This window comes from Pseudomonas syringae (assembly GCF_000737245.1).
Lineage (GTDB): Bacteria > Pseudomonadota > Gammaproteobacteria > Pseudomonadales > Pseudomonadaceae > Aquipseudomonas > Aquipseudomonas syringae_J.
Genome location: NZ_JPQU01000045.1, coordinates 56,411 through 227,586 on the forward strand (window position 1 = coordinate 56,411; position 171,176 = coordinate 227,586).

At 58.4% G+C, this 171,176-nt stretch carries 154 protein-coding genes and 1 other RNA gene (1 of these 155 cut by a window edge); 97 read left to right on the top strand and 58 right to left on the bottom strand.

Annotated features, from left to right (window positions below; all coding sequences use genetic code 11):
- The 5 genes from petA to IV01_RS09405 all read left to right on the top strand — a co-directional run.
- Positions 1-145: the 3' portion of a ubiquinol-cytochrome c reductase iron-sulfur subunit gene (gene petA / locus IV01_RS09425; protein ID WP_032629654.1), read on the top strand. Its footprint begins 449 nt before the window's first position; only the last 145 of its 594 coding nucleotides appear in the window; its start codon lies beyond the left edge, outside the window; its stop codon occupies positions 143-145.
- The gene (locus tag IV01_RS09420; RefSeq protein WP_032629655.1) at positions 145-1,356 is read left to right on the top strand and encodes a cytochrome b; all 1,212 of its coding nucleotides are present in this window, start codon (positions 145-147) and stop codon (positions 1,354-1,356) included. Before petA ends, IV01_RS09420 begins: the two co-directional genes overlap by 1 nt.
- The gene (locus IV01_RS09415; protein WP_032629656.1) at positions 1,356-2,138 is read left to right on the top strand and encodes a cytochrome c1; all 783 of its coding nucleotides are present in this window, start codon (positions 1,356-1,358) and stop codon (positions 2,136-2,138) included. Before IV01_RS09420 ends, IV01_RS09415 begins: the two co-directional genes overlap by 1 nt.
- Before the next feature lie 223 nt (positions 2,139-2,361).
- A complete protein-coding gene (locus IV01_RS09410) occupies positions 2,362-2,979 on the top strand; it encodes a glutathione S-transferase N-terminal domain-containing protein (RefSeq protein ID WP_032629658.1) in 618 nt (205 codons plus the stop codon).
- A gap of 17 nt (positions 2,980-2,996) precedes the next feature.
- Entirely contained in the window at positions 2,997-3,407 is a 411-nt protein-coding gene (locus IV01_RS09405; RefSeq protein WP_032629660.1) for a ClpXP protease specificity-enhancing factor, read from the top strand.
- A 61-nt stretch (positions 3,408-3,468) separates the two neighbouring features.
- Here IV01_RS09405 and IV01_RS09400 read toward each other — a convergent pair whose 3' ends face one another.
- The 4 genes from IV01_RS09400 to IV01_RS09385 form a co-directional block, all read right to left on the bottom strand.
- Positions 3,469-4,047: a BON domain-containing protein gene (locus IV01_RS09400; RefSeq protein ID WP_032629662.1), complete on the bottom strand. Its 579-nt coding sequence runs from the start codon at positions 4,045-4,047 to the stop codon at positions 3,469-3,471.
- Positions 4,044-4,637 carry a phosphoheptose isomerase gene (locus IV01_RS09395; protein ID WP_032629664.1) on the bottom strand — a complete coding sequence of 198 codons (594 nt, stop codon included), beginning with the start codon at positions 4,635-4,637 and terminating at the stop codon, positions 4,044-4,046. Before IV01_RS09395 ends, IV01_RS09400 begins: the two co-directional genes overlap by 4 nt.
- A 167-nt stretch (positions 4,638-4,804) precedes the next feature.
- Positions 4,805-5,176 carry a YraN family protein gene (locus tag IV01_RS09390; RefSeq protein ID WP_032629665.1) on the bottom strand — a complete coding sequence of 124 codons (372 nt, stop codon included), beginning with the start codon at positions 5,174-5,176 and terminating at the stop codon, positions 4,805-4,807.
- Positions 5,177-6,991, bottom strand: a complete 1,815-nt coding sequence (locus IV01_RS09385) for a penicillin-binding protein activator (protein WP_032629666.1) — start codon at positions 6,989-6,991, stop codon at positions 5,177-5,179.
- Positions 6,992-7,277: 286 nt separating this feature from the next.
- Here IV01_RS09385 and rsmI point away from each other — a divergent pair, with 286 nt between their 5' ends.
- The 18 genes from rsmI (at position 7,278) to lpxC (ending at position 26,679) form a co-directional block, all read left to right on the top strand.
- Positions 7,278-8,150: a 16S rRNA (cytidine(1402)-2'-O)-methyltransferase gene (gene rsmI, locus IV01_RS09380; RefSeq protein WP_032629667.1), complete on the top strand. Its 873-nt coding sequence runs from the start codon at positions 7,278-7,280 to the stop codon at positions 8,148-8,150.
- A gap of 71 nt (positions 8,151-8,221) precedes the next feature.
- Positions 8,222-8,580, top strand: an RNA gene (rnpB, locus tag IV01_RS25945) — RNase P RNA component class A.
- A 306-nt stretch (positions 8,581-8,886) separates the two neighbouring features.
- A complete protein-coding gene (gene mraZ, locus IV01_RS09375; RefSeq protein ID WP_004881513.1) occupies positions 8,887-9,342 on the top strand; it encodes a division/cell wall cluster transcriptional repressor MraZ in 456 nt (151 codons plus the stop codon).
- Between the two features lie 2 nt (positions 9,343-9,344).
- Complete coding sequence (gene rsmH / locus IV01_RS09370; protein ID WP_080290340.1) at positions 9,345-10,286, top strand: 16S rRNA (cytosine(1402)-N(4))-methyltransferase RsmH; 942 nt, start codon at positions 9,345-9,347, stop codon at positions 10,284-10,286.
- Entirely contained in the window at positions 10,283-10,576 is a 294-nt protein-coding gene (ftsL, locus tag IV01_RS09365; protein WP_032629670.1) for a cell division protein FtsL, read from the top strand. Before rsmH ends, ftsL begins: the two co-directional genes overlap by 4 nt.
- Positions 10,573-12,309, top strand: coding sequence for a peptidoglycan D,D-transpeptidase FtsI family protein (locus IV01_RS09360; RefSeq protein WP_032629672.1), 1,737 nt, complete (start codon positions 10,573-10,575; stop codon positions 12,307-12,309). Before ftsL ends, IV01_RS09360 begins: the two co-directional genes overlap by 4 nt.
- Positions 12,309-13,772: a UDP-N-acetylmuramoyl-L-alanyl-D-glutamate--2,6-diaminopimelate ligase gene (locus IV01_RS09355; RefSeq protein ID WP_032629673.1), complete on the top strand. Its 1,464-nt coding sequence runs from the start codon at positions 12,309-12,311 to the stop codon at positions 13,770-13,772. Before IV01_RS09360 ends, IV01_RS09355 begins: the two co-directional genes overlap by 1 nt.
- Positions 13,765-15,135, top strand: a complete 1,371-nt coding sequence (locus IV01_RS09350) for a UDP-N-acetylmuramoyl-tripeptide--D-alanyl-D-alanine ligase (protein WP_032629675.1) — start codon at positions 13,765-13,767, stop codon at positions 15,133-15,135. The genes IV01_RS09355 and IV01_RS09350 overlap by 8 nt, the downstream gene beginning before the upstream one ends.
- Positions 15,135-16,217, top strand: coding sequence for a phospho-N-acetylmuramoyl-pentapeptide-transferase (gene mraY / locus IV01_RS09345; RefSeq protein ID WP_027900240.1), 1,083 nt, complete (start codon positions 15,135-15,137; stop codon positions 16,215-16,217). The genes IV01_RS09350 and mraY overlap by 1 nt, the downstream gene beginning before the upstream one ends.
- A 5-nt stretch (positions 16,218-16,222) precedes the next feature.
- The gene (gene murD / locus IV01_RS09340) at positions 16,223-17,569 is read left to right on the top strand and encodes a UDP-N-acetylmuramoyl-L-alanine--D-glutamate ligase (RefSeq protein WP_032629676.1); all 1,347 of its coding nucleotides are present in this window, start codon (positions 16,223-16,225) and stop codon (positions 17,567-17,569) included.
- Entirely contained in the window at positions 17,566-18,780 is a 1,215-nt protein-coding gene (gene ftsW, locus IV01_RS09335) for a putative lipid II flippase FtsW (protein WP_032629679.1), read from the top strand. The genes murD and ftsW overlap by 4 nt, the downstream gene beginning before the upstream one ends.
- Positions 18,770-19,840 (top strand): undecaprenyldiphospho-muramoylpentapeptide beta-N-acetylglucosaminyltransferase, encoded by a 1,071-nt coding sequence (murG, locus tag IV01_RS09330; RefSeq protein ID WP_032629681.1) that lies wholly within the window; start codon positions 18,770-18,772, stop codon positions 19,838-19,840. The genes ftsW and murG overlap by 11 nt, the downstream gene beginning before the upstream one ends.
- Positions 19,833-21,293 carry a UDP-N-acetylmuramate--L-alanine ligase gene (murC, locus tag IV01_RS09325; protein WP_032629683.1) on the top strand — a complete coding sequence of 487 codons (1,461 nt, stop codon included), beginning with the start codon at positions 19,833-19,835 and terminating at the stop codon, positions 21,291-21,293. The genes murG and murC overlap by 8 nt, the downstream gene beginning before the upstream one ends.
- Positions 21,290-22,249 carry a D-alanine--D-alanine ligase gene (locus tag IV01_RS09320; protein WP_032629684.1) on the top strand — a complete coding sequence of 320 codons (960 nt, stop codon included), beginning with the start codon at positions 21,290-21,292 and terminating at the stop codon, positions 22,247-22,249. The genes murC and IV01_RS09320 overlap by 4 nt, the downstream gene beginning before the upstream one ends.
- Positions 22,250-22,252: 3 nt before the next feature.
- The gene (locus IV01_RS09315) at positions 22,253-23,119 is read left to right on the top strand and encodes a cell division protein FtsQ/DivIB (RefSeq protein ID WP_032629685.1); all 867 of its coding nucleotides are present in this window, start codon (positions 22,253-22,255) and stop codon (positions 23,117-23,119) included.
- A 14-nt stretch (positions 23,120-23,133) separates the two neighbouring features.
- Positions 23,134-24,393, top strand: a complete 1,260-nt coding sequence (gene ftsA, locus IV01_RS09310) for a cell division protein FtsA (protein WP_032629686.1) — start codon at positions 23,134-23,136, stop codon at positions 24,391-24,393.
- A gap of 71 nt (positions 24,394-24,464) precedes the next feature.
- On the top strand, positions 24,465-25,655 hold the full coding sequence (ftsZ, locus tag IV01_RS09305) for a cell division protein FtsZ (RefSeq protein WP_032629687.1): 1,191 nt from the start codon (positions 24,465-24,467) through the stop codon (positions 25,653-25,655).
- A 112-nt stretch (positions 25,656-25,767) separates the two neighbouring features.
- Positions 25,768-26,679 carry a UDP-3-O-acyl-N-acetylglucosamine deacetylase gene (gene lpxC / locus IV01_RS09300; protein WP_032629688.1) on the top strand — a complete coding sequence of 304 codons (912 nt, stop codon included), beginning with the start codon at positions 25,768-25,770 and terminating at the stop codon, positions 26,677-26,679.
- A 350-nt stretch (positions 26,680-27,029) separates the two neighbouring features.
- Here the strand turns inward: lpxC and tatC are convergent, their stop codons facing one another.
- Genes tatC through tatA form a run of 3 tightly spaced genes read right to left on the bottom strand, consistent with a single transcriptional unit; the run spans position 27,030 to position 28,293 of the window.
- Entirely contained in the window at positions 27,030-27,788 is a 759-nt protein-coding gene (gene tatC, locus IV01_RS09295; RefSeq protein ID WP_032629689.1) for a twin-arginine translocase subunit TatC, read from the bottom strand.
- Positions 27,785-28,075, bottom strand: coding sequence for a Sec-independent protein translocase protein TatB (gene tatB / locus IV01_RS09290; RefSeq protein ID WP_032629690.1), 291 nt, complete (start codon positions 28,073-28,075; stop codon positions 27,785-27,787). The genes tatC and tatB overlap by 4 nt, the downstream gene beginning before the upstream one ends.
- Positions 28,075-28,293 carry a twin-arginine translocase TatA/TatE family subunit gene (gene tatA / locus IV01_RS09285; RefSeq protein WP_032629691.1) on the bottom strand — a complete coding sequence of 73 codons (219 nt, stop codon included), beginning with the start codon at positions 28,291-28,293 and terminating at the stop codon, positions 28,075-28,077. Before tatA ends, tatB begins: the two co-directional genes overlap by 1 nt.
- 178 nt (positions 28,294-28,471) lie before the next feature.
- Here tatA and gspK point away from each other — a divergent pair, with 178 nt between their 5' ends.
- Positions 28,472-29,434 carry a type II secretion system minor pseudopilin GspK gene (gene gspK / locus IV01_RS09280; RefSeq protein WP_032629692.1) on the top strand — a complete coding sequence of 321 codons (963 nt, stop codon included), beginning with the start codon at positions 28,472-28,474 and terminating at the stop codon, positions 29,432-29,434.
- A gap of 222 nt (positions 29,435-29,656) precedes the next feature.
- On the opposite strand, the gene IV01_RS09275 is transcribed toward gspK, so the two are convergent.
- Positions 29,657-31,717, bottom strand: coding sequence for a PhoX family protein (locus IV01_RS09275; protein ID WP_032629693.1), 2,061 nt, complete (start codon positions 31,715-31,717; stop codon positions 29,657-29,659).
- A gap of 231 nt (positions 31,718-31,948) precedes the next feature.
- Between IV01_RS09275 and IV01_RS09270 the strand changes: the two genes are divergently transcribed.
- The 12 genes from IV01_RS09270 to IV01_RS0125255 are packed head-to-tail and all read left to right on the top strand — an operon-like array spanning position 31,949 to position 42,738.
- Positions 31,949-33,601, top strand: a complete 1,653-nt coding sequence (locus IV01_RS09270; protein ID WP_032629694.1) for a lipoprotein UxpA — start codon at positions 31,949-31,951, stop codon at positions 33,599-33,601.
- Complete coding sequence (locus IV01_RS09265; RefSeq protein ID WP_418903544.1) at positions 33,598-34,044, top strand: pilus assembly protein PilZ; 447 nt, start codon at positions 33,598-33,600, stop codon at positions 34,042-34,044. The genes IV01_RS09270 and IV01_RS09265 overlap by 4 nt, the downstream gene beginning before the upstream one ends.
- A gap of 59 nt (positions 34,045-34,103) precedes the next feature.
- Entirely contained in the window at positions 34,104-35,993 is a 1,890-nt protein-coding gene (gene gspD / locus IV01_RS09260) for a type II secretion system secretin GspD (RefSeq protein ID WP_154232241.1), read from the top strand.
- A gap of 5 nt (positions 35,994-35,998) precedes the next feature.
- Positions 35,999-37,447 carry a GspE/PulE family protein gene (locus IV01_RS09255; protein WP_080290348.1) on the top strand — a complete coding sequence of 483 codons (1,449 nt, stop codon included), beginning with the start codon at positions 35,999-36,001 and terminating at the stop codon, positions 37,445-37,447.
- A gap of 2 nt (positions 37,448-37,449) precedes the next feature.
- Positions 37,450-38,652, top strand: a complete 1,203-nt coding sequence (gene gspF, locus IV01_RS09250) for a type II secretion system inner membrane protein GspF (RefSeq protein ID WP_032629697.1) — start codon at positions 37,450-37,452, stop codon at positions 38,650-38,652.
- A gap of 18 nt (positions 38,653-38,670) precedes the next feature.
- The gene (gene gspG, locus IV01_RS09245) at positions 38,671-39,108 is read left to right on the top strand and encodes a type II secretion system major pseudopilin GspG (RefSeq protein ID WP_032629699.1); all 438 of its coding nucleotides are present in this window, start codon (positions 38,671-38,673) and stop codon (positions 39,106-39,108) included.
- A gap of 2 nt (positions 39,109-39,110) precedes the next feature.
- A complete protein-coding gene (gspH, locus tag IV01_RS09240) occupies positions 39,111-39,560 on the top strand; it encodes a type II secretion system minor pseudopilin GspH (protein ID WP_032629701.1) in 450 nt (149 codons plus the stop codon).
- Positions 39,557-39,922, top strand: a complete 366-nt coding sequence (locus tag IV01_RS09235) for a type II secretion system protein (protein WP_032629702.1) — start codon at positions 39,557-39,559, stop codon at positions 39,920-39,922. Before gspH ends, IV01_RS09235 begins: the two co-directional genes overlap by 4 nt.
- Complete coding sequence (locus IV01_RS09230) at positions 39,919-40,509, top strand: PulJ/GspJ family protein (RefSeq protein ID WP_032629704.1); 591 nt, start codon at positions 39,919-39,921, stop codon at positions 40,507-40,509. Before IV01_RS09235 ends, IV01_RS09230 begins: the two co-directional genes overlap by 4 nt.
- Positions 40,506-41,630, top strand: a complete 1,125-nt coding sequence (locus tag IV01_RS0125250; protein ID WP_050507737.1) for a type II secretion system protein GspL — start codon at positions 40,506-40,508, stop codon at positions 41,628-41,630. The genes IV01_RS09230 and IV01_RS0125250 overlap by 4 nt, the downstream gene beginning before the upstream one ends.
- A complete protein-coding gene (gspM, locus tag IV01_RS09225) occupies positions 41,627-42,064 on the top strand; it encodes a type II secretion system protein GspM (protein ID WP_032629706.1) in 438 nt (145 codons plus the stop codon). The genes IV01_RS0125250 and gspM overlap by 4 nt, the downstream gene beginning before the upstream one ends.
- Positions 42,061-42,738, top strand: coding sequence for a hypothetical protein (locus tag IV01_RS0125255; protein ID WP_154232237.1), 678 nt, complete (start codon positions 42,061-42,063; stop codon positions 42,736-42,738). The genes gspM and IV01_RS0125255 overlap by 4 nt, the downstream gene beginning before the upstream one ends.
- Before the next feature lie 179 nt (positions 42,739-42,917).
- On the opposite strand, the gene IV01_RS09220 is transcribed toward IV01_RS0125255, so the two are convergent.
- Positions 42,918-43,373: a DUF721 domain-containing protein gene (locus IV01_RS09220; protein ID WP_032629707.1), complete on the bottom strand. Its 456-nt coding sequence runs from the start codon at positions 43,371-43,373 to the stop codon at positions 42,918-42,920.
- 308 nt (positions 43,374-43,681) lie between these two features.
- Between IV01_RS09220 and secA the strand changes: the two genes are divergently transcribed.
- The 4 genes from secA to IV01_RS09200 all read left to right on the top strand — a co-directional run bounded on the left by secA (position 43,682) and on the right by IV01_RS09200 (position 49,489).
- Complete coding sequence (gene secA / locus IV01_RS09215; RefSeq protein WP_032629709.1) at positions 43,682-46,414, top strand: preprotein translocase subunit SecA; 2,733 nt, start codon at positions 43,682-43,684, stop codon at positions 46,412-46,414.
- Positions 46,415-46,529: 115 nt separating this feature from the next.
- The gene (gene argJ, locus IV01_RS09210) at positions 46,530-47,747 is read left to right on the top strand and encodes a bifunctional glutamate N-acetyltransferase/amino-acid acetyltransferase ArgJ (protein WP_032629710.1); all 1,218 of its coding nucleotides are present in this window, start codon (positions 46,530-46,532) and stop codon (positions 47,745-47,747) included.
- Positions 47,748-47,915: 168 nt separating this feature from the next.
- Positions 47,916-48,548, top strand: coding sequence for a glutathione S-transferase family protein (locus IV01_RS09205; protein ID WP_032629711.1), 633 nt, complete (start codon positions 47,916-47,918; stop codon positions 48,546-48,548).
- Positions 48,545-49,489, top strand: coding sequence for a Nudix family hydrolase (locus IV01_RS09200; RefSeq protein WP_032629712.1), 945 nt, complete (start codon positions 48,545-48,547; stop codon positions 49,487-49,489). The genes IV01_RS09205 and IV01_RS09200 overlap by 4 nt, the downstream gene beginning before the upstream one ends.
- A gap of 141 nt (positions 49,490-49,630) precedes the next feature.
- Here the strand turns inward: IV01_RS09200 and IV01_RS09195 are convergent, their stop codons facing one another.
- The 3 genes from IV01_RS09195 to IV01_RS09185 form a co-directional block, all read right to left on the bottom strand.
- Positions 49,631-50,206 carry a cob(I)yrinic acid a,c-diamide adenosyltransferase gene (locus tag IV01_RS09195; protein ID WP_032629714.1) on the bottom strand — a complete coding sequence of 192 codons (576 nt, stop codon included), beginning with the start codon at positions 50,204-50,206 and terminating at the stop codon, positions 49,631-49,633.
- 13 nt (positions 50,207-50,219) lie between these two features.
- Positions 50,220-52,256 (bottom strand): sensor histidine kinase, encoded by a 2,037-nt coding sequence (locus IV01_RS09190; RefSeq protein WP_032629715.1) that lies wholly within the window; start codon positions 52,254-52,256, stop codon positions 50,220-50,222.
- A gap of 108 nt (positions 52,257-52,364) precedes the next feature.
- Positions 52,365-53,285: a putative 2-dehydropantoate 2-reductase gene (locus IV01_RS09185; protein WP_032629716.1), complete on the bottom strand. Its 921-nt coding sequence runs from the start codon at positions 53,283-53,285 to the stop codon at positions 52,365-52,367.
- A gap of 160 nt (positions 53,286-53,445) precedes the next feature.
- Between IV01_RS09185 and IV01_RS09180 the strand changes: the two genes are divergently transcribed.
- Positions 53,446-53,931, top strand: coding sequence for a YajQ family cyclic di-GMP-binding protein (locus tag IV01_RS09180; protein WP_032629717.1), 486 nt, complete (start codon positions 53,446-53,448; stop codon positions 53,929-53,931).
- A 125-nt stretch (positions 53,932-54,056) separates the two neighbouring features.
- A complete protein-coding gene (locus IV01_RS09175; protein ID WP_032629719.1) occupies positions 54,057-54,902 on the top strand; it encodes a mechanosensitive ion channel family protein in 846 nt (281 codons plus the stop codon).
- A 114-nt stretch (positions 54,903-55,016) separates the two neighbouring features.
- Here IV01_RS09175 and IV01_RS09170 read toward each other — a convergent pair whose 3' ends face one another.
- Positions 55,017-56,573: an AmpG family muropeptide MFS transporter gene (locus IV01_RS09170; protein ID WP_032629720.1), complete on the bottom strand. Its 1,557-nt coding sequence runs from the start codon at positions 56,571-56,573 to the stop codon at positions 55,017-55,019.
- A gap of 42 nt (positions 56,574-56,615) precedes the next feature.
- Positions 56,616-56,909, bottom strand: coding sequence for an MGMT family protein (locus IV01_RS09165; protein WP_050507742.1), 294 nt, complete (start codon positions 56,907-56,909; stop codon positions 56,616-56,618).
- Positions 56,910-57,134: 225 nt separating this feature from the next.
- On the opposite strand from IV01_RS09165, the gene IV01_RS09160 reads away from it, so the two are divergent.
- The 12 genes from IV01_RS09160 to pdxJ all read left to right on the top strand — a co-directional run bounded on the left by IV01_RS09160 (position 57,135) and on the right by pdxJ (position 68,238).
- Positions 57,135-58,142: a DUF481 domain-containing protein gene (locus tag IV01_RS09160; RefSeq protein ID WP_032629878.1), complete on the top strand. Its 1,008-nt coding sequence runs from the start codon at positions 57,135-57,137 to the stop codon at positions 58,140-58,142.
- A 220-nt stretch (positions 58,143-58,362) separates the two neighbouring features.
- Complete coding sequence (locus IV01_RS09155; RefSeq protein ID WP_032629722.1) at positions 58,363-59,094, top strand: HugZ family protein; 732 nt, start codon at positions 58,363-58,365, stop codon at positions 59,092-59,094.
- A 66-nt stretch (positions 59,095-59,160) separates the two neighbouring features.
- A complete protein-coding gene (locus IV01_RS09150; protein WP_032629724.1) occupies positions 59,161-59,643 on the top strand; it encodes an FxsA family protein in 483 nt (160 codons plus the stop codon).
- Positions 59,644-59,912: 269 nt separating this feature from the next.
- Positions 59,913-60,206 (top strand): co-chaperone GroES, encoded by a 294-nt coding sequence (locus IV01_RS09145; protein WP_020292988.1) that lies wholly within the window; start codon positions 59,913-59,915, stop codon positions 60,204-60,206.
- A gap of 51 nt (positions 60,207-60,257) precedes the next feature.
- Positions 60,258-61,904 carry a chaperonin GroEL gene (gene groL / locus IV01_RS09140; RefSeq protein ID WP_032629725.1) on the top strand — a complete coding sequence of 549 codons (1,647 nt, stop codon included), beginning with the start codon at positions 60,258-60,260 and terminating at the stop codon, positions 61,902-61,904.
- A gap of 314 nt (positions 61,905-62,218) precedes the next feature.
- Positions 62,219-64,015 (top strand): translation elongation factor 4, encoded by a 1,797-nt coding sequence (gene lepA / locus IV01_RS09135; RefSeq protein ID WP_032629727.1) that lies wholly within the window; start codon positions 62,219-62,221, stop codon positions 64,013-64,015.
- 9 nt (positions 64,016-64,024) lie between these two features.
- Positions 64,025-64,879: a signal peptidase I gene (gene lepB, locus IV01_RS09130; RefSeq protein ID WP_032629728.1), complete on the top strand. Its 855-nt coding sequence runs from the start codon at positions 64,025-64,027 to the stop codon at positions 64,877-64,879.
- Between the two features lie 83 nt (positions 64,880-64,962).
- Positions 64,963-65,100 carry a hypothetical protein gene (locus IV01_RS26700; protein WP_154232239.1) on the top strand — a complete coding sequence of 46 codons (138 nt, stop codon included), beginning with the start codon at positions 64,963-64,965 and terminating at the stop codon, positions 65,098-65,100.
- Positions 65,097-65,786, top strand: coding sequence for a ribonuclease III (gene rnc, locus IV01_RS09125; RefSeq protein WP_032629729.1), 690 nt, complete (start codon positions 65,097-65,099; stop codon positions 65,784-65,786). Before IV01_RS26700 ends, rnc begins: the two co-directional genes overlap by 4 nt.
- On the top strand, positions 65,779-66,681 hold the full coding sequence (gene era / locus IV01_RS09120; protein WP_032629731.1) for a GTPase Era: 903 nt from the start codon (positions 65,779-65,781) through the stop codon (positions 66,679-66,681). Before rnc ends, era begins: the two co-directional genes overlap by 8 nt.
- 76 nt (positions 66,682-66,757) lie before the next feature.
- On the top strand, positions 66,758-67,441 hold the full coding sequence (recO, locus tag IV01_RS09115) for a DNA repair protein RecO (RefSeq protein WP_080290350.1): 684 nt from the start codon (positions 66,758-66,760) through the stop codon (positions 67,439-67,441).
- A gap of 50 nt (positions 67,442-67,491) precedes the next feature.
- Entirely contained in the window at positions 67,492-68,238 is a 747-nt protein-coding gene (pdxJ, locus tag IV01_RS09110; protein WP_032629733.1) for a pyridoxine 5'-phosphate synthase, read from the top strand.
- A gap of 112 nt (positions 68,239-68,350) precedes the next feature.
- Here the strand turns inward: pdxJ and cmoB are convergent, their stop codons facing one another.
- The 4 genes from cmoB to lon form a co-directional block, all read right to left on the bottom strand.
- Positions 68,351-69,310 carry a tRNA 5-methoxyuridine(34)/uridine 5-oxyacetic acid(34) synthase CmoB gene (gene cmoB / locus IV01_RS09105; protein ID WP_032629735.1) on the bottom strand — a complete coding sequence of 320 codons (960 nt, stop codon included), beginning with the start codon at positions 69,308-69,310 and terminating at the stop codon, positions 68,351-68,353.
- On the bottom strand, positions 69,307-70,050 hold the full coding sequence (gene cmoA / locus IV01_RS09100; RefSeq protein ID WP_032629737.1) for a carboxy-S-adenosyl-L-methionine synthase CmoA: 744 nt from the start codon (positions 70,048-70,050) through the stop codon (positions 69,307-69,309). Before cmoA ends, cmoB begins: the two co-directional genes overlap by 4 nt.
- Positions 70,051-70,143: 93 nt before the next feature.
- Entirely contained in the window at positions 70,144-70,536 is a 393-nt protein-coding gene (locus IV01_RS09095) for a protease inhibitor I42 family protein (protein WP_032629738.1), read from the bottom strand.
- A 245-nt stretch (positions 70,537-70,781) separates the two neighbouring features.
- Complete coding sequence (lon, locus tag IV01_RS09090; RefSeq protein WP_032629740.1) at positions 70,782-73,202, bottom strand: endopeptidase La; 2,421 nt, start codon at positions 73,200-73,202, stop codon at positions 70,782-70,784.
- Positions 73,203-73,464: 262 nt separating this feature from the next.
- Here lon and IV01_RS09085 point away from each other — a divergent pair, with 262 nt between their 5' ends.
- From IV01_RS09085 to IV01_RS09070, 4 genes are read left to right on the top strand one after another with little or no spacing between them, the layout of a single operon-like run.
- On the top strand, positions 73,465-74,130 hold the full coding sequence (locus IV01_RS09085) for a methylamine utilization protein (protein WP_032629742.1): 666 nt from the start codon (positions 73,465-73,467) through the stop codon (positions 74,128-74,130).
- Positions 74,130-76,481 carry an EAL domain-containing protein gene (locus IV01_RS09080; protein WP_032629744.1) on the top strand — a complete coding sequence of 784 codons (2,352 nt, stop codon included), beginning with the start codon at positions 74,130-74,132 and terminating at the stop codon, positions 76,479-76,481. The genes IV01_RS09085 and IV01_RS09080 overlap by 1 nt, the downstream gene beginning before the upstream one ends.
- Before the next feature lie 3 nt (positions 76,482-76,484).
- Complete coding sequence (locus IV01_RS09075; protein ID WP_032629746.1) at positions 76,485-77,348, top strand: DUF3034 family protein; 864 nt, start codon at positions 76,485-76,487, stop codon at positions 77,346-77,348.
- 1 nt (position 77,349) lies between these two features.
- On the top strand, positions 77,350-77,775 hold the full coding sequence (locus IV01_RS09070; RefSeq protein WP_032629748.1) for a group I truncated hemoglobin: 426 nt from the start codon (positions 77,350-77,352) through the stop codon (positions 77,773-77,775).
- Between the two features lie 906 nt (positions 77,776-78,681).
- Here IV01_RS09070 and IV01_RS09065 read toward each other — a convergent pair.
- The 3 genes from IV01_RS09065 to IV01_RS09055 all read right to left on the bottom strand — a co-directional run bounded on the left by IV01_RS09065 (position 78,682) and on the right by IV01_RS09055 (position 85,085).
- Positions 78,682-81,117, bottom strand: a complete 2,436-nt coding sequence (locus IV01_RS09065) for a glucose/quinate/shikimate family membrane-bound PQQ-dependent dehydrogenase (RefSeq protein WP_032629750.1) — start codon at positions 81,115-81,117, stop codon at positions 78,682-78,684.
- 132 nt (positions 81,118-81,249) lie between these two features.
- Positions 81,250-82,632, bottom strand: coding sequence for a carbohydrate porin (locus IV01_RS09060; protein ID WP_080290343.1), 1,383 nt, complete (start codon positions 82,630-82,632; stop codon positions 81,250-81,252).
- 416 nt (positions 82,633-83,048) lie between these two features.
- Positions 83,049-85,085 carry a TonB-dependent receptor gene (locus IV01_RS09055; RefSeq protein ID WP_032629752.1) on the bottom strand — a complete coding sequence of 679 codons (2,037 nt, stop codon included), beginning with the start codon at positions 85,083-85,085 and terminating at the stop codon, positions 83,049-83,051.
- 251 nt (positions 85,086-85,336) lie between these two features.
- On the opposite strand from IV01_RS09055, the gene IV01_RS09050 reads away from it, so the two are divergent.
- Together IV01_RS09050 and IV01_RS09045 are read left to right on the top strand one after the other, a co-directional pair.
- The gene (locus IV01_RS09050) at positions 85,337-85,564 is read left to right on the top strand and encodes a VF530 family DNA-binding protein (protein ID WP_032629754.1); all 228 of its coding nucleotides are present in this window, start codon (positions 85,337-85,339) and stop codon (positions 85,562-85,564) included.
- 38 nt (positions 85,565-85,602) lie between these two features.
- Positions 85,603-86,256, top strand: coding sequence for a Pr6Pr family membrane protein (locus IV01_RS09045; RefSeq protein WP_032629756.1), 654 nt, complete (start codon positions 85,603-85,605; stop codon positions 86,254-86,256).
- A 197-nt stretch (positions 86,257-86,453) separates the two neighbouring features.
- On the opposite strand, the gene IV01_RS09040 is transcribed toward IV01_RS09045, so the two are convergent.
- The 6 genes from IV01_RS09040 to IV01_RS09025 form a co-directional block, all read right to left on the bottom strand.
- Entirely contained in the window at positions 86,454-87,224 is a 771-nt protein-coding gene (locus IV01_RS09040; protein WP_032629758.1) for a siderophore-interacting protein, read from the bottom strand.
- On the bottom strand, positions 87,221-87,811 hold the full coding sequence (locus IV01_RS09035) for a PadR family transcriptional regulator (RefSeq protein ID WP_032629760.1): 591 nt from the start codon (positions 87,809-87,811) through the stop codon (positions 87,221-87,223). Before IV01_RS09035 ends, IV01_RS09040 begins: the two co-directional genes overlap by 4 nt.
- 242 nt (positions 87,812-88,053) lie before the next feature.
- Complete coding sequence (locus tag IV01_RS0125270) at positions 88,054-91,173, bottom strand: transglycosylase domain-containing protein (protein ID WP_050507746.1); 3,120 nt, start codon at positions 91,171-91,173, stop codon at positions 88,054-88,056.
- Positions 91,174-91,311: 138 nt separating this feature from the next.
- On the bottom strand, positions 91,312-92,502 hold the full coding sequence (locus IV01_RS0125275) for an OpgC family protein (protein ID WP_050507747.1): 1,191 nt from the start codon (positions 92,500-92,502) through the stop codon (positions 91,312-91,314).
- Between the two features lie 190 nt (positions 92,503-92,692).
- Complete coding sequence (locus IV01_RS09030; protein ID WP_032629763.1) at positions 92,693-94,306, bottom strand: FMN-binding glutamate synthase family protein; 1,614 nt, start codon at positions 94,304-94,306, stop codon at positions 92,693-92,695.
- Positions 94,307-94,476: 170 nt separating this feature from the next.
- Complete coding sequence (locus tag IV01_RS09025) at positions 94,477-94,842, bottom strand: hypothetical protein (RefSeq protein ID WP_032629765.1); 366 nt, start codon at positions 94,840-94,842, stop codon at positions 94,477-94,479.
- Positions 94,843-95,037: 195 nt separating this feature from the next.
- Here IV01_RS09025 and IV01_RS09020 point away from each other — a divergent pair, with 195 nt between their 5' ends.
- The 3 genes from IV01_RS09020 (at position 95,038) to IV01_RS09010 (ending at position 97,050) form a co-directional block, all read left to right on the top strand.
- Positions 95,038-95,319: a type B 50S ribosomal protein L31 gene (locus IV01_RS09020; protein WP_032629768.1), complete on the top strand. Its 282-nt coding sequence runs from the start codon at positions 95,038-95,040 to the stop codon at positions 95,317-95,319.
- Positions 95,320-95,554: 235 nt separating this feature from the next.
- The gene (gene ddlA, locus IV01_RS09015) at positions 95,555-96,646 is read left to right on the top strand and encodes a D-alanine--D-alanine ligase (RefSeq protein ID WP_032629771.1); all 1,092 of its coding nucleotides are present in this window, start codon (positions 95,555-95,557) and stop codon (positions 96,644-96,646) included.
- On the top strand, positions 96,643-97,050 hold the full coding sequence (locus tag IV01_RS09010) for an NUDIX hydrolase (protein WP_032629774.1): 408 nt from the start codon (positions 96,643-96,645) through the stop codon (positions 97,048-97,050). Before ddlA ends, IV01_RS09010 begins: the two co-directional genes overlap by 4 nt.
- A gap of 5 nt (positions 97,051-97,055) precedes the next feature.
- Here IV01_RS09010 and IV01_RS09005 read toward each other — a convergent pair whose 3' ends face one another.
- The 4 genes from IV01_RS09005 to gap form a co-directional block, all read right to left on the bottom strand.
- Complete coding sequence (locus IV01_RS09005) at positions 97,056-98,564, bottom strand: sigma-54-dependent transcriptional regulator (protein WP_032629882.1); 1,509 nt, start codon at positions 98,562-98,564, stop codon at positions 97,056-97,058.
- Between the two features lie 331 nt (positions 98,565-98,895).
- Positions 98,896-99,252 carry a DUF5064 family protein gene (locus IV01_RS09000; protein WP_032629777.1) on the bottom strand — a complete coding sequence of 119 codons (357 nt, stop codon included), beginning with the start codon at positions 99,250-99,252 and terminating at the stop codon, positions 98,896-98,898.
- A gap of 117 nt (positions 99,253-99,369) precedes the next feature.
- The gene (locus IV01_RS08995) at positions 99,370-99,807 is read right to left on the bottom strand and encodes a YbaN family protein (RefSeq protein WP_050507750.1); all 438 of its coding nucleotides are present in this window, start codon (positions 99,805-99,807) and stop codon (positions 99,370-99,372) included.
- 444 nt (positions 99,808-100,251) lie between these two features.
- Positions 100,252-101,253 (bottom strand): type I glyceraldehyde-3-phosphate dehydrogenase, encoded by a 1,002-nt coding sequence (gene gap / locus IV01_RS08990; protein WP_032629782.1) that lies wholly within the window; start codon positions 101,251-101,253, stop codon positions 100,252-100,254.
- A gap of 220 nt (positions 101,254-101,473) precedes the next feature.
- Here gap and edd point away from each other — a divergent pair, with 220 nt between their 5' ends.
- The 10 genes from edd to IV01_RS08940 all read left to right on the top strand — a co-directional run bounded on the left by edd (position 101,474) and on the right by IV01_RS08940 (position 113,779).
- Positions 101,474-103,300 carry a phosphogluconate dehydratase gene (gene edd / locus IV01_RS08985; RefSeq protein ID WP_032629783.1) on the top strand — a complete coding sequence of 609 codons (1,827 nt, stop codon included), beginning with the start codon at positions 101,474-101,476 and terminating at the stop codon, positions 103,298-103,300.
- A complete protein-coding gene (locus IV01_RS08980) occupies positions 103,297-104,274 on the top strand; it encodes a glucokinase (protein WP_032629785.1) in 978 nt (325 codons plus the stop codon). The genes edd and IV01_RS08980 overlap by 4 nt, the downstream gene beginning before the upstream one ends.
- A gap of 156 nt (positions 104,275-104,430) precedes the next feature.
- Complete coding sequence (locus tag IV01_RS08975) at positions 104,431-105,168, top strand: response regulator (protein WP_032629786.1); 738 nt, start codon at positions 104,431-104,433, stop codon at positions 105,166-105,168.
- A 60-nt stretch (positions 105,169-105,228) separates the two neighbouring features.
- Positions 105,229-106,635, top strand: a complete 1,407-nt coding sequence (locus IV01_RS08970; protein WP_032629883.1) for an ATP-binding protein — start codon at positions 105,229-105,231, stop codon at positions 106,633-106,635.
- Positions 106,636-106,888: 253 nt separating this feature from the next.
- On the top strand, positions 106,889-108,184 hold the full coding sequence (locus IV01_RS08965) for an ABC transporter substrate-binding protein (RefSeq protein WP_032629788.1): 1,296 nt from the start codon (positions 106,889-106,891) through the stop codon (positions 108,182-108,184).
- Between the two features lie 129 nt (positions 108,185-108,313).
- Positions 108,314-109,222, top strand: coding sequence for a carbohydrate ABC transporter permease (locus tag IV01_RS08960; RefSeq protein WP_032629790.1), 909 nt, complete (start codon positions 108,314-108,316; stop codon positions 109,220-109,222).
- A complete protein-coding gene (locus IV01_RS08955) occupies positions 109,215-110,060 on the top strand; it encodes a carbohydrate ABC transporter permease (RefSeq protein WP_032629792.1) in 846 nt (281 codons plus the stop codon). The genes IV01_RS08960 and IV01_RS08955 overlap by 8 nt, the downstream gene beginning before the upstream one ends.
- 2 nt (positions 110,061-110,062) lie before the next feature.
- Positions 110,063-111,250 (top strand): ABC transporter ATP-binding protein, encoded by a 1,188-nt coding sequence (locus IV01_RS08950; protein ID WP_032629794.1) that lies wholly within the window; start codon positions 110,063-110,065, stop codon positions 111,248-111,250.
- 117 nt (positions 111,251-111,367) lie between these two features.
- Positions 111,368-112,723: a carbohydrate porin gene (locus IV01_RS08945; RefSeq protein ID WP_032629796.1), complete on the top strand. Its 1,356-nt coding sequence runs from the start codon at positions 111,368-111,370 to the stop codon at positions 112,721-112,723.
- 204 nt (positions 112,724-112,927) lie between these two features.
- Positions 112,928-113,779, top strand: a complete 852-nt coding sequence (locus IV01_RS08940) for a D-hexose-6-phosphate mutarotase (RefSeq protein WP_032629798.1) — start codon at positions 112,928-112,930, stop codon at positions 113,777-113,779.
- Between the two features lie 107 nt (positions 113,780-113,886).
- Here the strand turns inward: IV01_RS08940 and IV01_RS08935 are convergent, their stop codons facing one another.
- Positions 113,887-114,753: a MurR/RpiR family transcriptional regulator gene (locus tag IV01_RS08935; protein ID WP_032629800.1), complete on the bottom strand. Its 867-nt coding sequence runs from the start codon at positions 114,751-114,753 to the stop codon at positions 113,887-113,889.
- A gap of 219 nt (positions 114,754-114,972) precedes the next feature.
- Here IV01_RS08935 and zwf point away from each other — a divergent pair, with 219 nt between their 5' ends.
- The 3 genes from zwf to IV01_RS08920 are packed head-to-tail and all read left to right on the top strand — an operon-like array spanning position 114,973 to position 117,834.
- Entirely contained in the window at positions 114,973-116,442 is a 1,470-nt protein-coding gene (zwf, locus tag IV01_RS08930; RefSeq protein ID WP_032629802.1) for a glucose-6-phosphate dehydrogenase, read from the top strand.
- Complete coding sequence (gene pgl, locus IV01_RS08925) at positions 116,429-117,142, top strand: 6-phosphogluconolactonase (protein WP_032629803.1); 714 nt, start codon at positions 116,429-116,431, stop codon at positions 117,140-117,142. The genes zwf and pgl overlap by 14 nt, the downstream gene beginning before the upstream one ends.
- Before the next feature lie 17 nt (positions 117,143-117,159).
- Positions 117,160-117,834 carry a bifunctional 4-hydroxy-2-oxoglutarate aldolase/2-dehydro-3-deoxy-phosphogluconate aldolase gene (locus tag IV01_RS08920; protein ID WP_032629809.1) on the top strand — a complete coding sequence of 225 codons (675 nt, stop codon included), beginning with the start codon at positions 117,160-117,162 and terminating at the stop codon, positions 117,832-117,834.
- 114 nt (positions 117,835-117,948) lie between these two features.
- Here the strand turns inward: IV01_RS08920 and IV01_RS08915 are convergent, their stop codons facing one another.
- Together IV01_RS08915 and IV01_RS08910 are read right to left on the bottom strand one after the other, a co-directional pair.
- Positions 117,949-119,121 (bottom strand): aminotransferase class V-fold PLP-dependent enzyme, encoded by a 1,173-nt coding sequence (locus tag IV01_RS08915; protein ID WP_032629810.1) that lies wholly within the window; start codon positions 119,119-119,121, stop codon positions 117,949-117,951.
- A 165-nt stretch (positions 119,122-119,286) separates the two neighbouring features.
- Positions 119,287-119,523 carry a DUF3820 family protein gene (locus IV01_RS08910; RefSeq protein WP_032629812.1) on the bottom strand — a complete coding sequence of 79 codons (237 nt, stop codon included), beginning with the start codon at positions 119,521-119,523 and terminating at the stop codon, positions 119,287-119,289.
- 220 nt (positions 119,524-119,743) lie between these two features.
- Here IV01_RS08910 and IV01_RS08905 point away from each other — a divergent pair, with 220 nt between their 5' ends.
- Positions 119,744-120,214: a PA2169 family four-helix-bundle protein gene (locus IV01_RS08905; RefSeq protein ID WP_032629817.1), complete on the top strand. Its 471-nt coding sequence runs from the start codon at positions 119,744-119,746 to the stop codon at positions 120,212-120,214.
- Positions 120,215-120,271: 57 nt separating this feature from the next.
- On the opposite strand, the gene IV01_RS08900 is transcribed toward IV01_RS08905, so the two are convergent.
- From IV01_RS08900 to IV01_RS08880, 5 genes are all read right to left on the bottom strand, one after another.
- Positions 120,272-121,765, bottom strand: a complete 1,494-nt coding sequence (locus tag IV01_RS08900; RefSeq protein ID WP_050507753.1) for a sensor domain-containing diguanylate cyclase — start codon at positions 121,763-121,765, stop codon at positions 120,272-120,274.
- A 268-nt stretch (positions 121,766-122,033) separates the two neighbouring features.
- Complete coding sequence (locus tag IV01_RS08895; RefSeq protein ID WP_032629819.1) at positions 122,034-123,398, bottom strand: heavy metal sensor histidine kinase; 1,365 nt, start codon at positions 123,396-123,398, stop codon at positions 122,034-122,036.
- Positions 123,395-124,078 carry a heavy metal response regulator transcription factor gene (locus IV01_RS08890; protein WP_032629886.1) on the bottom strand — a complete coding sequence of 228 codons (684 nt, stop codon included), beginning with the start codon at positions 124,076-124,078 and terminating at the stop codon, positions 123,395-123,397. The genes IV01_RS08895 and IV01_RS08890 overlap by 4 nt, the downstream gene beginning before the upstream one ends.
- Positions 124,079-124,208: 130 nt before the next feature.
- Positions 124,209-127,325 carry a multidrug efflux RND transporter permease subunit gene (locus IV01_RS08885; protein ID WP_032629820.1) on the bottom strand — a complete coding sequence of 1,039 codons (3,117 nt, stop codon included), beginning with the start codon at positions 127,323-127,325 and terminating at the stop codon, positions 124,209-124,211.
- The gene (locus tag IV01_RS08880; protein ID WP_032629821.1) at positions 127,322-128,494 is read right to left on the bottom strand and encodes an efflux RND transporter periplasmic adaptor subunit; all 1,173 of its coding nucleotides are present in this window, start codon (positions 128,492-128,494) and stop codon (positions 127,322-127,324) included. Before IV01_RS08880 ends, IV01_RS08885 begins: the two co-directional genes overlap by 4 nt.
- A gap of 355 nt (positions 128,495-128,849) precedes the next feature.
- Between IV01_RS08880 and IV01_RS08875 the strand changes: the two genes are divergently transcribed.
- The 7 genes from IV01_RS08875 to IV01_RS08855 all read left to right on the top strand — a co-directional run bounded on the left by IV01_RS08875 (position 128,850) and on the right by IV01_RS08855 (position 135,752).
- Positions 128,850-129,152 carry a hypothetical protein gene (locus tag IV01_RS08875; protein WP_032629824.1) on the top strand — a complete coding sequence of 101 codons (303 nt, stop codon included), beginning with the start codon at positions 128,850-128,852 and terminating at the stop codon, positions 129,150-129,152.
- Between the two features lie 328 nt (positions 129,153-129,480).
- Positions 129,481-130,065 (top strand): fimbrial protein, encoded by a 585-nt coding sequence (locus IV01_RS08870; protein ID WP_032629827.1) that lies wholly within the window; start codon positions 129,481-129,483, stop codon positions 130,063-130,065.
- Between the two features lie 106 nt (positions 130,066-130,171).
- Positions 130,172-130,909: a molecular chaperone gene (locus IV01_RS0125280; RefSeq protein WP_032629828.1), complete on the top strand. Its 738-nt coding sequence runs from the start codon at positions 130,172-130,174 to the stop codon at positions 130,907-130,909.
- A 122-nt stretch (positions 130,910-131,031) separates the two neighbouring features.
- Positions 131,032-133,587: a fimbria/pilus outer membrane usher protein gene (locus IV01_RS08865; RefSeq protein WP_080290345.1), complete on the top strand. Its 2,556-nt coding sequence runs from the start codon at positions 131,032-131,034 to the stop codon at positions 133,585-133,587.
- Positions 133,578-134,312, top strand: a complete 735-nt coding sequence (locus IV01_RS0125285; RefSeq protein WP_032629831.1) for a molecular chaperone — start codon at positions 133,578-133,580, stop codon at positions 134,310-134,312. The genes IV01_RS08865 and IV01_RS0125285 overlap by 10 nt, the downstream gene beginning before the upstream one ends.
- 134 nt (positions 134,313-134,446) lie before the next feature.
- The gene (locus tag IV01_RS08860) at positions 134,447-135,427 is read left to right on the top strand and encodes a fimbrial protein (protein ID WP_032629833.1); all 981 of its coding nucleotides are present in this window, start codon (positions 134,447-134,449) and stop codon (positions 135,425-135,427) included.
- 100 nt (positions 135,428-135,527) lie between these two features.
- Complete coding sequence (locus IV01_RS08855; protein ID WP_032629834.1) at positions 135,528-135,752, top strand: hypothetical protein; 225 nt, start codon at positions 135,528-135,530, stop codon at positions 135,750-135,752.
- A gap of 137 nt (positions 135,753-135,889) precedes the next feature.
- Here IV01_RS08855 and IV01_RS08850 read toward each other — a convergent pair whose 3' ends face one another.
- The 4 genes from IV01_RS08850 to IV01_RS08835 form a co-directional block, all read right to left on the bottom strand.
- On the bottom strand, positions 135,890-136,642 hold the full coding sequence (locus tag IV01_RS08850; protein WP_032629835.1) for a YkgJ family cysteine cluster protein: 753 nt from the start codon (positions 136,640-136,642) through the stop codon (positions 135,890-135,892).
- A 107-nt stretch (positions 136,643-136,749) separates the two neighbouring features.
- Positions 136,750-137,076: a hypothetical protein gene (locus IV01_RS08845; RefSeq protein ID WP_050507756.1), complete on the bottom strand. Its 327-nt coding sequence runs from the start codon at positions 137,074-137,076 to the stop codon at positions 136,750-136,752.
- A gap of 42 nt (positions 137,077-137,118) precedes the next feature.
- Positions 137,119-137,562, bottom strand: a complete 444-nt coding sequence (locus IV01_RS08840) for a GNAT family N-acetyltransferase (RefSeq protein WP_229636135.1) — start codon at positions 137,560-137,562, stop codon at positions 137,119-137,121.
- 86 nt (positions 137,563-137,648) lie between these two features.
- Positions 137,649-138,548, bottom strand: a complete 900-nt coding sequence (locus IV01_RS08835) for a chemotaxis protein (RefSeq protein ID WP_032629836.1) — start codon at positions 138,546-138,548, stop codon at positions 137,649-137,651.
- A 311-nt stretch (positions 138,549-138,859) separates the two neighbouring features.
- Here IV01_RS08835 and hmpA point away from each other — a divergent pair, with 311 nt between their 5' ends.
- The 12 genes from hmpA to IV01_RS27110 all read left to right on the top strand — a co-directional run bounded on the left by hmpA (position 138,860) and on the right by IV01_RS27110 (position 150,434).
- Entirely contained in the window at positions 138,860-140,041 is a 1,182-nt protein-coding gene (gene hmpA / locus IV01_RS08830; protein ID WP_032629837.1) for an NO-inducible flavohemoprotein, read from the top strand.
- A 588-nt stretch (positions 140,042-140,629) separates the two neighbouring features.
- A complete protein-coding gene (locus IV01_RS08825; RefSeq protein WP_032629838.1) occupies positions 140,630-141,154 on the top strand; it encodes a disulfide bond formation protein B in 525 nt (174 codons plus the stop codon).
- 459 nt (positions 141,155-141,613) lie between these two features.
- A complete protein-coding gene (gene cyoA, locus IV01_RS08820; RefSeq protein WP_032629839.1) occupies positions 141,614-142,582 on the top strand; it encodes a ubiquinol oxidase subunit II in 969 nt (322 codons plus the stop codon).
- A gap of 3 nt (positions 142,583-142,585) precedes the next feature.
- Positions 142,586-144,604 (top strand): cytochrome o ubiquinol oxidase subunit I, encoded by a 2,019-nt coding sequence (cyoB, locus tag IV01_RS08815; RefSeq protein ID WP_032629840.1) that lies wholly within the window; start codon positions 142,586-142,588, stop codon positions 144,602-144,604.
- Between the two features lie 2 nt (positions 144,605-144,606).
- Complete coding sequence (locus tag IV01_RS08810; protein WP_032629841.1) at positions 144,607-145,230, top strand: cytochrome o ubiquinol oxidase subunit III; 624 nt, start codon at positions 144,607-144,609, stop codon at positions 145,228-145,230.
- Complete coding sequence (cyoD, locus tag IV01_RS08805) at positions 145,231-145,572, top strand: cytochrome o ubiquinol oxidase subunit IV (RefSeq protein ID WP_032629842.1); 342 nt, start codon at positions 145,231-145,233, stop codon at positions 145,570-145,572.
- Between the two features lie 10 nt (positions 145,573-145,582).
- Positions 145,583-146,470, top strand: a complete 888-nt coding sequence (gene cyoE, locus IV01_RS08800) for a heme o synthase (protein ID WP_032629843.1) — start codon at positions 145,583-145,585, stop codon at positions 146,468-146,470.
- Between the two features lie 165 nt (positions 146,471-146,635).
- Positions 146,636-147,319, top strand: a complete 684-nt coding sequence (gene colR, locus IV01_RS08795) for a two-component system response regulator ColR (RefSeq protein WP_032629844.1) — start codon at positions 146,636-146,638, stop codon at positions 147,317-147,319.
- Positions 147,309-148,592, top strand: a complete 1,284-nt coding sequence (locus IV01_RS08790) for a sensor histidine kinase (protein ID WP_032629845.1) — start codon at positions 147,309-147,311, stop codon at positions 148,590-148,592. The genes colR and IV01_RS08790 overlap by 11 nt, the downstream gene beginning before the upstream one ends.
- A 212-nt stretch (positions 148,593-148,804) precedes the next feature.
- The gene (locus IV01_RS08785; protein ID WP_032629846.1) at positions 148,805-149,485 is read left to right on the top strand and encodes a class I SAM-dependent methyltransferase; all 681 of its coding nucleotides are present in this window, start codon (positions 148,805-148,807) and stop codon (positions 149,483-149,485) included.
- Between the two features lie 5 nt (positions 149,486-149,490).
- Positions 149,491-150,207, top strand: coding sequence for a lipopolysaccharide kinase InaA family protein (locus IV01_RS08780; protein ID WP_032629847.1), 717 nt, complete (start codon positions 149,491-149,493; stop codon positions 150,205-150,207).
- Positions 150,207-150,434: a hypothetical protein gene (locus IV01_RS27110; RefSeq protein WP_032629848.1), complete on the top strand. Its 228-nt coding sequence runs from the start codon at positions 150,207-150,209 to the stop codon at positions 150,432-150,434. The genes IV01_RS08780 and IV01_RS27110 overlap by 1 nt, the downstream gene beginning before the upstream one ends.
- An 84-nt stretch (positions 150,435-150,518) precedes the next feature.
- Here the strand turns inward: IV01_RS27110 and IV01_RS08770 are convergent, their stop codons facing one another.
- From IV01_RS08770 to IV01_RS08730, 9 genes are all read right to left on the bottom strand, one after another.
- On the bottom strand, positions 150,519-153,581 hold the full coding sequence (locus IV01_RS08770; RefSeq protein ID WP_032629850.1) for a multidrug efflux RND transporter permease subunit: 3,063 nt from the start codon (positions 153,579-153,581) through the stop codon (positions 150,519-150,521).
- 13 nt (positions 153,582-153,594) lie between these two features.
- The gene (locus IV01_RS08765) at positions 153,595-154,746 is read right to left on the bottom strand and encodes an efflux RND transporter periplasmic adaptor subunit (RefSeq protein WP_032629851.1); all 1,152 of its coding nucleotides are present in this window, start codon (positions 154,744-154,746) and stop codon (positions 153,595-153,597) included.
- Positions 154,747-154,837: 91 nt separating this feature from the next.
- Positions 154,838-156,208, bottom strand: coding sequence for an ATP-binding protein (locus tag IV01_RS08760; RefSeq protein ID WP_032629852.1), 1,371 nt, complete (start codon positions 156,206-156,208; stop codon positions 154,838-154,840).
- Positions 156,205-156,867, bottom strand: coding sequence for a response regulator (locus IV01_RS08755; RefSeq protein ID WP_032629854.1), 663 nt, complete (start codon positions 156,865-156,867; stop codon positions 156,205-156,207). Before IV01_RS08755 ends, IV01_RS08760 begins: the two co-directional genes overlap by 4 nt.
- A gap of 14 nt (positions 156,868-156,881) precedes the next feature.
- On the bottom strand, positions 156,882-157,526 hold the full coding sequence (locus IV01_RS08750; protein ID WP_032629855.1) for a tetratricopeptide repeat protein: 645 nt from the start codon (positions 157,524-157,526) through the stop codon (positions 156,882-156,884).
- A gap of 8 nt (positions 157,527-157,534) precedes the next feature.
- Positions 157,535-158,332: an SDR family oxidoreductase gene (locus IV01_RS08745; protein ID WP_032629856.1), complete on the bottom strand. Its 798-nt coding sequence runs from the start codon at positions 158,330-158,332 to the stop codon at positions 157,535-157,537.
- A complete protein-coding gene (locus IV01_RS08740) occupies positions 158,319-159,008 on the bottom strand; it encodes a TenA family transcriptional regulator (RefSeq protein ID WP_032629857.1) in 690 nt (229 codons plus the stop codon). Before IV01_RS08740 ends, IV01_RS08745 begins: the two co-directional genes overlap by 14 nt.
- Positions 159,005-160,486, bottom strand: a complete 1,482-nt coding sequence (locus IV01_RS08735) for an AMP-binding protein (protein WP_032629859.1) — start codon at positions 160,484-160,486, stop codon at positions 159,005-159,007. The genes IV01_RS08740 and IV01_RS08735 overlap by 4 nt, the downstream gene beginning before the upstream one ends.
- Positions 160,476-161,153 carry a thermostable hemolysin gene (locus IV01_RS08730; RefSeq protein ID WP_032629860.1) on the bottom strand — a complete coding sequence of 226 codons (678 nt, stop codon included), beginning with the start codon at positions 161,151-161,153 and terminating at the stop codon, positions 160,476-160,478. The genes IV01_RS08735 and IV01_RS08730 overlap by 11 nt, the downstream gene beginning before the upstream one ends.
- 171 nt (positions 161,154-161,324) lie before the next feature.
- On the opposite strand from IV01_RS08730, the gene IV01_RS08725 reads away from it, so the two are divergent.
- Positions 161,325-161,861: a cytochrome b gene (locus IV01_RS08725; RefSeq protein WP_032629861.1), complete on the top strand. Its 537-nt coding sequence runs from the start codon at positions 161,325-161,327 to the stop codon at positions 161,859-161,861.
- A gap of 98 nt (positions 161,862-161,959) precedes the next feature.
- On the opposite strand, the gene IV01_RS08720 is transcribed toward IV01_RS08725, so the two are convergent.
- The 6 genes from IV01_RS08720 to sodB form a co-directional block, all read right to left on the bottom strand.
- Positions 161,960-163,057: a DUF1513 domain-containing protein gene (locus tag IV01_RS08720; protein ID WP_032629863.1), complete on the bottom strand. Its 1,098-nt coding sequence runs from the start codon at positions 163,055-163,057 to the stop codon at positions 161,960-161,962.
- Between the two features lie 16 nt (positions 163,058-163,073).
- The gene (locus IV01_RS08715) at positions 163,074-164,138 is read right to left on the bottom strand and encodes an imelysin family protein (RefSeq protein WP_032629865.1); all 1,065 of its coding nucleotides are present in this window, start codon (positions 164,136-164,138) and stop codon (positions 163,074-163,076) included.
- Between the two features lie 32 nt (positions 164,139-164,170).
- Positions 164,171-165,598 carry a di-heme oxidoredictase family protein gene (locus IV01_RS08710; protein WP_032629866.1) on the bottom strand — a complete coding sequence of 476 codons (1,428 nt, stop codon included), beginning with the start codon at positions 165,596-165,598 and terminating at the stop codon, positions 164,171-164,173.
- A gap of 687 nt (positions 165,599-166,285) precedes the next feature.
- The gene (locus tag IV01_RS08705; RefSeq protein WP_032629867.1) at positions 166,286-167,650 is read right to left on the bottom strand and encodes an imelysin family protein; all 1,365 of its coding nucleotides are present in this window, start codon (positions 167,648-167,650) and stop codon (positions 166,286-166,288) included.
- A gap of 294 nt (positions 167,651-167,944) precedes the next feature.
- Entirely contained in the window at positions 167,945-170,044 is a 2,100-nt protein-coding gene (locus IV01_RS08700; RefSeq protein WP_418903545.1) for a putative bifunctional diguanylate cyclase/phosphodiesterase, read from the bottom strand.
- Between the two features lie 262 nt (positions 170,045-170,306).
- The gene (sodB, locus tag IV01_RS08695; protein ID WP_032629869.1) at positions 170,307-170,888 is read right to left on the bottom strand and encodes a superoxide dismutase [Fe]; all 582 of its coding nucleotides are present in this window, start codon (positions 170,886-170,888) and stop codon (positions 170,307-170,309) included.
- Positions 170,889-171,176: the final 288 nt, after the last annotated feature.

The following is a 171,176-nucleotide window of genomic DNA, read 5'->3' on the forward strand; positions in this document are numbered from 1 at the left end:
TTTCTGTCCGTGTCACGGCTCTCACTACGACCTCGCTGGCCGCGTCTACAAATCGCAACCTGCACCATTGAATCTGCCAGTGCCGCCGCATTCCTATGAGTCGGACAATATCATTGTCATTGGCGTCGATCAGGAGAACGCGTGATGAGCAAGTTCATGGATTGGGTAGATGCCCGTTTTCCCGCCACCAAAATGTGGGAAGACCATCTCAGCAAGTATTACGCGCCAAAAAACTTCAACTTCTTCTACTTCTTCGGCTCTCTGGCCCTGCTGGTGCTGGTCAATCAGATCCTGACCGGCGTCTGGCTGACCATGAGCTACACGCCTTCGGCCGAAGAGGCGTTTGCTTCTGTCGAATACATCATGCGCGACGTCGAGTACGGCTCGATCCTGCGCTTGCTGCACTCCACCGGCGCTTCGGCATTCTTCATCGTGGTTTATCTGCACATGTTCCGGGGCCTGCTTTACGGTTCATATCAGAAACCTCGCGAGCTGGTGTGGATCTTCGGCATGCTGATTTACCTGGCGCTGATGGCGGAGGCCTTCATGGGCTACCTGCTGCCATGGGGTCAGATGTCCTATTGGGGTGCCCAGGTGATCATCTCGCTGTTCGGTGCGATTCCTGTCATAGGCGATGACCTGACGCAGTGGATTCGCGGGGACTACCTGATTTCCGGAATCACCCTTAACCGCTTCTTTGCGCTGCACGTGGTTGCGCTGCCCATCGTGATTCTGGGCCTGGTAGTGCTGCATATTCTGGCGCTGCATGAAGTCGGATCGAACAACCCGGATGGCGTCGACATCAAGAAACACAAAGACGAAAACGGTATCCCTCTCGATGGGATTCCGTTCCATCCTTACTACACCGTCAAAGACATTGTCGGCGTCGTAGTGTTCCTCTTTGTGTTCTGCTCGATTGTGTTCTTCTTCCCGGAAATGGGCGGCTACTTCCTCGAAAAGCCTAACTTCGAGGTAGCAAATGCCTTCAAAACGCCTGAGCACATTGCCCCTGTCTGGTACTTCACGCCGTTCTACGCAATCCTGCGCGCCATCCCTGACAAGCTGATGGGGGTCATGGCCATGGGGGCTGCCATCGCGGTGCTGTTCGTCTTGCCGTGGCTGGATCGAAGCCCGGTCAAATCCATGCGCTACAAGGGCTGGCTGAGCAAAGTCTGGTTGCTGATGTTCTGCGTGGCATTCGTGATCCTCGGCGTATTGGGCGTTTTGGCTCCAACTCCAGGGCGCACGTTGCTGTCGCAGGTGTGCACCTTCCTGTACTTCGCTTACTTCATTCTGATGCCGTTCTATACCCGGCTCGAAAAGACCAAACCGGTTCCAGAAAGGGTGACTGGCTGATGAAAAAGCTATTTTCGGTACTGCTTCTTGCTGCTCTGCCAATGCTGTCATTTGCCGCCGTACACGGTGGTCCTGAGTTGGAAAGCGTGGATATCGATGTGTCTGACAAGGCCGCCATGCAGGATGGTGCGCGGACCTTTGCCAACTATTGCATGGGCTGTCACAGCGCCAAGTTCCAGCGTTATGAACGTGTGGCCGACGATCTGGGCATTCCTCACGAAATGATGCTGGATAAGCTGGTGTTCACCGGCGCCAAGATTGGCGACCACATGAATATCGGCATGCAATCCAACGATGCCAAAGCCTGGTTCGGTGCTGCGCCGCCTGACTTGACCCTGGTGGCTCGGGTGCGCGGCACGGACTGGCTGTATGGCTATCTGCGTTCTTTCTATGAAGATCCGGCCCGGCCATGGGGTGTGAACAACAAAGTGTTCCCCAATGTTGGTATGCCTAACGTGCTGGTGGGCCTGCAAGGCCGCCAGGTGGTGGGCTGCAAGCAGGTCCAGGTGGTCGAGGATGGCAAGAAGCAATTCGACCCGCTGACCGGTGCGCCGCTGACTCATGAGGCCTGTGATCAGCTGACCATCGTGCCGAAAACCGGCAGCCTGACTGAAGAGCAGTTCGACGAGAAGATCAAGAATCTGGTGACGTTCCTGGCCTATTCGGCCAATCCCGTGAAGCTCCAGCATCAGCGGATCGGCACCTACGTGCTGCTTTATCTGGCCTTCTTCTTCGTTTTCGCCTACCTGCTGAAGCGCGAATACTGGAAGGACATTCACTAGGTATGTAACACCACGGCAACAGCTCGCGCCTTCGGGCGCCTTCCAACGCAATAAACGCAGGGCAAATATCCTTGTGACGAGAAGATTGCAGAATTTACATCGCGTAAATGAGCTATCTTGTCGCCCGCAATGATCACTGCCTCAATGCGGTTGTTGCGGGAGGCGTTCGAGGGCGCTTTCGTTTTTACGTTTTTCATAAATTCAACAAGCGAGGAGGACCGCCATGGGCGTGACCAACCGGTTGGCCTGTTACTCCGACCCCGCCGACCACTATTCCCATCGCGTGCGCATTGTGCTCGCCGAGAAAGGTGTCAGCGCCGAAATCATCGATGTTGTGTCGGGTACTCACCCGGCGAAATTGATCGAGGTAAATCCATACGGCAGCGTGCCAACCCTGGTCGATCGTGATCTGGCGTTGTACGAGTCGACGGTGGTGATGGAATATCTGGATGAGCGTTATCCACACCCCCCTTTGCTGCCGGTGTATCCGGTGGCGCGTGCCAATAGCCGTCTGCTGATCCATCGGATTCAGCGTGACTGGTGTGCACTTGTGGATCTGATTCTGGATCCGCGCAGTAAGGAAAGCGCTCGCGTCCAGGCGCGAAAAGAGCTGCGGGAGAGTCTGACCGGCGTTTCGCCATTGTTCGCCGAGAAAGCTTTTTTCCTCAGTGACGAGCAAAGCTTGGTCGATTGCTGTCTATTACCCATACTCTGGCGCTTGCCCGTGCTGGGTATCGAATTGCCGCGGCCTGCCAAGCCGTTGCTTGACTATATGGAGCGCCAATTTGCGCGTGAGGCATTTCAGGCAAGTCTGTCTGCTGCTGAACGCGACATGCGCTAAGGCCTAAGGAGCCGTTGATGAACTCCAGTCGCCCTTATCTGATTCGTGCTCTCTATGAGTGGATCGTCGATAACGATTGCACCCCGCATATGCTGGTCAATGCGGAATACCCGTCTGTGCAGGTCCCGCAAGGGTTTGCCAACGATGGGCAAATTGTCCTGAACATTTCTCCGTCCGCTGTTCGTCATCTGCACATGGATAACGACGCAGTGAGCTTTGAAGGCCGCTTCGGCGGGGTTCCGCATACCTTGTACGTCCCTGTGGGCGCGATTCTGGGTATTTACGCCCGGGAGAATGGTCAGGGTATGGTTTTCGATCTGGAGCCTCCGTTCGAAGACGATGAAAGCATCGAGCAGGATGACGAAACTCCACCTGATGACGAGCCACCGCGCCCGACCGGCCGGCCAAGTCTGAAGGTTGTGAAGTAATCCAGCCAAAGAAAAAGGCGACCCTGAGGTCGCCTTTTTCTTGCCTGGCTTTCGATGAAGATCAGTCGATGTATTCGAACAGCTTCACGATTTTCTGCACGCCGGAGACGCCTTGCACCAGGTTGGTGGCGCGGGTGGCTTCCTGTTGTGTGACCAGGCCCAGCAGATAGACGATGCCGTTCTCGGTCACGACTTTGATGCGTGAGCCGGGGATGGCGCTGTCGGTGAGCATCTGGCTTTTGATCTTGGTGGTCAGCCAGGCATCGTTGTTACGGGCCAGCAAGGATGAAGGCTCCATGACTTGCAGCTCGTTATTGACCTTCTTCACGCGTTGCACACCGCTGGCTTCTTTCTCTGCCAGGGCTTTGAGGTCTGCGCGAGGCGTCTGGCCTGCCAACAGGACGATGCCGTTGTAGCTGGTCACGACGATGTGCGAGTTCTGATCCAGATCCGGGCTGGCTTTGGCGATATTCACCGCCGCTTTGGTTTCAATCAGTGAATCATCGATCTTGCTGCCAAACGTCCGCGTGCCACGATCGTCTTCGATCGGATTGTCGCGCGTTGCTGTCAGGACCGAGCTGCATCCGCTGATGCTCAGACATAGCGTCAGGGCCAGCAGGCTAAGGCGATTAGGGGTCATTCTTCACTCCCGAACAGTTGGCTGTCGATCAGATCGCACAAGCAATGGATCGCCAGCAGATGGACTTCTTGAATTCGTGCGGTCACTTTTGCCGGTACGCGGATTTCCACATCTTCCGGCAAAAGCAGCGAGGCCATGTCGCCACCGTCGCGTCCCGTCAATGCTACGACAATCATTTCGCGATCATGTGCGGCCTGGATCGCCTGAATTATGTTCGCCGAGTTGCCGCTGGTGGAAATGGCCAGCAAGACATCACCTGGCTGACCCAGAGCGCGGATCTGTTTGGAGAAGATTTCGTTGTAGCTGTAATCGTTGGCAATCGAGGTGATCGTCGAGCTGTCGGTAGTCAGTGCAATGGCTGGCAGGCTAGGGCGCTCGCGTTCGAACCGGTTGAGCAGTTCCGAGGAAAAGTGCTGCGCATCGCCGGCCGAACCGCCATTGCCGCAAGAAAGCATTTTGCCCTCATTGAGCAGCGCATTGACCATGACCTGACTGGCTTGCTCGATGTAGGGCGCAAGGACTTCCATCGATTGTTGCTTGGCGTCGATGCTGGCCTGGAAGAGCTGGCGGATTCGGGATTGCATGTCCATCTGGGTGACCTTAGTTAGAGCGTATCGCGGCTACTCGGTCGGGTTCAGGAGTGTCCTGAAGGCTTCCCGGCACAAACCTGTGCAGCCCGCAAAGCAAGGAGCGAAATCGGTGTTGGGTGTGGTGTATCGCTTAAGGCATGCGCGGACCGTTTGAGCGTTGCCAGGCATCAACTTTCAAAAGCATGCTTGATCCAGTTCAGAGGAGCGCCACAATCTGCTGCGCCCTCAATTGCCACAACATCAAACCTGCACGCTGAATCAGACCAGCGAGACTCGTTCTGCAAGAACAATTGCGCGGCGAGAATGAGCTTCTGCTGTTTGCGAAAATCAACGCTTTCCACTGCTCCGCCCCAGCCGGAATGCCGTCGGTAGCGAACTTCGACGAATACTACTGTATCTCCGTCGAGCATGACCAGATCAAGCTCACCACGTTTGCATAACCAGTTTTGTGCAATCAGCTGCAATCCGTGCTGCTGTAAATGCCGCAGGGCGTAGGCTTCGGCCTCGCGCCCTGCGTTCAGGCGGGTACTACCCTGCATTTACGGAGCGGTATCCGGCAGACGCTGGATCTTGCCATCGACGAACTCGGCCCATGGCAGTTGTCGTTCCACGCGGCGTGTCGGACTCATGCTCAGGCTGCCTGACACGCCGTCAACGCGGCTTTCAGGCAGGGTTTTGAGCTGGCTCAGGCGGGGCGCCAAGCGATAGGCGTCCACGCCCATGGCGTAGAGGCGACCCAGAGGTCCTGCAGCCGCTGGCCATTGGGTGATCACTTGCTGACGCAGCGGGTCAGTGGAACTTAGCAACCATGGTGTATCGCAGAAGCGTACGCCGTTGAGGTCCATGTACTGCGCATGGTCGTTGCTGTTGGTGAACAGGTGCGAAGTGGCATACACCGGAACATCGCCAGCGTACTGGAAAACCATGGTCGGTTTGATCTGTTGAGCCTGCTGTGGGGTCGCGGCGAGGAACATGAAGTCGATGTCCTGACGACGCGTCGGCTGGGCGGCGACTTGCGTGCCTACGGTGCTCTGCAGGCGCTGTGCACGGCCTTCGCTGTTACGCAGCTGGAACAGATCTGCCACTTGCTGGGCGAGCGCAACCGGTTGATCGACGTGCTCGGCGGCGATCAGCGTGCCACCTTTGGCCTGCCAGCTCTGACGGAAAGCTTCTAGAACGCGATCACCCCATTCGCCTTTCGGCACCATCGCGACCGCGCTGCGCTTGCCATCGGCCCAGGCACGGCGCGCGACTTCGCGAGCTTCGTCTTCAGCCGCAAGGCCAAACTGGAACAGTTGCTGGGGGCCTTCATTGCCGACGTCGCTGTAATTCAGGGCGAGGGTGGTAATAGGTAGCTGAGGGCGGCTATTGAGTTGTTTGACCAGAGGCTTTTCCAATGGGCCGACAACCAGTTGCACGCCAGCGGCTTGTGCCTGACGGTAAAACTCGTCTATTGAAGTCAGGCGCGAGCTGTCGAATACCTGGATTGCAGGAGGATTCTGACCAGCCTGTTGAGCCTGGTAATGAGCGGCCATGAAGCCTTCGCGTAGCGCTTTAGCGACCGCAGCCAGCGGGCCTTCTTGCGGCAGCAGCAAGGCGATTTTGGTCAGCGGCTCGCTGGTCAGAGCGCGCAGCTGGGCCAGCTTCTCAGGCAACTGGATGGCTGCCGGATGTTTTGGGTGCGCTGCTTTCCAGTTGTCAATGGCGGCCTGTTGCTGCTCAAGGGTGCCAGCGCCTTTGATGGAGCGGGCCAGGTCGAGCCAGCCGCCCATATCGTCGGTGGCCGTGCTTTGCAGTTGTTCAGGCGGCAGTGCGGCAACCATGGTCCAGATGGCATTGTTGTTGGCGGCCAGATCGGCGCCTTGCAATAACGGGCCGACGAAAACGCGCTCCCTGATAGCCGGCAGAATCTGGCCATCGGCTTCCAGCGCTCGGGCGCGCACGGTCTGGGTGCGCACCTGTTGTTCTACGGAAAGTTCGCCCAGGCGTTGCAGGCTCGGATGGCTCAAGGCCGTCAGGGCTGCTTTTGGCTGGTTGCGACCCATTGCCAGTTCGGCATCCAGGGTGACCGCGAATACCTGCTGACCAGGTTTGAGCAGTTCGACCTGAACCTGAGCAAGAATCTGCGCGGCGCGACCGGGGTTGTTTTGCCGATTAGCCAGGTCAGCGGCGCTGAGTCGAAGCAGCGCGGCTTGGTCCGGCGTCTTGGCAGTCGCCGCCTGATCAAGCAGTTGCTCGATGCTGGCGTCAGGGGTACGAGGAAGTTCGCCAAGGCTGGACGAAGGCGAGCTGGCGCAAGCGGCCAACAGGGCAGCGAGGCAGAGGGCAGAGAACAGCCGCAGGCAAGCGATCATGTATAGGGTCCTGATACTCGAGCAAATTAGCGGGGAATTGTACCCAAGCACTGGCATGGGTGCGACGTCGATGGCATTTAAAGCCATTTAAAGCAGTGATATAGATCGCAGCATAGGTAAACAGGCGTCGGTGCGGCTGTATTCACAGTGCTGCTGGAGCTTGTCAGTCATGGCTTTCCTGTCCTTTTTCGGTCTTCCGTGAGTGTGCGGGGCATTCGTTGCAGTCGTAGTCTGTACAATGCAAACCCATCGCCCGTGTAGGGTAACAAACCATGAGGTCTGCGCTTTGACTGCTCCAGTTGCTTTGAATTCCGCCGCGGGCTCGCTTTATGTAGTGGCCACGCCAATCGGCAATCTGGATGACATGAGCGTGCGGGCGTTAAAAGTGTTGCGCGAGGTTGCGCTGATTGCCGCCGAGGATACCCGTCACTCGATACGACTGATGCAGCATTTCGGCATATCCACGCCGCTGGCTGCATGTCATGAGCATAATGAGCGTGACGAAGGCAGTCGCTTTATTACCCGGTTATTGGCGGGCGACAGCGTTGCACTGATTTCGGACGCGGGTACTCCGTTGATTTCCGATCCGGGTTATCACCTGGTTCGTCAGGCGCGAGCCGCAGGGATCAAAGTCGTACCTGTGCCAGGCGCCTGCGCGCTGATCGCCGCCTTGTCGGCTGCGGGTCTGCCGTCCGACCGATTTATCTTCGAAGGTTTTTTGCCTGCCAAGGCCGTTGGGCGTCGGGCGCGACTCGAATTGCTTAAGGAAGAGCCGCGCACGCTGATTTTTTACGAGGCTCCGCATCGGATTCTTGAATGCCTGCAGGATTTGGAGTTGGTGTTTGGTGGACAGCGTCCTGCGTTGCTGGCGCGAGAGCTGACTAAGACGTTCGAAACCCTGAAAGGTCTGCCGCTGGCGGAGCTGCGTGAGTTTGTAGAAAGCGACAGCAATCAGCAGCGCGGTGAGTGCGTCGTGTTGGTTGCCGGGTGGACCGAGCCTGAAGATGGAGATGTGATCGGGAGTGAAGCGCGGCGGATTCTGAATCTGCTGCTCGAAGAAATGCCGCTCAAGCGCGCAGCCGCCTTGGCGGCGGAAATTACCGGTGTGCGCAAAAATCTGCTCTATCAGGTTGCGCTGGACAAGCAAAAGGGCGAATAAAGCGCGCGGCGCGGGCCTGCGACGTTTTAAAGCTTGTTCTGCGCGAGCTGTGCCGCTAACCTTGTCGGCGGAGAGTCGATTGGACAGTCGCTGCCTCTTATTGTTCGCAATTAAGGGGGGGAGGAAAGTCCGGGCTCCATAGGGCGGAGTGCCAGGTAACGCCTGGGAGGCGTGAGCCTACGGAAAGTGCCACAGAAAATAACCGCCTAAGCGCTTCGGCGCCGGTAAGGGTGAAAAGGTGCGGTAAGAGCGCACCGCACGTCTGGCAACAGTTCGTGGTCAAGGTAAACCCCACTCGGAGCAAGACCAAATAGGGTTCCTAGGCGTGGCCCGCGCTGGAACCGGGTAGGTTGCTAAAGACGTCCAGTGATGGCCGTCGTAGAGGAATGACTGTCCTCGACAGAACCCGGCTTACAGATCGACTCTCCACCTTTTTTCTCCCTTCGTTTCATCCGCATTACACCCCTTCGTAATACCAAAAAAATCTTAAACTTCATAAATCACTTTAACTTCAGTGCGCAGCCTTTTGAGCTGTGTGGGAATTCTCTGTCAGAACCCTCGCAAAATTCGCGTCACCCGTCGCAAAACACTCGTAAATCTCAGTTATGTAAGGGTTTTCCTTAGGACCGTGCCTTGACGGTGTGGTGGGCGCGTTCCTATAGTGTGCGCAAGTGGCAGAAAGTGGCGTGAAGTGGGTTTTTTTAACGCAAAAAGTTAGAATTCGGAGAAAGCGCCTGTGTTTCGTGGTGCAAACGCTATCAATCTCGATGCAAAGGGCCGTCTCGCTATGCCGAGCCGGTACCGTGACGAGTTGGATTCGCGTAGCGCAGGCCAACTTATCGTAACGATTGATGCGGTTGATCCATGTTTATGCCTTTACCCGCTCTCCGAATGGGAGCTGATCGAGGCCAAATTGCGGGAGCTTGCCACGTTCCGTGAAGAAAACCGTCGCTTGCAACGACTTCTGATCGGCAATGCAGTCGATCTGGAACTTGATGGCAGTGGTCGATTCCTGGTCCCGCCACGTCTTCGCGAATATGCCAAGTTGGATAAGCGCGTGATGTTAGTTGGCCAGCTCAATAAGTTTCAATTGTGGGACGAGGACGCCTGGAACGCTCTTGCTGATGCGGATCTGGCGGCCATTCAACAACCTGGCGCGATGCCTGATGAATTACGTGACCTGATCCTGTGACTATGACTAGCAGCTTTACCCACATCACCGTACTGCTCGAAGAAGCCGTAGAGGCTCTCGCGGTGCGCGCTGATGGCTGCTATATGGACGGGACATTTGGGCGCGGCGGCCATAGCCGACTTATATTACAGAAGCTTGGTCCTGATGGCCGATTGCTAGGTTTCGATAAGGATCCTCAAGCAATTGCCACCGGGCAAACGCTAGCGGCCGAAGACGGCCGCTTTGTCATTGTGCAACGCAGCTTCGCCGAGTTGGGCTCGGAGGCTCAAACGCGCGGAATTGCGGGCAAGGTCAACGGGATTCTGCTTGATCTGGGTGTCTCTTCACCGCAGCTGGATGACCCGGAACGCGGCTTCAGTTTCATGAATGACGGCCCGTTGGACATGCGCATGGACCCAAGCCGCGGCGTCAGTGCTGCAGAGTTCATTGCCACCGCCCCGGTCGAAGAAATCGCCCGAGTCTTCAAAGAATACGGCGAAGAGCGTTTCGCCAAACGCATGGCAGCTGCGGTCGTCGCGCGTCGCGAAATACAGCCTTTCGAGCGTACCGCTGATCTGGCCGAAGTGCTCAAGGTCGCCAACCCTGCGTGGGAAAAGGGCAAGAACCCTGCGACCCGTGCATTTCAGGGCCTGCGCATCCACGTCAACAACGAGCTGGGCGATCTGGAAGCAGGTCTGGAAGCAGCGCTTGAGGCCTTGGAAATCGGCGGCCGTCTGGTGGTGATCAGCTTTCATTCCCTTGAAGACCGCATTGTCAAACTGTTCATGCGCAAGCTGGCCAAGGGTGAAGCGGACAACATGCCGCGCAACCTGCCGATTCAGTACAAGGCGTTTGACCCGAAAATCAGAATCCACGGCAAGGCGCAATTCGCCTCCGACGTCGAGACCAAGGCCAACCCACGTTCACGCAGTGCAGTCATGCGTGTAGCGGAGAAGCTCAGGTGAGCCGGCTTTTCCTAAAACCATTGCCCGGCGGCAGCTTCATTATGCTGCTGCTGTTTGTGGCTGTGCTCGTTTCAGCGATTGGTGTTTCCTACAGCGCTCACTGGAATCGTCAGTTGCTCAACTCCCTTTATTCGGAGCTGAGTGTGCGGGACAAGGCCCAGGCCGAATGGGGTCGCCTCATCCTTGAGCAAAGCACTTGGACAGCCCACAGCCGTATCGAGCAACTGGCCTCCGAACAGCTGAAAATGCGCATCCCGAGCGCCGCCGAAGTTCGTATGGTGGCGCCATGATGAAGCTTGAAGGGGCGCTGTATCCGTGGCGTTTCCGGGTTGTCGTCGGTTTGCTGATGATTCTGGTGGCTGCCATCTGCTGGCGGATCATCGATCTACAAGTAGTTGACCATACCTTCCTCAAGGAGCAGGGCGATGCACGCAGCTTGCGGCATATCCCTATTCCTGCGCACCGAGGCCTGATTACCGACCGTAACGGCGAGCCGTTGGCCGTCAGTACGCCGGTCACCACGCTGTGGGCCAACCCGAAAGAAATGCAGCAGGACAAGAGCAAATGGGCTGCTCTGGCCACTTCCATCGGCCAGGATCCGAAGGCGCTGGCCGAACGTCTGGAAGCTCAGGCTGGTAAAGAATTCATCTATCTGGTGCGCGGCCTTACCCCTGAGCACGGTCAGGCAGTTCTGGACCTGAAAGTGCCAGGCGTCTACGGCATCGAAGAATTCCGCCGCTTCTATCCGGCAGGTGATGTCACTGCGCACATGGTGGGCTTTACCGACCTCGACGATCACGGTCGCGAAGGTGTAGAGCTGGCCTACGATGACTGGCTTGCCGGCGTGCCGGGCAAAAGGCAGGTTATCAAGGATCGTCGCGGGCGACTTATCAAAGACGTTCAGGTCACCAAAAACGCCAAGGCTGGAAAGACCTTGGCTTTGTCTATTGATTTGCGCCTGCAATACCTGGCCACTCGCGAGCTGCGTAACGCTATCGTCGAGAACGAAGCCAAAGCTGGCAGCATGGTGATCATGGACGTCAAGACCGGCGAAGTGCTGGCGATGGTCAACTCGCCGACTTACAACCCGAATAACCGCCGGACCATGGTGCCTGCCGCCATGCGTAACCGGGCAATCATCGATGTATTCGAGCCAGGCTCGACCATGAAGCCGATCTCCATGACGGCTGCGCTGGACAGTGGTCGCTGGAAACCCACCGACAAGGTCGAGGTTTATCCCGGCACGCTGCAAATCGGCAAATACACCATTCGGGACGTGACCAAGACCGAAGGGCCGATCCTCGACCTCACCGGCATTCTGATCAACTCCAGTAACGTGGGCATGAGCAAGGTTGCCTTCGATGTGGGCGGCGAGGCGATTTTCCAGGCGATGCAGCGCGTCGGTCTGGGCCAATACACCGGTCTGGGTTTCCCGGGCGAGCGCGTTGGCAACCTGCCGAATTACCGTGAATGGCGTAAAGCCGAGACTGCAACCCTGTCCTACGGCTATGGCCTGTCGGTGACCGCGTTGCAGCTGGTTCACGCTTATGCGGCCCTGGCCAATAACGGCAAGATCGTGCCGTTGACGATTCTGAAAAGCGATGCGCCGCCAACCTCGGTTCAGGCCATCCCGGAGAAAACTGCCAAGACCCTGCAGACCATGTTGCAGGCCGTGATCGAAGATTCGCGCGGTGTGTATCGCGCCCGTGTGCCGTCCTATCACGTCGCTGGCAAGAGCGGTACCGCGCGTAAGACTTCGGTGGGCACCAAAGGCTACGCCGAAAACTCCTATCGCTCGTTGTTCGCGGGCTTCGGTCCGATGAGCAATCCGCGCTACGCCATCGTTGTGGTGATCGACGAGCCGAGCAAAGGCGGCTATTACGGCGGTCTGGTTTCTGCCCCTGTTTTCAGCAAAGTGATGTCCGGGACCTTGCGTCTGATGAACGTCACCCCGGATAACCTCGCCCCAACGCCACAAGAGCAAGTCAATGTGGCGCCGGTCGTCAAAGGAGGGCGTGGTTAATGTCGTCCAGCCTGAACAAGATTTTCGCCCACGCCTCCAGCGATCTGATGATTCGCGAACTGACCCTGGACAGTCGTAATGTCCGGGGCGGCGATCTGTTTCTCGCGGTGCCGGGTGCCAACTTCGATGGTCGCGATCATATCGCCGATGCCTTGAAGCGCGGCGCTGCTGCGGTCGCGTACGAAGTCGAAGGCGCCAAGGTGCTGCCGATCACTGACGTTCCACTGATTCCGGTCAAGGGCCTCGCTGCACAGTTGTCGGATATCGCCGGGCGCTTTTATGGTGATCCTAGCCGCAGCCTGAATCTGGTCGGCGTCACCGGCACCAACGGTAAAACCAGCGTGACCCAACTGGTTGCGCAGGCACTGGATCTGCTTGGCCAGCATTGCGGCATCGTCGGTACGCTGGGCACCGGTTTCTATGGTTCCCTGCAAAGCGGTCGCCATACCACGCCGGATCCTATCGCCGTGCAGGCGACCCTGACTGACTTGAAAAAAGCCGGTGCCCGCGCCGTGGCCATGGAAGTCTCGTCCCACGGGCTGGATCAAGGGCGCGCTACCGCATTGGCATTCGATGTGGCGGTGCTGACCAATCTGTCCCGCGATCATCTGGATTATCACGGCACCATGCAGGCTTATGGCGAGGCCAAGGCTAAGCTGTTTGCGTGGTCCGAGCTGCGTTGCCGGGTGATCAACATTGACGACGAGTTCGGTCGTACCCTGGCCGCCGAGAAGCGCGAGTCCCGGCTTATCACTTATAGCCTCGAGGATTCCAGCGCTTACCTGTATTGCCGCGATGCTCAGTTTGGCGATGAAGGCGTGCGTGCCACCTTGGTGACTCCACAAGGTCAGCATCTGCTTCGCAGCAGCCTGCTGGGACGCTTCAATCTGAGCAATGTTCTTGCGGCCGTCGGTGCCCTGTTGGGCCTGGATTATGCGCTGGACGAAATTCTGAAAGTCCTGCCGCAGCTGGAAGGCCCGGTTGGACGTATGCAGCGCTTGGGTGGCGGTGCCAAGCCGTTGGTGGTTGTCGATTACGCCCATACCCCTGATGCGCTGGAAAAAGTACTCACCGCTTTGCGCCCCCACGCCAAAGGCCGCCTGCTGTGCCTGTTTGGTTGCGGCGGCGATCGTGATCGCGGCAAGCGTCCGTTGATGGCTGAAGTGGTTGAACGGCTTGCTGACGGCGTGCTGGTCACCGACGACAACCCGCGCAGCGAAGTCCCGGCGAAGATTTTCGATGACATTCGCGAAGGCTTCAGCGCTCCTCAGAACGTGCGTTTCGTCGAAGGTCGTGGTCAGGCCATTGCCGAAATCATCACCAGCGCCTCGGCTAACGATGTGGTCGTGCTGGCGGGCAAAGGTCACGAGGATTATCAGGAGGTCAACGGTCAGCGACAGCCGTTCTCCGATCTGGAAGAGGCAGCGAAAGCCCTGGCCGCATGGGAGGTGGCAGATGTTTAAGCCGTTGTCCTTCAGCGAACTGATGACTATTCTCGACGCGCGATTGATCGGTGCCGATTGCACCTTCGACGGCGTGAGTATCGACAGTCGTGCCATTGTGCCAGGGCAATTGTTTGTGGCGCTGACAGGCCCGCGCTTCGACGGCCATGATTATCTCGATCAGGTTGCCACCAAAGGTGCGGTGGGTGCTTTGGTTGAGCGTGAAGTGCCGGGCTCGTCGCTGCCGCAACTGGTGGTGCTGGATACTCGCAAGGCGCTTGCCCAGCTCGGCGCGATCAACCGCAACGCCTTTGTAGACAAGCCTGTGGCAGCCATCACCGGCTCCAGCGGCAAGACCACCGTCAAGGAAATGCTCGCCAGCATCATGCGCACCCGTGGTGCAGTGCTTGCGACCAAAGGCAATCTGAATAATGAACTGGGTGTGCCTCTTACGCTTCTTGAGCTGGCACCGGACTACGCAGCTGCCGTCATCGAACTGGGCGCTTCCCGCATCGGGGAAATCGCTTTCACCGTCAGCCTGACCAAACCTCATGTCGCCGTGATCACCAACGCGGGCACTGCTCATGTGGGCGAGTTCGGCGGGCCGGACAAGATCGTAGAAGCCAAGGGCGAAATCCTTGAAGGCCTCGATATTTCCGGGGTTGCTGTGCTCAATAGAGAAGACAAGGCGTTCCCTGTCTGGAAAGCCCGCGCGGGAGAGCGTCAGGTGGTGAGCTTTGCCATCGCCGATCAAAGTGCTGACTTCCACGCTCGAGACCTGGCGCGTGATGCCCGTGGCTGCCCAGGATTCATGCTTTGCAGCCCATCAGGTTCGGCTGCTGTGCAGTTGAGTTTGCTTGGGGCTCATAACGTCGGCAACGCCCTGGCCGCCGCCGCCGCGGCTCATGCGCTGGGTGTCACGTTGGATGGCATCGTGTCCGGACTGAATGCCGTTCAGCCAGTCAAAGGCCGGACCGTCGCGCAGCTCGCGCTCAATGGATTGCGGGTGATTGACGACACCTACAATGCCAACCCCACTTCCGTGAACGCCGCAGTAGACATCCTCACCGGTTTTACCGGGCGGACTGTTCTGGTGCTGGGCGATATAGGCGAGCTGGGTGATTGGGCAGAACAAGGTCACCGCGACGTAGGGGCCTACGCTGCCGGCAAAGTGTCAGCCCTTTACGCCGTTGGTCCGCTGATGGCCCACGCTGTCAATGCCTTCGGCGAGCATGCGCGTCATTTTGCAAATCAGACCGACCTGATCGCTGCGCTGGGCGCCGAGCAGGATCCGAACACCACTATTTTGATCAAGGGTTCGCGTAGCGCTGCGATGGAAAACATCGTGGCCGCCCTATGCGGTTCCAGCCTGGAGAAACATTAATGCTGCTGCTGTTGGCCGAATTTCTACAACAGTTCCACAAAGGCTTCGCAGTCTTTCAATACCTGACTTTGCGCGGGATTCTCGGCGTGCTTACGGCATTGTCGCTTTCCCTGTGCCTTGGGCCGTGGATGATCCGTGCCTTGCAGATGCGTCAGATTGGCCAGTCCGTGCGTAACGACGGGCCTCAATCGCACCTGTCCAAGTCCGGTACCCCGACTATGGGCGGTGCGTTGATTCTGTCCTCCATCGGCATCAGCACCTTGCTCTGGGCTGACCTGAGCAACCGTTATGTCTGGGTTGTTCTGCTGGTGACCTTGTTGTTCGGCGGTATTGGTTGGGTTGATGACTATCGCAAGGTTATCGAAAAGAATTCGAAAGGCCTGCCGAGTCGCTGGAAATATTTCTGGCAGTCGGTGTTCGGCTTGTGCGCGGCGATCTTCCTTTATGTCACCGCGCCTTCTGCCGTTGAAACCACTTTGATCATCCCGATGTTCAAGGACGCGAGCATCGCGCTGGGCATCGGCTTCATCGTGCTGACCTACTTCGTGATTGTCGGCTCCAGCAACGCAGTCAACCTGACTGACGGCCTGGACGGCCTGGCGATTCTGCCAACGGTACTGGTGGGCGGTGCGCTTGGCATCTTCTGCTACCTGTCGGGTAACGTGAAATTCGCTGAATACCTGCTGATTCCGTATGTGCCGGGCGCTGGCGAACTGATTGTGTTCTGCGGTGCCTTGATCGGTGCCGGGTTGGGATTCCTGTGGTTCAACACCTATCCGGCCCAGGTCTTCATGGGCGACGTCGGCGCGCTGGCGCTGGGTGCTGCACTGGGCACCATCGCTGTCATCGTTCGTCAGGAAATCGTCCTGTTCATCATGGGCGGTGTGTTCGTGATGGAAACCCTGTCAGTCGTCATTCAGGTCGCATCGTTTAAGTTGACCGGCCGCCGCGTATTCCGCATGGCGCCGATCCACCACCACTTTGAACTCAAGGGCTGGCCCGAGCCGCGCGTGATCGTCCGTTTCTGGATCATCACCGTGATTCTCGTGTTGATCGGCCTTGCCACGCTGAAACTGAGGTAGAACGAGTGTCTCTTATCGCTTCAGACCATTTCCGCATCGTTGTCGGCCTCGGCAAGAGCGGCATGTCCCTGGTTCGCTTCCTGGCGAACCGGGGCGTGTCGTTTGCTGTGGCTGATACGCGGGAAAATCCCCCGGAACTGGAGACCTTGCGTCGCGAGTATCCGCAGGTGGATGTGCGTTGTGGCGAACTGGACGTCGAATTCCTGTGCCGCGCTGATGAGCTCTATGTGAGCCCGGGTCTGGCCATTGCCACTCCGGCGTTGCAGCAAGCGGCTGCCCGTGGCGTGAAGCTGTCCGGCGATATCGAATTGTTCGCGCGCTACGCGAAGGCGCCGATCGTTGCCATCACTGGCTCCAATGCGAAAAGCACTGTCACCACATTGGTAGGTGAGATGGCTGCGGATGCGGGTAAACGCGTTGCGGTGGGCGGCAATCTCGGCACCCCGGCGCTGGATCTACTCAGCGATGATGTCGAACTGTATGTCATGGAGCTTTCCAGTTTTCAGCTGGAAACCACCGATCAGTTGGGCGCCGAAGTCGCGACCGTGCTGAACATCAGTGAAGACCACATGGACCGCTACAGCGGCCTGCCTGCTTACCATCTGGCCAAGCACCGGGTATTCCGTGGCGCGCGTCAGGTTGTGGTCAATCGTCAGGATGTCCTGACCCGCCCATTGATAGGTGAAGGTCTGCCGTGCTGGACGTTTGGCCTGAACAAACCCGATTTCCACGGCTTCGGTTTGCGCGAAGAGAATGGCGAAAAGTACCTCGCGTTCCAGTTCGACAACCTGATGCCCGTGCGCGAACTGAAAATCCGTGGCGCCCACAATCAGGCCAACGCCCTCGCCGCACTCGCCCTTGGGCACGCTGTAGGCCTGCCAATGGACTCAATGCTCAATAGCCTGCGTAATTTCGGTGGGCTTGAGCATCGCTGCCAGTGGCTGCGCGAACGTGAGGGCGTTAGCTATTACGACGACTCCAAGGCAACCAACGTCGGCGCAGCTCTTGCCGCGATTGAAGGCTTGGGTGCTGACATCCCTGGCAAGCTGGTGCTGATCGCCGGTGGGGATGGCAAAGGTGCTGACTTCAGCGGCCTGCGTGCCCCGGTAGCTGCCCATTGCCGCGCCGTGGTGTTGATCGGCCGTGATGCCGAGTTGATTGCGCAAGCGTTGGGCGACGATGTTCCGCAGATCCGGGTTGCGACCCTTGATGAAGCCGTGAAGCGCTGCGCCGAGATTGCTCAGGCGGGCGATGCGGTGCTGTTGTCTCCGGCCTGCGCCAGTTTCGACATGTTCAAAAACTACGAAGAGCGCGGTCGTCTGTTCGCGCAAGCCGTGGGGGACTTGTCATGATCTTCGGCGTGATCAAGCCTTACCCGTCGCCACTGATCAGTGGGCGCGGCATTGATGTGGATTTCCCGATGCTCGCCGGTTGCCTCGCCCTGTTGGGCCTGGGCCTGGTGATGATCACCTCGGCTTCTTCGGAAGTCGCTGCGGTGAATTCCGGCAACACCCTGTACATGATGACCCGTCACTTGATCTACATGATCATTGGCATCGGTGCCTGCGGCGTGACCATGTTGATCCCGGTCGCCACCTGGCAGCGTTTGGGCTGGATGATGCTGCTGGGTGCCTTCGGCCTGCTGATCATGGTGCTGATACCTGGGGTCGGGCGCGAGGTGAACGGCTCCATGCGCTGGATCGGTTTCGGCGCATTCAACGTTCAGCCTTCGGAAATCGCCAAAGTATTCGTGGTTATTTTCCTCGCGGGTTACCTGATTCGCCGGCAGACAGAAGTTCGTGAAAGCTGGATGGGATTCTTCAAACCGTTCATCGTGCTGCTCCCTATGGCGGGCCTGCTGCTGATGGAGCCGGACTTTGGTGCCACTGTCGTGATGATGGGCGCAGCGGCGGCGATGCTGTTCCTGGGCGGCGTCGGCCTGTTCCGTTTCAGCCTGATGGTTGCACTGGCGGTCGGCGCGGTGTTCGTGCTGGTTCAGGCGCAGCCGTATCGGATGGCTCGTCTGATCACCTTTACCGACCCGTGGTCCGATCAATTCGGTTCTGGCTATCAGTTGACCCAGGCGCTGATCGCCTTCGGTCGCGGCGAGTGGCTGGGCGTTGGCCTGGGCAATAGCGTGCAGAAGCAGTTCTATCTGCCTGAAGCCCACACTGACTTCGTTTTCTCTGTGCTGGCTGAAGAGCTGGGTGTCGTTGGCTCCTTGCTGACAGTCGGCCTGTTCGTGTTCGTCAGTATCCGCGCGATGTACATCGGCATGTGGGCCGAGCGCGCCAAGCAATTCTTTGGGGCTTATGTGGCCTACGGTCTGGCGTTCCTTTGGATTGGCCAGTTCCTGATCAACATCGGCGTGAACGTCGGTTTGCTGCCAACCAAAGGTTTGACCTTGCCGTTCCTCAGCTATGGCGGCAGCTCGCTGGTTATCTGCTGCGCCAGCCTGGGTCTGCTGCTGCGTATCGAGTGGGAGTCGCGCAATAACATGGGCAGCGAAGAAGCCGAGTTCAATGAAAGTGACTTCGCCGAGGAGCCTAAACATGGACGATAACGTGCTGATCATGGCCGGCGGCACCGGTGGGCACGTATTCCCGGCGCTGGCGTGTGCCCGTGAGTTTCAGGCGCGCGGCTATAAAGTGCACTGGCTCGGCACCCCGCGCGGGATTGAGAACGAACTGGTTCCGCAGGCGGGTTTTGCCTTGCATCTGATCAACGTTACCGGCCTGCGTGGCAAGGGGCGTTTGTCGTTGCTCAAGGCGCCGCTGATGTTGCTCAAGGCGTTGATGCAGGCACGCCGGATTGTCCGTGAGATCAAGCCGGTTTGCGTAGTGGGTTTCGGGGGTTACGTGACGGGTCCTGGCGGCCTTGCTGCGAAACTCGGCAAGGTGCCGTTGATCATTCACGAACAGAACGCCGTGGCCGGTACCGCCAATCGCAGCCTGGCTTCATTCGCCAGTCGGGTGTGCGAAGCTTTCCCGAATACGTTCGCCGCATCTGACAAGCGCCGCACCACGGGTAACCCGGTGCGTGTCGAGCTGTTCCTGGAGACCCCGCGTCAGGCACTGGCCGGGCGAAAGGCGCGACTGCTGGTGTTGGGCGGCAGCCTGGGTGCTGAACCGTTGAACAAATTATTGCCGGAGGCCCTTGCTCAGGTGCCTGCGCAGCTTCGCCCTGAAGTGTTCCATCAGGCGGGCAAGAATCACGATGAAATTACCTCCGAGCGCTACCGCGCTGCTGGCGTCGAAGCGCAGGTCGCTCCGTTCATCAAAGACATGGCTCAAGCATATAGCTGGGCCGATCTGGTGGTCTGTCGCGCAGGCGCGTTGACCATCAGCGAGCTGGCGGCGGCCGGGCTGCCGTCGCTGTTGGTGCCGTTGCCCCATGCGATCGACGACCACCAGTCCCGTAACGCCGACTATCTGGCCCACGAAGGTGCTGCCTTCGTCATGCCACAAGCGACAACTGGCGCAGCCGAGATGGCGGCGCGCCTGACAGAGGTTTTGATGCAACCCGAACAACTCAACACCATGGCTCGTACCGCCCGCCGGTTAGCCAAGCCTGATGCAACCAACACTGTTGTGAATATCTGCCTGGAGGTGGCTCATGGTTGAGAATCAACGCGCGATGCCACAGCCGGAAATGCGCCGTATCCGTCGCATCCACTTCGTCGGTATCGGCGGCGTGGGCATGTGCGGGATTGCTGAAGTGTTGTTGAACCTGGGCTATGAAGTGTCCGGCTCCGACCTCAAGGCATCCCCGGTGACCGAGCGTCTGGAGTCCTTCGGTGCGCATATCTTCATCGGCCACCGCGCGGAGAACACTGTCGGTGCTGACGTGCTGGTGGTTTCCAGTGCCGTGAACACCTCCAACCCGGAAGTTGCGACGGCCCTTGAGCGTCGTATTCCGGTCGTGCCGCGTGCGGAAATGCTCGCCGAATTGATGCGCTATCGCCACGGCATTGCGGTCGCCGGCACCCACGGTAAAACCACTACGACCAGCCTGATCGCGTCGGTATTTGCTGCCGGCGGTCTGGACCCAACCTTCGTGATTGGCGGCCGGCTCAATGCGGCGGGCACCAACGCGCAGTTGGGTACCAGCCGTTATCTGATCGCCGAGGCCGATGAGAGCGATGCCAGCTTCCTGCATTTGCAGCCGCTGGTCGCCGTCGTGACCAACATCGACGCCGATCACATGGCGACCTACGAAGGCGACTTCAACAAACTGAAGAAAACCTTCGTCGAGTTCCTGCATAACCTGCCGTTCTACGGTCTGGCCGTGGTGTGCATCGATGATCCTGTGGTGCGGGAAATCCTGCCCCAGGTCAAACGTCCGACAGTGACCTATGGCTTCAGCGAGACCGCTGATGTGCGCGCGATCAATGTGCGCCAGGCCGGGATGGTGACGTTCTTCACAGTGTTGCGTCGTGATCGTGAGCCGCTGGATGTGTCGGTCAACATGCCGGGCAACCACAACGTGCTCAACTCCCTGGCGACCATTGCGATTGCCACCGATGAAGGCGTCAGCGACGAGGCCATCGTTCAAGGCCTGTCCGGCTTCCAGGGTGTGGGTCGTCGCTTCCAGGTGTATGGCGAGCTGCCGGTTGAAGGCGGCAACGTCATGCTGGTCGATGACTACGGTCACCACCCTCGGGAAGTTGCAGCCGTGATCAATGCAGTGCGCGGCGGCTGGCCTGATCGTCGACTGGTAATGGTTTACCAGCCGCACCGTTTCAGCCGCACTCGCGACCTCTACGATGATTTCGTGCAGGTCCTCACCGAAGCCAACGTTCTGTTGCTGATGGAAGTTTATCCGGCGGGCGAAGAGCCAATACCAGGGGCTGATAGCCGCAACCTGTGCCATAGCATTCGTCAGCGCGGTCAGCTGGATCCGATCTACATCGAGCGCGGTGTCGAGTTGGCCCCGCTGGTCAAGCCGCTGCTGCGTCCTGGCGACATCCTGCTGTGCCAGGGTGCCGGCGACATTGGCGGGCTCGCTCCGCAACTGCTGAAAAGTCCCTTGTTTGCTGGCGCTGTCATCGCCCCGACTGAAGGGAAGCTGAAATGACTGCGATCCTGCAATCACTCCTGCGCTCCACCGTCGAGCCGAAAGACTTCGGCCGCGTAGCCGTACTGTTCGGTGGCAAGAGCGCCGAGCGCCCGGTTTCGCTGAAGTCCGGTCAGGCTGTGCTTGAGGCGTTGCAAAGTGCAGGCGTCGATGCTTTCGGGATCGATGTTGGCGAGGATTTCCTGCAGCGTCTGGTCAGCGAAAAAATTGATCGTGCGTTCATTGTTCTGCACGGCCGAGGCGGCGAAGACGGCACCATGCAGGGCCTGTTGGAGTGTCTGGAAATCCCCTACACGGGTAGCGGCGTCCTGGCTTCTGCGCTGGCGATGGACAAGTTGCGCACCAAGCAAGTCTGGCAGAGCCTGGGCCTGTCGACGCCTTCGCACGCTGTGCTTGGCAGCGAATCCGATTGTATTTCTGCAGTTGCGGAACTGGGCCTTCCTTTGATCGTCAAACCGGCTCATGAAGGTTCCAGTATCGGTATGGCCAAGGTGACCAGCGTCGAAGAATTGATCGTCGCCTGGAAAGCCGCCAGTACCTACGATTCGCAAGTTTTGGTTGAGCAATGGATTCAAGGTCCCGAGTTCACCATCGCTTCGCTGCGTGGCCAGGTTTTGCCTCCCATCGGCCTGGGCACCCCTCACACTTTTTACGACTACGACGCCAAGTACGTGGCTGACGATACTCAGTATCGGATTCCGTGCGGGCTCGATGACACCAAGGAACATGAACTCAAACAACTGACTGCTCGTGCCTGCGAAGCTGTTGGAGTATCTGGCTGGGCGCGCACCGACGTCATGCAGGATGCCAATGGCAAGTTCTGGCTGCTGGAAGTCAACACTGTGCCGGGTATGACCGACCACAGTCTGGTGCCAATGGCTGCTCGTGCGGCGGGTCTGGATTTTCAGCAACTGGTGTTGGCCATTCTGGCTGACAGCGTCCAGGGGCGAGGCTAAGTCATGAACGCGACGGCGCGTCATCAGCCCCCAGCACCTGGCCGCAAGCCAGTGCCGCGTGGTGCCAGTCGCATGGTTGCCAAGGAGCCACTGTCGGCACGTCTGCCGAAGGCGCAGTTGGGTGGTTTCTTCAAGAAACTGGGTTGGCTGGTATTGATGGTTGCCCTGGGGTTTGGCGCGTATGAAGGCGCACAACGTCTGCTGCCGTACGCCGATCGCCCGATTACCAAGATCAATGTGCAGGGTGATTTGAGTTACATCAGCCAGCAAGCGATGCAGCAACGTATTGCACCTTATGTGGCGGCAAGTTTCTTCACCATCGATCTCGCTGCCATGCGTAGCGAGCTGGAAAAGATGCCGTGGATCGCCCACGCAGAAGTACGTCGCGTATGGCCGGATCAGGTAGTGATCCGTCTGGAAGAACAATTGCCAGTGGCACGCTGGGGTGACGAAGCCTTGCTCAATAACCAGGGCGAAGCATTCACACCACGCGAGCTGGCCAATTACGAACATCTGCCGCAGTTGTTCGGTCCACAACGGGCCCAGCAGCAGGTGATGCAGCAATATCAGGTGTTGAGTCAGATGTTGCGCCCTATGGGTTTCTCCATCGCACGACTGGAATTACGTGAGCGTGGCAGCTGGTTTTTGACCACGGGCGCGGGCAGTGCCGGTCCCGGCATCGAGTTGTTGCTGGGACGCGATCACCTTGTAGAAAAAATGCGCCGTTTTATCGCCATTTACGACAAAACGCTTAAAGACCAGATCACGAATATTGCGCGCATCGACCTGCGCTACTCCAACGGCCTTGCCGTCGGGTGGCGCGAGCAGGTAGCGCCTCCGACGGACAAACCCGCCGTCGCGAAGAATTGATAAGAGGCAGGACCATGGCAAACGTGCAAAGCGGCAAAATGATCGTTGGCTTGGATATCGGCACCTCCAAGGTGGTGGCGCTGGTAGGCGAAGTCGCGGCCGATGGCACGCTGGAAATCGTCGGTATCGGTACACATCCGTCCCGCGGCCTGAAGAAGGGCGTGGTGGTGAATATCGAATCCACCGTTCAGTCGATCCAGCGCGCAGTGGAGGAAGCCCAGCTGATGGCGGGCTGCCGTATTCACTCGGCCTTCGTCGGCGTGGCGGGTAACCACATTCGCAGCCTGAACTCCCACGGCATCGTCGCGATCCGTGATCGTGAAGTCAGCTCGGCGGATCTGGAGCGGGTACTCGACGCAGCCCAGGCCGTTGCCATCCCTGCCGACCAGCGTGTGCTGCACACCTTGCCGCAGGATTACGTGATCGATAACCAGGAAGGCGTTCGCGAGCCACTGGGCATGTCGGGCGTTCGTCTGGAAGCCAAAGTACACGTGGTGACCTGCGCGGTGAACGCCGCACAGAACATTGAAAAGTGCGTGCGTCGCTGCGGTCTGGAAATCGACGACATCATTCTGGAGCAGTTGGCTTCGGCTTACTCGGTCCTGACCGACGACGAAAAAGAACTGGGCGTGTGCCTGGTAGACATCGGCGGCGGCACCACTGATATCGCGATATTCACTGAAGGCGCGATTCGCCACACCGCCGTGATCCCGATTGCCGGTGATCAGGTGACCAACGATATCGCCATGGCCTTGCGTACCCCAACGCAATACGCCGAAGAGATCAAGATTCGCTACGCCTGCGCCCTGGCCAAACTGGCCGGCGCCGGTGAAACCATCAAAGTGCCAAGCGTGGGCGATCGCCCGCCGCGCGAGTTGTCGCGTCAGGCTTTGGCCGAAGTGGTCGAGCCACGTTACGACGAGCTGTTCACCCTGATTCAGGCTGAGCTGCGTCGCAGTGGCTACGAAGATCTTATCCCGGCCGGCATCGTGCTGACCGGTGGTACCTCGAAAATGGAAGGCGCGGTCGAACTGGCCGAGGAAATCTTCCATATGCCGGTGCGCCTTGGTGTGCCGCATAGCGTCAAAGGGCTCGCCGATGTTGTCCGTAACCCGATCTATTCCACCGGTGTCGGTTTGTTGCTGTACGGCCTGCAAAAGCAGTCCGACGGCTTCTCGTTTTCCGGCATCAGCAGTAGCAATAGTGGCTACGGAGATGAGCCCAAGGCTCCAGTGCTTGAACGCTTCAAGCGCTGGGTTCAGGGCAATTTCTAGGATTCAAAGCGGTAGATGGCGGTAGTGGGCACCAGGCAGGAAAAAACTAGAGAAATGAAAGGAGAGGGAAAATGTTCGAACTCGTAGACAACGTCCCGCAAAGCCCGGTAATCAAAGTTATCGGTGTTGGTGGTGGCGGCGGCAACGCCGTTAATCACATGGTCAAGAGCAACATCGAAGGTGTGGAATTCATCTGCGCCAACACTGACGCTCAAGCGCTGAAAAACATCGGCGCGCGCACCATCCTGCAACTGGGTACAGGTGTTACCAAAGGTCTTGGCGCTGGCGCCAACCCTGAAGTCGGCCGTCAGGCTGCTCTGGAAGATCGTGAGCGCATTGCAGAAGTTCTGCAGGGCACCAATATGGTTTTCATCACCACTGGCATGGGCGGCGGTACCGGTACCGGTGCAGCGCCGATCATTGCTGAAGTGGCCAAGGAAATGGGCATTCTCACCGTTGCGGTGGTGACTCGTCCGTTCCCGTTCGAAGGTCGCAAGCGTATGCAGATCGCCGATGAAGGCATCCGCATGCTGTCGGAAAGCGTCGACTCGTTGATCACCATCCCTAACGAGAAGCTGCTGACCATCCTCGGTAAAGACGCCAGCCTGCTGTCGGCTTTCGCCAAGGCTGACGATGTACTGGCCGGTGCCGTTCGCGGTATCTCCGACATCATCAAGCGTCCTGGCATGATCAACGTCGACTTCGCTGACGTACGTACCGTGATGAGCGAAATGGGCATGGCGATGATGGGCACTGGCTGCGCCAGCGGTCCGAACCGTGCACGTGAAGCGACCGAAGCAGCCATTCGCAACCCGCTGCTTGAAGACGTCAACCTGCAGGGCGCTCGCGGCATCCTGGTTAACATCACCGCCGGTCCAGACCTGTCCCTGGGTGAGTACTCCGACGTGGGTAGCATCATCGAAGCGTTCGCCTCCGAGCACGCCATGGTCAAGGTCGGTACCGTTATCGATCCAGACATGCGCGACGAGCTGCACGTGACTGTGGTTGCAACAGGCCTTGGCGCGAAAATCGAGAAGCCGATGAAGGTTATCGACAACACGCTGCAGACTTCCCAGTCCGCTCAGGCTCAACAGCCTGCTGCTCGTCAGGAACTGCCTTCGGTCAACTACCGTGACCTGGATCGTCCTACCGTGATGCGCAATCAGGCACACGCAGGCGCTACAGCGGCGGCGAAGATGAATCCTAATGACGATCTGGATTACCTGGACATCCCGGCTTTCCTGCGTCGTCAGGCCGATTGATGAAATGTATCAGGGGTATTAGGGTGATTGGTGTTCAGCAAAGGCCGGGTCTGCTATTATCGCCAGCCTTTGTTGATACCAGTTCGCAACTTGCGCTGAAGCGGCCAATGCCATGATTAAACAACGCACCCTGAAAAATATTATCCGTGCCACAGGCGTCGGTCTGCACTCCGGTGAGAAGGTCTACCTGACCCTCAAGCCTGCGCCTGTGGATACCGGCATCGTGTTTGTTCGTGCTGACCTCGACCCCGTCGTGCATATTGCTGCCCGTGCGGAAAATGTCGGAGACACCACACTGTCGACCACGCTGGTCAGCGGTGATGTCAAAGTCGACACCGTCGAACACTTGCTTTCGGCCATGGCTGGCCTTGGCATTGATAACGCCTACGTTGAACTCTCTGCCTCCGAAGTTCCGATCATGGACGGCAGCGCGGGTCCCTTCGTATTCCTGATTCAATCGGCAGGCCTGGAAGAACAGGACGCGCCGAAGAAATTCATCCGGATCCTGCGGGAAGTCTCAGTGGAAGAGGGCGGTAAACGCGCTACTTTCGTGCCTTTCGAAGGGTTCAAAGTCAGTTTCGAGATCGATTTCGATCACCCGGTCTTCCGCGATCGCACACAAAGCGCCAGCGTGGACTTCTCCAGCACTTCCTTCGTGAAGGAAGTCAGCCGTGCCCGTACGTTCGGGTTCATGAGTGATATCGAGTACCTGCGCAAGCACAACCTCGCACTCGGCGGCAGCGTTGAAAACGCTATCGTGGTTGATAAAGATGGCGTATTGAACGAAGACGGCCTGCGTTACGAGGACGAATTCGTCAAACACAAGATTCTGGATGCAATCGGTGACCTCTACCTGCTGGGCAATAGCCTGATTGGTGAGTTCCGCGGCTTCAAGTCCGGCCATGCACTGAACAATCGTCTCCTGCGCGCCTTGATCGAGCAGACTGATGCTTGGGAAGTCGTGACGTTTGAGGACGCCAGTACCGCACCGATTTCTTACATGCGCCCTGTAGCGGCCGTGTAAGGTCAGTTTTACTCTCCTTCCTTTTTGTTGTTTTTAAAGGCTGCCTCCGGGCGGCCTTTTTTTATTGGATTCGGAGCCGTCCGCCGGACCTGTAGGAGGTGCCACCTCGTCTTCGACGACGCGCTATCGCGGAGCTAACACGCATCCCATAGGACTGGCTTTAGCCGGGAGGAGGCCCCTACAGCCGATGCAGCTTCTTCGTCAGCAAGGCAGCCCTCCCGGCTAAAGGCAGTCCTGCCGGGCCTGTGTTATTCGATGACGGACGCGTTGTTTGATAAGAGCGCGCGAGCACCGCTAGGCCGCGAAAGCGGCGTGTCTGGCACACCGCGATTCGCAGTCTTCGGCGGCTCCTACAGGATTTGAGTTGACTCTGGCTGCTGCTGGGCACGGGAAATTGATCGGCTAGCCAGCAACCCGAGCTCAAACAGCATCCACATCGGCACCGCCAGCATGGTCTGGGAAAAGACGTCGGGCGGGGTGAGCAGCATGCCCACCACAAAGCAGCCGACAATCACATAAGGCCGGCTTTTGCTCAGGGTTTGAACATCGGTGATGCCCGCCCAAATGATCAGAAAGGTTGCCACCGGGATCTGAAACGCCAGGCCGAAGGCCAGGAACAGCGCGAGGATGAAGTCCAGATACAGGCCGATGTCGGTCATCATTTCCACGCCGTCGGGTGTCACGCTGGCGAAGAAACCGAACATCATCGGGAAAACCAGATAGAAGGCGAACGCCATACCACCGTAGAACAGCGAGACACTGGCGATCATCAGGCAGATGGCAGTGCGGCGCTCCTGTCGATATACCGCTGGCGCGATAAAGCCCCAGACTTGGTGCAGGATCATCGGCATGGCCAGGAACAACGCGATCATCATGGTCAGCTTGATTGGCGCCATGAGTGGCGAGGTCACGCTGGTGGCAATCATAGTTGCGCCCTCGGGCAGGAATGCCCGCAGTGGCGCGGCGATGAAGGTGTAAATCTTCTGCGCGAAGGGAAACAGTCCGACGAACAGCACAACGATGACCAGAATGCTGCGCACCAGCACTGATCGAAGTTTACGCAGGTGACCCGACACGCTCAGCGGTTCGCTGAATTCCACGCTGCTCATGATTGGGTTTGCCCCGAAGCGACGGTTGGTGCCGCAGGTCCATCCAGCCTTACGCCCTCGCGAAGCTCCTGTTCAAGCTGACGCAGAGGTTGCTGGTCCAGTTCCTTGCGCAATTGCTCGGCATCCAGCTCGCGTTCCATCTGTTGCTTGATGCCATTGAAACCGCGCTTGAACTGGCCAATCCAGCGTCCGGCGGTGCTAGCCGCCTTGGGCAAACGCTCTGGCCCCAGTACCAGCAGGGCGACCGTTCCCACCAACAACATTTCGGTGAATCCGATCTCGAACATCAGTGTTTATGTTCGGTATGGGTAGTTGCCTGGCTGCTATCTTTCAGGCAGCTGTTTGGCGTGCTTTCGGGCTTGGTTTCGTCGTTGCCCATAGACGTGCGAAAACCTTTGATCGCATCGCCAACATCCGCGCCGAGTCCTTTCAGGCGTTTGGTGCCGAATAGCATCATTACGATCAACAGCACGATAACAAGTTGCCAGATTCCGATTCCGCCCACGACACACTCTCCAGTTTTGTTGATTTTCCAAATCATTGATTTGAAATGGTAAACAAGCATTTTGGCGGCCGATTGTGACGAGGTGGTTAAGGTTTCGAGACCTTTTCGAGTGCCTGCCACCTGGTTGAAACATTCGCGGTGTTGACTGACGCCTGTGGTTGACTATGCAGGCCGAAAAATGAACAGCAACAGACAACGAGGCGCGGCATTGCTGATGGTGCTGGTCGCTCTGGCGATGCTTGCCGCCGGGCTCGCGTGGATGGTCGAGCAGGGGCGACAGGAGGTCGATGGCGTGCGGCTTTTGCAGCAGCGCGTGCAGGCCCGCTCGGTGGAAAGTGCTGCGCTGGCCTTTGCCGGGCAGGCACTCAAGGATCCGCTATGGCGAGCCAGCCCATTGTTCTGGCAAGCGTTGCGTGGTCAGGCCCTGAGCTATGACTTCAAAGGCGGCACGGCGACCATCCGCATTGTGGATCTGCATCGCTGTTTCAACGTCAACAGTCTGATTGGGCCGGAGGCCGAGCGCGCGCAAAGGCAGTTGGCTTTTCTATTGGGTGAAGACATGGCGGCCCAACGCCTGACTCAAAGCCTCACCGACTGGCTGGATGCTGATCATCAGAGCCGCTCTCAAGGGGCCGAGAACAACGAGTATCTGCGTCTGGTACCGCCTCGGCTGGCCGCCAATCAGCTTATGGTTGATACCAGTGAACTGAACCTGTTGCTGCCGGCTGATCCGGACCGCGAGCAGCGCCATCGCAGCTTGTGTGCATTACCGGAAACGTCGGGTTGGCGCCTGAATGCCAATGCTTTGAACCTGGATGAGTTGCCGCTGCTGGAGGCCATGTACGAGGGCAAGATCGGCCGCGCGCAACTGACGCGTCTGATCAGCGCCCGACCTGCGGGGGGGTACGCGGACGCTGGTGCCCTGCGTCAGGCCATGGGTGCCATGGATGACGAAGCCTTCGCGCAACTGAGTGAAGGCCTGCAGCTCAACAGCGACCATTTCCTGCTGCAACTTGAAGTGCACCTGGACGATCAAGTGTTTCGCAGTCAATACCGCATTCAGGCGTTGGGAGTGGTGAAGTGGCACAGCCGACTGCCGGCTCAGGCGATTGTGATTCGCGAGCGGCTGGTGGGGAGGTAGGTTGATGTCTCTGAAAAACGCAGGACCTGTAGGAGCAATCGGAGGTTACGACGGTCGCGAATGCGGTGTGTCAGACAAACCGCATTCGTCGCTGTCGTAACCTCCGAAAACTCCTACAATTCCGGGGTTCCCTGGAGAAATCTGTAGGTGCTCGTGCGGTCCTACAGGAAATGTATTCCAGTTCAGAAGCAAGCCGGACGAACCCGGCTTGCAGGTGTCACATCAGACCGCCAGCTCGCCGCCATCCGCACGCTGGATCACTACGGTCGATGCCCGAGGGCGGACCTTGCCGACGGTTACCGTGGTAGCAACATCAGTCGATGGCCAGTTACCTGGGTGCTGGATGTTGATGAACATGGTTTTGTTGTCAGGCGTGAACGCGATGCCCGTCACCTCCGAGCCGTTAGGGCCAACGAAGAAACGGCGCAGATCGACCTGGTTCTGGGCATTGACCGGAACCTGCTTGCCCTGGGCGTCGACCAGATTGGTCGGAATGACCGCGAGCATCTGATCGTTGGTGTAGCTGGTCAGGGTCGACTCGCCGTTGTCAGTCTGGATCCACAGAATGCCGCGGCTGTCAAAGCTCATGCCGTCTGGGCTGGCGAACTGATTCAGTTCAGTCAGGCCGGAACGGTTGAGGTCCGCAGTACCCGAGGCGTTGGCGCCGAAGACAAAAATGTCCCAAGTGAACGAAACCTGATTGTCGGCGTCTTTCCAACGGATGATGTGCCCGTGTTTGTTATTGATACGCGGGTTGGCGGCGTTGGCCACGGTGCGACTGGTGTTGTTGGTCAGGGTCAGGTAAACCTCGCCGTTCAACGGGTTCACGGCGGTCCATTCCGGACGGTCCATTGGTGTCGCCCCCACAGCATCAGCCGCGCCACGGGTGTTGAGGATGATGCCGGGCAAGTCCTTGAACTTGGTGCCCAGTGTGCTGCCGTCGGTGGTCGGGGTGATCACGTCGAGCAACAGCCAGGTGCCGCTGCCGTCCGCGTTGAAACGCGAGACATACAGCTTGCCGTTGTCCATGTACTTGGCACCGGTGGCCAGACGATTGCTCGGCGTGGCATCGGCGGCTTCCCACAGCGCCGTGGAGACGAATTTGTAGAGGTATTCGTTTTGCGAATCGTCACCCATGTAGAACACAACTGGCTTGCCGACGGTGGTCAGACCTGGCCAGCAACCTTCGTGACGGAAGCGACCGAGTGCCGTGCGCTTGACCGGTAGGGTGCTGGCGTCGTACGGATCGACCTCAACGATGTAGCCATAAGTGCTGGCTTCGTTGCGGTAGTCGTCGGTTGCGGAAGCGCCTCGCGGGGTGATGTTGAAACGGCCGAACTCATCGTTGACCTCAGTGGTGTCACCCGCTGCGGTTTCCCACTGGTAGTTGCCCGCGGTGGTTGCAACGCCGATACGGACCTGGTCAGCCGGGCGAGTGCCTTTGTTGACGAAAATACCTGGCCAGTTCTCTTCGCAGGTCAGATAAGTGCCCCAAGGTGTATAGCCATTGCCGCAGTTGTTGTTAGTGCCGCGAGTGCGGCTGCCGTCAGTGGAGAACTTGGTTTTGACGTGGTCGGTGCCCTTGAGTGGACCGGACAGGTTCATGACTGACGCAGTGGTGAAGCGGCGGTTCAGCGGATCGTTGTCCACCACCTGCCAGCGGTCGCCGGTTTTACGTACACGCACGACGCCAGCGCCGTGGGCGTTGATTTCTTTGCGCACTTCTTCAGCTGGGCGAACGCCGTTTACCAGCGTCGGGCCAGCCGGGTGCAGGGCGACTTCATCGATGTATTCGAAGTTGATAGCGATCAGACCATCGGTGGAGCTGCCATTGATCGGGAAGAAGTGCATGCCGTCATGGTGCATGCCCATGGAGTTGGCCTGATCAACCGAGGTGTTGGTGCCGTCGTTTTTCCATGCCTTGGCATTGCTGTTCAGCGGCGTGCCCCAAGGTGCCAGCACGTAAGCGGTATAGCCAGCGGCAACCGTCACGGCGTCAGTGCGCGAACCCGGAATCGAGGTGAAACCCAGGGCCAGCTTCTTGACCGGATCCGGAGTCGGCTCGGGCGTTGGGGTCGGAGTCGGGGCGGGAGCGTCATCGCCGCTGCTGCCACCACCGCTGTCGAAGCAACCGGTCAGGCCGGTGCCCGCAATCATGGCAATCGCAGCACCCAGACCACCACGTACGACGGTACGACGGCTCAAGAAGGTATCGAGCACGGAGGACATCGGTTCGTTGTCGCTGGAGTTGCGGTTCAGGTTATCGCCGGTGTTACGACTCATTCATCAGGTCCTTTTTATGAAAGTTGGTTTGAAAAGGAACCGGGACTGTAAAAGTCGAGTGTGATGATTCGAGGGCAGTTTTATTAAGAAACCCTCTAACGATCCAAGTAGTTATTACCAATTGTTTCAAGTAGCAAGTCTGGGCTTGGTTAAAGAAACTGCCATCAAACTGTCATTAGTGATCGCCAATATGCCGCCCCTGTGAAGAATTAGCCTCAGGGTGTGAGAACAATGGCCTCAATGGCACGGCGCGATGTATTGGCATGGATGACAGTAGGGGCGATGGCTCCCTTGCTGTCGGCGTGCTCAAGCCTTCAGGGTCCTGGCGCGGGCGCTGATAGCCGCAGTGTCGATCTACTTTATGTTGCCGACACGCTGGACGCCCGCCAGCCGGGGCAGCCTGTAGTTCCCGCGACACGCCTGGGGCCTGCAACGCGCATTGGTCAGGCACCCTGGATCAGTGGAACTAATGCCCATGTTCAAGTGCCGGAGCAGGCGCAATTGAACGGCCTGCTTGATGCCAGCCTCGGTCAACACATACAAACCGGTGGCTACCCGGTATTGGGTGCGTTGTTGCAGGGAATGCGTGCCGAAGCGGGCGAGGGCAACAGCCTGACGCTGGAGAACGGCCAGTGCTGGAATGGCAGTGGTCTGGCCTATCTGACCCAGGGCTTGTCGGGCGTTCAAGGCAGCGCGTTGCTGGGCACTGAAGTGCGGGTCAGCAGTGACGAACGTCTGCTCTGGCCGCAACGCTGCAGCGGTTTGTATCACCAGTTTGGTCATCCGGTGCTGGCTGCCGGAATGGCGGCGGATTTGGGGAAACGGCTCGGCACCGAAGACGTGGCTTTTTTCCTTCGAGGTGGAATTCGTATCGCCGTAGTCGGCATCACTGATCCTTATGCCCGGGATCAGAAAGCTTCCCTCAAACAATGGCATGACAGCCTGCAACCGGCGCTGGAGCGTGCCCGCGCGGAGGCCGATCTGGTTATTGCCCTGGCGGACGTGGGAACCGGGCCGGGATTGTGGCTGGCAGAGCGTCTGTCGCAGGTCGATCTGGTGTTGTGCGCCCGTGGGCAGGATTTCTGGCCGCAACCGGTTGAAGTACTGCAAGCCTCGGGCAAGCGGGTGCCGGTGATTTTCGGCGGTGTTCGGGCCAGCGGTGCGTTTCGCATTCGCTGCCAGCAGGTAGCCGGGCAGTGGCAGTTCGCTGCACGTTTTCATCCCGCGTTGGCCAACAGCCTGAGCGCTGCGGATCAGGCTCATGCTCAGCGTCTTGGGCAGTTGATGCGGCAGCAGCGGGCCGCTCACGCCAACTGGCTCGACCAGCCACTCGCAGTGGCGCCAGAAAGTCTCTGGCGACGGGATGTGCGTGGCGGCAGTTGGGACCGACTGTTGCACGACGCCCTGGCAAAACATCCGGACAGCGCGGTATTGCTGCCCGGTTTGCGCTACGACTCACCTTTGGCCCAAGGCCAGACGATCACCCGTGAACACTTGATCAGCTTGACGGCAAGCTATCCGGCCCCGGTGGTGGATGTGTCTGCCAAGCAGATTCCGCGAGTACTGGAAAACGCCGCCGAGCAGCTCTTCGGTGAGCCGCTGCTGCTGGACAACAGCCAGGATCTGCCGCGTCTGCAAGGACAAGCCTGGCAGGTCACGTACAGCGCCAGCGGCAAACGCATCTCTGGCTTGGGTGAGCAGGTTGGGCAATGTCGGACTTTCAGCCTGGGCTTCGATGCTCAGGCGGGCGAACCCCTTTGGCAGCATGTCGAGGCCTGGCTGCGTACCCGTCCGGCCGGTTGGCAGATCACCCGCTTGCAGTTGCCGCAGATGCGCTATGTGCAAGGTCATCCGGGTTGGCATCCTCGGGAGGCGGCCATTTGAGCCGTCTGCCCCGTTTGAGCCATCTGGAAGGCGCCAGCCATGTCGCGCTGGTGATTCTGTTCGCCTGGCTGGCGGCGCAGTGCGTGCTTCAGGTCTGGCATGGGCTGGCACAACCTGTGCCCGCCAACGCAGCCAGTGCGCCGGTGGCGCAACTGCTAAGCCGTCACTGGAAAGCCGGGCCTGTGCTGAGCAATGAGCTGCCCATGACCACCCTCGATATCAAATACCTCGGCGGCTTCAAGGCCACGCCACTCAGTGCTTCTGTGGTGGTGCTGCGCTACGAACAACGGCAACGCAGCCTGAGCCGTGGGCAGAAACTGGTCCCCGGAATCGTCCTGCATGACATCGACGAACTGGGCCTGGTACTCGACAACCACGGCAAGCTGGAACGTCTGGCCTGGCCTCCTCAACGTCCGAATTTCGGCTTCAAGCAACAGGGATAAGCATGACCATCACCCGTCTCCAGCAACCACTGTGTCTGGCCGTTCTGTTGTGCGCCCTGATGGTGACCGGCTCCGCTGCCGAAGAAGAGCCGCTCTATGAAGTGAATTTCGTCGACACCGAACTGAGCGAGTTCATCGACAGCGTTTCGCGGATCACCAAGACCACTTTCATCATCGACCCACGGGTGCAGGGCAAGGTCACCGTGCGCAGCAATGAGATGCTGGGCGGCGATGAAATCTACGCGATATTTCTGTCTCAACTGCGCGCTCAAGGCTTTGCAGCGGTCGACCTGCCCAACGGCAGCGTCAAGATCGTCCCGGATCAGGCCGCACGTCTGGAGCCGGTGCCGGTGGAATCCAAGCGTGATGCCGGGCACGCCAACGACGGCATGGCGACGCGTGTATTCAGCGTGCGCAATGCCGCCAGCGAACAGATGCTCAACATCCTGCGGCCCTTGATTGATCCCCGTGTGGGGGTGATCACACCGTATCCGTCGGCGAATCTGCTGGTGATCACTGACTGGCGCAGCAACCTCAACCGTATCGACAGCCTGCTGGTGCAGCTCGATCAGGTCAGCCAGGAACCGCTGGAAGTGCTGCCACTGAAGAACGCCAACGCCAATGACACCGCGCAATTGGTTACCCGATTGCTGGCTCGCGAACAGGGCGCCGATAGTGCTCAGGTGGTGGCTGACCCGCGCAGCAACGCCTTGCTGGTGCGCGGCAGTGTCGACAGCCGCGAACGGGTCAGGACGCTGCTCAAGCAGCTGGATAAACCCTATGACCCACAGCACAACGCCAACACTGTGGTGATGTACCTGCGCCATGCCAACGCCGCAGAAGTGGTCAAGGTGTTGCGCGGTCTGAGTCAGGACGCCACGGCACCGGCCGTGGGGACTCAGGAGGGTGAAAAGGCCGCGCCGGTCAGTAGCACCGGCATCCGCATGGAGTACGAAGAAGGCACCAACGCGGTGGTCATGGTCGGCCCGGACAGTGAGCTGACGGCCTATCGCAACATCGTCGACCAACTGGATATTCGCCGCGCGCAAGTGGTAGTCGAAGCGATCATCGCCGAGGTTTCCGATACCCGTGCTCAGGAGCTGGGCGTGCAGTGGTTGTTTCAGGGCGACAACTTCGGCGCGGGGGCAATCAATTTCAGTGGTGGCAATGCGGCGAGCGTAACTGCTGTCGGGGCCTTGGCCCAGGCTAATAACACCACCGGTCTGGGGCAGTTGCTGTCCGGCGTGCAGGGCGTGACAGCGGGTGTTGGCAACCTCAGTGGCGGCGGTCTGAATTTCCTTGCCCTGCTGAATGCGCTGAAAAGTCAGAGCGGTTTCAACCTGTTATCAACCCCGACCTTACTGACCCTGGACAACGCCGAAGCGTCGATCCTGGTGGGCCAGGAAGTGCCCTTCGTGACGGGCTCGGTCACCCAGAACAACACCAACCCCTATCAGACCATCGAGCGCAAGGAAGTCGGTGTGAAACTGCGCATCAAGCCACAGATCAACGTCGACAACACTGTGCGCCTGGACATCGTGCAAGAGGTTTCATCGATTGCCGAAAGCGCCACCGCCAGCGACGTGATCACCAACAAGCGCGAGATCAAGACCAAGGTCATGGTTGAAGACAACGGCCTGGTGGTGCTGGGCGGCTTGATTGGTGACGAGTCCACCACCAGCGACCAGCGCGTGCCGTTTCTCGGCGATATACCGGTATTGGGTCGCTTGTTTCGTTCTGACGCTTCGCGGCGGGTCAAACAGAACCTGATGGTGTTCATCCGCCCGCGCATCGTACGCGACGGTCAGACCCTGGCTCAGCTCAGCAGTGAGAAATACCGCAACCTCAAGGCCTCGACTTCTCTCGCACTGCCGAACCTGGCCGATAGCGACAGCCTGCTGCAATTGTTCCCCGCCAGCCGGGAGCGCCTGGACCAAGGCTCATGGTAAGTACGCTGCTGCCGTATCGGCTGGCGCGCCAGACCGGCGTGGCGAAAGTCCCCGCGCAACATGGCTGGGGATTGCTGCTGCGGGCCGACGGCGACACTGACATTCTGCAAGAAGTCATCCGCGCTCATGGCTTGCCGTGCGATGTAGAACACCTGTCGCCCGCTGATTACGAGGCGCGTCTCGGCGCGCTGTATCAGTCTGGGGAGTCGGCCACCGCTGCATTGATCGAGGGCATAGGCGACCAGGTCGATCTCGACAGCCTGATGAGTGAACTGCCGAAGATCGAAGATCTGCTGGAGAACGACAACGACGCGCCAGTCATCCGCCTGATCAACGGTCTGTTCGGTGAAGCCTTGCGTCTGCGTGCTTCAGACATCCATGTGGAAACTTTCGAGACCACCCTGGTGATTCGTCTGCGAGTCGATGGCCACTTGCGCGAAGTGCTGCGACCACCCCGTGCGCTGTCGACGATGCTGGTCTCGCGAATTAAAGTCATGGCCCGGCTGGATATCGCCGAGAAGCGCCAGCCTCAAGATGGGCGGATCACCTTGCGCTCCGGCGGGCGGGAAATCGACATCCGGGTCTCGACTTTGCCGGGCATTCACGGCGAGCGGGTGGTAATGCGGGTGCTGGACAAGCAGGCCAGCCTGCTGGACCTGACCAATCTCGGCATGCCGCTGGAAGTGGAGTCGGGCCTGCGCGCCTGCCTGTCGCGCCCCAACGGAATCGTGCTCAGCACTGGGCCCACTGGCTCGGGCAAAACCACCACACTTTATGCCAGCCTCAACAGCCTGAACGATGGCTCGTGCAACATCCTGACCGTGGAGGATCCGGTGGAGTACGCCATCACCGGCATTGGCCAGACGGCCATCAATCCCCGTGCCGGTATGACCTTCGCCAATGGCTTGCGCGCCATTTTGCGCCAGGACCCTGATGTCATCATGCTTGGCGAAATCCGTGATCGGGAAACCGCGCAGATCGCCGTGCAAGCCAGTCTGACCGGACACTTGGTGCTTTCCACCCTGCATACCAACAGTGCGGTGGGTGCCGTGACCCGCTTGCGGGATATGGGCATCGAGCCTTTTCTCATCGCGTCCACCCTCAAGGGCGTGCTGGCGCAGCGGCTGGTGCGCCGCTTGTGCCATTGCGCCACCGCGCAGCCGTTGCAGGACGCCGAGCGTGCGCTGTGGCCGGAGCTGGCGGAGCTTGACGAGAGCTTCCATCCAAAAGGTTGCGAGTCTTGCCAGGGCAGCGGCTATGACGGGCGGATGGGACTCTACGAATTTATCGAGCTGGACGCCGGCCTGATCGCCATGTTGTACGACGGCGCAAGCGAAGTGGCCATGCATGAGTATCTGGCTGACAAGCGTCAAAGCCTGGCAGCCATGGCCAGCGAATGCCTGCGGCGTGGCGAAACCAGCCTAGCTGAAGTCTTGCGCGCGGTGCGGGGCTAACCATGCCTACCTATCGCTATCAGGCCCTTGACCCTGCCGGACGCACCTGCAAGGCAAGCATTCAGGCGGAAAACGAACGCCATGCCCGGCAGTTGCTACGCGAGCAGGGCTTGTTCACCCGACAATTGCAGATTCAGGATTCGGCATCGCGCAGCCCAAGGGGCCAGCGCCTCAGTCACAGTCAACTGTGTGAACTGACCCGGCAACTCGCGACACTCTTGAGTGCCGGGATTGCCCTGGTGGATGCCTTGGGTACGCTGGAGCGGCAGCTTGCAGAACCGGCGATTCGCAACTTGCTGGTGGCCGTACGCGGCGCCCTCGGCGAAGGCCACAGCCTTGCCCAGAGCCTGCGTCGTCAGGGTGGTCTGTTCAATGGCTTGTATTGCGCGCTGGTGGAGGCGGGTGAACGCTCTGGCAAGCTGGCGCCGGTTCTTGAACGCTTGGCGGAGCACCTTGAACAGGTTCAGCGTCAGCGCCACAAAGCCAGGACCGCGATGATCTATCCGGCGGTTCTGATGCTGGTGTCGCTGCTGGTGGTCATTGGCCTGATGACATTCGTGGTTCCCAAGCTCACCGAGCAGTTCAGTCACACCGGGCAAGCCCTGCCGGTTATCACGCAATTGCTGATCGGCATCAGCAAAGGGCTGGTCACTGTCGGGCCGTGGCTGCTGGTGGTGGCGCTACTCATCGGAGTCTTCGGCGCAATGCTGTTGCGCAAGCCGCACTGGCGCCTGCGTCTGGATCGCAGCCTGTTGCGGCTGCCGAAAGCCGGCGCATTGTTGACCGTGCTGGAAAGCGCACGACTGGCCCGCAGCCTGGCGATTCTGGTGGGCAGCGGCGTGCCGTTGCTGGAGGCCTTGCAAGTGGCGACCGCGACGGTCAGCAATCGGGAGATCCATCGCACCCTCACCATGGTTCGCGAACAGGTGGAAGGCGGCGTCAGCCTGCACCGCGCGCTCAACGCTGCCGGTCACTTTCCACCGTTGCTGCTCAACATGGTGGCCAGCGGCGAGGCCAGCGGAACCCTGCCGGACATGCTTGAACGGGTCGCCGATAACCAAGAGCGAGGCTTTACCCGGCAAGTGGACATGCTCATGGCCCTGTTCGAGCCATTGATGATTCTAGTGATGGGCGGCGTTGTGCTGTTCATCGTGCTGGCCGTGCTGTTGCCGATCATGCAGCTCAATCAAGGGCTTGCTTTCTAACCCATGGAGAACCTTCTCATGCCCCGTCTGAACCCCAAGCGCCAGCGCGGCTTCACGCTGATGGAAATCATGGTGGTGATTTTCATCATCGGTCTGTTGATCGCGGTCGTCGCGCCCAGCGTCCTCGGCAATCAGGATAAGGCCATGCGCCAGAAAGTCCTGGCCGACCTGTCCACCCTGGAGCAGGCGCTGGATATGTACCGACTGGATAATTTGCGATACCCCAGTTCCGAGCAGGGCTTGGATGCCTTGACCAGCGCACCCAAGGTCGAGCCGCTGGCGCGAGCATGGCGTGCCGATGGCTACATTCGACGCTTGCCCGCTGACCCGTGGGGCAACGCTTACCACTACAAGGCTCCCGGTGAGCATGGGCGTATCGACATCTATTCCCTGGGCGCCGATGGCACACCGGGCGGCGAGGGCACCGACGGCGATCTCGGTAACTGGAACCTCTGAGCGTGAAGCATGCGCAGGGCTTTTCACTGCTGGAAATTCTGGTGGTGTTGCTGATCGTCGGCCTGTTCAGCGCCATGAGTGTGGCGTGGCTGGATTCAGGCCAGGCACCGATACAGCAAGCCTTGCAGCAACTGGCGGCAGAGGCGCGGATTCAAGCGGCGCAGGCCCGGCACAGCGGACAGGTGCTGGGCTTGCGCTGGAATGGCAAGCAACCGGAGTTCGTCCGTTTGCAGCAGGACAAGGACAACCTGCGCTGGCGGGTTGAGCCGACGCGGCTCAAACCCTGGCCTGTGCAATTGAGTACGGACTGGCCCGTGTCTGTAGAGCCTCAGGTGGTGTTCACCCCCACCGGGGTGGCGCGCTCGGCAGTCGTCAATTGGCAATGGCCTCAAGGCCATCAGCGCTGGGAATGGCGCGGGGATAACAGCCTGACCCAAGTGAACCTGCCATGAAGCGCGAACGTGGCTTCACCTTGCTGGAAGTGATGGTCGCCTTGGGCATTGCCGCAATGATGGCGGTGATGGTCAGCCAGATGTTGCGTCAGCGCATCAGCGTGCATCAGGCGGTTCAGCAGCATCGACTGGGCAGCCTGTGCGCGCGGGAGCTGGAAGCGCGGTTTGGTGTTGAGCGCTACTGGCCGTCGACCAATCAAGTCCGTGGCGAGTTACGTCAGGGGGAGATGACCTGTCACTGGCGGCTGGATCTGGGGATGACCGGCGTGCGTAATTTGCGCCGTGGGGAGCTGGCGCTGTTTGCCGCTCGGGATGAACGCGAGCCGCTGGGGCATTTCACGTTGTTTCTGGTGCGCCCGTGAGGCGGTTTCAACGGGGCCTGACCCTGGTCGAATTGCTTGTGGCTATGGCGTTGACCGCCGTGCTTGGCGTGGTGTTGGCTGCATTGGTCAATGGCTGGTTAAGTGTGCGCGAGCGCCTGTCCGAGACTGGGAATGAGCCTCTGGTGTTGGAATTCTGTCTGGCTCTGGAACGACGTCTGGACGGTCTGGTGCTGCGTCAGCTGTACGAGCAGCGCCTGCCGCTGCCAATGGCCTGGCTCGATTGGAAACCCGCAGCGCAACAGCTTGAATGGGTGGCCCTGACCGCCTGGCCCGAGGTCGACGGGCAGTCGCGATTACAGCGCCAGCGGATTGAGTTCAGTCCCCGGGAAAGCAGCTTGATTATCTCGACCTCGGCCGATATTTACGCCGCCGGTGTTGCCCGTTGGCAGCGCCGGGAACAGTTGGCTGATATCGATAAGGTCCAGTTCAGTTTTTATCAGGGAACCCGCTGGCTGGCGTTTCCTTCAACCGTCGCCCAGCAGCCTGATCGGGGTGTGCGACTCGAATTCGAGCGTCATGGAGCGCCCTATGTTTGCACCTTCAATTTGCCCGAGACTCAACCGTGAAGCTGTTTGAGCGCTGGCGCGCCGAGCGTTCCGCTGCGCGACAGTGGTTGTTGGTGCGTCCGGGTTTTAATCCTGCGGACCCGTGGCAATGGCGACGGCTGCCCGGTGCTGAATTCGGCGACGGCCCACCGCCTTCCCGGTTCGCTCAGGATTCTGTCGCGCTGATCATTCCGGCCGCCTATTGCAGTCATTTCCAGGTGCCGGCGCCTCCGGGGCTCAAAGCTCACGAGTGGCCGCTGCTATTGGAGGACTCGCTGCAACAGCCTGTGGATCAGCTTCAGGTGAGCTGTCTGTCCAGGACGAATGGGCATCTTGAATTACTGGTCGCTGAACGCGCCCTTATTCGGCGCTGGCTGGATGAGTGTGAGGCGATGGGTTTCTCGCCCAGCCATCTGTGGGCGGAAATGCAATTGCTGCCGAATCCAGCACCCGGCCAGTTGTTGCGCTGGAGCCGGGATCAGGATGCTTGCCTCAAGCGTGCCGGCGCCAATGGAGTACAGCACTGGTTGGTATGGCCTGATGTTCTGGGCGATTTGCCGGAGGATTGGCAGCATCCGCAGGGGGAAATCACCGGCGACTGGCCATCGCATTGGGCCGAATTGTCGCGCCTGCCCAATCTGCTGACGGGGTCTGGCAATCGCCAAGCCAAAGGCCGTCTGCGCACACCTTCGTTCAGCCCAACCCAGCGCCGCCTTTTGAACAGCTGTGGATTGCTGGCTTTAGTCTGGGCTTGCGTTGCCCTTGGGCAATTCTGGCAACAGGTGCCGGTGTGGAAGGCGCAGGTTGAGGCCGTCACCGGCCCAGTCGCCAGCGCGCGGCAGGCCGAGAGAGTTCTGGCTCGACTGTCCGCCGATCAACTGGACTGGCGAACGCGTCAGCAGCAACTGGTGGAGCTGGAGCAGGCTGTCGAGCGATGGCTCGATACTCAGCCGGACTGGGGCGTGTCCGGCAGCTATTTCGATGGGCAGCGCTGGCGGGTAGTGCTCAGCGGCAGCAGTCCAGCTCCTGCCATCGGACACTGGCAAGCGATGGCCCGCAGTGCTGGATCGAAAGTTACCGTCGAGCCGGACCCCAAAACTGCTCTGCTTACCCTCAACTTCAACCTGGACGGGCAGCCATGAAGGCTATTATCGAACGCAGCTGCAATACCTTTGCGGCGCTGCCTGCCAGTCGTCGTTTCGCCTTGCTGGCGGGCTGGGTGGTGGTGCTGACGTTATTGCTGGTGCTGATCGGCCGGCCTTTACTGGCGTTGGCTAAAGAACTGCGTCAATGGCCGACTCTGGCTCAGCAGGCTCAGACACTGACCCCTGGCGTGATATTCACCAGTGATTATTGGCAGGCTTTGGCCAGTGCCCGGGGGCTGATGCTCACGCGAGTTGAACAGCGCGGCGAGGTCTGGCAATTGCAGGGTGAGCTGAGTCGTGCCGAAGGGTTGCCGCAATTGTTGAGCAGTATTCAGGCCCAGGGCGGGCGCCCTCTGCGCTGGAGCCTGGAGCAAGGGCATCAAGGCCTGGTGTTCAGTGTGGATGTCAGCCGCACGGGTGGACGCCCGTGACCCGCAAGCTTTGGATGCTGGGTATCGCAGTGTTTGTCGTGACCTTGCTACTGAACATACCGGCTGCCTTGGTGGCCCGGTTTATCCCTTGGGGGGCTGGCTGGCAGCCGGTGGCTGTCGCGGGCACCATCTGGAACGGGCACATGGAAAGGCTCGGCATGGTAGGGCCCCTGGCCTGGCGTTTTCAGCCCTGGATCGGCGAAGGCCAGGTAAATATGGGCTTTCAGCAACGGAACTGGGAGCTACAGCTTAGCGGCTGGCCATGGTCCTGGCAGGCGCAACTGGCACCCGTTGCCCGCCAGATGACCCCTCCGACGGGCTTTGTCATAGATGGTGACTGGCAAGGCCGCGTGCAGATTAAAGGAAACGGCGCGACGTGCAGGTCCAGTTCCGGCGAACTTCAAGGTCGGGATTTGGCCTTGATCACGCCGTGGACTGTGGTGCTGGGCAGGGCGCAACTCAGGTTGGAGTGTCGTGAGGGTTTGCGGGTTATGGCCAATGCTCAGCGCGACGGCGAGCACCGCTTCGAGGCCCGGCTTGATCCTGTCGTGCGACGTATCAAACTCAATGGCTGGGTTGAACCGGATGCTATGGTCACACCGCTGTTGGTTCAGGCGGGGCTGCTCAAGGTGGGGGCTACGGAGTTTGAGAGGGTGTGGGGTGACGTTAAATAGCAGCGACTCAGACAGGCGACTCTGCGGGAGATTCTATGTTTGCCCGCAAGCGCATGTGGCAACGTGGGACCGGCTTTAGCCGGGAAAGCTGCATCGCAGTCGATAGAGATGCGCTGGATTTACTGGCCCTTCCCGGCTAAAGCCGGTCCCACGTCAGAAATTACGCCACAGGATTTTGTTCAGCCCTTGGGCTTCGCATGCGCCGCCAACCGCTCCAGCGCCGCTCGCAGTTTGGGGTCTGTAATCCCCTCCGCGGTGGCCTGAATGCTTTCGGCGGCTACCGGCGATAAATCCATGGTATGCCCGGCCGCGCCCTGACGGGCGGAGGGGGGTTGAACCTTGAACACGATGCGGGTCAGGTTGGCGAACTCGTCAAATGCGGTTAATTGTCGCTGTAGACGCTTCTGCTGATAGCGCAGGCGCGTAGCCCAATGACCGTCGGTAACGATCAGCAGCAGACTGCCTTCGCGCCATGAGGCAACGTGGCAATGTTCGCGTGCGGCGGGCTGCAACTGGCTTTCAAGCAGCCGCTGAAGGTGACCAAGACGCTGCGCATGATGAAATATGGCTTTCAGCGGCTTGGCTTCGCGCAGCAGTACAGCGGGTGCCCGGGCGGTGAGGGGACGAAATGCCATGAGCGAGTGACCTAGGGTGACAAGTTCGTCATGTTAGCAGAAAGCGTCTGAATCGCCGGTTTCCGCTGCGGATCAGGAGTTTTATGCGCAAAATCAACGGTTAACTTCTTCGGCTCATGGGTTGAACTTGGGGAAAATGCCCCTATCTACAGACAGCCCCGTCACAGCGCTGCGCCAGCATCGTGGAATAACGCCACTTTCCTCACCATCGTTTCCGGGTAGAATGCTCGTTCGCATGCGGCCATGAGGGCTGCACGGGCGACTCACGGGGCCGCCCTCCATTCCTATGTGTGGAAGATCCTGTCGATATGTTTGCGCCTTTGTTAAAAAAACTTTTTGGAAGCAAGAACGAGCGTGAAGTGAAGCGCATGCTCAAGACGGTTCAACTCGTCAATGCCTTCGAAGAGCAAATGGTGGCCCTTTCGGACGAGCAATTGCGTGCCAAGACCGAAGAGTTCAAGGCCCGCTTAGCCAAAGGTGAGACCCTCGATAAGCTGCTTCCTGAAGCTTTCGCGGTTGCTCGTGAAGCAGGCAAGCGTGTCATGGGCATGCGCCACTTCGACGTCCAGTTGATCGGCGGCATGACCTTGCACGAAGGCATGATTGCCGAAATGCGTACCGGTGAAGGCAAGACCCTGGTGGGTACGCTGGCGGTCTATCTCAACGCGTTGTCCGGCAAGGGCGTTCACGTAATTACCGTGAACGACTACCTGGCTCGTCGAGATGCCAACTGGATGCGTCCGCTGTACGAATTCCTCGGCCTGAGCGTTGGCATCGTCACGCCTTTCCAGCCACCTGAGGAAAAGCGTGAAGCCTACGCCGCTGATATCACCTACGGCACCAACAACGAGTTCGGTTTCGATTACCTGCGCGACAACATGGCTTTCAGCATGGAAGACAAGTTCCAGCGCGAGCTCAATTTTGCCGTGATCGACGAAGTTGACTCGATCCTCATCGACGAAGCCCGTACGCCGCTGATCATTTCCGGTCAGGCCGAAGACAGCTCCAAGCTGTACACCGAAATCAACCGCCTGATCCCGCGCCTCGTGCAGCACATCGAGGAAGTGGAAGGCGAGGTCACCAAAGCCGGTCACTACACCGTTGACGAAAAAACCCGTCAGGTTGAGCTGAACGAAGCCGGTCACCAGTTCATCGAAGAGATGCTCACCGAAGTCGGCATGCTGGCTGAAGGCGAAAGCCTGTACTCGGCACACAACCTGGGTCTGCTGACTCACGTTTACGCCGGGCTGCGTGCGCATACTCTGTTCAACCGCAACGTTGAATACATCGTCCAGGACGGCCAGATCCTGCTGGTCGACGAGCACACCGGTCGTACCATGCCGGGTCGCCGTCTGTCCGAAGGCCTGCACCAGGCCATCGAAGCGAAGGAAAATCTGAACATTCAGGCCGAAAGCCAGACTCTGGCTTCGACCACGTTCCAGAACTACTTCCGTCTGTATAACAAGCTTTCCGGCATGACCGGTACAGCCGACACCGAAGCGTTCGAGTTCCACCAGATCTACGCCTTGTCGGTCGTGGTCATCCCGCCGAACAAGCCGCTGGCGCGTAAAGACTTCAACGACCTCGTCTACCTCACGGCGGAAGAGAAGTACGCTGCCATCGTGACTGACATCAAGGCTTGTCTGGCCGAGAATCGTCCGGTGCTGGTGGGTACTGCCACCATCGAAACTTCCGAGCACATGTCCCGTCTGCTCAATGAGGAAGGTATCGGTCACAAGGTTCTGAACGCCAAGTTCCACGAAAAAGAAGCCGAGATCATCGCTCAGGCCGGTCGTCCGGGCGCGCTGACCATCGCCACCAACATGGCCGGTCGCGGTACCGACATCCTTTTGGGCGGTAACTGGGAAGTGGAAGTCGCGGCACTGGAAGATCCTAGTCCGGAGCAGATCGCACAGATCAAGGCTGATTGGCAGAAGCGCCATCAGCAAGTGATCGAAGCGGGCGGCCTGCATGTAATTGCTTCCGAGCGTCATGAATCGCGCCGTATCGACAACCAGCTGCGTGGTCGTGCCGGTCGTCAGGGCGACACTGGTTCAAGCCGTTTCTACCTGTCCCTGGAAGACAGCCTGATGCGCATCTTCGCCTCTGATCGGGTGAAGAATTTCATGAAAGCGCTGGGTATGCAGTCCGGCGAAGCGATCGAGCACCGTATGGTGACCAACGCGATCGAGAAGGCGCAGCGCAAGGTTGAAGGTCGCAACTTCGATATCCGTAAGCAATTGCTGGAATTCGACGACGTTTCCAACGAGCAGCGTAAGGTGATCTACCACATGCGTAACAGCCTGCTGGCTGCGACGAATATTGGTGACACCATTGCCGACTTCCGCCAGGACGTACTCAATAGCCTGATCAGTCAGCACATTCCTCCTCAGTCCTTGCCTGAGCAATGGGACGTTGCAGGTCTGGAAGCTGCGCTGGAGACCGATTTTGGCGTGAAGCTGCCGGTCCAGCAGTGGCTCGACGAAGACGATCACCTGCACGAAGAAACCCTGCGTACCAAGTTGATGGAAGAGCTGCTTGCGGCTTACAACGAGAAAGAAGAGCAGGCCAGCGCTGAAGCGTTGCGCTCCTTTGAGAAGCAGATTCTGTTGCGCGTACTGGATGACTTGTGGAAAGACCATCTGTCGACCATGGACCACCTGCGTCACGGTATCCACCTGCGCGGTTACGCTCAGAAGAACCCGAAGCAGGAATACAAGCGCGAATCCTTCACCCTGTTCCAGGAACTCCTGGATTCGATCAAGCGCGACACCATCCGTGTGCTGTCACACGTTCAGGTGCGCCGCGAAGATTCGGAAGAAGAGGAAGCTCGTCTGCGACGCGATGCCGAAGAACTGGCGCAACGCATGCAGTTCGAACACGCTGAAGCACCGGGCCTGGAACAGCCGGAAGTATTGGCTGAAGAAGGCGTAGAAGTCGCGACTCTACCGGTCCGCAATGACCAGAAGCAGGGCCGTAACGAGCTGTGCTGGTGCGGTTCGGGCAAGAAGTACAAGCATTGCCACGGCCAGATCAGTTAAGGCTGGTCTGAATCTGTAGCACCAACGCCGCGACCGGCTCTGCCGTCGCGGCGTTTTACAATCGATTGCCGTACCAGACAGGGCGGCACAGACAATTCTTCAAGGAGCGCACCTCATGGCTGTTGGTCTTGGTCCTTTGCCGACATTGCACCCGGTTCCCGGTTTTGAACTGGGTATTTCCTCTGCCGGCATCAAACGCCCGGGTCGCAAGGACGTTGTGGTCATGCGCTGCGCCGAAGGCTCCAGCGTTGCGGGCGTCTTTACCCTCAATGCGTTTTGCGCGGCTCCGGTTATCCTCGCCAAGCAACGTGTGGGCGGCTCCGTACGCTATTTGCTGACCAACACCGGCAATGCCAACGCGGGCACTGGCGAACCCGGCCTGGCCAACGCTGCGCGCACCTGCGCCAAGCTGGCTGAGCTGACCGGCGTTGATGCCTCTGCCGTGCTGCCGTACTCCACCGGTGTGATCGGCGAGCCGCTGCCTGTGGAAAAGATTGAGGGCGCTCTGCAAGCCGCGCTCGACGATCTGTCTGTGGACAACTGGGCCGCTGCTGCGACCGGGATCATGACCACCGACACCCTGCCCAAAGGCGCTAGCCGTCAGTTCCAGATCGACGGCGTGACCATCACCGTTACCGGCATCAGCAAAGGCGCGGGCATGATCCGCCCGAACATGGCGACCATGCTGGGTTACATCGCCACTGACGCCAAAGTCTCGCAGAGCGTGTTGCAGGATTTGATTCGTGATGGCGCCAACAAGTCGTTCAACCGCATCACCATCGATGGCGATACCTCGACCAACGACTGCTGCATGCTGATTGCCACTGGTCAGGCCAATCTGCCTGAAGTCACCGAAGCCAAAGGCCCGCTGTTCGACGCGCTGAAGAAGGCGGTGTTCGAGGTGTGCATGGAAGTGGCTCAGGCCATCGTCCGTGACGGTGAAGGCGCGACCAAGTTCGTGACCGTTGAAGTCAACGGTGGCGGCAATCATCAGGAGTGCCTGGACGTTGGTTACGCGGTCGCGCACTCGCCGCTGATCAAGACGGCACTGTTTGCGTCCGATCCAAACTGGGGCCGAATTCTGGCGGCTGTGGGCCGTGCCGGTGTTCCTGATCTGGATGTCAGCAAGATCGACGTATTCCTGGGTTCGGTCTGCATCGCCAGCAAAGGTTGCCGCGCGACCACCTACACTGAAGAGCAGGGCTCGGCCGTCATGGCGCAAGCAGAAATCACCATCCGCATTGAACTGGGCCGTGGCGATTGCAGCGAAACCATCTGGACCACCGACCTGTCCCACGAGTACGTCAAGATCAATGCGGAATACCGCACGTAAGGTGCTTCCTGATGATGGTGCGGTGTCCCTGGCACCGTGCTGTCGCTTTGCTGTAGGAGCGCGCTTGCCCGCGATTCGATTTTAGGCTCAATATATTTTTTCGCCCGTGCTAATGCCATCGCGGGCAAGCGCGCTCCTACGGTTCATCATTCAAGTAAGGACACCGAAATGACCCTGCACCTGATCATCGGCGACAAACGCTATTCTTCCTGGTCTCTGCGTGCGGCATTGGCGCTGTACATGACGGGGGCGGCTCACAGCGAGCAACTGATACCGCTGAATCAGGCGAATACCCGGCAGTTGATGCTGGAGCACTCGCCAACCGGCAAAGTGCCACTGCTGAAAACGCCACAGGGCACCATTGCCGATTCCCTGGCAATCATCGAATACCTCGCCGAACAATTCCCCGAAGCCGGTCTCTGGCCTGCTGACACCGCCGACCGAGCCCAGGCGCGTTCAGCTTGCGCGCAAATGCATAGCGGCTTCATGGGGCTGCGCTCCAACATGCCGATGGATTTGCGCCGCGATGAAGCACTGGAGGTTATCCCGGTGGATACCCAAGGCGATATCGAGCGGATTGTCCAGCTTTGGGCAGAATGCCGTGCTGCGGCGAGCGAAAGCGGACCGTTTCTGTTCGGCAAGGCCAGCGTTGCCGACGCCTTCTTTGCCCCGGTCGCCATCCGTTTGCGCACGTATCAGGTTGTGCTGCCGCCTGAAGCGGCGGCTTACGTCGAAACCATCTATCAATGGCCGGTTTTCCAGCGTTGGCAACAGGCCGCTCTAGAGGAAACTCCCGCGTGAAACGAGTTCATGTAGCCGCCGCCGTCATCCGTGGAGCTGACGGCAGGATCCTTATCGCACGCCGCGCCGACAGCCAGCACCAAGGCGGGCTGTGGGAATTTCCCGGCGGTAAGGTCGAGCCGGGTGAAGCTGTGGAAGCTGCCTTGGCCCGAGAGCTACAGGAAGAGCTGAACATCGTCGTTACCCAAGCCCGTCCGCTGATCAGGATTCAGCATGATTACCCCGACAAGCAGGTTTTGCTGGATGTCTGGGAGGTCTCGGCGTTCACCGGCGAGCCTCATGGTGTCGAAGGCCAGCCATTGGCGTGGGTTTCAAACCGTGAATTGCCCGATTATGAATTCCCGGCGGCCAATCAACCTATCGTCGCGGCGGCTCGTCTGCCGGGTGAATACCTGATCACCCCCGGCGAGCTGGAAACCCCGCAGCTGTTGCGTGGCATCCAGAAAGCGATTGCTGGCGGTATCAAGCTGATTCAGCTCCGTGCACCGAATGGCTATGACCCGCAGTATCGCGATCTGGCTGTGGATGCAGTGGGTTTGTGTGCCGGCAAGGCGCAATTGATGCTCAAGGGGCCGCTCGAGTGGTTGGGCGACTTCCCCGCAGCAGGCTGGCACCTGACATCGGCGCAATTGCGCAAGCTGGCAGCCAATGGTCGTCCATTTCCCAAAGAGCGCTGGCTGGCGGCGTCCTGCCATAACGCCGAAGAGCTGAGCCTGGCTGAGCAGATGGGTGTCGATTTCGTGACCTTGTCACCGGTGCAGCCAACCCAGACTCATCCGGAGGCTCATCCTCTAGGTTGGGAGCAGGCGCAGCAGTTGATCTCAGGCTTCAACAAGCCGGTTTATCTGCTCGGTGGACTTGGCCCGGCAGAGCAACAGCAAGCCTGGCAGAGCGGGGCACAGGGAGTAGCGGGGATCCGGGCGTTCTGGCCGGGGGAGTGACCCCGGCTCCAACGGAATCGGTGCTCACCTGTGGGAGCGGTGCTTGCCCGCGATACAGGCACCGCGGTTTGACAGAGAGATCAACGAAACCTTATCGCGGGCAAGCACCGCTCCCACAGGGTTGGTGTAGTGAACCTGAAATTACCGCTTCTTCGCTGCCTCCCACAATATCTCCGCAATACCCTGGCGTTTGGCGATCATTCGCGCCGCAACGAACAGTAAGTCCGACAGCCTGTTGATGTAAGCCAACCCAAACCCGGTCAAGGGCTCAACTGCATTTAGGTGCTGGCAGCGGCGCTCTGCGCTTCGGGCCAGGCTGCGGCAGACGTGGGCCTGGGCGATCAGTGCCGAGCCGCCGGGCAGGATGAAATTTTCCAGTGGGCCCAGCTCTTCATTCCATAGATCGATGGCAGCTTCCAGTCGATCAATCTCTGCCTGATCCAGAGCCTGATAAACCGGCATCGCCAGTTCTCCACCCAAATCAAACAACCGATGCTGACAAGGGGTTAGCACCTCGATGACTTCGTTGAGTGCAGGCTTCACTTCGGCCTGTTCGGCCAACCCGGCAAGCAGCAGCCCCAATTGGCTATTAAGGGTATCCACGTCGCCGATGGCTTCGACCCGTGGGTGGTCTTTGGAAACCCGACGCCCATCGCCCAGTCCGGTTTCGCCGGTATCACCGGTGCGCGTGTAAATTTTCGACAAGCGAAAGCCCATTCTTATTACTCCGTCATAGCGGTGAAATAACCGCTTCTGGCACTGCGACCTGACTACCCGCCAATGGCAGGCGTAAGGTAAAGCAGGTGCCATGGCCGAGCGAGGATTGAACCTCCATCTGACCTTTGTGATTGTTGGTGATGATGAAATACGAAACCGACAGCCCAAGGCCGGTGCCCTGGCCGATTTCCTTGGTGGTGAAAAACGGCTCGAACGTCCGCTTGCGCACGTTTTCCGACATGCCGACGCCGTTGTCTTCTACCTGAATCTCTGCCCATGGAGGGTTGAGACGAGTGCGCAAGATGATCCGGCCCGGCTCGCTGTCGTCCGGACGCTGGTGGATGGCTTGCGCGGCGTTTTTCAGCAGGTTGAGCAGCACCTGTTCCAGTTCGTTGGCGGTGCCGGGCACTGGGCCAAGATCCGGGTCGAACTGGCGGACAATGGCCTGGCCTTTAAAGTCGAAACCGATGGTCAAATCAAAGTCGTTACTGGCGATTTCCAACGCCTGATCGATCAGCGCGGGCAGGTCGCAAGGCGCCATCTGCCGGGTGCTGAGGCGGCTGAAACTGAGCATGTGGCTGACGATCTTCGCCGCCCGGGCGCCGGCTTGCGCAATGCCATCCAGCAGCTGCGGCACCTCCCGGCTGATCAGATAGCGATTGACGGTTTCCAGGTCGATGCCTTCAGCTTCGGCTTGCTCAATGTTTTTCGGCAGGTCGCTGGACAGTCGCCGGCGGATGTTCTGCACGTTATGCAGGATCGCGCCCAGGGGATTATTGATCTCGTGGGCCATGCCCGCTGCCAGCCCGCCGACGGAAAGCATCTTCTCCGACTGCACCATCATTTCTTCCAGGGACAGCCGCTGGGTGATGTCGTCGATGCGGATCACTACGCCCCGTCCTGCATCGCCGGTCAGCGGGTAAAAGGTCAGGGCGTAGTGGCGGCGTTCTTCGTCCTTGATCCAGGTCACCCGCTCGATTTTGGTCACTCGGTGCCGCTCGACGGTCTGCTTGAGCTGAGGCAGGAAGGTCTTCATCGGCGCAAAGGCGAGAAAGATCGGCTGGTTGAGGGCTTCGTCCAGCGGTGTACCGGAAAGCGCGCTGGCCTCTTGGTTCCACTGGGTGACGTAGAGCTGTTCGTCGAGGGCGATCAGCGCCGAAGGCATGGAATCGATGATGCTGTTCAGGTAGTTCTGAAAGCCGGTGAGCTTTTTCTCGATCTTGCTGCGTACTTTTACTTCAAGTTCCAGCTTGCGGTTGGTGTTGCGGGTTTCTTCGGCGAGCCCCTGAGCCTGATCGTAAGCCTCCTGAGAGTCGTCCCGGGCGCGCTTGAGTTGCTGCTCCCGGGCTTCCATCCGCGACAGCATGGTGTTGAACGCCTCGGCCAGACTGCCGATTTCGTCTTTGTTGCCCGGCTCGGCCCGCAGCGCATAGCTTTCTTCCCGGGTGACCTGCCGGGACAACTCTTCGAGCTGGTAGATAGGCTCGGTAATCAGGCGGCGAATCTGCCGGGCGATGATCAGCCAGAGCAATACGCTGAACACCAGAATGCCCAGGCTGGCGGTCAAAGTGCCGGTATAAAACGCAGTGGGTAACTCGCTGCTGGCCACTAATAACAGGTGGCCCGGAGCCTGCCCTGTTTTCGGAACGGGAATGACCTGGGTGTTGCGAAATTCAGTAATGCGCCAGGTGTCGATGTCCTGGAAGTGAGCGGGCAACTTCAGCTTGTCACCCTGCTGCAACTGGCCCAGCCGTTCACCGTTGTTGTCGTACAGCGCCGCCGCGCGCAAGGGGCCGTAGCTTTTCAGCTCCTTAAGCAGCGCGTCGGCATTGCTCGGTGAGCTGAGTGCCTGCTCGGCAAGATTCGGATTGCTAATCAGTCGGCCAATGGTCTGCAAGGCCTGGGGCGCCATGGCTTCCTGGGAAATATAGTAAGCGGCGCTGATGAAAGTCAGGTTGGCCACCAGCAGGACAGTGGTCAGCAAGACCAGCAGGGCAGCCAGCAGCTTCTGGCCGACCGGCAGGTTTTCCAGGCGTTGGCGCAATGACATGAGGTAAATCACACACTGATGGGAAGTAATTAGGGTAGCGCGCGGTTTAGCGGTTGGGCAAACCGAGTCTCGCTTCTCGCAGATAAGCTGTTCAATTGAGGTGGGACACTACTCAGTACGCAGGCCTTTGTTCGCCAACTGTTCGACAAGCCGATGCTGCAGCTGTTGCAAATGAGGAGCAGCGTATCGATGGCGTTTGGCGGTCGCACAGGCGTAACCCAGCAGATAACTGATTTCAGTGCGGCGCCCCTGAGCGACATCCTGATACATCGACGAGTAGTTGGCAGCTGTGGCCTGAATCACCCGTAGCACCTCGTTGTGCAGGTCCTCTGCGGCGGCTGGCTGCCCACAACACTCCAGCAGCCCGGACAGTTCGGCGCAGAGGGTTGCGACTTCACAGTGATGCTCAAGCAGCCCACCGTTGCGGCAAGCATGCAGGACCGTCAGGGGATTGATCGCGCAGTTGAGGGCCAGTTTGCGCCACAGGCGGGTGAGGATGTCCGGGGTCCATTCATGGGGAATCCCGCTGTTGTGCAGCTCTTCGAGCCAGGAGGGCGGAGTCGGATCCTGAGGGTCGCCCAACCAGGTGTAGCCGTGACCGGCGAACACGACCTGCCAATCCTGCTGGCGAAACGCGCCTTCGGTGCTCGACGCGAAGATGCAGCGCGCCTTCGGAATTTGCGCGGCGACGGCATCCTGGCTGCCCAGGCCATTTTGCAGCAGGATGACCTCAGCATTGGGGCCCAGTCGTGACGCCAGCGATGCAATTGCCTGCTCGGCGTCGTAAGCCTTGCAGGCCAGCAGCAGTCGGTGGATGGGCTCGTCGCTGTCGACGGTCTGGGCGCTGATGGCCAGCCGGCTCTCAACGCCTTGCTCAATCAGGGTCAGGGTCGCGCCATTAGCCTCGTAGGCGGCCAGTCGAGCGGCATCGCGCAGGATCAAACGCACAGACACACCAGTTCGTGCAAGACGCGCTGCCCACAGGCTACCGAGGCTTCCGGCTCCCAAAACATGCCAGGTCATCGACATCAGTGGGTCACTACCAGGCAAATCGGTGGGCACGAGAACGGTAAATCGGCTGTCGACATGGAACGCTCGCAGTGAACGCGGGAAAAGTCCCGTTATAATAACCGCGATTCAACACCGTCAAGCCAAGCGTTTCCATACGCCTTTTAACCGGAGAAATGACATGCCCTCGTTCGACGTAGTGTCCGAACTGGATAAACACGAAGTCACTAATGCCGTCGACAACGCCATCAAAGAGCTGGACCGTCGCTACGACTTGAAAGGCAAAGGCGAGTTCGAATTCAAGGAAAAGGACCTGACCGTCAACCTGACGGCCGAGGCCGAGTTCCAGCTTGAAGCGATGATCGAAATCCTCAAACTGTGCCTGGTCAAGCGCAAGATCGACGTCAAATGTCTCGAAGTCAAAGATGCATTTGCATCCGGCAAGCTGATGAAGCAGGACGCGGTGCTCAAGGAAGGTATCGACAAAGAGCTGGCGAAGAAAATCGTCGCTCACATCAAAGAAGCCAAACTCAAGGTTCAGGCCGCCATTCAGGGCGAGCAGGTCCGGGTTACCGGCAAAAAGCGTGATGATCTGCAAGAAGCCATGGCTGTACTGCGTGCTCATGAATTCGGCATGCCGTTGCAGTTCAACAACTTCCGCGACTGATTGTCTGGCCGAGAGGTGGGGAACCTCTGTGTTCAGCCCGCGTCCCAGGCCAGTGCAGGTGGCTGAATCTTCAGGCTTGATCTGAAGGTTCAGCCACCGGTTTCGCGAACTGTAAGGAGAAAAAGATGGATTTGAATGCCGAAATCGATCATTTGGTAAAGGCCTCCCAGGCCTGGCTGCCGATGATCATGGAATACGGCAGCCGCGTGCTGTTGGCCCTGGTCACCTTGATCATTGGTTGGTGGCTGATCAACCGTCTAACCTCCAAGGTCGGCGCGCTGTTGGCACTGCGTAATGCCGACCTGGCACTGCAGGGCTTCATCAGCAGCCTGGCCAATATCATTCTTAAAGTTCTGTTGTTGGTCAGCGTTGCGTCGATGATCGGCGTAGAAACCACCTCATTCGTGGCGGCGATCGCTGCGGCAGGTTTGGCGATCGGACTGGCACTGCAGGGCAGCCTGGCGAACTTCGCCGGCGGGGTGCTGATTTTGTTGTTCCGTCCGTTTCGTATTGGTGACTGGATCGAGGCGCAGGGCGTTGCCGGGACAGTGGATAGCATTCAGATTTTCCACACGATTCTGCGCACAGGGGATAACCGGACGGTGATTCTGCCTAATGGCAACCTGTCCAACGGCATCATCACCAACACCAATCGCCAGCCAACCAGAAAGGTGGTGTTCGATGTTGGTGTGGATTATGAGGCGGACCTGCAGACCGCGCGCCAAGTCCTTTTGGATTTGGCCAATGATCCCCGGATACTGCCTGACCCGGCCCCGGCGGCTGTGATCTCCACGCTGGGCGACAGCTCCATCACTGTTTCCTTGCGGGTTTGGGTCAATACTCCGGACTATTGGGATGTCATGTTCATGTTCAACGCCGAAGCACGTGACCGACTGAAAGCAGCCAACATCGACATTCCGTTTCCGCAGCGGGTGATTCGAGTGGTGCAGGATCAGACAGCGCCGAAGTAGTTGTTCAATGGATCACATGACCTGTGGGAGCGGTGCCTGCCCGCGATAAGGCTGGACGCGGTTGACCTTAGATCGCGTCCAGCCTTATCGCGGGCAGGCACCGCTCCCACAGGTTCATAGCTGCTCTTGCGAGGGCTTTTCAGCCTCCAGCTCCTCGGCAGCCTTGTCCTGCTTCGTCTCCTTGCTCCACTGCAAGATGATCATGATCAGTGTCGGCACCCCTAGCAGGGCGGTGATCAGGAAGAAATTGTGATAGCCGAACTTCTCCACCATCACGCCTGAATAGCCACCGATCAGCCGCGGCAACAGCAGCATGATCGAGCTGAGCAACGCGTATTGGGTTGCCGAGAACTTGAGGTTGGTCAGGCTCGACAGGTAAGCCACGAAGGCTGAAGTCGCCAGCCCCGAGCTGAAGTTATCCAGCGAAATGGTCAGCACCAGCATTTGCAGGTTCGGGCCCATGTCGGCGAGCAGAAGGAACAGAATATTGGTCGCCGCTGAAGTCAGGCCACCGATAAACAGAATCGGCATGATGCCGAAGCGCACGATCAACAACCCGCCAAAACCGGCCCCCAGCAACGTCATGATCAGCCCGAAGATCTTGCTGACACTGGCAATCTGATCTTTGGTGAAACCTTGGTCAATGTAGAAAACGTTGGCCATCACACCCATGACCGTGTCTGACATGCGATAGGTCGCAATCAGCCCGAGCAGCAGAAATGCCTGCCAGCGATAGCGCAGGATAAAGTCGTTGATAGGCGTCAGAACCGGCGCCAGGCCGCGTCGGCCCATGGATGACAGGCAGGCGGTGGTCAGTATCGTGTAGAGAATCGCGCGCAGGAATGCCCGGTCTTCCAGCAGCAGATCCATCCAGCTGGTGCCTTGAAACAGCACGCTGGCGAAATCAGTGTTGTACAGCTGGGTGAACATCGCGGGAACTGAGACCAGCAGCACAATAAGCACAAACACCGATGCCAGCTGATGGGTGAAGCCGTAACGCGCCGCTGAAAGCTGGGTGCGCAATGCCACTGGCGGCTCTCGCATGATCAGTGTAGTGATCAGCGCAGGCAGCATCAGCAGGCCGAACAGCACGTAAGTGCCGGTCCATGCCGAGTGCTTGTAGGCAAAACCGGTTGAGCCGAAGCCTTCAGCGAAATACAGCGCGCCAGCGGTGGCGAGCAGGGCAGCCACGCGATAGCCGGACATATAGCTGGCGGCGAGGGCGGCCTGCTGAGTGTCGTTGGCGATTTCCAGGCGATAGGCGTCGATCGCGATGTCTTGAGTGGCAGACGAGAAGGCCACGACCACGGCAATTGCGATCAGCCACGACAAGTGCTGCTGCGGGTCGCAGAAGCCCATGCCGATCAGGCCCAGAATCACCAATGATTGCGACAGTACCAGCCAGGAACGGCGACGCCCCAGCTTACCCAGCAACGGTAGACGCCATTGGTCGAGCAGCGGTGACCACACCCATTTGAAGGCATAGGCAAGGCCGATCAGGCTGGCATAGCCGATGGTTTCGCGAGCGACTCCGGCTTCGCGCAACCAGACCGACAAGGTTGAGAACACCAGCATGTAAGGCATGCCGGCGGCAAAGCCCAGCAGTAACAGCACTAACGTCGAGGGGCTGGCATATGCGGCGAGCGCGGCGCGCCAGGTTTTACGGGGCATGGGCTGGAGTCTGCCTCAGGTTACGAAAACAAAGGGCGCACTCTAACCGCTGTGCTCCATCGGGCGCCAGCCATGGCGCCGGATATCTATCCGATTGTTTTGTACCAACACCCCTTCGGCACGCAAACGGGCCCGCTGTTCGTCGCCGGAGACTGTTCCGGCCTTCAGGCTGACTTTGCCGCCAGCGCCAATAACCCGGTGCCACGGAAGAGAAGTGCCATCCGGCAACTGGCTCAAGGTGCGCCCGACCCAGCGGGCAGCGCGTCCAAGTCCGGCCAACTCGGCCAATTGCCCATAACTCACGACTTTCCCCGCCGGGACCTGGTTCAGCGTCATATATAGGGCTGTTCTCCTGATTTCAGCCGAATCCAGGCTTGACTGCTGCGAGTTCTCGTCTAACACGGGTTTATTCCTGTATATAGGTCGTCTTCATTCGTTCATTGAACTACGGAATAATCCTACGGTCTGTGAATGCTATGCCCGCGGCGGTCTTCGATTGCCTTGACGTTGTCCGACAGGACAGTGCCCGATTTTCCGCTAACTGAGCCTATGTATTTGCTTATGCTGACCAGAACCTTGTTGTGCCTAGCAGTTTCCCTCGCCTCCACCTCTCTCCTTGCCGATACCGTCTGGTTGAAGAATGGCGACAAGATTACCGGCACCATCAAGCTGTTCGATGGCGGCAAGTTGGTGATTGACACTGCTTACGGCGGGACTATCCCGCTGGACATGAAGCAGGTCAAAACGCTGCAGAGCGATCAGAAACTCATGGTCAAGCAGGATGCGTATCAGGGCGAGATCGCCAAGTCATTGCAGCCTGCCGATGATGGCAAGGTTATCCTCGCCAATGGCGATGCGCCAAAGACTGTCGAACTGGCCAGCATTCAGCAGATGCTCAAGCCCAAGCCGATCATCACTGATCTGGTCTGGAAGGGGAACATCGATGCCGCACTGGATTTCCAGAAGGCTGAGAACGATACCGACGATTACAACATCGCGTTCAAGACTTCCGCACGACATGGCCAATGGCGTCATAACGCCAAGGGCGATTACAACCGCGAAACCCAGGATGATTTGGTCAGCACTGACAACTGGAGCGCTGAATACTCCATCGACCGCTTCCTGACCGAAAACTGGTTCTGGGACGGACGAATCAGCTACAAGCGCGACAAAGTCGAAGATCTGGCCCGTCAGCGCACCGTCGGTACCGGTCCTGGCTATCAGTTCTGGGATGACGAACTGGGCGCGTTCAAACTGGGTTCGCTGTTGAACCGTACCGACTTTGAATACAGCACTGGCGAGAAGGACAATTTCTACTCGGTAGCCGGCACCTGGGATTACAACCGTTTCCTGATCGGCAAGAAAGTCGAGTTCTTCACCAATGGCGAATTGGGCAAGCCAATCAGCGGCGTTGCCGACTACTCGCTGGATGCCGAGGTTGGGCTGCGCTACAAAGTCACCGACTGGGCTTCGCTTAACCTCAAAGCCGAGAAGAACGTCATCAGCGGTTCTGATCAGGGCGACTTGGACAAAACCCGTTACACCGCTGGTTTTGGTGTGACCTGGTAAGCGAGCAATATCCACGCAATACCCGTAGGAGCTCACCGAGGTTACGAGGCCAGCGATAGCGGTCTGTCTGATGCACCGCTATCGCTGCCTCGCATTGCTCGTGAGCTCCTACCGATTGCCTCTTTGCATCCTCCCCTCGATAACTATTAACTTGTCATGGCGTCGCCTGTGCGTGCCCAATCGGCAGGTTGTCGTTATCCCTTATTAAGGAGTGATCAAGATGAGCGTCAAGGCTTCCCGCCAGGCACGAGAGCTGTTGCTCAAGGAATACCGGGGTGTGTTGTCCACGCATTCCAAGTCCATGCCCGGCTTCCCCTTTGGCTCTTCGGTGCCTTACTGCCTGGACGGGCAGGGACGGCCGTTGATTCTGATCAGCCGCATCGCTCAGCACACCCATAACCTGGGCAAGGACGCCAAGTGTTCTCTGCTGGTCGGTGAGCGTGAAGCCGATGACGTTCAGGCGACCGGACGTGTAACCGTCATGGCCGAGGCAGAAAAGCTTGTGGACGCAGACGCTATCGAGGCCGCTGCACAACGTTATTACCGTTATTTCCCTGAATCCCAGAGCTATCACAGCGCCCATGATTTCGATTTCTGGGTGCTGACGCCTGTGCGCTATCGTTTCATCGGCGGTTTCGGTGCCATTCACTGGCTGGATGATGTAGCACTGCCCAACCCTTTCGCTGGCGCAGCTGAAACCAGCATGGTTGAACACATGAATGCCGACCACGCCAACGCCATCGCGCATTATGTGGAACTCACCGGCTTGCCACAGACCGAGCCTGCGCAATTGGTGGGTATCGACAGCGAAGGCATGCACCTGCGTATCGCTCAGCGGCTATACTGGCTGGCTTTCAGTGAGCCCTGTAACACACCGAAACAAGTGCGCGAAGCCTTGGTCCTATTGGCTCACGCGCAAAAATGGCCCGTTTCTGAGCGTCAGGAGGCTTGAATTCACGTTTTCCTGACGTCACGTAAGGTCTACTGCAAGGCATTCTTGCGTTGAGGAATTCAATTGATGCGTGTTTTTCTGCTGTTGTTCCTGCTTTTTCCCGTGCTGGAATTGTTCATTCTGGTTCGCGTGGGCATGTCGATCGGCTTCTTTGCGACATTCCTGCTGGTGGTCATGACCTCCCTGGCCGGTTTGTTCATCATCCGGGTTGCCGGCTTCGCGACCGCCATGCGCGCCCGTGAAAGCCTGTCTCGTGGTGAATTGCCTGCCCAGCAAATGCTGGACGGTCTGATGATTGCCGTGGGTGGCGGTCTGTTGTTGTTGCCAGGTTTTATCAGCGACGTGCTGGGCATCATCTGTCTGCTGCCGTTCACTCGCAAATTGCTGGTCAGCACCATGCGCAAGCGTGCCGAAGAACAGGCTTTACGCCAGCGGGCTTTTGCTGAAGACATGCCCGCCAGCAATGATCCGGGCCGTCCGAGCTCAATTCATCCGCCGACTCGCAAGCCGGATGTGATCGAAGGCGAGTTCGAGCATCGCGACAAATAATTCGGTCAATCTCCCGGTAGCACGGCATCTGCGAAGTCTTTGCGGGTGCCGCGCTCGCTTCAAAGTCCCCGATATTCGACAAAAAAATTCAACGCCCGGCCTTGTAATCAACTTGCCCGCCCTTATGTATGGGTCACCGCAAGGTTTCTGGCAGTTACGCCAGACCGTATTCTGCGGTTCGCTCGTCGAACCGTAACCGGCAACGCCGGATGCTTTAACCCGCCGGTGTCCTCACCGGCCGCTCAAAAACCATAATTAGGAGATCGACAATGAAGCTTCGTCCTCTGCATGACCGCGTCGTAATCCGTCGCAGCGAAGAAGAATCCAAAACTGCTGGCGGTATCGTTCTGCCAGGTTCGGCTGCTGAAAAGCCAAACCGTGGCGAGATCCTCGCTGTAGGTACCGGCCGCGTGCTGGACAACGGTGAAGTACGTGCGCTGGCCGTGAAAGTGGGTGACAAAGTGGTGTTTGGCCCGTACTCCGGCAGCAACACTGTGAAAGTAGATGGCGAAGACCTGCTGGTGATGAGCGAGAACGAAATTCTCGCGGTCGTCGAAGCTTGAGTCACCCCGCTAGTTTCCGTTACTACCCAAAGTATTTAAGGAAGATCGATCATGGCTGCTAAAGAAGTTAAATTCGGCGATTCTGGCCGCAAAAAAATGCTCGCCGGTGTAAACGTCCTGGCTGACGCAGTAAAAGCAACTCTGGGCCCTAAAGGCCGTAACGTGATCATCGAGAAGAGCTTCGGCGCTCCTCTGATCACCAAAGACGGTGTTTCGGTTGCCAAAGAAATCGAACTCAAAGACCGTTTCGAAAACATGGGCGCGCAGCTGGTCAAAGACGTTGCCTCCCGTGCCAACGATGACGCTGGCGACGGTACTACCACTGCAACCGTTCTGGCTCAGGCCATCGTCAACGAAGGCCTGAAAGCCGTCGCTGCCGGCATGAACCCGATGGACCTCAAGCGCGGTATCGACAAGGCGACCATCGCCATCGTTGCCGAGCTGAAGAAGCTGTCCAAGCCTTGCACCGACACCAAGGCAATTGCCCAGGTGGGTACTATCTCGGCCAACTCCGACAACTCCATCGGCGACATAATTGCCGAAGCCATGGAAAAAGTGACCAAAGACGGCGTTATCACCGTTGAAGAAGGCACTGGTCTGGAAAACGAACTGTCGGTTGTTGAAGGCATGCAGTTCGACCGTGGCTACCTGTCCCCGTACTTCATCAACAAGCCGGACACCATGGTTGCCGAGCTGGACAGCCCGCTGATCCTGCTGGTCGACAAAAAGATCTCCAACATCCGCGAAATGCTGCCAGTTCTGGAAGCAGTGGCCAAAGCCGGCCGTCCGCTGTTGATCGTTGCTGAAGACGTTGAAGGCGAAGCCCTGGCGACTCTGGTTGTGAACAACATGCGCGGTATCGTTAAAGTTGCAGCCGTGAAGGCTCCAGGTTTCGGCGACCGTCGCAAGGCAATGCTGCAGGACATCGCTGTCCTGACCGGCGGTACCGTTATCTCCGAAGAAATCGGCCTGAGCCTGGAAACCACTACCCTGGAACACCTGGGTAATGCCAAGCGCGTTGTGCTGAACAAAGAAAACACCACCGTAATCGACGGTGCTGGCGTCAAAGCCGACATCGACTCGCGTATCGCTCAGATCCGCCAGCAAATCGGTGACACGTCTTCGGATTACGACAAAGAAAAACTGCAAGAGCGTCTGGCCAAGCTGTCCGGCGGCGTTGCAGTGATCAAAGTCGGTGCTGGTTCCGAAGTTGAAATGAAAGAGAAGAAAGCCCGCGTTGAAGACGCCCTGCACGCAACCCGTGCAGCCGTTGAAGAAGGCGTGGTACCTGGCGGTGGCGTGGCTCTGGTTCGCTCCCTGCAGGCTATCTCCGAGCTGAAAGGCGACAACGCTGATCAGAACGTCGGTATCGCTCTGCTGCGTCGCGCTGTAGAAGCTCCACTGCGCCAGATCGTTGCCAACTCCGGTGACGAGCCAAGCGTTGTAGTCGACAAGGTCAAGCAGGGTTCGGGTAACTTCGGTTACAACGCTGCTACCGGCGAATACGGCGACATGATCGAAATGGGTATCCTGGACCCGGCTAAAGTGACTCGCTCTGCTCTGCAGGCTGCGTCCTCTATCGCCAGCCTGATGATCACCACCGAAGCCATGATCGCTGATGCTCCGGACGACAAGGCTCCAGCTGGCGGCGGCATGCCAGATATGGGCGGCATGGGTGGCATGGGCGGCATGATGTAAGCCAGCTTCACGCTCTAGCTACAGCCCAAAAGAACCCCGCCTTGTGCGGGGTTTTTTATGGGTGACCCTCCGGTGTATCGGGACTTGTAGGAGCGAGCTTGCTCGCGATAGCCTCGTTCCAGTCAAAACATTTAGTGCGGCACACACCGAATCGCGAGCAAGCTCGCTCCTACAGGTCCGGTGCCATGCATCGATTTACTGACCCATTCCTGAACCGCTCACCTGCAAACGTGACGCCCAAGGCTTAGTTCAGGTACAATTCCCGGCTATTTTTCGGCGGGCAATCTGCCTGCAACCTTTTTGAGTGTTGATCCGTGAGTGATTTGAGTCATATCCGTAATTTCTCCATCATCGCCCACATTGACCATGGCAAGTCGACGCTGGCCGACCGTTTCATTCAAATGTGCGGTGGCTTGTCCGAGCGCGAAATGGAAGCGCAGGTGCTTGACTCCATGGATCTCGAGCGTGAGCGCGGGATCACCATCAAGGCGCACAGCGTTACGCTGCATTACAAGGCCAATGACGGCAAGACCTACCAGCTGAACTTCATTGACACCCCGGGCCACGTCGACTTCACCTATGAAGTCAGCCGTTCCCTGGCAGCGTGTGAAGGTGCTCTGTTGGTGGTCGATGCCGGCCAAGGCGTTGAAGCCCAGTCGGTAGCCAACTGCTACACCGCCATCGAGCAGGGCCTTGAGGTCATGCCGGTGCTGAACAAGATGGACCTGCCGCAGGCCGATCCGGACCGCGTCAAGGAAGAGATCGAGAAGATCATCGGTATTGACGCCACTGATGCCGTGGCGTGCAGCGCCAAGAGCGGCATGGGCGTCGATGAGGTGCTGGAGCGACTGGTTCACACTATCCCTGCACCGACCGGCAATATCGAAGATCCGCTGCAAGCCTTGATCATCGACTCCTGGTTCGACAACTACCTGGGCGTTGTTTCCCTGGTGCGCGTGCGCCATGGTCGGGTTCGCAAGGGCGACAAGATTCTGGTCAAGTCCACCGGCAAGATGCACCTGGTCGACAGCGTGGGCGTGTTCACCCCCAAGCACACTGCTACCGTTGATCTGAAGGCTGGCGAAGTGGGCTTCATCATCGCCGGCATCAAGGACATTCATGGTGCCCCGGTGGGTGACACCCTGACCTTGAACACCACGCCGGACGTTGAAGTGCTGCCAGGCTTCAAACGCATCCAGCCGCAGGTTTACGCCGGTCTGTTCCCGGTCAGCTCCGATGATTTCGAAGACTTCCGTGAAGCGCTGCAAAAGCTGACGCTGAATGATTCCTCCTTGCAGTACTCGCCAGAAAGCTCTGACGCACTGGGCTTCGGCTTCCGTTGCGGCTTCCTCGGCATGCTGCACATGGAGATCATCCAGGAGCGTCTGGAGCGTGAATACGATCTGGACCTGATCACCACCGCGCCAACGGTTATTTTCGAGCTGCTGCTCAAGACCGGTGAAACGATTTACGTCGATAACCCGTCCAAGCTTCCGGACCTGTCAGCCATCGAAGACATGCGCGAACCTATTGTTCGGGCAAACATTCTTGTGCCTCAGGAACACTTGGGTAACGTCATTACCCTGTGCATCGAAAAGCGCGGCGTTCAACACGACATGCTGTTCCTCGGTACTCAGGTACAAGTGACCTACGACCTGCCGATGAACGAAGTGGTCCTGGACTTCTTCGACCGTCTCAAGTCGGTAAGTCGCGGTTATGCGTCGCTGGACTATCATTTTGACCGTTACCAGTCCGCCAATCTGGTGAAACTGGATGTGCTGATCAACGCAGAGAAGGTCGATGCCCTGGCATTGATCGTCCACCGTGACAACGCGGCCTACAAGGGCCGTGCGCTGACAGAGAAGATGAAAGAACTGATCCCGCGGCAGATGTTCGACGTAGCGATTCAGGCAGCCATCGGCGGCCAGATCATTGCGCGTACAACCGTCAAGGCACTCAGAAAGAACGTACTGGCCAAATGTTATGGCGGCGACGTCAGCCGTAAGCGTAAATTGCTGGAGAAGCAAAAGGCCGGTAAAAAACGCATGAAGCAGGTTGGCAATGTGGAAATTCCACAAGAAGCTTTCCTTGCAGTGCTCAGGTTGGAATAGTCAGGTCCTATGTCACTAAATTTCCCGCTGTTGCTGGTTATCGCCGTGTTCGTTTGCGGTTTGCTGGCGTTGCTCGATCTGGTCGTCCTGGCGCCTCGGCGCCGGACTGCCATCACGACTTATCAGGGCAGTGTCACCGAGCCGGATATTGAAATCGTTGAACGCTTGAACAAGGAGCCTTTGCTGGTTGAATACGGCAAATCCTTCTTCCCGGTTCTGTTTATCGTTCTTGTTCTGCGCTCGTTTCTGGTTGAACCGTTCCAGATTCCATCAGGCTCGATGATTCCGACGCTGCGGGTAGGCGACTTCATTCTGGTCAACAAGTTTTCCTACGGGATTCGTTTGCCAGTCATTGATGAAAAGGTCATTTCCATCGGTGAGCCCAAGCACGGCGATGTGATGGTGTTCCGCTACCCTAGCGATCCGAGTGTCAACTACATCAAGCGTGTAGTGGGTCTGCCGGGCGATCAGATTCGCTACACCAGCGACAAGAAACTGTTCGTCAATGGTGAGCTGGTTGCCAAGCAGTTGATCGGCACCGAGCCGGGCACGCTGGGCAGCGCAGAGCTGTACAGCGAAAAGCTCGGCGAAGTGGAGCACGAAATCCGTCAGGAGATGAGCCGCTACCGCGCGCCGCCTGACCGTGAGTGGACAGTTCCAGCCGGTCATTACTTCATGATGGGCGACAACCGCGACAACTCCAACGACAGCCGTTACTGGGATGATCCCAACATTCCCAAGGATGAATTGGGCATGGTTCCGGACAAAAACATTGTCGGCAAGGCGTTCGCGGTATGGATGAGCTGGCCTGAGCCCAAGCTCAGTCATTTCCCCAACTTCTCGCGAGTCGGGCTGATCAAGTAATCAATGCGGCGCTGTGTTTATCAGCGCCGTATGTCATTTGGGCTGGCTGACAACAGCAGTTCAATAGCACTCAGGATGTAGATTTGAACAAGGCGTTAAACGTGACGGTTAAGAACAAAAAGCTTCTTGCCCATTTGAAATATGAACAACGTGAACCACTGAACCAGTCAATCCGGCTGGCGGTGATGTTCGACGATACTTTTTGCGTGGGTAACCTGTGACAGTTTCCTTGAGTCGCCTGGAGCGTCAGCTCGGCTACACCTTCAAAGATCAGGAACTGATGGTTCTGGCCCTGACTCACCGCAGCTTTGCCGGTCGCAATAATGAGCGTCTGGAATTCCTCGGTGACGCTATCCTCAACTTCGTTGCCGGTGAAGCGCTGTTTGACCGCTTTCCTCAGGCCCGCGAAGGCCAGTTGTCCCGGCTGCGGGCGCGTCTGGTCAAGGGTGAAACCCTCGCTTTGCTGGCCCGCGGTTTTGATCTTGGCGAGTACTTGCGGCTGGGCTCAGGTGAATTGAAGAGCGGCGGCTTCCGCCGTGAGTCGATTCTGGCCGATGCGCTTGAAGCCCTGATTGGCGCGATCTACCTGGATGCCGGCATGGAAATGGCCCGCGAGCGTGTGCTGGCGTGGTTGACCACCGAGTTCGACAGCCTGACGCTGGTGGATACCAACAAGGATCCGAAAACCCGACTGCAGGAGTTTCTGCAGTCGCGCGCCTGTGAGCTGCCACGTTACGAAGTGGTGGATATCCAGGGCGAGCCGCACTGCCGGATGTTCTTCGTCGAGTGCGAGATCACCTTATTGAATGAAAAAAGCCGGGGTCAGGGTGTCAGTCGTCGCATTGCCGAACAGGTAGCAGCGGCCGCAGCACTTATTGCCCTAGGCGTGGAGAACGGCAATGACTGATTCAACTGCAACACGCTGTGGCTATGTCGCCATCGTCGGCCGGCCAAACGTGGGCAAGTCCACGCTGATCAACCATATCCTGGGTCAAAAGCTGGCGATCACCTCGCGCAAGCCACAGACCACTCGCCACAACATGCTGGGCATCAAGACTGAAGGCGCTATCCAGGCCATCTACGTCGACACCCCGGGCATGCACAAAAATGGCGAGAAAGCCCTCAATCGCTACATGAACAAGACCGCGTCGGCTGCGTTGAAAGACGTCGACGTGGTGATTTTCGTCGTTGACCGCACCCGCTGGACTGACGAAGACCAGATGGTGCTTGAGCGCGTGCAATACGTACAAGGCCCGGTGATCCTGGCTATCAACAAGACCGACCGTCTTGAAGACAAGGCCGAGCTGATGCCGCATCTGGAGTGGCTGCAAGGTCAGCTGCCAAATGCGTCCATCGTGCCGATCTCGGCGCAGCACGGGCACAACCTGGACGCACTGGAAGGCCTGATCGCCTCGCACCTGCCGGAGAACGATCACTTCTTCCCGGAAGATCAGATCACCGACCGCAGTAGCCGCTTCCTGGCCGCAGAACTGGTGCGTGAGAAGATCATGCGTCAGTTGGGTGCCGAGCTGCCTTACCAGATCACCGTGGAAATCGAAGAGTTCAAGCAGCAGGGCAAAACCCTGCATATCCACGCGCTGATTCTCGTAGAACGTGACGGTCAGAAGAAAATCATCATTGGCGACAAGGGCGAGCGCATCAAGCGTATCGGTACTGACGCGCGCCGCGACATGGAGCTGCTGTTCGACTCCAAGGTCATGCTCAATCTGTGGGTCAAGGTCAAAGGCGGTTGGTCCGATGACGAGCGCGCCCTGCGTTCGTTGGGCTACGGCGACCTGTAAGCCTGATCATCCGGTGCTGCCTTCCTGGGAGCACCGGATGCCTGTAATGCCTTCGCTTCTTTCGAGCGTCTGAATGATCAGCGTGCCTATCGGCCAACCAGCTTACGTGTTGCACAGCCGGGCGTACCGTGAAAATAGCGCGCTGGTGGACTTCCTCACGCCTCAAGGTCGGCTGCGTGCCGTATTGCGTAGTGCGAGGGGCAAGGCTGGCACTTTGGCGCGGCCTTTCGTCCCGCTTGAAATCGAATTTCGCGGCAAAGGCGAGCTGAAAAACGTCGGGCGCATGGAAGGCATGGGCGTCGCCAGTTGGTTGGTGGGGGAAGCGCTGTTCAGCGGGCTGTACCTCAATGAATTGCTGATTCGCCTGTTACCTTCCGAAGATCCCCATCCTGGCGTGTTCGATCACTATGCCGCGACGCTGCAAGCGCTGGCGCAAGGCCGACCGCTGGAGCCGTTGCTGCGTTCCTTCGAATGGCGACTGCTGGATGACCTCGGCTACGGTTTCGCGCTGGATACCGACATCAACGGCGACCCATTGGACTCAACGGGTCTGTATCGGCTGCAAGTGGATGCCGGGCTTGAGCGCGTGTATCTGTTGCAACCCGGCCTGTTCCAAGGCACAGAGTTATTAGCCATGGCGGAAGCCGACTGGACTGCCCCGGGTGCTTTGTCTGCTGCCAAGCGTCTGATGCGTCAGGCGCTGGCTGTGCATCTGGGCGGTCGGCCTTTGGTCAGCCGCGAACTGTTTCGCAAGCCGTAATCAGCCTTTATGCTCATTGACCTGTTTCGATCATTTTTCAGGAGACACCCGTGACTCATAGCACCCGCATTCTGCTTGGCGTAAACATTGATCACGTCGCCACCTTGCGTCAGGCCCGAGGCACGCGCTATCCAGACCCGGTCAAAGCTGCGCTGGATGCCGAAGAGGCCGGTGCCGATGGCATCACCGTGCATTTACGGGAAGACCGTCGTCACATCCAGGAGCGCGACGTGTTGCTGCTCAAGGACGTGCTGCAAACCCGCATGAACTTCGAGATGGGTGTCACTGAAGAGATGCTGGCGTTTGCCGAGCGCATTCGTCCTGCTCACATTTGCCTGGTACCGGAAACACGTCAGGAGCTGACCACCGAAGGCGGCCTTGACGTGGCCGGGCAGGAAGCGCGCATTCAGGCGGCAGTTGAGCGGCTGAACAAGATTGGTTGTGAGGTCTCGCTGTTCATCGATGCCGACGAACGCCAGATTGCCGCATCAAAGCGTGTGGGCGCACCCGCCATCGAACTGCACACCGGCCGTTACGCCGATGCGCAAACGCCGACCGAAGTCGCTGAGGAGCTCCAGCGCATCGCTGACGGAGTGGCGTTTGGGTTGGCAGAAGGCTTGATCGTCAATGCGGGCCACGGCTTGCATTACCACAACGTCGAAGCGGTGGCGGCCATCAATGGCATCAACGAACTGAACATCGGCCACGCTCTGGTGGCCCATGCGTTGTTCGTCGGCTTCAAGTCTGCTGTGGCAGAGATGAAGGCGTTGATTGTGGCGGCGGCGCATAAAGCCTGAATTCACTGCAGTCCAGTGTGGGAGCGGTGCTTGCCCGCGATAAGCTTGAACGCGGTCTCAGCTTAGACCGCGTCATCGTTCATCGCGGGCAAGCACCGCTCCCACAAGGGACCTAAGGCTTACGCCCCACAATCACCGCGCGCATCGGTGCAGGCAGGCCTTCCACCGTTTTGCTCTGGTCGTCCGGATCCAGGAAATCACTCAGAGACTGGTAGCGCATCCATTCCGTACCGCGCTGTTCTTCAGTGGTGGTCACGCTGACATCCACGCATCGCACATCCACGAAGCCGGCGCGGCGCAGCCACAGCTCCAGCGCGGGCACTGATGGCAGGAACCACACGTTACGCATCTGCGAATAGCGGTCTTCCGGCACCAGCACTTGATGCACATCCCCTTCCACTACCATGGTTTCCAGCACCAGCTCGCCACCTTTGACCAGGCAATCCTTGAGCGCCAGCAGGTGATCAATCGGCGATTTGCGGTGATACAGCACACCCATGGAAAACACCGTATCGAAGCCTTCCAGTCGCGCAGGCAAGTCTTCCAGGGCGAAGGGCAGGTGCCACGCAGGCAGGTCAGGCAAGTAGCGTTGCATGGCCTGGAACTGACAGAAGAACAGCCAGTTCGGATCGACCCCAATCACGCTGTCTGCACCCGCGCCAAGCATGCGCCACTGGTAATAACCATTGCCGCAGCCGACATCCAGCACACGCTTGCCTTTGAGATCCAGGTGCGGGGCGACCCGTGACCATTTCCAGTCCGAGCGCCATTCGGTATCGATATGCACGCCGAACACATCGAACGGGCCTTTGCGCCATGGTGAGAGGCCCATCAGGGCAGCGTGGGTCTGTTCGCGGGTTTGCTCATCGCAATCGGCGTCGAGGCTGAAGCTGTCCTTGAGATCGATGCGCGTGGGCATCAGATCGGGTAAGGCGTTCAGCGCGCCTTGCCAGCGCTCCAGGTCGCCGTGTCCCTTGGCCATCTTCGTGTCGAGCTGGGCTTGCAGGCCATTGGCCCATTCAGCCAGAGGTGTGCCCGCCAGACGGCGGACCAGTGGGGCAAGATCAATCATGGCAGGGCAATCAACGAGGCAAAGTTCAGGCATTGGAACCACGGCACCACCTTGCTGAAGCCTGCTTCGAGCAAGCGTTGGCGGTGTTCTTCGAGGCTGTCGGGTTTCATCACGTTCTCGATGGCGCTGCGCTTCTGGGCAATTTCCAGATCGCTGTAGCCATTGGCGCGTTTGAAGGCAATGTGCAGATCAGTAAGCAGGGCGTGTTCCTGTTCATCGTTGAAGCGCAGCTTCTCGGAGAGAATCAGCGCGCCCCCCGGTACCAGCGCCTGGCGGATACGGCTCAACAAGGCGAGTCGCTGCTCCGGAGCGATGAATTGCAGGGTGAAGTTCAGGGCAACCACCGAAGCCGGTTGAAACTCCAGCGCGAGAATGTCGCCGTCGATCACCTGCACAGGCAGCAACTCCTGAAACATCGAGTTTTGTGCATTCAGGTATTCCCGGCAGCGCTCGACCATGGCCGCCGAGTTATCCACAGCGATCACGCTGCAGCCTTCGCTACGGACATGACGGCGCAGTGCCTGGGTCACCGCACCGAGAGAACTGCCCAGGTCATACAACACGCTGTTGGGTTGAGCGAATTGCGCGGCCAGTACACCGAGGTTCTCGACGATGGTCGGATAACCGGGCACCGAGCGCTTGATCATGTCCGGGAAAACCCGCACCACGTCTTCGTTGAAGGCGAAGTCCGGCACCTGGGCCAGGGGCTGGGCGAAAATGCGGTCGGGTTCTTTGCTCACGGTGATTCCGGCGAGGGGCTGAAAAGTGCGGCATTTTAGCCAAATCCGCAGCCAAGCCGAAACATCATCTGACCGCAGGGTGGCAAAAGATCCTCAATTGACGGTAATGGCGCAATCGAAGTTCTGCTCCGGTGCAACTTCCGGTGCCCATGGCTGCTGATAAACCATCGTCAAGCGGCCGCTGCCAGCGGTTGTTGCCTGGTAGCGCCACACCGACTCCCCGGCGCTGCCCACCATGTTTCTGTCTTCGGGGTTGTGATAAACCTCAGGCCCCAGGCTACGCAGGATCGACTGCGCCGGGTTCTGAACTTGCCAGCGATAACCTGTGGTGGGCGAGCTGGGCAGGCTTAACATGAGAATCTGCCCGGTTTTCAGCGTCAACGGGCAATCGCCTTGTTCTTCAAGGCTGACCAGATGCTTGGGTTGCTGCGCGCAGGCAGCCAGAAGCGACAGGCTCAACGGGAATAGCAGACGGGCAGGGTGCATGGTGGCTCCAGTCTTCAGACGAAACCGGAGCATAACCGATGGGAATTAGTGAGGCGATGTTGTGGTTGGATCGGATCACCTGTGGGAGATTCTATGTTTGACGACGTGGGACCGGCTTCAGCCGGGAAGGCGGCATTTCAGACGATAAATACCGGGTGGATGTACTGGCCTCTTCCCGGCTAAAGCCGGTCCCACGGCGTATATCTGTGGGAGCGCGGCTTGCCCACGATGGGCATCATTGCCTGTTAAAACAACACCTTCGCCACATCCGCAAAGCGCTTGGCGAAGTGCACGGTGATGCCTTCCTTGAGGTAGTCCGGCAGTTCTTCGAAGTTTCCGCGGTTGGGTTCCGGCAGGATCAGTTCGTTGATTTTCTGCCGACGGGCCGCGATGACTTTTTCTCGTACTCCACCAATTGGCAACACATGCCCGGTCAGTGTCAGTTCGCCGGTCATGGCCACACCTTTTTTCGGCGCCTGATTGCGGGCCAGGGACAGCAAGGCGCTGGCCATGGTCACGCCAGCGCTCGGGCCGTCTTTCGGCGTGGCGCCTTCCGGAACGTGCAAGTGCACGAAGGCTTCGTCAAAGAACGTCGGATCGCCGCCAAATTGCTTGAGGTTGGAGCTGACGTAGCTGTAGGCGATTTCTGCAGATTCCTTCATCACATCACCCAATTGCCCGGTCAGCTTGAAGCCGCGGTTCAGGGTGTGGATGCGGGTCGCTTCGATTGGCAGAGTCGCACCGCCCATGCTGGTCCAGGCCAGGCCGGTAATCACGCCGGTCCCGGCAAGCACCTGCTCATTGCGGAACACTGGCATACCCAGCGAAGCTTCGAGGTCTTTCGGGCCGATCTTGATGGTCGATTTTGGCTCATCGATCAGCTTCACGACGGCTTTGCGCACCACCTTGCTGAGCTGTTTTTCCAGTTGCCGCACACCGGCTTCCCGGGCGTAACCTTCGATGACCGCGCGCAGGGCAGTGTCGCTGATGGACAGGCTGCCTTTGGAAACGCCCGCTTTCTCCAGCTGCTTTGGCCACAAGTGACGTTTGGCGATGGCGAGTTTTTCTTCGGTGATGTAACCCGACAGGCGAATCACTTCCATCCGGTCGAGCAGCGGGCCGGGAATTGAGTCCAGGGTGTTGGCGGTGCAGATAAACAGCACTTTGGACAGGTCCAGACGCAGATCGAGGTAGTGATCAAGGAATTCGACGTTCTGTTCCGGGTCGAGAGTTTCCAGCAATGCAGAAGCGGGGTCGCCCTGGAAGCTCTGGCCCATCTTGTCGATTTCATCGAGCATGATGACCGGGTTCATGACTTCCATATCTTTGAGCGCCTGCACCAGCTTGCCCGGCTGGGCGCCGATGTAGGTGCGACGGTGACCCTTGATTTCGGCCTCGTCACGCATGCCGCCGACGCTGAAGCGATAGAACGGACGGCCCAGAGATTCGGCAATCGAGCGGCCGACGCTGGTCTTGCCGACGCCCGGCGGGCCGACCAGCAGGACGATGGAACCACTGATCTCGCCTTTGTAGGCACCCACGGCAAGAAACTCGAGAATCCGCGCCTTGATATCGTCCAGACCGGCGTGATGCTGATCGAGGACTTTGCGGGCGTGCTTGAGGTCGAGTTTGTCCTTGCCGAACACGCCCCATGGTACGGAGCTGGCCCAGTCCAGATAGTTGCGGGTCACGGCATATTCAGGGGAGCCGGTCTCCAGCACCTTGAGCTTGTTGATTTCCTCGTCGATGCGTTTACGCGCCTGAGCGGGCAAGGTCTTGCCTGCCAGACGGGCTTCGAACTGTTCGATATCGGCGCTGCGGTCGTCTTTGCTCAGGCCCAGCTCCTGCTGGATAACCTTGAGTTGCTCCTTGAGGAAGAATTCGCGCTGATGCTCACCGATCTTGCGATTCACCTCGGCGGAAATCTCTTTCTGCAACCGCGCCACTTCGACTTCCTTGCGCAGCATGGGCAGGACTTTCTCCATGCGCTTGAGCATAGGCACACAGTCGAGCACTTGCTGCAGATCGACCCCAGTGGCGGACGTCAGCGCGGCGGCGAAATCGGTTAGTGGTGATGGATCATTTGGGCTGAAGCGGTTGAGGTAGTTCTTCAGCTCTTCGCTGTACAGCGGATTGAGCGGCAGCAGTTCCTTGATTGCATTGATCAAGGCCATGCCATAAGCCTTGACCTCGTCGGTCGGCTCATTGGGCTGATGCGGGTATTCGACCTCCACCAGATACGGCGGCCGATGGTGTTTGAGCCAGGTCTTGATGCGGACCCGGCTCAGACCCTGAGCGACGAACTGCAGCTTGCCGTTTTCCCGGCTGGCATGGTGCACCTTGACCAGCGTGCCGTACTCCGGCAGCGCGTCGGTGTTGAAATGCCGGGGATCTTCCGGCGGCGTGTCCATGAAGAACAGCGCCAACGAGTGATGATCGGATTTGCTGACCAGCTCGAGGGTTTCGGCCCATGGCTCTTCATTGACGATCACCGGCAAGACCTGGGCCGGGAAGAATGGGCGATTGTGAATCGGGATGATATAGACCTTGTCCGGCAGATTCTGCCCGGGCAAGGCAAGCGTGGTGCCGGTGGAGTTCAGCGTTACTTCGTGCTCGCCTTCTACGTCATCTGGTAAGTCTTGGGAATCTGCTTGCTGGTTGCTCATGGGGCACCTGCATGATTGAACATGAACCTTAGATGGGGCAATGCTCCTCAGGTTTCAATGGCGGTGGTCGATAGCCTGTTCAAGAGCAGAAAAACAAAACCACCCACGACCTGCAGGCGACCTTTCGTCGAGTCAGTTTCGATGATGGCTCAATGCCTTAATTGGTGCGTGATCTTCCGTGCCGCTGCAGTTAACCTGCTTGCGAGACACTTCGTTGCCAAGGCTGGCATTTATTTACTCGGCCTTGCCGTTGTGGACTGACTTGATGAACAAAGCTATTTCTGCGCTTGTAACCGCGTGTTTGCTGGCGTGTGCCGTATCGGCCTCGGCTACCGGGCTTAATGCGCGTCTCATGGACATGAACGGCAAGCCGGTATCCGGCGCGGTGCTGACGTTGCAGGGGCCGGGCAAGCTTGGCGGCTCACTCAAAGCGAATATGGACCAGCGCGATCAGGAGTTCTCACCCCGCGTACTGGCCGTGCACACCAACACCGAAGTCAAATTCCCCAACAGCGATAACATCCGCCATCAGGTGTATTCATTTTCGCCCGCCAAACGGTTTGAGCTGCGTCTTTACAGCGGCACGCCGTCCGATCCGCTGCTGTTTGATAAACCAGGCATCGTTGTCCTCGGCTGCAATATCCATGACTGGATGTTGGGCTATATCTACGTCACCGATGATCCGTGGTTCGCAGTCAGTGCTGAGGATGGCACCGTGAATTTTGATCTACCTGCCGGGCACTACTCGGCAACCCTGTGGCACCCCAAAGCGCCCGATATGCAGCCCGTCAGCGGCGGCGCATTTGACGTGCCTGCTGCCGGGATGAAAAAGGATTTCAGTTTCGAGGTTGAGGCCAGCGCCGAAGACGCGCCGGCTGCACCTGCTGCGAGTTCGTTTAGCGATGCCTTCCACAAGGCCGCCCACTAATGAACCTGCGCACCAGTTTTCAGGCGCGTATTGCCTGTGTGTTGACTGCCCTGCTGCTCGTTGTAGTCGCTGCGGTGTACTTCGCGGTCAAGGCGGCAACCGGTGATGCGGTGCGTTCCCAGGCCCAGACTCAGCTGGAAGTCGGCTCGCGCGTGTTTGAAGATTTGATGGACATGCGCGGCAAACGACTGCGTGACGGCGTGCAATTGATGTCGGCTGACTTTGGCTTTCGCGATGCGGTGGCCAGCTCTGATGCTTCGACCATTCGTTCGGTGTTGCTCAATCACGGCGGCCGTATCGGTGCCAGCGACATGTTCCTGTTGAGCATGGATGGCACAGTGATCGCCAGTACTGTGGCTTCGGTGCAGGAGGGCACCAAGTTCCGTTTTGACCGTTCGCTGCGTGATGCCAAACGCAAAGGTCAGTCAATGGTGATCGTGCCCGAAAGTGGTCTGCCCCATCTTCTGGTGGAAAGTACCGTGCTTGCGCCTTTGCCGATCGGTCGCGTGGTCATGGGCTTCAGCATGGATGGCGAGTTGGCCCAGGCACTGCGCTCCATGAGTGGCCTTGAAGTCTCGTTTCTGACCATCGACGGCGGTAAGCCGGGGCAACTGATCAGTACTCAGCCGCCAGAGATGTTTGCCGGTCTGACCAAACTGATGCTGAGCTCATCCCAGGGCCAGGTCGGTATGACCGAACACTCGAACCTGAGCTTTCTCAGTCAGACCTTGGTACTGGACAACATTGATGGCAATCAGGAGCAAGTGTTTGCCCTGCTGCAAAGCCCCATCGACAAAGCAATGATGGCTTTTGCGCCGCTGGATGAAAAAATCTTCTGGATCTCGATCATTGCCTTGCTGGCCTCGCTGGTGGGAACGCTGATCCTGGCGCGCAGTGTGTCGCTACCGGTTCGTGCCTTGGCGCTGGCGGCTAAACGCATCGGTGATGGTGATTACAAAACCCCGGTGCGCATGGCGCGTAGCGATGAACTGGGCATGCTGGCAATTGCCATCAACACCATGCAGCAAGGCATCGCGGTACGTGAGGATCAACTGGCGCATAACGCGCTGCATGATGCCCAGACCGGTCTACCTAACCGCGCGCTGGCCATGGAACGTCTGGGCAGCTCAATCGCTGCCCAGCGGCCCATGGCGCTGCTGTGCCTTGGCATCGACAATTACCTGGCAATCAATGAAAGCTGTGGCGCTGCCGGCGTTGATCAATTGCTCCGCGACGTGGGTCAGGAGCTAAAAGGGATGCTGAACGCTGGCGATACCCTGGCCCGGTCCACGGCTAACGAATTCCTCTTGCTGCTCGATCACACCGGCAGTGACGGCGCCGTGGCAATGGCTGACAGACTGCAACGTCTGCTCAGCCAGCCCCAGCATGTGGACGGCAGCGATGTGGTGCTGGAGTGCACCATCGGTATCGTCGGCTATCCCGCGCATGGGAGCTCGGTGGATGAGTTGCTCCAGCGTGCCGCCATCGCTCGTCGCGATGCGCTGCAAATGCCGGGGCGCCTGCAAGTCTATGAAGACGGTCGGGATCTGGCGCACCAGCGGCAGATCAGCCTGATTCGTGATTTGCGCCAAGCCGCGAAGAAGGGCGAGTTGCAGCTGCATTACCAACCCAAGCTCGATATCCGTCAGGGCATCGTGCGTCAGGCTGAAGCCTTGCTGCGTTGGCAGCACCCGCAGTTTGGCAACGTGTCGCCGGCTGAATTCATCGTCCTCGCGGAGCGCACCGGCAGTATTCAGATCCTCACCAGTTGGGTAATTGAAGAGTCGATGCGCCAAATGGCCGAGTGGAGGCAGCGCGGCCTGGTGGTGCAGGTGTCGGTGAACATTTCTGCTGATGACTTGCTCGGCGGCGACCTGGCTGACCGGGTCATGAGCCTGCTCAAGTTATATCGACTGCCCGCCGAACAGCTGATCTTCGAGATCACCGAAAGCGCCGTCATGCGCGAACCGGAACAGGCGCTGGTAGTCCTCAACCGTCTGCGTCAATGCGGCATCAGCCTTTCCGTGGATGATTTCGGTACCGGTTATTCGTCGCTGGCGCACCTCAAGCGGCTGCCCGTGCAAGAACTGAAAATCGACCAGTCATTTGTGCGCAACCTGGATGAAACCAGCGAAGACGCGGTAATCGTGCGTTCGACCATTGAGATGAGCCATAACCTGGGCCTGAAAGTTGTCGCCGAAGGGGTCGAGTATGAGCGCAGCCTCATATTGCTTGATCGCTGGCACTGCGACACGGCGCAAGGCTATCTGATCAGCCGTCCACTGCCCGCCGTCGCGTTTGAAGCATGGATGGCCAAGTCTTTTTCTTTACCCAGCCTGATGGTTCATTGAGCGATGTCTTACAAATATTCGGTGGTGTTGAGTTGCATGTTGGGCGCCTTCGTACAGATTGCCCATGCCGATAACGGTCGTCTGATTGCCACCGGTGGTGCGTCCAGCATCGAAGGTGCAGCGGGCGGCGGTATAACTCCCTGGGCGGTGCTGACCGGCTATGGCGAGCAGGGCGAATGGGGGACCAGCGTCTTTGCCACCCATGTCGATTTGCCGGATTACACCCTGGACGTCGCGGGTATGTCGGTGGCCTATGGCAACCGGGTAGAGCTTTCCTACGCTCACCAACGATTTGGCCTGGGCACTCTGCAGAAAAATCTGAGTCTGCCGGAAGATAACCTGACTCAGGACATCTTCGGTGTGAAGGTGCGTCTGTTCGGGGACCTGATCTACGACACGCTGCCGCAGGTTTCCCTGGGCATCGAATACAAGAAGCAGAATGACTTCCTGATCCCCAGCCTGGTGGGCGCCAAGCGCGATTCGGACGTTGAGGGCTATCTGACGGCCAGCCGTCTGTTCATGGGCGCAGCCTTTGGCTACAACGTCGTGCTCAACGGCGGCGTTCGTTACAGCCGCGCCAATGAAACCGGTCTGTTGGGCTTCGGCGGTGATCGCCGGGATACCCGCAGCCTGCTCAAGGAAGGTTCGGTAGCCGTGCTGTTGAATCCGCGCTGGGCGCTGGGTGTCGAGTATCGAGAGAAACCGGATAACTTGTCGTTTGCCGGTGAGAGCGATTGGGCGGACTTGTTCGTCGGCTATTTCCCCAACAAGCATTTATCCGTGGTGCTGGCCTACGCGAAGCTGGGGGAAATCGCCAAGCTGGACGACCAGAACGGGGCTTATCTGTCTATTCAGGGGAGTTTCTGACATGTGTCGTAATTTACTCGCCGGTTTGATGCTGGTCATCCTGGCCGGTTGTGCACAACAGCCGCCCAAGGATGACAGCCTTTACCACGCCCTTGGCCAGCGACCGGGGATCCAGCGCATTGTTGAAGGCATGTTGCTGAACGTGGCCAAGGATAAGCGCATCGTCGAGCACTTCAAGAAGGTGGACATAACGCGGCTGCGGGACAAGTTGACTGAGCATTTGTGTGTTGAAGCAGGCGGGCCGTGCAAATACACCGGCGATACGCTCGCGGAGGCTCACAAGGGGCTGAACCTGACCCGCAGCGATTTCAATGCGTTGGTCGAGGATTTGATTGATGCGATGGATGCCGAGGGCATTTCCGTACCCAACCAGAACCGCTTGATTGCGCGGTTGGCACCGGTGCGCGGGGAAGTGATTGAGAAGTAGGGTGCCTGTGTATATGTGATTTGTGATTTGTGTACATATCCGTTGCTGCGGTGATTGCTGCTGACGGTTCCGCCCTTACGGCGGGTCACTTTTTACAGACGCCCGGAATGCCGGCCCAGAAAAAAGTAACCAAAAACGCTGTGCCCCACCACTCGGTCCCTCGCTGGTGCTCGGCATGCCCGTAATCCGACATTGATGCGTGGCGCCGCCGCCAACGGCCATCCATGGCCTAGGGCGGCTAAACCGGCATCCCTGCCGGTTTGCCCCACGCCTCAACATCGAATTCCGGCCAGCGTGGTTTGACGGGGCGCCAAGATCAAGATCAACAGCAGATCAAGATCAATATCAACAGCGGCGACGATGGATGGAGCTACGTGAATTGAGGTAGGAGCTGCCGAAGGTTGCGAAGGCGGCTACCGATTCGCAGCCTTCGGCAGCTCCTACAGAGAATCGCGCACGCCGTTAATTCCGTGGGCGAATTCATTCACAAAGCGAATGGCACAGAAACAGCGCGGTATCCAAGAACAAAAGCAGGTCGGCTTTCAGGCCGCCTCGCGCGCTTTTGATTTTGATCTTAGGCGCCCCGTTAAACCACGCTGGCCGGAAGCCGACATTGATTTGGCGGGCAAACCGGCATGGATGCCGGTTTAGCCGCACTGGGCCAGGGATGGCCCTTTGCGGCGGCCCGCCGAATCAATGTCGGATTACGGGCATGCCGAGCCTAGGCGAGGGACCGAGTGGTGGGGCAGGCCCATGCTTACTTTTGCGCTTCTCAAAAGTGAGGCGCCGTAAGGGCGCAACCAATAGCAGCCATTACCGCAACACCGGATATGCCTCCAATAATCACCAAAAAAAACGGCCATCTCTCGATAGCCGCCTTTTCAATCACATCACATCAGCAACCCATCAATCCGGCAGTTTAAACGCCATCACGTAGTCGCCTTGTTTGGTCCCCAGGGAACCGTGACCGCCCGCCACGACCAGCACGTATTGCTTGCCGTCTTTGCCGGTGTAGGTCATCGGTGTGGTTTGCGCGCCTGCTGGCAGGCGGCCTTCCCACAGCTGCTTGCCGTTACGAACATCGTAGGCGCGCAGGTACTGATCAAGCGTACCGCTGAGGAACCCGACTCCGCCGGCAGTGGTGAACGTGCCGCCCAGGCTTGGAACGCCCATGGATAGCGGGATTGGAACCGGCGAGCTGTCACGCACGGTGCCGTTCTTTTGCATCCAGATGGTCTGATGATTGGTCAGGTCCACGGCAGCCACATAACCCCATGCTGGCGCCTGGCAAGGCAGGCCCATTGGCGACAGCAGCGCTTCGAGGATCACGCCGTATGGTGCGCCTTTGTTCGGCTGTACGCCTTCGGTTTCGCTCTTGCGACCCGGGCCGCCTTCGACTTCTGCTGCCGGAACCAGCTTGGAGCGGAACGCCATGTAGCTTGGGTTGACGAATGCGATCTGACGCACCGGGTCGACCGAAATGCCGCCCCAGTCGAACACGCCGAAGTTACCTGGATACACCAGCGAGCCTTGCAGCGATGGTGGCGTGAATGGGCCTTCGTAACGCAGCGACTTGAAGTCGATCCGGCACAGCGCCTGGTCAAACGGCGTCACGCCCCACATGTCGCTCTCTTTCAAGGGCGGCGGCATGAAGTTCAGGTCGGACTTAGGCTGGGTAGGCGAGGTGTGATCGCCTGCTACTGCACCACCAGGAACCGGTACTTCATTGATCGGGATGATCGGCTGGCCATTGCTGCGGTCCAGAACGTAGATGCTGCCCTGTTTGGTCGATACCAGAACGGCAGGCTTGATGCCGTCGGAGGTCTTCATGTCCATGAGGGTCGGTTGACCGCCCACGTCCATGTCCCACAAGTCATGGTGAGTCAGCTGCATGTTCCAGCGGACTTTGCCAGTCGCAATGTCCAGCGCAACGATGCTGGCGCTGTATTTCTCGGACTCCTCAGTACGGTCGCCGCCCCACTGATCCGGGGTCTGGTTACCCATCGGCAGGTAGAGCATGCCGAGTTTTTCGTCCACAGCGAACATCGACCACATATTGGGCGAGTTGCGGGTGTACGACTGACCTGCGGCAAGTGGAGTGGTGTCATCAGGATTACCACTGTCCCAGTTCCAGACCAGACGGCCGGTGTGGACGTCGAACGCACGGATCACGCCCGAAGGTTCGTCAGTGGAAACGTTATCGGTCACGTGACCGCCAATTACCACCAGGTCCTTGGTAACGGCCGGTGGCGACGTCGAGTAGTAACCACCCGGTGCGAAGGTGCCGATGTTGGCGCTCAGGTCGATGGCGCCTTTGTTGCCGAAGTCTTCACAGACTTTACCGGTGTCGGCGTTCAGCGCGATCAGGCGAGTATCGGCAGTTGGCAGGAAGATGCGACGCGGGCACGCATTGCTGCCGGTGCTGGCAACAGCGGGCGCGGTCGGGCTCTGTGCTGGAGCCGCTGCATCGGATGCAGGAGCGGCAGCGTACGCGGCGTCATCGTGATATGACACGCCACGGCAGGTCATGTGTGCCCAACCTTTGAAGTTGGCGGCGTTCTGGGTGCTGATTTTTGGATCGTAGCGCCAGATTTCCTTGCCGGTGTCCGGGTCCAGGGCAATCACTTGGCTGTGCGGCGTACAGACGTAGAGCATGCCGTTGACTTTGAGCGGCGTGTTCTCGGCGGTGGTTTCACCCGGATCGTTTGGCCCTGGGATGTCACCGGTGCGGTAGGTCCAGGCAGGGACCAACTTGTTGGCGTTTTCCGGGGTGATCTGCGCCAAAGGCGAGTAACGATCACCGAAGGCGGTGCGGCCGTAGGACTGCCAGTCGCCATCAGGCATGGCGGGTGCGGCGCTGGTGGTGCCTGCCGTCTCGCGGTCCAGTTGACCTTTGATTTCACCGGGGTTGGTGAACTGGCTCGCCAGTGCAGCAACACCGGCCAGAACCACGGCAACGGTCAGGCCGCTGGTGCCCAGACCGCCAGGTTGCCCACGCAGAACCGGGCGACGGAACCAGGGCAGCAACATCACAATGCCCAGTGCGAACCACAAGGCCAGACGCGGCACCAGTTGCCACCAGTCCAGACCCACTTCCCACAATGCCCAGACAGTGCTTGCAAACAGGATCACTGCATACAAGCCGAAGGCTGCGCGGCGTCCGGTGATGAGCAGCACGCCCGTGACTGCGAAGCCGATGCCGGCCAGCAGGTAATACATCGAACCGCCGACTTGCAGCAGTTTGATACCCAGACCCAGCAGGACCAGGCCCATCAGCAGGATCACCGCCCCGAGCAATGTCGGTAGCAGGCGATGTCTACTCAAAGCACCGTCAGTGCTCATAGTGTGAATCTCCAAGACAGATTTAAGTGATTGACGCTTTGTTGTGTTGCGCAGGATTCGGTGATGAATTCGCTGCAATACTTTGAAACTAGTTGTTGATACGAACTAATGACAGTAGAAATCAGCCGTCGGTCAGAACGAGGACTGAATTTTCAAGCCAGCCACCAGCGCATCGTCCACCTGATTCACACCGCCGGGATGGCGGATGAACTGCAGATTGGGGCGTACGGTGAGCCAATTGCTTACGTGAACGCCGTAATACAGCTCGGCGTTGTATTCGGTGTCTTGCAAGGGCGTGAAGGCCGGGTCGTTGTAGTCGTAGACCGCCACTGCCTGATTTTGTGCATCTGCGTTCTTGCGGTAGGCCGGATTGACATGGATACGTGCGACCGCCAGACCAATGTCGTCCTTGGGACGGGCGTCGAACGGGCCCTTGTAGAACGCACCGAGGGACACGTAGTTGTCGACCATGTTGGTCTTCTTGTCGTGCATCGTGCCGTTGGCAAACACGCTCAGGCCGCGGCTTTGATCGCTGGCCCGGCTGGTCACTTGCTGCAGCAGATTGACCCACATACCGTGTTTGCTCGACGCACTGCGATAGGTGCTGTCGGTCAAGGCAGCGGATTGGCCATTGCTGTTTTTGTAAACATCCTGGCTATCAGCGGTGCTGTAGTAATAACCCACGCGGTATTCACCCGGCAGGCCGTCCACTTTTGGTGACCAGACCAGCTCTACCGGCAAGACCGCGCCTTGGGTGCCGCTGCCGCTCAGCTTGAAGCCATTGTCATTGTCCAGATTGGACGGGTTCTGCTCGAAGACGCCGATCTGGGCGAACAGCTCGGGATTGATCTGGTACTTGGCGCGCATCGCCCATTGGCTGACGGGCCAGTTGTAAACCGTGCCGCCATCCCAGTTGCCCACCTGGGAGCCACACAACGCAAGGTTCTGGAAGTCACACGGGAAGCTGCCGAAATCTTCACCCTGATTGAAGCGGCCCAGCTTGATGCTCAGCGCCTGGTCAAAAAACTTCTGCTGATACCAAAGCTGCGTGAGGCGGGTGACGCTGCCCCGACCCCAGACCTCCTGGGATGACGACAAGGTACCAGTGCGCGGATCGCTGACCCGGTCATTGCTGATGTTGTCACCGTTGCGGTTGGTCAGCGTCAGCTGGAACTCGGCGTCATGCCAGCCGAGGATTTTCTGCAGGTCCAGATGGGCGCCAAGCGCGTATTGATCGCTGTAACGCACCGCTTTGTCATGGCTGTAACCGCCGTGCAGGTTGGAGCCTGTTTCGGAGGTGTAATCGAGTTTGAAGTCATAACCTGCTTGCGAAAGCTCGGTGCGCTTGCCGTTCCAGTCGCCCAGCATCCAGGGAGAGTCACTGTCGAAGGCGGGAGCCGCGCTGGCAAAGCTTGCGATGCCGGCGGCGGCAAATCCGCAGAGGCTTGCGGTCAGGCTCAGGCGTGAAGGACAGGGCAGGGCAAAAGCCAAAAAACGTCTCGTGTTGGCAGACATGGGTATCGTTCTTTTCGAGTTATTTGGAGAGAAGGCGTGCGGCGCTATGCCACGGCTCTGCACTGCATAAGCAGTTGCAAAATCGTTTCAGTTGGCAGGTTGCAATGATAGGGGGCTAACGGATGCGTAAACAGCGCGGAAACTGACATGGATCATTGCGGGGATTGCAATAGTGCGGGGGAGGGAAGGGCTGTGGGAACTAACGCGGGAAATTCTATGTTTGCCTGAAATCCCCCAGGACTCCACGCTCAACACAGTTCTCGGTGGGAGCGAGCTTGCTCGCGAAGGCAATGCTCCTACCCCCAGAGATATATTCGGATGTCCCGGCCCCTTCGCGAGCAAGCTCGCTCCCACAGGGGGCGCGTTCGCCCCATGGCCACCCGCATCTTGCACGGGGTGGCCGGTTATTGGTTTGATCAGAACGTCGTCCGCAGCCCCACTTCAACACTGCGGCCCTGGGCCGGGGCGATGTCGCGCAGGATCGAGCTGGCGTAGCGTACGGTCTGGTTGGTCAGGTTTTCGCCGTTGACGAACGCCAGCCACTGGCTGCCACCCAGATCGAATTTGTAACCAGCACTGGCCCCCAGGGTCGTGTAGCCGTCGGTACCCGACTCATTCTCTGGCACCCGATGCTGCGAGCTGGCGTGTTCCACATCAATGCGCGCCTGCCATTTATCCAGTTCCCACAACAGGCCGCTGTTCAAACGTAGCGGTGCAATGCGCGGCAGGGCTTCGCCGGTGTCCAGGTTTTTCGCCCGGGTGTAGTCGCCGGACAGCTCCAGCGCCAGGCTGCCGTACTGGTTTTGCCCAAGCTTCCAGTGATCCTGCGCTTCGAAACCGCTGAAGCGCGCTCGAACGCCCGAATAGTTGTATTCGGGAATGCCGTCGGCATCTTCTTCGCCTTCGTCATTCAAGGTGCGACCACTGTTCAACAAGCCGATGTAATTGGAAAAGTGGCTGTAGAACACGCCAACGCTGCCTTTATGAGTGCCGTTGTCGAAGCGTAAAGCCAGGTCGCTGGACACGGCTTTCTCCTTGGACAACCCGGCATCGCCACGCTCGAAGGTACCGGTGGCCACGTGCGCGCCGTTGGCATACAGCTCATAGAAAGTCGGTGCGCGCTCGGTATAACCCAGGGTTGCCGCCAGCGACCAGATCGGCGTCAGGGTATAGACCGCGCCGGACGACAGGCTGCCCGCAGTGAAGCTGCTGGAAGTATCGGCACTGGCGAAGCGCTCGTTGCCCTTGGCGTCGGGGTCGACGGTGGTGTGCTCGATACGCCCGCCAAGGCTCAACTTGAGGCGCTCGGTGGCTTGCAGTTCTTCGAGGATGAACAACGCGCCAGCGTTGGTATCGCTCTGCGGGACAAACGCTTCTTCACCCAGAGCGGAAAATTCGCCACGGGTGACTTGCGCGCCGATCACACCTTCCACGGGACCAATCGGCTGATGACGGGCTTCGACACGGGCTTCATATCCTTTGTTCTTGAACGTGGTGCCGACCTCGCCACCTTCGATTTCTCGATGTTCGTAATCGGTGTAGCCAGCGTCCAGTTTCACCGACGTGAACGGCCCGGACAGATTGCGGATTTCCGAGGCGAAAGCGTAATGCTCCTGCTGCATGCGGATGCGCACGTCCTGTTCAGCGGGCGAACCGTAGTTGGAGTCATAGTTGCTGTAAGACACCCCGGCGTAGCCGTCATCCCAGGTGTAGGAACCGCCCACCGCGCCGCCGTCCTGACGGCCGTCGCTGTTGCTCAACCGGTGCTTTTTGTCAGTGCCTTCTTCACTGGCGCGCTGCTCGCTGGTGCGAGCGTAGCCGGGGATGCGCAAATCATTGAATTCGCGGGCGTTGGCATCGATGTGCAAGGCGAACTGACCATTGCCGGCTTCGAGTTTGCCGGCGCTGCTGCGAGTGGTATCCGCGCCGCCGTAACGTAATTCGCCTGCACCGTGAATGCCTTCGATGGCTTCGGTCGGGATGCGGTTGTCGAACGTATTGACCACCCCTCCGATGGCACTGCCCCCATACAGCAGTGCTGCCGGGCCGCGGACGATCTCAATGCGCTCGACATTGACCGGGTCCAGCGGGACCGCATGGTCGTAAGACAGCGACGAGGCGTCGAGCGCGCCGACGCCATTACGCAGAATGCGAATCCGGTCGCCATCCTGGCCGCGAATGATCGGCCGGCTGGCACCGGGACCGAAGTACGACGAAGAAACACCGGGTTGTTTATTCAGGGTTTCGCCCAGGCTGCTTTTTTGTTGAAAGGTCAGATCGTCACCATCAAGCACCGTGGCCGGGGATGCCAGTTGATTGCTGCCCAGCGGGTTGGCGGTAATCACTTGCGGTTGCAGGTCCACCACATTGGCTGCATGGGAAGGTGAAGCGAGCAGCATGGCGGTTGCCAATGGCGAGAGGTGCCAGAGCAGATTTTTTGAAGGGCGGGACATACGGATTTCCTTGGCGATGGGCTTTAGGCAGCCCGTGTGGAGCATTGAGATGGATACGTATAGTTACAATATAACATCTCTTTATTGGTCGGCCAGAGGAACTTTTGGGAAGCGTCCTACCGTTTCTGGAGGTGAATCCTGACTGCCATTACAACGTCTTCGCACGCTAAGCTCTTCCCGCTGTCTGAAGCCTCGGCTAAGGTGCGCAGCTCTCGGGAAGTGCCTTTATTCATTCAGCTGGAAGGTTTCGCATGACCACACCCCATTCCAATCCTCTGCACGGCGTGACACTGGAACAGATCCTCAATGTACTGGTTGACCATTACGAGTGGTCGGGCCTGGCTGAGCGTATTGATATTCGCTGCTTCAAAAGTGATCCAAGCATCAAGTCCAGCCTGACGTTTTTGCGCAAGACGCCTTGGGCCAGGGAGAAGGTCGAGGCGCTCTACGTGAAGTTGCACCGCAGCAAGGGTTGGTAATTTCGCCCGGATGCAATGCCGGTCTCAAGGAATCAACGATGTACCGCAAAGACATGCTAACTGCGCAAGGATCGCGCTATTACACGCTCATCGCCGCCTGCCTGGGTTGGTCAGGGTTGGCCATTCAGCTTTATCTGGTATTGATTGGACGCTGGGCTGATGACGCCAGTTTGTTGGGCGGGTTGGTGCGGTTTTTCAGCTTCTTCACCGTATGGACCAACACCCTGGTAGCCGTCGCCTTAAGCTTTGCCTTGAGCCAACGGACCTCGGTCGTGCAACGCTTCTTCCGCCTCCCGGCCGTGTGCAGCGGCATTGCGGCCAGCATCGTATTGGTGGGGCTGGCCTATAACCTGCTCCTGCGACATCTTTGGCAACCCGAAGGCTGGCAATGGATCGCCGATGAACTGCTGCACGACGTCATGCCGCTGGCGTTCCTGCTGTATTGGTGGCTGTACGTCCCCAGAGGCACGCTGCGATTCAGGCATGTACTGCTGTGGATTCTGTATCCAGTGGCTTACTTTTCCTACGTACTGCTGCGGGGCAGTTACATCGGCGACTACATGTACCCGTTTATCAATGTCGGGAATATCGGCTACGTCGAAGCGTTCACCAATGCCGGTGGGATATTGATAGGGTTTATCGTGATTGCGCTTGTGTTGTTTGGGTTAGACCGACACGCCGCCAAGCGTTGAATCTTGGCGAACACAACATAACGTACAGACTAAAACTGGTTATCCGTAGGAGCGCGCTTGCCCGCGATGCGATTTCAATGCCGACATGTTTTTCGCTTGTGCGGATGTCATCGCGGGCAAGCGCGCTCCTACGGGTTTGCCGCACGAAAGGGTGTCGTCTGGGGAGCAGCATCAAGGGTTGGATGCTTATTTTGCGGTTATTCGGCATCACCCCCATCAACCCGCCAATACCCCGCAGCCTTCACAAATTCCTCTTCCAGGCCGAATTCATCGAGCAGCACCCGGCGCAGTTTGCGCGACAATCCTGATTCGGTTGCTACCCAGGCGTAGAGCCTTCCTTCCGGCATTTCCAGACGGCGGGTGACGTCCAGCAGGCTCTGTTCGCCGCGCACGATCCAGATCACATCCACCTGCGCCTGGCTGTGGAAAACCTGCTGTTCACTTTGATCCGCAACTTCCACCACCACCAACGCGCTGCGATTGGATGGAAGCCCCTCAAGACGTCGGGCGATGGCGGGCAGGGCGGTTTCGTCGCCGATCAGCAGGTAGCTGTCGAAGATATCCGGCACGATCATCGATCCACGTGGGCCGGCGATATGCAGGAACTGACCTGGCTCTACCTGTTCGGCCCAGCTCGCGGCAGGGCCTTCACCGTGCAGCACGAAATCAATGTCCAACTCGCCGCTGACCGGATCATAACGGCGCGGCGTGTAATCACGCATGACGGGTTTAGGGCCGTCATTGGGCGAACCGGGCATTAAGTTTTCCAGTGCGGCTTGCTCTTCTGGGGTAGTGGCGAATATGAGCTTTACATGGTCATCGGTGCCCAGGCTGATAAAACCCGTCAGGTCCGGGCCATGCAGGGTAACCCTGCGCATCTTTGGGGTGACGTCCGTCACGCGCAGCACCTCAAGCTTGCGACGTTTGATCTCATGGCTGACGCGATGGATGGACTGCTGTGAATTCATACCGACTTCTCCGAAATAGACTGGGGGCCATCGACGATGGCTTTGGCGGTGTTATTGAGCAGGTCGCGAACCCGCAGAATTTCTTCTGGGCTCCAGCGACCGTGGTGCAGTTGCAAGGCATGCCGCAAGTTATGCACAGCTTCGTGGATTTCTGCCGGACGATCATGGCCGCGCAATGAGCGTTTGCTGACATCGATGCGCATGCGCACGCCATCCAGAGCGATCGCTTGTTCAACCAGCGAGGCACGACCGGCCTCCGTGACCGCATAGTGTTTTTTCCCGCCCTGGGCATCGCCTTCGATCAGCTCGCTTTCTTCCAGAAAGGTCAGGGTCGGGTAGATCACGCCGGGGCTGGGGCTGTAAGCGCCGTCGAACATGCCTTCGATCTGGCGGATGAGGTCGTAGCCATGGCAGGGCTGTTCGGCAATCAGCGCCAGCAGCAGTAATTTCAAATCCCCCGGGGCAAATACCCGAGGCCCACGCCCGCCGCGTTCGCGACCCGGACGTTTCTCGAAGCCGTCCCGCCCATCGCCATGCTCGCGGTGGTGGTGTGGACGGTGGTCATTGTGGTGATGGTCATCACGCATTTTCTTCATCTCCTGTTACAAGTTAGATATACCTTAAGATATATCTTATTGTGTATGCAAGAGATAAAGACGAACGGTTCTTGTTTGGCGGGGAGGCCGACCTGGGCTATCGAATCTAAAAAACGGTTCGTGTGGGAGCGAGCTTGCTCGCGAAGGCGATGTTAGGTTCATAAAATATTTCGAATGTAGGACCCATATTCGCGAGCAAGGTGGAGCGCCACCCCGGTCGCTCCCACAAAAATTTAGTTGGCTGTATTTGTGGTCAAGAACTGCCCCTCACACCGCGTATGACTCCCCGGCTCCAGATACGGATTCAGAATCGGCGCCATCCCCTTGAGGACCTGCACCGGTAATGCCGAGGTGAAGCGAAAGCCTTCTGCGTTGCGGCCAGGTACGAAGGCGGTCAGGGTGCCGAAGTGGTTGTCGCCCAGATAGAACACAAAGGTGGCGGTGCGGTTGATCGCCCGGGAACTGAGGATGCGCCCGCCGGAGCCGATGCTTTCGATGCGGTTATCGCCGGTCCCGGTCTTGCCGCCCATCGCCAGCGCCGTGCCGTCCTGCAGTTTGAAGCTGCCAGACACGCGCTTGGCGGTCCCGCCGTCCACCACTTGCGACAGCGCCTCGCGCATGGCGGCCGCCACTTCAGACGGCAAAACCCGTTTGCCCAGTTCCGGGTTGTTGGCCAGCCGGGTTTCATACGGGGTATCGGCTGCAAAATGCAGGCTGTCGATGCGCAGCGTCGGAAGGCGGATGCCATCGTTCTGGATGATGCCGATCAGTTCGGCCAGCGCTGCAGGACGGTCCCCGGAGCTGCCGATGGCGGTTGCTAACGACGGCACCAGATGATCAAACGGATAGCCAACCCGCTGCCAGCGCTGATGGATGTCGAGAAACGCTTCAATCTCCATCATGGTGCGGATGCGACTGTCCCGAGCGCCTTTGTGCCGGCTCTTGAATAACCAGCCATACACTTCCTGGCGCTCATACTGGCTGGCCGCAACGGCATCCTTGAATTGCGCATCCGGATGCTGCAGTAAATAGCCCACCAGCCACAGATCCAGCGGGTGAGCCTTGGCGATATAGCCCTGGTCCGGCAGATCGTATTTGCCGGGGCCGTAACCCTCATACAAGTCAGCAAGGCGTTTTTCGCTGAGTTTCGGGCCGATTTTTGCTTCAGCCAGATGCGCCCGAATGAATGCATTGAAAGCCGTCTGATCCGCGTTCGGCAACAGATAACGATGCACCGCTGCCAATCTGATGGCGGTCGGGTTGATGCCGTCGAGAAACGTGTCCAGGCGTTCCTGAGTGGTCTTGTCCTTGTAGCGTTTCCAGAAACGCAACAGGAATACCGTGCCTTCCCGATCTGCGAAGCGGCTCAGGTATTCCTGACGGCGGGGATCGTTATCGTCCTTGAGCAACTCGGCGCTATTGCTCGGCGCTTGATAGGTGCTGTAGCGCACGACGTCGCGCATCAGACGGATAAATGGCAGGTTGATCGACTCGCGTAACGCTTCGCGCAAGGTCGGCAGACGACCGTCGTCTTCCTTGCGAAAATTATTGAAGTGATGCATGCCGCCACCGGTAAAAAAGCGTTCTCCAGGGCTGGCCGAATAGCGCCGGTCCAGCGCTGCCGAAAGCATTTTCGACAGATCGCGATCCTTGTTTTGCAGTAAGTAATCCACAGCCCAGCGAGTCAGGCGGTCCTGTTCCACCACCGGTGTCTTGTTCAGCACTGCGTTGCTTGAGGCGGCGTAGCGATCATGCAGCTCGGCGATGATTTCCAGGTAGGTAGTCAGCACCCGCATCTTTGCAGTGGAGCCCAGCTCAAGCTTGCTGCCCTCGTTGATATCGAAGGGCTGATCCGTGCTGTCGGTTTGCACCCTGACCCGCGACCCATCCGGTCCGCGCTCGAACAGGGTAAAGCTATAGCGCACCTGGCTGGTGCTTGTCGGGGTCAACAGCCGTTCGCCCATCAACCCAACCTGAGCCGCAAACGCCGGGTCGGCCAGATCCCGCAGGTACTGGCTAACCTGACTCTGCAAATCGCTTTGCAGGGTTGTGGTCGCGGACAGGTCAAGCCGATCCAGATCGTACAGCGACCGGTTGAGCAAAGCTGCCAGTCGACTGCGGGCGACGCTGATGCCTTTGTTGGTCTCGATGGGCTGCAGAGTCGGTTGTTCGACCCAGTTGCGATAGCTCACCGAACTCTTCAAAGCAGCATCAGCGAGCGCCTGATCAATCACCTGATTCTGCGCCAGTAAGCGGATATGGCTGTCCGTCAGTTCGGCCAGTTCTTCACGGCCCTTGGCCAGGTAGTAAGAAGGCCGACGCTGAGCGATCACCAGTGAGAGCACCTCGCGCAAGGCCAGGCCTCGCGCAGCAAGGCTTTTCGCATCGGTGGCGCTGGACGCCAGAACCTCGTTGGTTTTGACAAAGTCGGCGCCATACCAGACCCGCAACCCCTCAGCCATGCCGTGCACTTCCCCGTGTCCCGGCACCGCCGATAAAGGCACGCTGTTCAAGTAATCGCGCACCACTCGTTGACGAGCTTGCAGCGTTTGCTGCCCTGGCTGATAAGCCCGCACGCTGGCGGAAATCATCTGCCGCAGCTTTTCCGAGCCAGATTGAGTCAGGCCGTCAGGTGAATGGCGATACTTTTCCAATTGGGTTGCCAAGGTACTGCCGCCCGCTGATTGACCCGGCAGGCCAATCATTTTCGATACTTGCGAAATCGCGGCTTTGACAAACCGTGGCCAGTCCACGGCAGGGTTGGCCAATGGTTGCTCGGGATCGAGCAAATCGCGGTTCTCGATGAACAGCAGGCTGTGCACGATCAGCGGCGGGATGGCGGCGAAGGTGGGGTAGAACTGTTGCGGATAACGGAACTGGTACAGGTCCGTGCCCCGGCAATCGGTGATCGACAGGCCGGCCTGGGTTTTCTCCTGATAAGGCACGAACAGGCCACGCTTGCTGTAGGCCAACAGGTCCGGGGAAAACCGCACTTGCTCGGTAATCAAGTAATCACGCTTGAGTAAACGCGGCAGAAACTCACCCAGCGACGAATAACCCAGACGCTTATCGAAAGGCCCATCGCCGGGATACCGCATCGAATCACTCGGCCCAGGCTGCATCGAGTAGCTCAGCTTCGCCGCAAAGCGACTGAACTCCAGGGCCTGCAACCGCGAACTGCGAGACTCCACCATAGCCGCAGCCGCCAAGGCTCCGACGCCCATGACCATCACCACCCAGAACACACGCCATACGTACCGCTTGCGGCGCGGGCTTTTCGGCATTGGATCGGGGTCGTGACTGTCAGCTGGAATCACAGTCTGTTTCGTATCTGAATGCCGTAATACGCCCATTTCATTGGCCCGGTTAAACCTGTTAATCGCACCTGACTCAAGCTTAGACGCTGGCGGGAGCCGTCGAAGAATTTATCGGCTCAAGGGGCGAAAACTCGACCGTGACATATGAGGGTATCTGCCGACTTGAGCGCATCCTCAAGTCGTATTGGATTTGCGAGAGAGCGTTCTATGAAAACGCTGGTCTGAGATAGCGACCGCTCTGGCGGGTTTGGGGTTGCTCAGGCGTTTGCTGAAGTCCAGCCAGGCGGCCATCAGCATCATCAAGCCAAGGCCGAGTATGGCGGTGACTATTTGCATGGGCCAGGTATCGCCTGCCAGTGCGTTGACCATGTCGGCCATGGGTGCCAGCAGCACGCCGAGGCAGAAGATTTCCAGCGAGTAACGGCCCATGCGGCAGGCTTGCCGGGCTGGCCAGCTTTTAACCCAGGCTTTGCCGCCGGGAAGCAGTTTGGCGACGCAGTAAGCCAGGGCCAGGAAGTGCAGCAAGCGCAGTGGCCCCAGGTCAGTCTTGTTAATTGGGTACAAACCATCGGCCACGAATTGCGGCCTCAAAGTCTCGTGCAGTTCCGGGAATTTCCAGCTGAACGTGCAGACAGCGGCCACCAGTACGTAAGTCGCTGACAGCATGAACAGTGGCTGCTGGCTTAGGGGCCGCTGTTCAAGCTGGGTAGTGGGCATGGATTCAGACCGCAGCGCGCAGGCACCACCGAGCACGAACAGCAACTGCCAGGCCACGGGATTGAAATACCAGACGCCACCGCCTTCGTAAGCGGGCATGTTCCAGCCGAACAACGGCACCATCATGTACAGGGCAATCGATAAACCCACCGTCAGCGGTGCATTGCGCTGGATCAGCGGCAGGATCAATGGCAGTGCCAATAACAGCAGGATATACAGTGGCAATGGGTCGGTCAGATTGGGTTTGAAGCGCAGCAACAACTGGTCGGCCAGTGCTTGCTGCGGGTCGGCGACGAAGTGCTGCAGGCCCATCTCCTGAATCATGTCCCGGGTTTCGACGTAGTGATTGGCGACGAACACAATGCCCATCAGCAGCGTCAGCAGGAAAATATGCACCACATACAGCACCCAGGTGCGGCGCAGGATGCGCACGCAGGCGACCACATAACCGTCGCGCTGTGAAATTCGGCCGTAGGCGAGAATGGCGGCATAGCCAGCCAGGAAAACGAAGATTTCCGCCGCGTCGCTGAAACCGAAATTGCGCACGGTCAGCTGGGCGAGGGGATTGTCGGGGACGTGATCCCAAAAAATGAAGATCAGCGCCAGGCCCCGAAAGAAGTCGATGCGCAGGTCGCGTCCGTTAGTCATAACGGTGGGCTCTTTGATGTCGTATGAATAAAGATCAGCCGCGAGGGCTCTAGGTTCAACGCCGCCGTTCATCCAGATGTATTCAGGTGTGTCCTGTCTGGGGCGGCGGCGCGGCAGGGTGGAGGAATCCTCGGGCAAAAGCAAAAGCGGGCTATTACAGAATGTCTCGGTAGTTCACGGGGGGGGGGCATCAGGCGATGGCATTCGGCTCAAAACTATCGGCCCGTGCCATCTGCCACATGTTCGAATAAAAACTGCCATCCACTGCGCCGGTCAACAATTGGCCCGGTGTCAGAAATACATGGGATTGTGAGAACAGTTTGATTTCGGTAGCGGACATGCGCCGCACCAGGTGCCTGGCTTCCAGTTGTGCCGGATGGTCGAGGCCGGCTGCGGCGAGCATTTCGGCCAGTGCTTTCAGGGTATTGCGATGGAAGTTGAATACTCGTTGGGCTTTGTCCGGCACAACCAGTGCGCGCTGGCGCAGTGTGTCCTGGGTTGCTACACCGGTCGGGCATTTGTTGGTGTGGCAGCTCTGGGATTGAATGCAGCCAATGGCGAACATGAAGCCCCGCGCTGAGTTGGCCCAGTCGGCGCCGATGGCCAGGACGCTGGCGATATCAAATGCGCTGACGATTTTGCCGCTGGCACCGAGTTTGATTTTGTCCCGCAGGTTCAAGCCCACCAGGGTGTTATGCACGAACAGCAAACCCTCGCGAAGGGGCACGCCCATGTGATCGGTGAACTCCACCGGCGCAGCGCCCGTGCCGCCTTCGGTGCCATCGACCACGATGAAGTCGGGGAGGATGCCGGTTTCCAGCATCGCCTTGGCAATGCCCATGAATTCCCAAGGGTGGCCCAGGCAGAACTTGAAGCCCACCGGTTTGCCTCCGGACAGCTCACGCAACTGGGCGATGAACTGCATCAGCTCGACGGGGGTGGAGAAGGCGCTGTGCCGAGACGGTGATACGCAATCTTCGCCCATCATGATGCCGCGGGTCTCAGCGATCTCTTTGGTCACCTTGTGCTTGGGCAAGATGCCGCCGTGGCCGGGTTTGGCGCCTTGGCTTAACTTGATTTCGACCATGCGCACTTGCGGGTCTTTGGCTTGTGCAGCGAAACGCTCAGGGTCGAATCGACCGTCAGCGGTGCGGCAGCCGAAGTAGCCGCTGCCCAGCTCCCAGGTCAGGTCGCCGCCGTTTTCCCGGTGATAGGGGCTGATGCTGCCTTCGCCGGTGTCGTGGGCAAAATTGCCGAGTTTGGCGCCCTGATTCAAGGCGCGGATTGCATTGGCGCTTAGTGACCCGAAGCTCATGGCCGAGATATTGAAGATCGACGCCGAGTACGGCTGGCTGCATTGCGGGCCGCCGACGATCACGCGAAAGGCATTGGGATCGCTCAGTGGTGCCGGGCGCATGGAGTGGCTGATGAACTCAAAGCCGGTGCCATATACGTCGAGCAGGGTGCCGAAAGGTTTGTCTGCGGACTCGTTCTTGGCTCGGGAGTACACCAGCGAACGTTGCGCCCGGGAGAAGGGCAGGGCGTCACTGTCGGACTCCAGCAGATACTGGCGGATCTCCGGGCGGATCGCTTCAACCGCATAGCGGATGTTGCCCAGAATCGGATAGTTACGCCGCACTGAATGCGGCGATTGCAGCAGGTCAATAACACCTATCAGGGATAAAACCCCGGTGAACAGGGTGAAAGGCCACAGCCATTCGTGATGCCAGAACGGCAAACTGCACAGGGTGAAAAGCACACAACCAACGAAGAAGGCGTAACGACTGAGAAGGGACAGACTCATACGGATTCCTGGAGCTAATGACGGTGGTTTTACCGGCTGCGCTCTCTCTTTATCCTGCTGCGATTCAGCAAGTCGGAGGGCTGAGCCCGTGAGGCGGGAGTTGCATCTATAGCACTATCGGCAGAAACCAGCATAGCTGAACGATGGGGATTGATCTGCTGGCGGCACACTCAGCTTTCCAGCACCCATGGCTTGATGGAGCGGACCCGCTGTGCCAACGCGTAGACATCCTCGCGGCCTTCAAGACTGGTCCAGCGCAAGTGTTCGATGAGCGCCTGCTCCTTGGGATTGAGGGCGACGAAACCCAGTTCGTCGGCCTTGCGCATGAAGGCATCGCGGGGTTCTGCAGGCGTGCTGGCGTTGATCACATCTTGCAGGGCGTTTTGCAGCATGGACACGTAGCCCACCAACATGGACGGGTTGCACAGGACGTCGGTCTTGTTGACGTAGCCATCAAGCAGACGCAGTGAGTCCCTGGCTTCAATCAGCCGGTTCCAGGCGTGCGCAGAGAGTTGAAAATGATCGGGTTCTGACATGGCTTGCTTCCATCCGGGCAATACGCCAGGAGACGAGTCCCGGCACGTTGATCAAGCAACGGCGGTCGAACCTTAGCGACTAGTGTTGGCCTAATCAAGATCACCAATGATGCAAGTCACCACAATCGATTGTGGCTGGCTTTTGATGATATGTTATTGTGTAACAAATCAATTAAGCGCTCATTTGGAGGCAACATGAAACCTGATATCCATCCTGCGTATCGCACCGTGCTGTTCCACGATACTGCCGCCGACGCCTATTTCCTGATTGGCTCGACGGTTGATACCGACCGGACCCAAGAGCACAGCGATGGCAATACATACCCGTACGTCGCACTGGACGTATCCAGCGCCTCACACCCGATGTACACCGGGCAGCAGCGTAAGACCACCACCGAAGGCCGGATCGCCGGCTTCAACAAGCGCTTCGCCACCTTTGGCTCGGGCGGCAAGAAAGACGCAGCCTCGGCTGAATGATGCTGCAACGTGGGACCGCCGCTAGCTGGGAAGAGGCCAGTACATCCATTCCATTGGTTGACTGAAATGCCGTCTTCCCGGCTAAAGCCGGTCTCACAGGTTGGCTCTGATCTCCCTCTAGGGAGATTTTTTTTGCCTTTTTTTCACCTCTGACGACCACCGGAGCTGATCGCCACTGGACGAGAAGGCAAAATTGCTTTTGACTCTGCCGCCTGAAAATCCAGGAGTTGTCGCTTTGAAAACATCAGTCGCCATCCTCTTCGGCGGACAATCCAGCGAGCACGAAGTCTCGCTGCAGTCAGCCAGGAACGTGATCAACGCGATCGACCGCGGCACTTACGAACTCACATTGATCGGCATCGACAAGCAAGGCCGCTGGCTGCGCTTCGACGAGAGCGATTACCTGCTCAATGGCAATGACCCGGCCAAAATCAAACTCAGTGCTTCGGGGCGACTATTGTCGCTGCTGCCTGGCTCTGCGGGCGGGCAGTTTGTCGACGTGGTATCGGGCGTTGAGTTGCCGCGCATCGATGTTGTGTTCCCGCTGATTCATGGCGCGTTCGGTGAAGACGGTTCACTGCAAGGCTTACTGCGTTTGCTGGCGATCCCGTTTGTCGGGCCGGATGTGCTCAGCTCAGCGGCGTGCATGGACAAAGACGTGACCAAACGCCTGCTGCGCGATGCGGGCATTGCCGTCGCCCCGTTTGTGGTGGTCTCCCGTGGTGAGTCGTTGGAGTTCGCGGCGGTAGTCGCTGAGCTGGGTCTGCCGATGTTCGTCAAGCCTGCCAGCCAGGGCTCATCGGTGGGTGTCAGTAAAGTCACTGACGAAGCCGGTTATCAGGCGGCATTGAATCTGGCGTTCGAGTTCGATCATAAAGTGCTGATCGAGACCGGCATTGTGGGACGTGAAGTCGAATGCGCCGTGCTTGGCAATCGTCAGCCGCAAGTCAGCGTCTGTGGTGAAGTGATCGCCAATGACGAGTTCTACGCCTACGACACCAAGTACCTGAATGGCGACCAGGCACGCATTGCCATTCCTGCGGAGCTGGCGGACGACCTCAGTAGCGAAGTCCGTGACGTTGCGCTGCGCGCTTATCAGGTCCTGGGTTGTGCCGGGCTGGCGCGTGTCGACTTTTTCGTCACTGAAACACGCAGCATCATCATCAATGAGGTGAACACCATTCCTGGCTTCACCTCTATCAGCATGTATCCCAAGTTGTGGCAGGCCAGCGGTGTGTCTTACCCAGAACTCATCCATCGGCTGATCCGCTTTGGGCTGGAGCGGGCCGAAGAGACGCGGCAACTCAAGACCGAGATCTTCTCATGAAGCTGATTCATATCGCGGCTGCGCTGTTGATCGGCGCAGATGGCCGGACCTTGCTGGTGCGTAAGCGTGGTACTCAGGCGTTCATGCAACCGGGAGGCAAGATAGAGGCGGGTGAGCCAGCGGTCGCAGCGCTGAGTCGTGAGCTGGAAGAAGAATTGGGGTTGATTGTTGATCCGGCTAAGGCGCGTTATCTGGGGTCGTTCGCGGCACCGGCTGCCAACGAACCGGGTTTTGAGGTGCGCTGCGAATTGTTCGAAGTGCGCATCGAGGTGGACGTGCAGCCCGCGGCAGAAATCGAAGAAGTGCTGTGGATCAGTGCGCACAGCCATCCACAGCTGAACCTTGCGCCGCTGACCCGTGATTCGATATTGCCGATTTATCGGGAGATGTACGTCGAAGCCTGACGCACTCAGCTTCTAGCGCCAATTCCGTATTTGCGCAGTCGATGGGCAATGGCGGTATGCGACGTTTGCAAGCGTGCCGCCAGTTGCCGGGTCGACGGATAGTCGGCGTAGAGCTTTTCAAGCAAGGCCCTTTCAAAGGTCTCGACGGCTTGTTCGAGGCTACCGACTTCGCCATCGCTTTCACCGGCGACAGCAGTGCCTGCGATATCCAGATCACCAATGTCGACCAGATTGCTATCGCTGATGGCGGCAGCGCGGAAAATCACGTTCTGCAACTGACGCACGTTTCCGGGCCAACGATTGCCCAGCAGCGCTGGGTAAGTATTCGTCGTGAGGCGGCAGACGGGACGCTGGATCTGCGCGCAGGCCTGCTCCATGAAGTAGCGCGCCAGCAGCAGGATGTCCTGGCCGCGATCACGTAGCGGCGGGACTTCCAGGTTGAGCACGTTAAGACGGTAGAACAGGTCCTCGCGAAACGTGCCTTCAGCGACCATCTTCTCCAGATTGCGATGGGTGGCGCTGAGGATGCGCACATTCACCTTCACTTCCCGATCGCCGCCTACCCGGCGAAAGCTGCCGTCGTTTAGAAAACGCAGCAGTTTGGCTTGCAGATAAGGCGACATTTCGCCGATCTCGTCGAGGAACACCGTGCCCTGGTTGGCCAATTCCATCAGCCCCGGTTTGCCGCCTCGCTGCGCACCGGTGAAGGCGCCGGGGGCGTAGCCAAACAGCTCGCTTTCGGCGAGGTTCTCAGGCAATGCCGCACAATTGAGGGCCAGAAACGGCGCACTGTGCCGGGCACTGGTGGCGTGGCAGGCACGGGCAACCAGCTCCTTGCCAGTACCGGTCTCGCCCTGAATAAGCAACGGCGCATCCAGCGCCGCGACCCGTTGGGCGCGGGCCTTCAAGGTGCGGATGGCCGCGGATTCACCCAGCAATGCGTCGAAACCTTCGGCATGGTCGTGGTGCAGCGCCGACAAGCGCTCACCGATGCGGCTTGGTTGATACAAGGTCAACAACGCGCCCGCGTCGGTGATGGGCGTCGCATCCAGTAAAAACGCTTCACCATTGAGCGTGACTTCACGCAGCGGCAGGCGAAAGCCGTTTTCCAGTAAGGCGTTATGCAGCCCGGGATCAGCAAATAACTCGGCCACTGGCTCGCCCGCGGGTTCGCGGCCGATAAGGGCAATTAACGCAGGGTTGGCCAGCAATACATGGCCAGCGCTGTCCAGCGCCAATACCGGATCGGTCATGGCTGCCAGCAGAGCGTCCAGCTGCAAGTGGCGACGTTGGCCGGGAAGAATGTCGACCACCGTAATCGCCTCGACCCCGCGCACCCGAAACAGCGCATCCTTGAGTTCTTCAAGCACCTGATGGCTGAGGGTCGGCGCGTCGATGTAGACGTTGGGCGGCACCATTTCCACCGCATCCAGATTCAGATTGCGCCCACCCAGGATCGCCAGCACTTCCTGGGTGATTCCGACGCGGTCGATGAAACTGACGTGGATGCGCATGGGGAATTCGCGGTGGTTGCCGAAGAGGGTGGGGATTATGCCAGTAATGGCATCGAACTGTGGGAGCAGAGCTTGCTCGCGATGAGCGGTGACGGGGTTTGACTTGAGATTGAGCCCAGCCTTAACGCGGGCAAGTCGGAATGCCGCCCACATGCTCCCGCAGGAGTGATCTCGCTATTGGCGCGACGACGTGGGACCGGCTTTAGCCGGGAAGGCGGCATTTCAGGCGATAAATCGAGTGGATATACTGGCCTCTTCCCGGCTAAAGCCGGTCCCACGTCACATGAGCTTGCGAGCAAACATAGAGTCTCCTACAGACGCACGGCTACGATCAGGTCAAATGCTCCGGCTTCACGGGCTCGCCCGGCTGGATGCCGAGTTTGTCGTGTATGTCCTTGAACATCCGGTCGTAGTCGTCATGCACGGCGATTGGCAGCACGGCAATCGGTGGCATGCCATGTTTGACCGCTATCTGGTTGGCGCTGTGAGCGAAGTTGAACGCCATGTCACGGCTCAGCTCAAATTCGTCCTGAAACGCATTGCCAGCAATTTCACCTTCCATCGTGAAGTGCATCGAAGTGCCTTCCGTGGGGTTCTCAGAGACTTCGTAGCGGATATGAATCTCATAGCCGAAATCCGATGGATGCATCGGCGCGCGGCTGATATGCAGATGGCCTGGTTCGAACATGACGTTGCCCCTTGGCGGGTCGAAGAGTGTAGCGGTTGACCTTCGCAGTCACCGGGCGTTCAGCAATGGCACGGCTTCCACCATAGACGAATGCCGGTGACAGCGGCATGACATGCGTCAGCGAAGGGGATCAGAGCGCGGGGGTTCTGGCCGGGACCAGATCCACAGGTTGCCCAGAACCATGCCGCCGATAGCAGCGTAAACCGGCCAGCCATGCATGAGGTACAGCATCAGCATGGCGCACACAAGCATGCTGATGGTGGCGCTGATCTTGGCGCTGCGTGTTACCAGACGGCCATTGCGCCAGTTGCTGAGGATCGGGCCGAAGAGCTTGTGGTTTTCCAGCCAGGCACTCAGGCGCGGTGAGCTCTTGGTGGCCGCCCATGCCGCCAGCAGGACGAACTCGGTGGTGGGCAGACCGGGAATGAAAATCGCGACCAGGCCTATCCCGAGGCTGACATAAGCCAGTGCGGCGAACAGCAGGCGTGAGATTCTGGACCTTGGAGGTTTGCTGGTCATTATCTCGTCAGTAATCATAAGGTGGTTCGATCCCATGATCGAAAAGCCCGGCCAGTCTAACAGGCCGGGCCGACAATCATGACTCGGCCATTTGCGATGCAGTCGAGGTGCGCGAGGGTTTTGGGGAACGGCCTATGGGACGCAGAACTTCGTCTGACCGCGACTGATCTCGGGCAGGTCGGAATGCCGCCCAGACCAAGCACCGCTCCCACAGGGTGGGTGCCATTCTTGGAACCGCACACAGGTTTGGCGATCTCTGTTGGCGCGAGGCTTGCCCGCGAAGAATGATGAAGCAGTGTGTCTGACAAACCGCAGCGACTGGTTCGCGGGCAAGCCTCGCTCCAACAAATGTCAATGATCCCCGTGGGAGCGGAGCTTGCTCGCGAAGAACGATGACGCGGTTTGTCTGACAGACCGCGGTGCCCTTATCGCGGACAAGCACCGCTCCCACAGATATCGCGTTTCAACGCCCGGTGAGTGTTACTCCGCGTTATGCAGCGCCAGGCAGTTGTCCAGCATGCGGTTGGAGAATGCCCATTCGTTGTCGTACCAGGCCAGGACCTTGAGCAGTTTGCCGCTGGATTTGGTGTGGTTGGCGTCGAAGATCGACGACAGCGGGTTGTGATTGAAGTCGTGGGACACCAGCGGCAAGGTGTTGTAACCGAGCACTTTGGAGTGCTGGCTGGCTTCTTTCATCAAAGCGTTGACTTCATCGGCGCTGACCTCACGGGTCAGTTGCACGGTCAGGTCCACCAGCGAAACGTTGATCACCGGAACCCGCACCGCCATGCCAGTCAGTTTGCCTGCCAGTTCAGGCAGCACCAGGCCCACGGCTTCGGCAGCGCCGGTCTTGCTCGGGATCATCGACTGGGTAGCCGAGCGCGCGCGGTACGGATCGGTGTGATAAACGTCGATCAGGTTCTGATCGTTGGTGTAGGCGTGGATCGTGGTCATCAGGCCGCTTTCGATCCCCAGTTCCCGGTGCAGCACCTGGGCGACAGGTGCCAGGCAGTTGGTGGTGCATGATGCGCTGGAAATGATTTGATGCGATTGGCGCAGAGTGTCGTGGTTTACGCCGTAGACGATGGTCGCGTCGGCACCCTTGGCCGGGGCCGAGATAATGACCTTGCGGGCGCCGGCAGTGAGGTGCGCGGCAGCCTTGTTGCGGTCGGTAAACAACCCGGTGCATTCGAACACGACGTCGACGTTCTGGGCTTTCCAGGGCAGGTCGGCAGGGTTGCGAATGGCGCTGACCGCAATACGGTCACCATTGACCGTCAGGCTCTCGCTGTCACACTCGACGGTGCCGGAAAAAGGCCCGTGAACGGTGTCGAAGCGCAGCAGGTGAGCGTTCATCTCGCTGTCGCCCAGATCATTGATGGCGACGACCTGCAGGTCTTGGCGGTAGCCTTGGGTATAGAGTGCGCGCAGGACGTTGCGGCCGATGCGGCCAAAACCATTGATTGCGATACGAAGAGTCATACAGCCGTCCTTTCTGAATTTGTTGTTGGAATTACAAGATTATTCGCATAGAAATAGAAAACAAGCCTTTTTAGTGGCAATATTTTGTTTTATCTACAACGAGAAGCCTGTAAGGCCAAAACAGTTGATCGAGATCAAGCTTTTACAGACAAGGCATTTGCCTCGATATCTGACGCGGTCTTAAACGGGTGACCACATACGCTAGCCTGGAGTTCAGCACATGCATCCCCGCATTCTTGAGGTAACCGAACGGCTGATAGCCCGTAGTCGCGAAACGCGTGAGCGCTATCTTCAACTGATTCGAGGCGCCGCGAGCGACGGCCCGATGCGTGGCAAATTACAATGCGCCAATTTTGCCCATGGCGTTGCCGCTTGTGGTCCGGAAGACAAAAACAGCCTGCGGATGATGAACGCCGCCAACGTGGCAATCATTTCCTCCTACAACGACATGCTCTCGGCGCATCAGCCCTACGAGCATTTCCCTAATCAGATCAAACAGGCTTTACGTGACATTGGTTCGGTCGGTCAGTTTGCTGGCGGTGTGCCCGCCATGTGTGACGGCGTGACCCAGGGTGAACCGGGCATGGAGCTTGGCATTGCCAGCCGCGAAATCATCGCCATGTCCACGGCCATTGCCTTGTCCCACAATATGTTCGATGCCGCGCTGATGCTGGGGATCTGCGACAAGATCGTGCCGGGCCTGATGATGGGCTCACTGCGTTTCGGTCATCTGCCGACGATCTTCATCCCTGGTGGGCCGATGGTGTCAGGCATTTCCAACAAGGAAAAAGCCGACGTACGGCAGCGTTACGCTGAGGGCAAGGCAACCCGCGAAGAGTTGCTGGACTCGGAAATGAAGTCCTACCACGGCCCGGGTACCTGCACGTTCTACGGCACCGCCAATACGAACCAGTTGCTGATGGAAGTCATGGGTTTGCATTTGCCCGGCTCTTCGTTCATCAACCCCTACACCCCACTGCGCGATGCGCTGACTGTCGAGGCGGCGCACCAAGTCACGCGCATGACCAAGCAGAGCGGCAACTTCATGCCCATCGGCGAGATCGTCGACGAGCGGGCGCTGGTCAATTCCATCGTTGCGCTGCATGCCACCGGTGGTTCCACCAACCACACGTTGCACATGCCGGCCATCGCCCAGGCTGCCGGCATTCAACTGACCTGGCAGGACATGGCCGACCTTTCCGAAGTCGTGCCGACCCTGACCCACGTCTACCCGAATGGCAAAGCCGACATCAACCATTTCCAGGCTGCGGGGGGCATGTCGTTCCTGATCCGTGAGTTGCTGGAAGCCGGTTATCTCCATGAAGACGTCAACACCGTGATGGGCCGTGGCCTGAGCCGTTACACCAAGGAACCCTTCCTCGAAGACGGCAAGCTGGTGTGGCGCGAAGGACCGGTCGAAAGCCTGGATGAAAATATTTTGCGCCCGGTGGCCAACCCGTTCTCCCTGGAAGGCGGTCTGCGGGTCATGGAAGGCAACCTCGGCCGTGGCGTGATGAAAGTCTCGGCCGTGGCCGTTGAACATCAGGTAGTGCAGGCCCCGGCCAAGGTCTTCCATGATCAGCAGGATCTGGCCGACGCCTTCAAGGCCGGTGAACTGGAGTGCGATTTTGTGGCGGTGATGCGCTTCCAGGGGCCGCGCTCCAATGGCATGCCCGAACTACACAAAATGACACCATTTCTCGGGGTCCTTCAGGATCGTGGATTCAAGGTCGCGCTGGTGACCGACGGGCGGATGTCAGGCGCGTCGGGCAAGATCCCGGCGGCAATTCACGTTTGCCCGGAAGCTTTCGATGGTGGCCCTTTGGCTCTTGTGCGGGATGGAGACATCATTCGCGTCGATGGAGTAAAAGGAACGTTGCAAGTTCTCGTCGAACCGGCAGAATTGGCCGCCAGAGAACCTGCAATCGGACATTTGGACAACGGCGTTGGCTGTGGTCGCGAACTGTTCGGTTTCATGCGCATGGCCTTCAGCTCCGCCGAGCAGGGCGCCAGCGCCTTTACCTCGAATCTGGAGACGCTCAAGTGAAGTTGGCCCTGGTCGGTGATATTGGCGGTACCAATGCACGGTTTGCCATTTGGGAAGATGACAAGCTGCATTCGATCCGGGTATTCCCGACCATCGATTACGTCAGCCCCGAGAAAGCTGTCGAGGTCTACATGCAAGACCTCGAATTGCAACGTGGCGATATCGGCCTGGTGTGTCTGGCGGTGGCTGGCCCTGTGGACGGCGATGAATTTCATTTCACCAACAGCAACTGGCGGCTGAGCAAGTCGGCGTTCTGCGCCAATCTGAAAGTCGACGAGCTGCTGCTGATCAATGATTTCAGCGCCATGGCTTTGGGCATGACACGTCTGGGCGACGACGAGTACCTGACCATCTGCCACGGAATCGGCGAAGCAGATCGACCACGTGTGGTAATCGGCCCCGGGACCGGGCTGGGCGTGGGCACCTTGCTCAGTGTCGGCGTCAATCACTGGATGGCCTTGCCCGGCGAAGGCGGCCATGTGGACTTGCCCATCGGCAACGCCCGGGAAGCCATGTTGTGGATGCGCATGATGGCCGACCTTGAACATGTCAGCGCCGAAACCGTGCTCAGTGGCGCGGGCTTGTTGCGGCTGTATCAGGTCAGCTGCGCACTGGATGATGTCGAGCCGGTGCACAAGTCTCCGGCGGCCATTACCTCGGCAGCCGAGGCCGGTGAGCCGGTGGCGGCAGCGGTGCTGGAGCAGTTTTGTGTGTTTCTCGGGCGAGTGGCGGGCAACAACGTTCTCACCGTCGGTGGGCGTGGCGGTGTATACATCGTCGGCGGCGTAGTACCACGGTTTATCGATTTCTTCATGAACAGCGGTTTCAAGCGTGCCTTCGCCGAGAAAGGCGTGATGAGTGATTATTTCAAAGGCATTCCGGTCTGGGTGGTGACGGCCGAATATCCAGGGCTGATTGGTGCCGGTGTGGCGTTGCAGCAGGTGTTTGGTGAAGAGCGGGCGATAGAAATCTAGGTTTTTGTAGGAGCGCGCTTGCCCGCGATTGCGTCAGGCCAGACCCAACATTTTTCGACTTGAATACCTATCGCGGGCAAGCGCGCTCCTACAGGTCAGACTGACGGTCAAGTTTCATCTCTAACAATAACGATTCATGCGACAAGGACGATTCAAGTGAGCACAGTCAGTAAGTCGATCCTGCTGGTCGATGATGACCAGGAGATCCGTGAGTTGCTGCAGACCTACCTGAGCCGCTCTGGTTTTCAGGTACGCACTGTTGGCGATGGCGCTGAATTCCGTCAGGCCTTCAACGAAGAGCCCAGCGATCTGCTTATCCTCGATGTGATGCTGCCCGACGAAGATGGCTTCAGCCTGTGCCGTTATGTCCGCCAGCATGTTCGCTACCCCCATGTGCCCATCATCATGCTCACCGCCAGCTCCGACGAAGCCGACCGGGTCATCGGGCTGGAGCTGGGTGCGGACGATTATCTCGGCAAACCCTTCAGCCCTCGCGAATTGCTGGCGCGGATCAAGGCCTTGCTCAGGCGTGCGCAGTTTGGCCAGGAGCGCAGCGGCGGTGACGTGTTGACCTTCGATGAGTGGCGGCTGGACATGGTCAGTCACCGGCTGTTCCACCGCGATGGTGAAGAAGTGATTCTGTCGGGTGCCGACTTTGCGTTACTCAAGCTGTTCCTCGACAACCCACAGCAGATTCTCGATCGCGACACCATCGGCAATGCCACCCGGGGTCGGGAGCTGATGCCTCTGGAGCGCATCGTCGACATGGCGGTCAGTCGTCTGCGTCAGCGTTTGCGCGATACCGGCAAATCTCCGCGCCTGATCCGTACGGTGCGCGGCAGCGGTTACCTGCTTGCCGCGAATGTCATTTCCCAAGTCAGCAACGGTTACTGAGGCGTGAACGCCGAAACAGAGAAACGCCGTCTGCCGCTGCCTCGCTCGCTACTTGGTCGGATGTTGCTGTTGACGTTGCTGGCCGTTTTCCTTGCTCAGGCGCTGTCCAGTGTCATCTGGCTGTCTCAGCTACGCGCCACGCAGATGGAAGGGCTGATCACCAGTGCTCGCAGCCTGGCTTACTCGATGGCGGCGAGCGTCAGTTACTTTCGCTCGCTGCCGTTGGCCTATCGGCCGCTGGTGCTGGATCAACTGCGCAGCATGGGCGGGACGCGCTTTGTAGTGTCGCTCAATGACCGTCCGCTGGACATGCAGGTTCTGGACGCTACGCCGCGCAAGCAAGCCGTGCTGACTGTGGTTGATCAAGTACTGCGTCAGCATCTGGGCACTGATCCGGCCATTGCCGTGTGGTTTGTCCGCCCCGAAGATTTGCGTATCTTCAACAGCGGCTTGAAGCTCGACGAACTGCCGCGTTCATGGGCGCATTATGCGTTGAGCCTTGAACCGGTGAACCCGCCGATACTGGTGACCCAGATCGAGTTGGCGGCGGGGGAGTGGTTGTACATTGCGTCACTGCTGCCCGAGCCGTACACCACCCTGGAAGAGCAAGAGCTGCCTTTGCAACAGGTCTGGTTCATCCTCCTCACCAGCGGTTTTCTGTTGCTGTTCATCGGGCTGCTGGTGCACTGGCAAAGTCGTCCGCTCAAGCGTCTGGCAAAGGCCGCGCGGGACATGTCACTGGGCGCCGACATCGAGCCGGATGTCGAGGGCGGTGCCAGCGAAGTGGTGGAAGTCAGCCGGGCGTTCAGCGCCATGCGCACCCGCATCAGCCGCTACCTGACCGAGCGTGGTCAGTTGTTCAGTGCCATCTCTCATGATCTGCGAACGCCGATTACCCGTCTGCGGCTGCGGGTCGAACTGCTCGAAGACGAAGCCCTGCAAGCCAAGTTCAGCCGTGATCTCGACGAGCTGGAGTTGCTGGTCAAAGGCGCACTGCAATGCGTGAAAGACACGGACATTCACGAGAACATCGAGCCTGTGGACCTCAATCAGGTGCTGGACTGCCTGGTGGAGCCCTATCTGCTGCCTGCGGGTAACGGCAACGCTACGCAAGAAGGTAAGGCCGTTGCGCCCTATCAGGGCAAGCCGCTGGCCCTCAAGCGTTGCATCGGTAATCTGATCGACAACGCCCTCAAATACGGCACCAAAGCTCACCTCAAAATCGAGGATAACGCCCAGGCCTTTGTCCTGCATGTGGATGACGAAGGGCCGGGCGTGCCGGAGCAACGTCTGGAACGGGTATTCGAACCGCACTTCCGGCTGGCGGGCAATCAACAGCAAGGCTACGGACTCGGGCTGGGCATCGCCCGCAACATCGCCCACAGCCATGGGGGCGAAGTCAGTTTGCAGAACCTGCGTGGCGGTGGATTGCGGGTGACGTTGTTTTTGCCGCGTACCACCGAGTGATCTGGAGTGATCTTGTGGGAGCGAGCTTGCTCGCGAAGGCAATATTCTGATCACGAAAATTTCTCGGATTTACCGGCCTCTTCGCGAGCAAGCTCGCTCCCACAAAAAAGGAGATTTGTGCTGGGTTTCCCAATGTAACCATCCTGTGACCATTGCGCGTCCCTTCGTTACTGTACTTTCAAAACCCTTGGTTAGACTCCATGCAGCGCAAGCACAGACTTGCTCATGCATAACAACAAGAAAGGTTAAATCGATGAATTCAATCTCCCGCCTCGCAGCTGTCATCTCTCTCGCCTCGTTGTTCCCTCTGAGCGCTCTTGCCGCCGATTCGAAAGGCACCGTCGAAGTTGTCCACTGGTGGACCTCCGGTGGCGAAAAAGCTGCTGTGGATGTGCTCAAGGCGCAGGTAGAGAAAGACGGTTTCACCTGGAAAGATGGCGCTGTGGCAGGGGGTGGCGGTTCCACGGCCATGACCGTGCTCAAGAGCCGCGCCGTCTCCGGCAATCCGCCAGGCGTCGCGCAGATCAAAGGCCCGGATATTCAGGAATGGGCTTCCACCGGTCTGCTCGATACTGACGTCCTCAAGGACGTGGCCAAGCAGGAGAAGTGGGACAGCCTGCTGGACAAAAAAGTCTCTGACACTGTGAAGTACGATGGTGATTACGTCGCCGTTCCGGTGAACATTCACCGGGTCAACTGGCTGTGGATCAATCCGGAAGTCTTCAAGAAAGCCGGCATCGACAAGGCACCTACCACCCTCGAAGAATTCTACGCCGCCGGCGACAAGCTCAAGGCCAAAGGCTTCATCGCTCTGGCCCACGGCGGTCAGCCATGGCAGGACAGCACTGTTTTCGAAGCCGTGCTGCTGTCAGTCATGGGCGCTGATGGCTACAAAAAAGCCTTCGTAGATCTGGACGAAAAAGCCCTCACCGGCCCGCAAATGGTCAAGGCATTCACCGAATTCAAGAAAGTCGCCACTTATATGGATCCCAACCGCACCGGTCGTGACTGGAACGTCGCGGCTGCGGACGTGATCAACGGCAAGGCCGGTATGCAGATCATGGGCGACTGGGCGAAAAGCGAATGGACTGCGGCCAAGAAAGTAGCTGGCAAGGATTATCAGTGCGTGGCATTCCCGGGCACCGAGAAGGCCTTCACCTACAACATCGACTCCATGGCAGTGTTCAAGCAGAACGGCGAAGGTGCCGAAGGCACACGTGCCGCTCAACAAGACATCGCCAAAGTCGCCCTGGGTGAAGAATTCCAGAAAGTCTTCAGCATCAACAAAGGCTCGATTCCTGTTCGCAACGACATGTTGAACAACATGGAAAAGAACGGTTTCGATTCCTGCGCCCAGACCGCAGCCAAGGACTTCCTGGCTGACTCGAAAACCGATGGTTTGCAGCCGAGCATGGCGCACAACATGGCGACCACCCTTGCTGTACAGGGTGCGATCTTCGATGTGGTGACAAACTTCATGAACGATCCGAAGGCCGATCCGGCCAAGGCGCCTGCCCAGTTGGCGTCGGCGATCAAGTCGGCCAAGTAAAAGTCTGTAAGCGCCCCGCCGCTGGATGACCAGCGGCCAACCCCAGCTGCAGTTCGTGCTGATGACACCGAAGTCTGGTGTCAGGCACGTTCGCGAACGGGAAATGATGTTTTCAACGTGGATTATTCGATGAGCTCTGTCGCTGTCCTCAGCAAAGCCTCGCCATTCGATGCGCTACAACGCTGGCTGCCCAAGTTGGTGCTGGCGCCGAGCATGTTCATTGTGCTGGTCGGTTTTTATGGCTACATCCTGTGGACGTTCGTCCTGTCGTTCACCACTTCCACTTTCCTGCCCAGTTATAAATGGGCCGGTTTGGCGCAATACGTTCGGTTGTACGAAAGCGACCGCTGGTGGGTGGCGAGCAAGAACCTGATCGTGTTCGGCGGAATGTTCATCGCCATCAGTCTGGCAATTGGTGTGGTGCTGGCGGTGTTCCTCGATCAGCGAATTCGCCGTGAAGGGTTCATTCGCACGATTTACCTGTACCCGATGGCGCTGTCGATGATTGTCACCGGTACTGCGTGGAAATGGCTGCTCAACCCCGGCCTTGGCCTGGACAAAATGCTTCGCGACTGGGGTTGGGAAGGCTTCCGTCTGGACTGGCTGGTTGACCCGGATCGTGTGGTGTACTGCCTGGTCATCGCTGCCGTCTGGCAATCCTCGGGTTTCATCATGGCGATGTTTCTCGCCGGCTTGCGTGGGGTTGATCAGTCGATCATTCGTGCTGCTCAGATCGATGGCGCCAGCATGCCGAAGATCTACTGGAAGGTGGTGCTGCCAAGCCTGCGTCCGGTGTTCTTCAGCTCCGTGATGATCCTTGCCCATATCGCGATCAAGAGCTTCGATCTGGTGGCGGCCATGACTGCCGGTGGGCCGGGCTACTCCTCGGACTTGCCCGCGATGTTCATGTATTCGTTCACCTTCAGCCGTGGCCAGATGGGCATGGGTTCGGCCAGTGCGATTCTGATGCTCGGGGCCATTCTGGCGATTCTGGTGCCGTACCTGTATTCCGAGCTGAGGACCAAGCGTAATGACTAGTGCTGTCGATAAACCGGCCATCAGCCTGAGCCGTATCGCCATTCATGCGGTGCTGATTCTGGCGTGCCTGCTGTATCTGGTGCCACTGGTGGTGATGCTGCTCACCAGCTTCAAAAGCCCGGAAGACATCGGTACTGGCAACCTGCTCAGTTGGCCCACCGTGGTCACCGCCATTGGTTGGGTCAAGGCCTGGGCGACGCTGGACGGTTACTTCTGGAACTCCATCAAGATCACCGTGCCTGCGGTGATCATTTCCACAGCTATCGGTGCACTCAACGGTTACGTACTGTCGATGTGGCGTTTTCGAGGTTCGCAACTGTTCTTCGGGCTGCTGCTGTTCGGCTGCTTCCTGCCGTTCCAGACCGTGTTGCTACCAGCGTCTTTCACCCTCGGCAAAATGGGCCTGGCCAGCACTACCACCGGGCTGGTGTTTGTCCACGTGGTCTACGGGCTGGCGTTCACTACGCTGTTCTTCCGCAACTACTACGTGAGCATCCCTGATGCTCTGGTCAAGGCTGCACGGCTTGATGGCGCGGGCTTCTTCACTATCTTCGGCAAGATCATTCTGCCGATGTCGACCCCGATCATCATGGTTTGCCTGATCTGGCAGTTCACCCAGATCTGGAACGATTTTCTGTTCGGCGTGGTGTTCTCCAGTGGCGATTCACAGCCCATCACCGTGGCGCTGAATAACCTGGTCAACACCAGCACCGGGGTCAAGGAATACAACGTTGATATGGCAGCGGCGATGATCGCCGGGTTGCCGACACTGCTGGTGTACATCGTTGCCGGCAAGTATTTCGTGCGCGGGCTCACGGCCGGCGCCGTCAAGGGGTAAACATGGCAACGCTCGAACTACGTAACGTAAACAAGACCTACGGCGCGGGCCTTCCGGACACGCTGAAGAACATCGAATTGCAGATCAAGGATGGCGAATTCCTGATTCTGGTCGGCCCGTCCGGCTGCGGTAAATCGACTCTGATGAACTGCATCGCGGGGCTGGAAAACATCAGTGCTGGTTCGATCCTGATCGATGACGCCGATGTCAGTGGCATGAGCCCCAAGGACCGTGACATTGCCATGGTCTTTCAGTCCTATGCCCTGTACCCGACGATGAGCGTGCGGGAAAACATCGAATTCGGTCTGAAGATCCGCAAAATGAGCCCGGCCGCCATCGAAGAAGAAGTGATGCGCGTTGCCAAACTGTTGCAGATCGAGCATCTGCTCAATCGCAAGCCTGGACAGCTGTCCGGTGGGCAGCAGCAGCGGGTGGCCATGGGACGCGCTCTGGCGCGGCGACCGAAGATTTATCTGTTCGACGAGCCGCTGTCCAACCTCGACGCCAAGCTGCGGGTCGAGATGCGCACTGAAATGAAATTGATGCACCAGCGTCTGAAAACCACCACGGTTTATGTCACCCACGATCAGATCGAGGCGATGACCCTGGGCGATAAAGTCGCGGTCATGAAAGACGGCATCATCCAGCAGTTCGGCACGCCCAAGGACATCTACAACGATCCGGCCAACCTGTTCGTCGCCAGCTTCATTGGTTCGCCGCCGATGAATTTCATCCCGTTGCGCCTGCAACGCAAGGACGGTCGACTGGTGGCGCTGCTCGACAGCGGCCAGGCGCGCTGTGAGTTGCCGTTGGGCATGACCGATGCCGGGCTGGAAGATCGTGAAGTAATCCTCGGTCTGCGCCCCGAACAGATCATGCTGGCGCCAGCGCAAACCAACGGACAAACCAGTGCTCAGTACGATGGCCTGCCAACCATCCGCGCAGAGGTGCAAGTCACCGAGCCGACCGGGCCCGACACCCTGGTGTTCGTCAACCTTAACCAAAGCAAAGTCTGCTGCCGCCTGGCGCCTGACGTCGCGCCTCAGGTCGGTGAAAGCCTGACCCTGCAGTTTGATCCGGCCAAGGTGCTGCTGTTCGATGCCGCCACAGGCGAGCGCCTGGGCGTGCTGGCAACAAACCAGCCTCCCCATGAGCGTGGCGGCAACGTCACGCAGATCAACCGCAACTGACCCAAGCACAGCCGTCTGAGCGATGAGTCCCTGAAAAGGATGCTTGGCCAGCGAATACGAAGTAGTCGATGTAAATGCCGTTAAAAAGCTAATAACAATAAAACGAGGATTTAAGGGATGAAGAAGCTACGCAATAAATCGCTTAACCAATTCCGGCTTGTTGGTGGTTTGTCCGTACTGAGCGCGCTGGCATTTTCTGGCACGGCGTCGGCCATTGAGCCTTTCAAGGCCAGCGAGCACATGACCGGTGACTGGGGCGGAGCCCGTCAGGAACTGTATGACAAAGGCTACGACTTCACGCTGGACTACGTTGGTGAGATGGGCGCCAACGTTCACGGCGGCTACGATACCGACAAGACTGCACGCTACAGCGATCAGTTCGCCCTCGGTGTGAACATCGATTTACAGAAAGCCCTGGGCTGGAACGACGCAGAATTCAAGCTGGCGATTACGGAGCGTAGTGGCAAGAACATCTCCAACGACCGCCTCGGCGATCCTCGTGTCGGCACCCTCAGTTCCTCTCAGGAAGTCTGGGGTCGCGGTCAGACCTGGCGTCTGACGCAAATGTGGGTCAAACAGAAGTTTCTCGACGGCAAGCTGGATATCAAGGCCGGCCGGATGGGCGAGGGCGAAGACTTCGGCAGTTTCCCCTGCGACTTCCAGAACCTTACCTTCTGCGGCACCCAGGCTGCCAACTACGTGAACACCTGGTACAACTGGCCCGTCAGCCAGTGGGCCTTGCGGGTGAAGTACAACATCACGCCTGAGTTCTACGCCCAGATTGGCGTCTATGAGCAAAACCCTTCATTACTGGAAACCGGCAACGGCTTCAAAATGAACACCAGCGGTGCCAAGGGCACTCTGGTTCCCGTCGAAGTGGTGTGGTCGCCAACCGTCAACTCGCTGCCGGGCGAATATCGTCTCGGGTACTACTTGAGTAGCCCAAGTGCCAATGATCTTTATAAAGACGTCAACGGCCAGCCGCAGGGGCTGACCGGTGGTGAGTTCAAGTCCCATGACAAAAAGACCGGCTGGTGGGTCGTGGCCCAGCAACAAGTCAGCACGTTCGGTGGCGATCCGTCCCGTGGCTTGAGCCTGTTTGCCAACGCTACGGTGCATGACAAAGACACCAACTTCGTCGATAACTTCCTGCAGGTCGGTATGGTCATCAAAGGGCCTTTCGCGTCCCGTCCGAAAGATGACATCGGCATCGGCGTTTCGCGCATCCACGTCAACGATGACGTGCGTGATCGTGCTCGCCTGATCAATGCCTCCAACGGCATTGATGACTACGACAACCCAGGCTACCTGCCAATTCAGAAGAGCGAATACAACTCCGAGATTTACTACGGCGTGCACGTTACGGACTGGCTGACCATTCGTCCTAACTTGCAGTACATCAAAAGTCCGGGCGGTGTCGATCAGGTGGATAACGCGCTGGTGGCCGGCATCAAACTGCAGACCAAGTTCTAACAGACGATTCAGGGTCGTGTGTGCTTTGCGGGCAGCCTGGCTGCCCGTTTTTTTGTGGACCTGTAACCAAATATCATCCGTTGGAGCGAGGCTTGCCCGCGAACCAGGCGACGCATTCTCTCAGGCAGACAGCGTTATCGCTCTTCGCGGGCAAGCCTCGCTCCAACAAGGGAGTTAAGTGTTGTGTGTACTGGAGCGGTCTTGATGTCCGAACACCCCCTGCAACGTTTCTTCAAGTCCCGACGCGCCCGGCCCACCTTCGAGTGGGAGCGTTATCAGCATCGCGATGTGCTCTTGATCAATCACCCGTTGTGCCAGGCGGTGTTCAGTCGTCAGGGCGCGCAGTTGCTGCATTTCCAGCCCGTAGGGCAGAAGCCCTGGTTGTGGTGTGCGTCGCGCTGGCCGCTGGTAGGAGCCATTCGCGGCGGGGTGCCGGTGTGCTGGCCTTGGCGGGGTCGGCATCCCAGCGAGTCGGGTTGGCCCGCCCATGGCTGGGCGCGTTTGCTGGACTGGAAACTGATCGACAGTCACGAGGGCGAACACGGAGTCAGCCTGCACTGGCGCCTGCAACTGTGTGACTGGCAGGCCGATCTGTACGCCGAGCTAGGGCAGGGCATGGAGCTGCGCTTGAACACCTGTCATGAGGACAGTGAGACGTGCCAGTTCGGCCATGCGTTGCATGCCTACTGGCGGATCGGCGATGTCGAAGACGTCGCGTTGCAAGGTCTGGACGGCGTTCAGGGTTACGATCAGTTGAATCGCCAGGCCTGTCAGCAACAAGGCGAACTGCGGGTCGCAGGCGGTTGTCAGCGAGTGTTTGAGCATAATGGCCCGGTGCAACTGGACGATCAGGCCTGGCAGCGTCGTCTAGGTATCAATACTGGAGACAGCGTCAATACCATCATCTGGCATCCCGGAAGCCGACCGCTGCTGGGTGTGGCGGGTGACGAAACGTCGGGCTTCGTTTGCGTCGAGGCCGCGTCAGGTGGCGATGAAAGCCTGAGCCTGGCACCGGGGGAGCGGGCTGAGTTGAGCCTGCAGGCGTGGCTGGTCTAACTCGTTGGAGCGAGGCTTGCCCGCGAAGGCGATAGGTCTGGCTCAGAAAATCTTGCGGCTGTACTAACCACTTCGCGGGCAAGCCTCGCTCCAACGGGATCTATCTTCTACCCCTGATCCTCAACCGGATACCGGCTGTCATTCAGGCTTTCCTTGATCTTGCGCAGGTGCGGCTGGAAGTCCACGCCACGGCGCAGGGTCATGCCGGTGGCGAGAACGTCGAGCACGGTGAGCTGGATGATCCGCGAAGTCATCGGCATATAAATGTCGGTGTCCTCCGGCAGCGGGATATTCAGGCTCACGGTGCTGGCCTTGGCCAGCGGTGAACCGGCAGCTGTCAGACCCAGCACGGAAGCGCCGTTGGCTCGGGCGATGCGCGCCACTTCCACCAGTTCCCGGGTGCGACCGGTGTAGGAAATGATCACGAACAGCTCGCCGGTGTGCGCCACCGAGGCGATCATGCGCTGCATCAGCACGTCCGCATGGGCAGTGACGGCCAGGTTGAAGCGGAAGAACTTATGCTGCGCGTCCAGCGCCACCGGAGCCGAAGCGCCCAGCCCGAAAAAGTGGATCTGCCGCGCCTGAATCAGCATGTCCACAGATTTGCTGATCAGCGCCGGGTCCAGTTGCTGAACGGCACTATCCAGAGACGCGATGGCGCTGCCGAAGATTTTCTTGGTGTACGCCTCGGGATCATCGTCGGCTTCAACCGCTCGGCTGACATACGCAGCACCGCTGGCCAGGCTCTGCGCCAGCTGTAATTTGAGTTCCGGATAGCCGCTGACGGCGAATGACCGACAGAAGCGATTGACCGTCGGCTCGCTGACTTTGGCGGCCTGGGCGAGTGCTGCAATGCTGAACCGGGTGGCCTGCTGCGGGTTGAGCAGAATCGCTTCGGCGACCTTGCGCTCAGCCTTGTTGAGTTCTTCGAGGCGGCTCTGGATCTGCTCCAGAAGATTTCTTGAGTGGTCCATTCCAAGTCCTTGTCAGGCGGTTTTTGCACAGGTTTTTTCGCGAGGCTCTATATAGGCCCTTTAGCCTGTAGCAAAGGTGGCCTATCGTACTCAGGGCCTGTGTTGATCACCACTGGAATATGCTTTTAGATGGAATGTTGTGGTTATTACTACATATGGCCTTGAGTAACGCCTTTAAAAAAGGTATTTGTAGCTTAACTTGATAAAAGAACCAACATTATGCTCTCGATTACGGTTGAACCGTGCACTTTTGCCTTGTTTGGCGCCTTAGGTGACCTGGCAGTGCGCAAGCTGTTCCCGGCGCTTTATCAGCTCGACCGCGCAGGATTGCTGCACGCCGACACGCGAATCCTTGCGTTGGCCCGCGAACCTGGCACCGAACAGCAGCATTTGGCATACATCGATGAATCGTTACGGCGTTTTGTTCCGGACACCCAGCTCGAAGCCGAACACGTGCAGCGTTTTCAGGCACGCCTGAGTTACCTGCATGTGGACTTCCTCAAGGCCGAGGACTACGTCGCACTGGCCGAGCGCGTCGGTGACGCAGAAACCCTGATTGCTTACTTCGCGACACCCGCATCGGTGTATGGCGCTATCTGCGAGAACCTCGCCTCGGTCAATCTGACAGACCGCACCCGCGCCGTACTGGAAAAACCTATCGGTCACGATCTGGCGTCTTCGCGTCGTGTCAACGATGCCGTGGCGCAATTCCTGCCGGAAAGCCGCGTCTATCGCATTGACCACTATTTGGGTAAGGACACCGTCCAGAACCTGATCGCCCTGCGATTCGCCAACAGCCTGTTCGAAACCCAGTGGAATCAGAACCACATTTCCCACGTTGAAATCACCGTGGCCGAGAAAGTGGGTATCGAAGGTCGCTGGGGTTATTTCGATCAGGCCGGGCAGCTGCGCGACATGATCCAGAACCACTTGCTGCAACTGCTGTGTCTGATCGCGATGGACCCGCCGAGCGACCTGTCTGCCGACAGTATTCGTGACGAGAAGGTAAAGGTGCTCAAGGCTCTCGCGCCGTTCACCCCAGAGCGTCTGGCGACCCAGGTGGTCCGCGGTCAATACACCGCTGGCTATAGCGATGGCAAGGCAGTGCCGGGTTATCTGGAGGAAGAGAACTCCAACACCCAGAGCGACACAGAAACCTTCGTCGCGCTGCGTGCCGATATCCGCAACTGGCGCTGGTCGGGCACGCCGTTCTATCTGCGCACCGGCAAGCGCATGCCGCAGAAGCTGTCGCAGATCGTGATCCACTTCAAAGAGCCGCCGCACTACATCTTCGCTCCCGAGCAGCGCATGCAGATCAGCAACCGCTTGATCATTCGCCTGCAACCGGACGAAGGCATTTCCTTGCAGGTGATGACCAAGGATCAGGGCCTGGACAAAGGCATGCAGCTGCGCAGCGGCCCGTTGCAACTGAATTTTTCCGACACCTACCGCAGCGCCCGCGTCCCGGATGCGTACGAGCGGTTGTTGCTGGAAGTGATGCGCGGCAATCAGAACCTGTTTGTTCGCAAAGATGAAATTGAGTACGCCTGGCAATGGTGCGATCAGCTGATCGCCGGCTGGAAAAAGGCCGGCGATGCGCCCAAGCCTTATACGGCCGGATCCTGGGGGCCGATGAGCTCCATTGCCTTGATTACTCGTGATGGGAGGTCGTGGTATGGCGATATGTGAACTTGAATTCCCTCAGGGCCAGATAGCCCGGGATTTCGATAACCCGCAGGCGCTGGCCAACGCGTTGGCAGGTGATGTGGCCGAGCACCTGAGGAACGCTGTCGCCGCCAATGGCGTGGCGACGCTGGTGGTGTCCGGTGGCCGTAGCCCGGTGGCGTTTTTTCAGGCCCTGGCCGAGCAACCGCTGGACTGGTCCAAAGTGGTTGTCAGCCTGGCTGACGAACGCTGGGTGCCGGTAGAGCATGCCGACAGCAACGCTGGCCTGCTGCAGCGTTTTCTGCTGCAAGGTCCGGCCGCCAAGGCGCGCTTCATTGGTTTGTACAACGTGGCGCAGAGTCTGGAGGAGGCGGCGCTGGTCGCCGATCAAACCTTGGCCGAGTTGCCGCCGATTGACGTACTGGTTCTGGGCATGGGTGACGATGGCCACACTGCCTCGTTGTTCCCGAAAAGCCCGAACCTTAGCGAAGCTCTGGACCTGAACAGCCCGCGTCGTTGTCTGCCTATGCTGGCCCCGACCGTCCCGCATCAGCGTCTGACCCTGACCCGGCAACTACTGGCATCGGCGCGTCTGCCGATCCTGTCGGTTTCCGGCCAGGCCAAACTTGATACTTTGCGCACCGCATTGGCTGGCGATGACCTCGCCGAAATGCCGGTGCGTGCGTTCCTTGACTCTTCACTCGAGATTTACTGGTGCCCATAACAAAAGGATCCGCCGCCATGAACACCGTGGAAAACAGTCAGCCGCTCAATAGCATGGCGAACAAGATCAACCAGATCGACGAACTCTGCGCGAAAGCGAAAATTCTCCCGGTCATTACCATTCTGCGCAATGAGGACGTGCTGCCGCTGGCCGACGCCCTGGCCGCCGGTGGTATGACCGCGCTGGAAGTGACCTTGCGCTCAGCGTTCGGCCTGAGTGCCATCCGTATTCTTCGTGAGCAGCGCCCGGAGCTATGCGTGGGCGCAGGCACTATTCTGGACCGCAAGATGCTGGCCGATGCCGAAGCTGCAGGCGCGCAGTTCATCGTCACGCCGGGCAGTACGCAGGATTTGCTGCAAGCCGCGCTGGACAGCCCGCTGCCGTTGCTGCCGGGTATCAGCAGCGCATCGGAAATCATGATCGGCTACGCCATGGGCTATCGCCGTTTCAAACTGTTCCCGGCAGAAATCAGCGGCGGCGTCGCAGCCATCAAAGCCCTGGGCGGCCCGTTCAACGAAGTGCGCTTCTGCCCGACTGGCGGCGTCAACGTCGACAACCTCAAGAGCTACATGGCGCAGCCTAATGTCATGTGCGTCGGCGGGACCTGGATGATCGACAACGCCTGGGTCAAGAATGGCGACTGGGGTCGCATCCAGGAAGCGACGGCCGAGGCTATGGCGTTGTTTGATTAGCACCTATTACTGTTGGAGCGAGGCTTGCCCGCGAATCAGGCGCCGAGGTGTGTCTGACACACCTCGTTATCGTTCTTCGCGGGCAAGCCTCGTTCCAACAGCGATCACCTTTTTTTAGCGCAGCTCTTGCAACGCCCCCACCAATACCTGCATATCCGCCGCCGAGGTGCTGAACCCTGGCGTTATCCGGATACACGGTCCGCAGGCCGAGCCGGCGCGGGCCACGGTGAACAGGTTGTACTCGTTGAGCAAACGCTCAACCATCCGCTCCTGTTCCACGTCCCCTTTGAAACGCAGAGCCGTGATTCCGCAATACAGGCGTGGATCGTCCGGGGTCAGAATCTCGATGTGCTCCAGCTCCCTTGTCGGCTTGACCCACAGGTCGCGCAGATAGCTCAGCCGTGCGCCCTTGCTGGCTGAACCGATGGCCAGGTGTTCTTCGAAGACCTTGGGCAGGGTCATCCAGGCCGGGATGTTCGGCGTGCCATAAGGCACCAGTGACAGGATGTCATCGCTGGCATAGCGCGTGTCGCCCATGTCCGGATCGACGGCCCCGATCCTGTCCCGCGCCACGTAGATAAAGCCCAGGCTCAATGGCGCGCCGATCCACTTCTGCAAGTTGTAGCCCGCAAACGCGACGCCCAGTTCGTCCAGCTTGAAGTCCAGTTGCCCCAGCGCATGTGCGCCGTCGAGGATCACGTCGATGCCTCGTTCTTTAGCGAGTCTCGCAATAGCCTTGACCGGCATCACCAGCCCGGTGCGGTGGGTGACATGGGTCAGAGCCATCAGCTTGAGGCGCGGGTGCTGCTCAAAGGCTTGTTGATAGCTATTGACCAGATCGTCGTAAGTGGCGGGATGGGCGTGGGTAATGTTGATGACTTCTACGTCGCGACTTTTTGCCAGCCAGCGCATGGCGCTCTGTACGCTGAGGTAATCCAGATCGCTGACCAGCACCTGATCGCCCGGCTTAAGCTGATTGTAATTGCGGATCAGCGACTGCAAGGACTCGGACGCGCAGCGGGTAATGGCGATTTCTTCGACGCAGACGTGAACCAGATCAGCCAGTTGCGCATGGATCATGCCGCTGTCATGGGCATCGAACTGGCGACGCACGTATACCGAATTGCTGCGGTTCACATAGTCGATGTTGCGCCGATAATCCTCCACCACGTCCCGGGTCATGCGCCCGAAATAGCCGTTCTCCAGATTGATCGGGCCTGGCTCTACGTCATAGCGCGCCGCGACGCGTTGCCAGAACAGCTCATCCTTTGCTTGTTGCTCGAGCATTGCATCCTCTCTTTCAGTCCGAAAATACGGTACCCCTGTAGGAGCTCACGAGCAGCGCGAGGCAGCGATAGCGGTCTGCCTGATAACACCGCCATCGCTGCCTGGCGCTGCTCGTGAGCTCCTACAAAAATACATTTCAGATAGTTATTTCAGGGTTGGGCTGTTTCAGCGGTCGTTGAAGTTCTGTTTTGGCCGCTTGCGCAGCGGATCGAGCAGTTCCGAGAGGCCGTTATGGTCAATCTCCTGCATCAACGCCAGCAGGCTGCCCAGCTCGCTTTTAGGGAAGCCTTCACGGGCAAACCAGTTCAGATAAGGCCCGGGTAAGTCAGCCAGCAGGCGGCCTTTGTATTTACCGAACGGCATCTCACGGGTGACCAGCAGCAAAAGTTTTTCCGGATCCATGAACGTGCATCACCTGATTTCTTAAACAGCCTAACCATACGTGCATTCTGCATGCAGGCCAAAGGACAGTTCATGCAGAAATCACGATGCTTCTGTATGGCACAAAAACTAAATTGTTGATTTGAAAGGATTATTTTTCAATTCGAAAGCTGGCACGGGCTCTGCAATTACCTATTCATCTACACACTTTCGTATCAACCTGCCAATAAGGAATTGGAAAATGACTGACATCAATAAAGAATCGATCTCTATCCTCAACGACCTGATCGAAACCAGCAAAGATGGCGAGAAAGGTTTTCAGACCAGTGCAGAAGACATCAAGCGTCCGGACGTGAAGGCGTTCTTCATGAGCCGTTCGGCAGAAATCGCGACCGCTGTTCGCGAACTGCAAGCGGAAGTGCGTGCACTCGGTGGCGATCCAGAAACCTCGTCCAGCGTTTCGGGCACTCTGCACCGCGCCTGGGTTGACCTGAAGTCGACTCTGACCGGCAAAGACGATGTTGCTATCCTCAACGAAGTAGAGCGCGGCGAAGACGTAGCACTGAAGGCTTACAAAGAAGCCCATCAGAAAGCGATCGAGAAAAACCTGCCTGCTACTGTCACTTCGTTGATTGCCAAACAGCAGCAAGGTGTACAGGCCAACCACGACAAAGTTAAAGCTCTGCGTGATCAGGCTCGTGCTGCAAGCTAATACGTAAAGTCAGTGCTAAAAACGCCAGCCAGTCTGGCGTTTTTTTTCGCCTGCAGATCAGCTTTCCACCCGGTTGCGCCCCTTGTTTTTGGCGGCATACAGCGCGAGGTCTGCCGCTTTGAACAGGTCGTCCAACCCGGCTTGGGATTGCACGTTGCACATGGCGATGCCGATGCTCACCGTCAACGGCTTGGTGTCGGTGGCAAACAGCGGTAACGCCTGCACCGCGGCCCTGATCTTCTCGGCCACTGCCTTGGCGCCTTCCAGGTCCGTTTCCGGCAGCACCACCACAAACTCCTCACCGCCATAGCGCGCAACGAAATCGGCAGGGCGCCGAATATTGGCTGCAATGGTGCTGGCCACGTTACGCAACGCTTCGTCGCCGCCGTGGTGGCCATGGCGATCGTTGAAGGCTTTGAATGAGTCGACGTCTATCACCAGCAGCGACAAGGGTTGGCTGGCCCGGGCGGCACGGTTCCATTCGACATTCATCACCTCATCAAGCTTGCGCCGATTGGCCAGCCCGGTCAGTACGTCGGTGGAGGCCCGTTGCTTGAGCTCGCTTTCAGCGTGATGGCGCAGACAGAGTTCACGACGCAACAGGAATGTCAGCCACAGGATCCCGGCGCACAACAGACCCGTTGCAATGCCAACCAGAATTGCGTTGCGTTGCCAGATCCCATACACCTCTTTTACGGACTGGCCGACCACCACGATTAATGGCAAGTCTCGCACATGGGAGAAAGTGTAGAGACGTACCTGGCCGTCAATCGCGGAGGTTGAGGTAAAACTGCCGTTTCCGTCTTCGAGGATTTTTTTGAAGTTTGGGCTCTGGGCAAAACTCTTGCCGATCAGCTCCTCGCCCTGGATTTCCGGCTGACGCGCGAGCAGCACGCCAGCGGTGTTGAGCAGCGTGACATTACTGTCGGGCCCGACATCCAGCGTGCGGAAAAGCTGCTTGAAGTACACCAGTCGCATGGCAGCGCTGGCGATCCCTGCGAAAGAGCCGTCTTCGGCAGAAATCCTGCGGCTGAAACTGATGCACCAATCCTTGAAACCCCAACGCGACATGAAAGGACCGCCGACTTTCATCTCCAGTGACGGATCCATCTTATGCGCAACGAAGTGCGGGCGTTCTGCCAGATTGTAGGGTCTGGGGATAACCGAGGTTGAGTCGGCGAGGATATAGCCGTCCTTGTCCAGCAACAGCAGATCGCCCTTGTAGGAGGCGGCCGTGGATCGGTCGAACAAGACCATATGGCGTAATTCGGGGCTAATGGTGCGCAGATCGGGACGCTTCCAGGCGTTGATCATGCCCTGCAGCGAGGTGTCGTAGAGCTCGGCGTTGCGCGACACATCGGCATCAATCAGATGCACGATATTCGACGCAGCGCGGGTCGCGGCGTCGTTGGCATCTTGCCGCTCTCTGATCAGCAGGGACACAACGATAAGCACAATGACCAGCATGGCGGCGGTACTTCCACACACCAGAATGATTTCCGGTCGAGTCCAGTTTGTTCCAAGGGCTGGCGTAGATGATTTAAAAATCATTGCGCTGAACGGACTCAGTGATGATGGGCTTTCCTCAATGTAGTATTTTTTGTAGGTTTTATAAGGGCTACGGCTGTGCTTTGGGTAGCTGCCTGGTCTTTATAACCTGATCTTGGGCGAGCTGAAACAGGTGTGTGCAGCTTCGGTTGTAGTGACGTGGGACCGGCTTTAACCGGGAAAGCGATTTTCCAGTCGATACAAATGTATTGGATGTGCCGGCCTCTCCCCGGCTAAAGCCGGTCCCACGACACCGATTCATCCCAATTGCTCACAACGGCAAACTGATCCCGAAGGTATTCATGCCCTGCTGACTGCGCACGAAGACCGTGCCGCCATGCATTAACGCAATGGCTTTGACGATGGCCAGGCCCAAGCCGTGGTTCGCACCGCTATTGGCGCGTGAGGCGTCAACGCGGTAGAAGCGTTCGAATAAACGAGGCAAGTGTTCGCTGGCGATCTGCGTGCCGGGGTTGGCGACGCTGACGCTGACCTGTTCAGCACCGGTGACGATGTCCACCTGTATCGTCTGGCCTGGTTCGGTGTGCTGCACGGCGTTGTGCAACAGGTTGATCAACGCTCTGCGCAGGTGAGGTTTATCAATGGGCGCGCTGGCATCACCGTTGACCACCACCTGCACCTGCGCATCCTCGAGGATGAAGTCCAGATAATCCAGAGTCGTGGCCACTTCCCGGGCCAGGGATACGCGGGTCAGTTCAGTGGCTTTGCTGCCCTGGTCGGCACTGGCCAGAAACAGCATGTCGTTGATGATCGAACGCAGCCGCTCCAGTTCTTCCAGGTTCGATTGCAACACCTCGAAGTAATGCTCGGCCGAGCGCCCTCGGGTCAACGCGACCTGAGTCTGGCCGATCAGATTGGTCAGTGGCGAACGCAGCTCGTGGGCCACGTCAGCGTTGAACGACTCCAGCCGCGAATACGCTTGCTCGACGCGTTCCAGGGTGGAATTGAAGGAGGTGACGAATTGATTCAGCTCCGGTGGCAGTGGCGTCAGTTGCAGACGCCCGGACAGTTTGGGCGGGGTCAGCTTGCGGGCTTCCAGCGACAGACTGGCCAGCGGCCGCAGACCGATACGTGCCACCCAGTAACCCAGCACCGAAGCCAGCACAATACCCGCGCTGGCCAGGCTGATCAGCGCGATCATCAGGGAGTGCTGGGTGTGCCAGAAAGTCTCGGTATCGATGGCGATCAGAAAGCGCAGAGGCGGGCGTTCTGCTTTTGCTTGGAACTGACTGACCAAGACTTTGAACGGGAATTCGTGCCCGGCAAGTTGCATATTGCGCATGCCCAGCGGGCCGTTCGCGAAGCGGCGGATTTCGGCTGTAGGCTCGCCAAATTCGTACACCGGGTTATCGCTGACCACCCAGAATCGCAAGCGCTTGTCTTCTTCGCTGAGTAGCCTGAGTTTGCTCTTGATCCGGCCCCAGTGTTCAGGGTCGCTGTGCCGGTTGACCGCTGATTCCAGCACGCTGTAGCGCGCATCGGCTTCGGCTTCCGGCAGCAGTGCCATGCTTCTGTCGACTTGCAGGTACAGCGCCCAGCCGATCAAGGTGAAGACCAGCAACGCCACCAGCGCGAACAGGCCGCTCAAGCGTAGGGCGATAGAGTCACTTTTCACTGCGGCTCACCTTCACGGCTCTCCAGGACATAGCCCATGCCCCGAATAGTGTGCAGCAGTTTCTGTTCGAATGGCCCGTCCAGCTTGGCCCGTAAACGTTTGATCGCCACCTCGACGACATTGGCGTCGCTGTCAAAGTTGATGTCCCAGACCAGCTCGGCGATGGACGTCTTGGACAGGATTTCACCCTGGCGCCGGGCCAGTACGCTGAGCAGCGAGAACTCTTTGGCGGTCAGATCCAGACGCACGCCGCTGCGGGTTGCCTTGCGGCTGATCAAGTCAATCCACAGGTCGGCGATGCTCACCTGCACCGGTTCGTGGCTGCTGCTGCGGCGGGTCAAGGCCTGCAGGCGGGCCACCAGCTCCAGGAATGAAAACGGCTTGCCCAGATAATCGTCAGCCCCTTCACGCAGCCCGCGAATCCGGTCGTCAACCTGCTCACGGGCGGTGAGCATGATCACCGGCGTCTGTTTGCGGGCGCGCAAGGCACGCAGTACGCCAAAGCCGTCCAGGCCGGGCAGCATCACATCGAGAATAATGACCGCATAATCGCCTTCCAGCGCCAAGTGCAGGCCTTCGATACCGTCCCGTGCAAGATCGACGTTATAGCCCTGTTCGGTCAGGCCGCGATGCAGATAGTCGGCGGTCTTTTCTTCGTCTTCAATAATCAGGACGCGCATGGGGTGAATCTCACAGAACAACATGCAGAGGTTGATGAGCTTTACCTGTAGGAGCGAGCTTGCTCGCGATTGACTTTATCAGGCGAAATATAAGGCGACTGACAGAATGCAATCGCGAGCAAGCTCGCTCCTACAGATTCACTATTAATGATGTTGGCTCGGGCTCGGGCTCGGGCTCTTGCCTGGGCTTGTGAAACAACCGCTCCAGCTGCAAATAGATCACCGGCGTTGTGAACAGTGTCAGCATCTGGCTGACCAGCAAGCCGCCCACCACGGCGATCCCCAGCGGTTGCCGCAGCTCCGCGCCGACACCATAGCCGAGCATCAAGGGCAGTGCGCCAAGTAGCGCCGCCAATGTGGTCATGATGATCGGCCGGAAGCGCGTCAGGCAGGCCTCGTGGATCGCATCCAGCGGGGTCATGCCGCGTTCGCGCTGGGCTTCGAGGGCAAAATCCACCAGCAGAATACCGTTCTTCTTGACGATGCCGATCAGCAGCACCACGCCGATCAAGGCCATGATCGAGAAATCCTGGCCCATCAGCCATAACAGCAGTAGGGCGCCGATACCCGCCGAAGGCAAGGTCGAAATGATCGTCAACGGATGCACGAAGCTCTCGTATAGCACGCCGAGGATGATATACACCGCCACCAGCGCGGCCAGAATCAACCACGGCTGATTGGCCAGCGAACTCTGGAACGCCTGCGCCGCGCCCTGGAAATTACCGATGATCGAAGCCGGCATGCCGATTTCGTTTTTGGCTTGATCGAGCATGCGCACCGCGTCACCCAGCGCGACGCCCGGTGACAGGTTGAACGACAGATTCGCCGCCGGGAACATGCCGTCATGGGCGATGGACAGCGGTCCCATGGTCGGCGCCCCGACCTTGGCCAGCGCCGACAGTGGCACCATCTCGTTGGTCAATGGCGAGCGCAGGTAGAAGTACGCCAGGCTCTCGGCTTTGCCGCGTTGTTTGGCGTCCAGTTCGAGAATCACTTTGTACTGGTTGATCTCGGTCTGAAACTCACTGATCTGTCGCTGTCCGAAGGCATCGTACAGGGCCTGATCGACGTCATTGGTGGTCAGGCCGAAACGAGCCGCAGCGCTGCGGTCGATCTCGATATGCGTGACGCTGCCGCCCAACTGCAAGTCGTTGGACAGATCGCGAAAAGCCGGGTTACTGCGCAGCTTTTCCGTCAGACGTTGGGTCCAGGTATTGAGCAGCGGGCCGTCATTGCTCTTGAGCACGTATTGATACTGACTGCGACTCGGGCCGGGGCTCAGGTTGATGTCCTGGCCTGCACGCAGATACAGAACGATGCCGGGGATCTTCGCCAGCTTGGGACGGATGCGATCAATGAACTCGCTGACCGAAACATCACGCTCGCCACGGGGTTTGAGGGAAATCCAGAACCGCCCGTTAGCGATAGTCTGGTTACTGCCACTGACACCCACGGAATGGGAGAACGCCTGGACCGCAGGGTCGGCACCGACAATTTTCGCCAGTTGCAGGTGTTTTTCCACCATGTCGGGGTAGGAAATATCCGCTGCCGCTTCGCTGGTGCCCAGCGCGAACGCGGTGTCCTGAACCGGGAAGAAACCTTTCGGGATCAGCACATAGCCGACGCCCGCCAGCACCAGCGTCAGGCCGAAGATACTGAGCATGATCCGCTGATGGGCCAGTGCTTTGTTCAGCCCGCGCTCATAAAGTGCCAACAGCCGCTCGCTGAAGCCCGGTCTGGCGTGCGGGTTGTGTTTCGGCGCACGCATGAACAAGGCGGCCAGGGTCGGCGCCAGGGTCAAAGACACCACCACGGAAATCAGAATGGTGGCTGTTGCCGTGAGGGCGAACTCCTTGAACAGCCGCCCGACCACGCCGCCCATGAACAGCAACGGAATGAATGCCGCCACCAGCGAGAAGCTGATGGAAACCACGGTGAAGCCGATTTCCCCGGAACCCTTGATCGCCGCTTCGCGCATGCCGTCGCCGGCTTCCAGGTGTCGGTGAATGTTCTCCACCACCACGATGGCGTCATCCACCACAAAGCCGACGGCCACCACTATCGCCACCAGCGTCAGGTTATTGAGGCTGAACCCGAACACATACATCATCGCGAAACTGGCGACCAGCGAGACCCCCAGCACGGCGCTGACAATCAGCGTGGCCGACAGTTGACGCAGGAACAGCGCCATCACCGCCACCACCAGCAGAATGGCGATCACCAAGGTCATTTCCACTTCGTGCAGCGAGGCGCGAATGGTTCGGGTACGGTCGTTGAGCACCGACACTTCCACCGACGCCGGCAGCATTTCCAGCAGGCGTGGCAACTGGCTCTGAATGCGGTCCACGGTTTCGACAATGTTAGCCCCGGGCTGGCGGAAAATCGTCACGTTGACGCCTTGCTGATCACCGGACCAGGCCCGCACGTAAGCGTTCTCCGAGCCGTTGATGACCCGGGCCACATCCTTGAGATGCACCGGTGCGCCGTCCTTGTAGGAAACGATCAGTTGCGCGTAATCCTGAGGGCGGAACAGCTGGTCGTTGGAGGCCAGGGTGGAAACGCTGTCCTTGCCGTACAGCGCGCCTTTGGCAAGGTTCAAGCTGGTCTGTTGTACCGCGACGCGGATGTCGGCGAGGGTCAGGCCCAGGGCGGCGAGTTTTTCCGGCGCGGCCTGGACTCGTATCGCCGGCCGTTGCTGACCGGTGATGTAGACCTGACCCACCCCGTCGATCTGGCTCAACTGACGCGCCAACAAGGACTCGGTCACGTCACTGAGTTCAGTGGCAGGCATCAGGTTGGAGCTGACACTGAGGATCAGCACCGGGCTGTCCGCCGGGTTGACCTTGCGCCAGGTGGGCAGGTTGGGCATGTCGGCGGGCAGGCGGCCCGCCGCAGTATTGATCGCGGCTTGAACCTCCTGAGCGGCGGTGTCGATGCTTTTGTTGAGGGTGAATTGCAGCGTCAGGTTAGTCGAACCCAAGGCACTGCTGGAGGTCATCTGCGTCATGCCAGGGATGGCGCTGAATTGCACTTCCAAGGGTGTCGCCACTGAAGACGCCATGGTTTCCGGGCTGGCGCCAGGCAGTTGCGCTGTCACCTGGATGGTCGGGAATTCAGCCTCGGGAAGAGGCGCAACTGGCAAGCGCGGGAAGGCAATGGCACCGAGCAGCACCATGGCAAATGTCAGCAGGAGTGTGGCGACCGGGTGATCCACGCACCAGGCCGAGACCGATCCACGGCCTTTCATCGTGCGCTCTCCAGCGTGGCAGTCTGGCGCTGTTGCTGAGGGTCCTGGCTGCTGTCACGCATGACCTCGACCCGCGAGCCAGCCTTGAGTCGTGACTGGCCGTCACTGACCAGTACATCACCAGCCTTGGGGCCGGATATCAGCATCAGGTCACTGTCCTGATACAGGACCTGCACTGGAACAACCTCCACCTTGTCGCCGTTGACCCGGAACGCGAAGTGCTGATCGATACCGCGTTGCACCACTTGTGGCGGCACGCGCAAGGCGTCCCGCTCAATGGCGGTCTGGATTTTCACCGTGACCAGTTGGCCGGGCCACAGCAGCTGTTTCGGGTTACTGAACTCGGCCTTGGCGCGAATCGTCCCGGTGGTGGCCGAGACTTGGTTGTCGATCAGTTTGAGCTGACCATCCCCGAGCAGGGTGCCGTTGTCACCGTCCCCCAGGAAGGCTTGGACGCCTGCTGGAGTATGTGAGGCGATCAAACCTTGCAGGGTCGGCAACATTTGCTGCGGCAAGGAGAACTCCACCGAGACCGGATCGATCTGGGTCACCGAAAACAGGCCTTGAGCGTCACTGACCCGCAGGAAGTTGCCCTCGTCAACGTTACGGATACCGACCCGACCCGTCACCGGCGAACGAATCTGCGTGTAGGAAAGCTGCACCTGCGCTGCGCTGATGGCCGCCTGGTTACCCATCGCCGTGGCTTTGAGTTGTTGAACCATGGCCTGCTGTTGGTCGAACGTCTGTTTGGAAATGCCGTTGTCTGCGCTCAATAGTCGATAGCGCTTGAGGTCAAGTTGCGCGACGTCAAGCTGGGCCTGACTTTGTGCGAGCTGGGCTTTGGCCTGCTCGAGGGTGGCGCGAATCGCCCGGTCGTCAATGGTTGCCAACAGGTCACCGGATTTGACCGTTTGCCCTTCTTTGACCAGTACCTTGGTCAGAATCCCGTCCACCTGCGGACGAATGACCACACTCTGCAGCGACAGAACCGATCCGATGCCTGTGACAAAACGCGGCACGTCTTCCTCGCTCACCTTGATGACCTTGATCGGTACGGCGCTGGGCGTGCTGACTTTGGCGGTTGCCGGGCGGGTCAGGGTCCATGTGGAAACACCGATCAAACCCGCAATGACGGCAACGGCGAGGACGGTTCTTGTCTGTTTACGCATGCGAGAGGCGCCGAAAAGTCAAAGGAGGAGGGTACGGTTGTTGGCTTGTCTGTTATAGCCCGTCAATCCGGTCAGCAGAATGACGGCAAGCTGTCAGGATTGTCAGCAAAAAAACCGTGGGTCTGAACGTTATCAAGAATTTTCTTCGCAGGACGATAGCCCGGGAGAGGGCAGCAGAAATTTGTGCTGTCACCGGTAGCTGTTTTTACGGCGTGCCGGAACATAGGCAGAAGCTGTAGGAGCGCCACCCCGGTCGCTCCTACAGGGAAATTTCTTACAGCTAACTGCTGTCTACCCCTATGCGTACGTCTGTACTGATTTCGCCCGTTTCGGATTGATACCACGGAGCAAGCCCATGAAATTCATTACCCTGCTGCTGATCGTACCGACACTGATGGCGAGTACCGCCGCCTTGGCCGCTGAAGGCCGATTAGGTTTTACCGGGCAAGTTACCAATGCCAGTTGTGCGGTGTTGCCAGTCACGAGCCTGGCGCAAGGGAAGGAGGTCAAAGTGACTGCGCATCAAAGCATCATCGTCGACACTGCCCACAATGCCTGTACCGGGCAGGCCATTCCGTTTACCACCCACTACCAGCCAATAGTCAGCGCAGATTCAGGGCTTGCCAATACAGCCGTATTGACGTTGACCTATCAATAATATTCTGAAAAACACCCGCCAACCGAAACTGCCGCTCACTCGTTAGAGTGGCAGTCTTACTTTCGCGGGAACCTGCAATCCAGTAGCGATTCGGATAATTACCGACGAAGTTTTTCCTGATCTTTTTGCTCGGGTATTTGCTGAGGACGCTGGAATTAGCGGGCTGCAGAAGAATCGCGGTTATTCCTACAGAAAGTTCGTTCGAGTTCAATGGGTTATTCCCTTGGATTTAAGTAAAAAAGCCGACATCGAACAGACGGATCGATCCTTATAGTGCGTGGCGTCCGATTAAGGGCATACACGAACTAACACAAGGAACGTCGTTAACATGAAAAAACTTACTCTTGCACTGGCTGCTGCGGGCGCTATGGCTCTGGGGCTGACCGGTAACGCCAACGCGGCCAACAACGGCAAACTGATCTTCACCGGAACCCTGACCAATATTTCCTGCAACGTGGGTCCGGGTGTCGGGACTTCGCCGGGAAATAACCCGGGTGAAATTGCTGTTGATCTGGGCAACGTTTCGTTTTCGGACATCGGAACTTCGGCGCAAAACAGGCTGGAAACGGCAACACCGATCCAGTTGCTGGTTAACTGTTCTGCGGGCGCCGATCAATACAACCTCGTGAAGATGCGCTTCGCCGCGCGTAATGGTAGCGGCCTGGATAACAACGACGCCAAGTTGTTGCGCACCACCGGTGCGGCAGACGGTGTGGGTATCGGCTTGCTTAACGCGGCCAATCAGATCATGGATCTGGGCGGCACCGAGACCATTGATAAGCCGCTGGTCAAGGATGGCGCTGGCGGAGCCACGGCTGAACTCAATTTCGGTGCGGTCTATGTGCTCAATGGCACAACGACCAATCCGGGGAATGCCGACGGCTTCATGCCGTTTGTTCTGGATTACGAGTAATACGCCGGGCGGAGCGAGCAGGATTCGCTCCGTCCCTATTTGGCTTGAAGCGTCCAGACTCGAAGCGTCCGAACTCAAATCGTTTGAACTCAAAGCGAATGCCATCATGTTTCTGTTTTTCTACCGCTGCGCGGCTTTAGTACTGTTATTGCTCAGTTCTGGCGCGCAGGCGGGCATTGTCATTAATACGACGCGTGTGATTTATCCGGCTCAGGACAAAGAAGTCAGTTTCGGTGTGCACAACACCGGAAGTGGTGAAATCCTTGTACAAAGCTGGCTTGAACCCAATGCCGAACATACCGATGCCAACAACTTACCGTTTGTTATTACGCCTGCGCTGGCACGTTTGCCGGGCGACAGCCGACAGTTGTTGCGGGTCATTTATGCGGGTGCTGATATGCCCAAGGATCGGGAGTCGGTGCTGTGGCTCAACGTGCAGGAAATACCACAAGCGGTAGCGGAGAACGCCCTGCAAGTTGCCATTCGCCAGCGAATCAAACTTTTTTTCCGTCCTGAGGGGCTGGTGGGTGAAGTCGCTCAGGCGCCCGAAAACCTGCGTTGGAAACTGCTCAGTGACAATACGCTGCAAGTCGATAACCCAGGCCCCTATCACGTATCCATGGTCAAGATAGTCGGACAACGAGGCGCTGCTCAGCTGTTGAATCAGGACAGCCAGATGATTGCACCTGGAGAAAGCCGAAAGCTTGTACTCACGTCCGCGGTCGACAGTGCCGGGCTGACACTTAGCTTCATCAGTATCAATGACTTCGGGGGGCAGGTCCCCTACAACGCCACGCTCAAAGCAGGGGTTGTAGCCCGGGCGGTAAAAACGCAGCCGCGCTAGGTAGACCATTACCTTGATCAATTCAGTTCTGAGCCGCGCTCTTTGATGAGGGGTGGCTCAGCAGTCGTATGTCTGCCTGAAAGGAATTCGGGCGTGCTTTTGAATCGAGTGGAAAACAGCTAATGGAATGGCTTTATTACAACATTGGGGAGACAACTCCGAGAACCATCCTGCCGCCGGTAAAGGGTTTCAAGCCGACATTCAGGCGCAGGCTTGTGGTTCTCGGTGTTGCGCAGTTGCTGCCAGCAATCGTCTGGGCTGCGCAAAGTCCACCGTCGGCTACGGTGAAATTCAATACCGCGTTCATCCAAGGCAGTGATCAGCCGCCCGAACTGACCGAGTTTCTGCGCGCCAACAGCCCGCTTCCGGGTACTTATCGAGTGGACATTTTCGTCAATCGAGCCCTGAGCGGCCGGCGCGATATCGTATTTTCCAGCAACCCGCTCACCGGGCGCATCGAGCCCTGTCTGACGCTGGAGATGTTGCAGGCTTTCGGATTAGATCCAGATCGTCTGCAAGACGGTTCTGCGCCGCAAGACAACCAGGCCTGTTTCGATTTGCCTGGCCGGGTCGAATTCGCCCAGGTCGAGTATCAGCCCAACGCATTGCGCCTGAACATCAGCGTGCCGCAACGTATCATGCAGCGCAGCGCCCGAGGTTATGTGCCTGTAGATCTGTGGGATGAAGGCGAGCCAGTGGGTTTCGTCAACTACGCCTTCAATGCGGCGCGGCGCACCAATCGGCGGCAGGATTCCGAACAGTACTACCTGAGTTTGCGCAATGGCGTGAACCTTGGAGCGTGGCGGTTACGCAACGAATCGTCGCTGGTCTATGGCGACAATCAGGACTATCGATTTCGCAGCAACCGCACTTATCTACAGCGCGATATCAGCTCCCTGCACAGCCAGTTCACGCTGGGGGAGACGTTCACCGATTCGCAGATTTTCGACAGTGTGCGTTTTCGCGGAGTGGGCCTGAGTTCCGACGACGCGATGCTGCCCGATAGCGAGCGCACTTATGCGCCGGTGATACGTGGCATCGCAGAAACCAACGCGTCGGTTGAAGTGCGCCAGAACGGTTTTCTGCTGTACAGCGGCAACGTTTCGCCGGGGCCTTTCGAGATCAACGATATCTACCCCAGCGGTTCCAATGGTGACCTGCAAGTGACGATCATCGAAGCTGACGGTCGGCGTCGCTCCTTTACTCAAGCCTATGCGTCGTTGCCGATCATGGTGCCCGCCGGTGCCTTTCGCTACAGCCTTGCTGTGGGCCAGGTCGAGAATCCCAGCGACGATTCACAGACGCCGATTTTCGCCAGTGCGGCCCTGATTTACGGTTTATCAGAGCGGATTACCGGGTTCGGCGGTCTGCAGTGGGCGCAGGATTATCACGCTGGCAATCTGGGAGCCGGGATCAATACCGGTCTGGGCGCGTTGTCGGCAGACCTGACTCAGTCAACCAGCGAGACCGATCACCAGAGCCACGTGGGGCACAGTCTGCGCTTGCGTTATGCCAACACCCTGGACGCCACCGCCACCACCCTCGCTGTGGCGGGTTATCGCTATTCCACCGAGCAATTCCGCACGCTCAATGAGCATGTCGAAGCCACTGCCCCAAATGTGCGTCGTTCATTCAATGGCCGGGCAAAAGATCGCCTGGAACTGAACATTACCCAAGCGTTGCCGGAACAGTCCGGCAGCTTGAGCCTGACCGCATCCGAGCAGCGCTACTGGAATGAGACCGGTAAAACCCGGCAGTTTTACGTGGCGTATAACGCTGCGTGGCGAACCCTCAGTTACAGCCTGTCGCTGGAGAACAATCGCGAATCCGGCGGCAACGGGCAAAGTGACAGCGATAACCGAATCGCCCTCAGCCTGACGATGCCGCTGGGGTCCAGTGCCAGTTCATCGCGAGTGTCGTTCAACGGCGTGCGCGACAGTTTCGGTGAGTACAACGCGCAATTGGGCCTCAATGGACAGATGCTGGACGACCGCAGTTCGTTCTATTCAGTGCAGGCCGGACATGACAGCAGCTCAGGCAGTTTTGGCTCTGGCAAGATCAACACCGTTCGCCCGTATGGACGTTTCGAGGCGGGCTACAGTCAGGGCCGCGATTACGAGGCGCTGAGTCTCGGCGCGTCCGGTTCGGTATTGGTCCATGGCGGCGGGATGAACTTTGGTCAGTCACTGGGCGAGACCTTTGCGCTGGTCCAGGTGCCGAATGTGGCAGGCGCGGGGCTGAGCAGCTTCAGCAACGTCAAAACGGCTGACAATGGTTACGCCGTGCTGCCTTATGCGCAGCCTTACCGAATCAACTGGATCAGTCTGGATACCCGCCAGTTGGGGGCTGATGTCGAGCTGGATAACGCGGTGACCCAGGTCGTGCCCCGCCGGGGCGCCATGCCGGTGGTGCGCTTCAAGGCGGCAACGGGTCGTCGCGTGCAATTCGAGCTGGTCCAAACCGATGGCAGCCGGGTCCCTCTGGGTGCCAGTGTCGAAGACGCCGAGGGTAACGTGCTGGCGGTTGTTGATCCCACGGGACGCGCCCTGGTGCTGAGCGAAAAATCCGAGGGCGAGCTGCTCGTCAAGTGGGCAGGGCGCAGCTGCCGGTCGGCGTTCACCTTGCCTGAAAAGGATCCGTCACGCGCTTATGAGCGGATCAAGGTGATGTGCCAGTGAGCCGTTTCATCCTGTTGCTTGCAGCGCTGCTATTCGGCGCGAACGGGCTTGCCGCCGTTTCACTGACCGGGACTCGATTGATCTTTGACGGGCGCTATGCCGAGGCCAGTCTGGAGATTCTCAATCGCGGCGACCATGAGGTGTTGATCCAGGCGTGGCTGAGCGCTCCCGAAAATGTCGACGGCAGCCCGCGGGCATCAGGGGTGGATCTGCCTTTTGTACTGACACCGCATCTGGCGCGGCTCGAGGGTCATGGCAAGCAAGCCTTGAGGATTTTGTATCAGGGCGAGGGTATGCCCCAAGGCGTCGAGTCATTGATGCACCTTTACGTGCTGGAAATTCCCAGAAAGATTGCAGGCGCCAACCAGCTGAGTATCGCCATCCGCCAGCGTATCCATGTGTTCTATCGCCCGCCGGGGTTGACTGAAGATCCTGCCCAAACGCCACAACAGCTGCGTTGGACCCGGGCGAACGCTGCCCTGCAGGTGAGCAATCCCACGCCGTTCCATGCCGCGATACAGGATGTGCGGCTCGACGGTGTTGCGGCCAGCGATTACCTGTTGCTGGCGCCGGGTGCCAGCCACCAAATCCCTGTGGATACTGCGACGCCTCCCACTCGGCTGTCCTTTCAGGCGCTGACCGATTACGGCGGGTTGCGTAGCTACTGCGCGCAGGCTGCAGGGGATCAATTCAACATCACCGAAGACCGGCAAAAGGACTGCTGATGAACATTCTTGAAAAGCTTCTACTTGGCAACAGAGATCCTGTGGGAGCGAGCTTGCTCGCGAAGGCGTCATACCAGGCGCCAAACCATCGTCGAATGCCCCGGCCTTTTCGCGAGCAAGCTCGCTCCCACGTAATGCCGTCAACGCGAGCGTTATTGCTCACCTTACTACTCAGCCCCGCCACCTGCTTCGCACTGGTCTGCAAAACCCAGGGCTCAGGCGAGACGACCGTTCGCGCTGATCTGGGCAGCAGTGTCGCCATCCCGAGCAACGTCCCGGAGGGTGAGGTGGTCTGGCGCTCCGAGCGGCTGGATCTTCTGGTGGAGTGCGCCAAGGACGGTATGCCGGCAACCCAGGAAGAAGTTTTTATCTATATCAACCCTGACAATCGACCCATTGGCCAAGGTATTCGTGCGGGTGTGACGCTGGCGGGTGTCGATTACCTGCAGAACAGTGGGCGCATCAGCACCGGGCAGTTTTTGCCAGTCTGCCATGAAGGGGAATCGAACATCGGCGCCTGCCCCAAAGTCGGCTTCAATCTGCCGTTTTCTGTCTTCATCCAAAAATTCGGACCGACGCCGCCTTCCGGGATCGCCAGTGACTTGCAGGATTACCGGGCGTTCCAGCTAGACAGCGGGGCGGGGTTGAATCCCTTGCCTGATGCCAGTCTCGGTTATCAGGTCAATAACCTGAGCGGCCTGCGTTTTGTGGCCTGTGACGCCGGGCTGCAGGTGATGCCTGAGAGCGTTGAGTTCGGCAACGTCGGTATCCAGCAAGTGGCGGTGGGCAAGGTGATCGAGCGCCGGCCGTTCTCCCTGGTGACCAGTCGCGACTGTGATTCACCCTTCAGCCTTGGGGCGCGCTTCAAGCCGGTGACCGGCAGCGTGGCGGGTGATTACCTGATTCCCGCCACCAATAATGGGATCGGTATTCGGATAGTCAACAGCCGGGATGATTCGATCATTCGTTACAACGAGCCGTTTCATCTGGCCGATTTGCTTGGCGATACCAAGGCCGCCAGTGTCGATTTCAACGCCGAATTGGTGTGGCAGACGCAAACCCCGAAGGCCGGACCTTTCGAGGCCGAGGTGATGGTGGATCTGTTTTATAAATAGGATCGGCCGATGAGAGGTGCGGGGCTGTGCAGGCGTGTCGCAAATGATTCAGGTATGCTGCGCGGCCTTTCGACGACTGATTCCACTTTCCGGAGCCACCATGACTTCTATTGACCCAACACTCGCTCCCGAAACAGTCGTCGCCGAAGAAGCGACCGCTGAGGTGAAAGCGACAATCCCTGCCTTCAGCTTCCCGTTCAAGCCGGGTGAACTGGCGCAGGCGAAAAAAGACCAGCCGTACTACCAGAAGTCGAACAAACACGGCCACAACAAAATCCCCGGCGCCGCGCCACATGGCACGCGCAAGTCGATGGGTAAGCGTTAAATCTCACTCGGGATGATGGCGTGCAACTCTGTGGGAGCGAGCTTGCTCGCGAAGAGGTCAGTACATCTGACGCATTTTTTTCGTCTGCAATATCGCCTTCGTGAGCGAGCTCACTCCCACAGTCCCGGTTCTTCGTCCTAACCCGCCTGCAGCGGGATGAACATATAGCCCGCCGGGTCCCCGATCGTCAGTCTGGCACCCGCCAGTTGCAAGGTGTTGATCACCGGTTGCCCTTGCACATGGAAGGTCCAGCCGGTGTCAGTCTGATTCGGCTCAACACCGTCGACCACCTCCATCACAGCCGTGGCAAAAGCCTCCATGTCGGGGAGATAGGCGACGAAGCCATTGCCCTTTAGTGCGGTGGCGCGGATGCCCAAGCGCTGACATATCGCTTCCTTGGTAGCGATGTCCTCCCGGTCGGCCTGACGAGACTGCTCGATCAGGCTGCTCAGCTCCGTGTCTATCAGCCTGCCACCGACGATCATCTCCGGACCCTGTTCCCACGACTCGGGCGGACAGTCCTTGGCTTCCGGGCGCAACGGGATATGCGGGTTGATCTCCATCGGATAAATTCGGCACACCAGAGGCCGTCGCTCATAGATGCGGCAGCGCTTTTCCGCGTCAAGATTCCGGCAAGGGCCGACGTTATAAGCCGCAAAGGTAATGGCCACATGAGCCTGAGTCGAACCGCTCTGCACCAGAGTCGAACGGCGTGTGGCGTGAGTCAGCTGTTCAGCCGCAACGCCATAACCATCGGCCAGAAAAGCTTCGGTCAGGACGATCAATGAGCCGCCGTCCACCGCCCATTGCAGGGCTTCGCCTAGGGTCAGTGGCACATGATGGTCGGTGCAGCAGCTGCCGCAACCGACGCAGGAAAAGCGCGTATTCATTACGATTCAAGTCCGTCAAAGCGTACGCCAGGCGCAACAGGAGATACGGCTGCTGGCCTGACTGAGACAGGATCTGAAGCAAGGATTGCGCCAGTGGTTTGCGGCTATTATTTTGGCGCGCCCACTTGCTCGTTCCATTCGGTGACAGTGGCTTTTTTGCTGTGGCGGTTGAACAGGCACAGTTCGGCGCCAGGCTGATTCTTCATGTGTGGCTGAGGGTAACGACCCCTGAGCATCAGGGCTTCGTAGCCTACGCTGTCATCGAAGCCTGCTTTGCCGACTGCGCGGACTTCCTTGAGCTGGCTGGCCTTTATGCAGCTGTCGACGACGGCTTTATCCAGCGCCTGCCACGCATCGGTGGTGGAAGCATTGGCCTGGCTGGCGCCTGCCAACGCAAGCAGCAGGCCGGTGATTTTCAGGCGGGTAAGTTTCATTCCATTCTCCAAGAGCATCGTGTATGGCGGGAGTATGCCAGATCAGCGCTGTTCGATTTCCAGACGCTGGATGTAACGCATGCCAGCCTTTTCATACAGGCAGCGGGCGGAAAAGTTGTTTTCCATGACTTTCAGGTCGACCCAGGCTTCACCTCGCTGACGAAAGATTTCGAATGCCTGGCTGAGAAGATTAAGGCCGATGCCTTGGTGGCGGGCGCGTGGATGCACCACGAGGTCCTTGATGAACGCACTGGTCCAGCCTTGAACGAAGCCGACCATGCCTTGCTCGTCCCAGGCCGTGTAGCACAGTGCCGTGTTGTGCTCGGGGTCGGTTTGCAAGGCGGCCAGCCAGACTTTGAAGTCGGGGATGTCAGCGCGCTGGTCGTCATAAGCCAAGCTCGACAGCTGATGTGCTTCGCTGGCCATTTCAAGGCTGAACGCCTGAGGCCGTATATCACCCGTCCAGAAAATGGTCGGCGATGGCAAGTGTAAATCCCGGCGCATCAGCCAGCAGTGCCGATCAGAACCACCAACTCTGTCAGCGCCAGCCTGCACGGCTGGCGGATTGCCATTCACGATGCTTGAGCTTCAATGGTCTGAGCCGCAACGATCAGGCATTTGGTCAGCTCAGGTGATGAAAACTTGGTCAACACCGCGTCAGCCCCGGCCAGCTTGGCTTTTTCGCTGTTCATCGCGCTGTCCAGCGAGGTGTGGAGCAGGATGTACAGATGCTGAAAATCAGGGGTTTCGCGTAGTGTGCGGGTCAGCGCGTAGCCGTCCATTTCGGACATTTCGATGTCCGACACCAGCAGGTTGATCTGCGCAGGCGAGCCCTGGAGTTCGAGCAGAACATCGATGGCTTCCTTGGCGCTGCGTGCAGTGTGGCAGTCCAGGCCAAGGTTGCGCAGGGTTATCAGCGATTGATGCAACGCCACATGGCTGTCGTCGACTACCAGAATCCGTGTCTTGGACAGCACTTCGGCCTCTTCCATGGTCAGGACGTCAGAGGTGGGTTCGATTCTGGCTGGAGCGATGCCGTGAATGACCTTCTCGATGTCCAGCACCTGCACCAGCGTGCCATCGACCTGCGTAACGCCGGTGATAAAGGACTTGTTGCTGGAGCCGTAGGGCGGCGGACGAATGTCGGTGGTCAGGCAGTGCACGATCTTGCTCACGGCCTGCACGTGCAAACCTTGCTTGGAACGGCTGACATCAGTAACGATCAGGCAGCCGCCATCAGGGTCGGCCAGCGGACGCTCACCAATGGCACGACTCAGATCAATCACTGACAACGATGCACCGCGCAGCGTGGCGACGCCTTTGACGTGCGGATGAGATTCGGGCAGTCGTGTCAGAGCGGGGCAGGGGATGATTTCACTGACCTTGAGCAAGTTAATGGCCATCAACTTCCCGCTGCGCAGGGTGAACAGCAGCAGCGAAAGTGAATCTGCTCGGACGTTTTTGGTGGACATATGAACCTTCTGCAATGGTGTCGGCTGCGAAAAACAGTGAACAGCTTCCTATGAATGGGTTATCGGCCCGGCGCGGGTAGCCTTTAGATTTTTATCAGATTCCCGAGTGCTTCAACTGATCGTTGAGGCTCTCAAACGAGTGATTTTCTCTGTTGTCTTTATGACTTTATTTAGTCCTAATGACTCTTATTAGGTCGATGTCTTTTTGACTAAATGATTTTAAGTTGTTGTATTTGATAGAGATTGATAGTGGCACGATTCCTGATGATGCATGGATACATTCTAAAAAGGCAATGTGCCTGGAGTACATCATGTTGAGCGCCTCTGATCGTGCCATCGTCAAAGCCACTGTGCCCTTACTGGAAAGCGGCGGCGAAACACTGACCACTCATTTCTACAAAAAGATGCTTGAGGAGTATCCGCAGGTCCGGCCGCTGTTCAATCCGGCGCATCAGGCAAGCGGTTCTCAACCCCGCGCGCTGGCGAATGGTTTGCTGATGTATGCCCGGCATATCGATGAGCTTGAACAACTGGGCGATTTGTTGGCAAAAATCATCAACAAGCACGTCGCTCTGCAAATACTTCCCGAACATTACCCGATTGTAGGCAGTTGCCTGTTGAGCGCCATTTCCGAGGTGCTGGGTGATGAAATCGCCACTGCAGAGGTCTTGGAGGCGTGGGGCAATGCTTATCAGCAACTGGCCGATATTTTGATCGGTGCTGAGAGCCGGATCTATGACCAGAAGGCCCAGGCTCCGGGTGGCTGGCGCGGAGTGCGGGCGTTCAGACTGGCGGCCAAGGTTGCAGAAAGCGCCGAAATTACCTCGTTTTACTTGCAGCCGGCAGACGGTGGCCCGTTGCTGGATTTTGTCCCGGGTCAATACATCGGCCTGCAGCTGCAGATCAATGGTGTAGAGATGCGTCGTAACTATTCGCTATCGGCGGTCGCGGGCGGTGATCAGTACCGGATCAGCGTCAAGCGCGAGCCGCTGGGCAAGGCTTCGAACTACCTGCATGACGAGGTTCAGGTCGGTGACAGCCTGAACCTGTATCCGCCGTCGGGTGAGTTCGTCCTGGCGCCGAGTGACAAACCTCTGGTGTTGATCAGTGGGGGAGTGGGGATCACGCCGACACTGGCCATGCTCGAAGCCGCACTAGAGACTTCGCGCCCGATCCATTTCATACACTGCGCCCGCAATGGTGGCGTGCATGCGTTCCGCGACTGGGTGGATGATCTCGCCGCCCGTCATCCTCAGCTCAAGCGTTTTTACTGTTACGCCGAAGATGACGGTGTAAGTGCGGCAGGCGATGCCGTCGGGTTACTGGATCAGCTTCAGTTGGAGCAATGGCTGCCACAGGAGCGGGATCTGGATGCTTACTTCCTGGGTCCGAAAGGCTTCATGGCATCCATCAAGCGTCAGCTTCTGGTGGCGGGCGTTCCTGAGCAGCAAAGCAGGTACGAGTTCTTCGGCCCGGCGTCGGCGCTTGAATGATTTGTCGCCGATCTAAGGCCCTGTAGGAGCGCGCTTGCCCGCGATGGCGGTGGTTCAGTCGAAAAAAATGTCGTCTGAGCCACCGCCATCGCGGGCAAGCGCGCTCCTACAGGTCACTGCATTTCGTCAGGTATTGCTCGGACGGAGGTTACGATGGCGACGAATGCGGTTTGCCTGACGCCCGCGGTTCGCAGCCTTCGGCAGCTCTTAATCGTCCTGCGACAAACTGCCGCACTCTTCTATATATAGAAGGACTACCTGCGACAAAAAGCCGCACGCTTCTATATATAAGAAGCGTTGCGGCTTTTCTGTGTCAGAAACGGCTAGCTTCACCTGCGGTGGGAGTGACTCTTGCAGTGGCTGGCCAATGTCCTTTGCCTGACCTGAAGCAAGGTCTTCAACACCACCCGGCCGTCAAATGTATCCGTACAGCGGTTCGGAGCTTGAGTTGTCCGGCGTCGGCAATGATTATCGCAAGCGATCAGGCCGTCGAGCATTTACAATCCCGTGGATGTCCTAAGGGCGGTGGTCATGTGCCCAGGCAGGGATCGAACGGTCCGGATGGATACCCCTTCGAAAGGTAAGTCAATGAGCGACAACATGTTGTACCTAAAACGCGAAAAGCGCTTCCTGGTCTTGCTGGGCATCATTTGCCTGGCTTTGATCGGCGGCGCGCTGTACATGCAGATCGTCCTGGGCGAAGCCCCTTGCCCGCTGTGCATCCTGCAACGCTACGCATTACTGTTCATCGCGATTTTCGCTTTCATCGGCGCGGCGATGCCCGGCAGCCGAAGCACCACGGTGTGTGAAGCGCTGGTGATGCTGAGTGCAATTGGCGGGATCGTCGCGGCTGGCCGTCACGTTTACATTCTTTCGCATCCGACCGAGAGCTGTGGCATCGACATCCTGCAACCGATCGTCGACGGCCTGCCACTGGCCTCGATGTTCCCCATTGGATTTCAGGTCGGTGGTTTCTGCACGACCCCTTATCCGCCGGTCCTCGGATTGTCGCTGGCGCAATGGGCGCTGGTGGCCTTCGTTCTGACCGTCGTACTGGTGCCTGTGGGCATCATTCGCAACCGCCGCAAATACCGCGGACTAAAGGGTCTGTGAGCAAAAACGCCCCGGGTGAAACGGGGCGTTTTGTGTGAAAATTTCGTGAGCTGTTTCGCGATTTTTACAGGCGCTGATACAAACTGTTGCTAAAAAAAACATAGTCATTGAAAATTTACATATCTACAATCCCCGCACTTGCCGTCCCGGGTCAGCCCGCGACGAGCATTTTCGAGGTCATTTTTGCGCCCTTGCGCAGGTCGTGCAGGTATTGCCCGATCGATCTCTGAAAGCACCAGGAATGTCCGCACCAAAGGGAAATGGCCTGCATAACGCAGGTTTGTTGCCAGCATTCGAATAAGAAAATTAAAGATACAGACGGATTTGTCGTTACGCTTGCGTGCGTTGTGACAGGCTCCTGTTCAATCCAAAAAAACATGCCAACACGGGCAGGTTTCAGTGTTGGCGGTCGAAAACCAATTGCACCCGCAAGCTGCTTTTGCTTTTAGAGGTCGTGAGATGAGTAAAAAAAGGTACCCCAGGTTTTTTGGCTTCTTGGCCCTTTTCAGCATGCTTTTGCTCAGTGGTTGCGAGGGCGTGCCTCTGCTCGATCCTAAAGGGCAAGTGGGTCTTGACGAGCGTAACCTGATCATCACTGCCACGTTGTTGATGCTGATCGTGGTGATTCCGGTCATTTTCCTGACGATCATCTTCGCCTGGAAATATCGCGCTACGAACAAAGACGCCACCTACACGCCTGAATGGTCGCACTCAACCAAAATCGAAGCCGCCGTCTGGGGCATCCCGATGGTTCTGCTGCTGGTGCTGTTCTACATCACCTACAAATCAACGCACGCGCTGGACCCGTATCGTCCAATCGAATCCGACGTGGCGCCGATCACCATCGAAGTCGTTTCGCTGGACTGGAAATGGGTATTCATCTACCCGGAACAGGGCATTGCGACAGTCAACAAGATCGTGTTCCCGGCCAATACACCGGTCAATTTCAAGATTACCTCTGATTCGGTAATGAACTCGTTCTTCATTCCGGGTCTGGGCGGCCAGGTTTACGCCATGGCCGGCATGCTGACCAAGCTGCACTTGATCTCCAATGAAAACCACGAATACAACGGTATCTCCGCCAACTACAGCGGTGCGGGTTTCACCGGCATGAAGTTCAAGGCGACCGCAACATCACAGGCTGATTTCGACGCCTGGGTCGCTGAAGTCAAAGGTTCACCTAAAAAGCTTGGAACGTCTGAATACGCTGCTTTGCTCAAGCCGAGCGAGCGTAACCCGGTTGAGCTCTTCTCCTCGGTTACTCCGAACCTGTTCAATACCATCATCGACAAGTATGAAGGCATGAAACCAGGCAAGGTGAACCCTCACGAGCAGGAAGGTACTGCCCGCGAGTCGGACGCCAACATTGGTGAGAAAGTGATGGACATGGGCAAGGGTAAGCATTCAGCTGCTGGGGCAGAGGAGTAAACGATGTTTGGTAAATTAAGTCTGGACGCGATCCCGTATCACGAGCCGATAGTCATGATCACCCTGGCGATGATCGCCTTGGGTGGTATCGCGCTCGTTGCGGCAATCACCTACTTCAAGAAGTGGACCTACTTGTGGACCGAATGGCTAACGTCAGTCGATCACAAGAAAATCGGTGTGATGTACATCGTGGTTGCCATGATCATGCTGTTGCGCGGTTTTGCCGACGCCGTGATGATGCGTACCCAGCTGGCCTTGGCCCAGAATGGCGCAGAGGGCTACCTGCCTCCTGAACACTATGACCAGATCTTCACCGCTCACGGTGTGATCATGATCATCTTCATGGCGATGCCATTCTTCACCGGCCTGATGAACATCGTCGTGCCGCTGCAGATCGGTGCCCGTGACGTTGCCTTCCCGTTCCTGAACTCCCTGAGCTTCTGGCTCCTGGTGTCCGGCGTACTGCTGGTCAACCTGTCCCTGGGCGTCGGCGAGTTCGCCAAAACCGGTTGGGTTGCTTATCCGCCTCTGTCCGGTCTGGCCTACAGCCCTGGAGTGGGGGTCGACTACTACATCTGGGCGCTACAGCTATCGGGACTCGGGACGACACTCACGGGTGTCAACTTCCTGGTCACCGTACTGAAAATGCGTACGCCTGGCATGAAGTTGATGGAAATGCCGATCTTCACCTGGACCTGCACCTGGGCAAACGTTCTGATCGTGGCTTCGTTCCCGATCCTGACCGCTACCCTGGCAGCTCTGACGCTTGACCGTTACCTGGACTTCCACATTTTCACGAACGAATTGGGTGGTAACCCGATGATGTACGTGAACCTGTTCTGGGCATGGGGTCACCCTGAGGTTTACATCCTGGTACTGCCGGCATTCGGTGTGTTCTCCGAAGTCATCTCTACCTTTACCGGCAAGCGCCTGTTCGGCCACAAGTCGATGATCTACGCCAGCGGCGGGATCTGCGTACTGGGCTTCATGGTATGGCTGCACCACTTCTTCACCATGGGGTCGGGTGCCAGCGTCAACGCATTCTTCGGTCTGGCGACCATGCTGATTGCGCTACCGACGGGGGTGAAGCTATTCAACTGGCTGTTCACCATTTACCAGGGACGTCTGCGTTTCACCGCGCCGGTACTCTGGACCCTGGGCTTCATGATCACCTTCTCGATCGGCGGTATGACCGGCGTTCTGTTGGCGATCCCGGGTGCTGACTTCGTACTGCACAACAGCCTGTTCGTAATCGCTCACTTCCACAACGTCATCATCGGCGGTGCGGTATTCGGTTACATCGCTGGTTTCGCGTTCTGGTTCCCTAAAGCGTTCGGCTTCAAGCTTAACGAGAAGTGGGGCAAGTCGGCGTTCTACTGCTGGTTCTTCGGTTTCTTCATTGCTTTCATGCCGCTGTACTTCCTGGGCTTCCTGGGTATGACTCGCCGCCTGAATACCACTGATAACCCGGCCTGGAACCTGTACCTGGACATCGCCTGGTGGGGCGCAATGCTGATCGCTGTGGGTATCGCCTGCCAGCTGATCCAGATCTTCGTCAGCATCCGTGACCGTAACAAGCCAGAGAACCTGGACCTGACTGGTGACCCGTGGAATGGCCACACGCTGGAATGGTCGACTTCTTCGCCGCCACCGTTCTACAACTTCGCCGAGCTGCCGAAAGCAACCGACCTGGATGCCTTCACCGAAGCCAAGCGTAATGGCACTGCTTACAGCGTACCGGCTCACTATTCGGCGATTCACATGCCGAACAACACTGCGACCGGCTTGTACATGGGTCTGCTGTTGACGGTGTTCGGTTTCGCCATGATCTGGCACATCTGGTGGTTGGCTATCGCCAGCCTGGCAGCGACCGTAATTACGTTCGTCTTCCACGCCGCCCGTGACGATCAGGGTTACATGGTGCCCGCTGAAGAAGTGGCGCGTATCGAAGGTGAGCAGCACAAGGTCCTCGTGGCTCAGGGTGCATACACTCCTGTCAAATCCACACTGGAACAGGTTTAAACATGTCGAACTTAGTATTGAATCCAGGAGATGCCCACGGTCACGACGACCACGGGCATGATCACCACGACGCGGGGCCAATGACCGTTTACGGTTTCTGGCTCTATCTGATGACCGACTGCGTGTTGTTCGCATCCTTCTTCGCGATTTACGCGGTGCTGGCGGGCAACGTTGCCGGCGGCCCTTCGGGGCACGACATCTTCGAACTGCCATTCGTGGCTGTTGAAACCGCGTTCCTGCTGTTCAGTAGTATCACCTACGGCTTCGCCATGCTGTCGGTCTACAAGGGCAAGCAGAATCATGTGCTGGGCTGGTTGGCCCTCACGTTCCTGTTCGGCGCCGGCTTCATCGCGATGGAAATCTACGAATTCCATCACCTGATCGTCGAGGGTTATGGCCCTAGCCGCAGCGGCTTCCTGTCCGGCTTCTTCGCACTGGTAGGCCTGCACGGTCTGCACGTGACCAGCGGTCTGATCTGGATGGCGATCATGATGTATCAGGTCAAGACACGTGGCCTGACGTCGACCAACACCACTCGTCTGAGCTGCCTGAGCCTGTTCTGGCACTTCCTGGACGTGGTATGGATCTGCGTCTTCACCGTTGTTTATCTGATGGGGACTTTGTAAATGGCAAACGCACACGCGCATATCTCTGCTGAAGAACACGAAAGTCACGGCAGCGTAAGGGACTACGTCATTGGTTTCGTCCTGTCGTTGATCCTGACCGCCATCCCGTTCGGCGTGGTGATGTATCCGGTGATGTCCAAGTCGGCCACCCTGATTACCATCCTGCTGTTCGCTGTGGTACAGGTTCTGGTTCACCTGCGGTACTTCCTGCACCTGGATCGTTCGGAATCGCAACGTAACAACGTGTTCGCGTTTGCGTTCACGGCGTTGGTTATTGTTCTGTTGGTCGGCCTCTCGTTGTGGATCATGTTCAGTATCCACACCGTCATGATGGCTAAATGAGGTACGCCTGATGTCCCTTAAGCACTTTATCCAAATCACCAAGCCGGGGATCATTTTCGGTAACGTGCTTTCGGTGGCAGGTGGCTTTTTTCTGGCCTCCAAAGGGCAAATTGACTTCGGCATGTTCCTGGCCGCAGTCATAGGCACCTCCCTGGTCGTTGCATCCGGTTGTGTATTCAACAACTGCATCGACCGGGATATTGACCAGAAGATGGAGCGCACCAAGAATCGTGTGTTGGTACAGGGCCTGGTTTCGTTGAAACTGGCCTTGCTCTACGCGACGGTTCTGGGTGTTGCCGGGGTTGGTTTGCTTTACACCAAAACCAACCCGCTGGCAGCGTTGCTCGCAGTGATCGGCTTCGTGATCTACGTCGGCTTCTACAGCCTGTATTTCAAGCGCAAGTCGGTACACGGCACCTTGATTGGCAGTCTCTCGGGGGCCATGCCTCCGGTGATTGGCTATTGCGCCGTCAGCAACAGCTTCGACTTCGCGGCACTGACGTTACTGGTGATGTTCAGCCTGTGGCAGATGCCTCATTCGTACGCTATTGCGATCTTCCGCTTCAATGACTACCTGGCTGCCAAGATTCCGGTTCTGCCGGTTGAGCGCGGCATCCGGGTCGCCAAGCGTCATATCCTGCTCTACATCCTGGCGTTTCTTGTAGCCACCCTGATGTTGACCTTCGGCGGTTATGCCGGTCTCAACTATCTGGCGGTTGCAGCGGCAATGGGCATGTACTGGCTGTGGATGGCCTGGAAAGGTTACAAGGCAGTGGATGACACTGTCTGGGCTCGCAAGCTGTTCGTTTTCTCCATCTTCACCATCAGCGCCCTGAGCGTGATGATGTCGGTGGACTTTCAGGTGACCAAAGAGCTGTTGGTGACATACGCCTTCTGATTGCGGTCAGCCTGAAACATAAAACCCCGTTGCTCGTATGAGTCGCGGGGTTTTTTTATGCCTGTGGCAATGATGGTCTCGTCATTGCCGCGCTATATGGTGCTGGCTCTGCGCGCAGCTTCCCTCTAAGCTGCGCCAGCATTATTGAAGATGGAGGGCGTACAGATGCGAATTCTTCTTGTCGAAGACAACCGGGACATCCTGGCCAACCTTGCCGACTACCTGGGCATGAAAGGCTACACCGTCGATTGCGCACAGGATGGCCTTTCCGGATTGCATCTGGCGGCGACCGAACATTACGACCTGATCGTGCTGGACATCATGCTGCCCGGCATCGACGGTTACACGCTTTGCAAAAGGCTGCGCGAAGACGCCCGTCGTGACACGCCTGTCATCATGCTGACTGCCAGGGATCAGCTCGATGATCGTTTGCAGGGCTTTCGATCCGGCGCTGATGATTACCTGCTCAAGCCCTTCGCGCTGTCCGAGCTCGCGGCCCGCATCGAGGCGGTACTGCGTCGCGCTCAGGGCGGCGGACGAAGGACCTTGCAAGTGGCTGATCTGATCTACGACCTGGATACGCTGGAAGTCACTCGCGAGGGACGGCTGCTCAAACTCAACCCGGTGGGTCTCAAGTTGCTGGCGGTGCTGATGCAGAAAAGCCCGCATGTATTGCGCCGGGAAATCCTCGAGGAAGCACTCTGGGGCGACGATTGCCCTGACAGCGACAGCCTGCGCAGCCACGTGCATCAGCTTCGGCAGGTGATCGACAAGCCATTTGGCAAACCCCTGCTGCAAACCGTTCATGGTGTCGGTTATCGCTTGGCCGAGGGCCGGGATGGAGTTTAAGCAAAGCCTTGCCCAACGAATCATCATCGCTTTTGCGTTGATGAGCGCGCTGGTTGCAGGATCTTTCGCCATGGGCATTGTGGCCACTGTCCATCTTGTGGAGGAAAAGCTCATTTCCGCGGGGCTGGGCGGTGATCTCAATCGTCTGCTTTTGATGGATAACGTCTCAGACTGGAGTCACCGTCCGGAACCGGATCAGTTGTTCTATTTCAGTGGCGGTCCCGGTGATTTCGATCTGCCCAAGGATCTGAAGCACCTCGAAGCTGGCTTCCATGAGGTCTTCCGCGGCCCATTGTCGTATCACGCCATGGTCGAGGTGGTAGACGGTCGGCGTTACGTCTTATTGCAGGATCAGAGCGATTTCGAAGAGCGCGAGCGCGTGCTGTTTGCGGTGGTACTGGTCGGATTTGTTCTGGCCCTGGGACTGGCTGTCTTTCTGGGCTGGGTCCTGGCCCGCCGAGTCATGGCACCGGTGGTACGTCTGGCCCGACAGGTCCGCCATCGTGACCAACTTCTGGGTCTGGCACCGCCACTGGCGCCGGACTATGCCGCTGACGAAGTCGGCGAGCTGGCCGTTGCGTTCGACGCCACCCTGGGGCGACTGCGTCAGGCATTGACCCGCGAACGCATGTTCACCAGCGATGTAAGCCATGAACTGCGTACCCCGTTGATGGTGCTCGCGAGTTCCTGCGAACTATTGCTGGATAACCCCGCGCTGGAAAGCCGTGCGCGCTCGCAGGTGGAGCGTATTGCCCGCGCGTGTGAAGAGATGCGGGATCTGGTGCAAACCTTTCTCATGCTGGCACGCACGCAGCGTGAAGACGCCACCATGACCCCCAGGGTGACCCTGCAAACCGTGGCTGATGAGTTGATTGCGCTGTGGCGTGGTCCTATCGAGAGCAAAGGGTTGCAACTGACGGTGCGCTCGGTGATGTCGGACCATTCGTCTGGAATCACCTACAACGCAACGTTTCTCCATGCGGTGATGGGCAATTTGCTGCGCAATGCGCTGCATTACACCGATGACGGCTTCATAACGCTGACGTTACAGAGCGACGGCTTTCTTGTGGAGGACAGCGGTGTCGGCATTCCGGAAGAAAAACGCGAAGCGATGTTTGAGCCATTCGTGCGCGGCAACGAGCAGCGGGGCGAAGGTCTCGGTTTAGGGCTCTCGCTGGTTCAGCGCATTTGCGAGAATCAGGGCTGGACTGTGAACCTGAGCCCCATGGAGCCCCATGGTTGCCGTTTCAGCGTAAAGCTCAAGGCTGCCTAAGCCGTTCCGAGATGTTAAATCGTCCTGACAGCCCTGTTTCAGGTGTGAGATAAAAACCGTCACTTCAATGGTTTTAATTCTTCTTCGCTCATAACTCCTTGAATGATCTAGAAACAGTTAGCGTAGACCGCAACATTTTTTTCACATAAGCATGACCTGACGATGACGGTGCGCTGACTACCTTGGCCTTCATCGGAATCAGGAGATGCGACATGAGCAAGCGAATCGAACTCGAGTTTTCACGCAAGTATGACCGGGACCATGCCCAACAATATTTGCAGAAGCATCAGGACAATCCCGCTCGACGCTTGTCACATTGGCGCGATGAGCAGTTGGCACGCAAAGCTTTGCATATGGCAGGTGATCCTGGACTGGTGCTGGATCTGCCTTGCGGTGCGGGTCGGTTTTGGCCGTTGTTGGGTGAAAAACCCAACCGGGTGATCATCGGTGCGGATAATTCGGCCGATATGCTCAAAACCGCGTGCGCTGCTCAGCCGGCAGAAATCGTGAAACGGGTACGACCCTTGCAAACGTCTGCGTTTGATATTGATCTGCCAGACAACGCCGTCGACAGCATCTTCTGTATGCGTCTGATGCATCACGTCGGGCAATCAGAGCATCGACTGGCTCTATTGCGAGAGTTTCAGCGAGTGACGCGTGACAGCGTCATCGTTTCGCTTTGGGTGGATGGCAATTTCAAGGCATGGAAACGCAAGCGTCTTGATCGCAAGCGCCATGCTGAAAATGGGCAGGACAGTTACCAGAATCGTTTCGTGTTACCGGCAGCAACAGTTGAGGCCGAATTTGAACAGGCGGGTTTTCGTATTCAGGAGCGCCTGGATTTTCTGCCGTTTTACGCCATGTGGCGTGTATATCTTTTGCGTAAGAGGTAAGAGGAATGGGCGTGCAGGCAGTCATCAAGCCCACGGTGCCGGAAGGTAAAGGTTTTGATTTTTTTTGGGAACAGCGCGGCGAATGGGTGGAAGAACCCAATCAGCGCCGGGGCGGGGAGAGTGGTGTTCAGCGAGTGATCACGGAAGGTGGTCAGCTGATTTACATCAAGCGTCAGGTGGGACATATCTACCGTAGTTGGTTACATCCGTTGGGTCGCCCAACCGTGTTGCGGGAACGTGACGCGCTGGTTGGTCTGAGCGGACTCGGTGTAGGTGTGCCCGAAATGATCTTTTGCGGTGCGCAGCGAGATGAGCGTAATGAATGGCGCGCGCTGTTGGTCACCAAAGCACTGGATGGTTTTCAGGAGCTTGAAAACTGGTACGCAGCAGGCGGGCGCGAGCACCACGGTGAAGCGCTGCATGAGCAATTGCTCCAGGAACTGGCGACCCATCTGGCTCGGATGCACTTGGGGCGTTGGCAGCACAGCTGTCTGTATATCAAGCATGTGTTTGTGCGGGTCGTGGGCGAGGGCAGCGATGCAAAAGCTGAAATCGCACTGCTGGACCTTGAGAAATGCCGCCGTCGGTTCACTGCCTCCGCAGCTGCTGGTCATGACATGAAGCAACTGCGTCGCCACTCGTCGTTCAAGCCAGCGGATTGGCAGAAGTTGGTCTACTTTTACGAGACGGCGTTTGGCAGCGCTATCAAGGGTTTAGACTAATGAAACTAGAATTTGCACGAGGTTTGTTCGTTCTCGGCGCACTCGCTGTCGCATCAGTGGCGATGGCCGCTTGGGAAGAGCCCGGAACGAAGGTATTGAGCGCCCCGCACGGTGAGGGGCATTGTCCTCTGCCACGGGTGGCCAGGATTCATGACTCGGCACAGCCAAGTCAGGATCTGCTGCTGTTGATGTTTGGTTTGGCTCAAGGGACGACCGGTCAACGATGACCGATCCCACGCGGTATCACCGACTCAGAGGCCCCGTTTTCGGGGCCTTGTTGCATCAGGGTAAATTGCATCGGGCCCAGGGCCTCAACGAGGGGGGCGAGCTACAAAGGGGTCAGCGCTGCGTTTCTTGTCCGGTGCGGCGAGCAACGTATAGACACAAGGCAACACGAACAGGGTGAACAGCGTCCCCACCGACATGCCGGTGGCGATCACCATGCCGATATCGAAACGGCTCACCGCTCCCGCGCCGGTCGCCAGGATCAGCGGCACCATGCCAAATACCATGGCTGCGGTGGTCATTAATACCGGGCGCAATCGAATCGCCGCCGCTTCTTCCACCGCCTCCCGGGCTGACAGCCCTCTATCGCGCCGCAGCTGATTGGCGAACTCAACGATCAGGATGCCATGTTTGCTGATCAGGCCGATCAAGGTAACCAAACCGACCTGGGTGTAGATGTTCATACTCGAAAAGCCGAGGAACAACGGGATCAGCGCGCCGCAAATCGACAGCGGAACAGTGACCAGAATGACCAGTGGATCGCGGAAGCTTTCGAACTGTGCCGCCAGCACCAGGAAGATGATCGCCAGCGCCAGGGCGAACGTTACCCACAGGGCGCTGCCTTCCTGCACGTATTGCCGGGAAGCACCTGCGTAGTCATAGGCGTATCCGGCAGGTGCTTCTTCACTGGCAATCGTCCGGATGGTGTCGATCGCCTCACCCATGCTGACGATAGGGAAGCCTTGAATGATCGCCGAGTTCAGCTGCTGGAACTGGTTCAGTTGGCGCGGCCGCGCTCGGTCGGTGACTTTGATCAGCGTCGACAATGCCAGCAACTGACCGTCGCTGCTTCTCACGTAGTAGTTGTTCAACCAACCGGGGTTGTCCCGATACGGCCGTTCCACCTGAGCAATGACCTTGTAGCTGCGGCCTTCGATGGTGAACCGGTTTATTTCCGCCTCGCCCAGCAGCGTCGCCAGTGTCCCGCCCAGGTCCTGCATGGAAACACCCATCTGCGCCGCTTTGGCTCGATCAATCTCCACCACCACTTCAGGCTTGTCGAACGCCAGGTCGATGTCCAGAAACGCGAACTTCCCAGACTCCGCGGCACGGGCCTTGATGCGTTCTACGACCTGTAACAGTGAGGCGTAGTCATTGGCCGTATTGACCACGAACTGGAAGGGCAGGCCTTCGCCAGTACCGGGCAGCGATGGCAGGTTGAAACCGAAAATCTGCAAGCCGCTGATGCCAGCCAGTTTTGCCTGAACCTCGGGAAGAATCGCCATTTGCGTACGGCTGCGTTCATCCCAGGGTTTCAGCAGGAAGCCGCCAATACCCGTCTGGACCCCGTTGAAGCCGTTGATCTGGAACGAGGAGTAGTACTCGGGAAACTCCTTGAAGATCTCGATGAACTCACTGGTGTAACGGTTGATGTAATTCAGGTTGGTGGGCTGTGGCGACGTCGCGATCATGAAAATGATGCCCTGATCCTCATCCGGGGCCAGCTCCGATTTGGTGAACTTGAGCAATACCGGGATCAGACATAACACGATCAGCGCAAAAACCAGCACGACCGGGCGAGTATCCAGCGTGCCATGCAGCATGCTCCGGTAACGCCGCTTGAGACGTTCGAATAGCTGGTCAAGTTTATGTGCCAGCCCGCTGGGGTTTTCGTCATGCCGCAAAAGCAGGGCGCACATCATGGGCGACAGCGTCAGGGCGACGATGCCGGAGATCACCACGGCTCCGGCCAGGGTCAGGGCGAACTCTTTGAATAGCGCGCCGGTCAGGCCTTGCAGAAAGCCGATGGGCGCATAGACCGCCGCAAGGGTAATGGTCATCGAGACCACGGGCATGGCGATCTCGCGAGCGCCTTCGATGGCAGCGTCGAAGGGTGATTCGCCTTGTTCGATATGCCGATGGATGTTTTCCACAACAACGATGGCATCGTCCACCACCAGACCGATCGCCAGGACCATGGCGAGCAACGTCAGCAGGTTGATGGAGTAGCCCATCAGTTGCATGAAGAACAGTACGCCGACCATGGACAGCGGAATGGTGATGACCGGAATCAGGACCGAGCGCAACGCCCCGAGGAACAGGAACACCACGACAATCACGATCAACACCGCTTCGATCAGGGTCTTCACCACTTCGTTGATCGAGGCCTGAATGAACAACGTGGCATCGTAGGCAATGGAGACTTTCAGGCCTGGCGGTAGCTGGCTTTCAAGCTCCGGCATGATGCGTCGGACTTCCTTGATGACATCCAGCGGGTTGGAACTGGGGGTGCCCTTGATGCCGATATAAACCGACGGGATGCCATCGAAAGAGCTGACGGTGTCGTAGTTTTCCGCGCCCATTTCGACCCTGGCCACATCGCTGAGCAACACGCGCCTGTCACCTGAAGTCTTCAGAGGAATCGCGCCGAATGCCTCGGCAGACTTAAGATCAGTGGTGGCGTTGATGGAGGTGACGACGTACTCGCCTTTTACCTCACCGGCGGCGGCCAGAAAGTTGTAGCGGCGCACGGCGTCGGTCACGTCAGCGGCGGTCAGGCCAAAGCCTGCCAGACGAATCGGGTCGAGCCACAGGCGCATGGCGAACACTTGATTACCGAGGATCTGCGCCTCCGCCATGCCGGGAAGGGTCGCCAGCTTTGGCTGAATGACCCGGGACAGATAATCGGTGATCTGTGGGTTGCTCAGTTCGGAGCTGTAGAAACTGATGTACATCAGCGCCGACGCATCAGCCGCTTCCTTGCTCAGCACCGGATCTTCGGCATCCTGAGGCAGTTTGTTCTTCACCTCGTTGGCCTTGGCCAGCAGCTCGGTGAAAAGCCGGTCGCTGTCAGAGCCGATCCGCGCATAGATGGAGATCACCGAAAAATTCTGCCGACTGACCGACGTCATGTAGTCGATGCCCTCGGCACTGGCCAGGCTTTGTTGCAAGGGTTGCGTAATGTAGCCCTGAATGGTCTCGGCGTTGGCACCCGGGTAGGCCGTGGTGACCGTGATCAGAGCATTTTCCATCTGTGGGTACTGGCGGATGGTCAGCTTGCTGAAGGCCTGGAAACCCAGCAGCACAATCAGCAGGCTGATCACCGTGGCGAGCACCGGGCGACGAATGAACGGGTCTGTAAAAGCCATGAGGATTCCTTGATCAGTCAGCTTTTGACTGGCCGTTCTGTTCGGCTGGCAGGGTCTGATCTGGGCTGATGGCCACGTGCGCGCCATTGTCGAGCTTGAGCTGCCCGCCACTGACCACCCGTTCGCCGGATGTGAGTCCTTTGCTGATGATGACCAGCCCGTCACGGCGCTCGCCCGTTTCCACGAAGCGGCGGTCGACGATCAGTTGCTCTTCGCCCCTGGCGTCCTTTTCGGGTTCGCCCCCGGCGGTTTTTTTCGGCACCACGACATACACGGAGTTGCCGTAGAGGGTGTAAGTGATCGCGCTTTCGGGCAACACAATCCGGGTTTTTGGCCCAGGCAACAGCACCTGCAAGTTGGCAAACATGCCGGGCAGTAGCTTGCCTTCCGGGTTTGGCAGGGTGGCGCGAATCAACACGTTACGTGTGACGTCATCCACTTTCGGGTTGATTGCACTGATCGTGGCTTCAAAGGTTTGCTCAGGGTAAGCGGCGACACTGACCACGGCGATCTGGCCCACGCTCAACAGGGGCAGTGATTGCTCCGGAACGTTGAAGTCGAGATAGAGGCTGCTCAGGTCCTGCAAGGTGGCAATGACTGTGCCGCTGGCAAGGTAGTCACCCACATCCACCTGACGAATGCCGATGGTGCCGCCGAACGGGGCCAGGATGCTTTTCTTGGCCAGGGATGCGTTCAGTTGAGCAACGGTTGCGCTGGCTTTTTTCAGTTGCGCGGCAAGTTTGTCGAAGTCCCCCCTGGAGATTGCCTGATCACCCACCAGCCGACTGCCACGGCCGTATTCCACCTGTGCCAGTCCGAGGTCGGCCTGCGCGGTGCCCAGCAAGGCTTTTTCGACATCGCTGTCCAACTGCAACAACGGCTGACCACTTCGGATCTTTTGCCCTGAATCGAATTGAACCACCTTCACGGTGCCAGCGATTTCGAGACTCAGGTCCACACCCTGCAACGCCTTGAGCGTGCCAATGGCGGGAAGGCGGCTTTGCCACGCACGTTCACTTGCCGTTGCTACGGCAACGCTGATGGCGGGTTTGGGGGCGGAGAATTGTTGAATCTGCTGATAGATGGAAAACGCTTTGTAGCCGGCAAGCAGCAGAACGACCAACAACACAACGCCCAACATGATCAGCATCCGGCGACGCAGCATATCCATATCCTTGGAAAATCAGTTTGAACCAACCGTACACGGCGCCGGATCCAGTAAGCTTACTGTTGCGAACGTCAGCGTGCGGGGGAACCTACATTCTAATGGGAATTACCAAAGCCGCTAGCAAACCTCCCGACCCGAGGTTTTCCAATCTGATTTCTCCGCCCAGACGCGTCGCCACAGTTTGCACAATGGTCAGCCCCAACCCGACTCCCTGATCATTGCCGGCGCTGTAGAAGCGTTCGAAAAGTCGTTCCCGCTCGGCTTCATCAATCCCCGGCCCCTGATCAGCGACCATGAGATGAAAACTGTCGGCGGTGAACTCCAGCGCGACGCTGATCTGCCCACCCGCAGGGGAGAAGTTCACTGCGTTTGTTACCAGGTTCTGTAGCGCGATTTCGATCGCTGGAAAGTTGGTTTCTACGGTGTGAGCCTGTTCGCTGCAGTCGAACGACAACTCCATCCCCCGGCTTAAAACCCAAGGGGTCATCTGCACCAGGCTCTCTCGTATGGCGCTGACCAGATCGGCCCGGGTCGTCTTCCCCGCACCGGCGCTGGGCTCCAGTCGTGCAATGGTCAGCAGCTGATTGACCAACCGAGTGGTGCGGTCAACGCCGATGATCAGGTAGTTCAACGACTCTCGTCGCTGTTCTTCATTGCGCGCTTCCAGAACGTTTTGCGCGTGCACCCGAAGAACTGCCAGGGGCGTACGCATTTCATGCGCGGCATCGGCGATGAAGCGACGTTCACGGCTCAAGACTTCCTGGATCTGCCCGAGCAGCCTGTTCAGCGCGGCCTGCATGGGCTCAAGCTCGCTGGGTAGCGGGGCCAGTTGCAATGGTTCGAGAGACCCCGGGTGACGCGCTCTCAGCGTTGATGCCAGGTCAGCCAGGGGCTTGAGTCCCCAACCGATCGCCAGCCAGATGGCAGCCATCAGCACCAGGCTGCCGAAGAGATTGGGCAGCACCGTGTGGCGTACGATCCGGTTGACCAGATCGGAACGGACATCGTCGCGCTCGCCAACCCAGATCAACAGATTGTGTTGCTCGTCTTTGAGTACGAAGGTGCGCCATTTGTGCTTCCTCACGTCATCGATGTCGCTGAATCCGGAATACTGCGGTGCGTGGGTCATGCTCGGCGCGCTGAGGGTATGGACCAGCAGGTTGTTTTGCAAGTCCCACACCTGAAACGCGATTTTGCTCTCGTAAGGGTGCCCATCGACCCTGGGTTCTGCCTGACCCAATGCCTGGTTGAATGCCTGGTAAAGCTGCGCGTGTTCCTGACGCGCCAGCGGCATGCGCATGATGCCTTGCAGCAATCTGGCGTTGGTCGCCAGTTGGGCGTCGTAGACTTCCGCGATTTCATGATTGCTGTCGTGAACGTTGACCAACGTCAGAATCAACAGACCGATAAGCACCAGGCCGATGATCAGGGTCAGAGTGCGGCGACGGATCGAAGTCACTGACGATCCTCCACCAGATAACCGACGCCACGAATGGTCCGGATCAGCTCACTGGAAAATTTCTTTCGCAGGTGATGAATGTGCACTTCAAGGGTGTTGCTCTCGGCTTCTTCATTCCAGCCGTACAACAGCTGGATCAGGCGCTCCCTCGTCATTACACGCCCCGGTGGCGACAGCAGTTCGTAGAGCAGTTTGTATTCCTTGGGGGTCAAGGGAACGGGGTCGTTGTTGTACGTAACCTGTTGGGTCGAAGGGTCCAGCCTTATACCCGCATGTTCGATCATCACCGACGCGCGGCCAGCACTGCGCCGCAGCAAGGCGCGCAGCCGAGCCTTGAGTTCGGAGAGGTCAAAGGGTTTGACCAGGTAGTCGTCCGCGCCTGCATCAAGTCCGGCAATACGATCTTCAGTGGCGTCCCGCGCGGTGAGTATCAGGACGGGCAAGGCAGATCCGCTCTCGCGCAGCCGCCGCAGGACGGTTAGCCCGTCCATTTTCGGCAGCCCCAGATCAAGAATGGCAAGATCGAATACTTCACTCAGTAGCGCATGCAAGGCGCTGGCACCGTCGTGTACCCAGTCGACGGTGTAGCCCTCGCGAATCAACCCCTGATGAATACCTTCGCCCAAGGCGACATCGTCTTCGATCAACAACAAACGCATGAACGCCCCATTATTCAGGATTTAAGTTTCTTGTTAACGTCGATCAGCAATAACTGGATGTCCTTGCGGCGTCCAGTGTCGGCCACCTCTCGCCCAGGTCGTGGCTGAGCCAGCAAGGCTTTTTCCAGCGCCTGGCGTGCTTGAGCATAGCGCCCTTGGCGGAATAAGTGGTCACCCCAGAAATACAGTGGATCAATGCCGTCGGGATTAATCTTCAGCGCCTGTTCCAGCAGCACTTGGGCTTTATCTGCATCACCGAAACCAATCGGCCAACCGGGAACCCGGTCATAGAGCGCGGCGAGGCTCGCGTAGGCGGAGCCTTGCAAGGCATCAGGATCCAGGGCCAGCGCCTGTTCCAGATCGGCTTTGGCCTTTTTCACCTTGCTCAGCGCGCCGAGTCCACCCTGGGCGCCCGCCCAACTGCTGGTGACGATGCCTGACCAGATCCAGGCTTCAGCCACTTTTGGACGCTGTTGGGTAAATGCCGAAGACTGTGAGGACAGCTTTTCGAACGCACTCACGCGCTGCTCTTCAGGCAACTGGTATTGGATGTGAGCCCACTCTTGCTGGATGGAGGACAGACGCTGTTGATCAGGTGCATCAAGCGCCCAGACGGGCAGACTCAACATCGCAAGCAGAGCTAATAGTGGTCTTTTCATGGTTTGAATTACTCTTCGGCAGGTGAGCTGCTCAGTCGGCGTATGAGGGGTAAGTGTTTGCGTAGTCCGCGATCAACCACGGTGGGCAGCAGGCCATTGAGGCGCACGAAAAACCGTTCGGGCCATCCTAGGTAGAGTTCCCGTTGATTACCGGCAATCGCACTGACGACCGCCGTGGCCACTGTCTGCGGATCGTCCTCGTTGCTCTTGAGCGCATTGTTGAGGGCGAGGGCCGCCGGGCTGTTCATGGAAGTGCGTGTGGCGCGTGGCGCGACGTACAGCACGCCAATGCGCGTGTCTGCCAGCTCTCGGCGCAGGGCCTCGGAAAACCCGCGCAAGGCAAACTTGCTGGCGCAGTAGGTCGCGTAGCCGGCGTATCCAATCGAGCCATATATCGAACCGACGTTGACCACCATGGCAGCGCTGGCCTGGCGTAATACAGGAAGCATGAGGCTGGTGAGTTGTATGGGCGCAGCCAGGTTGATGCCCAGCATCGAGTCGATCTCTCGACCAGGCAGGTCCTCAAGCATGGCGAAGTGGTTGACGCCCGCGGCATTGATCAGCAGGTTGACGCCTGCCATGGTCTGAGCCGCCAGTAATACCTGCTGGCGACCTTCGGCCGTGGTCAGATCCGCCTTGATCCAATGCAGCTGGAGGGGATAACGCGCCTGCAAGGGCAGCAGTGGTTCCTGATGTCGGGACACCGCGAGCACCTGGGCGCCCTGGCTGCACAATGCTTCAGCGATAGCCATGCCGATGCCGCCACTGGCACCGGTCAGTACAACTCGCGCTTCAGAGATGCGCATGACTGGATTCCTTCAGGAACTCACCTTCTGCGACCGGCAGTTGGCGGAACATCTCGGTGTAAAGTCCATACACCACTTTTGAAGCGCGGATCACGGCAGCCTGATCATCGGGATCATCGAGACGATCCATCAGCTTGCGGTACGTTTCCATGTGTCCGATATCCAGGCTGCCATGAGAACTCAGGTAGCTGAAGGCGTCGGGGCCAAGGCCAAGGCGTTGCTGGATACTGCCGGCGGCATGAGTTGCCAGTGCAATGCTGGTGCCTTCCAGTACGTTCACCATGCCGAACAAGGCCACTGGATTGCCCCGGGCGATCCGGTCATAGAGGTAAGCGATCATCAGCTCGATCGGTAAACCTGGTGACCCGTCACGCACGGCATCGGCGTCCGCGTCACAGGCACGCAGGTCGTTGAGAATCCATTGTTCATGCCCGTATTCATCTTCGATGTATTCGCACACAGCGCCTCGCAGCCATTCAAGGCGCGAGGGCAGCCGGGCACCGCAGGCCATCATCAACGGCACGGTATGTCGGACGTGGTAATAGGCCTGGGTCAGAAACTCGCGATAACTGTGCAGCGTGACCTCACCGGCCAGCGCCTGACGGATCACGGGTAGGTTGAACAAGGTCTCGCGTTCTGTGCGGGTCGCGTCTTGCAGTGTCTGGAAAAAACTCATGATTGAATATCCTCAACGTGCTTGGGCTCAATGAAGTGCTGGCGGTAGTGCGCCAGAATGACTTCGCGCTTGGGGCGGCCGTTCGCCGTGGCCATGCCATTACGGGGGGTGAAAGGGTGTTCAAGGCGTGTCCAGCTATGCACCTGGGCGTAGTCGGGCAGAGCCAGGTTGGCCTGACTGACGGCGTCGGCAATTTGCGAATCGGTGGTTTCTTCACGCAGTGGCCAGAGCAACGCATGGTTGCTGGCCCTGGCCTCGCCATAGACGAACGCCTGACCCAGCAGGCCGCGTTGGGTCAACTCGGCCTCGACCCATTCGGGGTTTACGTTGCGACCGAAGCTGGTAACGAATTGGTGCTTTTTACGTCCATGGAGGTAGAGATAACCGTCCGCATCGAACTCACCGAGATCGCCGCTCGGCCACCACTCAGGGACAGTCTGGCTGTTGCCGAGATAGCCGAGCATGCCTGGGCTTGCAATCAGTACTTCGCCATCTTCAGCCAACCGTATCTGCACATGAGGCAGCGGCTTGCCGACGCTGCCGGGGTGATGAGCACCGGGCCGGTTCAGGGCCACGACCGATGAACATTCTGAAAGGCCGTAGCCCTCGTAAACCGGGAATCCTGCAGCCTCGGCCCGCAGCAGCAGGTCATGGGCTACTTTCGCGCCGCCCACGGCGACGAAGCGCAATTGCGCAGGGTCGAACGCCCCGAGCTCGCAGGCACTGACCAACAGCAGTAACAATTGCGGCACCAGAATCATGCTTTGCGGCTGACGCATGTTCAGGGTCTGCAGCAGCCGTGGCATATCCACACCGCTGGCACCTTGAATGCCCAAGTTTTTCTGGGTGGGCAGGCTCAACATGGCCCCGGCATATAGCGCCGCGTAGCAGCCGACGTTTTCCAGCAAAATGGCCAACGGCAGCAACGAGAGATGGTGCTCGGACTGCCGTGACTGACTGGCGTTGTGAAGCTCGTACGCCACGGTCAAAACCGCTTCGGCGCTCAGGCATACCCCTTTCGGATTGCCGGTGGTTCCCGATGTAAAGGTCAGCTTTGCAGTGCCCTTCGGGAGCACAGAAGGTCTGCGAACACCCCGCACCCAGAGCCCATCAATTGAGCGAAAGCCGGACTGCTCCAGCTCGTCAGCGTATTCTGGCGCCGCGATGACCAGGTCAGCCTGACTCTCATAAAGGCAATGCAATCGCTGGGCCGGGCTGAAGAAAGGGGGGAGGGCCACGCATGTCAAACCCTCGAACAGGATCGCAAGATCCCAGATCAAAAAGTCGGGGCCATTCTCCAGCGCGAGGGCAACGACTTGGGCATCGAGGGTTTTGAGGGTCTGCTGACGCAGGCGGATTTGCGCATCAAGCGTTGCGTAGTCCAGCTTCAGGTCATCGCCCCACAGCGCGCAGCCATGCGGCTGCTCATTGGCAAGATCGGTGATGCGTTGGCGAAAATCAGACAGTTCAGGCGACATGGCAGGTTCGCTCCAGGGTCAGTGGCAAACCGAAGCGCTCGAACAGGTTGCTGTTGCGCAGATGCAAGTAACCAGAGCGGATGTCGCCAACATGCACGTTGGGGTGGGTGCTGTAATAGGTTCCCCAACTGTGCCGCTCCTCCCCCAGGCGCATGGAGTCTGCCGCGCACAATTTGACCGGGCGCAATCCCAGGCGATGGAAGCTGTTGACCAGGCTCGCATTCCCCGTGAACGCCACCCATTCCAGGCCGCCCATGGCGAGCAGCCAGGTGATGGTGATGATGCTAAGGCGTGCGCTACCCAGGTTGCTGGCGGCCAGGTTGCCCACCTCGACAATCCCTTGGCGGTCCACTGACCTGCCTGCGACGGCCTCGATGGCGACGTCGATCGGCTTATCCAGATAATTTTCCAGAAATAACGGACCGGATGTCGCCAGGCGAACACCTGTGACCGCGCAGAGCGTGCCTGCGCCGTCTTTGAGACCGAACAGTTCAGGCATGAACTGGTGAATCTCGGCGTTGTGGGCTTGGCGAAAGCGATCCTGGATAAACGCTTCGAACTCATCGCGCAGTGGCTCTTGCACCAGGGCGCGATGGAGTGAAAGGGCGGGTGTTCCAGCATTGCCGAAACTCAACGGTAAACAGATGTTCCAGTCCAGACCCTGCATGGGTAAGGCTCCTCCCCAGTGGCGAATGGGGGGAGTATCAGGGCGGTTTCTTAACCGAATCTGAAGGTGAGCAAAATAAGTAAAAGAGGCATCTTCAGACTTCCTTAAGCCTGTTGCCGCACAGTCCCGGTGCCTTTTCGCAGTCTCTCTCCTCTATAACGAGTTCCGCGCATGAATACCTCCCTGCACCGTTACGCCAAACTTTCCATTTACCTGCACTGGTTGATGCTTGCGCTTTTTGTCGGAGTCTATGCCTGTATCGAACTTAAAGGATTCGCACCCCGTGGCAGCACGTTGCGCTCTGCATTGCTGGGTATGCACGGGATCTTTGGTCTGGGGATATTCGCCTTGGTCTGGATTCGTCTGCTCGGCAGGCTGATGTACAAGGCGCCGGTCATTACCCCAAGCCCGGCTGGTTGGCAGATCGGGCTCTCGCACCTAGTGCACGGCCTGCTGTATCTGCTGATGATTGCGACACCGATTCTGGCGTGGCTGATGCTGGCTGCCGGTGGCAAGCCCATGCCTTATTTCGAGTTCTTTATGCCTGCCCCAATCGCGGTCGACCCGGCATTAGCCAAACAGATCAAAGGCTGGCATGAGTGGCTGGGCAGCACGGGTTACTGGCTGATAGCGATACATGCCGCTGCGGGATTGTTCCATCACTACTACGTGCGGGATAACACGCTGAGACGCATGCTGCCCAGGTAAGTGCGCGCCTGATCCAGGCTTTTGAAGGGCTTGGAGTGGCAGGTGAGATGACTGGGACGCAGGGATACTCCGGATCAGTAAAACGGGCTTGGGGTGTTTCACACCAGATGCAGGTGGTTATCCCAAAGCCCGGCAGGCAGATCCAGCGGTTTGGCGACCAGCTCCGGTTTGCGGCAGTCATAGAACCGGCAGCGGCCCTGGCCTGAGGTCACGACGAAACCGTCGGCGACTGCACCCACCCCCGCGCAATCAGGCAATGGCGCGTCCAGGCGAACGGCGCCGCTGTCCAGATCCCAGATGAAAAAGCGGTTGCCTCTCGGAGCGGTGAGCGCCACCAGACGTAGCTCGCTATGCACCGCCACACTGGCGGTGTAGTGGGCCATGGCCGCCAGCTGCTGCGGGTCCACTGGAAACGCCTGAAACGGCTGGCCTGGACGCTTGATGGCCAACAGCTCGGCCGACTCGTGAGAAGCCCCCATGAACTGCTGACCGGCGACGATGGTGCCGTCGCTGCCAATGCCCAGATGCCGCACGCTGTTCATCGATTGCCCAAGGGTTTCCTTGCTCAGCAGCGTACCGTCGCGCTTCATCAGCACCAGGCTTGGCTCCATGGCGTTGAGGTTCATTTCAACGCGACTTTCCGCTTCGGTGCGGATACCGCCGTTAGCGACCACCAGGGTTTCGCCATCGGGCATCCACGACACCTGATGCGGGCCAATGCCATGTGTCGGAATTTCACCGGAATGCTCCAGCCGGCCATCGACGAATCGATAAACGCCCAGCAGGCCGCGGCCCGGGTCGGTGGTGTCATTCTCGGTGGCGTACAGCCATTCACCGCTGCTGTGAACGACAGCGTGCCCATAGAAGTGTCGATTGGGTTGCGAGGTGATGGTCTGCAACAGACGGCCGTCGCTCAAATCGATGAGGTAGCTTTCGGTACCTGGACGGCGCGCAACGAACAGCGCCAGATTCAAGGTCGGATGGTTGATGATGTCGTGACAGCGCTGGCCGACCTGGGTCGCGAAGACTTGCTGGCCATCGAGGCGATAACCCACGGCGTAATGATGCCCGTCGTCGCCGTCGCGGGCCGAGAGCAGCAAAGGGCTTTTGCCTTTTTGCCGAAAAAGGGTCCAGCCGCCCAGCGTACAGGCGCTGAGCAGCAGACTTCCGAGGGCCAGGGCCTGGCGTCGCAACATCAAGGGTTACCTCTGATCAATCGCCGTCGTTGGCGTTAAAACCCAGCTGGATACCCAGCGCTTTGGCCAGCTCGCCTTCGTGGAGACGATGCACCACGTTCAGGCTGTCGTAGAACGCATTGAGCTGCTGGCGGCCTTCTTCACTGGCCAGCAGATCGGCCAGAGGGGGTTTCAGCGCAGCCAGCAATTTGCGACTCGCAGCGTAAGCAGCGTCGATCTTGTCGGCTAGCGGTTTCTGCTCGGCGGGCAACAGGCCACGCAGACCGTGATTGTCCACGCCTGACCAGACGGTCTCGGCGCTGGCGAGGCTCGCTTCGAGGCTGCTCAGCGACGACTTGCTGCGCCATGCATCAGCCTGGAAGGGTTGCGGTGCGCCTTTGGTCTGGCGACCCAGCGGTGTGCCCAGTTTCTTCTTCAGGCTGTCCAGTGCGGTGACCTGCACCCGAAGCAGTTCGGCGATGGCTTCGTGGGAGTCGGCATAGCGTTTGTTGGGGAATTTGCTCAACTGTGCCAGCATGCCGTCGGTGCTGTTCCAGCTGCTGAGGATTTCTTCGGCAAGGGCTTTCTGGCGTTCGCCAATCGCTGTGAGCAACGGGCAGTAACGGGCCTTCTGTTCAGCATTGGCCATGTCGATGGCGGCGTCGAACAGGATGTATTCATAGGCCGACAAGCCCTGAACCACGACGCTGGATTTGGCCAGGGCATCGGCGCTGATCTGCGGCTGCGCGGTGACCAATTGCTCGACCTGCCGGCCGACGAGGTTTTTCTTGTCCGGCCAGAATTGGATCTGCCAGGCGCGATTGCCCTCGGCCAGCGGGCCGATCAGCAAAGGTTGCAGTTCAGCCCAGGTCTTTTGCGCGTGCAGGAAATCGGCGCGGGCACTGGCCAGATCAGTCTTGCCCTCACAGAACGCCAAAGCGCTGGCTGCCAATTGCCGATCAGCGTCCACCCAACGGCTGTAGGTGGGCAGGATGACTTGTTTGGCGATCGACGCAGACGTAACCGCCTGCGGATCCGCTGGGGCGCAGGCGCCCAAAGCGAGGGCGGCAAGGCTGGTGAAAAGCAACTTGGGGCGGAACATGTCCGGCTCCTTATAGTTTTAAATGAAAGACGTCATAACGAATTCAGAAACGCCAGCAGCGCCGCGCGTTGCTCGGCATCGAAAGCCAGCACCTGACGCTGCGCCGCCTGTGCTTCGCCGCCGTGCCAGAGCACCGCTTCAAGCAGATTACGGGCGCGCCCGTCGTGCAGAAATTGAGTGTGACCGCTGACCGTTTGTGTCAGCCCGATGCCCCACAGTGGTGGAGTACGCCATTCGCGGCCTGTCGCCTGAAACTCGGTTCGGTTGTCGGCCAGTTCCTCGCCCATGTCGTGCAACAGCAGATCGCTGTAGGGGCGAATCACCTGATCGGCCAGCTCCGGTTCGGCAGCATCGTGGCCGGTCTTGAACTGCGGCGTGTGACACTGCTGGCAGCCTGCCTTGTAGAACAGATTTTTGCCAGCGAGCACTTGCGGGTCTTCCACATCACGTCTTGCCGGGACCGCCAGGTTACGGCTGTAAAACAGCACCAGGCGCAGAATATTGTCGCTGACCTCGGGCTCGCCATCGGGACCGTTGCCGTTGGGGGCCGCAAGGCAATCGGTTTGCGCCGGCGTGCAATCATCATTCATTTTAAGGCTGGTGGTCAGGCCCATATCGCCCGCAAAGGCATGAACGTTCTGCTGATTCAAAGTCGGTTGCCCGGCCTTCCAGCCAAACCTGCCCATCACGACTTTCTGCTCAGCGTCGTCCCAGACATAGTTGGGGCGCCCGGAAATCCCATCGCCATCTCTGTCATCCGGGTCTGCGTTGGCCAGAATGGCCGCGTCCGGTATGGCCTCCAGCAAGCCGAGGCCAATCATGGGCGGCGCAACCCGCACCGACGCGCGGGTTTCGGGATGCATAGGGCCGTAGCCCAGTTGGGTGATGCTCAGTGTCGGCTTGCGCAAGTCGACCTGAAAGCCATCGCGGAAGCGAATCGGCATCGGCTCATATTCGATACGCACTTTGCCTTCCGGGGCGACACCGGGGACTGACATGTCCTGCAGCTGCCCACCATAAGTCGGCTCGGGCAACACGCCGTTCTTCTTGATCAGCTCGGCGTAGGCAGGGTCATCGGGTATCGACAGACGCACCAGCGTCGACACCGCATTGATAGCGTCCGGCCCAGGCGGATGACCCCGGCCGTCCTTGATGTGGCAGTTCTGACACGCATTGGTATTGAACAAAGGCCCCAGCCCATCACGGGCCGTGGTGGTCGAAGGTGCGATCACCCAGGGGCTGCGAAAGAAACTGTTGCCGACACTGAAATCCAGCCGCCGCACTGGCGACAGATTGGCCGAAGGCAGGGAAAACGCATTGCGATCACGCTTGTTCACCGTCGCATGCCCCCCCGCCAGCGCTTCACCCGGCTCAGCCTGAGTGAAACGAGGGGCGTCATCACACGCACTCACAAACAGAGCGCTGAGCAACAAAAGCACCGGACTCAACCGCGTAACCATATTCAACCTGCAACAAGCCCAAAATCGGGGGGTGCAAGCTTACCAGTCCAAGGCCTGTCTAATAAGAGGGATTATCGTTTACCTTGACTTGTCGCAATGTGTTGTTACGAATCTGCGGCTTTCCATGTTTAGCTGGACTTGATCTCGCTATGAGCAGATAGCCGTTTTGTGACCACGGCAGGTCATTGGGGCCGGATTCAAGCTCTGTCATCGAAGCGCGCCTTGCACGGAGCGGGGAGGGAGGCGCGGATAGTCGACGACGAAGGCGAGGGCTTCAAGACGGCAAAAGCTAATTAGGAAAAGCCCTACAGCGTTCTCGGAGTCGTCTTTCGGACAGGCGCTGTGTAGGCGCAATCGGAGGTTACGGTGGTCGCGATGGCGGCGTGTCAGATACACCGCATTCGTCGCCGTCGTGACCTCCGACAACTCCTACAGGATTGCGGTGTGCCTGAAAAAATGGGTGTCTTTTAGGCGCTGCCGAAGGCTGCGAATCGCGGTGTGTCAGATACACCGCATTCGCGACCGTCGTAACCTCCGATTGCTCCTACAGGTTCTGCGTTTTTCAGATACGAACGTATTCCAACCCACGGGAAATTCCGGCCATAAAAAATGCCAGTCAGCAAGCTGACTGGCATCTTTCAGGGCACTTGATCGAGGCGTTCAGAAGCGAACGCTCAACCTCGCGGATCAGAATTCGTGATCGGCGTTGTCCGGGTTCAGGTCGGTGATGCCGAGCTTGCCAGCGGCTTGCTCGATGGCACCGGTCTGTTTGACCAGCGCGCCGATAGCGTCGCGAACGATCTGGTTGCCTTCGGTGTTACCCGCAGCGATCAGTTGATCGAAGTGCTGGCCTTTGTTGGCTTGATCGACGATGGCTTGCAGTTTGGCCTGGGTGGCGTCCAGGTCGGCGCGCAGGGTGGCGTCGGTGGCTGGATCGGCTTTGGCAACCAGGGACGACAGGCTAGGGCCGCTGATTTTGGTGCCGTCTACACGGGTGTATTCGCCCAGGTAAACGTTGCGAATGCCTTTGCCGTTGTAGAAGTGCGAGTTGTGCGTGTTGTCGCTGAAGCAGTCGTGTTCGTCTTCGCTGGAGTTGGCTTCCAGTGCCACTTTCATGCGCTCGCCGGCCAGCTCGCCCAGCGACAGGCTGCCCATGCCGAAGAGCATTTTGCGCAGGCCGCTTTCGCCGGATTCGGCTTCCAGGGTCGCGCGATAGTTATCGGCTACGCCTGGCTTCCAGTTGTTGGACATTTCTTCCAGGTCGCTGACCAGCAGCTCGGTCACTGCTTTCAGGTAGGCGCGACGACGATCGTTGTGACCGCCGGTGCCGCCAGCGCCTTCGATGTAATCCGAAGCCGGACGCTCGCCAGCACCCGGACCATTGCCGTGCAGGTCCTGGCCCCAGAGCAGGAATTCAATAGCGTGGTAGCCCGTTGCAACGTTGGCTTCCGAACCGCCCAGTTCGTTCAGGCTGGCGAGTTTTTCAGCGGTGATGTCTTTGACGTCAACCTTGTCTTCGCCAACCTGAACTTCGGTATTGGCGATGATGTTGGCGGTTGCACCCGGGTTGCCCAGCGCGTGCTGGTAATCCTTGGCGACGTAGTCGATCAGGCCTTCGTCCAGGGGCCAGGCGTTAACCTGTCCTTCCCAGTCGTCGATGATGGTGTTGCCGAAGCGGAAGACTTCGCTCTGCATGTAAGGCACGCGAGCTGCAACCCAGGCGTCGCGGGCTGCCTTGAGCGTCTGGTCGCTGGGCGCCGCGAGGAAAGTGTCGATGGCTGTACGCAGGGTTTTGGCAGTGGCTTCAGCGTCGCTGAACACGGCGTAGACCATGTTGGCGTAGTTGGCGACTACTGCTTTGGAAGCAGCGTCCGCCGTTTGCGCAGCTGCGGCTGGAGCTGGAGCCGCAGCAGTCGGAGCGGGTGCAGCGGCAGGGGCTGGAGCCGGAGCAGATGCGGGGGCTGGCGCGGCGGCTTTTTTATCGTCGCCGCAACCGGCGAGGGAAATGGCGATGGCCAGCAGACTAGCGGTTGCCAATGGCATACGAATCATGACGGAATCCTGCGTCTAGAGGGTTTAAGGCGCCCGGCGCCCAAAAAAAGCTGCGACATAATGCGAAAGATTTGCATTCGATGTAAAGGCATATTGCCCAGACCGGAATGAGAGGTGGGGGGAGCTTGTAATAAAGTGTTTCAATATGCACAGCTACTTGGCAGGTCTCGCACCTGTGGGAGCGAATTCATTCGCGAAGGCAATATTAACGTCGATGAAGCTTTATCGAGTGTACTGGCCCCTTCGCGAATGAATTCGCTCCCACAGATTTGATTCGTCGAACGCCATCCATACCTACAAAACCTCAACATTACTGCGTTGCGCCTGTTTCAGATAAGCCAGCAGCTCACGGGCGGGCAGGGGCTTGCTGTAGAGGTAGCCCTGGCCTTCATGGCAGCCTTCGGAAATGATGTAGGCCTCTTGCTCGACAGTTTCCACCCCTTCAGCGATGACCTGCATGCCCAGGCTTTTGCCCAGCTGGATGATGGCGCGCACGATGGTTGCGTCGTCATCGTCATCGATCAGGTCCTGCACGAAGCTCTTGTCGATCTTGATCTTGTCCAGAGGCAAGCTCTTGAGGTAACTCAGGGACGAATAGCCCGTCCCGAAGTCGTCGATGGCGATCAGTGCGCCGGAGCGACGCAGGCTCAGCAGATGCTGGGCGGCGGTGCTGATGTCTTCCATCAGCCCGGTTTCAGTGACTTCCAGCTCAAGGCTGCGTGGAGGCAAGCGATAGATCTGCAACAGGTTGTTCACCACCCGGGGCAGCTCGGAGTGGTGCAACTGCACGGTAGACAGGTTGACCGCCATGCGCAGGTCGGTGAAGCCCTGATCATGCCATTCACGCAACTGGCGACAGGCCTGATCCAGCACCCATTCGCCAATGGCAATGATGGTGCCGTTCTGCTCGGCCAGCGGAATGAACAGGTCGGGTGGCACCATGCCGTGTTCTGGATGCTGCCAGCGAATCAGCGCTTCCACACCCACCACCCGATGATCCCGGTAGCTGATTTGCGGTTGATACACCAGATAGAGCTGATTGCGCGGCAAGGCTTCGCGCAGGTCTTTTTCCAGTTCGCGGCGGCGGCGTATTTCGCTGTCAACGCTGGCGATATAGAACTGATAGCGATTGCGCGAGCGTGTCTTGGCCAGGGTCATGGTCTGCTCGGCCTTTTGCAGCAGCTTTTCAGTGCTGTCGCCATCCTCCGGGAACAGCGTGATACCGATAGTGGCGCGCAGGCGGATTTCCTGATGATCCAGGGCAAAGGGTGCCTCAAGATCATCGAGGATATTCTGTGCCAGCTCGGCAGCTTCGTAGGGCTGCTCGATGTCGGCCTGCACCAGTGCGAACTGGTCGCCGCCCAGGCGGGCCAGCGCACCCAGCCGGCCGCTGTGACCGCGCAGGCGGTCGGCCAGAGCCAGCAGTAGTTGGTCGCCAGTCTGATAGCTGAATTGTTCGTTGATGCCTTTGAAGTCATCCAGCCCGACACAAATAACGGCCACCCGGCGTTGCAGGCGACCCGCGTCTACGAGGATTTTGTCCAGTTGTTGTTGCAGTTGCTGTCGATTGGGCAGGCCGGTCAGAAAGTCGTATTGGGCCATGCGCAGCAGACTGTTTTCCGCCTCATGGCGCAAATGCGTGTTGCGTTCGATGGAGGCCAGCAATTGGTTGGCGGTATTGACCCAGACACCCAGCTCGTTCTTCTCGTGGCCCTTGAGTAGCGGCAATTGGTGCTCGCTGGGCCGGTCCGGGTTGATGTTGGTCAGATGCTCGATGATTCGGGACAAGGGCTTGGTCAGCAACCAGTGGTAGACCAGATACAGCACCAGGCCCATCGCCAAGGCTCGCAGCATGCCGGAAATGAAAATGATCACCGCATTGATGATGAACTCTTCGCCATAGGTGGCGGTGTCCAGGGTTATGCGCAAGTCCCCGTAATATTCGCTATAGGGGCTGCGGCCGACGAGTTGGGTGGTGAAGCTGCGCTGCTGGCCGAGGATGATATCGGTGAGCCAGCGGGTCGACGAAGCTTTGAGTGGCCGTTCCTTCTCGGCCAGCAAGGTTTCATTGGGGTGGCCAATGGAAGCCATGCGCACCGCGTCGTCCTGAAACAACCCTTCGATAACCTGCATGCCCATCTCTCGATCAAGGCTATAGACGGCCTGTGTCGATGGATCGCGAAACATATCAAGGATTCTTTCAGCATCGCTGGCTACGGCCTGCCGGGTTTTGTACGCGTCGTAGACGATTTGCGCACAACTCAACACCACGCCCACGATCAGTGCCGACAAAAGCACCACTCGCAGCAGCTTCACAGAAAGGCTGTTTTTGAGTTCCAGCTTCAAATGGTCATTCCTTAATCCGTGCCGGGTACTTGCAACCTTTGCCACCATCAAAAGCAGTCGAGCCGGAAACGGGCGCTGGGCGATCCAGCGGCCTGGTCACCTGATTCCTTGCGTCGGGCTGGCTTTGAACCAGATTCAGCCATTTTCACTGTGTCGGACAAAAACCTCTGAAACTTGAACCTGATCGTAAAACCCAAGCGCTGATATTAGTCCGCTATCTTTCCCTGACAATACCTGAAACGCATTTCAGGCGTGAAAAAAAACCCGGCAATGCCGGGTTTCTTTCTATACCGAAATACAGCTACTGAAATCAGGCCGCGTATTGCTTGGCGACGAAGTCCCAGTTGACCAGATTCCAGAACGCTTCAACGTATTTAGGACGCAGATTGCGGTAGTCGATGTAGTAGGCGTGTTCCCAGACATCACAGGTCAGCAACGGAGTGTCGCCGCTGGTCAGTGGGTTGCCTGCGCCGATGGTGCTGGCCAGAGCCAGGGAACCGTCCGCTTTCTTGACCAGCCAGCCCCAGCCGGAACCGAAGGTGCCGATGGAGGTTTTGCTGAATTCTTCTTTGAACTTGTCAAACGAGCCGAAAGCCGAGTTGATGGCATCAGCCAGCGCGCCGGTAGGTTCGCCGCCAGCGTTTGGCGCCAGGCAGTTCCAGTAGAACGTGTGGTTCCAGACTTGAGCGGCGTTGTTGAAGATGCCACCCGAAGAAGTCTTGATGATTTCTTCCAGCGTCTTGCCTTCGAACTCGGTGCCTGGCACCAGGTTGTTCAGGTTCACGACGTAGGTGTTGTGGTGCTTGTCGTGGTGATATTCCAGTGTCTCTGCGGAAATGTGCGGCACCAGAGCGTCTTTGGCGTAGGGCAGTGGAGGCAATTCAAAAGCCATGGTTTATCTCCTAATCAGGTCAGTTGCGGTGAGCGCAAGGCCGATCACGGGCGGCCAGACAGAACAAAACATACGCCGGTGAGTTTGTACTCTTTGCGACGCAGGGTCTGGATCATAGCACCGGGCCTGCGGCTTAACCACGCAACAACTGTGTGGGATAGAGGTTCCAGAGCGTTTGCCGAAAGGTGGGTTTCGATCTGTAGGAGATTCTATGGTTGCTCGCAAGCGGATGTGACGACGTGGGACCGGCTTTAGCCGGGAAGAGGCCAGTACATCTACCCGATATTT

Coding starts and splice junctions, on each gene's coding strand:
- IV01_RS08835 (WP_032629836.1), bottom strand. CDS start 138,548: ATGTCCACCAAAAACGTCCGAGCAGATTCACTTTCGCTGCTGCTGTTC.
- IV01_RS0125275 (WP_050507747.1), bottom strand. CDS start 92,502: ATGACTAACGGACGCGACCTGCGCATCGACTTCTTTCGGGGCCTGGCG.
- IV01_RS08885 (WP_032629820.1), bottom strand. CDS start 127,325: ATGAAAGGCCGTGGATCGGTCTCGGCCTGGTGCGTGGATCACCCGGTC.
- IV01_RS09045 (WP_032629756.1), top strand. CDS start 85,603: ATGTACCGCAAAGACATGCTAACTGCGCAAGGATCGCGCTATTACACG.
- IV01_RS08850 (WP_032629835.1), bottom strand. CDS start 136,642: ATGAATACGCGCTTTTCCTGCGTCGGTTGCGGCAGCTGCTGCACCGAC.
- IV01_RS08710 (WP_032629866.1), bottom strand. CDS start 165,598: ATGGTTACGCGGTTGAGTCCGGTGCTTTTGTTGCTCAGCGCTCTGTTT.
- gspF (WP_032629697.1), top strand. CDS start 37,450: ATGCCTACCTATCGCTATCAGGCCCTTGACCCTGCCGGACGCACCTGC.
- IV01_RS08940 (WP_032629798.1), top strand. CDS start 112,928: ATGTCCGAACACCCCCTGCAACGTTTCTTCAAGTCCCGACGCGCCCGG.
- IV01_RS09080 (WP_032629744.1), top strand. CDS start 74,130: ATGAACCTGCGCACCAGTTTTCAGGCGCGTATTGCCTGTGTGTTGACT.
- rsmH (WP_080290340.1), top strand. CDS start 9,345: ATGACTAGCAGCTTTACCCACATCACCGTACTGCTCGAAGAAGCCGTA.
- cyoA (WP_032629839.1), top strand. CDS start 141,614: ATGAGTAAAAAAAGGTACCCCAGGTTTTTTGGCTTCTTGGCCCTTTTC.
- IV01_RS08860 (WP_032629833.1), top strand. CDS start 134,447: ATGCCGTCAACGCGAGCGTTATTGCTCACCTTACTACTCAGCCCCGCC.
- IV01_RS09050 (WP_032629754.1), top strand. CDS start 85,337: ATGACCACACCCCATTCCAATCCTCTGCACGGCGTGACACTGGAACAG.
- ftsA (WP_032629686.1), top strand. CDS start 23,134: ATGGCAAACGTGCAAAGCGGCAAAATGATCGTTGGCTTGGATATCGGC.
- IV01_RS08910 (WP_032629812.1), bottom strand. CDS start 119,523: ATGGATCCGGAAAAACTTTTGCTGCTGGTCACCCGTGAGATGCCGTTC.
- IV01_RS09095 (WP_032629738.1), bottom strand. CDS start 70,536: ATGCACCCTGCCCGTCTGCTATTCCCGTTGAGCCTGTCGCTTCTGGCT.
- pgl (WP_032629803.1), top strand. CDS start 116,429: ATGGCGATATGTGAACTTGAATTCCCTCAGGGCCAGATAGCCCGGGAT.
- IV01_RS08905 (WP_032629817.1), top strand. CDS start 119,744: ATGACTGACATCAATAAAGAATCGATCTCTATCCTCAACGACCTGATC.
- IV01_RS08955 (WP_032629792.1), top strand. CDS start 109,215: ATGACTAGTGCTGTCGATAAACCGGCCATCAGCCTGAGCCGTATCGCC.
- tatC (WP_032629689.1), bottom strand. CDS start 27,788: ATGAGCAGCGTGGAATTCAGCGAACCGCTGAGCGTGTCGGGTCACCTG.
- zwf (WP_032629802.1), top strand. CDS start 114,973: ATGCTCTCGATTACGGTTGAACCGTGCACTTTTGCCTTGTTTGGCGCC.
- IV01_RS08900 (WP_050507753.1), bottom strand. CDS start 121,765: ATGATTTTTAAATCATCTACGCCAGCCCTTGGAACAAACTGGACTCGA.
- IV01_RS09410 (WP_032629658.1), top strand. CDS start 2,362: ATGGGCGTGACCAACCGGTTGGCCTGTTACTCCGACCCCGCCGACCAC.
- IV01_RS09220 (WP_032629707.1), bottom strand. CDS start 43,373: ATGGCATTTCGTCCCCTCACCGCCCGGGCACCCGCTGTACTGCTGCGC.
- IV01_RS09395 (WP_032629664.1), bottom strand. CDS start 4,637: ATGGACATGCAATCCCGAATCCGCCAGCTCTTCCAGGCCAGCATCGAC.
- IV01_RS08875 (WP_032629824.1), top strand. CDS start 128,850: ATGAAATTCATTACCCTGCTGCTGATCGTACCGACACTGATGGCGAGT.
- ftsW (WP_032629679.1), top strand. CDS start 17,566: ATGATCTTCGGCGTGATCAAGCCTTACCCGTCGCCACTGATCAGTGGG.
- IV01_RS08890 (WP_032629886.1), bottom strand. CDS start 124,078: ATGCGCGTCCTGATTATTGAAGACGAAGAAAAGACCGCCGACTATCTG.
- IV01_RS09075 (WP_032629746.1), top strand. CDS start 76,485: ATGTCTTACAAATATTCGGTGGTGTTGAGTTGCATGTTGGGCGCCTTC.
- IV01_RS08740 (WP_032629857.1), bottom strand. CDS start 159,008: ATGAGTTTTTTCCAGACACTGCAAGACGCGACCCGCACAGAACGCGAG.
- IV01_RS09070 (WP_032629748.1), top strand. CDS start 77,350: ATGTGTCGTAATTTACTCGCCGGTTTGATGCTGGTCATCCTGGCCGGT.
- IV01_RS08810 (WP_032629841.1), top strand. CDS start 144,607: ATGTCGAACTTAGTATTGAATCCAGGAGATGCCCACGGTCACGACGAC.
- IV01_RS09035 (WP_032629760.1), bottom strand. CDS start 87,811: ATGCGTGATGACCATCACCACAATGACCACCGTCCACACCACCACCGC.
- IV01_RS09155 (WP_032629722.1), top strand. CDS start 58,363: ATGAGCGTCAAGGCTTCCCGCCAGGCACGAGAGCTGTTGCTCAAGGAA.
- IV01_RS08920 (WP_032629809.1), top strand. CDS start 117,160: ATGAACACCGTGGAAAACAGTCAGCCGCTCAATAGCATGGCGAACAAG.
- lpxC (WP_032629688.1), top strand. CDS start 25,768: ATGATTAAACAACGCACCCTGAAAAATATTATCCGTGCCACAGGCGTC.
- IV01_RS09180 (WP_032629717.1), top strand. CDS start 53,446: ATGCCCTCGTTCGACGTAGTGTCCGAACTGGATAAACACGAAGTCACT.
- IV01_RS08855 (WP_032629834.1), top strand. CDS start 135,528: ATGACTTCTATTGACCCAACACTCGCTCCCGAAACAGTCGTCGCCGAA.
- IV01_RS09195 (WP_032629714.1), bottom strand. CDS start 50,206: ATGGGCTTTCGCTTGTCGAAAATTTACACGCGCACCGGTGATACCGGC.
- IV01_RS09205 (WP_032629711.1), top strand. CDS start 47,916: ATGACCCTGCACCTGATCATCGGCGACAAACGCTATTCTTCCTGGTCT.
- IV01_RS09025 (WP_032629765.1), bottom strand. CDS start 94,842: ATGTCAGAACCCGATCATTTTCAACTCTCTGCGCACGCCTGGAACCGG.
- IV01_RS09415 (WP_032629656.1), top strand. CDS start 1,356: ATGAAAAAGCTATTTTCGGTACTGCTTCTTGCTGCTCTGCCAATGCTG.
- IV01_RS08915 (WP_032629810.1), bottom strand. CDS start 119,121: ATGCTCGAGCAACAAGCAAAGGATGAGCTGTTCTGGCAACGCGTCGCG.
- gap (WP_032629782.1), bottom strand. CDS start 101,253: ATGACTCTTCGTATCGCAATCAATGGTTTTGGCCGCATCGGCCGCAAC.
- IV01_RS08770 (WP_032629850.1), bottom strand. CDS start 153,581: ATGGCTTTTACAGACCCGTTCATTCGTCGCCCGGTGCTCGCCACGGTG.
- IV01_RS09355 (WP_032629673.1), top strand. CDS start 12,309: ATGTCGTCCAGCCTGAACAAGATTTTCGCCCACGCCTCCAGCGATCTG.
- IV01_RS09405 (WP_032629660.1), top strand. CDS start 2,997: ATGAACTCCAGTCGCCCTTATCTGATTCGTGCTCTCTATGAGTGGATC.
- lepB (WP_032629728.1), top strand. CDS start 64,025: ATGTCACTAAATTTCCCGCTGTTGCTGGTTATCGCCGTGTTCGTTTGC.
- ftsZ (WP_032629687.1), top strand. CDS start 24,465: ATGTTCGAACTCGTAGACAACGTCCCGCAAAGCCCGGTAATCAAAGTT.
- IV01_RS08765 (WP_032629851.1), bottom strand. CDS start 154,746: ATGCTGCGTCGCCGGATGCTGATCATGTTGGGCGTTGTGTTGTTGGTC.
- IV01_RS08865 (WP_080290345.1), top strand. CDS start 131,032: ATGGAATGGCTTTATTACAACATTGGGGAGACAACTCCGAGAACCATC.
- IV01_RS09350 (WP_032629675.1), top strand. CDS start 13,765: ATGTTTAAGCCGTTGTCCTTCAGCGAACTGATGACTATTCTCGACGCG.
- gspD (WP_154232241.1), top strand. CDS start 34,104: ATGGTGACCGGCTCCGCTGCCGAAGAAGAGCCGCTCTATGAAGTGAAT.
- IV01_RS08735 (WP_032629859.1), bottom strand. CDS start 160,486: ATGTCGCCTGAACTGTCTGATTTTCGCCAACGCATCACCGATCTTGCC.
- IV01_RS09270 (WP_032629694.1), top strand. CDS start 31,949: ATGGCCTCAATGGCACGGCGCGATGTATTGGCATGGATGACAGTAGGG.
- IV01_RS09190 (WP_032629715.1), bottom strand. CDS start 52,256: ATGTCATTGCGCCAACGCCTGGAAAACCTGCCGGTCGGCCAGAAGCTG.
- IV01_RS09275 (WP_032629693.1), bottom strand. CDS start 31,717: ATGAGTCGTAACACCGGCGATAACCTGAACCGCAACTCCAGCGACAAC.
- murG (WP_032629681.1), top strand. CDS start 18,770: ATGGACGATAACGTGCTGATCATGGCCGGCGGCACCGGTGGGCACGTA.
- groL (WP_032629725.1), top strand. CDS start 60,258: ATGGCTGCTAAAGAAGTTAAATTCGGCGATTCTGGCCGCAAAAAAATG.
- IV01_RS09065 (WP_032629750.1), bottom strand. CDS start 81,117: ATGAGCACTGACGGTGCTTTGAGTAGACATCGCCTGCTACCGACATTG.
- IV01_RS08825 (WP_032629838.1), top strand. CDS start 140,630: ATGAGCGACAACATGTTGTACCTAAAACGCGAAAAGCGCTTCCTGGTC.
- IV01_RS08935 (WP_032629800.1), bottom strand. CDS start 114,753: ATGGACCACTCAAGAAATCTTCTGGAGCAGATCCAGAGCCGCCTCGAA.
- IV01_RS09390 (WP_032629665.1), bottom strand. CDS start 5,176: ATGCAGGGTAGTACCCGCCTGAACGCAGGGCGCGAGGCCGAAGCCTAC.
- IV01_RS08790 (WP_032629845.1), top strand. CDS start 147,309: ATGGAGTTTAAGCAAAGCCTTGCCCAACGAATCATCATCGCTTTTGCG.
- secA (WP_032629709.1), top strand. CDS start 43,682: ATGTTTGCGCCTTTGTTAAAAAAACTTTTTGGAAGCAAGAACGAGCGT.
- IV01_RS08945 (WP_032629796.1), top strand. CDS start 111,368: ATGAAGAAGCTACGCAATAAATCGCTTAACCAATTCCGGCTTGTTGGT.
- IV01_RS08950 (WP_032629794.1), top strand. CDS start 110,063: ATGGCAACGCTCGAACTACGTAACGTAAACAAGACCTACGGCGCGGGC.
- IV01_RS09150 (WP_032629724.1), top strand. CDS start 59,161: ATGCGTGTTTTTCTGCTGTTGTTCCTGCTTTTTCCCGTGCTGGAATTG.
- IV01_RS09055 (WP_032629752.1), bottom strand. CDS start 85,085: ATGTCCCGCCCTTCAAAAAATCTGCTCTGGCACCTCTCGCCATTGGCA.
- IV01_RS09420 (WP_032629655.1), top strand. CDS start 145: ATGAGCAAGTTCATGGATTGGGTAGATGCCCGTTTTCCCGCCACCAAA.
- lon (WP_032629740.1), bottom strand. CDS start 73,202: ATGAGCAACCAGCAAGCAGATTCCCAAGACTTACCAGATGACGTAGAA.
- gspM (WP_032629706.1), top strand. CDS start 41,627: ATGAAGGCTATTATCGAACGCAGCTGCAATACCTTTGCGGCGCTGCCT.
- IV01_RS08730 (WP_032629860.1), bottom strand. CDS start 161,153: ATGCAGGGTCTGGACTGGAACATCTGTTTACCGTTGAGTTTCGGCAAT.
- IV01_RS09315 (WP_032629685.1), top strand. CDS start 22,253: ATGAACGCGACGGCGCGTCATCAGCCCCCAGCACCTGGCCGCAAGCCA.
- IV01_RS09145 (WP_020292988.1), top strand. CDS start 59,913: ATGAAGCTTCGTCCTCTGCATGACCGCGTCGTAATCCGTCGCAGCGAA.
- IV01_RS09160 (WP_032629878.1), top strand. CDS start 57,135: ATGCTGACCAGAACCTTGTTGTGCCTAGCAGTTTCCCTCGCCTCCACC.
- gspK (WP_032629692.1), top strand. CDS start 28,472: ATGAACAGCAACAGACAACGAGGCGCGGCATTGCTGATGGTGCTGGTC.
- IV01_RS08700 (WP_418903545.1), bottom strand. CDS start 170,044: ATGGTGGCAAAGGTTGCAAGTACCCGGCACGGATTAAGGAATGACCAT.
- IV01_RS09385 (WP_032629666.1), bottom strand. CDS start 6,991: ATGATCGCTTGCCTGCGGCTGTTCTCTGCCCTCTGCCTCGCTGCCCTG.
- cyoE (WP_032629843.1), top strand. CDS start 145,583: ATGTCCCTTAAGCACTTTATCCAAATCACCAAGCCGGGGATCATTTTC.
- IV01_RS27110 (WP_032629848.1), top strand. CDS start 150,207: ATGAAACTAGAATTTGCACGAGGTTTGTTCGTTCTCGGCGCACTCGCT.
- IV01_RS08845 (WP_050507756.1), bottom strand. CDS start 137,076: ATGAAACTTACCCGCCTGAAAATCACCGGCCTGCTGCTTGCGTTGGCA.
- IV01_RS09235 (WP_032629702.1), top strand. CDS start 39,557: ATGAAGCGCGAACGTGGCTTCACCTTGCTGGAAGTGATGGTCGCCTTG.
- IV01_RS09005 (WP_032629882.1), bottom strand. CDS start 98,564: ATGCGCATCCACGTCAGTTTCATCGACCGCGTCGGAATCACCCAGGAA.
- mraY (WP_027900240.1), top strand. CDS start 15,135: ATGCTGCTGCTGTTGGCCGAATTTCTACAACAGTTCCACAAAGGCTTC.
- IV01_RS09010 (WP_032629774.1), top strand. CDS start 96,643: ATGAAGCTGATTCATATCGCGGCTGCGCTGTTGATCGGCGCAGATGGC.
- IV01_RS08965 (WP_032629788.1), top strand. CDS start 106,889: ATGAATTCAATCTCCCGCCTCGCAGCTGTCATCTCTCTCGCCTCGTTG.
- IV01_RS08745 (WP_032629856.1), bottom strand. CDS start 158,332: ATGCGCATCTCTGAAGCGCGAGTTGTACTGACCGGTGCCAGTGGCGGC.
- IV01_RS08755 (WP_032629854.1), bottom strand. CDS start 156,867: ATGCGTTTGTTGTTGATCGAAGACGATGTCGCCTTGGGCGAAGGTATT.
- IV01_RS08780 (WP_032629847.1), top strand. CDS start 149,491: ATGGGCGTGCAGGCAGTCATCAAGCCCACGGTGCCGGAAGGTAAAGGT.
- IV01_RS09000 (WP_032629777.1), bottom strand. CDS start 99,252: ATGTTCGAACCAGGCCATCTGCATATCAGCCGCGCGCCGATGCATCCA.
- era (WP_032629731.1), top strand. CDS start 65,779: ATGACTGATTCAACTGCAACACGCTGTGGCTATGTCGCCATCGTCGGC.
- IV01_RS0125280 (WP_032629828.1), top strand. CDS start 130,172: ATGTTTCTGTTTTTCTACCGCTGCGCGGCTTTAGTACTGTTATTGCTC.
- IV01_RS08715 (WP_032629865.1), bottom strand. CDS start 164,138: ATGTTCCGCCCCAAGTTGCTTTTCACCAGCCTTGCCGCCCTCGCTTTG.
- IV01_RS08725 (WP_032629861.1), top strand. CDS start 161,325: ATGAATACCTCCCTGCACCGTTACGCCAAACTTTCCATTTACCTGCAC.
- argJ (WP_032629710.1), top strand. CDS start 46,530: ATGGCTGTTGGTCTTGGTCCTTTGCCGACATTGCACCCGGTTCCCGGT.
- IV01_RS0125270 (WP_050507746.1), bottom strand. CDS start 91,173: ATGGGCGTATTACGGCATTCAGATACGAAACAGACTGTGATTCCAGCT.
- cmoB (WP_032629735.1), bottom strand. CDS start 69,310: ATGATTGATCTTGCCCCACTGGTCCGCCGTCTGGCGGGCACACCTCTG.
- tatB (WP_032629690.1), bottom strand. CDS start 28,075: ATGTTCGAGATCGGATTCACCGAAATGTTGTTGGTGGGAACGGTCGCC.
- IV01_RS08870 (WP_032629827.1), top strand. CDS start 129,481: ATGAAAAAACTTACTCTTGCACTGGCTGCTGCGGGCGCTATGGCTCTG.
- gspG (WP_032629699.1), top strand. CDS start 38,671: ATGCCCCGTCTGAACCCCAAGCGCCAGCGCGGCTTCACGCTGATGGAA.
- cyoD (WP_032629842.1), top strand. CDS start 145,231: ATGGCAAACGCACACGCGCATATCTCTGCTGAAGAACACGAAAGTCAC.
- IV01_RS09165 (WP_050507742.1), bottom strand. CDS start 56,909: ATGACGCTGAACCAGGTCCCGGCGGGGAAAGTCGTGAGTTATGGGCAA.
- IV01_RS09030 (WP_032629763.1), bottom strand. CDS start 94,306: ATGAGTCTGTCCCTTCTCAGTCGTTACGCCTTCTTCGTTGGTTGTGTG.
- sodB (WP_032629869.1), bottom strand. CDS start 170,888: ATGGCTTTTGAATTGCCTCCACTGCCCTACGCCAAAGACGCTCTGGTG.
- colR (WP_032629844.1), top strand. CDS start 146,636: ATGCGAATTCTTCTTGTCGAAGACAACCGGGACATCCTGGCCAACCTT.
- IV01_RS08720 (WP_032629863.1), bottom strand. CDS start 163,057: ATGTTGCGACGCCAGGCCCTGGCCCTCGGAAGTCTGCTGCTCAGCGCC.
- IV01_RS09170 (WP_032629720.1), bottom strand. CDS start 56,573: ATGCCCCGTAAAACCTGGCGCGCCGCGCTCGCCGCATATGCCAGCCCC.
- IV01_RS09020 (WP_032629768.1), top strand. CDS start 95,038: ATGAAACCTGATATCCATCCTGCGTATCGCACCGTGCTGTTCCACGAT.
- hmpA (WP_032629837.1), top strand. CDS start 138,860: ATGTTGAGCGCCTCTGATCGTGCCATCGTCAAAGCCACTGTGCCCTTA.
- murC (WP_032629683.1), top strand. CDS start 19,833: ATGGTTGAGAATCAACGCGCGATGCCACAGCCGGAAATGCGCCGTATC.
- cyoB (WP_032629840.1), top strand. CDS start 142,586: ATGTTTGGTAAATTAAGTCTGGACGCGATCCCGTATCACGAGCCGATA.
- IV01_RS08960 (WP_032629790.1), top strand. CDS start 108,314: ATGAGCTCTGTCGCTGTCCTCAGCAAAGCCTCGCCATTCGATGCGCTA.
- IV01_RS08750 (WP_032629855.1), bottom strand. CDS start 157,526: ATGAAAAGACCACTATTAGCTCTGCTTGCGATGTTGAGTCTGCCCGTC.
- IV01_RS08705 (WP_032629867.1), bottom strand. CDS start 167,650: ATGATTCGTATGCCATTGGCAACCGCTAGTCTGCTGGCCATCGCCATT.
- IV01_RS09175 (WP_032629719.1), top strand. CDS start 54,057: ATGGATTTGAATGCCGAAATCGATCATTTGGTAAAGGCCTCCCAGGCC.
- edd (WP_032629783.1), top strand. CDS start 101,474: ATGCATCCCCGCATTCTTGAGGTAACCGAACGGCTGATAGCCCGTAGT.
- IV01_RS09060 (WP_080290343.1), bottom strand. CDS start 82,632: ATGTCTGCCAACACGAGACGTTTTTTGGCTTTTGCCCTGCCCTGTCCT.
- IV01_RS09360 (WP_032629672.1), top strand. CDS start 10,573: ATGATGAAGCTTGAAGGGGCGCTGTATCCGTGGCGTTTCCGGGTTGTC.
- IV01_RS08880 (WP_032629821.1), bottom strand. CDS start 128,494: ATGCGTAAACAGACAAGAACCGTCCTCGCCGTTGCCGTCATTGCGGGT.
- IV01_RS09320 (WP_032629684.1), top strand. CDS start 21,290: ATGACTGCGATCCTGCAATCACTCCTGCGCTCCACCGTCGAGCCGAAA.
- IV01_RS08970 (WP_032629883.1), top strand. CDS start 105,229: ATGTTGCTGTTGACGTTGCTGGCCGTTTTCCTTGCTCAGGCGCTGTCC.
- IV01_RS09040 (WP_032629758.1), bottom strand. CDS start 87,224: ATGAATTCACAGCAGTCCATCCATCGCGTCAGCCATGAGATCAAACGT.
- IV01_RS08995 (WP_050507750.1), bottom strand. CDS start 99,807: ATGGGATCGAACCACCTTATGATTACTGACGAGATAATGACCAGCAAA.
- IV01_RS09185 (WP_032629716.1), bottom strand. CDS start 53,285: ATGTCGATGACCTGGCATGTTTTGGGAGCCGGAAGCCTCGGTAGCCTG.
- IV01_RS09400 (WP_032629662.1), bottom strand. CDS start 4,047: ATGACCCCTAATCGCCTTAGCCTGCTGGCCCTGACGCTATGTCTGAGC.
- IV01_RS08785 (WP_032629846.1), top strand. CDS start 148,805: ATGAGCAAGCGAATCGAACTCGAGTTTTCACGCAAGTATGACCGGGAC.